General features: G+C 45.2%; 247 protein-coding genes, 2 tRNA genes and 1 pseudogene (2 of these 250 only partly in view). 83 read left to right on the top strand and 167 right to left on the bottom strand.

Features of this window, described 5'->3' with window-relative positions:
* Positions 1-593: the 3' portion of a sulfate adenylyltransferase subunit 1 gene (locus IEN92_RS05890; RefSeq protein ID WP_216161523.1), read on the top strand. 751 nt of this gene lie to the left of the window's left edge; only the last 593 of its 1,344 coding nucleotides appear in the window; its start codon lies off the left edge, out of view; its stop codon occupies positions 591-593.
* A gap of 145 nt (positions 594-738) precedes the next feature.
* On the opposite strand, the gene fdx is transcribed toward IEN92_RS05890, so the two are convergent.
* The 8 genes from fdx to uvrB form a co-directional block, all read right to left on the bottom strand.
* Positions 739-1,077 carry an ISC system 2Fe-2S type ferredoxin gene (gene fdx, locus IEN92_RS05885; RefSeq protein WP_215375696.1) on the bottom strand — a complete coding sequence of 113 codons (339 nt, stop codon included), beginning with the start codon at positions 1,075-1,077 and terminating at the stop codon, positions 739-741.
* A gap of 25 nt (positions 1,078-1,102) precedes the next feature.
* On the bottom strand, positions 1,103-2,968 hold the full coding sequence (gene hscA / locus IEN92_RS05880; protein WP_216161520.1) for a Fe-S protein assembly chaperone HscA: 1,866 nt from the start codon (positions 2,966-2,968) through the stop codon (positions 1,103-1,105).
* A 17-nt stretch (positions 2,969-2,985) separates the two neighbouring features.
* Positions 2,986-3,513, bottom strand: a complete 528-nt coding sequence (gene hscB / locus IEN92_RS05875) for a Fe-S protein assembly co-chaperone HscB (protein ID WP_216161518.1) — start codon at positions 3,511-3,513, stop codon at positions 2,986-2,988.
* Positions 3,491-3,814, bottom strand: coding sequence for an iron-sulfur cluster assembly protein IscA (iscA, locus tag IEN92_RS05870; protein WP_215375688.1), 324 nt, complete (start codon positions 3,812-3,814; stop codon positions 3,491-3,493). The genes hscB and iscA overlap by 23 nt, the downstream gene beginning before the upstream one ends.
* A 2-nt stretch (positions 3,815-3,816) precedes the next feature.
* A complete protein-coding gene (gene iscU / locus IEN92_RS05865) occupies positions 3,817-4,203 on the bottom strand; it encodes a Fe-S cluster assembly scaffold IscU (protein WP_215375685.1) in 387 nt (128 codons plus the stop codon).
* Between the two features lie 30 nt (positions 4,204-4,233).
* The gene (locus IEN92_RS05860; RefSeq protein WP_370623874.1) at positions 4,234-5,493 is read right to left on the bottom strand and encodes an IscS subfamily cysteine desulfurase; all 1,260 of its coding nucleotides are present in this window, start codon (positions 5,491-5,493) and stop codon (positions 4,234-4,236) included.
* A gap of 27 nt (positions 5,494-5,520) precedes the next feature.
* Positions 5,521-6,090, bottom strand: coding sequence for a Fe-S cluster assembly transcription factor (locus IEN92_RS05855; protein ID WP_216161515.1), 570 nt, complete (start codon positions 6,088-6,090; stop codon positions 5,521-5,523).
* Positions 6,091-6,227: 137 nt separating this feature from the next.
* On the bottom strand, positions 6,228-8,309 hold the full coding sequence (gene uvrB, locus IEN92_RS05850) for an excinuclease ABC subunit UvrB (RefSeq protein WP_215376786.1): 2,082 nt from the start codon (positions 8,307-8,309) through the stop codon (positions 6,228-6,230).
* Between the two features lie 232 nt (positions 8,310-8,541).
* On the opposite strand from uvrB, the gene IEN92_RS05845 reads away from it, so the two are divergent.
* The 5 genes from IEN92_RS05845 to IEN92_RS05825 are packed head-to-tail and all read left to right on the top strand — an operon-like array spanning position 8,542 to position 12,894.
* Positions 8,542-9,741 (top strand): amino acid aminotransferase, encoded by a 1,200-nt coding sequence (locus IEN92_RS05845; RefSeq protein WP_216161513.1) that lies wholly within the window; start codon positions 8,542-8,544, stop codon positions 9,739-9,741.
* Positions 9,742-9,781: 40 nt separating this feature from the next.
* Complete coding sequence (locus IEN92_RS05840) at positions 9,782-11,074, top strand: polyhydroxyalkanoate depolymerase (protein WP_216161510.1); 1,293 nt, start codon at positions 9,782-9,784, stop codon at positions 11,072-11,074.
* 53 nt (positions 11,075-11,127) lie between these two features.
* Positions 11,128-11,820: an electron transport complex subunit RsxB gene (gene rsxB / locus IEN92_RS05835; RefSeq protein WP_216161507.1), complete on the top strand. Its 693-nt coding sequence runs from the start codon at positions 11,128-11,130 to the stop codon at positions 11,818-11,820.
* The gene (gene nth / locus IEN92_RS05830; RefSeq protein ID WP_216162240.1) at positions 11,820-12,476 is read left to right on the top strand and encodes an endonuclease III; all 657 of its coding nucleotides are present in this window, start codon (positions 11,820-11,822) and stop codon (positions 12,474-12,476) included. Before rsxB ends, nth begins: the two co-directional genes overlap by 1 nt.
* Positions 12,463-12,894 (top strand): DUF1841 family protein, encoded by a 432-nt coding sequence (locus IEN92_RS05825; protein ID WP_251366774.1) that lies wholly within the window; start codon positions 12,463-12,465, stop codon positions 12,892-12,894. The genes nth and IEN92_RS05825 overlap by 14 nt, the downstream gene beginning before the upstream one ends.
* Here IEN92_RS05825 and IEN92_RS05820 read toward each other — a convergent pair.
* The 4 genes from IEN92_RS05820 to clpB all read right to left on the bottom strand — a co-directional run bounded on the left by IEN92_RS05820 (position 12,891) and on the right by clpB (position 18,933).
* Entirely contained in the window at positions 12,891-13,331 is a 441-nt protein-coding gene (locus IEN92_RS05820; protein ID WP_215375671.1) for an HIT family protein, read from the bottom strand. The genes IEN92_RS05825 and IEN92_RS05820 overlap by 4 nt on opposite strands.
* Positions 13,332-13,444: 113 nt before the next feature.
* On the bottom strand, positions 13,445-14,743 hold the full coding sequence (aceA, locus tag IEN92_RS05815) for an isocitrate lyase (protein ID WP_215375669.1): 1,299 nt from the start codon (positions 14,741-14,743) through the stop codon (positions 13,445-13,447).
* A gap of 294 nt (positions 14,744-15,037) precedes the next feature.
* Positions 15,038-16,276, bottom strand: coding sequence for an MFS transporter (locus IEN92_RS05810; RefSeq protein WP_216161503.1), 1,239 nt, complete (start codon positions 16,274-16,276; stop codon positions 15,038-15,040).
* Between the two features lie 53 nt (positions 16,277-16,329).
* The gene (gene clpB / locus IEN92_RS05805) at positions 16,330-18,933 is read right to left on the bottom strand and encodes an ATP-dependent chaperone ClpB (RefSeq protein WP_216161501.1); all 2,604 of its coding nucleotides are present in this window, start codon (positions 18,931-18,933) and stop codon (positions 16,330-16,332) included.
* 94 nt (positions 18,934-19,027) lie between these two features.
* Here clpB and IEN92_RS05800 point away from each other — a divergent pair, with 94 nt between their 5' ends.
* Both IEN92_RS05800 and ggt read left to right on the top strand, forming a co-directional pair.
* Positions 19,028-19,270, top strand: coding sequence for a GIY-YIG nuclease family protein (locus IEN92_RS05800; protein ID WP_215375661.1), 243 nt, complete (start codon positions 19,028-19,030; stop codon positions 19,268-19,270).
* A gap of 116 nt (positions 19,271-19,386) precedes the next feature.
* The gene (ggt, locus tag IEN92_RS05795) at positions 19,387-20,985 is read left to right on the top strand and encodes a gamma-glutamyltransferase (RefSeq protein ID WP_216161499.1); all 1,599 of its coding nucleotides are present in this window, start codon (positions 19,387-19,389) and stop codon (positions 20,983-20,985) included.
* 74 nt (positions 20,986-21,059) lie between these two features.
* On the opposite strand, the gene oxlT is transcribed toward ggt, so the two are convergent.
* The 7 genes from oxlT to IEN92_RS05760 all read right to left on the bottom strand — a co-directional run bounded on the left by oxlT (position 21,060) and on the right by IEN92_RS05760 (position 28,536).
* Positions 21,060-22,328, bottom strand: a complete 1,269-nt coding sequence (oxlT, locus tag IEN92_RS05790; protein ID WP_216161496.1) for an oxalate/formate MFS antiporter — start codon at positions 22,326-22,328, stop codon at positions 21,060-21,062.
* Positions 22,329-22,510: 182 nt separating this feature from the next.
* Positions 22,511-22,972 carry a molybdopterin synthase catalytic subunit MoaE gene (moaE, locus tag IEN92_RS05785; protein WP_215375652.1) on the bottom strand — a complete coding sequence of 154 codons (462 nt, stop codon included), beginning with the start codon at positions 22,970-22,972 and terminating at the stop codon, positions 22,511-22,513.
* A gap of 1 nt (position 22,973) precedes the next feature.
* Positions 22,974-23,231, bottom strand: coding sequence for a molybdopterin converting factor subunit 1 (moaD, locus tag IEN92_RS05780; protein WP_216161493.1), 258 nt, complete (start codon positions 23,229-23,231; stop codon positions 22,974-22,976).
* A gap of 18 nt (positions 23,232-23,249) precedes the next feature.
* Positions 23,250-24,491: a gephyrin-like molybdotransferase Glp gene (glp, locus tag IEN92_RS05775; protein ID WP_255539773.1), complete on the bottom strand. Its 1,242-nt coding sequence runs from the start codon at positions 24,489-24,491 to the stop codon at positions 23,250-23,252.
* A 19-nt stretch (positions 24,492-24,510) separates the two neighbouring features.
* A complete protein-coding gene (gene thrC, locus IEN92_RS05770) occupies positions 24,511-25,953 on the bottom strand; it encodes a threonine synthase (RefSeq protein WP_216161490.1) in 1,443 nt (480 codons plus the stop codon).
* Positions 25,954-25,972: 19 nt separating this feature from the next.
* On the bottom strand, positions 25,973-27,283 hold the full coding sequence (locus IEN92_RS05765) for a homoserine dehydrogenase (protein WP_216161487.1): 1,311 nt from the start codon (positions 27,281-27,283) through the stop codon (positions 25,973-25,975).
* On the bottom strand, positions 27,280-28,536 hold the full coding sequence (locus IEN92_RS05760) for an aminotransferase class I/II-fold pyridoxal phosphate-dependent enzyme (RefSeq protein WP_216161484.1): 1,257 nt from the start codon (positions 28,534-28,536) through the stop codon (positions 27,280-27,282). Before IEN92_RS05760 ends, IEN92_RS05765 begins: the two co-directional genes overlap by 4 nt.
* 79 nt (positions 28,537-28,615) lie before the next feature.
* On the opposite strand from IEN92_RS05760, the gene IEN92_RS05755 reads away from it, so the two are divergent.
* The 11 genes and pseudogenes from IEN92_RS05755 (at position 28,616) to IEN92_RS05705 (ending at position 39,031) form a co-directional block, all read left to right on the top strand.
* Entirely contained in the window at positions 28,616-28,993 is a 378-nt protein-coding gene (locus IEN92_RS05755; protein WP_216161481.1) for an Mth938-like domain-containing protein, read from the top strand.
* Complete coding sequence (locus IEN92_RS05750; RefSeq protein WP_216161479.1) at positions 28,993-30,702, top strand: glycosyltransferase family 39 protein; 1,710 nt, start codon at positions 28,993-28,995, stop codon at positions 30,700-30,702. Before IEN92_RS05755 ends, IEN92_RS05750 begins: the two co-directional genes overlap by 1 nt.
* Before the next feature lie 15 nt (positions 30,703-30,717).
* Positions 30,718-31,881, top strand: coding sequence for a DegT/DnrJ/EryC1/StrS aminotransferase family protein (locus IEN92_RS05745; protein ID WP_216161476.1), 1,164 nt, complete (start codon positions 30,718-30,720; stop codon positions 31,879-31,881).
* A gap of 50 nt (positions 31,882-31,931) precedes the next feature.
* A complete protein-coding gene (locus tag IEN92_RS05740) occupies positions 31,932-32,894 on the top strand; it encodes a glycosyltransferase (protein ID WP_215375628.1) in 963 nt (320 codons plus the stop codon).
* Complete coding sequence (locus IEN92_RS05735; protein ID WP_216161473.1) at positions 32,895-33,764, top strand: formyltransferase; 870 nt, start codon at positions 32,895-32,897, stop codon at positions 33,762-33,764. It begins immediately after the preceding gene.
* Between the two features lie 38 nt (positions 33,765-33,802).
* The gene (locus IEN92_RS05730) at positions 33,803-34,849 is read left to right on the top strand and encodes a bifunctional UDP-4-keto-pentose/UDP-xylose synthase (protein ID WP_215375622.1); all 1,047 of its coding nucleotides are present in this window, start codon (positions 33,803-33,805) and stop codon (positions 34,847-34,849) included.
* 12 nt (positions 34,850-34,861) lie between these two features.
* Positions 34,862-35,779 (top strand): polysaccharide deacetylase family protein, encoded by a 918-nt coding sequence (locus tag IEN92_RS05725; RefSeq protein ID WP_216161470.1) that lies wholly within the window; start codon positions 34,862-34,864, stop codon positions 35,777-35,779.
* Between the two features lie 37 nt (positions 35,780-35,816).
* On the top strand, positions 35,817-36,284 hold the full coding sequence (locus IEN92_RS05720; protein ID WP_216161468.1) for a peroxiredoxin: 468 nt from the start codon (positions 35,817-35,819) through the stop codon (positions 36,282-36,284).
* Positions 36,285-36,516: 232 nt separating this feature from the next.
* On the top strand, positions 36,517-38,163 hold the full coding sequence (locus tag IEN92_RS05715; RefSeq protein WP_215375613.1) for a PhoH family protein: 1,647 nt from the start codon (positions 36,517-36,519) through the stop codon (positions 38,161-38,163).
* Between the two features lie 124 nt (positions 38,164-38,287).
* Positions 38,288-38,671, top strand: a pseudogene (locus IEN92_RS05710) (C40 family peptidase); the annotation flags it as partial.
* A gap of 93 nt (positions 38,672-38,764) precedes the next feature.
* Positions 38,765-39,031 (top strand): hypothetical protein, encoded by a 267-nt coding sequence (locus IEN92_RS05705; protein WP_216161465.1) that lies wholly within the window; start codon positions 38,765-38,767, stop codon positions 39,029-39,031.
* Positions 39,032-39,121: 90 nt separating this feature from the next.
* On the opposite strand, the gene dnaB is transcribed toward IEN92_RS05705, so the two are convergent.
* The 6 genes from dnaB to IEN92_RS05675 form a co-directional block, all read right to left on the bottom strand.
* Positions 39,122-41,572 (bottom strand): replicative DNA helicase, encoded by a 2,451-nt coding sequence (gene dnaB, locus IEN92_RS05700; RefSeq protein WP_370623904.1) that lies wholly within the window; start codon positions 41,570-41,572, stop codon positions 39,122-39,124.
* A gap of 69 nt (positions 41,573-41,641) precedes the next feature.
* A complete protein-coding gene (rplI, locus tag IEN92_RS05695) occupies positions 41,642-42,094 on the bottom strand; it encodes a 50S ribosomal protein L9 (protein WP_216161462.1) in 453 nt (150 codons plus the stop codon).
* 13 nt (positions 42,095-42,107) lie between these two features.
* Entirely contained in the window at positions 42,108-42,380 is a 273-nt protein-coding gene (rpsR, locus tag IEN92_RS05690; protein WP_028819198.1) for a 30S ribosomal protein S18, read from the bottom strand.
* Between the two features lie 13 nt (positions 42,381-42,393).
* Positions 42,394-42,687 (bottom strand): primosomal replication protein N, encoded by a 294-nt coding sequence (priB, locus tag IEN92_RS05685; RefSeq protein ID WP_215375601.1) that lies wholly within the window; start codon positions 42,685-42,687, stop codon positions 42,394-42,396.
* Positions 42,688-42,746: 59 nt separating this feature from the next.
* Positions 42,747-43,121 carry a 30S ribosomal protein S6 gene (gene rpsF / locus IEN92_RS05680; protein ID WP_216161459.1) on the bottom strand — a complete coding sequence of 125 codons (375 nt, stop codon included), beginning with the start codon at positions 43,119-43,121 and terminating at the stop codon, positions 42,747-42,749.
* Between the two features lie 134 nt (positions 43,122-43,255).
* Positions 43,256-44,299, bottom strand: coding sequence for an asparaginase (locus tag IEN92_RS05675; protein WP_216161457.1), 1,044 nt, complete (start codon positions 44,297-44,299; stop codon positions 43,256-43,258).
* A gap of 64 nt (positions 44,300-44,363) precedes the next feature.
* Between IEN92_RS05675 and lexA the strand changes: the two genes are divergently transcribed.
* On the top strand, positions 44,364-45,083 hold the full coding sequence (gene lexA / locus IEN92_RS05670; protein ID WP_215375593.1) for a transcriptional repressor LexA: 720 nt from the start codon (positions 44,364-44,366) through the stop codon (positions 45,081-45,083).
* Between the two features lie 61 nt (positions 45,084-45,144).
* Here lexA and IEN92_RS05665 read toward each other — a convergent pair whose 3' ends face one another.
* From IEN92_RS05665 to uvrC, 5 genes are all read right to left on the bottom strand, one after another.
* On the bottom strand, positions 45,145-45,606 hold the full coding sequence (locus IEN92_RS05665) for a hypothetical protein (protein WP_216161454.1): 462 nt from the start codon (positions 45,604-45,606) through the stop codon (positions 45,145-45,147).
* A gap of 84 nt (positions 45,607-45,690) precedes the next feature.
* Positions 45,691-45,764 (bottom strand) — tRNA-Cys (locus IEN92_RS05660).
* Between the two features lie 48 nt (positions 45,765-45,812).
* Positions 45,813-45,888 (bottom strand) — tRNA-Gly (locus IEN92_RS05655).
* 116 nt (positions 45,889-46,004) lie between these two features.
* Positions 46,005-46,580 carry a CDP-diacylglycerol--glycerol-3-phosphate 3-phosphatidyltransferase gene (gene pgsA, locus IEN92_RS05650; RefSeq protein WP_215375587.1) on the bottom strand — a complete coding sequence of 192 codons (576 nt, stop codon included), beginning with the start codon at positions 46,578-46,580 and terminating at the stop codon, positions 46,005-46,007.
* A 33-nt stretch (positions 46,581-46,613) separates the two neighbouring features.
* A complete protein-coding gene (gene uvrC, locus IEN92_RS05645; protein WP_216161451.1) occupies positions 46,614-48,548 on the bottom strand; it encodes an excinuclease ABC subunit UvrC in 1,935 nt (644 codons plus the stop codon).
* On the opposite strand from uvrC, the gene earP reads away from it, so the two are divergent.
* Positions 48,547-49,617: an elongation factor P maturation arginine rhamnosyltransferase EarP gene (earP, locus tag IEN92_RS05640; RefSeq protein ID WP_216161448.1), complete on the top strand. Its 1,071-nt coding sequence runs from the start codon at positions 48,547-48,549 to the stop codon at positions 49,615-49,617. The genes uvrC and earP overlap by 2 nt on opposite strands.
* An 86-nt stretch (positions 49,618-49,703) precedes the next feature.
* The gene (gene efp / locus IEN92_RS05635) at positions 49,704-50,264 is read left to right on the top strand and encodes an elongation factor P (protein WP_114637212.1); all 561 of its coding nucleotides are present in this window, start codon (positions 49,704-49,706) and stop codon (positions 50,262-50,264) included.
* Positions 50,265-50,336: 72 nt separating this feature from the next.
* On the opposite strand, the gene IEN92_RS05630 is transcribed toward efp, so the two are convergent.
* The 18 genes from IEN92_RS05630 to IEN92_RS05545 form a co-directional block, all read right to left on the bottom strand.
* Positions 50,337-51,074 (bottom strand): carbonic anhydrase, encoded by a 738-nt coding sequence (locus IEN92_RS05630; protein WP_216161445.1) that lies wholly within the window; start codon positions 51,072-51,074, stop codon positions 50,337-50,339.
* 28 nt (positions 51,075-51,102) lie between these two features.
* Positions 51,103-52,176: a beta-N-acetylhexosaminidase gene (nagZ, locus tag IEN92_RS05625; protein ID WP_216161442.1), complete on the bottom strand. Its 1,074-nt coding sequence runs from the start codon at positions 52,174-52,176 to the stop codon at positions 51,103-51,105.
* 31 nt (positions 52,177-52,207) lie between these two features.
* A complete protein-coding gene (acpS, locus tag IEN92_RS05620) occupies positions 52,208-52,600 on the bottom strand; it encodes a holo-ACP synthase (protein ID WP_215375572.1) in 393 nt (130 codons plus the stop codon).
* Positions 52,597-53,343: a pyridoxine 5'-phosphate synthase gene (locus IEN92_RS05615; protein ID WP_216161439.1), complete on the bottom strand. Its 747-nt coding sequence runs from the start codon at positions 53,341-53,343 to the stop codon at positions 52,597-52,599. Before IEN92_RS05615 ends, acpS begins: the two co-directional genes overlap by 4 nt.
* Positions 53,344-53,355: 12 nt before the next feature.
* A complete protein-coding gene (gene recO / locus IEN92_RS05610; protein ID WP_216161436.1) occupies positions 53,356-54,090 on the bottom strand; it encodes a DNA repair protein RecO in 735 nt (244 codons plus the stop codon).
* Positions 54,091-54,096: 6 nt separating this feature from the next.
* The gene (gene era, locus IEN92_RS05605) at positions 54,097-54,990 is read right to left on the bottom strand and encodes a GTPase Era (protein WP_216863945.1); all 894 of its coding nucleotides are present in this window, start codon (positions 54,988-54,990) and stop codon (positions 54,097-54,099) included.
* A 44-nt stretch (positions 54,991-55,034) separates the two neighbouring features.
* Complete coding sequence (gene rnc, locus IEN92_RS05600) at positions 55,035-55,826, bottom strand: ribonuclease III (protein WP_215375560.1); 792 nt, start codon at positions 55,824-55,826, stop codon at positions 55,035-55,037.
* A 6-nt stretch (positions 55,827-55,832) separates the two neighbouring features.
* Entirely contained in the window at positions 55,833-56,639 is an 807-nt protein-coding gene (gene lepB, locus IEN92_RS05595; RefSeq protein WP_216161434.1) for a signal peptidase I, read from the bottom strand.
* Positions 56,639-58,444: a translation elongation factor 4 gene (gene lepA / locus IEN92_RS05590; RefSeq protein WP_215375554.1), complete on the bottom strand. Its 1,806-nt coding sequence runs from the start codon at positions 58,442-58,444 to the stop codon at positions 56,639-56,641. Before lepA ends, lepB begins: the two co-directional genes overlap by 1 nt.
* A gap of 136 nt (positions 58,445-58,580) precedes the next feature.
* On the bottom strand, positions 58,581-60,029 hold the full coding sequence (locus IEN92_RS05585; RefSeq protein ID WP_216161431.1) for a DegQ family serine endoprotease: 1,449 nt from the start codon (positions 60,027-60,029) through the stop codon (positions 58,581-58,583).
* A gap of 50 nt (positions 60,030-60,079) precedes the next feature.
* Complete coding sequence (gene fabF, locus IEN92_RS05580) at positions 60,080-61,327, bottom strand: beta-ketoacyl-ACP synthase II (RefSeq protein WP_215375548.1); 1,248 nt, start codon at positions 61,325-61,327, stop codon at positions 60,080-60,082.
* A 21-nt stretch (positions 61,328-61,348) separates the two neighbouring features.
* Entirely contained in the window at positions 61,349-61,588 is a 240-nt protein-coding gene (gene acpP / locus IEN92_RS05575) for an acyl carrier protein (RefSeq protein ID WP_028819177.1), read from the bottom strand.
* 102 nt (positions 61,589-61,690) lie between these two features.
* Complete coding sequence (gene fabG / locus IEN92_RS05570; protein ID WP_216161428.1) at positions 61,691-62,434, bottom strand: 3-oxoacyl-ACP reductase FabG; 744 nt, start codon at positions 62,432-62,434, stop codon at positions 61,691-61,693.
* 40 nt (positions 62,435-62,474) lie between these two features.
* Positions 62,475-63,410 carry an ACP S-malonyltransferase gene (gene fabD, locus IEN92_RS05565; RefSeq protein WP_216161425.1) on the bottom strand — a complete coding sequence of 312 codons (936 nt, stop codon included), beginning with the start codon at positions 63,408-63,410 and terminating at the stop codon, positions 62,475-62,477.
* A 24-nt stretch (positions 63,411-63,434) separates the two neighbouring features.
* A complete protein-coding gene (locus tag IEN92_RS05560) occupies positions 63,435-64,421 on the bottom strand; it encodes a beta-ketoacyl-ACP synthase III (protein ID WP_216161423.1) in 987 nt (328 codons plus the stop codon).
* The gene (plsX, locus tag IEN92_RS05555) at positions 64,418-65,431 is read right to left on the bottom strand and encodes a phosphate acyltransferase PlsX (RefSeq protein WP_215375536.1); all 1,014 of its coding nucleotides are present in this window, start codon (positions 65,429-65,431) and stop codon (positions 64,418-64,420) included. The genes IEN92_RS05560 and plsX overlap by 4 nt, the downstream gene beginning before the upstream one ends.
* A gap of 83 nt (positions 65,432-65,514) precedes the next feature.
* A complete protein-coding gene (gene rpmF, locus IEN92_RS05550; protein WP_011902241.1) occupies positions 65,515-65,694 on the bottom strand; it encodes a 50S ribosomal protein L32 in 180 nt (59 codons plus the stop codon).
* A gap of 102 nt (positions 65,695-65,796) precedes the next feature.
* Positions 65,797-66,375, bottom strand: coding sequence for a DUF177 domain-containing protein (locus IEN92_RS05545; RefSeq protein WP_216161420.1), 579 nt, complete (start codon positions 66,373-66,375; stop codon positions 65,797-65,799).
* Between the two features lie 43 nt (positions 66,376-66,418).
* Here IEN92_RS05545 and IEN92_RS05540 point away from each other — a divergent pair, with 43 nt between their 5' ends.
* Positions 66,419-67,027 (top strand): Maf family nucleotide pyrophosphatase, encoded by a 609-nt coding sequence (locus IEN92_RS05540; protein WP_216161417.1) that lies wholly within the window; start codon positions 66,419-66,421, stop codon positions 67,025-67,027.
* A gap of 27 nt (positions 67,028-67,054) precedes the next feature.
* Positions 67,055-67,825, top strand: coding sequence for an SAM-dependent methyltransferase (locus IEN92_RS05535; RefSeq protein WP_216161414.1), 771 nt, complete (start codon positions 67,055-67,057; stop codon positions 67,823-67,825).
* Positions 67,826-67,845: 20 nt separating this feature from the next.
* On the opposite strand, the gene sppA is transcribed toward IEN92_RS05535, so the two are convergent.
* Genes sppA through IEN92_RS05520 form a run of 3 tightly spaced genes read right to left on the bottom strand, consistent with a single transcriptional unit; the run spans position 67,846 to position 70,550 of the window.
* Entirely contained in the window at positions 67,846-68,793 is a 948-nt protein-coding gene (gene sppA, locus IEN92_RS05530; RefSeq protein WP_216161411.1) for a signal peptide peptidase SppA, read from the bottom strand.
* Between the two features lie 39 nt (positions 68,794-68,832).
* Complete coding sequence (locus IEN92_RS05525; protein ID WP_215375521.1) at positions 68,833-69,504, bottom strand: HAD-IA family hydrolase; 672 nt, start codon at positions 69,502-69,504, stop codon at positions 68,833-68,835.
* Positions 69,505-69,539: 35 nt separating this feature from the next.
* Complete coding sequence (locus IEN92_RS05520) at positions 69,540-70,550, bottom strand: RluA family pseudouridine synthase (protein WP_216161408.1); 1,011 nt, start codon at positions 70,548-70,550, stop codon at positions 69,540-69,542.
* A gap of 464 nt (positions 70,551-71,014) precedes the next feature.
* Here IEN92_RS05520 and IEN92_RS05515 point away from each other — a divergent pair, with 464 nt between their 5' ends.
* From IEN92_RS05515 to IEN92_RS05495, 5 genes are all read left to right on the top strand, one after another.
* On the top strand, positions 71,015-73,639 hold the full coding sequence (locus IEN92_RS05515; RefSeq protein WP_216161405.1) for an Rne/Rng family ribonuclease: 2,625 nt from the start codon (positions 71,015-71,017) through the stop codon (positions 73,637-73,639).
* A 92-nt stretch (positions 73,640-73,731) separates the two neighbouring features.
* The gene (moaA, locus tag IEN92_RS05510) at positions 73,732-74,859 is read left to right on the top strand and encodes a GTP 3',8-cyclase MoaA (RefSeq protein ID WP_216161402.1); all 1,128 of its coding nucleotides are present in this window, start codon (positions 73,732-73,734) and stop codon (positions 74,857-74,859) included.
* Positions 74,859-75,464 carry a molybdenum cofactor guanylyltransferase MobA gene (gene mobA / locus IEN92_RS05505; RefSeq protein ID WP_216161399.1) on the top strand — a complete coding sequence of 202 codons (606 nt, stop codon included), beginning with the start codon at positions 74,859-74,861 and terminating at the stop codon, positions 75,462-75,464. The genes moaA and mobA overlap by 1 nt, the downstream gene beginning before the upstream one ends.
* Positions 75,461-76,777: a gephyrin-like molybdotransferase Glp gene (glp, locus tag IEN92_RS05500; protein ID WP_216161397.1), complete on the top strand. Its 1,317-nt coding sequence runs from the start codon at positions 75,461-75,463 to the stop codon at positions 76,775-76,777. The genes mobA and glp (IEN92_RS05500) overlap by 4 nt, the downstream gene beginning before the upstream one ends.
* 12 nt (positions 76,778-76,789) lie before the next feature.
* On the top strand, positions 76,790-77,083 hold the full coding sequence (locus IEN92_RS05495; protein ID WP_068322073.1) for a hypothetical protein: 294 nt from the start codon (positions 76,790-76,792) through the stop codon (positions 77,081-77,083).
* Between the two features lie 16 nt (positions 77,084-77,099).
* Here IEN92_RS05495 and IEN92_RS05490 read toward each other — a convergent pair whose 3' ends face one another.
* A complete protein-coding gene (locus IEN92_RS05490) occupies positions 77,100-78,104 on the bottom strand; it encodes a D-glycerate dehydrogenase (protein ID WP_216161394.1) in 1,005 nt (334 codons plus the stop codon).
* 118 nt (positions 78,105-78,222) lie between these two features.
* Between IEN92_RS05490 and fdxA the strand changes: the two genes are divergently transcribed.
* The 4 genes from fdxA to IEN92_RS05470 are packed head-to-tail and all read left to right on the top strand — an operon-like array spanning position 78,223 to position 80,946.
* Positions 78,223-78,546, top strand: coding sequence for a ferredoxin FdxA (gene fdxA, locus IEN92_RS05485; protein ID WP_071464719.1), 324 nt, complete (start codon positions 78,223-78,225; stop codon positions 78,544-78,546).
* A 13-nt stretch (positions 78,547-78,559) separates the two neighbouring features.
* Positions 78,560-79,606: an FAD-dependent oxidoreductase gene (locus tag IEN92_RS05480; protein ID WP_216161391.1), complete on the top strand. Its 1,047-nt coding sequence runs from the start codon at positions 78,560-78,562 to the stop codon at positions 79,604-79,606.
* A 37-nt stretch (positions 79,607-79,643) separates the two neighbouring features.
* Positions 79,644-80,438 (top strand): thymidylate synthase, encoded by a 795-nt coding sequence (locus tag IEN92_RS05475; protein WP_215375498.1) that lies wholly within the window; start codon positions 79,644-79,646, stop codon positions 80,436-80,438.
* Positions 80,439-80,457: 19 nt separating this feature from the next.
* Positions 80,458-80,946, top strand: coding sequence for a dihydrofolate reductase (locus IEN92_RS05470; protein ID WP_216161388.1), 489 nt, complete (start codon positions 80,458-80,460; stop codon positions 80,944-80,946).
* A gap of 43 nt (positions 80,947-80,989) precedes the next feature.
* Here IEN92_RS05470 and IEN92_RS05465 read toward each other — a convergent pair whose 3' ends face one another.
* From IEN92_RS05465 to msrQ, 3 genes are read right to left on the bottom strand one after another with little or no spacing between them, the layout of a single operon-like run.
* Complete coding sequence (locus tag IEN92_RS05465) at positions 80,990-81,832, bottom strand: peptidyl-prolyl cis-trans isomerase (protein WP_216161385.1); 843 nt, start codon at positions 81,830-81,832, stop codon at positions 80,990-80,992.
* A gap of 58 nt (positions 81,833-81,890) precedes the next feature.
* The gene (locus tag IEN92_RS05460) at positions 81,891-82,211 is read right to left on the bottom strand and encodes a hypothetical protein (RefSeq protein WP_251366772.1); all 321 of its coding nucleotides are present in this window, start codon (positions 82,209-82,211) and stop codon (positions 81,891-81,893) included.
* Positions 82,212-82,236: 25 nt separating this feature from the next.
* The gene (msrQ, locus tag IEN92_RS05455) at positions 82,237-82,839 is read right to left on the bottom strand and encodes a protein-methionine-sulfoxide reductase heme-binding subunit MsrQ (RefSeq protein ID WP_216161382.1); all 603 of its coding nucleotides are present in this window, start codon (positions 82,837-82,839) and stop codon (positions 82,237-82,239) included.
* A 90-nt stretch (positions 82,840-82,929) separates the two neighbouring features.
* Between msrQ and IEN92_RS05450 the strand changes: the two genes are divergently transcribed.
* Positions 82,930-83,145 carry a hypothetical protein gene (locus tag IEN92_RS05450; protein WP_215375489.1) on the top strand — a complete coding sequence of 72 codons (216 nt, stop codon included), beginning with the start codon at positions 82,930-82,932 and terminating at the stop codon, positions 83,143-83,145.
* On the opposite strand, the gene IEN92_RS05445 is transcribed toward IEN92_RS05450, so the two are convergent.
* Both IEN92_RS05445 and IEN92_RS05440 read right to left on the bottom strand, forming a co-directional pair.
* Positions 83,142-83,456 carry a 4a-hydroxytetrahydrobiopterin dehydratase gene (locus IEN92_RS05445; RefSeq protein WP_216161379.1) on the bottom strand — a complete coding sequence of 105 codons (315 nt, stop codon included), beginning with the start codon at positions 83,454-83,456 and terminating at the stop codon, positions 83,142-83,144. The two genes, IEN92_RS05450 and IEN92_RS05445, sit on opposite strands and share 4 nt — an antisense overlap.
* Positions 83,457-84,182 (bottom strand): pseudouridine synthase, encoded by a 726-nt coding sequence (locus IEN92_RS05440; RefSeq protein ID WP_216161374.1) that lies wholly within the window; start codon positions 84,180-84,182, stop codon positions 83,457-83,459. It lies immediately after the preceding gene.
* A gap of 98 nt (positions 84,183-84,280) precedes the next feature.
* Here IEN92_RS05440 and IEN92_RS05435 point away from each other — a divergent pair, with 98 nt between their 5' ends.
* Positions 84,281-84,829, top strand: a complete 549-nt coding sequence (locus tag IEN92_RS05435; RefSeq protein WP_370623872.1) for a DUF2889 domain-containing protein — start codon at positions 84,281-84,283, stop codon at positions 84,827-84,829.
* A gap of 8 nt (positions 84,830-84,837) precedes the next feature.
* Here IEN92_RS05435 and IEN92_RS05430 read toward each other — a convergent pair whose 3' ends face one another.
* Positions 84,838-85,608: an SDR family oxidoreductase gene (locus IEN92_RS05430; protein WP_215375480.1), complete on the bottom strand. Its 771-nt coding sequence runs from the start codon at positions 85,606-85,608 to the stop codon at positions 84,838-84,840.
* Between IEN92_RS05430 and IEN92_RS05425 the strand changes: the two genes are divergently transcribed.
* The gene (locus IEN92_RS05425; RefSeq protein WP_255539772.1) at positions 85,600-86,454 is read left to right on the top strand and encodes a hypothetical protein; all 855 of its coding nucleotides are present in this window, start codon (positions 85,600-85,602) and stop codon (positions 86,452-86,454) included. The genes IEN92_RS05430 and IEN92_RS05425 overlap by 9 nt on opposite strands.
* Positions 86,455-86,466: 12 nt before the next feature.
* On the opposite strand, the gene IEN92_RS05420 is transcribed toward IEN92_RS05425, so the two are convergent.
* The 5 genes from IEN92_RS05420 to IEN92_RS05400 all read right to left on the bottom strand — a co-directional run bounded on the left by IEN92_RS05420 (position 86,467) and on the right by IEN92_RS05400 (position 91,730).
* Positions 86,467-87,390, bottom strand: a complete 924-nt coding sequence (locus IEN92_RS05420) for an MBL fold metallo-hydrolase (protein WP_370623871.1) — start codon at positions 87,388-87,390, stop codon at positions 86,467-86,469.
* 1 nt (position 87,391) lies between these two features.
* Positions 87,392-87,964: a lipocalin family protein gene (locus IEN92_RS05415; RefSeq protein WP_216161372.1), complete on the bottom strand. Its 573-nt coding sequence runs from the start codon at positions 87,962-87,964 to the stop codon at positions 87,392-87,394.
* A gap of 2 nt (positions 87,965-87,966) precedes the next feature.
* Entirely contained in the window at positions 87,967-88,929 is a 963-nt protein-coding gene (gene msrP / locus IEN92_RS05410) for a protein-methionine-sulfoxide reductase catalytic subunit MsrP (protein WP_216161369.1), read from the bottom strand.
* A gap of 78 nt (positions 88,930-89,007) precedes the next feature.
* Positions 89,008-89,421 carry a BLUF domain-containing protein gene (locus IEN92_RS05405; protein WP_215375472.1) on the bottom strand — a complete coding sequence of 138 codons (414 nt, stop codon included), beginning with the start codon at positions 89,419-89,421 and terminating at the stop codon, positions 89,008-89,010.
* A gap of 74 nt (positions 89,422-89,495) precedes the next feature.
* The gene (locus IEN92_RS05400) at positions 89,496-91,730 is read right to left on the bottom strand and encodes an NADP-dependent isocitrate dehydrogenase (protein WP_216161367.1); all 2,235 of its coding nucleotides are present in this window, start codon (positions 91,728-91,730) and stop codon (positions 89,496-89,498) included.
* A 250-nt stretch (positions 91,731-91,980) separates the two neighbouring features.
* Here IEN92_RS05400 and IEN92_RS05395 point away from each other — a divergent pair, with 250 nt between their 5' ends.
* Complete coding sequence (locus tag IEN92_RS05395) at positions 91,981-92,328, top strand: FKBP-type peptidyl-prolyl cis-trans isomerase (RefSeq protein ID WP_215375467.1); 348 nt, start codon at positions 91,981-91,983, stop codon at positions 92,326-92,328.
* Positions 92,329-92,398: 70 nt separating this feature from the next.
* On the opposite strand, the gene IEN92_RS05390 is transcribed toward IEN92_RS05395, so the two are convergent.
* Entirely contained in the window at positions 92,399-93,391 is a 993-nt protein-coding gene (locus IEN92_RS05390; protein ID WP_215375464.1) for a transglycosylase SLT domain-containing protein, read from the bottom strand.
* A 435-nt stretch (positions 93,392-93,826) separates the two neighbouring features.
* On the opposite strand from IEN92_RS05390, the gene IEN92_RS05385 reads away from it, so the two are divergent.
* On the top strand, positions 93,827-94,843 hold the full coding sequence (locus tag IEN92_RS05385; protein WP_216161363.1) for a DNA/RNA non-specific endonuclease: 1,017 nt from the start codon (positions 93,827-93,829) through the stop codon (positions 94,841-94,843).
* Here the strand turns inward: IEN92_RS05385 and IEN92_RS05380 are convergent, their stop codons facing one another.
* Positions 94,844-95,077, bottom strand: a complete 234-nt coding sequence (locus IEN92_RS05380; protein WP_216161361.1) for a DUF3820 family protein — start codon at positions 95,075-95,077, stop codon at positions 94,844-94,846. It abuts the gene before it with no gap.
* A gap of 153 nt (positions 95,078-95,230) precedes the next feature.
* Between IEN92_RS05380 and IEN92_RS05375 the strand changes: the two genes are divergently transcribed.
* The 4 genes from IEN92_RS05375 to IEN92_RS05360 are packed head-to-tail and all read left to right on the top strand — an operon-like array spanning position 95,231 to position 97,930.
* The gene (locus IEN92_RS05375) at positions 95,231-96,145 is read left to right on the top strand and encodes a DUF6662 family protein (protein WP_216161358.1); all 915 of its coding nucleotides are present in this window, start codon (positions 95,231-95,233) and stop codon (positions 96,143-96,145) included.
* 14 nt (positions 96,146-96,159) lie between these two features.
* Positions 96,160-96,693: an FMN-binding protein gene (locus IEN92_RS05370; protein ID WP_216161355.1), complete on the top strand. Its 534-nt coding sequence runs from the start codon at positions 96,160-96,162 to the stop codon at positions 96,691-96,693.
* Positions 96,690-97,514 carry an FAD:protein FMN transferase gene (locus IEN92_RS05365; RefSeq protein ID WP_216161351.1) on the top strand — a complete coding sequence of 275 codons (825 nt, stop codon included), beginning with the start codon at positions 96,690-96,692 and terminating at the stop codon, positions 97,512-97,514. The genes IEN92_RS05370 and IEN92_RS05365 overlap by 4 nt, the downstream gene beginning before the upstream one ends.
* Positions 97,511-97,930, top strand: a complete 420-nt coding sequence (locus IEN92_RS05360; protein ID WP_215375446.1) for a hypothetical protein — start codon at positions 97,511-97,513, stop codon at positions 97,928-97,930. The genes IEN92_RS05365 and IEN92_RS05360 overlap by 4 nt, the downstream gene beginning before the upstream one ends.
* Positions 97,931-97,985: 55 nt before the next feature.
* Here IEN92_RS05360 and IEN92_RS05355 read toward each other — a convergent pair whose 3' ends face one another.
* The 6 genes from IEN92_RS05355 to IEN92_RS05330 form a co-directional block, all read right to left on the bottom strand.
* Positions 97,986-98,714, bottom strand: a complete 729-nt coding sequence (locus tag IEN92_RS05355) for an ABC transporter ATP-binding protein (protein WP_215375444.1) — start codon at positions 98,712-98,714, stop codon at positions 97,986-97,988.
* A 31-nt stretch (positions 98,715-98,745) separates the two neighbouring features.
* Positions 98,746-100,674 carry an ATP-binding cassette domain-containing protein gene (locus tag IEN92_RS05350; RefSeq protein ID WP_216162223.1) on the bottom strand — a complete coding sequence of 643 codons (1,929 nt, stop codon included), beginning with the start codon at positions 100,672-100,674 and terminating at the stop codon, positions 98,746-98,748.
* A 2-nt stretch (positions 100,675-100,676) separates the two neighbouring features.
* Entirely contained in the window at positions 100,677-101,555 is an 879-nt protein-coding gene (locus IEN92_RS05345) for a branched-chain amino acid ABC transporter permease (protein WP_215375441.1), read from the bottom strand.
* 140 nt (positions 101,556-101,695) lie between these two features.
* Positions 101,696-102,880 (bottom strand): ABC transporter substrate-binding protein, encoded by a 1,185-nt coding sequence (locus IEN92_RS05340; RefSeq protein ID WP_216161348.1) that lies wholly within the window; start codon positions 102,878-102,880, stop codon positions 101,696-101,698.
* Positions 102,881-103,014: 134 nt separating this feature from the next.
* Positions 103,015-103,923, bottom strand: a complete 909-nt coding sequence (locus IEN92_RS05335; RefSeq protein WP_216161345.1) for an EamA family transporter — start codon at positions 103,921-103,923, stop codon at positions 103,015-103,017.
* On the bottom strand, positions 103,916-105,541 hold the full coding sequence (locus IEN92_RS05330) for a GMC family oxidoreductase (protein ID WP_216161342.1): 1,626 nt from the start codon (positions 105,539-105,541) through the stop codon (positions 103,916-103,918). The genes IEN92_RS05335 and IEN92_RS05330 overlap by 8 nt, the downstream gene beginning before the upstream one ends.
* A 151-nt stretch (positions 105,542-105,692) precedes the next feature.
* Between IEN92_RS05330 and yjgA the strand changes: the two genes are divergently transcribed.
* Positions 105,693-106,220, top strand: coding sequence for a ribosome biogenesis factor YjgA (yjgA, locus tag IEN92_RS05325; RefSeq protein WP_216161339.1), 528 nt, complete (start codon positions 105,693-105,695; stop codon positions 106,218-106,220).
* Positions 106,221-106,228: 8 nt separating this feature from the next.
* Here yjgA and IEN92_RS05320 read toward each other — a convergent pair whose 3' ends face one another.
* From IEN92_RS05320 to IEN92_RS05305, 4 genes are all read right to left on the bottom strand, one after another.
* Positions 106,229-106,939 carry an NYN domain-containing protein gene (locus tag IEN92_RS05320; RefSeq protein WP_216161336.1) on the bottom strand — a complete coding sequence of 237 codons (711 nt, stop codon included), beginning with the start codon at positions 106,937-106,939 and terminating at the stop codon, positions 106,229-106,231.
* Positions 106,940-107,054: 115 nt separating this feature from the next.
* Positions 107,055-108,134, bottom strand: coding sequence for an acyltransferase family protein (locus IEN92_RS05315; protein ID WP_216161330.1), 1,080 nt, complete (start codon positions 108,132-108,134; stop codon positions 107,055-107,057).
* Positions 108,134-108,310, bottom strand: coding sequence for a hypothetical protein (locus IEN92_RS05310; RefSeq protein WP_216161328.1), 177 nt, complete (start codon positions 108,308-108,310; stop codon positions 108,134-108,136). The genes IEN92_RS05315 and IEN92_RS05310 overlap by 1 nt, the downstream gene beginning before the upstream one ends.
* A gap of 33 nt (positions 108,311-108,343) precedes the next feature.
* The gene (locus IEN92_RS05305; protein WP_216161325.1) at positions 108,344-108,922 is read right to left on the bottom strand and encodes an HdeD family acid-resistance protein; all 579 of its coding nucleotides are present in this window, start codon (positions 108,920-108,922) and stop codon (positions 108,344-108,346) included.
* Positions 108,923-109,100: 178 nt separating this feature from the next.
* Here IEN92_RS05305 and IEN92_RS05300 point away from each other — a divergent pair, with 178 nt between their 5' ends.
* From IEN92_RS05300 to cobA, 5 genes are all read left to right on the top strand, one after another.
* Positions 109,101-109,325, top strand: coding sequence for a hypothetical protein (locus tag IEN92_RS05300; RefSeq protein WP_216161322.1), 225 nt, complete (start codon positions 109,101-109,103; stop codon positions 109,323-109,325).
* Between the two features lie 29 nt (positions 109,326-109,354).
* The gene (locus IEN92_RS05295; protein WP_216161319.1) at positions 109,355-109,726 is read left to right on the top strand and encodes a hypothetical protein; all 372 of its coding nucleotides are present in this window, start codon (positions 109,355-109,357) and stop codon (positions 109,724-109,726) included.
* 91 nt (positions 109,727-109,817) lie between these two features.
* On the top strand, positions 109,818-111,533 hold the full coding sequence (locus IEN92_RS05290; protein ID WP_216161316.1) for a nitrite/sulfite reductase: 1,716 nt from the start codon (positions 109,818-109,820) through the stop codon (positions 111,531-111,533).
* Complete coding sequence (locus IEN92_RS05285; RefSeq protein ID WP_216161313.1) at positions 111,530-112,114, top strand: DUF934 domain-containing protein; 585 nt, start codon at positions 111,530-111,532, stop codon at positions 112,112-112,114. Before IEN92_RS05290 ends, IEN92_RS05285 begins: the two co-directional genes overlap by 4 nt.
* A gap of 20 nt (positions 112,115-112,134) precedes the next feature.
* The gene (cobA, locus tag IEN92_RS05280; protein WP_216161310.1) at positions 112,135-112,983 is read left to right on the top strand and encodes a uroporphyrinogen-III C-methyltransferase; all 849 of its coding nucleotides are present in this window, start codon (positions 112,135-112,137) and stop codon (positions 112,981-112,983) included.
* Here the strand turns inward: cobA and IEN92_RS05275 are convergent.
* Complete coding sequence (locus tag IEN92_RS05275; protein WP_216161308.1) at positions 112,906-113,268, bottom strand: sirohydrochlorin chelatase; 363 nt, start codon at positions 113,266-113,268, stop codon at positions 112,906-112,908. The two genes, cobA and IEN92_RS05275, sit on opposite strands and share 78 nt — an antisense overlap.
* 88 nt (positions 113,269-113,356) lie before the next feature.
* Here IEN92_RS05275 and IEN92_RS05270 point away from each other — a divergent pair, with 88 nt between their 5' ends.
* Positions 113,357-114,376 (top strand): calcium:proton antiporter, encoded by a 1,020-nt coding sequence (locus IEN92_RS05270; RefSeq protein WP_216863904.1) that lies wholly within the window; start codon positions 113,357-113,359, stop codon positions 114,374-114,376.
* Here the strand turns inward: IEN92_RS05270 and IEN92_RS05265 are convergent.
* Positions 114,373-115,044, bottom strand: a complete 672-nt coding sequence (locus tag IEN92_RS05265; protein ID WP_216161305.1) for a hypothetical protein — start codon at positions 115,042-115,044, stop codon at positions 114,373-114,375. The two genes, IEN92_RS05270 and IEN92_RS05265, sit on opposite strands and share 4 nt — an antisense overlap.
* 164 nt (positions 115,045-115,208) lie before the next feature.
* Between IEN92_RS05265 and IEN92_RS05260 the strand changes: the two genes are divergently transcribed.
* Positions 115,209-115,772, top strand: a complete 564-nt coding sequence (locus tag IEN92_RS05260) for a hypothetical protein (protein WP_255539771.1) — start codon at positions 115,209-115,211, stop codon at positions 115,770-115,772.
* A 198-nt stretch (positions 115,773-115,970) separates the two neighbouring features.
* On the opposite strand, the gene IEN92_RS05255 is transcribed toward IEN92_RS05260, so the two are convergent.
* From IEN92_RS05255 to IEN92_RS05085, 35 genes are all read right to left on the bottom strand, one after another.
* Positions 115,971-117,869 carry a nucleoside-diphosphate sugar epimerase/dehydratase gene (locus IEN92_RS05255; RefSeq protein WP_216161302.1) on the bottom strand — a complete coding sequence of 633 codons (1,899 nt, stop codon included), beginning with the start codon at positions 117,867-117,869 and terminating at the stop codon, positions 115,971-115,973.
* Between the two features lie 237 nt (positions 117,870-118,106).
* A complete protein-coding gene (locus IEN92_RS05250) occupies positions 118,107-118,823 on the bottom strand; it encodes a transaldolase (RefSeq protein ID WP_216161299.1) in 717 nt (238 codons plus the stop codon).
* Positions 118,824-119,351 (bottom strand): HAD-IIIA family hydrolase, encoded by a 528-nt coding sequence (locus IEN92_RS05245; protein WP_216161296.1) that lies wholly within the window; start codon positions 119,349-119,351, stop codon positions 118,824-118,826. It abuts the gene before it with no gap.
* A gap of 17 nt (positions 119,352-119,368) precedes the next feature.
* Positions 119,369-119,968 (bottom strand): SIS domain-containing protein, encoded by a 600-nt coding sequence (locus IEN92_RS05240; RefSeq protein WP_216161293.1) that lies wholly within the window; start codon positions 119,966-119,968, stop codon positions 119,369-119,371.
* A complete protein-coding gene (locus tag IEN92_RS05235) occupies positions 119,965-120,678 on the bottom strand; it encodes a nucleotidyltransferase family protein (RefSeq protein ID WP_255539800.1) in 714 nt (237 codons plus the stop codon). Before IEN92_RS05235 ends, IEN92_RS05240 begins: the two co-directional genes overlap by 4 nt.
* Positions 120,678-121,661, bottom strand: coding sequence for a GHMP kinase (locus IEN92_RS05230; RefSeq protein WP_216161286.1), 984 nt, complete (start codon positions 121,659-121,661; stop codon positions 120,678-120,680). Before IEN92_RS05230 ends, IEN92_RS05235 begins: the two co-directional genes overlap by 1 nt.
* Entirely contained in the window at positions 121,645-122,679 is a 1,035-nt protein-coding gene (locus IEN92_RS05225) for a Gfo/Idh/MocA family protein (protein WP_216161283.1), read from the bottom strand. Before IEN92_RS05225 ends, IEN92_RS05230 begins: the two co-directional genes overlap by 17 nt.
* Positions 122,676-123,551, bottom strand: a complete 876-nt coding sequence (locus IEN92_RS05220) for an SDR family NAD(P)-dependent oxidoreductase (protein WP_216161281.1) — start codon at positions 123,549-123,551, stop codon at positions 122,676-122,678. The genes IEN92_RS05225 and IEN92_RS05220 overlap by 4 nt, the downstream gene beginning before the upstream one ends.
* Before the next feature lie 2 nt (positions 123,552-123,553).
* Positions 123,554-124,867 (bottom strand): UDP-glucose/GDP-mannose dehydrogenase family protein, encoded by a 1,314-nt coding sequence (locus IEN92_RS05215; protein ID WP_216161278.1) that lies wholly within the window; start codon positions 124,865-124,867, stop codon positions 123,554-123,556.
* Complete coding sequence (locus tag IEN92_RS05210) at positions 124,867-125,826, bottom strand: NAD-dependent epimerase/dehydratase family protein (protein ID WP_216161275.1); 960 nt, start codon at positions 125,824-125,826, stop codon at positions 124,867-124,869. Before IEN92_RS05210 ends, IEN92_RS05215 begins: the two co-directional genes overlap by 1 nt.
* Positions 125,827-126,031: 205 nt before the next feature.
* Positions 126,032-126,454: an SxtJ family membrane protein gene (locus tag IEN92_RS05205; protein WP_216161272.1), complete on the bottom strand. Its 423-nt coding sequence runs from the start codon at positions 126,452-126,454 to the stop codon at positions 126,032-126,034.
* A 54-nt stretch (positions 126,455-126,508) separates the two neighbouring features.
* Positions 126,509-127,069, bottom strand: coding sequence for a sugar transferase (locus IEN92_RS05200; RefSeq protein ID WP_216161269.1), 561 nt, complete (start codon positions 127,067-127,069; stop codon positions 126,509-126,511).
* On the bottom strand, positions 127,066-128,010 hold the full coding sequence (locus IEN92_RS05195; protein WP_216162213.1) for an SDR family oxidoreductase: 945 nt from the start codon (positions 128,008-128,010) through the stop codon (positions 127,066-127,068). Before IEN92_RS05195 ends, IEN92_RS05200 begins: the two co-directional genes overlap by 4 nt.
* Positions 128,011-128,023: 13 nt before the next feature.
* Positions 128,024-129,145, bottom strand: coding sequence for a non-hydrolyzing UDP-N-acetylglucosamine 2-epimerase (gene wecB, locus IEN92_RS05190; protein ID WP_216161267.1), 1,122 nt, complete (start codon positions 129,143-129,145; stop codon positions 128,024-128,026).
* Between the two features lie 4 nt (positions 129,146-129,149).
* The gene (locus tag IEN92_RS05185; RefSeq protein WP_216161264.1) at positions 129,150-130,160 is read right to left on the bottom strand and encodes a polysaccharide biosynthesis protein; all 1,011 of its coding nucleotides are present in this window, start codon (positions 130,158-130,160) and stop codon (positions 129,150-129,152) included.
* 4 nt (positions 130,161-130,164) lie between these two features.
* Positions 130,165-130,947 (bottom strand): 2OG-Fe(II) oxygenase, encoded by a 783-nt coding sequence (locus IEN92_RS05180; RefSeq protein WP_216161261.1) that lies wholly within the window; start codon positions 130,945-130,947, stop codon positions 130,165-130,167.
* 12 nt (positions 130,948-130,959) lie between these two features.
* Positions 130,960-131,817, bottom strand: coding sequence for an SDR family oxidoreductase (locus tag IEN92_RS05175; RefSeq protein WP_255539769.1), 858 nt, complete (start codon positions 131,815-131,817; stop codon positions 130,960-130,962).
* Positions 131,814-133,064 carry a glycosyltransferase family 4 protein gene (locus tag IEN92_RS05170; RefSeq protein WP_255539768.1) on the bottom strand — a complete coding sequence of 417 codons (1,251 nt, stop codon included), beginning with the start codon at positions 133,062-133,064 and terminating at the stop codon, positions 131,814-131,816. The genes IEN92_RS05175 and IEN92_RS05170 overlap by 4 nt, the downstream gene beginning before the upstream one ends.
* Before the next feature lie 90 nt (positions 133,065-133,154).
* Positions 133,155-134,132 (bottom strand): NAD(P)-dependent oxidoreductase, encoded by a 978-nt coding sequence (locus IEN92_RS05165; RefSeq protein WP_216161258.1) that lies wholly within the window; start codon positions 134,130-134,132, stop codon positions 133,155-133,157.
* Entirely contained in the window at positions 134,129-135,292 is a 1,164-nt protein-coding gene (locus IEN92_RS05160) for a glycosyltransferase (RefSeq protein WP_216161256.1), read from the bottom strand. Before IEN92_RS05160 ends, IEN92_RS05165 begins: the two co-directional genes overlap by 4 nt.
* Complete coding sequence (locus IEN92_RS05155) at positions 135,289-136,059, bottom strand: glycosyltransferase family 2 protein (protein ID WP_216161254.1); 771 nt, start codon at positions 136,057-136,059, stop codon at positions 135,289-135,291. Before IEN92_RS05155 ends, IEN92_RS05160 begins: the two co-directional genes overlap by 4 nt.
* A complete protein-coding gene (locus tag IEN92_RS05150; RefSeq protein WP_216161250.1) occupies positions 136,056-137,069 on the bottom strand; it encodes a glycosyltransferase family A protein in 1,014 nt (337 codons plus the stop codon). The genes IEN92_RS05155 and IEN92_RS05150 overlap by 4 nt, the downstream gene beginning before the upstream one ends.
* Positions 137,066-138,649, bottom strand: coding sequence for a hypothetical protein (locus IEN92_RS05145; protein WP_216161249.1), 1,584 nt, complete (start codon positions 138,647-138,649; stop codon positions 137,066-137,068). Before IEN92_RS05145 ends, IEN92_RS05150 begins: the two co-directional genes overlap by 4 nt.
* Complete coding sequence (locus tag IEN92_RS05140) at positions 138,642-139,538, bottom strand: hypothetical protein (protein WP_216161246.1); 897 nt, start codon at positions 139,536-139,538, stop codon at positions 138,642-138,644. Before IEN92_RS05140 ends, IEN92_RS05145 begins: the two co-directional genes overlap by 8 nt.
* The gene (locus IEN92_RS05135) at positions 139,538-140,788 is read right to left on the bottom strand and encodes a lipopolysaccharide biosynthesis protein (RefSeq protein ID WP_216161243.1); all 1,251 of its coding nucleotides are present in this window, start codon (positions 140,786-140,788) and stop codon (positions 139,538-139,540) included. The genes IEN92_RS05140 and IEN92_RS05135 overlap by 1 nt, the downstream gene beginning before the upstream one ends.
* 9 nt (positions 140,789-140,797) lie before the next feature.
* Positions 140,798-141,928: a class I SAM-dependent methyltransferase gene (locus tag IEN92_RS05130; protein WP_216161241.1), complete on the bottom strand. Its 1,131-nt coding sequence runs from the start codon at positions 141,926-141,928 to the stop codon at positions 140,798-140,800.
* Complete coding sequence (locus tag IEN92_RS05125) at positions 141,925-143,496, bottom strand: phosphotransferase (protein WP_216161238.1); 1,572 nt, start codon at positions 143,494-143,496, stop codon at positions 141,925-141,927. The genes IEN92_RS05130 and IEN92_RS05125 overlap by 4 nt, the downstream gene beginning before the upstream one ends.
* The gene (locus IEN92_RS05120; RefSeq protein ID WP_216161235.1) at positions 143,496-143,840 is read right to left on the bottom strand and encodes a hypothetical protein; all 345 of its coding nucleotides are present in this window, start codon (positions 143,838-143,840) and stop codon (positions 143,496-143,498) included. Before IEN92_RS05120 ends, IEN92_RS05125 begins: the two co-directional genes overlap by 1 nt.
* 25 nt (positions 143,841-143,865) lie before the next feature.
* On the bottom strand, positions 143,866-144,690 hold the full coding sequence (locus IEN92_RS05115; RefSeq protein ID WP_216161232.1) for a hypothetical protein: 825 nt from the start codon (positions 144,688-144,690) through the stop codon (positions 143,866-143,868).
* Between the two features lies 1 nt (position 144,691).
* Positions 144,692-145,792, bottom strand: a complete 1,101-nt coding sequence (locus tag IEN92_RS05110; RefSeq protein ID WP_216161229.1) for a class II D-tagatose-bisphosphate aldolase non-catalytic subunit — start codon at positions 145,790-145,792, stop codon at positions 144,692-144,694.
* A 62-nt stretch (positions 145,793-145,854) separates the two neighbouring features.
* Positions 145,855-146,385, bottom strand: coding sequence for a hypothetical protein (locus IEN92_RS05105; protein WP_216161226.1), 531 nt, complete (start codon positions 146,383-146,385; stop codon positions 145,855-145,857).
* Between the two features lie 142 nt (positions 146,386-146,527).
* Positions 146,528-147,958: an O-antigen ligase family protein gene (locus tag IEN92_RS05100; RefSeq protein ID WP_216161223.1), complete on the bottom strand. Its 1,431-nt coding sequence runs from the start codon at positions 147,956-147,958 to the stop codon at positions 146,528-146,530.
* A gap of 52 nt (positions 147,959-148,010) precedes the next feature.
* Positions 148,011-148,979 carry a GDP-L-fucose synthase gene (locus tag IEN92_RS05095; protein WP_216162204.1) on the bottom strand — a complete coding sequence of 323 codons (969 nt, stop codon included), beginning with the start codon at positions 148,977-148,979 and terminating at the stop codon, positions 148,011-148,013.
* Between the two features lie 45 nt (positions 148,980-149,024).
* Positions 149,025-150,164 carry a GDP-mannose 4,6-dehydratase gene (gene gmd, locus IEN92_RS05090; protein WP_216161220.1) on the bottom strand — a complete coding sequence of 380 codons (1,140 nt, stop codon included), beginning with the start codon at positions 150,162-150,164 and terminating at the stop codon, positions 149,025-149,027.
* Positions 150,165-150,198: 34 nt separating this feature from the next.
* Positions 150,199-151,734 (bottom strand): mannose-1-phosphate guanylyltransferase/mannose-6-phosphate isomerase, encoded by a 1,536-nt coding sequence (locus tag IEN92_RS05085; RefSeq protein ID WP_370623868.1) that lies wholly within the window; start codon positions 151,732-151,734, stop codon positions 150,199-150,201.
* Positions 151,735-151,853: 119 nt separating this feature from the next.
* Between IEN92_RS05085 and IEN92_RS05080 the strand changes: the two genes are divergently transcribed.
* Both IEN92_RS05080 and IEN92_RS05075 read left to right on the top strand, forming a co-directional pair.
* Positions 151,854-152,618, top strand: a complete 765-nt coding sequence (locus tag IEN92_RS05080) for a DUF5672 family protein (RefSeq protein ID WP_216161218.1) — start codon at positions 151,854-151,856, stop codon at positions 152,616-152,618.
* Positions 152,619-152,630: 12 nt separating this feature from the next.
* The gene (locus IEN92_RS05075) at positions 152,631-152,777 is read left to right on the top strand and encodes a hypothetical protein (protein ID WP_216161215.1); all 147 of its coding nucleotides are present in this window, start codon (positions 152,631-152,633) and stop codon (positions 152,775-152,777) included.
* A gap of 42 nt (positions 152,778-152,819) precedes the next feature.
* Here the strand turns inward: IEN92_RS05075 and IEN92_RS05070 are convergent, their stop codons facing one another.
* The 10 genes from IEN92_RS05070 to IEN92_RS05025 all read right to left on the bottom strand — a co-directional run bounded on the left by IEN92_RS05070 (position 152,820) and on the right by IEN92_RS05025 (position 158,198).
* Positions 152,820-153,359, bottom strand: a complete 540-nt coding sequence (locus tag IEN92_RS05070; protein ID WP_216161214.1) for an HPP family protein — start codon at positions 153,357-153,359, stop codon at positions 152,820-152,822.
* Positions 153,360-153,514: 155 nt separating this feature from the next.
* On the bottom strand, positions 153,515-153,823 hold the full coding sequence (locus tag IEN92_RS05065; protein WP_215375254.1) for a high-potential iron-sulfur protein: 309 nt from the start codon (positions 153,821-153,823) through the stop codon (positions 153,515-153,517).
* A 192-nt stretch (positions 153,824-154,015) separates the two neighbouring features.
* Entirely contained in the window at positions 154,016-154,237 is a 222-nt protein-coding gene (locus tag IEN92_RS05060) for a hypothetical protein (RefSeq protein ID WP_216161211.1), read from the bottom strand.
* Positions 154,238-154,247: 10 nt separating this feature from the next.
* On the bottom strand, positions 154,248-155,042 hold the full coding sequence (gene folE, locus IEN92_RS05055; RefSeq protein ID WP_216161208.1) for a GTP cyclohydrolase I: 795 nt from the start codon (positions 155,040-155,042) through the stop codon (positions 154,248-154,250).
* Positions 155,043-155,075: 33 nt separating this feature from the next.
* Complete coding sequence (locus IEN92_RS05050) at positions 155,076-155,447, bottom strand: MAPEG family protein (protein WP_216161206.1); 372 nt, start codon at positions 155,445-155,447, stop codon at positions 155,076-155,078.
* A gap of 1 nt (position 155,448) precedes the next feature.
* Positions 155,449-156,084, bottom strand: a complete 636-nt coding sequence (gene plsY / locus IEN92_RS05045) for a glycerol-3-phosphate 1-O-acyltransferase PlsY (protein ID WP_216161203.1) — start codon at positions 156,082-156,084, stop codon at positions 155,449-155,451.
* A gap of 40 nt (positions 156,085-156,124) precedes the next feature.
* On the bottom strand, positions 156,125-157,057 hold the full coding sequence (gene xerD / locus IEN92_RS05040) for a site-specific tyrosine recombinase XerD (RefSeq protein WP_216161200.1): 933 nt from the start codon (positions 157,055-157,057) through the stop codon (positions 156,125-156,127).
* Between the two features lie 29 nt (positions 157,058-157,086).
* The gene (locus IEN92_RS05035; protein ID WP_216161197.1) at positions 157,087-157,359 is read right to left on the bottom strand and encodes a BrnA antitoxin family protein; all 273 of its coding nucleotides are present in this window, start codon (positions 157,357-157,359) and stop codon (positions 157,087-157,089) included.
* Complete coding sequence (locus IEN92_RS05030) at positions 157,343-157,645, bottom strand: BrnT family toxin (protein WP_216161194.1); 303 nt, start codon at positions 157,643-157,645, stop codon at positions 157,343-157,345. The genes IEN92_RS05035 and IEN92_RS05030 overlap by 17 nt, the downstream gene beginning before the upstream one ends.
* Positions 157,646-157,712: 67 nt before the next feature.
* Positions 157,713-158,198 (bottom strand): YajQ family cyclic di-GMP-binding protein, encoded by a 486-nt coding sequence (locus tag IEN92_RS05025; RefSeq protein ID WP_216161191.1) that lies wholly within the window; start codon positions 158,196-158,198, stop codon positions 157,713-157,715.
* 101 nt (positions 158,199-158,299) lie between these two features.
* On the opposite strand from IEN92_RS05025, the gene murB reads away from it, so the two are divergent.
* A complete protein-coding gene (gene murB, locus IEN92_RS05020; protein ID WP_216161188.1) occupies positions 158,300-159,337 on the top strand; it encodes a UDP-N-acetylmuramate dehydrogenase in 1,038 nt (345 codons plus the stop codon).
* Positions 159,338-159,350: 13 nt separating this feature from the next.
* On the opposite strand, the gene xseA is transcribed toward murB, so the two are convergent.
* Complete coding sequence (gene xseA / locus IEN92_RS05015) at positions 159,351-160,571, bottom strand: exodeoxyribonuclease VII large subunit (protein ID WP_216161185.1); 1,221 nt, start codon at positions 160,569-160,571, stop codon at positions 159,351-159,353.
* A 313-nt stretch (positions 160,572-160,884) separates the two neighbouring features.
* Between xseA and IEN92_RS05010 the strand changes: the two genes are divergently transcribed.
* The 7 genes from IEN92_RS05010 (at position 160,885) to IEN92_RS04980 (ending at position 165,806) form a co-directional block, all read left to right on the top strand.
* Complete coding sequence (locus IEN92_RS05010) at positions 160,885-161,517, top strand: MotA/TolQ/ExbB proton channel family protein (protein WP_216161182.1); 633 nt, start codon at positions 160,885-160,887, stop codon at positions 161,515-161,517.
* A gap of 14 nt (positions 161,518-161,531) precedes the next feature.
* Entirely contained in the window at positions 161,532-161,984 is a 453-nt protein-coding gene (locus IEN92_RS05005; RefSeq protein ID WP_216863903.1) for a biopolymer transporter ExbD, read from the top strand.
* Between the two features lie 20 nt (positions 161,985-162,004).
* Positions 162,005-163,087 (top strand): tetraacyldisaccharide 4'-kinase, encoded by a 1,083-nt coding sequence (lpxK, locus tag IEN92_RS05000; protein ID WP_216161176.1) that lies wholly within the window; start codon positions 162,005-162,007, stop codon positions 163,085-163,087.
* A gap of 20 nt (positions 163,088-163,107) precedes the next feature.
* Positions 163,108-163,287, top strand: coding sequence for a Trm112 family protein (locus IEN92_RS04995; RefSeq protein ID WP_216161173.1), 180 nt, complete (start codon positions 163,108-163,110; stop codon positions 163,285-163,287).
* Between the two features lie 23 nt (positions 163,288-163,310).
* The gene (gene kdsB / locus IEN92_RS04990) at positions 163,311-164,069 is read left to right on the top strand and encodes a 3-deoxy-manno-octulosonate cytidylyltransferase (RefSeq protein ID WP_216161171.1); all 759 of its coding nucleotides are present in this window, start codon (positions 163,311-163,313) and stop codon (positions 164,067-164,069) included.
* A gap of 104 nt (positions 164,070-164,173) precedes the next feature.
* Positions 164,174-164,839: an adenylate kinase gene (gene adk, locus IEN92_RS04985; RefSeq protein ID WP_216161168.1), complete on the top strand. Its 666-nt coding sequence runs from the start codon at positions 164,174-164,176 to the stop codon at positions 164,837-164,839.
* Position 164,840: 1 nt separating this feature from the next.
* Positions 164,841-165,806, top strand: a complete 966-nt coding sequence (locus tag IEN92_RS04980; RefSeq protein WP_216161165.1) for a GDP-mannose 4,6-dehydratase — start codon at positions 164,841-164,843, stop codon at positions 165,804-165,806.
* A gap of 9 nt (positions 165,807-165,815) precedes the next feature.
* On the opposite strand, the gene nrdR is transcribed toward IEN92_RS04980, so the two are convergent.
* Both nrdR and glyA read right to left on the bottom strand, forming a co-directional pair.
* Entirely contained in the window at positions 165,816-166,262 is a 447-nt protein-coding gene (gene nrdR / locus IEN92_RS04975; RefSeq protein ID WP_068947890.1) for a transcriptional regulator NrdR, read from the bottom strand.
* A gap of 31 nt (positions 166,263-166,293) precedes the next feature.
* Entirely contained in the window at positions 166,294-167,538 is a 1,245-nt protein-coding gene (gene glyA, locus IEN92_RS04970; protein WP_216161161.1) for a serine hydroxymethyltransferase, read from the bottom strand.
* Between the two features lie 76 nt (positions 167,539-167,614).
* Between glyA and tolQ the strand changes: the two genes are divergently transcribed.
* The 7 genes from tolQ (at position 167,615) to queC (ending at position 173,006) form a co-directional block, all read left to right on the top strand.
* A complete protein-coding gene (gene tolQ / locus IEN92_RS04965) occupies positions 167,615-168,271 on the top strand; it encodes a protein TolQ (RefSeq protein WP_215375198.1) in 657 nt (218 codons plus the stop codon).
* Between the two features lie 6 nt (positions 168,272-168,277).
* Positions 168,278-168,697, top strand: a complete 420-nt coding sequence (tolR, locus tag IEN92_RS04960) for a protein TolR (RefSeq protein ID WP_215375194.1) — start codon at positions 168,278-168,280, stop codon at positions 168,695-168,697.
* Between the two features lie 15 nt (positions 168,698-168,712).
* Entirely contained in the window at positions 168,713-169,531 is an 819-nt protein-coding gene (locus tag IEN92_RS04955) for a cell envelope integrity protein TolA (protein WP_216161158.1), read from the top strand.
* A 3-nt stretch (positions 169,532-169,534) separates the two neighbouring features.
* On the top strand, positions 169,535-170,845 hold the full coding sequence (gene tolB, locus IEN92_RS04950; RefSeq protein ID WP_216161156.1) for a Tol-Pal system beta propeller repeat protein TolB: 1,311 nt from the start codon (positions 169,535-169,537) through the stop codon (positions 170,843-170,845).
* 166 nt (positions 170,846-171,011) lie between these two features.
* Positions 171,012-171,518 (top strand): peptidoglycan-associated lipoprotein Pal, encoded by a 507-nt coding sequence (pal, locus tag IEN92_RS04945; RefSeq protein ID WP_216161153.1) that lies wholly within the window; start codon positions 171,012-171,014, stop codon positions 171,516-171,518.
* On the top strand, positions 171,519-172,250 hold the full coding sequence (gene ybgF / locus IEN92_RS04940) for a tol-pal system protein YbgF (protein ID WP_255539766.1): 732 nt from the start codon (positions 171,519-171,521) through the stop codon (positions 172,248-172,250).
* Between the two features lie 12 nt (positions 172,251-172,262).
* The gene (queC, locus tag IEN92_RS04935; RefSeq protein WP_216161150.1) at positions 172,263-173,006 is read left to right on the top strand and encodes a 7-cyano-7-deazaguanine synthase QueC; all 744 of its coding nucleotides are present in this window, start codon (positions 172,263-172,265) and stop codon (positions 173,004-173,006) included.
* A gap of 8 nt (positions 173,007-173,014) precedes the next feature.
* Here queC and IEN92_RS04930 read toward each other — a convergent pair whose 3' ends face one another.
* Genes IEN92_RS04930 through IEN92_RS04905 form a run of 6 tightly spaced genes read right to left on the bottom strand, consistent with a single transcriptional unit; the run spans position 173,015 to position 176,535 of the window.
* Positions 173,015-173,644 (bottom strand): riboflavin synthase, encoded by a 630-nt coding sequence (locus tag IEN92_RS04930; protein WP_216161147.1) that lies wholly within the window; start codon positions 173,642-173,644, stop codon positions 173,015-173,017.
* A 9-nt stretch (positions 173,645-173,653) separates the two neighbouring features.
* The gene (ribD, locus tag IEN92_RS04925; protein ID WP_216161144.1) at positions 173,654-174,769 is read right to left on the bottom strand and encodes a bifunctional diaminohydroxyphosphoribosylaminopyrimidine deaminase/5-amino-6-(5-phosphoribosylamino)uracil reductase RibD; all 1,116 of its coding nucleotides are present in this window, start codon (positions 174,767-174,769) and stop codon (positions 173,654-173,656) included.
* Positions 174,770-174,785: 16 nt separating this feature from the next.
* Positions 174,786-175,337, bottom strand: a complete 552-nt coding sequence (locus IEN92_RS04920; protein WP_255539765.1) for a GspH/FimT family pseudopilin — start codon at positions 175,335-175,337, stop codon at positions 174,786-174,788.
* Positions 175,330-175,659, bottom strand: a complete 330-nt coding sequence (locus IEN92_RS04915; RefSeq protein ID WP_216161141.1) for a hypothetical protein — start codon at positions 175,657-175,659, stop codon at positions 175,330-175,332. The genes IEN92_RS04920 and IEN92_RS04915 overlap by 8 nt, the downstream gene beginning before the upstream one ends.
* Positions 175,656-176,282 carry a hypothetical protein gene (locus IEN92_RS04910; RefSeq protein ID WP_216161138.1) on the bottom strand — a complete coding sequence of 209 codons (627 nt, stop codon included), beginning with the start codon at positions 176,280-176,282 and terminating at the stop codon, positions 175,656-175,658. Before IEN92_RS04910 ends, IEN92_RS04915 begins: the two co-directional genes overlap by 4 nt.
* Positions 176,206-176,535: a hypothetical protein gene (locus IEN92_RS04905; RefSeq protein WP_216161135.1), complete on the bottom strand. Its 330-nt coding sequence runs from the start codon at positions 176,533-176,535 to the stop codon at positions 176,206-176,208. The genes IEN92_RS04910 and IEN92_RS04905 overlap by 77 nt, the downstream gene beginning before the upstream one ends.
* Positions 176,536-176,657: 122 nt before the next feature.
* Between IEN92_RS04905 and ribBA the strand changes: the two genes are divergently transcribed.
* The 3 genes from ribBA to nusB are packed head-to-tail and all read left to right on the top strand — an operon-like array spanning position 176,658 to position 178,864.
* Complete coding sequence (gene ribBA / locus IEN92_RS04900) at positions 176,658-177,797, top strand: bifunctional 3,4-dihydroxy-2-butanone-4-phosphate synthase/GTP cyclohydrolase II (RefSeq protein ID WP_216161132.1); 1,140 nt, start codon at positions 176,658-176,660, stop codon at positions 177,795-177,797.
* Positions 177,798-177,830: 33 nt separating this feature from the next.
* The gene (ribH, locus tag IEN92_RS04895) at positions 177,831-178,343 is read left to right on the top strand and encodes a 6,7-dimethyl-8-ribityllumazine synthase (RefSeq protein WP_216161129.1); all 513 of its coding nucleotides are present in this window, start codon (positions 177,831-177,833) and stop codon (positions 178,341-178,343) included.
* Positions 178,344-178,351: 8 nt separating this feature from the next.
* On the top strand, positions 178,352-178,864 hold the full coding sequence (gene nusB, locus IEN92_RS04890; protein ID WP_216161126.1) for a transcription antitermination factor NusB: 513 nt from the start codon (positions 178,352-178,354) through the stop codon (positions 178,862-178,864).
* A gap of 24 nt (positions 178,865-178,888) precedes the next feature.
* Here the strand turns inward: nusB and trmB are convergent, their stop codons facing one another.
* The 4 genes from trmB to IEN92_RS04870 are packed head-to-tail and all read right to left on the bottom strand — an operon-like array spanning position 178,889 to position 182,001.
* Positions 178,889-179,671 carry a tRNA (guanosine(46)-N7)-methyltransferase TrmB gene (trmB, locus tag IEN92_RS04885; RefSeq protein ID WP_255539764.1) on the bottom strand — a complete coding sequence of 261 codons (783 nt, stop codon included), beginning with the start codon at positions 179,669-179,671 and terminating at the stop codon, positions 178,889-178,891.
* Between the two features lie 25 nt (positions 179,672-179,696).
* Positions 179,697-180,632, bottom strand: a complete 936-nt coding sequence (locus IEN92_RS04880; protein WP_216161120.1) for a UDP-glucuronic acid decarboxylase family protein — start codon at positions 180,630-180,632, stop codon at positions 179,697-179,699.
* Between the two features lie 34 nt (positions 180,633-180,666).
* On the bottom strand, positions 180,667-181,122 hold the full coding sequence (locus tag IEN92_RS04875; RefSeq protein WP_216161117.1) for a DUF2721 domain-containing protein: 456 nt from the start codon (positions 181,120-181,122) through the stop codon (positions 180,667-180,669).
* A 33-nt stretch (positions 181,123-181,155) separates the two neighbouring features.
* Positions 181,156-182,001: an undecaprenyl-diphosphate phosphatase gene (locus tag IEN92_RS04870; RefSeq protein ID WP_216161114.1), complete on the bottom strand. Its 846-nt coding sequence runs from the start codon at positions 181,999-182,001 to the stop codon at positions 181,156-181,158.
* Positions 182,002-182,120: 119 nt separating this feature from the next.
* Between IEN92_RS04870 and IEN92_RS04865 the strand changes: the two genes are divergently transcribed.
* Complete coding sequence (locus IEN92_RS04865) at positions 182,121-183,740, top strand: TolC family protein (protein ID WP_216161111.1); 1,620 nt, start codon at positions 182,121-182,123, stop codon at positions 183,738-183,740.
* Position 183,741: 1 nt separating this feature from the next.
* Here IEN92_RS04865 and waaC read toward each other — a convergent pair whose 3' ends face one another.
* Genes waaC through rfbB form a run of 5 tightly spaced genes read right to left on the bottom strand, consistent with a single transcriptional unit; the run spans position 183,742 to position 188,339 of the window.
* Positions 183,742-184,740 carry a lipopolysaccharide heptosyltransferase I gene (gene waaC / locus IEN92_RS04860; protein ID WP_370623867.1) on the bottom strand — a complete coding sequence of 333 codons (999 nt, stop codon included), beginning with the start codon at positions 184,738-184,740 and terminating at the stop codon, positions 183,742-183,744.
* Between the two features lie 57 nt (positions 184,741-184,797).
* Positions 184,798-185,364 (bottom strand): dTDP-4-dehydrorhamnose 3,5-epimerase, encoded by a 567-nt coding sequence (rfbC, locus tag IEN92_RS04855; protein WP_216161106.1) that lies wholly within the window; start codon positions 185,362-185,364, stop codon positions 184,798-184,800.
* Positions 185,361-186,290, bottom strand: coding sequence for a glucose-1-phosphate thymidylyltransferase RfbA (gene rfbA, locus IEN92_RS04850; protein WP_216161103.1), 930 nt, complete (start codon positions 186,288-186,290; stop codon positions 185,361-185,363). The genes rfbC and rfbA overlap by 4 nt, the downstream gene beginning before the upstream one ends.
* A gap of 11 nt (positions 186,291-186,301) precedes the next feature.
* Entirely contained in the window at positions 186,302-187,252 is a 951-nt protein-coding gene (gene rfbD, locus IEN92_RS04845) for a dTDP-4-dehydrorhamnose reductase (RefSeq protein ID WP_216161100.1), read from the bottom strand.
* Between the two features lie 22 nt (positions 187,253-187,274).
* On the bottom strand, positions 187,275-188,339 hold the full coding sequence (rfbB, locus tag IEN92_RS04840) for a dTDP-glucose 4,6-dehydratase (protein ID WP_216161097.1): 1,065 nt from the start codon (positions 188,337-188,339) through the stop codon (positions 187,275-187,277).
* 194 nt (positions 188,340-188,533) lie between these two features.
* Between rfbB and IEN92_RS04835 the strand changes: the two genes are divergently transcribed.
* The 3 genes from IEN92_RS04835 (at position 188,534) to IEN92_RS04825 (ending at position 191,359) form a co-directional block, all read left to right on the top strand.
* Entirely contained in the window at positions 188,534-189,238 is a 705-nt protein-coding gene (locus IEN92_RS04835; protein ID WP_216161094.1) for a DUF5672 family protein, read from the top strand.
* A 77-nt stretch (positions 189,239-189,315) separates the two neighbouring features.
* Entirely contained in the window at positions 189,316-190,341 is a 1,026-nt protein-coding gene (locus IEN92_RS04830; protein ID WP_216161091.1) for a glycosyltransferase family 10 domain-containing protein, read from the top strand.
* Positions 190,334-191,359, top strand: coding sequence for a hypothetical protein (locus IEN92_RS04825; protein ID WP_216161088.1), 1,026 nt, complete (start codon positions 190,334-190,336; stop codon positions 191,357-191,359). The genes IEN92_RS04830 and IEN92_RS04825 overlap by 8 nt, the downstream gene beginning before the upstream one ends.
* Position 191,360: 1 nt before the next feature.
* On the opposite strand, the gene IEN92_RS04820 is transcribed toward IEN92_RS04825, so the two are convergent.
* From IEN92_RS04820 to IEN92_RS04810, 3 genes are read right to left on the bottom strand one after another with little or no spacing between them, the layout of a single operon-like run.
* Complete coding sequence (locus IEN92_RS04820) at positions 191,361-192,281, bottom strand: glycosyltransferase family 2 protein (protein WP_216161085.1); 921 nt, start codon at positions 192,279-192,281, stop codon at positions 191,361-191,363.
* Positions 192,281-193,180 carry a DUF6492 family protein gene (locus IEN92_RS04815; protein WP_216863902.1) on the bottom strand — a complete coding sequence of 300 codons (900 nt, stop codon included), beginning with the start codon at positions 193,178-193,180 and terminating at the stop codon, positions 192,281-192,283. Before IEN92_RS04815 ends, IEN92_RS04820 begins: the two co-directional genes overlap by 1 nt.
* Positions 193,177-194,523: a hypothetical protein gene (locus tag IEN92_RS04810; RefSeq protein ID WP_216863901.1), complete on the bottom strand. Its 1,347-nt coding sequence runs from the start codon at positions 194,521-194,523 to the stop codon at positions 193,177-193,179. The genes IEN92_RS04815 and IEN92_RS04810 overlap by 4 nt, the downstream gene beginning before the upstream one ends.
* A 134-nt stretch (positions 194,524-194,657) precedes the next feature.
* Here IEN92_RS04810 and IEN92_RS04805 point away from each other — a divergent pair, with 134 nt between their 5' ends.
* Complete coding sequence (locus IEN92_RS04805) at positions 194,658-195,581, top strand: glycosyltransferase 61 family protein (protein ID WP_216161082.1); 924 nt, start codon at positions 194,658-194,660, stop codon at positions 195,579-195,581.
* On the opposite strand, the gene IEN92_RS04800 is transcribed toward IEN92_RS04805, so the two are convergent.
* The 4 genes from IEN92_RS04800 to IEN92_RS04785 are packed head-to-tail and all read right to left on the bottom strand — an operon-like array spanning position 195,561 to position 197,965.
* On the bottom strand, positions 195,561-196,517 hold the full coding sequence (locus tag IEN92_RS04800; RefSeq protein ID WP_216161079.1) for an aspartate carbamoyltransferase catalytic subunit: 957 nt from the start codon (positions 196,515-196,517) through the stop codon (positions 195,561-195,563). The genes IEN92_RS04805 and IEN92_RS04800 overlap by 21 nt on opposite strands.
* Complete coding sequence (pyrR, locus tag IEN92_RS04795) at positions 196,517-197,017, bottom strand: bifunctional pyr operon transcriptional regulator/uracil phosphoribosyltransferase PyrR (protein ID WP_216161077.1); 501 nt, start codon at positions 197,015-197,017, stop codon at positions 196,517-196,519. Before pyrR ends, IEN92_RS04800 begins: the two co-directional genes overlap by 1 nt.
* Positions 197,018-197,019: 2 nt before the next feature.
* A complete protein-coding gene (gene ruvX / locus IEN92_RS04790; protein ID WP_216161074.1) occupies positions 197,020-197,433 on the bottom strand; it encodes a Holliday junction resolvase RuvX in 414 nt (137 codons plus the stop codon).
* The gene (locus tag IEN92_RS04785; protein ID WP_370623903.1) at positions 197,426-197,965 is read right to left on the bottom strand and encodes a YqgE/AlgH family protein; all 540 of its coding nucleotides are present in this window, start codon (positions 197,963-197,965) and stop codon (positions 197,426-197,428) included. The genes ruvX and IEN92_RS04785 overlap by 8 nt, the downstream gene beginning before the upstream one ends.
* A 174-nt stretch (positions 197,966-198,139) precedes the next feature.
* Here IEN92_RS04785 and IEN92_RS04780 point away from each other — a divergent pair, with 174 nt between their 5' ends.
* Positions 198,140-199,612, top strand: a complete 1,473-nt coding sequence (locus tag IEN92_RS04780; RefSeq protein WP_216161071.1) for a deoxyribodipyrimidine photo-lyase — start codon at positions 198,140-198,142, stop codon at positions 199,610-199,612.
* A gap of 40 nt (positions 199,613-199,652) precedes the next feature.
* Positions 199,653-200,492 (top strand): symmetrical bis(5'-nucleosyl)-tetraphosphatase, encoded by an 840-nt coding sequence (locus IEN92_RS04775; RefSeq protein WP_216161068.1) that lies wholly within the window; start codon positions 199,653-199,655, stop codon positions 200,490-200,492.
* A gap of 31 nt (positions 200,493-200,523) precedes the next feature.
* Here IEN92_RS04775 and hemL read toward each other — a convergent pair whose 3' ends face one another.
* The 10 genes from hemL to IEN92_RS04725 are packed head-to-tail and all read right to left on the bottom strand — an operon-like array spanning position 200,524 to position 211,238.
* Entirely contained in the window at positions 200,524-201,816 is a 1,293-nt protein-coding gene (gene hemL, locus IEN92_RS04770) for a glutamate-1-semialdehyde 2,1-aminomutase (protein ID WP_216162187.1), read from the bottom strand.
* 36 nt (positions 201,817-201,852) lie between these two features.
* Complete coding sequence (locus IEN92_RS04765) at positions 201,853-202,023, bottom strand: rubredoxin (RefSeq protein ID WP_071464595.1); 171 nt, start codon at positions 202,021-202,023, stop codon at positions 201,853-201,855.
* Positions 202,024-202,076: 53 nt separating this feature from the next.
* The gene (locus tag IEN92_RS04760; RefSeq protein WP_216161065.1) at positions 202,077-203,531 is read right to left on the bottom strand and encodes a class I SAM-dependent RNA methyltransferase; all 1,455 of its coding nucleotides are present in this window, start codon (positions 203,529-203,531) and stop codon (positions 202,077-202,079) included.
* Between the two features lie 45 nt (positions 203,532-203,576).
* Positions 203,577-204,002, bottom strand: coding sequence for a CopD family protein (locus IEN92_RS04755; protein ID WP_216161063.1), 426 nt, complete (start codon positions 204,000-204,002; stop codon positions 203,577-203,579).
* A gap of 5 nt (positions 204,003-204,007) precedes the next feature.
* On the bottom strand, positions 204,008-205,297 hold the full coding sequence (locus tag IEN92_RS04750; protein ID WP_216161060.1) for a glutamate-5-semialdehyde dehydrogenase: 1,290 nt from the start codon (positions 205,295-205,297) through the stop codon (positions 204,008-204,010).
* Positions 205,298-205,317: 20 nt separating this feature from the next.
* Positions 205,318-206,379 carry a DNA polymerase III subunit delta gene (gene holA / locus IEN92_RS04745; protein ID WP_216161057.1) on the bottom strand — a complete coding sequence of 354 codons (1,062 nt, stop codon included), beginning with the start codon at positions 206,377-206,379 and terminating at the stop codon, positions 205,318-205,320.
* Positions 206,380-206,398: 19 nt separating this feature from the next.
* Positions 206,399-206,926 (bottom strand): LPS assembly lipoprotein LptE, encoded by a 528-nt coding sequence (gene lptE / locus IEN92_RS04740; RefSeq protein WP_216161054.1) that lies wholly within the window; start codon positions 206,924-206,926, stop codon positions 206,399-206,401.
* A gap of 28 nt (positions 206,927-206,954) precedes the next feature.
* The gene (gene leuS, locus IEN92_RS04735) at positions 206,955-209,627 is read right to left on the bottom strand and encodes a leucine--tRNA ligase (RefSeq protein ID WP_216161051.1); all 2,673 of its coding nucleotides are present in this window, start codon (positions 209,625-209,627) and stop codon (positions 206,955-206,957) included.
* Positions 209,628-209,672: 45 nt separating this feature from the next.
* Positions 209,673-210,482, bottom strand: a complete 810-nt coding sequence (gene dapB, locus IEN92_RS04730; protein ID WP_216162184.1) for a 4-hydroxy-tetrahydrodipicolinate reductase — start codon at positions 210,480-210,482, stop codon at positions 209,673-209,675.
* Between the two features lie 18 nt (positions 210,483-210,500).
* Positions 210,501-211,238 (bottom strand): outer membrane protein assembly factor BamE, encoded by a 738-nt coding sequence (locus tag IEN92_RS04725; protein WP_216161048.1) that lies wholly within the window; start codon positions 211,236-211,238, stop codon positions 210,501-210,503.
* Positions 211,239-211,281: 43 nt separating this feature from the next.
* On the opposite strand from IEN92_RS04725, the gene fur reads away from it, so the two are divergent.
* The gene (gene fur / locus IEN92_RS04720) at positions 211,282-211,737 is read left to right on the top strand and encodes a ferric iron uptake transcriptional regulator (RefSeq protein WP_216161045.1); all 456 of its coding nucleotides are present in this window, start codon (positions 211,282-211,284) and stop codon (positions 211,735-211,737) included.
* A gap of 123 nt (positions 211,738-211,860) precedes the next feature.
* Here the strand turns inward: fur and gap are convergent, their stop codons facing one another.
* Positions 211,861-212,889 carry a type I glyceraldehyde-3-phosphate dehydrogenase gene (gene gap / locus IEN92_RS04715; RefSeq protein ID WP_216161043.1) on the bottom strand — a complete coding sequence of 343 codons (1,029 nt, stop codon included), beginning with the start codon at positions 212,887-212,889 and terminating at the stop codon, positions 211,861-211,863.
* 44 nt (positions 212,890-212,933) lie between these two features.
* Positions 212,934-214,928, bottom strand: a complete 1,995-nt coding sequence (tkt, locus tag IEN92_RS04710) for a transketolase (protein WP_223146550.1) — start codon at positions 214,926-214,928, stop codon at positions 212,934-212,936.
* Between the two features lie 44 nt (positions 214,929-214,972).
* Here tkt and IEN92_RS04705 point away from each other — a divergent pair, with 44 nt between their 5' ends.
* On the top strand, positions 214,973-215,734 hold the full coding sequence (locus tag IEN92_RS04705; protein ID WP_216161040.1) for a 16S rRNA (uracil(1498)-N(3))-methyltransferase: 762 nt from the start codon (positions 214,973-214,975) through the stop codon (positions 215,732-215,734).
* Between the two features lie 36 nt (positions 215,735-215,770).
* Here IEN92_RS04705 and IEN92_RS04700 read toward each other — a convergent pair whose 3' ends face one another.
* On the bottom strand, positions 215,771-216,391 hold the full coding sequence (locus tag IEN92_RS04700; RefSeq protein ID WP_216161037.1) for a barstar family protein: 621 nt from the start codon (positions 216,389-216,391) through the stop codon (positions 215,771-215,773).
* Between the two features lie 128 nt (positions 216,392-216,519).
* Positions 216,520-218,841: an NADP-dependent malic enzyme gene (locus IEN92_RS04695; RefSeq protein WP_216161034.1), complete on the bottom strand. Its 2,322-nt coding sequence runs from the start codon at positions 218,839-218,841 to the stop codon at positions 216,520-216,522.
* Between the two features lie 84 nt (positions 218,842-218,925).
* Here IEN92_RS04695 and thiL point away from each other — a divergent pair, with 84 nt between their 5' ends.
* The 3 genes from thiL to IEN92_RS04680 are packed head-to-tail and all read left to right on the top strand — an operon-like array spanning position 218,926 to position 221,008.
* Entirely contained in the window at positions 218,926-219,957 is a 1,032-nt protein-coding gene (thiL, locus tag IEN92_RS04690) for a thiamine-phosphate kinase (protein ID WP_216161031.1), read from the top strand.
* Complete coding sequence (locus IEN92_RS04685; RefSeq protein ID WP_216161028.1) at positions 219,954-220,514, top strand: phosphatidylglycerophosphatase A; 561 nt, start codon at positions 219,954-219,956, stop codon at positions 220,512-220,514. The genes thiL and IEN92_RS04685 overlap by 4 nt, the downstream gene beginning before the upstream one ends.
* Positions 220,514-221,008 carry a CinA family protein gene (locus IEN92_RS04680; protein ID WP_216161025.1) on the top strand — a complete coding sequence of 165 codons (495 nt, stop codon included), beginning with the start codon at positions 220,514-220,516 and terminating at the stop codon, positions 221,006-221,008. Before IEN92_RS04685 ends, IEN92_RS04680 begins: the two co-directional genes overlap by 1 nt.
* 11 nt (positions 221,009-221,019) lie before the next feature.
* On the opposite strand, the gene corA is transcribed toward IEN92_RS04680, so the two are convergent.
* Positions 221,020-221,985, bottom strand: coding sequence for a magnesium/cobalt transporter CorA (gene corA, locus IEN92_RS04675; protein ID WP_215375055.1), 966 nt, complete (start codon positions 221,983-221,985; stop codon positions 221,020-221,022).
* A gap of 73 nt (positions 221,986-222,058) precedes the next feature.
* Between corA and pyrF the strand changes: the two genes are divergently transcribed.
* Entirely contained in the window at positions 222,059-222,904 is an 846-nt protein-coding gene (gene pyrF, locus IEN92_RS04670; RefSeq protein ID WP_216161022.1) for an orotidine-5'-phosphate decarboxylase, read from the top strand.
* Positions 222,905-222,909: 5 nt separating this feature from the next.
* Here the strand turns inward: pyrF and mtgA are convergent, their stop codons facing one another.
* The 5 genes in view from mtgA to fabG (IEN92_RS04645) are tightly spaced (at most 43 nt apart) and all read right to left on the bottom strand, a layout consistent with a single transcriptional unit that may run on beyond the window.
* Complete coding sequence (mtgA, locus tag IEN92_RS04665) at positions 222,910-223,656, bottom strand: monofunctional biosynthetic peptidoglycan transglycosylase (protein ID WP_216161019.1); 747 nt, start codon at positions 223,654-223,656, stop codon at positions 222,910-222,912.
* A 6-nt stretch (positions 223,657-223,662) separates the two neighbouring features.
* A complete protein-coding gene (gene aroE / locus IEN92_RS04660) occupies positions 223,663-224,568 on the bottom strand; it encodes a shikimate dehydrogenase (RefSeq protein ID WP_216161016.1) in 906 nt (301 codons plus the stop codon).
* Between the two features lie 43 nt (positions 224,569-224,611).
* Positions 224,612-225,466, bottom strand: coding sequence for an energy transducer TonB (locus IEN92_RS04655; protein ID WP_255539762.1), 855 nt, complete (start codon positions 225,464-225,466; stop codon positions 224,612-224,614).
* A 16-nt stretch (positions 225,467-225,482) separates the two neighbouring features.
* Positions 225,483-227,486: a ribonuclease catalytic domain-containing protein gene (locus IEN92_RS04650; RefSeq protein ID WP_216161011.1), complete on the bottom strand. Its 2,004-nt coding sequence runs from the start codon at positions 227,484-227,486 to the stop codon at positions 225,483-225,485.
* 2 nt (positions 227,487-227,488) lie between these two features.
* Positions 227,489-228,091, bottom strand: the 3' portion of a protein-coding gene (fabG, locus tag IEN92_RS04645; RefSeq protein WP_215375041.1) for a 3-oxoacyl-ACP reductase FabG. It continues 132 nt past the right edge of the window; the window shows 603 of its 735 coding nt (coding positions 133-735); its start codon lies beyond the right edge, outside the window — the gene reads right to left on this strand; the stop codon is at positions 227,489-227,491.

Below are 228,091 nucleotides of genomic sequence, written 5' to 3'. Positions count from 1 at the left end.
CAGATGATTTCCGAGGCTACCTTGGTGAAATTGAATCTGGCTCGATTCGTAAGGGTCAAAAGATTAAGGTATTACCTGCTGACTCAGAGGCTACTGTTGCTGAGATTTACTTAGGCAATCGTGCCAGTCATGAGCAAACCAATGGTAATAATGCTGTTGATTCTGCACAAACTGGGCAAGCGGTTGCAATTCAACTGTCTGAGGATATCGACGTCTCCCGTGGATCACTATTTATTAGCGCGGAAGATAGCAAACCACCAGTACTGAGCAAACAACTATCAGCAGATTTGTGCTGGCTTGATAGTGAGCCGCTCTCATTAAGCCGTAAATATGCTTTGCGTCATACTACTAATACAGTTGGGGCAAAAGTCAAAAATATCCAGAAAGTATTGGATGTCCAAACTCTCTCACATGCAAGCGATGTTCAGGCTCTCTCTACCAATGAAATTGGAAGAGTCGATTTTATTTTGCAAAAGCCCATCGTTGCAGACCTATTCGATCAATCACCACGCACTGGTGCATTTATCTTGATCGATGAAGCAACCAACCATACAGTTGCAGCAGGCATGATTCGGGAAGCAATAGCGCAATAAAGAAAAGCCATCCCGAAGGATGGCTTGAAAGAGATTTTTGGAGGTACTACTTAAAGAACAAACTACAAGTTCATCTTAGTCCTCTATGACAAAGCTATGACAGGACTTTGCATCAAATTGAGCGGTAATGCTTTAATTTGGTGCATTAATGATTCTCTTTGGCATGGTTTATGGAATATTTCGGTATCTCAATCACCAGATTCTCCCTAGCAACAATCGCTTGGCACGATAAACGTGATTGGGGATTAAGACCCCAAGCTCGATCAAGTAAGTCCTCTTCATTCTCATCGGGGGGATTTAGACTCTGATAGCCCTCTTTCACGATTACGTGGCAAGTAGTGCAGGCGCAGACCATATCGCAGGCATGCTCAATCGGAATGTCATTCTCTAGCAAGGCCTCACAAATCGATGTGCCAGGTGCAGCCTCTACTACCGCCCCTTCTGGGCAATATTCACTATGGGGTAATACAACGATTTGGGTCATGATTCTTTTTGATTTTCTTTAGGATTTAAATCTCAGCAACATTTTTACCAGACAATGCTTTCTGTATGGTGGCATTCATACGCATTTGCGCAAAGTCATCGGTTGCTTTAGCAGCATGATCAACCGCCTTGCGAACTACCGCACTATCAGTCTCTTCATTCAGAATCTTTTGCAAAGCGGCCATCTCATGATCAATCACCTCTTGCTCTGCTGCACTGAGAAGATTTCGGTCACTAGCCATTGCAGTTTGCACTGCATCCAGCAACCGTTGAGCATTGACTTGTTCTTCTCTCAATGATCTTGCGAGTAAATCTTCTTTTGCCGCTGCAAAACCATCTTGCAACATGCGAGTAATCTCGCTATCCGTTAATCCATAGGAGGGCTTAATATCAATCGATGCTTGGACGCCAGAGCCTTGCTCTATCGCACTTACAGACAATAGACCATCTGCATCCACCTGAAACGTTACCCGAATTCTTGCAGCGCCAGCGGCCATCGCCGGAATACCGCGCAACTCAAATCTCCCCAAAGAGCGGCAGTCTTGCGCCAGTTCACGTTCACCCTGCACTACTTGAACCGCCAATGCGGTTTGACCGTCTTTGAAAGTCGTAAAGTCTTGCGCTCTAGCAACCGGAATGGGCGTATTGCGTGGAATAATTTTTTCCACCAAGCCGCCCATGGTTTCCAGACCAAGAGACAGTGGGATGACATCTAACAAGAGCCACTGATCATCCTTGCTTTGATTACCCGCAAGGAGGTCAGCCTGCATTGCCGCGCCCAGCGCAACTACTTGATCAGGATTGAGATTGTTGAGCGGCTTAGTTCCAAACAACTCTCCAACAGCCCTCTGCACATTCGGCATGCGAGTAGAACCACCTACCATCACGACACCTTTAATATCTTCAGACTTCAAGCCGGCATCACGCAAAGCTTTTTTACAAGCTGTGAGGGTCTTCGCAACTAAGTTTTGAGTGATCTCAAAGAATTGAGCCTGGCTCACACCGACATTCACTACAGTACCGTCAGCAAGCGTTTCATGAACACGCGCTAAGGGGTTGTGACTGAGTGACTCTTTAGCCTGTTTGCAGGCTTGCAGCAGTTTGCTGTGATCATGAATGGATAAGGGGGGCAATTTAGCTTGCTCAATGACCCAGCAGTAAAGACGATGATCAAAATCATCGCCGCCTAAGGCTGAGTCTCCACCAGTCGAGAGCACTTCAAACACACCTCTACTCATTCTCAGAATGGAGATATCAAAGGTGCCACCGCCTAGATCATATACAGCGTAAACACCCTCAGAGGCATTATCTAAACCATAGGCAATAGCAGCTGCTGTTGGCTCATTGAGCAGGCGAAGCACTTCAATACCAGCTAGCTTGGCAGCATCTTTAGTTGCTTGACGTTGTGCATCATCAAAATATGCAGGCACAGTAATCACTGCGCCCACAATATCATCTGAGACAGAGTCTTCAGCTAGCTGACGTAAGCGTGCCAAGATCTCCGCTGAAACCTCAATCGGACTCTTTTCACCAGCCACTGTTTTTAGCTTTAGCATGCCAGGCTGATCAACAAAATCGTAGGGCGTGCTTTCAATATGTTCTACGTCTTGCACACCACGGCCCATGAATCGCTTCACTGAAACAATCGTATTTTTAGGATCTATCACCACGCTCTCAAGTGCTTCAAAACCAGCCTGAGTTCTGCCGTTTGGCAGATAACGCACTACGGATGGGAGCAGCTCTCTTCCTTGGGAATCCGGCAGCACTTTAGGCAAGGCATCGCGCACGATGGCCACCAAAGAATTGGTAGTCCCTAAATCGATCCCCACGGCAATGCGACGCTGATGGGGCGCAAGAGACTTACCGGGTTCAGAAATTTGTAATAAGGCCATAAGAACTCGAGTGTAATTCAGGCTAGTGCTGCAATAGCATCATCAAGCTCAATAGCGAACTTATCAATAAAGAGTAAGCCTCTCAATAGTTCGGCAGCACGCTGATAATTTTTAGCGCCATCGATGGCCTGGGTAATTTCTGCCAAAGTATCTTCCTTGGCAACTTCTACCTCTGCCATCAGATTTTCCAAGGCCGGTAGATCCTCTGCTTGCTCATCAAGGTTTTCACGCCATTCCATTTGCTTCATGAGGAAGGCTGCTGGCATCGCGGTATTGGTTTCGAGCTTGGCATCAACCCCGTGTAGTTGGCAGATGTAGAGGCCGCGCTGAATAGGATTTTTGAGAGTCTGAAAGGCAGTATTCGCTAAAGTTGCCATCTGCATCGACAAGCGCTGCTCAGCATCACTACCCTGAGCATGACGATCGGGATGAACTTCTTTCTGGATTGCCAGATAAGCCTGATCTAAGGCAGCTAAGTCGATTTTGAATTGCTGATTTAGGCCAAAGAAGCGAAAGTAATCGTCAGACGCGGAAGGATTCGCCACAACCACACTCGTCTTTTACATTTGGGTTTTGAAACTTAAAGCCCTCATTCAAACCCTCACGTACAAAATCCAACTCGGTGCCGTCCAAATAGGCCAAACTTTTTGGATCAACAAACACTTTGACGCCATTAGATTCAAATGCTTGATCTTCTGCTGCGGGCTCATCAACATACTCCAATTGATAAGCTAAACCAGAGCAACCCGTAGTGCGAACACCCAAACGTAAGCCACACCCCTTGCCGCGCTTCTCAAGGTTGCGCTTCACGTGTGCAGCTGCTTTGTCAGTTAAGGTAATTGACATGATTATTGTGCAGGATGCTTTTCTTTGTAATCAGCGACTGCTGCTTTGATAGCATCTTCTGCCAAGATTGAGCAGTGAATTTTTACAGGGGGCAATGCCAACTCTTCAGCAATTAAAGAATTCTTAATCTCCAAAGCCTGATCTAAAGTTTTTCCTTTAACCCACTCGGTAACCAGTGAAGAAGATGCAATTGCAGAACCACAACCGTAAGTCTTGAACTTAGCATCTTCAATCACACCTTGGTCATTTACGCGGATTTGTAGTTTCATGACGTCGCCGCAAGCTGGCGCGCCAACCATCCCAGTGCCAACACTATCGTCACCCTTTTCGAAGGAGCCAACGTTACGGGGGTTTTCATAATGATCGATGACTTTGTCGCTATATGCCATGGTATTTCCTCTTTAATTTCTCTATATCTTTTAGTGTGCAGCCCATTGAATCGTGCTTAAGTCGATTCCGTCTTTAAACATTTCCCACAGTGGTGAAAGCTCACGCAACTTAGCAATCTTCTCTTTTACCAACTTGATCGTGAAATCTACTTCCTCTTCAGTGGTAAAGCGGCCAAGAGTAAAACGGATTGAACTGTGAGCCAATTCATCATTACGACCTAAAGCACGCAATACATAAGAAGGCTCTAGAGACGCAGATGTACAAGCTGAACCGGAAGAAATTGCCAAGTCCTTGAGTGCCATCAACATAGATTCCCCTTCAACATAGTTAAAGCTAATGTTGAGGTTATGGGGAACACGATGGTCCATATCGCCGTTGACATAGACTTCTTCAATATCTTTTAAGCCATTCAACAAACGATCGCGCAGTGCACGAATGCGCTTATTTTCTTCAGCCATCTCAATGCGAGCAATGCGAAATGCTTCACCCATACCGACGATCTGGTGAACCGCCAAAGTGCCAGAGCGCATACCGCGCTCATGACCACCACCATGAATTTGAGCTTCGATACGAATACGGGGCTTGCGACGCACAAACAAGGCGCCAATACCTTTTGGACCATAAGTCTTGTGGGCAGAAAAACTCATTAAATCAACTTTGATTTTTTCGAGATCGATTTCTACCTTGCCAGTGGCTTGTGCTGCATCGACATGAAAAATCACGTTACGTGAGCGACATAAGTCGCCGATGCGAGGTATGTCTTGCACTACACCGATTTCATTATTGACATACATTACTGAGGCCAAAATCGTGCCAGGCTTCATCGCCGCTTCTAGCTGCGCAAAATCAATCAAGCCGTTTGGTAATACATCCAAATAGGTCACTTCATAGCCTTCACGCTCAAGCTCACGGCAAGTATCTAAAGTAGCCTTGTGCTCAGTTTTAACGGTAATGATGTGATTGCCACGATCTTTGTAAAAATGCGCAGCACCCTTGAGGGCCAAATTAATACTCTCGGTAGCGCCACTAGTAAAAACGATCTCTCTTGGATCGGCATGTACAAGTTGGGCAACCTCTGAACGCGCCCACTCGACAGCCTCTTCAGCAGCCCAGCCGTAGGCATGACTACGAGAAGCAGCATTACCAAATTGCTCACGCAAGTACGGCAACATTTTGTCGACGACCCGAGGATCAATTGGGGTAGTAGCTGAATAGTCCATATACACGGGAAAGTGCTTAGGACTAAACATCGGAACCGGTTGCTGTGGCAGGTCTTGTGGTGCGTTCATGATTTACTTATTGTTGAATAACTTCTATTAACTTTGGCGCGCCAGATTAAATACAGAATTCACTAGCGGCGCCTTAGCGGGAACTTCTTTTTTCGCTGCAAGTGCTGGGGCTGTCTTTGTAGCCTTACTACTTTCAACTTTGATTTTCTTTTGACGCATATCCTGAATGACTACTGCGCGCCCTTCTTGCTGTTGCACTAAGTCACGCAAACTCACCGAGCTTAAGTACTCAACCATTTTGAGATTGAGATTACTCCAGAGATCATGAGTCATACAGTGACCGTGTTGATCTTCATCGCTATGACAATTGCCTTTTCCGCCGCATTGAGTGGCGTCTAATGGCTCATCAACCGCCACAATAATGTCAGCCACACTGATTTCGTCAGATTTACGCGCTAGGGTGTATCCACCCCCAGGTCCGCGAGTGCTCTCAACAATATTGAAGCGGCGTAATTTGCCGAACAATTGCTCTAGATAGGAAAGGGAGATCTTTTGTCTCTGGCTAATTCCAGCCAAAGTTACAGGACCATGCGCTTCGCGCAGGGCTAAATCGATCATTGCGGTTACTGCAAAACGGCCTTTAGTGGTAAGTCTCATATGTCACCTTGGTAATGGATTGTTATGGACAGCTAACAGTCAGGTGGGTAATACCCGACCATTCCACTCAACTTTACCATATGACCCAGCAAACTGCTCGGGAATTATCCCAAATAACCCTGATGGAATCCAGAAAATCAGCCTATAGAGTCCCGGGAACGAGCCCCAAAGGCCATTTCCTTGACCTTAGTGAGGCGATCACGGGTGCTGGCGGCCTTCTCAAACTCCAAATTCTTGGCTTCGGCATTCATTTGCTTCTCTAGACGCTTGATTTCACCCGCTAGGTCCTTCTCACTCATATCCTCATAGCGCGCCCGCTCCTGCTCGACCTGCATCTCCTGGCGCTTCTCCTTGACGTCATAGACGCCATCAATAATGTCCTTAATGCGCTTTTGCACCCCTTTGGGCTCTATGCCGTGGAGCTTATTGAAGGCAATTTGCTTGGTACGGCGTCTTTCAGTCTCGCCCATGGCGCGTTTCATGGAATCGGTAATCCGATCAGCGTACAAAATGGCTTTACCGCGTACATTGCGGGCTGCGCGACCAATTGTTTGGATCAAGCTACGCTCAGAACGCAAGAAGCCTTCTTTATCAGCATCCAAGATGGCTACCAAAGATACCTCCGGAATGTCCAAACCTTCACGTAGCAAGTTAATGCCTACCAATACATCGAATACGCCCAAGCGCAGGTCACGCAAAATTTCTACGCGTTCAACGGTGTCAATATCAGAGTGGACATAACGTACCTTTACGCCGTTATCAGAAAGGTAATCGGTTAGCTGCTCAGCCATGCGTTTCGTCAGTACAGTCACTAAAACACGCTCACCCACTTTGACACGTTCATGAATCTGACCGAGTAAATCATCTACTTGCGTGCTTGCAGGTAGCACTTCAATTTCTGGATCAACCAAGCCAGTTGGTCGCGCTACTTGTTCAACGACTTGACCTTGATGGGTATTTTCGTAATCAGCAGGAGTTGCAGAAACAAAAATAGTTTGACGCATCTTTGTTTCGAACTCTGTAAATTTGAGTGGGCGATTATCCATCGCTGAAGGCAAGCGGAAGCCAAATTCCACCAAAGTATGTTTACGCGATTTATCACCGTTATACATCGCATTGAGCTGTCCAATCAGGACATGACTCTCATCTAAGAACATCAAGGCGTCGTTTGGTAAATAGTCCACCAGGGTAGGTGGGGCCTCACCGGGGGCAGCCCCTGATAGGTGGCGGGAATAGTTCTCAATCCCCTTGCAAAAACCTAATTCATTGAGCATTTCCAGATCAAAGCGGGTACGCTGCTCTAAGCGTTGCGCTTCTACTAACTTACCATCCTTCACAAACTCATCTAAGCGTGTGCGCAATTCAGTCTTAATCGTTTCGATTGCCTTCAGAACCGTTTCGCGTGGCGTGACATAGTGCGAACTTGGATATACCGTAAAGCGCGGAATCTTTTGACGGATCTTGCCAGTAAGCGGGTCAAAGAATTGCAAACTCTCGACAACGTCATCAAATAATTCAACGCGGACAGCCAATTCATTATGCTCAGCTGGAAAAATATCAATCGTGTCACCGCGTACCCGAAATACACCGCGCTTGAAATCGGTTTCGTTACGGTCGTATTGCATCGCAATCAAGCGCATCAAAATATCGCGTTGGCTCATTTTGTCGCCTGGACGAAGTGTCATCACCATACTGTGGTAATCACCGGGATTTCCAATGCCGTAGATTGCAGAAACAGTTGCTACGATGATGACGTCACGACGCTCTAATAAACTCTTGGTTGCCGATAAGCGCATCTGCTCGATGTGCTCATTAATCGATGAATCTTTTTCGATGAAGAGGTCGCGCTGGGGAACATAGGCCTCAGGCTGGTAATAGTCGTAGTAACTGACGAAGTACTCCACCGCGTTTCTAGGGAAAAACTCCCTAAATTCACTATAGAGTTGAGCAGCCAAGGTCTTATTTGGGGCAAAAATAATGGCTGGGCGTCCAGTCCTGGCGATCACATTGGCCATAGTGAAGGTCTTTCCAGACCCAGTCACACCTAGGAGGGTTTGGAAGGTTAAGCCGTCTTCAATCCCTTCGACCAAGGCCTGAATCGCCCCTGGCTGATCCCCTGCTGGTGGGAATGGCTGATAAAGCTGATAAGGCGAGTCTGGAAAACTGACAAATTTAGCCGGATCAAGGTCGTGACCCGCCTCACCCAAGGGATCGGCCATGGGTTTCTTGAGCTCTTCTTTTATCGCAGAATTTGGTTCAATTTTGGGGGACTTAGGGGGCATCTCGGCTATCATTTCATCTGTGAGTTGTCTTCACAGCGAATTTTGTACAAACAATGATTTTGCCGTTTTTATTTGGAAATAGTTGATCCTGACTTCAAAAACAGACAATTAAACTCAATTTAACGTCAATTACGAGTAAAACCCTCCCTAAACCACCTTTTTGACCCCAATGACCCTGTTTACCTCTGTCCAGTTAGCCCCTAAAGACCCTATTTTTGGCCTCACAGAAGCCTACGTTGCAGATCAACGTTCTGACAAAGTAAATCTTGGTGTTGGTGTGTATTACACAGACGAAGGCAAGATCCCTTTACTAAAAGCAGTGGTTAAAGCAGAAGAGGAGCTTGTTGCCAAGCATTCACCTCGCGGCTACATTCCAATCGAAGGTCCAAATCCCTACAACAGCGCCGTTCAAAATCTTTTGTTTGGTACGAACTCTGCACTACTCAAAGATGGTCGCGTTGTCACAGCTGAATGTATCGGCGGTACAGGCGCCTTACGTGTTGGTGCAGACTTTATTAAGCGCCTCAACCTCAATGCACCTTGCGCCATTAGCAACCCAACATGGGAAAACCATCGCGGTATTTTTGAGGCTGCTGGATTTGAGGTTGTTGAGTACACCTACTTTGATAGCAAGACACACGGCGTAGATTTCACTGGCATGGTGAAGTCTTTAGAGTCCTTCCCAAAGAACACCACCGTTCTTTTGCATGCCTGCTGTCATAACCCAACTGGTGCAGACATTACTGAAGCGCAATGGCGTCAAGTGATTGATATCTGCAAAGCGAAGGGTCTGATTCCCTTCTTGGATATGGCTTACCAAGGCTTTGCGGCAGGCATTGAACAAGATGGTCTGGCAGTGCGCCTCTTTGCTGAATCCGGCATGTCCTTCTTTGTTTCCAGTTCTTTCTCAAAATCGTTCTCACTTTATGGTGAGCGTGTTGGTGCCCTATCGATTGTGACTGAAAGCAAAGAGGAATCAGCTCGTGTGATGTCACAATTAAAGCGCGTCATCCGCACAAACTATTCCAATCCGCCAACTCATGGTGCTGCAATTGCAGCAGCGGTATTAACTTCACCAGAACTTCGTAAGCTTTGGGAAGATGAGTTGGCTGAGATGCGTACTCGTATCAAAACAATGCGTCATGAGCTAGTTCAAAAACTCTCTGCCGCTGGTGTGAAAGAAGATCTTTCATTCATCGAAGAGCAACGCGGAATGTTTTCTTACTCAGGCTTAACGGCTGAGCAAGTTGAGCGCCTTCAGAAAGAAGACGGTATTTATGCCCTCTCCACTGGACGTATTTGTGTTGCAGCGCTCAACACAAAAAATATTGATAAAGTTGTAAAAGCAATAGCCCGCGTATTGGCCTAACAAGGTGTCATAAGCGGTTAACAGAATTACCGGAGGTTCCATGCTATATCAGTTACACGAGTTCCAAAAAGCATTGCTTCAACCCATGAGTTCATGGGCACGCGCCGCCTCTGAAGCGCTCATCAATGCCTCTAACCCAGCATCTAAGGTTCCGGGATCCGAACGTTTAGCTGCCAGCTATGAATTGCTCTACCGCTTAGGTAAGAGCTACAAAAAACCCGAATTTGGTATTCGCTCTGTAATGGCTCATGGTCATGAGGTTGCTATTCATGAGGTCACTAAGCTCTCAAAACCATTCTGCAATTTAGTGCGCTTTAAACGCTTTTCTGATGATGTTGAAACCATCAAGGCACTGAAAGATGATCCTTCTGTATTGGTAGTTGCTCCAATGTCCGGGCACCACGCCACTTTGCTACGCGATACCGTACGCACGCTTTTACAAGATCACAAGGTCTATATCACCGACTGGATAGATGCGCGCAATGTTCCACTGGAAGATGGCGACTTTGGTCTCGATGACTATGTGCATTACATCCAAGAATTTATCCGCCACATTGGCGCAGAAGATTTGCATGTGATCTCCGTTTGTCAGCCAACAGTTCCGACATTGGGCGCTATCTCACTCATGGCTTCTGCTGGCGAAGCAACTCCAGCTTCGATGATCATGATGGGCGGCCCAATTGACGCCCGTAAATCACCAACAGCGGTAAACAACTTGGCCGAGCAAAAGTCTTACGACTGGTTTGAAAGCCATGTGATCTATAAAGTGCCGCCATCTTATCCTGGCGCCGGTCGCAAAGTCTATCCAGGCTTCTTACAACACACTGGCTTTATTGCCATGAACCCACAAAACCATTTGCAATCCCATTGGGACTATTTCCAAAACCTCGTGCGTGGTGATGAGCAAGACACTGATGCACATATTCGTTTCTATGATGAATACAACGCCGTATTAGACTTAGATGCGAAGTTTTATCTAGATACGATCAAGACGGTGTTCCAAGACTATGCTTTGCCAAATGGCACTTGGACAGTTGCAGGCGATCTCGTGAAGCCACAAGATATTCAAAAGACTGCGTTGCTTACTGTTGAAGGTGAGCTAGATGACATTTCCGGAAGTGGTCAAACCCGCTCAGCGCACGGCCTGTGCTCTGGCATCCCTAAAGAACACAAAGACCACTATGAAGTAGCTGGTGCAGGACATTATGGTATTTTTTCTGGACGTCGCTGGCGCGAAAAGGTGTATCCAAAAATTAAATCCTTTATTCGTGACCACCATGTCGTGAATAAAAGAAATCACACTAGACCGCCTAGCTTAGAAGGCTCTAACTAAATACCAATGAGTGGGGGCTAAGGCCCTCACTTTTTTGATGTATTCGCCCAGCAATGAAAACCACACAAGCGAACGAACTTACTGATCGCTTGGAGGATATCCTTCCTCAAACCCAATGCACGAAATGCGGCTATCCAGATTGCAGAGGCTATGCTGAAGCTCTCGCTAGCGGTGAAGCACTACCAAATCGGTGCCCTCCTGGAGGCGTTGAAGGTATTCAAAGGCTCAGCAGGATTCTGGCTCCAATCTATCCCCAAGACGCCTTTGATCTGCACCCCACAATTGATCCTGAGTGCGGCATAGAACGTCCTAGGCCCATAGCCTTCATCGACCCACAAAAATGTATTGGTTGCACCTTATGTATTCAGGCATGCCCAGTTGATGCCATTGTGGGAGCTTCCAAACAAATGCACGTCGTTCTCACGGAATGGTGTACTGGTTGTGATTTGTGTATTCCGCCCTGCCCAGTCGATTGCATTAGCATGATTGATGTCACCGGTGATCAAACTGGTTGGAACGCATGGTCAAGCGATCTGGCAGATATTTCGCGTAAACGCTATCACGATCGAGAGCAACGTCTTGATAGAGAGAAAAAAGATAACGATGAGCGTTTAGCTAAAAAGGCAGCTGCAAAATTAGCAGCAGTAAATGCTGACCAGCCAAGATCGGATGCAGAAAAGCAAGAGCAGGAACGCAAACGCGCCATCATTGCTGCAGCTATTGCTCGGGCACAACAACAAAAATGATGAACCCAGAAAAACGGCGAGCTTTTTTTGAGCAACTCAAAGCCAATAATCCAAAACCCACCACAGAACTCGAGTACAACTCCCCATTTGAGTTACTTATTGCCGTTTTACTCTCCGCACAAGCAACAGATGTCTCAGTCAACAAAGGTACGCGCAAACTTTTCAAGATTGCCAACACTCCACAAGCCTTATTAGATTTGGGAGAGGAAGGGGTAAGGCCCTTTATTCAGCACATTGGTTTATTTAATTCTAAGGGCAAGCATATTCAAGAGACCTGTCGTTTGTTAATAGATAAGCATGCTGGAGAAGTGCCGCAAACTCGGGAAGAATTAGAAGCCCTACCAGGAGTGGGCCGAAAAACAGCAAACGTGATTCTGAATACCGCATTTGGGCAGCCCACTATTGCAGTCGATACTCATATCTTCAGGGTGTCGAATCGAACCGGCTTAGCGCCGGGCAAAGATGTGGTGAAGGTTGAAGAACAATTACTAAAACGGGTGCCAAAAGAATATCTTTTGGATGCCCATCATTGGCTTATTTTGCATGGCAGATACACTTGCAAAGCACGCAATCCAGATTGCGCCCAATGTATAGTTGAGCCACTGTGTAGCTTTAAACAAAAAACTGGCAAGGGAAAAGTTCGTGGCAATATTTAATCCAACCCGTGAAGAGGTGCGACGCTTTTTCTGCGACACTTGGAAGAAGAAAACGGATGGTCACATTCTTGATTCCATGGAAACTATGGCTAGTGATTGGATGGCAGAACATCCTGAATACCATGCCATCCTCTCCGATCCTGAGGGTGCTTTAGAGCAAGATTACACACCAGAACGGGGAGAAACCAACCCCTTCTTACATCTTTCGATGCACCTTTCGATTAGCGAACAGATATCGATCAATCAGCCGCCAGGTATTCGTGAGATTGCTGAAAAACTGACTCAAAAAACAGGTTCAAAACACGAGGCACAACACCTCATGATGGAATGCTTAGGGCAGGTAATGTGGGAAGCCCAGCGCGACGGTGGGCAGCTTAGTCCAGACAAATATCTCGAGGCGCTTAAAAAACTAGCCTAAATTAAAGAAGCAATCTCCGCTTTAATTGCATCAGGTAATTGGGCAGCTTTTCTTTTTCGCTCCTCTAAAACAGCTGCGGGAGTTTCTTGAACTCTTTGAGACCAAGCAGTGCTGGGATAAAAAGCATCGTCTTTATATCTCGGAATGACATGCCAATGAATATGGGGAACCATATTTCCTAGTGAAGCAACATTCACCTTATCGGGATGCATGATGTGTCGTATTGCCTCTTCTACGGCAAACACTAAAGTCATGAGGTGCTCACGCTCACCATAGCTCAGATCTGTCATCTCAGGGACATGTCGATTCCAGATCACCCTGCAAAAACCTGGCAGATCAGGATCATTTACGAGGATGACACGACAGTCATCACCACGCCAAATCAACTGGCCCTCTTCGGGCTTGAGATCATCTTTACAAAGTGTGCAATTTGCCATGGGAAGAATGTATACGAAAACGGCATCTAAGTCATCCTTGTGGGGTAATTTAGATGCCGCGGCAGTAAAGGCACAGTAGTACTGCGCTGCTACTACGTACTACTTAGGGATTCTTAATGGAACTGCTCTTCTTCAGTAGAACCAGTCAATGCAGTTACAGAAGACTTGCCACCTTGAATCACGGTAGTAACGTCGTCGAAATAACCAGTACCAACTTCTTGCTGATGTGAAACGAAGGTATAACCACGATCACGTGCAGCGAATTCTGGCTCTTGAACTTTCTCAACGTATGCAGTCATGCCACGCTTAGAGTAGTCTTGCGCCAAGTCGTACATGTTGTACCACATAGAGTGGATACCAGCGAGAGTAATGAATTGATATTTGTAACCCATTGCACCCAACTCACGTTGAAACTTCGCAATCGTTGCATCGTCCAAGTTTTTCTTCCAGTTAAATGATGGTGAGCAGTTGTAAGCCAACATCTTGCCTGGGAACTTCGCACGAATAGCTTCAGCAAATTGACGAGCAAATTCAAGATCAGGTGTACCTGTTTCACACCAAACCATATCAGCGTAAGCAGCGTAAGCTAAACCACGTGAAACCGCTTGGTCCAAGCCCTTACGAGTCTTGTAGAAACCTTCTGGTGTGCGCTCGCCTGTCAAGAATGGCTTGTCGTTTTCATCATAGTCAGAAGTCAACAAATCAGCGGCTTCAGCATCGGTACGGGCCAAGATGATGGTTGGCACGCCCATTACGTCTGCCGCCAAACGTGCAGAGATCAATTTCTGTACAGATTCTGCTGTAGGCAACAATACCTTACCGCCCAAGTGACCACATTTTTTCACTGAAGACAATTGGTCTTCGAAGTGAACGCCGGCAGCACCTTGCTTGATCAACGCTTTACTCAATTCAAATGCATTCAATACACCACCGAAGCCCGCTTCAGCATCGGCAACGATTGGTGCGTAGTAATTAATATAGCCAGCATCGCCTGGGTTAATGCCTTTAGCAGTTTGAATCTCATCAGCACGTTGAAATGAGTTATTAATACGCTCAACCATCTTAGGTACTGAATCCACTGGATACAAAGATTGGTCTGGATACATCGCTGCATAAGAGTTACCGTCAGCAGCAACTTGCCAACCAGACAAATAAATTGCTTGAATACCTGCTTTAACTTGCTGCATTGCTTGACCACCAGTCAAAGCACCTAAGCAGTTAACGTAAGCTTCATTGTTTACCAAGTCCCAAAGCTTCTCAGCTCCATGCTTAGCCAATGTGTGCTCAATCTTTAATGAACCACGCAGACGAACAACGTCTTCTGCTGTGTAGCCACGGGTAATACCTTTCCAACGTGGGTTGGTATCCCAATCTTTTTGAATTGCTGCAATTTCTGCTTTGCGATCTGCCATGTTTTTCTCCCTAAGTTAAACAGGTACTTCAATAATGTTGGACCATTTGGACTGATGAAGAAGCCAATCAAGTCTTATGTCTTATATAAGAGTTTAGACACTTCAAGAAAGCTAGCAAGAAAAATTTACAGTATTTGCAAAAATAATAAAGCTATTAAAAACAGTAACTTATCTTTTTATTTTTATAATGCGAAAGATTAGATCACTGTTTGAAATGAACTCCAGCAGAATATATTGCACTGCATTTTACGCAGCGTAATGACATTTCATATTGTGGAAGCTAATGCCTACTGTTCAAGCAGATTTAGCATGCCCAAGAGTAGATACCTTAAATCCGGTCAAAATGATCATGAGCTGGAGAACGGCAACGCCAATAAATAATAGTTTTGGCAGGTCGCTATCTAGGAATATGCCAAACATCAGAGGGCTTAAGGCGGCTCCCAAATCTATCCCCGAATACACAATCCCGTACACCCTACCAGACGAGCCTGACGGTGTTGCATTACGAATCATCAGGTCACGAGATGGGGCAGCAATACCTAAGCCAAGACCGATCACTATAAAAGCCAACACAATGATCTCTAAGGGCACGAAGCCGCTTGCCAGCAGTAATCCCATCGCAATGTTGACAGTGAAGCACAGAGTGATAATTCTTTCTGGTACTTTCAGACGAGTAGCAAGAAAAGCGCCTAACAACATTCCGCCCGCACCACCAATTGACATGAGAGTCAAATAATAATTACCGGAACTGACTGCAAGATCATAAATTTTGAAAAGTGCAGTCGGTGCAAATGATTGCAGCCCAGTGGTTGCCGCCATGCTGAAGAAAAAGAAAATCCAACAAAGCCAAACTGCAGGTAGCCTCATAAAGCCAAAGGTAGTCAGTGGAGCAGCACCTGGATTATTTTCAGCATGCTTACTTTCAGACTCTGCTCTGCGTGCATGAACGTCATCTACTAAACGTGCACGATTGAGCCAAAGCGTTACAAGGATCAAAGCTTCAAGCGCTGCTGCAGCCAAGAAGGCAATACGCCAATCAAATAGCGTAGTCACAGCCACCATAAAGGCTGGGGCAGCGGCCCACCCTAGATAGCCTGCGAGTCCATGAATAGAATAGGCATAGGGCAAGTTAGCTGGAGAAATTTTATGATTAATGAGTGTGTAATCGACTGGATGAAAAATACCATTACCGCAACCAGCAACTACTGCACCCAAAACCAAAGTCCAGTAACCCACACTCTGAGAGTAAATGAGAGCGGCCAATACCAAGAGTCCAATCCCAGCAAATAAAACAGGGCGCGCTCCAATGCGATCAACTAAAAAACCAGAAGCGGCTTGAACCATACAAGAGACCACAAAAAAAATGGTCATGAGCAATCCAAGCTCAGCATAGTTAAAGCCAAAATCTGCCTTTAGCCATGGGAACATGGGCGGCAGAATCAGATGAAAGAAGTGAGAGCTGCCGTGCGCTAGGCTAATGAGAGCAATAACCCGGACATCACTGGCACGCCTACTAGTAAGGGCAACAGTCATGTACCGAGTTTACTGGCGCAGAAAGATTTCTGCTGAACTCCATTGCTTACTGCTTAGTGCACTTGCCTGGTAAAACTAAATTCACCTTTTTTATCCACATCAACAGGCACCACATCCTTAGGACCAAACTTGCCTTCCAAAATCATCTTGGAGACTGGGTTCTCAATGTGTTGCTGAATGGCGCGCTTCAGCGGTCTCGCTCCAAATACTGGATCAAAGCCTACTTCAGCGATCTTATTCAAGGCAGCATCAGAAACTTCAAGCTGCATATCCACTTTTGCCAAACGATCAGACAAGTTTTTGAGCAAGATCTTAGCGATATTCGCAATATTGCCTTTATCAAGACCATGGAAGACCACGATCTCATCGATTCGATTCAAGAACTCTGGACGGAAGTGATTCTTCAGCTCTTCAAATACCGCTTCTTTAATTTCAGATTGCTTCTTGTCTGCCATAGATTGGATCAAATGCGAACCAATATTGCTGGTCATCACAATCACGGTGTTCTTAAAGTCAACAGTACGACCTTGACCATCTGTCAAACGGCCATCATCTAGCACTTGCAAGAGAATGTTAAAGACATCAGGATGTGCTTTTTCGATTTCATCAAACAGAATGACGCTGTATGGATGGCGACGCACTTGCTCGGTCAGGTAGCCACCTTCTTCGTAACCAACATAACCGGGAGGCGCACCAATTAAACGAGCAACGCTATGCTTTTCCATGAACTCACTCATATCAATCCGAATGAGGTGATCTTCACTATCAAACAAGAAGCCAGCCAAAGCCTTGCATAGCTCAGTCTTACCTACACCGGTAGGCCCTAAGAACAAGAATGATCCATATGGACGATTCTCCTCAGATAAACCAGCACGGGAACGACGGATGGCATCAGAAACCGCCCGAATCGCTTCTTCTTGACCAACCACACGCTTGTGTAGCAACTCTTCCATTTTGAGCAGTTTGTCGCGCTCGCCTTGCATCATTTTTGATACAGGGATACCCGTAGCACGAGAAACCACTTCGGCAATTTCTTCGGCACCGACTTGCGTACGCAAGAGTTTATTTTTCACTACGCCGTCTTTATCGCCCTTTGCTTCCGCAGCGGCAGCAGATTTCAGCTTTGCCTCTAACTCAGGTAATTTGCTGTATTGCAACTCGGCAACTTTCTCAAGCTTGCCTTCACGTTGCAACTTCACAATATCGGCACGTACTTTTTCGATTTCTTCTTTGAGATGCGCAGCACCCAACACAGCGCCCTTCTCTGCTTTCCAGATTTCCTCCAGGTCAGCATATTCAGCGCCTAAGCGCTTGATCTCATCCTCAATCAAACCAAGGCGTTTTTGAGAAGCTTCATCTTTTTCTTTCTTAACCGCTTCACGCTCAATTTTTAGTTGTATTAAGCGACGATCAAGCTTATCCATTACCTCAGGCTTGGAATCAATCTCCATTCGAATACGTGAACCGGCTTCATCAATGAGGTCGATTGCTTTATCTGGCAAGAAACGATCAGTGATATAGCGATGGGATAACTCTGCAGCAGCCACAATCGCTGGGTCGGTAATCTCAATACCGTGGTGTAGCTCATAACGCTCTTGCAAGCCACGCAAGATAGCAATGGTTGCCTCAACGCTCGGCTCTTCCACCATCACTTTTTGGAAACGGCGCTCTAGCGCAGGATCTTTTTCGATGTACTTACGGTACTCATCTAAAGTGGTTGCACCGATGCAATGCAATTCACCACGCGCTAAGGCAGGCTTCAGCATATTGCCAGCATCCATGGCACCATCACCTTTGCCAGCACCAACCATCGTATGAATTTCATCGATAAAGATGATGGTTTGACCTTCGTCTTTAGCAACATCACTGAGAACAGCTTTGAGGCGCTCTTCAAATTCTCCACGATACTTTGCACCCGCTAGGAGCAAGGCCATATCTAAGACCAAGACGCGCTTATCTTTTAGAGTCTCAGGAACTTCGCCGTTCACAATACGTTGTGCCAAGCCTTCCACAATTGCAGTTTTACCAACACCAGGCTCACCAATGAGCACAGGGTTATTCTTACCGCGACGCTGTAAGATCTGAATGGTGCGACGAATCTCATCATCACGACCAATTACTGGATCAAGTTTGCCCATACGAGCACGCTCTGTTAAATCGACCGTGTATTTTTTGAGGGCTTCACGTTGACCTTCGGCATCTGCACTATTCACTGATTCTCCTCCGCGCACTAAATCAATAGCCGCTTCTAACGATTTACGATTTAATCCATTCTCGCGAGCCACTTTACCGAGCTCACCTTTGTCATCCGCAACTACCAGCAAAAATAGTTCACCAGCAATAAACTGGTCATTGCGTTTATTGGCTTCTTTTTCACATAGGTTCAACCAATTGCTCAGCTCACGTCCTACTTGAACTTCACCGCTAGTGCCTTGGACTTCTGGCAAGTTGCTGATCACCTTTTCTATGCCTTTTTCCAGGCCTGGAACGTTGACGCCAGCACGGGTTAATAAACTTTTAGCCGCGCCATCAGAATCACGCAACATTGCCAGCAGAACGTGGGCAGGCTCAATATATTGATTGTCTTTGGCTAGAGCGATACTTTGAGCCTCGCTGAGTGCCTCTTGAAATTTGGTTGTTAATTTATCTATTCTCATTTTTAAACTCCAGATATCTATCTATAGAATATAAGGACAATATGACAAAATTCAAGGCTTTTTCACCCTCTTTTTCAGCGAATTTACCCCTACTTTGACCTGGCTTGTTTACCTTTTAGAATGTGCTGACGGCAGCTACTATGCGGGCATCACTAACCGTTTAGAACATCGCCTGGAAGCCCACAATTCAGGACAAGGTGCGCGCTATACCAGGTCTCGTAGACCAGTCATCCTCTTGGCTACCCAAGAGCACCCGGATCGATCTGAAGCCTCTAAAGCCGAGCTCCGCTTAAAGCGTTTACAAAGGTCTGAAAAGCTGAATTTCTTTAAAAGCTAAATCCCAATACAGCTTAATTAGGCTAACCAAATTTGTGCATAACAAGTCAGGCGACTATATGCATGAGCCATACAATACGGACATAACAAAATTCATTATTGAACTGGAGATGAAATATGCAACCAAAATGGGGAATTAGAGGAATGGCGGTTGCGCCACACTCCTTAGCTTCAGAATCAGCATTATCAGTTTTGCGAGAAGGTGGCAATGCCCTAGAAGCCATGGTGGCTGCTGCTGCAACTATCGCTGTGGTCTATCCCCATATGAACTCTATTGGCGGAGACTCCTTCTGGGTCATTCATTCTCCGGGCAAAGCAATGGGTGGAATTGATGCCTGTGGAGCAGCTGCTGGATTGGCCACTAAACAATGGTATGCAGAACGTGGCATCACTAAGGCCATCCCATTTCGTGGTGCAGTAGCCGCCAATACAGTTGCTGGAACTATTTCCGGCTGGGGAGCAGCGCATCAGCTATCTAAACAAGGGCTGGGTGGCAAACTCCCTCTCGCCCGCCTTCTTGCTGATGCGATTCACTATGCCGAAGCCGGAACACCTGTCACCTTTAGCCAGTCGAGCCTAACTGCAAAGAAGGCTCAAGAGCTTAGCCCTATCCCAGGATTTGCAGAGACTTTTTTAGTAAACGGCAAAGCCCCAACTGTCGGAAGCATCTTTAAGCAAGAGCGTCTTGCAAAAACCTTACGGCAGATTGCCAAAAAAGGGAGTGATGACTATTACCGTGGTGAATTGGCTGAATCGCTGGCCAAAGAACTCACTGATTTAGGAAGTCCACTGAGATTAGACGACTTACAACGTCACAAGGCAAAACTCATAGACCCTCTTGAGCTAAAACACAGTATGGGCAAGGTCTATAACATGACGCCGCCTACGCAAGGTGTGGTCTCATTAATGATTATCGGCATCTTGGACCAGTTGAACTTAAAACGATTTAAGGTTGATAGTGCCGAATATGTTCATCATTGTGTTGAAGCTACCAAACAAGCATTTAAGGTACGAGATCAATTCGTAACCGATCCCGCATACATGACAAAACATGCTCAATCGTTCTTAGACCCTGCTTTTTTGAAAAAACTTGCTAAGAATATTGATCCAGAGAGAGCGCTTCCATGGGGTCAGGGCAAAGGTCCAGCTGACACCATTTGGATGGGCGTGATTGATGGAGATGGCAATTGTGTTTCCTTTATTCAAAGTATTTATCACGAGTTTGGTTCTGGCATTGTGCTTCCTAGCTCAGGCGTCAACTGGCAAAACCGCGGTTGCAGTTTTTCTCTCGATCCCAAAACCCTCAATCATCTCGAGCCTTACCGCAAACCATTCCATACCCTGAATCCGGCATTGGCCTTATTCAAGGATGGTCGCTCCATGGTTTACGGCACGATGGGTGGAGATGGCCAACCCCAAACTCAATGCGCAGTATTTACACGCACAGCTACTTATGGACTCAATCCACAGGATGCTATCAGTCGCCCCCGCTGGCTTCTCGGGCGCACTTGGGGCCAAACGAGTGATAGCCTGAAATTGGAATCGCGTTTTAACCCTTGGGTAGCAAAAGAGCTTCATGCCTTAGGTCATGAAATAGAAATGTTAGATTCCTTTGATGAAACTGTTGGTCATGCAGGCTGTATTATTCGCGATCCATCAGGCACACTACAAGGAGGATGGGATCCTAGAAGCGATGGCGCGGTGAGCTCGTTCTAGTATCGAATAATTATCTAGTGCCATTAAAAAAGGCTACCAAACTTGGTAGCCTTTTTCTATTTCCTAATGACAGCTTATGCGGTACGTGTCTTCAAATACTTTGCACGCATTGGGCGGAGCACAAAGAATGCAAGAATAGCTGCTGTAGCATCTAATACGATCATGATGCCAAACACGGGAAGCCAGCTATCAGTTACACCATGAATATAGGCTGCAACTGGAGCGCCAATAATGGAACCAACACCTTGAGCCATGTACAGGAAACCATAGTTTGTAGTGGCATGCTTTTGACCAAAGGTATCAGTCAAAGTAGATGGGAATAAAGAGAAAATCTCACCCCAGCCAAAGAACACAATACCCGACAGCAATACGAACAACACAGGGTCAGAGCGTGTCATTACCCAAGCAAACATGGCAACAGCTTCTAGGCCAAAAGCAATCGTCATCGTGTATTCACGTCCAATACGGTCGGATACCCAGCCAAATATAGGTCGAGTTAAGCCATTAGTAACGCGATCAATTGTTAAAGCTAAAGGTAAGGCGGCCATACCAAAAACCATGGCCGATGTAATACCAAAGTCTTTTGCAAACGCACCCATTTGAGAGATCACCATCAAACCCGATGTAGACATCATGGACATCATCAAAAACATTAGCCAAAAAACTGGTGTCTTCAACATTGTCTTTGGTGGAACTCCCGTTGCAGCAGCCTCTATCTGATCGGCCGTTTGCAGACGATCAGCATGAGGAACGCGAATACCTTGCGCAGCCAACAAACCAACAGCGCCAATGATGTAACCAAAGAATGTCAACGTGCCCTGAATGCCGGTCTCAGTCAAACTCGCAGAAATTGGGAAAGTAGTCAGCAATGCGCCGATACCATAACCAGCAGCAACCATACCCACCGCAAATCCACGATTATTTGGGAACCAACGAACCATTAAACCAACAACACCGATGTAAACAATACCAGTCCCCAATCCACCCAAAACGCCATAGGTAATGTAAAGGTGTGATACGGTAGTCAGGTTGGCTGAAAGAACCCAGCTTGCGCCCGTCAGAATTGTTCCAATGGATAACAAAAGACGAGGACCAAATTTATCTACTAAGTAACCCTGGAAAGGCGAGAAGAAAGTTTGCAACACAATCAAGATAGAAAATGTTATTTGCAGTTCTGTCAAAGTAACGCCAAGCTGCCCCATGATTGGCTTGGTAAATAATGCCCACACATATTGAGGGCTAGATATGGACATCATACAAATTACGCCTAAAGCCAATTGCACCCATTTCGACTTCAAGGGGTTGCTACTAGTACTTTCCGTGCTCAATGCTGCTGCTGTCATGAGAATCTCCTAGGTTTTGTTTAATCAAAATTTCTAAAAACTTTTGTTAATGCATTTTGATCTAAATTTACGGGTAATTACTAAGGCATTCTCTTAGATGGTGCAGAAGTGCTTATTTTGGTGCAGCTTGATGCACCAATAAAAACCTCACTAGAAAATCTAATACGGCAAAGAAAATGGAATTAGTTCTTCTTCCAACGAGCCATTGCAGCTTCATCGGTAATCCGGGCGTCGACCCAACGCGAACCTTGCGGGGTATCTTCTTTTTTCCAAAAGGGGGCTGCGGTTTTTAAGTAGTCCATGATGAACTCACAGGCAGCAAATGCTTCGCCTCTGTGAGCGCTGGTCACTATCACTAAAACAATTTGATCTTCAGGCAGTAATGGTCCAACTCTATGAATCACTAGAGTCTGGTAAGTATCCCAACGGGACTTTGCTTGATCCAGAATTTCTTGGAGGGCTTTTTCAGTCATCCCAGGGTAGTGCTCTAAGGTCATCCCCTTTACTTGGCTGCCGTCATTCATATCACGCACTGTGCCCAAGAAACTCACTACAGCACCCACCCTTGGGTCGCCTTTGCGCAGCGCCGCTATTTCAGCGCTAATATCAAAATCATTTTCTTGGATGCGGATTGAGCTTGACATATCAGCCCCCCGTAACCGGCGGAAAGAATGCCACTTCCGCGCCCTCAATCAATGCCGTACTTTCATCAACCATATGTTGATTGAGCGCACAGCGCAACACCTTACCTTCAGCCAAGACTTCAGACCATGGATTACCACGATCAATGAGGTGCATTCTGAGGTCAGCAATCGTTTTTACTGTAGTCGGTAAGGCGATGTTCTCTTGCGAGACGCCAAGAGTTTCACGCAGTGATGCGAAGAAGCGTAATTCGATTTTCATGAACTCATCGTAAACCGATTATTTGAGGAGTGCATCAAAGGGGATGTATTTCACTAGGTCACCGGCCTTAATTGGCTGGTTGGGAGGGCAATCAACCAAGCCATCACCCCAAGATGCGCTGGTAAGGACGCCAGAGCTTTGATTCGGAAATATATCCAAGCCACCATTGCCATTAAGCTTCACGCGCAGGAATTCGTTACGACGATCTGCTTTTAACCAATCAAAATCTGCCCGCATCAAATAAGACTGCGGCTGTTTTACTTCACGACCTTGTAGTTTCAAAATAAAGGGTCGCACAAATAGTAAGAAAGTGACAAAGCTTGAGACTGGGTTACCAGGCAGCCCTATAAACCACGCTTCGCCATCTTTTACCTCATCGGATTTACGAACTGCACCAAATGCTAATGGCTTGCCAGGCTTGATAGCAATCTGCCATAAGTCCAATCTCCCTTCGGCCGTCACTGCAGGCTTAATGTGATCTTCTTCTCCAACCGATACACCACCAGACGTAATAATCAAATCATGATCTTTACTTGCTTTACGTAATGCTGCCCTAGTTGCATCTAGCCGATCCGGAACAATTCCCAAATCTGTGGCATCACACCCCAAAGCCTTTAGACATGCCAATAAAGTATCGCGATTGGAGTTATAGATGCCACCTGGCTTCAGTGGTTCACCAGGGAGAGCTAACTCATCACCAGTAAAGAAAGCGGCCACTCTGACACGACGCTTTACATTTAGATGCGTCAGACCAGCAGAGGCAGCAACGCCAAGCTCTTGTGGGCGCAAAAAAGTGCCTGCAGTTAAGGCTGTTTTACCTGCAGTGAGATCTTCGCCCTTTCGACGAATCCACTGTCCAGATGATGGAGCAATATTGACCTGCACCTGATCGGTGGAGCTTTCAGGGATACTGCAATCCTCTTGCATCACTACTGCATCAGCACCCAGGGGAACAGGTGCACCCGTAAAAATTCTGGCAGCCGTACCGGACTCAAGCATTGTCCCAACAGAGCCTGCTGGAATGCGTTGGGCAATTTTGAGAACACTGCCGGGATTTTGAGTATCTGCTGTACGAACCGCATAGCCATCCATTGAGGTGTTATCTAGGGGCGGAACATCTACTAAGCTGTTGACGTTTTCAGAAAGCACTCGACCTAACGCAGCTTGCATTACCACTTGTTCAGTCTCGCTTACCGGCTTGGCATGAGATAACAAATGATCCAAGGCCTGCTGTGCAGTCAACATGGGAGGCTTAGTCATAGCAAGTAATGGTTTTTATCTAGCTCAGATGCGTCGTGATGAATGCTTTAACCTGATTTACATCTGCATCCATATTCTCTACCCGCTGCGGCTTCGATTTAATATCTTTAAATGCAGGCGGGCACTCAGCGGGACGTCCCAGAGCTTCTAGAATTGTTTCTTCAAACTTAATCGGTAGCGCAGTCTCTAGCACGAGCATAGGAACACCTGCTTGTAGATGCTCACGAGCTACCTTCACGCCATCAGCAGTATGGGTGTCAATCATGACGCCATAACGGCTATCGATATCACGGATTGTTTCTAGGCGATTGACATGAGTACTGCGACCCGATTGAAAGCCATACTTACCCAACTCTTTAAAGACTGCATCTTGAGAGATATCAAAGCCACCGCTTGTATCGACTTGCTTGAACATCGCCGCAGTAGCCTTGCCGTCTTGACCCATGAAGTCAAAGACAAAGCGCTCAAAGTTACTCGCTTTAGAAATATCCATCGATGGACTAGATGTATGCAAAGTCTCAGCGGACTTACGTGCACGATACACACCACTCCGAAAGAACTCATCCAAAACATCATTCTCATTGGTTGCTACAACCAAGTGCGCAATTGGTAAACCCATCATGCGAGCAATATGGCCAGCACATACGTTACCGAAGTTACCAGACGGTACGGTGAAAGACACTTTCTCAGAGCTGGATGTAGTTGCCAGCAAATAACCCTGGAAGTAGTACACCACTTGAGCCACTACACGACCCCAGTTAATGGAGTTCACGGTTCCGATTTGATTATTGGCTTTAAAGGCATGGTCGTTACTTACCGCCTTCACAATATCTTGGCAGTCGTCAAAGACGCCCGCTACCGCTAAATTGAAAATATTGGGATCTTGCAAGGAATACATCTGCGCAGACTGAAATGAACTCATCTTCCCGCGGGGTGAGAGCATAAATACTTTCACACCCTCTTTGCCACGCATCGCATATTCAGCAGCACTACCAGTATCACCAGAGGTTGCACCTAAGATATTGAGTTGTTGCCCTTTTTTCTTCAGGGCATACTCAAACAGATTACCCAGCAATTGCATGGCCATATCTTTAAAGGCTAGTGTTGGGCCATTTGAAAGGCTGAGCAAACCAATGCGTGTGCCATGTTCTTCACCCAACCAATGCAAAGGTGTGATGTCTTTAGCGTTATCTTGCGGACGGCCATTGCAGTAAACCTGCTCGGCATAGGTTTTACGTAACAATGCCCGCAAATCTACCTCAGGAATATCGTCGCAATAAAGACTTAACACTTCATAAGCCAAATCAGCATAAGACAAACCACGCCATGAATCTAGTTGCGCTGGAGTAACTTGCGGATAGTGGGTTGGTAAATACAATCCGCCATCCGGCGCCAATCCTCCCAAGAGAATTTCTAGAAAAGATTGTTGTGGACTATTGCCACGAGTAGATTGATAACGCATGGATTTTGCTGAATTTTGCTTAAGACAGATTTTCTAAGCGAATCTTTACAACTTCGCCTGCAACCGTTTTGAGATTCTGGATCTCTTTAATTGCGGCAAGCATGTTCTTCTCTTTGGTCTCATGTGTCAACGCAACCAAATCTGTTTGACTTTCACCTTCGTCGGCTTCTTTTTGCAAGAGCGCATCAATTGATACACCATGTGAAGCTAAGATCTTGGTGATATCAGCCAACACGCCAGCCTGATCCGCTACCCGCATACGCAAGTAATAGCTTGTAGAGATCTCACCAATCGGCAATACGGGGGTGTCCTGCACTGCATCTGGCTGGAATGCCAAGTATGGAACACGATGCTCAGGGTCCGCACTCAGCAAGCGAGTAATGTCTACTAAATCAGCGATCACTGCAGAAGCAGTAGGCTCAGCACCAGCGCCTTTGCCGTAATACAAAGTAGTGCCGACGGCGTCGCCAAACACTTGAACCGCGTTCATAGCACCCTCAACGTTTGCAATCAAGCGCTTTGCGGGAATTAAGGTCGGGTGCACACGCAACTCAACACCGGTTGGTGTTTTCTTAGCAATACCAAGTAACTTAATGCGATAACCTAACTGCTCTGCATAGCGAATATCACTTGCGGCTAATTTAGTAATACCTTCAATATGGGCTTTATCAAATTGCATCGGTATACCAAATGCAATTGCGCTCATGATGGTTGCTTTGTGAGCAGCGTCAACACCTTCAATATCAAAAGTAGGATCCGCTTCGGCATAGCCAAGACGTTGCGCTTCTTTCAGCACAGTCTCAAAATCTAAACCTTTATCGCGCATCTCAGAAAGAATGAAGTTCGTTGTGCCATTGATAATGCCGGCAATCCATTCAATACGATTAGCAGTTAAGCCTTCACGTAAGGCTTTAATAATCGGTATGCCTCCAGCAACTGCTGCCTCAAAGGCAACCATCACACCCTTGGCATGAGCAGCTTTGAAAATCTCATTACCGTGAACAGCAATTAAGGCTTTATTTGCCGTCACAACATGCTTACCGGCAGCAATCGCCTCTAAAACCAAATCTTTAGCAATACCGTAGCCCCCAATGAGCTCCACAACGATATCGATTTCAGGATTATTGATGACGGCACGCGCATCAGTGACGATTTGTGCACGATCTTTCACGATCTCTTTGGCACGCTCAACATTGAGATCAGCTACAGTATTAATGCGAATGCCACGGCCCGCACGACGGGTTATCTCATCTTGGTTGCGCTCGAGCACGGTGAATACGCCACCACCAACAGTGCCAATACCTAATAGACCTACTTGAATCGGTTTCATGATGCCTTTGATGCGGTTGAAGAAGCCTTGCGGCCATGTTTATTACGATAGCGCTCCAGAAAACGCGCGAGACGGCTGATCGCTTCTTTAAGCACATCTTCATGCGGTAAGAACACCACCCTGAAATGATCAGGCTTGCCCCAGTTAAAACCAGAGCCCTGCACTAACAATACTTTCTCTTCTTTCAGAAGATCCGCAACAAATTGTTGGTCATCTTCAATCGGGTACATCTCGGGATCTAATTTTGGAAATAAATACAAAGCAGATTTAGGTTTAACGCAAGTCACACCGGGAATTTCTGTAATCAACTTCCAAGCAAGATCACGTTGTCTTGCAAGGCGCCCGCCTTCAGCTACCAAATCATTAATACTTTGGTAACCACCAAGGGCAGTTTGGATTGCATACTGACCTGGCACATTTGCACATAAGCGCATCGAGGCCAACATATTGAGGCCTTCAATATAGTCGCGCACCATCTCTTTATCCCCGGAAACCACCATCCAGCCTGCACGGTAGCCACATGAGCGATAGTTCTTAGAGAGGCCATTGAAAGTTATTACAACCACATCGGTAGACAAAGAAGCCAAGGAGATATGCTTCTCCTCGTCATACAACATCTTGTCGTAAATTTCGTCAGCAAACAAAATTAAGCCGTGCTCACGAGCAATTTTTGTAATCTCTAGCAATACTTCTTTGGAATAAATTGCGCCTGTTGGATTATTGGGATTAATCACGACAATCGCTTTGGTACGTGGTGTAATTTTTTTACGCAGATCATTTAAGTCTGGTGCCCAGTCATTCGCTTCATCGCAAAGATAGTGCACTGGTGTGCCACTAGATAAACTCACTGCAGCAGTCCACAGAGGATAGTCTGGCGCAGGCACTAAGACTTCATCGCCATCATTGAGCAATGCATTCATCGATAGAACGATGAGTTCAGAAACGCCATTGCCGGTATAGACATCATCGAGCGTTACGCCTTGAATGCCTTTTTCTTGGCAATACTGCATGATGGCTTTACGAGCAGCAAAAATCCCTTTGGAGTCAGAATATGCTGAGGCATTACTCAAATTTCGAATCATGTCCAACTGAATCTCTTCAGGAGGATCAAAACCAAAAACCCCTACGTTTCCGATGTTTAATTTGATGAGTTTGTGACCCTCTTCTTCCATGCGCTGAGCGATCTCAAGCACCGGCCCACGAATGTCATAACAGACGTGATTGAGTTTTTGGGACTTTAGGATGGGTTTCACAATAAATTTAAGGGTAAGTTCTTGAAATCTTGGAAAAAACAGCTAGCTATAATCCACATAATTATGACAGAGAGTCCACTTGAAGCTTCAATCTGACCCCTATTCCGGAGCAAATACGATCACCGGCTACGGGGATGGTTACGTCGAAATCAACCGGACGCCCTATGCCCATGCTGTCTTATTGAGCTCTGACGGGGCAATCAATGAGTGGCCTGTGCAGTCATTTGACACTCTAGAAGCAGACCATTTTGCACAAATGGTTGTCCTCAAGCCCGAATTGATCCTGCTTGGAACTGGGCGGAAACAGCGCTTTCCCAAACCAGAACTCTTAAAAGCCCTGATTTCAGCAAAAATTGGCTTTGAAATCATGGATTCTCAAGCCGCTTGCCGCACCTACAACATTTTGGTTGGCGAAGGACGCCAAGTACTGCTGGCTTTAATTGTGGAGCCCATTTAATGCAATTTGGGCAAATTCGACAATCATCCGCTTTGCACCCAGGCAAAATTTTATTGCTCGTCATTATTTATGGCTTGCTCTGGTTTGGCACACTGAACTACCGCCACCTCATTCCATCCGATGAGGGACGCTATGCTGAAATTGCGCGCGAGATGTTGGTTACGGGTGATTGGATTACACCCCGTTACAACGGCTATAAATATTTTGAGAAACCGCCCCTGCAAATGTGGGCGACCGCAGCAGCATTTCAAGTGTTTGGCATTGGTGATTGGCAAGCGCGCTTATGGACCGGACTCACCGGCTTCCTGACGATTTTGTTGATTGGCTTTACAGGCGCACGCATCTATAGTGCGAGAGCTGGATGGTTAGCAGCTGTAGTGCTTGCATCCAGCCCTATGTGGGTGATTAGCGGTCACTTCAATTCTTTGGACATGGGTCTATCGTCCCTTTTGGTCGCCGCACTGTGCAGCGTTCTATTGGCACAAACCTCGCCCAACACACTACATCGTCGCAATTGGATGTGGGTCTGTTGGATCCTGATGGGGCTTGCCACGCTTTCCAAGGGATTGATTGGTGCAGCCATTCCAGCAATGGTGTTTATTGCTTATTCTGTGAGCGCATGGGATTGGAAAATTTGGACGCGTATTCGTTTATTCAGTGGCATCGTTTTGTTTTTAGCGGTCACTGCGCCCTGGTTTATCTTGGTAGCACAGCGCAATCCTGAATTTTTAGAGTTCTTCTTCATCCATGAGCATTTACAACGCTTCACTCAGGATGCACACAGCAGAACAGGCCCAATTTATTATTTTGTCCCACTACTAATCATTGGTTTATTGCCTTGGGTATTGCAAATTCCTGGAGCAATTGCGCAAGCGTGGTCTGAGCGCAAACATGACATCACCAAATTCTCCAGCGGTCGACTCTTAACTTGTTGGTTTGTGGTGATTTTTGTTTTCTTTAGCGTCTCACACTCAAAGCTGCCGGGCTACATCATTCCTATTTTTCCTGCCCTTGCATTATTGATCGGCAATCGACTAGATCGTTTATTGGGCTTTACCAATTCCATGGGATTACCTTGGAAATTACAAACCCTGGGTTTTGCAACCCTCGGTTGCATTGGCTTTCTCTTTTTATCTGACATCGGCAAACAAGCAAGGCCTGATGAAATTGAAGCTTATGCGCAATATACCTATTGGGTCATTGCAGCACTCATTGCACTCATCAGTTTTAGTCTGTTTGCGGCACTTCAATCCAAGCGCAATGGTCTACAAAGTATTGTGAGCTTTGCTGGTGGATTCTTTCTCTGCGCCATCATTGCAGGAACTGGTCATGAAAGCTTAGGTCGTGCGGTTTCTGGCATTGATCTTGCTAACCGAGTAAAAGCATCCATTCCAGAAAAAGTGAACTTCTATTCTGTACGCCTGTTAGATCACACGGTTCCGTTTTATCTTGGTAGAACCATGATCATGGTTGAATCTCCAGATGAACTGGAGTTTGGCGTCAATCAAGAGTCAGAGCTCTGGATGCCAAGCCTAGATGCCTTCATCATTCGCTGGAAAGAAGACCCTACAGCGTATGCCTTAATGGTTCCTGAAGAGTATGTCGCGCTTCAGGAGCTAAATCTGCCCATGCAAGAAGTAGATCGAGACTCTCGTAGGGTGATCGTGAGACACCCCGACACATCCAACCTGGCAAACGGTCCGCAGTAAAGTAATATAAGACCCATGTCCACCAGTCCTGCATTCATACCCTTTACGCGCCCCAGCTTCAATCAAGAAACGATTGATGCAGTTGCAGAAGTATTGCGTTCTGGCTGGGTAACCTCTGGACCAAAACTGGCCGAGTTTGAAGCAACACTGAGTGAATATTTTGGTGGTCGTCCAGTACGCTGCTTTGCGAATGGCACAGCGACTATGAAGATTGCATTACAAGTTGCTGGTATTGGTGTAGGTGATGAAGTGATTACCACCCCAATTTCTTGGGTAGCAACTTCCAATGTTGTCTTGAGCGTTGGTGCAAAACCGGTCTTTATTGATATTGATCCGCATACACGCAATATTGATCTCAATAAAGTAGCGGCAGCGATCACACCAAAAACACGAGCGATCATGCCAGTCTATCTTGCAGGTCTACCAGTCAATATGGATCAGCTCTATTCAATTGCTAAACAACATAATCTGCGCGTGATTGAAGATGCCGCTCAAGCCTTTGGTTCACAATGGCAAGGCAAGAAGATTGGCAGCTTCGGAGATCTCGTGAGCTTTAGCTTTCAGGCCAATAAGAACCTCACCACTGTCGAGGGCGGTTGCCTGGTTTTCAATAATGATGATGAAGCCAAGCTAGCTGAAAAATTCCGCCTCCAAGGCCTAACCCGTCAGGGTATGGATGGTATGGACGTTGATGTATTAGGTGGTAAAGATAATCTCACCGATGTGAATGCGGTGATTGGCTTGCAACAGCTGAAACAATTACCTGCGTATCAAGCACGTCGCGCTGCATTAGCGCGCCAATACTTCGATGCGATCCGTGCTGAACTGAAGTCTGCTGGATTAGAAACTCTCAAAATAGAACTCCCAGTGGAAAACTTTACTGAGAGCAATTGGCATATGTTTCAAGTGGTCCTGCCACTTGATGAGCTCAATGTTGATCGTGCTCAAGTCATGACTGAATTGAAAGAATTGGGCATTGGTACTGGGGTGCACTACCCAGCAATCACCAGCTTTACTTTATATAAAGAGTTGGGCTACAAGACAAGTGATACCCCTAATGCTCAGCGCATCGGGCGCTCTATTTTGACTCTCCCACTCTTCCCAGGCATGGCAGATGCAGACATCACTCGCATTGCCAGCGAACTAGTGGGAATCCTCAAGAAACACCGTAAAAACTAGTCATATTCAGTTTTAAGGGTTTGAAACCCAGAATCAGGCAAAATTGCGCCATGACTGCTAATTTAGTTGCTAATCCAAAGCTCAGCGTTGTTATCCCCGTATACAACGAGGAAGATGGTCTTCAAGCCCTCTTTGATCGCCTCTACCCAGCCTTAGATGCCCTGGCTGGCAAACACCAACTTTCTTACGAAATCGTTTTTGTAAACGACGGCAGTAAAGATCGCTCAGCAGGGATTTTGGCTAAGCAAGTTGAATTGCGCCCTGATGTCACTCGCGCCGTCTTATTTCATAGCAACTTTGGTCAACATATGGCCATCATGGCGGGCTTTGAATACGCCAAGGGTGAATACATCATTACCCTAGATGCTGACTTACAAAATCCCCCTGAAGAAATTGATGCTCTCGCAAATCAATTAATCAAGGGTCATGATTATGTTGGCACGATTCGTGCAGATCGTCGCGATAGCTTTTTCAGAAAATTTGCTTCACGTTTGATGAATCGTCTACGTGAAAGAATTACGCGTATCACCATGACTGACCAAGGATGCATGTTGCGTGGTTACAGCCGTCGGATTGTTGACCTCGTTCGACAATGTGATGAGAACAACACCTTTATTCCGGCGTTGGCTTACACCTTTGCTGCGAACCCTACCGAAATCACCGTCAAGCATGAAGAGCGCTTTGCTGGTGAGTCGAAGTACAGCCTATACCAACTCATTCGTTTGAACTTTGATTTGGTCACTGGCTTTTCGATCATGCCTTTGCAGATTTTCTCCATCCTCGGCATGTTGCTCTCACTCGCTGCTGGTAGCTTGTTTGTATACCTCTTGGTGCGTCGTTTCCTTCTTGGCGCTGAGGTTGAGGGTGTCTTTACCCTCTTTGCCCTAACCTTCTTTCTCATTGGCGTGATGCTCTTTGGGCTTGGCTTGCTGGGTGAATATATTGGTCGCATCTACCAGCAAATCCGTAATCGTCCACGTTATGTGGTGCAAACTGTTTTAGAGAAAAAATAATTGCACGCAGTCGTTTTCGCTTATCACGATGTTGGTGTCAATTGCCTCAAGGCACTTCTCAATGCAGGTATTCAGGTTGATCTAGTAGTCACTCACCAGGATGATCCTAATGAGAATGTGTGGTTCGGTAGCGTAGCGAAACTCTGCGAAGAAAAAAATATTTCTTACATCACTCCAAGTGCGAATGAATTGAATGATTTAATTCCTAAGCTGCAAGCACTATCACCGGATTACCTTTTTTCTTTCTACTATCGACACATGATTCCTGCGCAGATTTTGGCGTGCGCCAAGATTGCCGCATTGAATATGCACGGCTCGCTACTACCAAAGTACCGTGGCCGCGCACCAGTGAATTGGGCGATTCTGAATGGCGAATCCGAAACTGGTGCCACCTTGCACATCATGGAAGCAAAACCAGATGCCGGCGATATTGTTGGTCAAGTTGCAGTGACTATTGGTGCCGATGAAACCGCCACCGAGGTTTTCGGCAAAGTCAGCCAAGCGGCGGTAAAAGTGATTGAAGCCGTTCTTCCCAGCCTGATTGCTGGGAAAGTACCCCGTAAGCCCAATGAGCTCAAAAAAGGCAGTTATTTTGGCGGCAGAAAGCCTGCCGATGGGCAAATTCATTGGAATCAAACTGCTGCGCAGGTTCACAACCTGGTGAGGGCGGTTGCACCCCCTTATCCAGGTGCGTTTACAGAATATGCAGGCAAAACCATGATTGTGGCCAAAACGAGCCTCAATCAGCCTATTCCTGAGCATCTCAATCTTGGGGTTTGTGGCATCCAAGTGGTTGATAATCAGGTATTAGGCATCTGCGGAGACCGCCAGGTAGTGGAAATTTTGGAATGGTTTCCGGCAAGCAAATAAGCATGAAATATAAATTAGATTAAAACGAGGCAGTAACAATGAAAAAAGTACTCATTCTTGGTGTGAACGGTTTTATTGGTCACCATCTCTCAAAACGCATTCTGGAGACAACCGATTGGGATGTCTACGGCATGGATATGCAAAATGACCGTCTCGGTGATTTGATTAACCATCCGCGCATGCATTTTTTTGAAGGCGACATCACCATTAATAAAGAATGGGTGGAGTATCACATCCGTAAATGCGATGTCATCTTGCCCTTAGTGGCAATTGCCACTCCCGCAACCTATGTACAACAACCATTGAAAGTATTCGAGCTAGACTTCGAGGCGAACTTGCCAATCGTGCGCTCTGCTGTGAAATATAAAAAGCATTTGGTATTTCCATCAACCTCCGAGGTTTATGGCATGTGCGAGGACAGTGAATTTGATCCTGCCAAATCCAATATGGTCTATGGCCCCATCAATAAACCACGTTGGATCTACGCTTGCTCCAAGCAGCTCATGGATCGTGTGATTTGGGGTTATGGCATGGAAGGCCTGCGCTTTACTCTGTTCCGTCCATTTAACTGGATTGGCCCTGGTCTAGATAGTATCTACACACCAAAAGAAGGTTCATCCCGCGTAGTGACTCAGTTCTTAGGTCATATTGTGCGTGGCGAGCCTATCAACCTTGTTGATGGTGGCGCGCAGAAGCGCGCCTTCACTTATGTGGATGATGGTATCGATGCATTGATGCGCATCATTGATAACAAAGATGGTGTGGCTAACGGCAAGATTTACAACATCGGCAATCCAAAAAATAATCACTCAGTACGTGAACTTGCTAATCAAATGTTAGAGATTGCTCGCAGTATTCCTGAATACGCCAAGACCGCAAATGAAGTTAAGATTGTTGAAACAACATCAGGCGCGTATTACGGTGAAGGTTATCAAGATGTGCAAAACCGTGTTCCAGCGATTGATAACACAATGAGTGAATTGGCTTGGAAGCCAACTACTTCGATGACAGATGCCCTCAAGAATATTTTTGAAGCTTATCGTCAAGACGTAGAAAAAGCCCGCTCTTTAGTCGATACAGAATAAGTACAGGGGTTCATGGCAAAGATTGCTCTCAAGGTTGATGTTGATACCTTACGTGGCACCAAAGAAGGCGTCCCAAATCTAGCCCGCACACTCAAGCGCTTTGGCCTGAAGGCCACCTTCTTGTTTAGCCTGGGTCCCGACCATACTGGTTGGGCCTTAAAGCGAGTCTTCCGTCCCGGCTTTCTGAAAAAAGTGAGCCGTACTTCTGTCGTTGAGCACTACGGCATTAAAACCCTCCTCTATGGTGTCCTCCTACCAGGTCCAGATATTGGCAAACAAGCTGCTGCAGAAATGCGCGCAATTGACCAAGCCGGTCATGAAACTGGTATTCATACTTGGGACCATGTAGCTTGGCAAGACGCAGTGCGCGATCAAGACTCCGCATGGACCAAAGCAATGATGCAAAAAAGTTGGGGTCGCTTCGTTGAAATTTTTGGTCATGTGCCAGTAACTTATGGTGCTGCTGGCTGGCAAATGAACGAAGTAGCATTTGAACAACTGGATCAATGGGGTATCGCCTACTCATCCGATGGCAGGGCTGAACCCAATCTCATGCCGTATCGATTGGCGCTACCTGCAGGCAAAGCAAGGCATGTGCAATATCCCACGACCTTACCCACTTTTGATGAACTCATTGGGATCAATGGCGCAGATGAATTTGGCGCAGTCAAAAAACTCTTAGAGATCACGCAAAGCAACCCCAATGATCAGGTTTTCACCTTACATGCTGAACTAGAGGGGCAAAAGCTATTGCCAGCCTTTGAACGGCTCTTAGCTGGATGGCTAGCTCAAGGCCATGATCTAGTGACTATGGGTGAACTGCATAAATCCTGGGAAGCGACCAAGCAACTCGATAAAATAGCCGTGTTACCCGTCACCTGGGGTGAAATACCAAACCGCAGTGGCGAGCTGATTATTCAGAATCACTAATTTAGACTTACTTAGTAGCAAATAACAAAGGATCATCATGACAGTAGCTATCGGTCAATCCATACCAGAGTGCGCCATTCCTGCAACATCAGGACTGACTTTTTCTCCCGCATCCGCTAAAGGCAAAAAATTGGTGCTGTACTTTTACCCTAAAGATATGACTCCAGGTTGCACTGCTGAGTCAGGTGAGTTTCGTGACAATATTGAGGCATTTACTAAAGCCAATACTTTGATCGTTGGCGTATCACGCGATAGCCTCAAGTCTCATGATAATTTTCGCAGCAAATTAGAGCTGCCATTTGAACTGGTTGCCGATACTGAAGAAAAGCTTTGCCAACTCTTTGGTGTCATGAAAATGAAAAATATGTACGGCAAACAGGTCCGTGGAGTCGAGCGTAGCACCTTCCTTTTTGACTCCTCTGGCAAGCTCGTAAAAGAGTGGCGTGGACTTAAAGTTCCTGGTCATGTGACAGAGGTATTACAAGCGGCCCAGGCTACCAAGTAATTTTTACAACAATTTGTTCTGAGGTGCTTGCAAACCATAAAATTTGGGGTAAAGTAATTCATATGCACCGTAAAAGACGGGAAAGTCTGACAAGCCGTTTGAATCAGAAACCTGAATATTTCAGAACAGGTTCGGGGAATAACCCCCTCCGTTTTTTAGAACTCATTGCAACCAGTTTCGTAATAAACCGCCAATGCACTCCGCATGGCGGTTTTTTCTTTTAGGAGAGTCCATGCCATTGCCACCCATCCCAACTCAAATTGCTGATCAAGTAAAACTCAGTCGCAAAGACACTCCGGATTTGAAGAAACGTCCCGCCCCAGCAAAACCAGTAGTGATGGAAACTTCCGATTGGACTAATGATGTGGCAGAAGATTTATCTGCAGCTGAAGTAGCCTTGGAAAAAATTAAAGCGGATCGTAGTCCCGCTCGCCATGAGCATAAGGCTGCCGCACCAGCTAAACCTAAACGCGTTGTGCGCACTGGACCCCCAAGCTTGTTCGTCCTCGATACCAACGTATTAATGCATGATCCTAGCTCATTGTTCCGCTTTTCAGAACATGATCTGTATTTACCGATGACCACTCTTGAGGAATTAGACAACCACAAGAAAGGGATGACTGAGGTTGCACGTAATGCTCGTACAGTCAGCAGATCTTTAGATCAGTTGATTGCCGGTACTAGTGGCACATTAGATGATGGCATTCCCCTAAACAAGCTTGGTAACCAAGATGTTTCTGGTCGCCTCTTCTTCCAAACCAAACTCGCCACTCAAGCCCTGCCCGAGGGACTCCCAGAGGGCAAAGGTGACAACATGATTTTGGCCGTAGTGAGCGAGTTACAAAAAACTCGCAATGGTCAAGAAGTGGTATTGGTATCGAAAGATATCAATATGCGTATTAAAGCGCGTGCACTTGGTCTACCTGCTGAAGATTACTTCAATGACCAAGTATTAGAAGATCGTGACTTGATGTACTCCGGAGTGATGGCTTTATCTGCTGACTTCTGGCCTAAGCATGGCAAAGATATGGAAAGTTGGGCTGACTCTAAGTCTGGCACGATGTATTACCGAGTTACTGGTCCCGCAGTACCGAGCATGCTAGTCAATCAATTTGTGTATCAAGAAAATCCGGATGGCTCCACTCCCTTCTATGCCCATGTTAGGGAGATCAACGGCAAAACGGCTCTCCTGCAAACGCTCAGAGACTTTTCTCACCAGAAAAACAATGTCTGGAGCGTAACTGCACGTAATCGTGAACAGAACTTCGCCATGAACTTGCTCATGAACCCAGATGTGGATTTTGTGACCCTTTTAGGTCAAGCGGGTACTGGTAAAACCTTGTTAGCGCTGGCTGCAGGTCTAGAGCAAGTGCTGGATAGTAAACGCTATAACGAGATCATCATTACTCGAGCAACCGTTCCAGTAGGCGAGGACATTGGTTTCTTACCTGGTACTGAAGAAGAAAAAATGCAGCCATGGATGGGCGCATTCGATGACAACTTAGAAGTGCTCCAGCGCAATGACGATGCTGGCGAATGGGGTCGCGCTGCAACTCAAGAACTCATTCGTTCGCGCATCAAGGTAAAGAGCATGAACTTTATGCGCGGCAGAACCTTTGTGAGTAAGTTCGTCATTATTGATGAAGCGCAAAACTTAACGCCAAAGCAAATGAAAACGCTCGTTACCCGTGCGGGTCCTGGAACGAAGATTGTTTGCCTAGGAAACATTGCGCAGATCGATACTCCTTACTTAACTGAAGGCTCATCTGGTCTTACCTATGTCGTGGACCGCTTCAAAGGTTGGCGCCATGGTGGGCATGTGACTCTGGCACGCGGTGAACGTTCACGTCTTGCGGATCATGCTGCTGACGCACTCTAAGCAAACCCTCTCATGCCGCACTCTCATAGGGTGCGGCATTTTTATTTGTACTCTGCTGGTACTCAGTGGCTGTAGTGTTTTTCGGGGCAACTCAGGTCCGTCAAAAGTTGCTCAATTTAAACAAGACACCAGCGTTGGTACTGAAGATATTTCGATTGCGGCTGTGGGCTTGGTGGATGTGCCCTACCGTTATGGCGGCAATACCCCAAAAGGTGGCTTTGATTGCAGTGGGCTCATCGTCTACGTTTACAACAAAGCAGCGGGCATTAAGCTGCCTCGCACCATCCAATTAATGAGTAGTCAAGGCAGAAGTATTGAAGGTCAAGCTCCAGCACCAGGAGACCTCGTATTTTTCAACACCACTGGTGAAAAATATTCCCATGCAGGGATCTATGTGGGTCAAGGAAGATTTGTACATGCCCCGAGCGCAGGTGGCACGGTACGCCTTGATTACATCACCTCGCCTTACTGGGCCGCTAAATTTACTGAGGCTAGACGTATAGCCCCCTAATATCGATTACCCTATATTCACAATCAATTGAATATTGATTAGAGTGTTTAAGTAGCCATTCAACGCAGTCTTTTACTAAAAGGGAGCAATATGAAGAACATCATCATCGCATTGAGTGTTGTATTGAGTTTCGCATTTCCGAGTTTTGCATTTGCTGATAAGGCTGCGTGTGAAACCAAGGCAGTTAGTCACGACGGCAAGCCACTCTATGGCGCAGCAAAGGATGCCTCCATCAAAAAATGTATGGGCGATGCCAAGCCCGATGATTGCGAAGCAAAAGCTGTGAGCAAGGATGGCAAGCCTTTATATGGCGCTGCCAAAGCTGCCTCGATCAAGAAGTGTGAAGGCGGCAAGTAAAGCGATTTAAAAGTTTTGTCCTTCGATGAAAAAAGCCTCGCATTGCGAGGCTTTTTATTTCTTACTGTAGTTTTATTTAGTCGCTGCTATTTAAAACGGCTCGTAACTACCTGAAGAATAGCCAATAGACCCCATCGCCAGGTTATCAAACTTGGTATATGGGCCTTGCCAGCTAAGACGTACTGTACCGATTGGGCCGTTACGTTGCTTACCGATGATGATCTCTGCCATCCCTTTATCGGTAGTCGTGTCTGGGTGATACACCTCATCACGATAGATGAACATAATCAAGTCTGCGTCTTGTTCGATCGCGCCCGACTCACGTAAGTCAGACATGATGGGGCGTTTATTGGGGCGCTGCTCAAGGCCACGATTTAACTGTGAGAGTGCCACTACTGGGCATTGCAATTCTTTTGCGAGGGATTTGAGTGAGCGGGAGATTTCAGAAATCTCGGTGGCACGATTTTCAGAACCAGAGCCACTCATGAGTTGCAAGTAATCAATCACTACTAGACCAAGTGTGCCGCCAAAGTTTCTGGCAATTCTACGGGCACGGGCACGTAACTCTAAACTGGATAAAGAGCCCGTCTCATCAATCAATATTTGGGTATTACTTAAACGGGCAATTGCATCAGTAACACGTGGCCACTCATCATCTTGCAACTTACCAGTACGCATACGACTTTGATCAACGCGCCCTACTGATCCCAATAAACGGGAAGCCAATTGCTCGCCTGACATCTCCATCGAGAAGACGACAACTGGCAATCCTTCAGCAAGTGCAACATTCTCTGCAATATTCAAGGCAAACGCAGTGTTGTGAGTAACGACATAATCATTCGTTACATAAGTTCTTTGAGGGTGACTCACTGAAATGCATTGCGCCTCAGACATTCTCGAGGGAACAATACTTGTAAATGAAAGTCTGCGCTGACGATCCCAGCTTGCTCTTAATCTTTCCTTCTTTTCAGGTAAAGTGAAAGCCTCAAAACCAGGGCCAAAGCTCATATTTAAAACATAACTTGGACGACCTAGCTTCTTTTCACCCCTGTAGGTATAACTAGTTTGCTTATGCGCTATTGAGCAAAAGCCCCCCAGAGATCTGGCTAAAGTTGCAACATCTTCAGATAATTGCTTGCTTGCTGTACAGAAGCGAATAGAGCCCCACTTCTCAATCCATCCATCGGTATCCATCAAGCCCTGGAACAATGCAAGCCGAGAATTCTTATTTGCCTCTAGATAAGTAGCGGGAATATATTTATCAAAACTTCTGCAACCGAGCACACCTAATTCACCTAAAGCAGCTCTAAAATAATTTGTCTTTACAGCTGCTCTTTGACCATTAGCGGCAATTCTTTCTTTCGAAACCAATCTCCAGTCGTATGCATTAGCATGCACTAACTCCATCTCATAATTCGCAAGCAAATTCATGCGCTCTACAAGCTCTGGTGACTTGGTTGAAAACATCACTGATCCATGAGATAGGGCTAGAGTGCCATCACCTAGCAATGCACCTAAAACCCACGGATGAATTGGCAATGCATTCGAATGGCCAAAATCGCCTGAGACCGGATCAACCCATAATCTATTTTTATATCGAACACATTGCAGCATTTCCATTAACCGTGCTGTGTTGATGACGCGTGGCTCAGACCAATCGCGATACATCACCCTCCACAGATGTTCATCACAACATTCTGCTTCACGACCATCGGAGAAGGTGACTTTGTATATCTGCTTCAGACCTTGTGGATAAATACCAGTCACCATCGAGTGCTGGCCATCCACCGAAGCGAGGCGATCACCAAACTTTAGATCTCCCATCAACTTCCAACCATCAATCGTCTTTACTTTTGCATCTAGTGGCTGCGCCTTACCCATCGAGGGTCTTCCAGCAACAATTACGAGGTCGCCTTTTTGCAGGCCGCTAGTTTGCTTATCTAAATCAATAAAGCCAGTAGCTATACCCGTAATGTCGCTACCACCTTGGCGGTTATACAACTCATCGATACGAGCAACTACTGTTCTTAGAAGTGGTTCGATTTCAAGGTAATCCGCTTTGCGACTACCCTCTTCACCGATTTGCAAAATACGAGATTCAGCCTCATCCAACAGCGTTCTTACTGAACGACCCTCTGGTACAAAAGCAGAATTAACAATGTTGTCTGAAACTTCAATTAAACGACGCAGAATACTGCGGTCACGAACGATGTCGCCGTAGCCTTTGATATTTGCAGCGCTAGGTGTGTTTTGCGCCAGAGAATTAAGGTAGTCAACACTGACTAAGTCGCCACCCTGTTCAGATTTAATTGCATCATGAACCGTAATGACGTCAGCGGGATGATTGTCACCAACCAAACGGGCAATGACCTTATAGATCAAAGCATGCTCAGGACGATAGAAATCTTTATCCGTTAACACGCCACCGAGACGATCCCAGGCGGTGTTATCGATCAGTAGACCGCCGAGCAGTGATTGCTCGGCTTCTACAGAGTGTGGTGGGACTTTTAAAGCCTGCACGACTGCATCACCAGGCCCCATCATGCCAGGATTTGGCGTAAGGGAACGTGAACGGGATTCAGCCATGAGGCTAATTTACAGACCTAAAACTTACGCTTGCTCGCCAACTACACGAATGGTGATATCTGTCACTACATCGGTATGAACAGCAACCGCTACAGGATGATCACCAACCATTTTCAATGGGCCAGTAGGCATGCGAATGGAAGCCTTCTCAATCGTGAAGCCTTTAGCTTTCAACGCATCAGCGATGTCATGGTTGGTTACAGAACCAAATAAACGACCGTCAACACCTGCTTTTTGACCGATTTCAAGAACCAAGTCTTTCAACTTTGTGCCAACCGCTTCAGCTGCAGCCAATTTCTCAGCAGCCAATTTTTCCAACTCAGCACGACGCAGAGCAAAGTCAGCAATTGCTGCTTCAGTCGCACGACGGGCTTTACGTTGTGGGATTAAGAAATTACGAGCGAAACCGTCTTTAACGCGTACAACGTCGCCGAGGTTGCCCAAGTTTGTTACTTTTTCTAGAAGAATGATTTGCATTGAGGGCTCCCAATTATTTCTTGTGTTGATCGGAGAATGGCAATAAAGCCAAGAAACGAGCACGCTTAATAGCAGTGTCTAACTGACGCTGATATTTTGCTTTTGTGCCTGTTAAGCGCGCAGGAGTGATCTTGGCGTTCTCGCCAATGAAGTCCTTCAATGTGTCTACATCCTTGTAATCGATTTGCTCAACGCCACCAACTGTGAAACGGCAATAACGTTTACGCTTGAACAATGGGTTCTGAGCTGGTTTCTTTTTGAAATCGGGTTTCTTTCCAAACGCCATGATGATTTCCTCTTTAATTTTTCAATTGAATGTGGTTAATATGGAATACGAGTCTTTGATTACGTAGAGTCTTCGGGGCTAAGAATCCTTCAAACACTGCCTCAGTTCCTAAATCCATTTGCTCTAGATCCTTTTGTATGGGACCGATTGCAATGGCTTCAACGCTCATCAAGATTTTCCTTGCCACTCCTACCTCGTTTGCTTGACCGCTATGTTCTAGCTGGCAATGCATCACCGGTATTCCTGCTGGTGTAAATCGAATCGCGTCTTTAGATACCAAGATTGCAGTGAGGGTGAAATGATTCAACGCCGCTCCGCTTCTCTGATACGTTTTCTAGTCCGTGTATTCCTCTTCAAATTTCTAACTTATTCCGCTGCTACAGGAGCATCGGATTGAGCTGATTTGCGCGCTTCTTCACGTTGCACTTCTTTCATCATGATGGAAGGCTCTACTTCAGCTTTCTTAGTCTTGATGATGAGGTGACGCAAAACAGCATCGTTAAATTTGAACGCATGCTCGAGCTCTTCCAGAGTTTTCTGGTCGCACTCAATGTTCATGCAAACGTAGTGGGCTTTAGCAAGCTTATCGATCATGTAAGCCATCTGACGACGACCCCAGTCTTCCATACGATGGATTTTGCCGCCCGCAGCTGCTAATGTAGCTTTGTAGCGATCGATCATCGCAGGCACTTGCTCGCTTTGGTCCGGATGGACGATAAAGACGATTTCATAATGACGCATCTAACACTCCTTAAGGATAAAGTCACCTGGGCGTCTTGCTAACTTCCGATGGTTTTAAAGTTAGCGCCAGTGTGACAAGGTAGTAACAAATTGTAGGTATTACGTACAACACTTTAAAAACTGCTTTTCAGCACTTACCTAAAATCAGGCAAGACAGCCATTCTAGCAAAAAAATCCTGCCAAGTCAGGGATTTATCGACATTTGCAGCATTTAATGCGAGTTGAAGCGCAATACGCGCCCGAGGGGCAGAAAGGCTGTCTGCTGCCAAACCAAACTCAGCATCACCCATGACCATACCCGCGCCTGTGCGTGAAGTTCTCACTAAAGCCAAACCTTTGGCTGCGGCTCGCTTTAAGGGTTCGCTCCAGGCCTGATGCAGGCCGCCAAGCCCTGTCCCTGCCAACACTAGACCCTGAACCTCAGAATGGATTAAAAATTCCATCATTTCAGGTTTAGCGCCTGCATGACTGGTCAAAATTTCCACCCAAGGCCACTGTTGTGGAATTGGTAAATCCTCGCTGCAGGCAGCCTCAACAGCCTTTAGCCTGGATAACCAAGAAGGGTTGATCAGGCTAATAGGGCTTGATGGGGAATCCATTAAAGGGGCGTTGAGTGCCGAAGTGTGGCGTTTTGCCAAATCTCGAGCCAGACAAACCTTACCGGCAAAGACCGCAAATATCCCGCCAGGACAATTTTCTGGAGCAGTTGAGGCCCATTTCAAGGCATCCAATAGGTTTATGGGTCCGTCAGCCTGGGGTGCATTTGCCGGGAGCATGGCGCCCGTAAAAACCACTCTTTTGCCAAATTTTTCAGCAAGTTTGCCGCAAGTTGCTGATAAGAAAAAACCTGCTTCCTCAACGGTATCGCTTCCATGGGTGATCACAATGCCCTGCACTGCTGGATCCCTCAGTGCCTCCCTAACAGTTAGGCCCAATAGGGTTAGCAGCTCTTCACTTAAGTCGCGGCTATCGATATTCGCTATCTGGCGAGAAACCAGTTTCACCCTCTCTGGAATAGCCTGTTTAACCTTTTCTAAGAGGGCCTCCACCCCCAACTCTCCCGCCTGGTAAATACTTGGATTCAACTCCGGGTTTAGCGCCAAACCTGCAATCGTGCCACCCATCCCCAAGACCAAAATGTGCGGAGATTTTTCGACTGGAGCTGAGCTTGGATTCATCCTTCCATTATCCCCCCCAGCAAAAGTGCTTGAAATATCAAATAGTGCTGTATACAATCCCAGTATGGACATAAATACAGTCGATTTTCCAGAGGAGCTGACTGCCCTCCCCAAACTCACTTCCCGTCAAAGTGAGATTTTGGAATTAATTACGAAGGCCATCGATGAGAGCGGCTCTCCACCCACGCGCGCAGAAATTGCTGCCCAACTGGGATTTGCATCTGCTAACGCTGCTGAAGAGCACCTCCGCGCCTTAGCGAAAAAAGGTTATATCGAATTAACGCCTGGCACTTCTCGTGGCATTCGCATTCCACAACGTTTCAACCAAACACACCACACCAATCAATATCGCCAGATGTCATTGCCATCTGGCGCCCTACAACAACTTACGCTGCCATTAATTGGTCGAGTTGCAGCTGGCTCACCCATCATGGCAGTTGAGCATGTTGAAAAACATGTACCAATTGATCCAAGTTTATTTAGTAAAGGTGCTGATTACTTATTAAAAGTAAAAGGCATGAGCATGCGCGATGCCGGTATTTTGGATGGTGATTATTTAGCCGTTAGAAAAACGACTGAAGTGCGCAATGGTGATATCGTGGTTGCACGTTTAGATGATGAAGTCACTGTGAAGCGTTGGCAGCAAAAGAAAACTGCCAATGGCATGGTGATTGAACTGCAAGCAGAAAATCCCGACTTCAAAAACATTTTGGTTGATTCCAGTCAGCCCAACTTTGCGATTGAAGGTCAAGCAGTAGGCCTCATAAGGGCTGAAGGCTTATAAGCAATACCGCTTAAAGCAAAAGGTCTCCACTGGAGGCCTTTTTCATTAGTGCGCCACTACATTACTTCCGGGTAGGTGCCACCACATTGGCATTCTTAGGTGACGAAGTAATAGTGATGATCGTTTTAGGTCCAGTGAATGGTCCTTCATTGAGCTCGACGGTCGCCGTGCGATCACCTTTTGTGAAAACTAAAATACTTGTTTTCGATTTCACGGCACTCACAGTAGTCCAACCAGCTCTTGGATATTCTGATTGGAAGAATGCATAAATATCGGTTGGTGTTTGTACGCCCGACAACACTACGCGACCCACCCAGTTATCGCCACGACCAATAATTAAAGAATCTGAGCCCATAATTTTTGAGGCGGCTGGCAAAGGCATGTCGCCCAACAACTGAGCTTGCGTTTCTTGAACTTCGGCAGGGGTTCCGGTAGCAGAGTCGCCCGAGCTTGCGCAAGCCCCCAATAAAGCAGATAAGAAGAGTGCTAATGCGCTGACTTTTAATGTATGGGTATTGATCATATTTCGCTTTAAATAGTGAACGCCACTAACTGAGATGACTAAAAGTATTTTAGGGGATGCCCCCATTTCGTCAAGCGAAATTACTGGAGGCGCGTGAGGGAATCGAACCCCCGTACGAAGCTTTGCAGGCTCCTGCCTAACCACTCGGCCAACGCGCCAGTATCCGAATCAAAAATGGGAAGCTTTTGAGGGCTTCCCATCGAACTTGGAGCGGGAAAGGAGGTTCGAACTCCCGACCTATACCTTGGCAAGGTATCGCTCTACCAGCTGAGCTATTCCCGCATAACAGGGCAGTAGTTTAGCAAACAATCGCGAAGAAAGCATTATTCCCGCTGGAAGCCAAAAATCCGCCCATTGAAATCTACCGCTCATCCCCATCCTGCAGGGGTTTAGAAGTATTAGTCGATTTTGCCAGCCAACTGAGGCAAGGCTTTTTTCATGTAATAGAACATCGACCAAAGCGTTAAAAAGCAAGCCACCCAAATCAACCATGTACCAATTCTGGCGCAATCCAACCATCCGAACAAAGTATCGTTCAGCAGCAGAAATGGAATCGCAATGAGTTGAGCAGTGGTTTTCAATTTACCCACCATATGTACCGCTACGCTTTTACCTGCACCCAATAAAGCCATCCACTCTCGTAATGCCGAAATCGTAATTTCGCGGCCAATAATAATCAGCGCCACCCAAACTTGTACACGGTCCATATTGAGTAGCACCAAGAGCGCTGCCGCCACAATCAATTTGTCTGCAACAGGATCCAAGAACTGACCAAACGCTGATTCCTGCTGCATGCGGCGCGCCAGAAATCCATCTAACCAATCTGTCACTGCGGCAAAAATAAAAATAATCGTTGCTAAAAGATTTTTCTCAAAAGGAGTGAACCAAGTATTGGGAAAGTAGAAAACGGCGACCAGCAAGGGTATTGCTGCAACACGCAACCAAGTTAAGGCAATGGGGATATTGAATGGCATGGAATAAGCATAAACCAAGTGGAGGTGAATAATTTAGTGGAGTTGACGATAAATTTGTTCAGCCAAAGTCAGTGAGACCCCCTCAACACTGGCAATCTCCTCAATACTGGCATTGGCAACCCCTTTTAGGCCTCCAAAACGGGCTAGAAGTTTTTGACGTCGTTTGGCACCAATTCCTTCAATCTCCTCTAAACGAGAGACTGTTCTAGCTTTGGCACGCTTAGCACGCATACCAGTAATGGCAAATCTGTGAGCCTCATCCCGAATTTGTGCCACTAACAACAATGCAGCGCTATCAATGCCCAACTCTAATGCGGGGCGCCCATCAGCAAAGATCAAAGTTTCTAAGCCCACTTTACGACCCTCGCCTTTAGCAACACCAACAATCAGGCCGACATCCATACCAAATTCTGAAAGAACTTGCCTGGCCATCTCGACTTGACCTTTGCCGCCATCAATCAAAATTACTTGTGGAATTTTATCAAGTGGCAGTTCTTGGAAGTTTGCATAGCGCCTTTGTAAGACTTGGCGCATCGCCGCATAATCATCACCAGGTGTAATGTCGTTAATATTAAAGCGACGATACTGACTGGATTGCATAGCGTTCTTTGCATAAACTACACAAGAAGCTTGCGTTGCTTCACCAGAGGTATGACTAATGTCGAAACATTCAATACGCAAGTGTTCGAGACTTTCTAAATCAAGCGCCAGAATGTCTGCCAAAGCGCGTGCTCTTGCTAATTGGCCGCCTGTCTCTACTAAGCGCTTGGTTAATGCAAGTTTGGCATTGCCTTCAGCCATTGCCAGCCAATGGCGCCTTTGCCCTTGAGGCTGATGTAGGAAGGTAATTTTTCTGCCAGCCTGCGCGTTGAGCAACTCATGCAGATCTTCAGGGGGTGCATCGCTCAGCTTTGAGACATCATCACTAATAGACTGTAGTGGATGATTTAACACCAATACTGGCGGAATTAAATTCGTTGTTGCGCGAGATGAGGCATCGGTGGCAATTTCTTCTGCAGTCTCCTCTAAATAATGTTGCGCAATAAAGGCTTCTAAAATTTCTGGCGGAGATGGTAATTCACCAGAGGTGGTTCGGAGCCCCTTTGGGAAATAAGCCCGATCCCCTAAGTGACGACCGCCACGAATCATGGCGAGATTGACACAAACCATACCTTCCATTTGTGCAACCGCAATCACATCAACATCGCCCTCACCTTCAGCAACCGTATCCATAGACTGCTGCTGCAACACACTCGAAAGGTCTGCAATGCGATCACGGAGCACTGCAGCCATTTCAAATTCCATCGCTTCACTGTGAATGTGCATTTCTTTTTCAAGCTCAGATAAAACCCGACTATGGTCACCCTCCAGAAAACGGGTCGCTTGGGCTACATCCTGACCATACTGCTGGGCACTAAGACGCCCAACACACGGGGCGCTACAGCGATGAATTTGATGCAATAGACAAGGGCGGCTACGATTCTTAAAGACAGAGTCCTCGCAAGTTCGCAAACGAAATACTTTTTGCAGAATTTGCACACTATTGCGTACTGCCCAAGAATTCGGAAAGGGGCCAAAGTAATGATTACGCTTATCGACTTTGCCACGATATGACGCTAGCCTTGGAAATGAATGACCAGTCAACATCACATAGGGATAGGACTTATCATCCCTAAAGAGAATGTTGAATGGCGGAGCCAACTCTTTAATGAGATTGTTCTCTAGAATGAGGGCTTCGGTTTCAGTCCGTGTTACTGTGGTTTCATAACGGGCGATTTTGCCCACCATGAGCGCTATTCGTGGTGAAAGCTGTTTGCTTTGAAAATAACTGGAGACCCGTTTTTTGAGATGACGTGCTTTGCCAACATACAGAATCTGCCCTGCTTCATCAAAGAAGCGATATACCCCCGGCAATCCGGGTAGCCGTTTAACGTCCTGCTGAAGGTTTTCAAAAGAAGAATTGCTCATGCGTTGGGATATTTTCTGCCAAATCGTAGACAACTATGGTGATGCTGGTATTTGTTGGCGTCTGGCCCGAAGCTTATCCAGCATTCATGGCCAAGAAGTCCGTATTTTCTGCGATGACTTGCCAACCCTTAATTTACTCGCTTCTGGCAGCGATGAAGCTCTGGGGCACAAAATCGATATTCAGCCATGGGAGGCAAGCTATAGCAACGCACGCCACCCAGTTCAAACTCCAGATGTGGTTATTGAAGCATTTGGCTGTGATTTACCAGAACGCTATCTTGCAGGGCTCTTTATTGCCTCCGTCAAACCCATCATCATCAATCTTGAGTATTTGAGTGCAGAGCCTTGGGTCGCTGAATTTCATGGCAAGGCATCCCCACAATCGCACGGCATTCCAAAGTATTTTTTCTTTCCAGGATTTCAAGATGAAGTTGGTGGCCTACTGCTAGACCCGATTCCAAGTCAAGGCGCAGTCGTTGCTCACCAAATCCCCAAGAGCCTAAAAGAGATCTGGCTCAAACTGCGCCCCAAAGCAAAACGCATCAGTATTTTTTGCTATCCAGGCGCACCCTTGCGCAAATGGCTTGAGGACCTAGCTAGCCTTGGGGAAAACATCGATGTCTTACTGACCCATGGCCATGCTGAACTCTTAAATCTCTATGGCGAGAAAGCTATTGATTTACCTTCAAACATACAACTCTTATCCATGCCCTTTGTGTCTCAAGATGAATATGACTGGGTGTTATCGCAGTGTGACTTCAATATCGTCAGAGGCGAAGATTCATTCATCCGCGCTCAGCTTGCTGGTAAACCATTCATTTGGCATATCTACCCCCAAGAAGATCGTGCACATGAAGTGAAATTAGCGGCCTTTTTAGACCTATACCTAGAAAACGCTAGCCAAGAAATGAGATTGGCCACCATTACTGCAATGACCTGGGCAATGCCTAGCGAATGGTTTAAGTCTCTCAATGACTGGAATGGCCACGCCAAAGCTTGGCGCACCCATCTACTGACAAAACAGGGGGATGGCGGCTTGCCTGCACGCCTACTGCGCTTTATAGCCTAAGCCCTACAATAAAGGCGTGCGGGCGGTTACAATCTTGTTTTTGATAAAAACCGCAGAAAAATCACTCTGCACCCAGGAATAGCAAGATGAAAACAGCACAAGAACTCCGCGTTGGTAACGTAGTCATGATCGGCACTGATGCCATGGTCGTATTGAAAGCCGAATATAGCCGCTCAGGCCGCAACTCCTCAGTTGTGAAAATGAAATTTAAGAATTTGTTAACTGGCGCACCAAACGAAGGTGTTTACAAAGCCGATGACAAATTTGATGTAGTGATCCTCGATAAGAAAGAGTGCACCTACTCTTACTTCGCTGACCCAATGTATGTATTTATGGATACGGAATACAACCAGTACGAAGTTGAAGCAGAGTTCATGGGTGATGCATTGAACTACCTCGAAGAAAGCATGCCTTGCGAAGTGGTGTTCTACGAAGGTAAGGCACTTTCTGTTGCGATGCCTAACTCACTTGTTCGCGAAATCATCTATACCGAGCCAGCAGTTAAAGGCGATACCAGCTCAGGAAAGGTATTGAAGAACGCAAAATTGGCTACTGGCTATGAATTGCAAGTACCATTGTTCTGCAACACTGGTGACAAGATTGAGATCGATACTCGTACAGGTGAATATCGTAGTCGCGCTAACTAATTAGCAAACTACAGATGTTCAAAAGCCCGGCATGCCGGGCTTTTTTATTACTGAATTAAGCACCTCAACTAATTAGTTAGTTTCAGTAATCTTACGACCATTCAATGGAAATGTTGGACGGGCATTCATTGGATAGAGCTTCTTAAATTGCTCCAACTGTGCCTTAGACAATTCCATCGGCGTCTTTAAAATATAAAACGTCACGCCTTCACTGCATGGAGGAGTGGTCAAAGAACCGGCGTAGCTGTAATAAGCAAGTGACTTTGGTAAGAGGCCTGCGGGATCAATTTTGCCTTTAAGGGTCACCTTACCCTCTTTATCCGGCATTTGAGCAAACACCTCCTTGAATACAGGATTTTCAGCACCCTCTTTAAAGAAAACACCAATCACTGCCAGCTTACCATCAGCACTCTGATGAACTAAGTGAGCATTAAATGGATAAGATTTTCCATCGACCTTTTCTTCGCCTGGTGCATGAAAATGGGTTTGCAAAAACTTGTAATCCACACCGGAAAGATTTGCGCCACCTGCATCAGATAATGCCACTTGAATAGTGTGACCATTATTAATGATCTCACCAGCGGAAGCTTTGTAATTTGTTTTGATTGGTGCCGTTGCTTTAGTAGCAGACATCGTTGGGATATCAATCGGTGCTTGCTGTTGACCAAGCTTACAAGTAGCAAATTCTTGACTAAGATTGCCCCAATTATCGGGACCTACTTTTCCTTCGTAACCCCATGATGTTCCACCGGCAGCAAAAACTACTGTTGATGATGCAAATAAGGCTAAGGCAATAAAACGTTTTTTCATATTGCTGTCTCCATAAATACAAGCACTGTTAGATTAGATGAAATTGCTTGAGTAAACCTTTGGCATGTTGATACTCAGGTTCATTATGAAGTGTATCCCATGACATTTCAATGACTGTTGGCATGAGTCGATTTAAGCGCTTTTTAGACTCTTCAAGCTTAGTTTTGGAGACTTTAAGGCCATTCAGTAACTGATCGGCTAAATCCGGACGATTGCAAATCAGCACTGCATCACAACCTGCATCTAAGGCCATTTCAGCACCCTTCACTACAGAGCCCGCAACACTCGCCCCTTCCATTGAAAGATCATCACTAAAGATCACACCTTCAAAGCCCAGCTCTTGTCGCAAGATGGAATGCAGCCAAATCTTTGAGAAGCCTGCGGGATTTTGATCGACCATGGGGTAAATCACATGCGCAGGCATGACAGCCGCCAAACTTAAATCCAACCATTCATAAGGCTTGGCATCATCATTCAGAATTTCATTTAAGGGACGCTCATCGACTGGAATGGCCACGTGAGAATCTGCCTCTGCCCAACCATGCCCTGGAAAGTGCTTGCCGCAGTTCGCCATACCACCCAAGCGCAAACCTTCATTCAAACTCTTAGCAAGGGCAAAGACAATTTGGGGATCACGACTAAATGAACGATCGCCAATCACCCCACTACGACCAAAATCGAGATCGAGTACTGGAGTAAAACTAAAGTCGACACCGCAAGCACGTAGCTCAGTAGCTAAAACATAGCCACAGGCCGTTGCCGCTGCCATTGCTAGCGCTGCCGATTCCGCAGCGTGACTCGATTTAGTCTTTCTACCCCATAACTCGCCTAACTTACGCATGGCTGGCAGATGGGTAAAGCCATCCGTCTTAGCACGCTGCACTCGCCCACCTTCGTGATCAATAGAGATGAGAACGTCAGGACGCAATTTTTTAATATCAGCAGTAAGTTTAGTGAGCTGTTTGCGATTGGCAAAGTTTCTGCCAAATAAAATCACACCACCAGTCAAAGGATGCAAGATGCGACGGCGATCTTCAGCGTTTAAAACCTGACCGACCACATCTAAGGTTACTGGGCCTGGATTCATGGTGGATTTACTCATCTCTTCCTCTATATATTTTTATTTCCTGCATTTACTTTTGCGTCACAATCACATGCGCGATTGCCATGTCTTGTTCATCACTTACGGTAACTTGGGCTTCCCAGTTTTTGTCTTCCATAAATTTGGCTAGCGCCCCTGAATAAGAGGTCACCGGCTTACCGCTAGGCTCATTTAAGGTTTGCAGGGACCGCCAAGTCATTGGCATATGCATTCCTAAACCAATCGCCTTAGAAAACGCCTCCTTGGCTGCAAAACGTGTCGCTAGAAAAGCAATGCCACGCTTGTGATTACGGGCAAGGCGATGCTGAAATACCAACATCTCATCAGGACCCAAAACTCTTTCTGCTAGACGACCATTGGTGCGATCATAAGCCGCTTGTAAGCGCTCAATCTGCAGAATGTCTGTACCAATGCCGATGATCATTTTTGAAGATTTCTACCTTGAACCATGAGAGCCTTCATATCAGTGATGGCTTTTTGCCAACCCTTGAATACTGCCTCGGCCACAATGGCATGACCAATATTGAGCTCTGATAATTCAGTGATCCCTGCAATTGGCATGACATTGCCTTCATGTAAGCCATGACCTGCATTAACCCTCAAGCCGATGTGTTTAGCAAACTGAGCCGCCTTACGAATGCGCTCTAACTCGTTCGTTTGTTCCTGGCCTGATAAATCTGCGTAGCGGCCAGTATGTAATTCCACTACAGTAGCACCGACATCTTTAGCCGCCTGAATTTGTTTTTCATCAGGGTCGATAAATAAAGACACTCGAATACCCGCATCTTGCAATTGCTTTGTGGCGGCCTTCACTGCCTCGAAGTAAGCCAAAACATCGAGGCCACCCTCAGTAGTCACCTCTTCGCGCTTCTCAGGCACCAAACATACATCGTGTGGCTTGACCTTGCAAGCAATGTTAATCATTTCAGGAGTAACAGCGCACTCCAGGTTCATACGTGTTTTGATTAGAGGACGTATTGCGAATAAATCCGCATCTTGAATATGGCGACGATCTTCGCGTAAGTGCAGAGTAATTAAATCAGCTCCGGCCTTTTCTGCTAATTGGGCGGCTTTGATGGGGTCGGGATAGACCGTACCCCGTGCATTTCGCAGAGTGGCGACATGGTCAATATTGATACCAAGTTCTAGAGCGTGCTGGGCTGTCATGACTGTAGATTACTAGATTTTCTTCAAATCAATCAAAATTTGGCGGGTAGTTAATACTTGATCTTGTAGATGCAAACTCAGTAGAAAGCGCATGAGTTGCTTGCTCTCGGAAAGCGTCTGTGAATCTGAAAAGTTCCCCACTGCAATATCTAAAAGAGATTTGCCCACCAACACCGGCCAGTGCCCTGGATCATCGCCCTGCATTGGTCGTACTCCACGCTCTGGCTGATACACATAATGGGTATCAGCCTCAGGTGCAGCATTGGTTTCTACACAGCGGTCCAAAGCGGCGGCATATCCAGTCTCTTGTAACAGCGAGAGCTCGAATGGGCGCAAAATTTCTTCTAAGCCCTTGGATTCAAATTCAAGATTTGACAATGCATTAATAGTTTCCGCATACCGGTCATAGAGTTTTTCATAATCATCCTCCCGCGCTAAAAACTTCACGAGCAGTTCATTGAGATAGAAGCCACACAACAATGCATCACCAACTAAAGCAGGCATACCTCCTACCCACTCGGATTTGGTTAGAGTACGCAGTTCTGATTTACCACTCCAAGAAACGAGTAGCGGTTGAAAGCGCTGCAATACCGGGCGAAGAACTGAATGTGGGCGCTTGGCGCCTTTAGCAATGAGGGCCATCCGGCCATGAGACCGCGTAAAAACATCCAGGATTAAGCTGGTCTCTTTATAAGGGATGCTATGCAATACAAAAGCAGGTTCGTCAGCAACACGAATTGAGGCCATCAGAATTTATTCCAGACCCTGCGCCCGTAATTCAGCGCGATCATCAGCCCAGCCACGCTTCACCTTGACCCAGGTCTCTAAAAAGACTTTGCCATCAAAGAGCTTTTCCATATCGATGCGGGCATCGGTGGAGATCTTCTTCAAACGCTCGCCCTTTGCGCCAATAATCATAGCCTTATGGCTATCACGATCTACCAAAATGGTTGCCGCAATGCGGCGCATCTTGCCATCCATCTTAAATTGATCAATCACGACTGTGCTGGTATAGGGAAGCTCTTCACCAGTAAAACGAAATACTTTCTCGCGCAAGATTTCAGCGGCTAAGAAACGTTCACTGCGATCAGTAATCGTATCGCCATCATAGACCGCAGGTGCCTCAGGTAAATAGCCTTCCAATACATCCAGGAGTCTTTCGATATCACCAGGACTCTTGGCGCTCATCGGTACGATTTCTGCGAACTCACACTTCTGATCTTCATGCCCACCCAACTCACACCAAGGTTTAGACATTTCTTTCATAAAGTTCAGCAGCGCTTGATCACGCTCGGATGGCGTCTGAAAACGGCTATTAAACAGATCAAGCTTATTCAGAACCAGAACAACTGGCAAATCATCTGGCAAAAGTTTCAATACCTTCTTGTCATCCTCACCAAAATATCCTGCTTCAACTACGAAGCAAGCCACATTGACATCTTGCAAAGCGGTAGTCACCGTTCGGTTCAACGCCTTGTTGAGGGTATTCATCAGGCGCGTTTGAAAACCTGGGGTATCAATGAAGATAAATTGAGCTTCCTCACGATTCTGAATGCCCAAAATTCGATGGCGTGTGGTTTGGGCCTTACGAGAAGTAATGCTGATCTTTTGACCAACCAAAGCATTGAGCAAGGTGGATTTACCCATATTGGGACGCCCAACAATGGCGATGGTGCCGCATCTAAACACGATTAGCCCTTCAGCTTGAGGTTTAACTGCTCTTCAGTAGCTTCTTTTTTTGCTGCTTTTTTCTTCGCTGACCGAGTTTTCTTTGGTTTACGAGATTCCTGCGGCAGCGCTTTCAGTACCGCTACCAGCGCTGTCTTTGCGGCGGATTGTTCAGCTGCGCGACGAGACGCGCCCTCACCTTTTACAGAAACCCGCAAACTAGGAATCAGGCACTCCACCTCAAACTGCTGATTATGGGCAGCGCCAGTAGTACCAGTTACGTTATAAGTTGGCAAAGGCAGCTGATAGCTTTGTAGACACTCTTGCAAAAGTGTTTTGTCATCCTTACCCAAGGTTTTGGGATCCACATGCACCAAGATTACGGAATATAGCTTGCGTAAGCATGCCTTAGCAGCATCAAAGCCACCGTCTAAAAAGATTGCGCCGGTTACTGCCTCGAGCGTATCGGCCAAGATGGAGGGGCGACGAAAACCGCCACTCTTCAATTCACCCTCACCCAAGCGCAGATAATCAGATAGCGATAAAGTTTGTGCAATCTCATATAAAGCTTGTTGCTTCACTAGATTAGCGCGTACGCGCGATAGATCACCCTCATCCAAATCGGAGTAACGCTCGTACAGTAAATCCGCAACGACGCAGTTAAGAATAGAATCGCCTAAGAACTCCAAGCGCTCATTGTTTCTCTTGCTATGACTACGGTGAGTCAAGGCTTGGTTTAAGAGCTCCGGCTTCTTGAAGCTGTAGCCCAAGCGTTCTTGCAAGGGCATGGTGTCAATGACAGCGCGTGCGTTCATAGTGGATTACTCAAAGCCACCGATACGGCCTAAGTTGCCCAGGTTTAACCAGACAAAGAAAGCTTTGCCAACAATATTCTTATCTGGCACAAAGCCCCAGTAACGAGAATCAGCACTGTTGTCGCGGTTATCGCCCATTGCAAAGTAATGCCCTGGTGGAACTGTGCAAGTCAAACCTGCTTGTTGGTACTGACAGAACTCCACACCAGGAAAACGTTCAGTCGGAAATACGGCAGATGGGCGATCAGGATCATTCAAGATCTCATGGCGATTGCCACCCAAGTCTACTGGAAAGGTTTCTGTATAGCGCTTGGCGTAACGCATATTCTCTGGATCAAGATAGGTCTCACCGCCGCTGTATTGCAATGCTTGGCCATTTACCGTTAGACGCTTATCTTGATAAGAAATAACATCACCTGGTAGAGCCACAACCCGTTTGATGTAATCAACTGACTCATCACGTGGATAACGGAATACCACCACATCACCCCGCTTAGGTGAACCCAAATCCACTATCTTTTGATTGATGACCGGCAGACGAATGCCATAGGTAAATTTATTTACCAAGATGAAGTCGCCAATCTGCAAGGTTGGGATCATCGACCCAGATGGAATCTTAAATGGCTCCACGATGAAAGAGCGCAGTACAAATACCGCACAGATGACCGGAAAGAAACCTGCCGTGTACTCCAGCCACAATGGCATACGATCAATGCCGGCAAGTTTTCTTTGGGGGGCAAAGTACATCTTGTCAGCCACCCAAGCAATGCCTGAAACAATTACCAAGATGAAGAGAATGAGAGCGAAGTTCATTAATCTTCCACCTGCAAAATCGCCAGGAAGGCTTCTTGTGGAATTTCAACGTTACCAACTTGCTTCATGCGCTTCTTACCTTCTTTTTGTTTTTCTAATAACTTGCGCTTACGAGAAATATCACCGCCATAACATTTGGCCAAAACGTTTTTACGCAAGGCTTTGACGTTTTCACGAGCGACGATATTACTGCCGATTGCTGCTTGTATCGCTACATCAAACATTTGACGCGGAATAATGCCGCGCATCTTAGAAACTACTTCGCGACCACGATGCTGGCTATTGCTTCTGTGCACAATCACTGAGAGCGCATCAACACGTTCACCGTTAATGAGGATATCGACCTTCACTACATCTGCCGGACGATATTCTTTGAATTCATAATCCATCGAAGCATAACCGCGAGAAATAGACTTCAAGCGATCAAAGAAATCCAACACAATTTCTGCCATCGGTAACTCATAAGTCAGTTGCACTTGGCGTCCGAGGTAATTCATACCCGTTTGAATCCCACGCTTGCCAACGCACAAGGTAATGACCGAACCGACATACTCTTGTGGCATGTAGAGGTTGACCGTTACGATCGGCTCCATAATGGTGTCAACCTTACTGGTCTCAGGCATCTTGGATGGGTTATCGACCATCAAGATCGTGCCATCCGACTGCTGTACTTGATACACCACGGTTGGCGCAGTCGTAATAAGATTCATGCCGTACTGACGCTCTAAACGCTCTTGCACAATCTCCATGTGGAGCAAACCTAGGAAGCCGCAACGGAAACCAAAACCCAAGGCTTGTGAGACCTCTGGTTCATACAAGAGTGATGCATCGTTCAGCTTGAGTTTTTCAAGAGACTCGCGCAGCTGATCGTATTCACTGGCCTCCACTGGATATAAGCCGGCAAAGACTTGGGGTTTTACCTCTTTGAAGCCGGGCAGCGGCTCAGCCGCAGGAACTCGACCTTGCTGCCCTGGAGAATGCGTAACGGTATCTCCAACCTTGGCAGCCTTTAATTCTTTGATGCCAGCAATCACAAAGCCCACTTGACCAGCAGATAGCTCTGGACGATCGACTGACTTTGGACTAAACACACCGACGTGCTCTACTAAATGGCTTGAGCCATTAGCCATTAAAGTGATTTTTTCTTTGGGTTTGAGTGTGCCGTTCACGACGCGCACCAACATCACCACACCCACGTAGTTATCAAACCAAGAGTCAATGATCAACGCTTGCAATGGATCGGCTGCATTACCTTTAGGTGGAGGCACTCTGGCAATCATTTCCTCGATGACATCTGCAACACCTAAACCGGTTTTTGCTGAGCAAGTGACGGCTTCAGATGCATCAATACCAATGACGTCTTCAATTTCTTTTTTGGCGCGCTCAGGATCAGCTTGGGGTAAATCAATCTTATTCAGCACCGGCACAACTTCAACGCCCAACTCAAGCGCCATGTAACAGTTAGCAACTGTTTGCGCCTCAACGCCCTGACTAGCATCAACCACTAATAAGGCACCCTCACAAGCCGATAAAGATCGGCTGACCTCATATGAAAAGTCAACGTGCCCTGGGGTATCAATCAGGTTGATGTTATAAATCTTGCCGTCTTTGGCTTTGTAATTTAAAGCTGCCGTTTGCGCTTTGATAGTGATGCCGCGTTCGCGCTCAATATCCATTGAATCGAGGACCTGGGCTTCCATTTCTCGATCAGAAAGGCCGCCACACAGTTGAATAATGCGATCCGCAAGCGTCGATTTGCCGTGATCAATGTGGGCGATGATAGAAAAATTGCGGATTAAATCCATAGCGTCTTAATAGCTCATTCAAAAAACGCCTTGTCAGAACGCACCACGATGATGCGCTGCAAAAAGCCGTCTTACAGGAATTGTAATGGGTGGCGCCTAAAAGGCGCCGAACCCTATTTTTCTACCTAAAAAGGGCTTATTTTGGTCTTACTGGGATGACCAGAGTGCTGTCAGAACGGCGGATAAAGACTGGAACGGCCTTATTGGCATCAAGGCCTTTAACCAGGGCTTCAAACTGCTTTACCCCGGTGATATCGGTGTCGGCAATGCGAATAATCACATCCCCAGGACGAACACCAGCCCGCACCAGAGAGCCCTCCCCCAAACCGGTCACTTCCACACCACCTTTGATATTGAGATCCTTCTTTTTGCTATCTGATACGTCGCTTACCGCAACACCGAAAGCATTCGCACTATTACTATTGGCATTAGGGACATCTGGCTTTTTGGTAGCTACCTGTGCAGAGTCAGTATCTGCCACAGTGACTGTCAAATCGCGTGTTGCACCCTTACGCCACACTTGAACAGTAGCAGTGCTTCCTGGCTTGGTTTCACCAACCACTCGCGGCAAATCCGTTGACTTTGCAATATCACGTCCATTAAAAGCAAGAATGACATCTCCCGCTTCAATGCCGCCATTTGCTGCCGGGCCATTCGGTTCAACATTGCGCACATAAGCACCATGCGGTTTTCCTAAACCTAAACTCTCTGCAACCTCTTTAGTCATCTCACCCAAGGCCACACCAATACGACCTCGAGTCATTTTGCCGTTCGTGCGCAGTTGATCGGCAACGCGCATCGCCTCATCAATTGGAATCGCAAATGAAATTCCCATATAGCCACCAGAGCGGCTAAAGATTTGAGAGTTAATACCAATTACTTGACCTGCAGTATTGAGCAAGGGGCCGCCAGAGTTGCCGGGATTGACCGCAACGTCAGTCTGAATAAAGGGCAGGTAATCACCAGTATCTCGACTCTTGGCTGACACAATACCCGCAGTCACTGTATTTTCAAGGCCAAATGGGGAGCCAATGGCCAAGACCCACTCGCCCACTCGCACCTTAGATGAATCACCTAATGGCAATCTTGGTAAATCACGTGCCTCAATTTTTACCACTGCTACATCGGTACGCTTATCCATACCCAACAACTTTGCTTTGAACTCACGCTTGTCAGTTAGAGTGACATAAATGGTCGTTGCACCCTCAACAACGTGAGCATTAGTCAGAATCAAACCATTCGATTCGATAATGAAACCAGAGCCAACGCCACGATCGGCCTCTTGTGGTTTGCTAGGGTTTGGCTGTGTTGGTTTTGGCCCATTCGGAATTCCAGGAATAGGCACACCAAAGAAGCGACGGAAAAATTCTGCTTGATCCTCAGGCATTCCAGGAATGCCGCCTTGAGATTGCTGAACCATCACTTTTTCAGTGGTCCGAATATTAACTACAGCAGGACTCGCGCGCTCAACCAAGTCGGCAAAATCCGGAATCGTGACTCGAGGATTTTGAGCAATCGCTGGTGCAATAAATGATATTTGGCCAAGACTCAAAATAGCCAAGAGCGCAATAAAGTACTTTTTCATGATGCTATGACCTACTTGGTGAAAACCAAAAAATGGAGATAAAGAGGATATTAGGTCAGCTTACCAAAAATCAAGGTGCCGTTAGTACCACCAAAGCCAAAGTTGTTTTTGACGGCGTGATCGATCTTCACGTCCCTAGCAGTATTGGCGCAGTAGTCCAAGTCGCACTCAGGATCTTGATTGAAGATATTGATGGTGGGTGGGGATTTCTGGTGATGGAGCGCCAGAATCGTGAAAACAGACTCCAAACCGCCAGCACCACCTAAAAGGTGACCCGTCATCGACTTGGTAGAGTTAATCAGTGCTTTTTTAGCATGATCGCCAAGGGCGGCTTTGATTGCCTCGGTTTCATTCTTGTCACCCAAGGGCGTAGAGGTACCGTGCGCATTGAGATACTGAATTTGATCCGGATTTAAGCCCGCATCGCGCATCGCATTGACCATACAACGGCGTGGGCCATCCATATTTGGCGCAGTCATGTGATACGCATCGCCACTCATACCAAAGCCAAGCAATTCGCAATAGATTTTTGCGCCACGTGCTTTGGCATGCTCATACTCTTCCAGCACAACAACACCAGCGCCTTCACCAAGAACAAAACCATCACGGTCTTTATCCCAAGGACGTGAAGCAGTCGCAGGATCGTCATTGCGAGTAGAGAGTGCTCTTGCCGAAGCAAAGCCGCCGATCCCTAATGCAGAGATGGTTGACTCAGCACCACCAGCAACCATCACATCCGCATCGCCATACTGAATTAAACGTGCCGCTAATCCGATACTGTGTAAACCAGTAGTACATGCAGTCACTGCAGCCACGTTTGGACCTTTAAGACCAAACAAAATACTGAGGTGACCAGAAATCATATTAATGATGGAGCCTGGTACAAAGAATGGAGAAATACGACGGGGACCGCGAGCCAATAACTCCGCCCCAGTTTCCTCAATCATCGGCAAGCCACCAATACCGGAGCCCACCATGACACCAACGCGTTCAGCGTTTTGCTCGGTGACCTCTAGACCGCTGTCCCGAATGGCCTGCGTGCCAGCCGCGATGCCGTAATGGATAAAGGTATCCATATGGCGTGCCTCTTTAGCAGAGACATATTCTTCTACATTGAAATCCTTCACCTCTCCAGCGAAATGTACGCTCAGTGGAGTGTGGTCGAATTTAGTAATCGTAGCGATACCAGATTTGCCCGCAAGCAAATTAGACCAAGCTACATCAACTGAATTGCCAACAGGTGAGATGAGGCCAAGGCCGGTGACTACTACCCGGCGTCGGCCATTTGATGCTGACACAGTAATACCTAGGCTAGGGAATTAACCCTGAGCTTTAGATTTAGCGAAGTCGATCGCGAGCTGAACTGTGGTGATTTTTTCGGCTTCCTCATCAGGAATCTCGATACCGAATTCATCTTCCAAAGCCATAACCAGCTCAACAGTGTCAAGAGAGTCAGCGCCTAGGTCGTTCACGAAAGAAGATTCATTCTTGATATCTCCTTCTGCGACGCCCAATTGCTCGGCGACGATTTTCTTAACGCGTTGTTCGATGTTGTCCATTAATTTCCCCAGGGGTTGTAAAAAACGATGAAAAGGATTTTATCAGCTTGGTGGACCGAATTCGCAAATTCGCCCAAAAATGACAAAATCCTTACTTTGCTATTAGGCTAGATACAGGCCGCCATTGACGTGTAGGGTATTACCCGTAATGTAAGCGGCGGCTGGAGAGGCCAAAAAAGCCACAGCCTGGGCCACATCCTCCGGACTACCCAAACGGGCCAGCGGAATGTTCACTTTTAGTGCATTTTGCTGCTCTTCGCTCAAAGCGCGGGTCATATCTGTATCAATAAACCCTGGAGCTACGCAATTGACCGTAATATTCCGGCTACCAATTTCACGGGCTAAGGCACGAGTCATTCCAGAAACGCCTGCTTTTGCAGCCGCATAATTTGCCTGGCCAGCATTACCCATATGTCCAACGATGGAGGTGATGTTGATGATGCGACCACCACGTGCCTTCATCATGGGACGCAACACGGCTTGAGATAAACGGAAAACAGAACTCAAATTGGTATCGATCACATCGGTCCACTCATCTGCCTTCATACGCATCGCTAAGTTATCTCGAGTGATGCCAGCGTTATTCACCAAAATATGAATGCCGCCATACTCTTTAACAATCTGCTCAATGATGTTTTCGCACGCATTTGGTTCAGTGACATTCAATACCAAGCCAGCGCCGCCTGAAGACTTTAAGCGCTCATCGATTGCTTTTGCACCGCTCTCTGAAGTTGCAGTACCAATCACTTTTGCGCCGCACTTAACTAATTCGTCTGCAATGGCTTGGCCGATGCCGCGTGATGCGCCAGTGACTAAGGCAATTTGTCCGCTTAGGTCGAGATTCATATTTGTCTTCCGCTATATCGAAGTAATCTAGGATAGATATTTATTTTAGAGTAGCCAAAGCTTCGTTCAAGCTTGCATCATCAAATACAGGCACCCCTGTCATTTGATCGTTAATTCGCTTGGTTAAACCAGCCAAGACTTTACCTGGACCACATTCCACCGCTTGAATGATTCCTTGGTCTGCCATCGCTTGTATGGTTTCATGCCAGCGTACAGGCTTTGCTGCTTGACGCACTAAGGCATCTTTAATTGCAACAGGGTCATTCAAAATAGCCACATCCACGTTGTTAATCAGAGAAATAGTTGGCGCCTTAAATTCAATATCTGCCAAATACGTTTTGAGCTTTTCTGATGCAGGCTGCAATAAAGAAGAGTGAAAAGGTGCAGAAACCGGTAGCGGCAATGCTCGCTTAGCGCCTGCAGCTTTGAGTAACTCACAGGCTTTATTCACTGCATCGCTTGCACCCGCGATTACTACTTGACCTGGGGCATTGAAATTTACTGCCTCAACCACGTCGCCAGAGGCAGCACTTGCCTCTGCACAAACTTGAATGACTGTTGCATCATCCAAACCCAAGATCGCTGCCATGCCGCCAGTACCAACTGGTACAGCATTTTGCATCGCATCAGCACGAAAACGCACCAATGGAACGGCATCTTTAAAAGAAATTACGCCTGCTGCAACTAAAGCGGAGTATTCACCCAAACTATGACCTGCCATGACTTTAGGAGTAGCGCCACCGGCAGCCAACCAGGCGCGATAGAAAGCGACACCAGCAGTCAACATCACTGGTTGAGTGTTGGTCGTTAAAGACAATGCTTCAGCAGGGCCTTCAGCAATTAACTTTGCAATATCTTCACCCAAAGCCTCAGAGGCCTCCTGCAAAGTTGCACGCACCTCAGCACGATCCGCAATGGAATTGAGCATGCCAACAGATTGTGAACCTTGGCCAGGAAATACGAATGCAAATGTCATAGTGTTAATTCAGTAAAAAATAAACTAGTACTTGAGTACAGCTGCGCCCCATGCAAAACCACCACCAACACCTTCCAATAACAGATGTTGACCACGTTGAATTTGACCAGAGCGTACACCCACATCTAATGCTAAAGGGATCGAGGCAGCAGAAGTGTTGCCGTGCTCATGCACCGTCACAATCACTTTGTCCATCGACATGCCCATCTTCTTAGCGGTACCTTCCATAATCCGAATATTCGCTTGATGTGGCACCAGCCAATCAATTTGCTCCGCCTTCAAATGGGCTTTCTCTAGGGCTTCGTGAGCAACTTGCTCCAATACTTTGACGGCTAATTTAAATACCGCCTGACCATCCATAGTCATAAATGGTGAGCCTTGTACTTGACCATTACTAGAGCGACCAGGAACACACAAAATGTCACGCTGACTGCCATCTGCATGCAATGCCGTAGATAAAATTCCAGGCTCATGGGAAGCTTCGAGCACCACAGCACCAGCACCGTCACCAAACAAGACACAAGTACCACGATCCTGAAAATCCAAAATACGAGAGAAGGTTTCAGCGCCAATCACTAATACTTTTTTGTAAGAGCCCGCCCGAATAAAGGCATCTGCAATTGCAAGTGCATAGGTAAAACCAGCACAAACTGCTTGAACATCAAAAGCAGCGCATGCGGTATGAGCGCCTAACTTATCTTGCACAACACAGGCCGTACTCGGAAAACCGCCCAAATGGTCTGGTGTAGAAGTGGCCAAAATAATCAGATCTAAATCTTCAGAAGTGATGGCGGCACTCTCTAATGCAGCTTGCGCAGCTTTCACCGCAAGATCGCTGGTTAATTCATGATCGGCAGCAAAGTGACGCGCAGCAATGCCGCTACGAGTTTTAATCCACTCATCACTGGTCTCTAATCCTGTTTTGGCAAGGCGCTCCACCAAGTCTTGGTTAGTCAGGCGCTGCTCGGGTAAATAGCTTCCTGTTCCTGCCACTCTCGCAAACATAGTCATTCTTTTGTCTCCACCACAAAGGCTTGAGCAATACGCTCAACCATGCGATTCTTAGCTGCCTCATAGGCGCGATCCAAAGCAAAACCAAAGGCAAAACGATCTGCAGAGCCATGACTCTTGATCACACAACCGCGCAACCCTAAAAGTACCGCACCGTTATAGCGACGATGATCAACGCGCTTACGAACCCTGAGCAATGGCACCATGGCACAAATCGCCATAAGCTTTGTCATCAGCGAGCGATTAAATTCTTCACGAATCATGCCGCTCATCATTTTGGCCAAGCCTTCGCTGGCTTTTAGCACTACATTGCCCACAAAACCATCGCACACAACGATGTCTGTTGTGCCCTTAAAAATATCATTACCTTCTACGTTGCCATAAAAGTTCAATTGGGTTTGGCGTAGCAACTCACTCGTTTGCTTGACTACCTCATTCCCCTTAATCACTTCTTCACCGATATTGAGTAAGCCGATAGAGGGATTTGCCTTGCCATCAACCACTTGCACCATCACATTGGCCATTTGGGCAAACTGAACCAAGTGCATTGGCTCGCAATCGGCATTAGCCCCAAGATCTAGCATGGTCGTGCCGCGCCCGAGCTCATTGGGAATCGCGGTTGCAATGGCAGGACGATCAACACCATCAAGTGTTTTCAGAATGTAACGAGAGATCGCCATCAGCGCGCCAGTATTGCCAGAAGAGATCACAGCATCTGCCTGGCCTTCTTTCACCTGCTCAATCGCAACGCGCATGGAAGAATCTTTTTTGCGACGCAAAGCGACCTCGATGGGATCATCCATCAAGACTACTTCGCTCGCGGGAATAATGTGAATGCGCTCCATCGGAACGCCGGGTAATTTATTTAAGGCTTGCTTGATTAAATCTGCATCGCCAACTAAAGCGACTTTTGCATCTAGGTGATTTTCTAGAAAATCGCAGGCGGCAGGAACCGTAACTACGACTCCATGATCTCCGCCCATGGCATCAATAGCTAGAGTAACGCTCATAAACTCATTGATTGCTGCAAGTGATTTATTAAGAAAAAAGCGGCTTTTTCTGGAGCCGCTTCTATCTATTTAGACTAAAAGAATTAGTCGTTTTTGGTTTTAACCACTTTACGACCACGATAGTAGCCGTTTGGTGAGATGTGGTGGCGCAGATGAGCCTCACCAGTTGTGGCTTCAACAGCCGTAGCAGGTGCGGTCAAAAAGTCGTGCGCACGGTGCATGCCACGTTTGGATGGTGATTTTTTATTTTGTTGAACGGCCATAATGAACTCCTAAGCAAGGCGACATTCTAACATGTAAATGCGTCTAAATGCTTGATTTTTCTGCATATGGCACTCAAAACAACAGGCAAACGCAGCCTCAGCTTATGAGTTTTTCTTCATATTTTTCAAGATGTTAAAGGGGTTTTCTCGCTCATCAGCCCCCTCATCTGCCTCATCAATCCCAAAAACTGAGGCATGTGGCTCACAAAACCCGTCTGGATGCTTTGGAATCAAGGGTAAAGACAGCAAAATCTCGTCCTCAATCGTTTCTAGGAGGTTGAAATGCTGGCTTGCCACCAGGGGCTCCTGCTCCTCATCCTCCATAGGGTAGTCATCCGCCTCCGCCTCAGTAGCCACAAAGATAAAGCGGCGCTTTTCAGCTAAATCGATGGCGCAGTCTTGCAGGCAACGCTGACAAATCAGGTGAATTCGGCCGTTTAAGTCCAAATCCAGAATTTGGTGGGGATCGCTAGCCGGAGAACCCTCAAAATAGGTCTGCATTTGCCAATCAAAGCCATCGCCGGCAATGACAGTGGAGGCCTCCTGCGCAAGTCTGGGCATTTCTGAAATCGCCAAAAATCCAGCCCCCTGATAAGACTGGGGGGCACAAAAATCAACCCTTTTCAAAGCACTAGGTTCCGAAGATAGCTGAACTTGAGGTAAAACTTGATTACGATTCATGGCATCAGTCTAAATCAAGGTCACTCTGAAAGTACATTCAGCAATGAGCATCTCCACCACCGCATCCCAAAACTCGCCACTCATCCTGGCCTCGACCTCGGTATACCGACGCGAATTATTGACACGTCTTCGCATTCCGTTTGACGTCGTTTCACCAAAGGTAGATGAAACCCCCTTTACTGGCGAGAGCTCTCTCGAATTAGCCCTGCGCCTTGCAAACGCAAAAGCTACGGCAGTTGCTAAAGAGCATCCTCAAGCTTGGGTGATCGGCTCTGACCAAGTTGCCGATTTATGTGGTGCGGCAATTGGTAAGCCCGGTAATTTCGAAAGAGCGATGGCGCAACTCCAACTGATGCGTGGTCAAACAGTGGCTTTTCATACAGCGCTGTGCTTGATGAAGGGCGATACACAAACTACTTTGAGCATTCCTACTGAAGTGACCTTTCGCAAACTGTCTGATGAGCTTTTGGAAAGCTATTTACTAGCAGAGGAGCCTTATGACTGCGCCGGTAGCGCAAAGTCAGAAGGCTTAGGCATTAGCCTACTTGAATCCATCAAGAGTGATGATCCCACTGCCCTTATAGGACTGCCGCTGATTGCGCTCACAGGTTTATTACGTGAAGCTGGTTTTGCAATCCCCGCAAGAAGCTAACAGATTAAGAGAACGGCAGAAATTTTCATGGCAAAACTCGGCACACTGTTTTTAGTTCCCAACACCCTAGGGGATGATGCGCGTAACGAACAACTGCCTTGGGTGTTACCAGCTGAAACGATTACACAAACCGCAAAACTCAAATACTGGATTGTGGAAGATGCAAAAACAGCACGTGCTTTATTAAAAGCTATTGATAGCGTTTCACCACTCAATTGCACTATTCAAGAAATGCAAATGGTTGAGTGGCGTGGCGCTGCGCGTAATGCAAAGTATGGTGATGCAGTAAAACCTGCAGATTTGCTCAAGCCATTGTTAGCTGGAAATGACATGGGCTTAATGTCTGAAGCAGGCGTGCCTGGTGTGGCGGATCCTGGAGCAGAATTGGTACTCGCAGCACACAAGCTGGGCGCTCAAGTAAAGCCTTTGGTGGGACCGAGCTCGATCTTGTTGGGCCTGATGGCAAGCGGCCTCAATGGTCAGCGCTTTGCTTTTCAGGGATATTTGCCGCATGACACCCATGATCGCAGCGCTAGACTCAAGCAGCTTGAAGTGGAATCCCGCAAACTCGAGCAAACCCAAGTATGGATTGAGACACCTTATCGCAATACCGCGATGCTGATGGCGTGTCTCCAGGCATTAGCACCACAAACATTGCTATGCATTGGCGTAGACCTTACCCTCAAATCTGAAATGATTTCCACTCTATCCATTGCAGAGTGGCGTAAGCGCTTTCCGAATGAGGCTGCTTGTGGCCCATTACAAAATAGGCCAACAGTATTTCTACTGCTGGCCTAAAAGATGTGCTGTTGAAGTATTTACTTCAGATCTGGTGTCTTTACTAAAGCTTTACCAGCAGCAGCTCCAGCCTCAGCACCAAAACGCTTCGCGACGCGTTCAGCAAAGTTTTCTTTCATGGTGTAGTCAAGGACATCAGGGGCTTTAAAGATGTCCCGCGCCACTGAATCAACTGTACCGTAACCATCTACTAGACCAAGCTTAACGGCTTGCTCGCCATTCCAAATCCGACCTGAAAATAAATCTGGTGTTTCTTTCAAGCGCGTACCACGACCTTCTTTCACCACCTGAATAAATTGCTGATGAATTTCATCAATCATGGTCTTGACCATTTCCACTTGCTTGGGATCTTCTTTGCTAAATGGATCCATCATGCCCTTGTTAGAGCCTGCAGTAATCATGCGCCGCGTCACGCCCAATTTATCCATCAAGCCAGTGAAGCCAAAGCCTTCCATGATTACACCGATTGAACCGACTAAGGAGGCTTTATCTACCAAGATCTGATCGCCCGCAACTGCAACGTAGTAACCACCCGATGCACAAATATCTTCAACCACCACATACAAGGGCTTATTTGGATAGAGCTTGCGCAAGCGATGAATCTCATCATTAATCATCCCCGCTTGAACTGGTGAGCCGCCTGGACTATTGATGCGTAGTATCACTCCAGCACTATGCTCATTCTCAAATGCAGCTACCAGCGCAGAATTAATATCCATTGCATTGGCCATCGAGCTTGAAGAGATTTCACCCTCCATAGTCACCATCGCCGTGTGCTTCTCGACAGCCATACCGCGACCCGGAAGATGGAAATCAAACACAGCCAAAATCACACCCACAAAGACCAACAGGGTCAATACTCGGAGAACCGCTCTCCAGCGGCGTGCCTTGCGTGTCTCTTTGAGATTCTCCAATAAGAGATGTTCAAGCGCTTGTCGCTCCCAATTAGGGTTTGGATTATTTTCCATTTTTGCTTCCTCAGTCTGACTAATTAAGATATCAATTCGTTATAAATTTTCTTTAAGCCATTGTGATAGCTGTGCGACATCATCAACATGTGCCAATGACTTTGAAGTCTTCAGGGTATCGAGTGGATGTGCGCCGTAAGTCACTGCAATCGCATCCACCCCCGCATTCGAAGCCATATCCAAATCATGCGTGGTATCACCAATCATTAACATGCGACGTGTAGGCACTTGAGTGGCATCAGACAACTCAAGCAACATCCCGGGATGCGGTTTTGAAAAGGATTCATCAGCAGTGCGGGTTTCATGAAAAAGATGCCCAATTTGGTGATGCTTAAGCGAGCGATCTAAGCCTACTCTGGATTTACCAGTGGCAACGCCTAAAAGGTATTTATCGGCACGCAAGTTTTCCAATAGCTCACGAATGCCCACAAATAAATCCAGCTCATGATCTTTAGCCAAGTAGTGATAACGAAAGCGGTCAGTCAACTTTGGAAAATGTACTGGCTCGATCCAGGGCACTGCTCTGCGCAGGGAATCCTGAATCCCCAAACCAATCACTGAACTTGCGAGAGCGTCATCCGGCTCTTTAAAACCCAAGTCACGACAAGCTTGCTGAATGCATTGCACGATCGTGGGGGTTGAGTCCATGATGGTTCCATCCCAATCCCACACAATCAGGTCATAACGTCGATTTGAGGTATCTACTTGCATTATTTTGGGTTCGAATGATTCACTGTATTAATCAATTATGACAACTCAAATTTCTTCATCATGACTGCAAACTCCGCGGGGAGCGGTGATTCAATGCGCATTTTTTCACCGGTACGCGGATGGGTAAAGCCTGCCAAGTGCGCATGTAGATAAAGTCGTTTGGATTTAATCAATTTATCTTGCTCTTCAAAGCCATATTTATCATCGCCCAAAATGGCATGGCCTAGCTTTTGCAAGTGCACCCGAATTTGATGGGTACGCCCCGTTTTAAGCTGCGCTTCAGCCAACGTCATTGCCATCTCATCATGCTTGAAGACTTTTGTAACTCGCAAAGCAGTATGACTGGGAAGCCCCTCAGGATCGACTCGCACGCGGCGTTCGCCATTAGCTAATAAATATTTATGCAATGGGTATTTGAGTTGCATGCTCTGAGTACCCTGCACAATTTCTCCATGGGCCAGCAAGTAATAGCGTTTATCAGTTTGTCCCTCACGGATTTGGCGATGCAGCTCTACTAAAGCGCTACGCTTCTTTGCCAGCAGCAACACTCCGGAAGTATCTCTATCTAGACGGTGGACCAATTCCAAAAACTTCAGCTCTGGGCGGGTGATGCGTAAGGTCTCAATCACGCCCAAAGCAATTCCAGATCCTCCATGCACCGCCAATCCAGGAGGTTTATCTACAATCAAAAGGGCCTCATCCTCAAACAGGATCGGCATTTTGTCTGAGTAACCATGAGCTCGGGATTTGGTTTGAGCAGAGTTCACTGCGGCCATTTGGGCCGGCTCGGCGATTCTGACGGGGGGCACTCGCACTACGTCCCCCTCCACCAGGCGAGTCGTTGGCTCGGCACGTTTTTTGTTTACCCGTACCTCACCGGAGCGAATAATCCGATAAACGTGGCTTTTGGGGACCCCTTTGGCCCAGCGCAGCAAATAATTATCTAAACGCTGACCAGCCTCCTCCGGTCCAATAGTCTGCAGATGAACTGCTGCTGGGGCAGAATTTGGGGTGGGTTTTGGCTTACTTAATGGCTCTGGTTTCATGATTTATCTCTCTTGCCCCCTCAACAGAGGACGACAAGGGACTCAACAATACCCCATTGTCATTCAACTTGTGCCGTATAATCAACGCTCTAGCCAATTTATTGGCTTGATCCCAGCCTGAAGTCAGGCTTGAATCGTGGAGCTTGGAGTCGCCCTTTAAAAGACTCCCGGGGTTGCCCCTCCCCCGTTGTAATGAGGCGCAGGGTTGGTGTGCCGTATGCCGCGACCCGCGATTAGAAGACAGTTTTCAGGCGCGCGCCTGCATTGATGACCTAAAGGAGGTCTCTGCGGCGATCGTCAAGTGTGGCACCGAATTAACCAACCGTTAACTTGGTGAGCTGGGTAAAAGATGCCCAGATTGGCTTGATCCACACTCCTATACCGCCTTAGGCTCAGTCCTCAGCGGCATTGAACTTGTCCCCTAACGCAGCGCGCATCGACAGCCTCCCCCATAGGAGAGTGTTATGAAACGCATGTTGTTTAATGCAACTCAACAAGAAGAGTTGCGAGTTGCCATCGTTGATGGTCAAAAACTCATTGATATCGATATCGAAGCTGCCGGTCGTGAACAACGCAAAGGCAATATTTACAAAGGTGTTATTACCCGCATTGAACCGTCCCTGGAGGCGTGCTTTGTCAACTACGGTGAAGAGCGTCATGGCTTCTTACCATTTAAAGAAGTTGCTAGAGCCTATTTCAAAGAGGGTATCGACGTCCGCAATGCTTCCATTAAGGATGCCCTGCGCGAAGGTCAAGAAATCATTGTTCAGGTAGAAAAAGAAGAGCGTGGCCAAAAAGGTGCTGCCCTCACCTCTTTTATCTCTCTGGCTGGTCGTTATTTGGTATTAATGCCAAACAATCCACGTGGAGGCGGTGTATCCCGTCGCATTGAAGGCGAAGACCGTCAAGAACTGCGTGAAGCGATGTCTCAATTAGAAGTACCAGATGGCATGAGCATCATTGCTCGTACCGCTGGTATTGGTCGCGATGCTACGGAATTGCAGTGGGACTTAAGTTATCTCATGCAGCTGTGGAAGGCGATTGATGAAGCCGCTAAAGGCAACTCTGCGCCATTATTGATTTACCTCGAATCTAGCTTAGTGATTCGTGCAATCCGCGATTACTTCCAGCCTGATATCGGCGAGATTCTCATCGATACCGATGACATCTATGAACAAGCTGCGGCATTTATGTCGGTGGTGATGCCAGACAATTTGCCACGTGTAAAGCGCTATCACGACGATGTGCCTTTGTTCTCGCGCTTCCAAATTGAACACCAAATTGAAACCGCGTATTCACGCACAGTGCCATTGCCATCTGGCGGCGCTATCGTGATCGACCACACTGAAGCCTTGGTTTCTGTGGACGTGAACTCTGCCCGTGCGACCCGTGGTTCTGACATTGAAGAAACTGCGACGCGTACCAACTTAGAAGCTGCCGATGAAATCGCTCGTCAAGCACGTTTACGTGACTTGGGTGGTTTGATCGTGATTGACTTCATTGATATGGAATCGAGCAAGGCTCAGAAAGATGTTGAGAACCGCTTACGCGATGCTCTGCGCCATGATCGTGCCCGCGTTCAAATGGGTAAGATCTCCAAGTTTGGCTTGATGGAAATGTCACGCCAACGTTTGCGCCCTGCCCTTTCTGAAGGTAGTCACGTCACTTGCCCGCGTTGTAACGGCACAGGTCATATCCGTGATACCGAATCATCTGCATTGCAAGTTCTGCGCATTATTCAAGAAGAAGCGATGAAGGAAAACACAGCAGCGATTCATACACAGGTACCGGTCGAAGTGGCTGCGTTCCTCTTGAATGAAAAACGTGCTGAAGTCATCAAGATTGAGACGCGCTTCAAAGTGAACGTCTTGATGGTTCCAAACAAGCATTTAGAAACGCCACATTACAAGTTAGAGCGTTTGCGTCATGACGATCCACGTCTAGATGACCAAAAAGCTAGCTACGTGATGGCTGAAGAAGCTGCTCGCGAATTGGAAACCGACACCACAGTAAGCCGCAAAGATGCTGATGTGAAGGCACGCCCTGAGGCTGCAGTTAAGGGCATCACTCCTACTCAACCTGCACCAATGAGTCAACCGCGTCCAGCCCGCACCGAAAAAGTTCAAGCTGAAAGCTCTGGTGGTTTATTTGGATTTATCAAAAAACTATTCTCATCGACACCAGTAGTCGAAGAGAAGCCAGCGCCAAGCAATACACGTGGACGCAATCAAAGTCGCAACGGCAATGGTGGTGATCGCAATCGTGGTCGCAATCGTCGTGGTGAGCGTAATGATCGCAACGGCGAGCGTACAGAGCGTCCGGCGGCAAATGCTGCTGAAGGTGCTAGCGAAGGCAGCACCAATCGCAACGGCAATCGTAATAACCGCAATCGCAATAACCAAAACGGTCCAAAACCAGAACGTCAAGAAAATGCAGCGGCAGTAACATCTGCAAGCGAAGCAGCTCCTGGCAATGAGGCAACACCGACTGTTGAGGGCGAAGAGCGTCGTGGTCGTGGTCGCAACCGTCGTGGTCGTGGTCGCAACCGAAATGATCGCGGTGAGCGCACTGAGAATGGTGATGCATCTTCATCTGTAGCAGCATCTGCTAGCCCGTTTGCTGGCCCTCCTGTTGGTATGGCTGGTGCATCTGCATCAATGCCAATTCAGAATATTGTGAGCAGTTTTTCAAATACAAAACCAGCAGCTGAAAAAACTGAAAGACAAGGTCGAGGACCACGTGCTCCACGTCAATCAAATCGTCCAGCTCAAAGCTCTGCTGCAGCACCAACGCAAACTGCAGCACCCGTTGCTGTAGTAGCTGCTGCCGCCAAGGTTGAAGTGATTGCTAAACCAGCTCCAGAACTTCCGAAGGTTGCCTTCCAAGCGCTAGAAGAAACGCCTTTACATAATGTTGTGCAATCTGCCGGCATGATTTGGGTTGCCACCGATGCCTCCAAGCATGCGGAAGCACAAAATCAGATTCAGCCTGAGTCAATCAACTTAGGTAGAACACCAAAGCCTGCAGCTGCCCGTCCTGAAGGTCCAATGGTTTTAGTTGAAACCGGCGGTCAAGAAAAAACGGTTTAAGGCCTTACAGCTTTTTCTCCAGACCGCCTTTTATCCCAAAAGGATATTGGGCGGTTTGGCAGAAACCCCGTTTCACAGCCATAATTGAGATCATGGTTGAAAAAGTTAACCCCAAAGTAATTCCCATTCGTATTGATGAAGGCAAAGGCCTTACGCCGTCTGTTGGCGCACAACTGCTTGCGCCTCACGGCCAGACTTTGGATAAGCGCGGTCGCACTTTACATGACCTACGCATTTCTGTAACCGATCGTTGTAACTTCCGCTGCACTTATTGCATGCCTAAAGAAGTGTTTGATCACAATTACCCCTATCTCGCCCATCAAGAATTACTTAGCTTTGAAGAAATCACCCGCCTAGCTACTATCTTTTCCACGCTAGGTGTTGAGAAGATTCGCTTAACTGGTGGCGAACCATTGCTGCGTAAGAATTTAGAGGTGCTGATTGAGATGCTAGCGAAATTGAGTACGCCTCAAGGCGTGCCACTCGATCTCACTCTCACCACCAATGGCAGCATTCTGCGCAAAAAAGCGGCTGCTTTAAAAGCGGCAGGCTTGCAAAGACTCACAGTCAGCTTAGACGGCCTAGATGATGCTGTCTTTAGAAAAATGAATGATGTTGACTTTCCAGTAGCTGATGTACTGGATGGCATTGCTGCAGCACAAGAGGTCGGCTTTGAAAATATCAAGGTCAACATGGTCGTGAAAAAAGGAACGAACGATCATGAGATTGTTGCGATGGCTAAGCACTTCAAGGGTAGCGGCGTGATTCTGCGCTTTATTGAATTTATGGACGTGGGCAGCTCTAATGGCTGGAATATGGCAGAGGTATTACCTTCAAAAGAAGTTATTGCCAAAATCCATGCAGTATTCCCGCTGGAACCTATTGATGCGAATTACTCTGGTGAAGTTGCCCAGCGCTGGCGCTATGTGGATGGCTCTGGTGAAATTGGCGTGATCTCGAGCGTGACCCAAACCTTCTGCCATGAGTGCTCCCGTGCGCGTATCTCAACGGATGGGCAAATGTATCTCTGTCTATTTGCTAATGAAGGCTTTGATTTCAAAACCATGTTGCGGTCTGGTAAAAGTGATTTAGAGATTGCCAACGCGATCATGAATACCTGGTCAGTACGCGATGATCATTACTCTGAGATTCGGGGCTCCCATACTGCTAACTTATCGACAGGTAGTCGCAAGGTCGAAATGTCTTATATCGGTGGTTGATGATTTCAGCTGAACACATTACTGGACTCATCTTGGCTGGCGGACGTGCGCAGCGTATGGGCGGTATTGATAAAGGGCTTATCCCCTTTCATAACAAGCCACTGATTGATTCGACGATTACGCGCCTCAAGAAACAAGTTGGCGCCATACTAATTAATGCCAACCGCAACGTGACAAAATATGCTGCTTATGGCTACCCCGTCATCATGGATGAGACCCCCGACTTTTCTGGCCCACTGGCCGGATTTTCGGCCGGTCTAAGCGCCTGCAAGACCCAATATTTATTGAGTGCCCCGTGCGATTCACCCATGCTACCCCTTGATTTGGCTTCTCGGATGGCTAACGAACTGGAACAAGGTAACTATCAGCTCGTTTACGCCTCAAGCAAAGAAGCTGATGGGAAGGTGTGGGCACAACCTGTGTTTTGTTTGATGCGCGCCAACTTGCATGAATCTTTAGAAATCTTTTTACAAAAAGGTGATCTCAAGATTGATCGTTGGTTCAAAGAGCTGCGCAGTGGCACTGTTGTATTTGAGGAAGCTCATGCATTTGCAAATGTCAACACCCCCGAGGAACTCAAAGCTTTAGAGGAAGTCTCCTTATGAAGCACTCGCCTAACAACCCTATTCTTCTGACTTCATCACTACATGTCGATGAGGCACGCGCAGCCATTGCTCAGTTAGTCAAAGAACTCTTAAATGAATCTCAAGCGATTTCAGATCCTGCAGATATTGAAATCATTGCATTAGATCAAGCGATCAATCGCATTTTGGCAGAAGATCTACTATCTCCAATCGATGTTCCTGCAGCAGATAACTCTGCTATGGATGGCTTTGCATTTGATGGCAAATGTCTTGATACCAAAACTCCTGAGATCGCACTGCAGATTGTTGGCACCGCCTTTGCTGGCAAGCCTTATGAGGGCAGCCTCAAGACCGGTGAGTGCCTGAAGATCATGACTGGTGCAGTCATGCCAGCAAATTGTGACACGGTTATTCCACAAGAATTGACTACTGAGATGACTGAGACTCGGATTACCTTTCAACAAGCTCAGTTAAAACGTGGAGATAATCGTCGCCTCCGTGGTGAAGATTTGCAAACTGGCAAACCTGCTATCTCTGCTGGTCGCTTATTGCGTCCTTCGGATTTGGGTTTAGCGGCCTCACTCGGTATTGCCACCTTAAAAGTAAGGCGTAAACTCAAGGTAGCCATTCTGTCTTCTGGAAATGAATTGCGCACCCTTGGTGAATCATTGGATATAGGCAGCATCTATGACAGTAACCGTTATAGCCTGACAGGTTTACTCAATCGCCTCAATCTTGAAATCATTGACTGCGGCATTGTTCGTGACGATCCCAGCGCCCTTAAGAATGCTTTCTGTGAGGCGGCGGCAAAAGCAGATGTCTTGATTTCTTCGGGTGGCGTTTCAGTTGGTGAGGCGGATTTCACCAAACAAATCATGCAAGAGTTAGGGGATGTTGGCTTCTGGAAAATTGCCATGCGACCTGGCCGTCCGATGGCGTTTGGCATTCTGAAGGCCCTTGCTGGCAAATCCCCTGCGCGCAAAACCCTATTCTTCGGCTTACCTGGTAATCCTGTTGCAGTAATGGTGACCTTTTACCAATTTGTCAGGTCAGCCCTTCTCCAACTCAATGGGGCAAGCCATACAGATGTGCCGATGACTCAAGCAATCTGCACAGAAGCAATTCGCAAAAAACCGGGTCGTACCGAGTTTCAGCGGGCCATTCTCAGTCGTGGCGAGGATGGTAAGCCAACAGTTCGACTCACTGGCAGCCAAGGCGCAGGGATTTTACGCTCCATGAGTGAGGCGAATTGCTTTGTCATCCTCGCTCACGACCAAGGAAATGTTGGTGCTGGTGAGTGGGTAGATGTGGCGCTTTTTGAAGGACTGCTTTAAGATTGCGTCATCATGAAACTTACCAAAAAAGAACTCGTCTTTCTAGATCCAATGCACACAGCTAAAACACTCGTTTTGGTTTACCTGTGCTTCTCAGTACCCATCGTCTTACTAGCGCTCTTTGTTGCCTTCATTCGTGATGGAGCGATTCCAGGATTTACAGTACTCTCAGCTCTCATCCTCAATGCTTTATTAGGGTTTGGTTTGCTGTGGATTGCTTGCAAAGTCTACAACTGGGTCGCAGGAAAATTCGGCGGTATTGAATTGGCCATGCGCGAACTTCCTGAAGAAATCGAAGCTGAATAATTTCAGCTAGATTTAACTACGCTTTAAATACTTCAGTATTAATTAAGCTTGGTGGCTTTTTGCCATCAATCGCTTGTCGCAAATTCTCAATAGCTAAATCGACCATCGCCCTGCGGGTCTTCTCTGTTGAGCTTGCAATATGAGGGGCTAAGACCACATTACTTAATTTCAGCAACTCCGGATGAACGGTAGGCTCACCTTCAAATACATCTAGTCCAGCTGCAAAAATCACTTTATCTTTGAGAGCTTGAGCTAAAGCCAAGTCATCCACGATACCTCCCCGCGCAATGTTTATCAGGGTTGCAGTTGGTTTCATCAATGCAATCTCTTTAGCAGCAATGGTGTGATGATTCTCTGGGGTATAGGGTAAAACCAAGACCACATGATCTGCGGTGCGGAGTAATTCTTCTTTAGATACATACTTTGCAGCACAGGCTTTTTCATCGGCTTCGGAGAGACGACTCCGATTGTGATAAATCACATTCATCCCAAAACCTAAGGCACGTTTTGCAATGCCCTGCCCAATACGACCCATTCCAATAATGCCGATGGTGCTGTGATGAATATCCATTCCAAGTGGGTTGCTGACGATGGACCACTTTTTCCATTCGCCTGCTCTAACCCAATGCTCAGACTCAGTAATCCGTCTGGCAGTGGCCATCAATAAAGCAAAACCAAAATCTGCTGTTGTATCAGTAAGTACATCAGGAGTGTTAGTTGCCATGACACCAGCAGCAGTCATCGCAGGTACATCAAAATTGTTATAACCCACTGAGATATTGGCTACCACCTTCAGATCTTTTGCTTGCGATAAGGCATTTGCATCGATGCGCTCGCTACCAGCCACCAATGCCCCTACAACCTTAGCAAGCTCTGCTTGGAGCTCGGTAGGGGTAAAAACCTGATCCGCTTGGTTGGATCGAACCTCAAAGGACTCTTCGAGCTTGGCCAAAGCCTCGGGGAATATTGCCCTAGCAACGAGGATTTTAGGTTTTGTTTGGGATTTTGACGGTGTATTCATAGGAGGAACTTTACCTGAAGTAAATTGACCCTTTTGCCTGAAAAATAGGCTATTTCGGCTAAAATTGATCTTTTAAAACTGGCTAACCCCTTTTTTGGGCTCTTGAAATAAAACTACCATGACTTACGTTGTTACCGAATCTTGCATCCGCTGCAAATATACCGACTGTGTTGATGTTTGCCCAGTTGACTGCTTTCGTGAAGGCCCCAATTTTCTCGTAATCGATCCGGATGAGTGCATTGACTGCGCCGTTTGCGTTCCCGAGTGCCCTGTTAATGCCATTTATGCAGAAGATGATGTTCCCGGTGATCAACAAGCTTTTATCAAACTGAATGCTGAACTCTCTCCATCTTGGACTTCAATTACGAAGTCTAAAGCCGCACTGCCTGATGCGGATGAGTGGAAAGATGTTAAAAATAAACTCGATCAACTCGTAAAGTAATTTTCGAGACTTTGTGTTGAGCTCACCCACTCACACCGATGCCGTCATTATTGGCGCAGGGCCAGTGGGTCTTTTTCAAGTTTTCGAACTAGGCCTTCTAGAAATCAAAGCCCATGTCATTGATTCATTACCTGAAGCAGGTGGTCAATGCATTGAGTTATATCCCGATAAACCCATTTACGATATTCCAGCAATTCCGGTCTGCACAGGTCGCGAACTGACCCAAAACCTTCTCAAACAAATCGAACCCTTTGGCGCCCAGTTTCATTTGGGGCAAGAGGTTACGCGGCTCGAGCAACAAGCGGATGGCCGCTTTCTGATCAGCACCTCAAAAGAAGAGCACTTCCTCAGTAAAACAGTATTTATCGCTGCAGGGGTTGGTGCTTTTCAGCCCCGCACGTTGAACCTAGAAGGTATTGAAGCATTTGCTGGCAAGCAGCTCTTCTATCACGTCAAACACCCTGAACAATTTCATGGCAAGCGGATAGTCATTTGTGGTGGTGGCGATGCAGCGCTAGATTGGGCACTCTATTTTGTTGATAAAGCGGCGAGTGTGACTTTGATTCACCGACGCGATGACTTCAAAGCAGCTCCTGCATCGATTGCGAAGATGCGTGAGCTCTGCGCTAATCAACGGATGCAATTACTGATTGGGCAAATTACAGAATATGCAGTTGCAGGTGATCGTATTGAGAGTGTTGTTGTCAGAAATATTGACGGTGCCGATCAAAGCATCCCGGTAGATGATCTTCTCATCTTTTTTGGCCTCTCCCCAAAACTCGGGCCTATCGCAGACTGGGGTCTGGATATTGATCGCAAACAAGTGCTTGTTGATACGGGGAAGTTTCAAACCAGTATTCCTGGAATTTATGCCGTGGGTGATATCAATGTTTACCCGGGCAAGAAAAAACTCATCTTGTCAGGCTTTCATGAGGCAGCATTGGCAGCCTTTGCTGCGGCCGCCTACCTCGACCCGGAGAACCCCATCCAGCTCCAGTACACCACCACATCGCCTAAGCTTCATCGGATGCTTGGGGTAAGCCCCGCCACATTCGAGTAAGCTATCTCTTCATTACCCATTTTTCGCCAATATACCTATGCGCCAATATCACGATCTCATGAAGGAAGTCCTTGCCAAGGGCGTTCAAAAGTCCGATAGGACAGGTACAGGAACGATCTCTGTGTTTGGGCACCAGATGCGCTTTAATCTGGCTGATGGCTTTCCCATGGTTACCACGAAGAAGCTACATCTCAAGTCCATCATTTATGAATTACTCTGGTTTCTCAAAGGCAGCACTAACAATAACTGGCTTAAAGAGCGTGGCGTCTCTATTTGGAATGAATGGGCAGCGCCAGATGGTGAACTAGGTCCAATTTATGGATATCAGTGGCGCTCTTGGCCAGCACCCAATGGCAAGCACATTGATCAAATTGCTGAAGTAGTTGAAACCATCAAGAAAAACCCAGACTCACGACGCATTATCGTTTCTGCTTGGAACGTAGCCGATATTCCGCAGATGGCCCTGGCTCCTTGTCATGCTTTCTTCCAGTTCTACGTAGCTGATGGCAAGCTCTCTTGTCAGCTCTATCAACGCAGCGCAGATATTTTCTTAGGCGTGCCATTTAATATTGCTAGCTACGCGCTACTAACGCACATGATGGCTCAGCAATGCAATCTAGAAGTAGGCGACTTTATTTGGACTGGTGGCGATTGCCATTTATATAGCAATCATTTAGAGCAAGTTGATCTGCAGCTCTCACGGGATTTCTTGCCATTGCCTAAACTCAATATCTTGCGCAAGCCAGACTCTATCTTCGACTATGAGTTTGAAGATTTTGAAATTACCGGCTATGAGTCACATCCCCATATTAAAGCTCCCGTAGCTATTTAAGACTTTCAGAAAGTAATTGATGACCCAGCCTGCTATTTCCATGATCGTGGCCCGCTCTCGCAATCACGTCATTGGTCGTGACAATCAAATGCCTTGGAAGATCTCTGCAGATTTGCAGTTTTTCAAACGCGTGACCATGGGCTATCCAGTCATCATGGGTCGCAAGACCTGGGAGTCCATTGGTCGCCCATTGCCTGGTCGCCGCAATATCGTAGTTAGCAGAAATCCCAACTTTCAACTGAATGGTGCTGAGTTAGCGGGCTCTCTAGATGAAGCTCTCCAGCTCCTGAGCGATTCACCGCGGGTATTTGTGATTGGCGGGGAGCAACTGTTTACACAAGCTTTTCCTATAGCCGACACACTCTACCTGACAGAAATTAATATGGATGTAGATGGCGGCGATACTTTCTTTGAAGTCCCTGACCCCGCTTCATGGCAAGAGATGGAGCGCACTCCGGGATCAGAAGGCGACATTACCTTCAGCTTTATCACTCTGAAGCGCAAATAAAAAAGGGCTCCAAGGAGCCCTTTTTTCATGCCTGAGATTGCCTTTACTGAACTACGATCTTAGAGTCTTTGGCGAGCTGAGATAAGAAATCCATTTGCTTTCTTTGTGCCATACCATTCCGAATGGCCGCTTTAGCTTGCTCAAAAGAAGGTGGCTTACTAGATTTTTTATCTTCAAGCTTAATCAAATACCAACCTTGTTGCATTTGAATGGGGGACTGAGAAACTTGGCCCTTACCCAGGTTTACTAAGACTGCAGCAATTTGCGGAGAAACTTGTCCAGCCTGAACCCAGCCGATCGCTCCGCCCTGCACCTTATTGGGTGCCAGAGACACACTTCTAGCAACTTTATCAAAAGGCTCGCCCTTTTTAATTCGGTTTAAGGCGGCTTGTGCATCAGCTTCTGTGGCTACAGCAATATCACTTACCTTATATTCCACCAACATACCTTGTGGACCTAGCGATGCGATCTCCTTGTTGTACTCAGCCTGAACGTCGGCATCAGTAATGGGATTTTTTGCCATAAAAGTGGATAGCTCAAGATCAGCCAAATAGTTTTGACGAATTAACATCAACTGTGTATTTGCTCTTTCAGAATCTGCAAGACCATCTTTCTCAGCGCGCTGAGAAAGTAGTAAGACTTCAATATATTTCTGGACTACAGCTTGACGCAACTCGGGCGAATCTTTCTGACCCTGAGAGAGCGCCATCTTGATTCCCTGCTCAACCATATCATTGGTGATGATCATGCCATTCACAGAAGCGGCCGCATTAATTGGAAGACCGCTTTGTTGAGCGTATGCGCCACCCATCACCGCACTAGATAAAAGACTGGCAATCAATAGTGAGCGAAGCTGAGATTTAAACAAGGAGTTAACGGTATTCATTGAGCTTAATCTTTCTATCTTTCTAAAAAAGTGTCTCAATGTTAACAGTAGCGTATAGCTAAAACCGATAAATAGGCTCGCTGGGCGTATAGGGATCAGCTGATTGGGTTTCAGTGGCTTCAGCCTCTTCCTCGCCCTCAGGTTGACTATAGTATTTTGAATCTCCAGGAGCTTGTTTGGCTTGAACCCTGTCTTGCGGCGGAGTATTTACCGGACCAAAAGGGCCCTCAGTCAAAGAGATAGGTTGATTATTAAATTCCCTTAATTGCTCAGGCGTATATGGCGAATAAGTAATAGACCCCGGTGGTGGTCCACTTTGGGCGGCCAAGGCTAAGCTCAGCAAGCCTAAGTAAGCTGCAAGTATTAATTTAATGTTCATTGACCGATTGTAGGTGAGATAGCGTCTATTTGAATGAATTACGAATAACCCCTAGATGCTCTCGCACCCAAGGCAACCGACACAATAACAATACAAAAATGACTGCGGCATAAATAGAGACGGTCTGCAAATCATTCTTGCCCGCCTTATGCCACCAATAGTGAATGATCGCTGTACAGGCAATCACATATACCAGTCGATGCAAGACGCTCCAGCGCCTTCCCAAAGCACGGACAGAAAAATGGTTCGAAGTGATTGCTAAAGGAGTGAGCAAAACAAAGCTAGCAAAGCCCATAGTGATAAAAGGACGTTTGAGAACATCAGCCCACATCGTTTGCAGATCCAGATTTTGGTCAAGCCAAAACCAAATCAGAAAATGCAAGCTTGCGTAGAAGAAACAAAAGAGGCCCAGCATACGGCGCATCTTGATGAAGTTAGCCTGGCCTGTCAGTAAACGTAAGGGTGTCATTGCCAAGGTAATACAGAGAAAGACTAGAGTCCAAGTACCGGTAGAGCGGGTGGCAAATTCAATAGGATTTGCCCCTAAGTCATCCTGAAGACCTAGCCATACTAAGCGCCCCAATGGCAGTAAAGAAAGGATAAATAAGAGAGGCTTGAAATACTTCATAGATGAATATTAAACGAGCCCTAGATCCCAAGGTAATGCTGTCAAATCTTGAATTAATTTGCTATGCTGAGGTCTCAATTAAGGATAAACATGACCGACATCGACCAAAACCAAACTGATGAAGATTTTGACTATGGCTGCGAATGCGCAATGGCTTTGTTGAATGAACCCACCGAAGATCGTCTCAATGACTTAATTGATGATCTGGATGAAGATGGCATGATCTCCACTGAAGTAGTCTACGGCTTGCTTGCCACGATACTGATGAGCCTAAATGAAGAAGATCATGAGGGTGAAGAGCATTAACCTTTAGACTCTTGCGCAAGTACTTGCGCAGCAAATGTATTCATGGCCTGTGCCATCTGAATATCTAGCGTTGTCAATCCCTGGTGTGAGTGCGTAGTGAGTTCTACGCTCACCTTATTCCAAGAATTCGACCAATCGGGATGGTGATTAATCTTCTCGGCATACTGAGCGCTCAAGCTCATAAATTCAAATGCTTGCTTGAAATTAGAGAAGGTCAATTCTCTACAAAGCTTTTTTCCAGAGTTATCCAGTACCCATGACGGAGTACTTCTTTGGAAGTCGAAACCTTGTGGCAATGGGGATGGCTTCATTTAGGAACTCACACTTTGTGATAGTTGTTTCAAATCATCAGGATACAGCCAGCGCCATTCACCTTCAAGCAGCTCCGTAGGCATGACATAGGCGCCAATTTGAACCCGGTGTAGTTTGGCCACATGATTACCAACTGCAGCCATCATGCGCTTCACTTGGTGATAACGCCCTTCCACAATCGTCATTGCCAGAACATTTTCAGAAATCTGCCGACAAGCGGTAGCAAAGCAGGGTTTTGGATCATCATCCAAAACTACTCCGCTCAATAGATGCTCAATTTGACTCGGCGTGATGGGATCAGGTGTCGTGATCTCATAGACCTTCCCAATATTTTTCTTTGGGGTCGTCATCTGATGAATGAACTGGCCATCATCGGAGATTAATAACAAGCCTGTGGTGTCAAAATCTAAACGGCCCACACATTGCAAACCCCGCTCTACAAATGGCGCTGGCAGGAGGCTATAAACGCTAGGGTGATGGGTGGTTTTATGTGAGCACTCATAATTGGGCGGCTTATTAAAGGCAATATAGGCCTTCTCGTGGTACTCCCAATCTTGACCTGCCACATTTAAAACCAACCCTTCGGTCGCAATACGTTCCTCGGGATCTTCTGCTAACACCCCATTTACTTTCACCAAGTCTGCAAACACCAGATCACTACAGTAGCGACGCGTTCCAAAGCCTTGGCTAAAAAGAATCTTTTCGAGGGAAATGGGTTTTGCCATATGCTAAACAGAATACTATAGAGACTGCATTTTAGACTTCTGGGCAGCTGAAAGCCCAATTGATTATGATTGCATTATTGCCCTTAAAGAGCCCTTGATTGTCTTTATTCACTATGCTTTCTGATCCAAAACCCCGCAACCCACTCCATACTCGCACAGTCACGTTTCAAGGCTACGCCAGAGAAGATGGTCTATGGGATATTGAGGGTCATCTCGTGGATATCAAATCTCATCCCTTTGTTACTGGCTCCAAAACTTGGGAACCCGGTCAAGCGATTCACGATATGTGGATACGCATCACGGTGGATGATCACCTTACTATTCAAGATATTGAAGTAGCGATGGATAGCCATCCCCATCCAGAATGTCCTGAAGTCATTCCACCAATGGATGGATTGATTGGCGCGCGCATTGGCAAAGGTTGGCGCAAAACCATTGAAACGCACTTAGGTGGAACCAAAGGTTGCACCCATTTGCGCGAACTTCTCAACAATATGGCTACAGCTGCCTATCAGTCGATTCCTGGTGCGCTGTTTGATGACGATGAGAGTAAGCCGCCCCTCTATTTAGGAACCTGTAAGTCTTGGGATTTTGATGGCCCAGTAGTGATGCGCGTCTATCCCCAGTTTTATCAGTGGAAGAAGTAAATCACTACCTAGAAGTCACCGCGATGCACATTAAAGGCATTAAAAGCCTGTTGAACTGGCATCACCTCTAGAACATTAATGTTCATATGACTAGGCAAGGTCGCAGACCAGTAAATGGTTTCAGCAACATCGTCAGCACTTAAGGCTTTCACTCCGGTATAGACCTTCTCCGCCTTGTCATCATCACCTTTAAAGCGCACATTCGAAAATTCTGTACCAGCACACATCCCTGGCTCTATACAGGTGACACGCACTGGAGTACCGATCAGATCAGCCCGCAGGTTAAGGCTAAATTGTTTGACAAATGCTTTAGTGCCGCCATACACATTCCCACCCGGATAAGGATAGTTTGCAGCTACCGATCCTAAGTTAATCACATGGCCACATTTACGCTCGACCATGCCTGGCAAAAATGCACGACTCATATGCACTAGCCCTTTGATATTGGTATCAATCATGCGATCCCAATCTTCTAAAAATGCTTTATGTGCTGGCTCAAGCCCAAGCGCTAAGCCCGCGTTATTCACTAAGACAGTCACTTTAGAGAACTCCGCTGGCAATGCACTTGCTAGGGCATCCACTTTAGTGCTGTCACAAACATCTACAGTCATTGTGTGCAGTTTTTGTTGTTGGTCAGCAGGTAAGGATGCTTTGAGAGCCTCTAAACGCTCCATTCTTCTGCCTACCGCAATCACTTTATGACCACCCGCCAAAAAGCGCCTTGCAGTCGCCTCACCAAACCCAGCAGTAGCCCCAGTCACTAAAACAGTATGTTCCATACTTCCTCTTTTTTGGATGTTAAATATTTGTCATTTAATATTAATGCTTATATGACATTCTTGCGCACCCTTATTGTTTCTGTCCTATTGATAGAGGGATCTTGGGTCTATGCGGATGGATCTGTGAGCACTCTTCCATTTGGCCTGATCAACGCCTCACAAGAGCATTCTCAAGAGCATATCTTAGAGTTTTGGGGTTACCACGATTACCTGGGCTCAGAGAACTATAGTGACACCTTGAAGTTGCGCTACTACAACCCACTAAATATTGGTGACTGGCATGGTACCGCTAGGTTAGACACTGCCTATACCTCGAACTACGGACCCCAACAAGCTAACCAATCAACTGGTACCTATACACCTAGCTACGCCATGTTCACAGTTTGGGGCGGCCTACCAAGTTGGCTAGGGAATGCCGGTGCCCGAGTAATCGCACCACTCCAAACTCCAGGGCAATGGGCTGTAGGGCCACAACTAAGCACTTCATTTAGGCCGAAAAATTCTGATTCCAGTTTGCTCTCGGATTTCTCACCCTTGACACGCTATATGTACGGCTTTGATTCCAAGGCTGCGCCGGGTTCAACCCCTCCCGCTTTAGTAAGGCGCTTAGAGCTATATCCGACCATAGGAATTAACCTAAGTCCAAGCACACAGATTCGTTTTTGGGATGAAAACGGCATTAATTACAACTCCGCTGGTGGCGGGTGGTTTGTGCCAATTGATGCAATGGTGACGCATCGAGTTAATCAAAATTTCTTATTTGCAGTGGGATTTGCAAAGCAAGTTGTGCAAACCTATCAACAATATGATTGGTCCCTCTACAGCAAGTTGTCATTCAATTTTTAGGGTCGCCACATATTAGGCAAGATCTACTAGAGTCTGGCCTTCTACTTGGGCTGCACCTGATTTGACCAAGGACTGCACTAACCACTGCTCAAACTCTGGCGTATCCATATTGAGTTGCTTGGCCGCGCTCTGTAACGCTGGTGTATTTGCAATCCACTCATTGACCAAATCAAGATCTTTGGAGCGCCATTCAATGAGTTTATATTTCAGCAAGACTTTGGCGCCATGGCGAGCATTGCGATCAAGGTCAGAAGCCAAGTAATCCAATCTTGATCGGGCAGTTGCCAGCGATTTCTCCAGATCAGTAAATGGCTTGCCATGTCCTGGAATTACCAAGTCGACCTGAAGACTGTCGATTAAATCTAAAGTCTGAGCTACTTCTTCAAATCCTGGCTCACCCCACATCTCCGGAAAAATGACCCCAAAACCTTCCTCCCAGAGTGCATCAGCAGAAATCAGAATGCGGTGCTCTGCTTGATACAGCATCACTGAGTGGGGATCATGTCCTGGGGCAGCCAATATTTTCCAGGGATAGCGCCCTAACAATATTTCTTGGCCGGGGATGAGAAGTCCTTGATGTGTAAATCGTGGACATTCTTGTCCCAAGTTTTGATAACTGAGTAAATCTTCATTCCAATCCTGAACTGCCGACGCTTCAGCCGCTGGAATAGCAATTTGACAATGAAATGCAGTGGCTAAAGCAGCATTACCGCCACAATGATCGGAATGCAAATGCGTATTCACTACTTTATTTAAATGGGATAAGCCATGCTTGTTGAGCGCATTACGAACTAAATCTATGGTGAGATTTTGATGGGCACAGTAGCCACTATCCACCAGAGAAACATCTTTCTCTCCAAAGTGAAAGATGTTATTTGCTGAGAGCCAACCTCGCTCAAAGACTTCAATCCCTGGGGGCAATAAACGACTGGGCACTTTAGTTCTTAATGGTTGACTGAGTGGTGAGCTCTAACTTGCGCACGTCAAACTGCTGAGTCTGCAGTCGCTGTAACAGATCTTCGTAGACTTTTTTGTCAAGCTGAGGCGTTCTGGAGAGCACCCAAAGATATTCACGGCGCGGATCACTCACTGCAGCAACTTGGTATTGAGAGTCTAGATCGATCACCCAGTAATCGCCCCAAACCATCGTCAAGAATGAAAGCCAAGCTGGGGCAAACCGAACTTCCAACCTCGGAGAATCTGGGGCGCCTATCTGTCGCGCAGTACCTTCTGCCTCAGAGATGGCACCATCAGCAGTTTTGCAACTATTAAGCACTTTTAAATTACCATCCGGTCTTGCTGAATACACTGCCTTAGTGTTGCTTACACATTTCTTCTGAAACCAGTTCGGAAATTTAGCAATCTCATACCAAGTACCTAGATATTTAGGTACATCGAGAGTTGCAATCGTTTTAACGGGTACATCAGTAGTTTGTCCACTGCTTTGGCTAAAGGCAGATAAAGGTACAAGAAGAAAAAGGCTTAATACAGCGGCTTGGATATTGATCATGGTTAATAGTACTTCTTCAAATCCATGCCGGTATACATGCTTGCTACCTGCTCAGCATAACCATTAAACATTTGGGTTTTAATCTTAGGGGCAAAGACTCCTTTAGGATCACCAATGCGACGTTCCGTTGCCTGACTCCAGCGCGGGTGATCTACCTGCGGATTGACATTGGAATAAAAGCCGTATTCGCGTGCGTCAATTTGATTCCAACTGGTCTTAGGCATCTCTTCAGTAAACCGGATTTTGACAATCGACTTGGCACTTTTGAAACCGTATTTCCAGGGCACCACAATGCGAACTGGTGCTCCGTTTTGCTTTGGGAGAACCTCCCCATACAAACCAAATGTCAGTAAGGTGAGTGGGTTCATCGCCTCATCCATGCGTAAGCCTTCGCGATAAGGCCAGTCAATGATGCTGCTTTTGACTCCAGGCATTTGTTTACGATCGGCCAAGGAAACAAATTCCACATATTTAGCCGAAGCAAGCGGCTCTACTTTGGTAATTAACTTTGAAAGTGAATAGCCATCCCAAGGAATCACCATAGACCAACCCTCAACGCAGCGCATGCGATAGATGCGCTCTTCCATGGGTGCTATTTTTAGTAGTGCATCGATATCTAAGGTCAGCGGTTTTTTGACTAAGCCTTCAATCGAGATGGTCCAGGGACGAGTTTGTAAGGTATTTGCATACTCTGCAGGATCAGCCTTGTCAGTACCAAACTCGTAAAAGTTGTTATAGCTGGTGACGTACTTTAGCGGAGTCATCTCTTCTTTGGATGAGTAAGTTGGATTGAGTGTCGCTGCCAATTTATCGGGGTTTGCTGCAAAAGCCTGCCTGGAAAACCAAGGGGCCAGGGCGGCACCAAAACTTCCAGCTGCAGCGGCTTTAATGAGGGAGCGGCGCTGCTCAAAAACGGCTTGAGGAGTGATATCGCCAGGAAGAATAGTCTTATCGATAAATCGCATGATTGGCCCTATCTGTTGAATCACTCCATTTTGCTACTGATGGTCACTTATTGCTTGCTACTCATTAAATGCTGCAATTTACTGACCCAGATGGGCAGCTCGCATCTTATTCATGAGGGCACGACTATGTTGATCCATGCCACCAACCATGGTTGCCAGCGCAGGATAGTCTTTGATGAGAGTCTCGCCTCCATAAAAGCGCAATAACCAATCTGGAAAGCTTCGCTCAGAAATCTCTCGAATCTCGAGTAACTCAATGCGATGATGGCGTTTGTCTTCCTGAATGCGCTTCCAAATTTTCATAATGTTGGCGCGCTCACCTTCAATGATCTGGCCAAACTGTTGATTGTCGTAAAACAAAATTCCTGTAACGCCGCACTTCAAATTAAATGCCCTAGCCGATTCCAGTAGGCGCATTAAACCCAAGAAAGACATATCTGAGACGGACTCGCTCAAATAACTCAGCTCAACAAGGTCTTGTGATTTTGGCATAGGAGGATATTGGCGCTTTGAAGAAAAAGGCAAACCCGAGAGTTTGCCCTTTCACATTCAGAGTAGCTTAATCATTAAGCTTTGACAGCTTTCAAATCTGCATTAAAAGTGGCGCTTGGACGCATTACAGCCTCCAATTTGACTGGATCAGCCATAAAGTAACCGCCAATATCTGCTGGCTTACCTTGAACGGCTTTGAACTCGCTAATAATCTTCTGCTCATCAGCCTGCAAGGACTTCGCCAAAGGTGCAAAGTAGGCTTGCAATTCTTTATCCTCGGTTTGCGCAGCTAAAGCTTCTGCCCAGTACATCGCCAAATAGAATTGGCTGCCACGGTTATCCAACTCGCCAGTACGTGGTGAAGGTGACTTATTGTTATCCAATAACTTACCAGTCGCTTCATCTAAGGTACGAGCCAAGATCTTCACTTTGGGATTACCAGTTTTATCGCCAATATCTTCGAGAGATACTGCTAAAGCCAAGAACTCACCAAGTGAATCCCAACGCAAATGATTTTCTTCAACTAACTGCTGGACGTGTTTTGGAGCTGAACCACCAGCACCGGTTTCAAAGAGGCCGCCACCCGCCATCAAAGGTACGATGGAGAGCATCTTGGCGCTGGTACCCAATTCCATAATCGGGAACAAGTCAGTGAGGTAATCACGCAAAATATTTCCGGTAACAGAGATCGTGTCTTTGCCACGAATGACGCGCTCTAGGGTGTAACGCATTGCACGGGTCTGGGACATGATCTGAATATCAACACCTTCAAGGTCATAGTCTTTGAGATAGGTCTTGACCTTCTTGATCAACTCCGCTTCATGAGGACGGTACTCATCCAGCCAAAATACTGCGGGGGTATTAGAAAGGCGGGCACGATTGACAGCCAGCTTGACCCAATCCCGAATTGGGGCATCTTTCACTTGGCACATACGCCAGATATCACCCTCTTCCACATTTTGCTCGAGCAACACGGTGCCATCATCAGCCACGATCCGCGCTACACCTGCTTCTGGAATCTCAAAGGTTTTGTCATGCGAACCATATTCTTCTGCTTGTTGAGCCATCAAGCCTACATTCGGCACAGTACCCATGGTCTTTGGATCAAAGTTGCCGTGGGTCTTACAGAAATTGATCATTTCTTGATAGATGCGTGCAAAAGTACTTTCTGGAATGACGGCCTTGGTGTCATGCAAACGACCATCAGCACCCCACATCTTGCCGCCCACACGAATCATGGCAGGCATTGAAGCGTCTACGATCACATCGCTTGGGGAATGCAGATTGGTGATGCCTTTAGCAGAATCTACCATCGCCAATGCTGGGCGATGCTCGTGACATGCATGCAAATCTTGAATGATTTCTTCACGCTTAGACTCCGGCAGCGTCTTGATCTTTTCATACAAGCTGCTCATACCATTGTTCGGGTTCACGCCCAACTCTTCAAACAATTTGGCATGTTTTTCAAACGCTTCTTTGTAGAAGATTTTGACGGCATGACCGAATACGATTGGGTGCGACACCTTCATCATGGTTGCCTTGACGTGCAAGGACAACATCATGCCGGTCTTATATGCATCTTCGATTTCTTTTTCATAAAACTCGCAGAGTGCTTTTTTGCTCATGTACATGCTGTCAATAATTTCGCCAGCCAACAAAGAGACTTTAGGTTTAAGAACAATGGTCTTGCCGCTCTTGGTAACCAGATCCATCTTCACATCACATGCCTTGGTCATCGTCATGGACTTCTCACTAGAGTAGAAGTCGCCGCCATGCATATGTGAAACGTGCGTACGGGAAGCTTGACTCCACTCACCCATGGAGTGAGGGTTTTTACGTGCATAACGCTTTACAGCGGGAGGAGCACGACGGTCAGAGTTTCCTTCGCGCAAGACTGGGTTCACGGAACTACCCAAGCACTTAGAGTAACGGGTACGAATCGCCTTCTCTTCATCCGTTTTAGGATCTTCAGGGAAATCTGGGAGCTTGTAACCTTTGGATTGCAACTCTTTAATAGCTGCCAACAGCTGAGGAATAGACGCACTAATGTTTGGCAACTTAATAATGTTGGTGTCTGGCATCAAAGTCATCTTGCCGAGTTCGGCCAAATTATCAGGAACTTTTTGCTCAGAGCTAAGGCAGTCAGAAAATTCAGCCAAGATACGGGCCGCAACAGAAATATCGCTCTTTACAACTTCTACACCAGCAGGTGCGGTGAAAGTTTGGATGATGGGCAAAAATGCACAGGTCGCCAAAAATGGCGCTTCATCTGTGAGCGTGTAAATAATCTTTGATTTCTCTGAAGCCATGAACGTTTCCTCAATATTGAACAATTTACCGGGCTAGGATTTGACCTGGCCGCCCTCACATCTGCCTTAAGTAAGCCGCTTTTAGCTTGCCCACCACCAAGGAGTTGAGACTTCTATTTTAAATCATGGGGTATGACAAAAATGCCAGATTTGCACCTCAAAGTTGCCCATAATCGCCCATGTAAGGGAATTCACCGACTGAGCCAGTAATATACTGACAAGTCAATATCAGCCAAATAGGAAAATCATCATGAGCGAACTCCAGAAAATCGATACCGTTGTAGGTAATGGCAAAGAAGCAGCTGCCGGCAATCACGTTGACGTGCACTACACCGGCTGGCTATATGACGAAAATGCCCCGGATCATAAGGGCCAAAAATTTGATAGCTCATTAGATCGCGGTCAACTCTTTAGTTTTCCACTTGGCGCTGGCCATGTCATTAAAGGCTGGGACGAAGGTGTTGCCGGTATGAAGATTGGTGGCAAACGAACCCTCATCATCCCCTCTGAAATGGGTTATGGTCCGCGCGGAGCTGGTGGAGTCATTCCTCCCAATGCCACGCTGGTATTTGATGTGGAATTGCACGGCGTCAATTAATGCCCTTGCACCCAATCAGAATGCAAAAGGCCACCCGAGGGTGGCCTTTTTATTGAAACCTGTGATCCTGTTAAGAGCGCAAATCTTTGCCGTTTAAGGTCAAGCGATTAGCAGAGCGAGTCTGACATAAGGAGATCAGGCGATTTCTTTCCGCCAACACCTTGTCTGCATAGCCACCATCATCCTCAGCATTAGCAGCGCCCACGTAGTACTTCAAACCATTACGCAAGGAACCCGCAGTTGCAATCAGGTACTTCAAAATATAAGCACCTACACGGATATTGACTTCAGGCTTAACCGCCTCGGTTGCACCGCCATACAGCGCGTACTTATCTTTATGTACCGCAGTCATCACTTGCATCAAACCTTCGGCGCCAGCTTGACTCTTAGTATTCGGGTTGAAGTTTGATTCAACAGAAATCACGGCGAGCAATAAGACGGGGTCAATATTGACTTCTTTCGCAATCAAAATCGTATTAGAGACGTACTCCTCAATCTTGGCGCGATCGAGTTTGTATTTCTTCTCATAGAAATCCGCAATTGCGCGCTGATTCTGAATGGAGCCCATTAAGTTGCTATCTAAAGCCTGGGGATCCATTTTTGAACTTGGAATTCGGTCTGCCAAATGGGAAATCGACTTCACCTGCAACTGGGCTACTGAGGGCATTAGGAGCGCTACAGTCTGCTGTTTAGCACTGGATAGGCCCGTTGAGGCTGGACTTGCCTTGCTATAGACCACAGCAGCAATACCAGTATCGACTGTTTGGGCAGCTTCATCGGAAGTTTTGTATTGCTCCAACATGCCAAAGCCATTGCTCCAGACAATGTGGCGAGCCTCATCAGGCACTAAGACACGAGCCAAATCAAAGGCGCCGGCATTGGTACCGTTTCCTGAAAGCCAGAGTCCCACAATCATGAATACAGCCAAAATGAGGATGCCGTTGATGACCTGATAGATCGGGGCCATAGCATGTGCAAGCAATTCTTTAGCTGCCGGTATCGACGTGATGGCCGGTGGCGCTTCTTGCATCTCACTCAAATTGTTGGATAAACATTTACTCATTTATAAATTTGCGACACTACACAATCTGAACTACTGGACTATGCTGCAGCGCAATATGTAAAAAACATGGGTCATCCTAAGAAGGTTCTTATATCAAGTCAAGAATAAAGAAAGTGCTTTCCATAACTTTTAGGTCTTGAAATACGGGAGATCCCGTATATATATGCTGAAATCTTATATAAATCTATTTAAATCAATTACTTAGGGATGTTAGGGGATACTTATTTCATACTGTAAAAAAACCGTCAAATTCTGACTTTTTTACGATTTGAAGGAAAAAATCGCCCATAAAAATGGCACATCTAGTGTTGAAAGCCAAATGCATTTCTACGGGTAGTAGCCCTATAAAATTGCTGCAAAGCATTATTTCTAAAGTGATTTCCATTTTTCTAGAAAAGAATTTACTTTACTGAGAACCCCCTACACTGACGATTCATGAAAGCTCTCCGTAAATTTCTCATCTTCGTAATCCTCAGCGCGCCCTTCAGCGCTTACGCCTTATTTGATGAATGCAAAGATCTCTTCCCTGCGCAACAGATCCCTAGCAGCTCACAGGCTGGACGTGATCTTTGCTTTGACAGCTTTGCCATCTATTACTCTCCGGCGGATAAGAAGCCTATCTATACGGTGGAAAAGCTGAGTCGCGAGCAATGGCTGGCTCCTCACCCTCGCAGAACGAATCAGTTCTATGAAGAAGCCAGGCTGCCTTTTGCAGAAAGAGCTTTGCTGTCTGACTACCGTGGCAGCGGCTATGACCGAGGCCACAATGTGCCAGCAGGCGATATGAATAATGAACGATCCATGGCGCAATCCTTTTCATTGGCCAACATGATGCCCCAAGCGCGACAAAACAATCAGGGCATTTGGGCCAAGAACGTAGAAGAGCCAACAAGGCAGTATGTCAAAAGAGCCGCTGGTGAAATTTATGTCTTTACGGGCTCTATCGGAAATAGTGGAAGCATTGGTAGCGGCCATGTAACTGTTCCGAGCCATCTATATAAATTGGTTTATGACCCTAGTAAAAATGTAGCATGGGCCTATTGGATTGAAAACACCAACGATGCAAATATGACTCCGCCGATTTCTTATCAGGAGCTTATGGAAAAAACAGGGATTGATTTTCATTTACCAATGACAAATGTCAATAATGCTGCCAAACCCAAGGATATGACCACTAAGCCAGGCAAGGCAAAGATTGGCGGCTGGTATCCCGTCTTTTTTGACGACTACTCTGCTGCCAAGGTAGAGCAAGTTGTTAGCAACATTCAGGTGGGTCGGGTTGCGAGCATTCAGATTCAATACGACCGCAATAGTGAGCTTGCCAACAAGATTCAAACGCAGATTGAATCTCAAACTGCCCTCAAAGTTACCTTAATTCAAAGCAGCACGCCAGACTCTGCAACCGTGACCTACGAACGTAATCGCGTCACTGCAATTATTCGCTCTCAGTAATTACGCTTTAGGCTTGATGCCATGCGCTGTCTTAATGGGTGCCAATAGACCACGCAGGCCGTTATGATCAAGCGTGTGCATCAACTCCAGCAGTTGACCTAACTCCCCTTTAGGGAAACCCTCGCGCGCAAACCACGCTAAGTAATTTCCAGGCAAGTCAGCCAATGCACGCCCTGCATATTTTCCAAATGGCATTTTCATTAATACAAGTTTTTCTAAAGCTTCTGCATTCATTGTTCAGAAATCTTACTAGCAAATGTAATAAGCCCTACAAAGCTTGCCATTTATAGGCTCGTGGTCATTTCTTCAATTGAGAATTATTCTTATTTGGTGATATATTGAGAACCATTCTCAATTAGATTTTTCAACCACCAAGCTCATATCATCATGAAATTAACCATCAAAAGACTCATTGCCTTTAGCTTCATTCTTGCAACTGCTTTACACCTTTCATTTGCCCATGCAGGTGAAGGTGTATTTGGTTGGATCTATACCTTAGACCTTCAACCCAAAGGAAAACTGGAGTTTGAACAACGCCTACAGTTAAATCAACAACAGGCTGCCGGAACTTATGAAGCTTGGACTGCCAGAACTGAATTGGAGTACGGTCTCACCAATGATTTACAAGTCGCTGGCTATATCAACTCTTATTACACCAACGCCAATCAGAACTACACCAATCCAGAGGCATGTGAAGATGCATCTACCTGTACAGGTGGTTATGCCGTTCCCTCCTCGCATGACCCCGCAACTCCTTATAGAAAAAGTGGCATCGAGGGCGGCTCATTAGAAGCAATTTATCGCATCACCAATCCAGTAACCTCCCCCGTTGGTGTTGGTCTTTATCTCGAGCCTACATGGGGCAGAAATAAAGATGAGCTTGAAGCTAGACTCTTATTGCAATCCAACTTCATTGATGACCGTCTCATCCTCGCTGGTAACGTTGTAGTAGCCAATGAGCGGCTGAAATTTATTGAAAATGGCAATGTTCCCGAGTCGATGCTCGATTTCTTAGTGGGTGCCAGCTATCGCTTTGCTCCAAAGTGGTCTGCCGGGGTAGAGGCACGCTTTCATAACGACTATTCAGAGCTTAATCTCCGTAACCAGGTACAGCGCGCCACCTTTGTAGGGCCCAATGTCCACTATGCCGCTAAAGACTGGTGGGTGACTGGTGCTTGGCGCTATCAATTAGCAGGCGGAAACTGCATGGGTGGCGGTGAAGCAGAATGTTCAGATGCTCGGGTTTGGGATAGCCATACCGTGAATGAATTTATCGTCAAAGTCGGTTTTCCAATCAACTAATCAGAACAGATTTGATGAACTGGAAACCTAATCCTGTTGCGATGGTGGGCTTGGCAATGGTCAGTGTACCGATCATTGCCCAGGCAAAAATTTATGTCTCCATAGAGCAGGCACAGAAAATTTTATTTCCCAATAAGCCGCTGACTAAAGCACCTATCCTGATTACGGGTGATTTACAAGACAAGCTAAGAGCTACTTCTAGCATTCGCCATCCTTTTCAAGGTGAGCGCATCTGGAAAACTGCGAATGGTGGCTGGTTGATCGTCGATGAAGTGGTTGGCAAGCATGAAATGATTACCTACGCTGTTGGGATAGCACCCAACGGCAGCATCTTGGGTGTCGAGATTTTGGAATATGTCGAATCCTATGGATACGAAGTCGCTGAAGCCCAATGGCGGGCACAATTTACCGGTAAGACTGCTAAAGATCCTATTAAGTTAAATCAGGATATCCAAAATATTGGTGGTGCCACCCTCTCATGCAAACACATCACTGATGGCGTGAAACGTGTCAGCGTTTTATATGAGCAAGCGCTCAAAGAAAAATGAAGGCGCGCGCTCGGCCCTTACTGGGGACCTTTGTTGAGATCTCGATTGAGTTAGAGAATTGCCAAAGTGCAATGGATGAAGCCTTTGAGGCAATCCAACAAGTTCAAGACTTGATGAGTTTCCATGATCCACTCAGCGAGCTGAATCAAATCAATCGCTACGCCCATATCAAACCTATCGATATTCATCCTTGGACCGCTCAAGTATTAAGAATTGCTCAAGACATTTATACGCAGTCAGGTGGCTTATTTAATTGCGGTATTGGGCATCGATTGGTAGAAGCGGGTCTATTACCCCGAAATATTGATGTATTTAATCACTCACTTGGTGGCATTGAAGATGTTCAATTGATAAAGCCTGAGAAAATTCAAGTGAGCAAACCTGTTTGTTTAGATCTAGGTGGCATTGCTAAAGGCTTTGCAGTTGATAAAGCTGTTGAGGTATTGATACAAAACGGCGTCTCCTCTGGGTGCGTTAATGCAGGCGGCGATCTACGCGTATTTGGTAACAGACCAAGGCCAATCCAAATCCGCAATCCAAGTTCACCACAGCATTTGATTGATATTGGCACATTACACAATGGCGCCATTGCAACCAGCGCTCTCTACTTTGCCCATAGAGATAGAAAACCAAGTCACATCATCAATCCCATGGCAAAAGAGGCAAATGACATCTACTTTCATTTTTCTGAATCCTTTTCCATCATCGCAAGTGAATGTGTGTACGCAGATGCCCTTACTAAAGTACTTGCTCTCTCAAAACGACCCAATCATCCTTGTTTCGATTACTTTAACGCTCAAGCTATCAAGATCACCGCATGAGTCGCTTAGGGAAGATGCCAAACTGGCAAAGATCATTTGTGCTCACTAGTATGCTGGCTTGTTCACTATCGGGCTGCCTCTATTTACTGGGCCACGAGTTTCGCATTCAGAAAAGCTGGCTGGGCAATCACACCGTCTTGGCTACCCATGGGATTGCTGCCATGCTGGCGATATTGGCTTTGGGCTCAGTCCTACCATTTCATCTGAAAGCAGGCTTCAAATCTCAAAAGAAAAGGTTGAGTGGCTTTAGTCAGTTGGGTTTTTTGGGTGCATTGGTAATCACAGGTGCTTTACTGTATTACGGTCCTGCAGATATTCGAGATGAAGTGATTCAGACTCACTGGATGATTGGCCTGCTATTTACTGCCATCTTTTTGATCCATGGCTTCAGAAAATATTCAGGCCCCCAGAAGTAAAAAAGCCCTCAGTGCTAATACGCTGAGGGCTTCTTGTTCGCATCAGTGCTATTGCTTAGTGGCCACCTGCACCACCTAAGTAAGCTGCTTTAACAGCTGGGTCATCTTTGAGTTTTGCAGCTGGGCCATGGGTTGCAATCTTGCCGTTCTCCAATACATAACCATAGTCCGCCACGTTTAGAGCGGCGGCAGCAAACTGCTCGACCAACAACATGGTGACACCTTGAGACTTGAGGCTGGAGATGATCTTAAACACTTCCTCAACCAAGATTGGCGCTAAGCCCATTGACGGTTCATCCAAGAGAATAATCTCGGGATTTAACATCACGGCACGCGCCATTGCCAACATCTGCTGTTCACCACCAGATAAAGTGCCTGCCAATTGATTGCGACGCTCTTTTAAGCGCGGGAACATCTCCAAAGACTTCTCCAAGTCATTCTTGATATCGCCTTTTGGACGGCTACCAGTAAAACGTGGGAATGCACCTAGCAATAGATTGTCAGTCACTGACATGGTTGTAAAGACACGGCGACCTTCAGGGCTGTGCGCTAAACCTAAACGGGCGATTTTATGAGAGTCGTAACCGTCAATTTTTTCACCGCCCAAAGTTACTTCGCCAGCAGTGGGTTTAATCATGCCGGTGATTGCCCGCATGGTGGTCGTTTTACCGGCACCGTTTGAGCCGATCAAAGTAATCACCTGACCTTTAGGGACATCAATATTGATGCCGTGGAGGACTTTGACTTTGCCGTAGCCGGCTTCAAGATTTTTAATAGATAACATGGTATTTACCGATTCAATATTGTTCTAGTGATTAAGTGCCCAAGTAGGCATGAATCACCTTCTCGTCTGCCTGAACTTCAGCGGGTTTACCTTCTGCAATCTTCTGACCGAAGTCCAATACAGAAACGGTATCGCATACTGACATCACCACGTCCATGTGATGCTCAATCAGGATAAAGGTAATGCCGTTATCGCGAATCTTACGAATAATGCGCAAGAGTTCTTGAATATCGGGTGCAGTGAGACCAGCAGCTGGCTCATCCAAGAGGAGCAATTCTGGGTCGAGGGCCAATGCACGAGCAATTTCGAGCAAGCGCTGCTTACCGTATGGCAAGTTACGCGCTTCTTCGTTTGCTAGGTCATCTAAGCCAACAAACTTGAGCAAAGCCATTGCGCGAGCATGTGCTTCAGCCTCTTCACGCTTGTAACGTGGCAGGTGCAAAGCAATTTCCGCCATATTGGACTTGAAGGTGTGATGCAGACCAACCAAAATATTTTGGATGGCGGTCATTTCACCAAAGAGCTGAACGTTTTGGAAAGTACGAGCAATACCGGACAAAGCAATGTCAGAAGAAGTTCTGCCAACAACACTCTCACCCGCGTAAAGAACGTTACCTGCGGTAGGTACATAAATACCAGTCAAGACGTTCATCATCGTGCTCTTACCGGAACCGTTCGGACCGATCAAACCGTGAATGGTGCCGCGCTTAATGCTGAGGTCAACATTGTTTAAGGCTTTCAGGCCACCGAACTGCATCAATACAGAATCCACCTTGAGAAGTTCTGCGCCAGCATTTTGATTGCCTACAGCACTAATAAAGCTGATGGAATCATCTACTGCCTCTGCATCGCCACCACGAGTAGTCTTCGCCTTGCCTGCAATAGACTGGTAGAAGCTCTTCGCAAAACCAACAATACCGTTTTGCAAGTAGTACACCACCAACAAAATCATGAAGCCGAAAATACTCAGGCGCCAGTCAGAAATACTATTGAGCCAGAAAGAGAACGCCGCTAAACCGACTACGCCAGCAATAGGCACAGCCACGCGTTTTGGAGTAGTCACTTTTTTGGACAAGGCCATTGCAGCACCTAGCACCACCACAATAGCAATGATAGAAGCCACAATACGGAACAAGAAGATGTCATCTAGCAACTTCGGCAACAACACAATAATGGCAGCGCCAATTACCGCGCCCAGACGAGACTTGCGTCCACCCATGATGATGCCCAGCAAGAACAGCACTGCTAATTCATTGTTATAGGTGTTCGGAGAAATGTACTGCTCGGAGTAAGCGTACAAGCAACCTGCTAAACCAGCAAAGGCTGCACTGATCACGAATGCAATCACCTTAAAGCGATATACAGAAACACCCATACAGTCGCAAGCAATCGGACTATCACGCAATGCTTCAAACGCACGTCCCATTTGGGATTTCACAAAACGATCGATCACGATGAGCGCCAGAATCGTAATGACCGATACCAACCAGAAATACTCTGCTTTAGTCATTGGTACACCCATGAGCTCAGGGCGAGTCAACTTAATACCCAATGGGCCTTCAGTCAACCAAGTCATCTCGTTAATCAAAATCTGTGCAATGGTGCCAAACGCCAAAGTCACCATCGCTAGATAAGGACCAATCACCTTAAGGGCCGGCAATGCCAAGATGCCACCAAAGATTGCAGTCACGATGATCGATGCTGGGATAGTGACCCAAATTGGTAAGCCAAAATGGAAGAACAAAATACCGGCCGTGTAAGAGCCAATACCGAACAAAGCAGCATGACCCAAAGATACTTGACCAACATATCCCACAACAATGTCCAAACCAAACAACAGAATGGTGTAGATCAGAATGGTTTCTGCTAAGTGGATGTAATACGGGTTATGAATAAAGAGCGGCAAACAAAATAGGCCGACTATTGCAATTAATATGGGTAATAGAGACTTCAATTTCATCATTAAACTTTCTTAATCGCAGATTTGCCGAAGAGACCAGATGGTTTGTATGCCAATACCAGCAATAACAAGATCAAACCTGGAACATCTTTGTAACCAGTAGAGATGTAAAAACCAGTAGCGGTTTCCACGATACCGAGAATCAATCCACCCACAATGATTCCGAGACCGCTAGATAAGCCGCCGATAATCGCCACCGCGAAGGCCTTCAAACCAAGAGCGCCACCCATGGTCGCGCCAGTCAAAGTCAATGGTGCAATCAATACACCTGCGAAGGCTGCAGTCAATGAGGACAATGCATAAGAGAAGGTAATGACCATGCTGGTGTTAATACCCATTAGGCCTGCAGCATCACGGTCGTTTGCAGTTGCCACAACTGCTTTTCCGTAAATCGTTTTACGGTTAAAGAACTCTACCAATAACATCATGACCAGTGCACCAACAACCACCAAAATTTCCATTGGGAGAATATTGGCTCCCAAGAAATTCATTGGCTCCATTGGAAGCGGGGATGGGAATGGCAATGCATCACGACCCCAAATATTTTCAGCAACGTTCTTAAAAATAATACCGAGTGCAATGGTAGACATAATCCAACCAAATTCGGATTTGATTTTGATGGCAGGACGCACACCAATAAGCTCAACAAAGCTACCTTGAATCATTCCGAAAATACACACAATCGGAATCATTGCCCAATAGTTGATGCCAAAGGTATCAACGCAGGTCAAACCAACCAGGGCACCCAACATCAAGGCTTCACCCTGACCGAAGTTCAATGTGCCTGAAGTGGCAAAGGTAAGCTGGAAACCGAAAGCGATAACCGCATAGATCATCCCCACTGCGATACCGCTCGAGAGGATTTGTGCAAGCATGTCCATTTTTTGGCCTAAATATACTTAATACTGTTTTATTAACGAATCCGACATTGTAAGCAAAACGCCGCTTTGTGGGCGGCGCTTTGTCTTAACAAATGTTGCAGTGCAAAATACTAATGCAATTTGCCCGCTAGTTTATTGATTTACTTCTTCTTCGGAGCTGCGTCCTCAGCGTTCAAGAACTCAACACGGCCGTTCTCAACTACACCCATGACGACGTCTTTTGCCTTGATGGCTTCATGGTCAGTTGCTGTGTAAGGCTTGTTGTAAGTCATCACCACACCATCAACTGGGGTTTTGAGATCTTGCAAGGCTGCCAAAATCTTTGGTCCCTCAGTGCTGTTTGCTTGTTTAATCGCTGCAGCCAAGAGGTATACAGAGTCGTAACCTTGAGCAGCAGAAACTGGAGAAGCGATATTGTTATTTTTAGGCTTGAACTCTTTTAAGTAAGCCTCTTGGAATGCCTTACGCTTAGCAGTGGTGGATGGTGACTGAATATAGGTCTCAGGCATAGTTGCACCGTTACCATTCTTACCGGCTGTATCAATAAAGCTAGCCATAGACAATGTCCAGCTACCAATCATTGGCTTTTTCCAGCCCAACTTACCCATTCCGTTCGCAATTTGTGCCAACTCAGGTCCAATTGCGTAAGTCAAAATTACTTCAGCACCAGCATTTTTTGCTTTGAGCAATTGCGAAGTCATATCCACGTCACCAATATTGAATTTCTCAACAGCAACTGGAGTCACGCCATAACCTTTTAATGCCTTCTCCAAATCTTCACGACCCAATTGGCCGTAGTTAGTAGAGTCAGCCAAAATTGCGACTTTCTTCAAGCCACGCTTCTCAACTGCTTCTTTAGCAATCATTGGCGCTTGAATATTGTCAGCTGCAGCATTACGGAAAATATAGTTTTCTGGGGCATTCGGGAACTGATGTGTAATTAAAGAACCAGTAGCAACGTTATTCATCACCGGAATCTTCGCATCTTGATAGAAACGCTGGGAAGCCAATGCAACACCAGTATTGATGTAACCCAAAGTGGCAACCACTTTTTCGTTATTAATCAGCTCTTGCGCAATTTGCACGCCGCGCTCATTTTTTGCTTCATCGTCACGCTCGACTAAAACAATCTTGTTGCCGTTGATACCACCAGCAGCGTTGATTTCTTTTGTTGCAAGACGTACGCCGTCACGCATACTGACACCCATTGAGGATGAACCACCTGTAAACGGACCCGCTACACCTAATTTGATATCGGCAGCGTAAGCGCCGGTTGTGAGCATTGCAGCAGCAGCTACCGCAAAGATGTGATGACGAATATTCATAAAGTCTCCATGACTAAAAATTACTAATTAAATAAATACTTTTTTATAGGCACTACAAATAACGAAGAACTATCTTACTGTGATTGCTAGGGCAAAAAAAGGGGTATCTATTAGGGTTTTACATTACCCAGGGCTTATGCTTTGGCAAGGCCCTTTTTCAGGCTGGGCCAAAACAAGTTAATGATCAAGCCAGTGATCACTAACCCTGCAGCCATCACCTTCCATAGGGGCAGTGACTCACTCAAGAAAAAGGCGGAAGCCCCCATTCCAAAGATGGGCACCAATAGGGGTGCTGGTGCGACTACCGCAGCCGGGTGTTTTGAAAGCAACCAACCCCAAGCGGCATATCCAAAGAGCGTATTGGCCCAAGACTGCCACAGGACTCCTGCCCAACCCCAGGCGGTGGCAGAAGTCATTGCGCTAGCCATGCCCTCTGTGCCACCCTCGAAGAACCAGGAAATCAAGAGAAGTGGCGGTATCGAAAAGGCGCTGGCCCAAACCACATAAGAGAACATATTGATCGCACCTGCGCGGCGGCTCACGGTATTGGCTACGCCCCAGGAAAATCCTGAAAATAGCACCAAGGCTAAACCGACAAAAGTCGTATTAGCGTCCGTGTGCAGCGCAATAATCCCCAAACCCGTCATGGCGATGGCTACGGCTACTGCTTGATAGAGCCTCAAACCCTCTTTGGCAAAAAACATCGCAAAGCCAATTGTAAAAAATACTTGAGTCTGAATGACTAAAGAGGCTAAGCCCGGTGAAATCTTGCCGTCAATCGCGAAATACATCACACCGAACTGCCCCACCCCAATGGCGCAACCATACAGACAGAGATTTTTCCAAGAGGCTTTGGGTCGCGGTACAAAAAATACGAGCGGTAGTAAAGCAAAGATATAACGCAGCGCTGCAAACAGAAATGGTGGAAATTCTCTTAAGGAGACTTTAATGACCACAAAGTTTGTACCCCACACCGCCACAATAGCTAGTGCTAATAAAAGATGGCTGAGAGGTAGCTGATGACTTTTGTGTGAGCTATTCACCAGTGAGCAACTCCGCCACGCGCTGCGCAATCATCATGGTTGGGGCGGCGGTATTGCCCGAGGTAATGGTCGGCATTGCAGAAGCATCCACCACACGCAAATGGCTAATGCCTCTCACTCGCAATTGAGAATCCAATACAGCCATAGGGTCATCATCACGCCCCATTTTGCAAGTACCAACCGGATGAAAAATCGTAGTACCAATATCACCCGCTGCTTTTACCAAGTCTGCATCAGTTTGATATTGCACACCCGGTTTGTATTCCTCAGGAGAATAGGGTGCTAATGCAGGACTTTCCACAATCTTGCGAGTTAAGCGCAAAGACTCTGCCGCAACTTTGCGATCTTCTTCTGTGGATAAATAATTGGGGTGAATTAGTGGTGGCGCTTCAGGATCTACAGAATTGATATGCACACTACCTCTTGAGGTGGGTCGTAAATTACATACGCTGGCAGTAAAGGCGTTAAACGCATGCAAGTCTTCGCCAAATTTTTCAAGCGAGAGAGGTTGTACGTGGTATTCCACATTGGCACTCGGTTGTTCGGGCGAACTATAAGCAAATGCGCCCAATTGGGAGGGCGCCATTGACATCGGCCCTGAGCGCTTCAATAAGTACTCCAAGCCAATCATCATCTTGCCAAACCAAGAGTTAGCTTTGGTATTGAGTGTCTTGATACCGTTGACTTTATAAACCATGCGCAATTGCAAATGGTCTTGTAGGTTCTCACCAACGCCCGGTAAATCGGCAACCACCGGAATGCCCAATGCAGATAGACGACTAGCTGCGCCAATACCTGAGCGCTCTAGGATTTGCACGCTGCCAATTGCACCAGCACACAACAAGACTTCACTGGCATCATCATTGGCGCAAAGGGCCTGCGCAGCAGTACCGTCTTTGAGGTACTCCACACCCAAACAATTTTTAGTTTGAGGATCCATCTTGAGCTTAGTAACCACTGCCTCAGTAATCACTGTGAGATTGCTACGCTTCACCGCATCTTTTAAAAATGCTTTGGAGGTATTGAGTCTCCAGCCAGCGCGCTGACTCACATCAAAGTAACCAACACCAAAGTTGTCGCCACGATTAAAGTCATCGGATGAAGGAATGCCAGCTTGCACCGCTGCTTCTCTAAACCTATCCATGATAGGCCAGCGCAGGCGTTGCTTCGAGACCGTCCACTCACCGCCTTTGCCATGCCACTCGTTAGCACCGCTGTGATAATCCTCAAACTTTTTATAGCGTGTCAGTGCATTTTGCCAAGACCAAGACTCATCTCCAGTGGCTTGCACCCAAGAGTCATAATCACCCACTTGGCCGCGCATATAAATCATGCCGTTGATTGAAGAACAGCCACCCAATACTCTGCCACGGGGATAAAGCAAAGAGCGGCCATTCAGCCCTTCTTCCGAAACCGTTTTAAAACGCCAATCTGCTCTGGGGTTATCAATGCAATACAAATACCCTACTGGAATATGAATCCAGATGTAGTGATCGTTTTTACCTGCCTCAATAAGCAGCACCTTTTTGTTGGGATTCTCAGTCAGTCGCTTGGCCAGCATGCAGCCGGCACTGCCTGCCCCAATGATGATGTAGTCGTAGGTATTTGCTTGTGTCATATGGTTTACATCAGATAAAACGATATTCGCTGAATGCCCTATTGAATACCTATTTTGTATTTATTTAGGGCTTCTCTAATGCGTATTATTTACCAAACCCAAAAATCGAGCCTCTAGCCAGCATAGCCCAATACCCGTCTAAAATGAGCAGATGCATATTAATGAGAAGAATCGCACGCCCAAGCTAGATGAGGTCGATGAGGGCCCTAGCAAGTCTGAGCTCAAACGCCAAATGACTGAGCGCCAGAAATTGGCGGAAGTCCTAGCGGCTTTAAGTAGCGATGCCCTAAAAACCATCCCTCTTGATGAGGCGATCAAAGTGGCGATTGCTGAAACGAATAAGATCAAAAGTTTTGAAGCGATTCGTCGTCATAAGCAGTATCTCGGCAAACTCATGCGCTTCTTAGATGAAGAAGAACTCGATGCCATTCAAAAAAGGTTAGATGCGATTCAAGGGGTCAGCAAAGCAGAAACTGCCAAGCTCCATTTTTTAGAAAGCTATCGTGATCGCTTAATTGCTAACGATGAAGCTTTTACTAAGATGATTGAGCAATATCCTGATATGGATATTCAGAATATGCGGACCCTGATTCGGAATGCACGTAGAGAAAAAGAGCAAAACAAACCGCCTAAAGCGTATCGCGAAATCTTTCGGGTGTTAAAAGATATGGGGCTTTAAGGTTAACTCTACCAAGACTCTGGTTTTGTAAGCTTTGAATTTGGAATGCTTAATGGTAGTTGTGAGGCGGCAATATGATGCACGCTGAGAATTTTTTTCCAATCAGCATTTCTTGCTAAATCGCCAGAGATATGACGATGATCCCCGCTCCGAATTGGTGCCACAATTCCTATGCGCAATTTGGGGTGATGCCGCTTAACTGCCACCAATGCTCCCTCTAAATCAGAATCATTGGAACAAATTACTGCTTGATCATAGGCGCTTGTCCATGCCCCTGTTATGAGATCGGAGGCCAAGTTAACATCCGTCTTTTTTTCATTGAAGTCATAAACCTGAACAATTTGTAATTCAGGCGCCTGAGGAATCGGCTTTACCAATCTTTGATGTGGTTTGCTAGCCAATATTTTCCCTTCAATGACAATCAAGGTCTTAGGATGCATTATTTTTAAGGCCTGCAGGTATTGACGCTGTCGCTGAGTAGACCTAGGGTCATCTGACATCCTGCCCAAAACAGGCGCAGTGTAATACCGTACCTCAACCAGAAGAGCGGTTTTATCTAAAGCATAGCTTGCAAATAAATTTACGATATCGAGCCATTTTAGATTTGAGCCTCGTAACAACCCATAGTAAAGGTTATAACCATCAATATAAACAATAGTTTTAATATTTTTGCCATCCTTAAAAAGACAAAGCCACCCGAAGGTGGCTTGCCGCCCCAAAAGCATTTGAATAAATCAAACGGTTATAGGGTGAGTCGTATCCGTAATTTTACACTCATAATTTAATAGATCAATTAACTTATTCTAAGAGTGGTATTAAATCTGCGTAATTTAATCAGTCAATTTTTAATTTACGTGAAGGCACTTCTACCCAGCGGTAGAGATAATTGGCAGCCATCCAACTGCCTACCAATGCCATCATCATTAGTGCGAGCGCTAAAGCACCATCATGCAAGCGGCTCATTCCCCAGCCTATGTAGAGGCTGTTGGCTAATAAGATAAATGAGAAATGTAATAAGAATGCGCAATACGATCTGCGGCTGCTCCACAAAATCGCATTAAAGAGTTTATGTGGCTCAATTGGCTTGTGGTCTCGTGCTTGATCCTTATAGGCCCAGTCTCCAAAAAAGATGAGGGCGATTGCCACAAGATACGCTAGGATATTTCTTAGCCAAAATTGCTGAAAGCTCGCAATCACAATCGCTACCCCAATGAGAGCAAACATGATTCTCGCAAAACGGTTCACCAATGGATCTGGGTAATTTTTACAAAGCTGGGCGAGCGCCCCTAAACCATATGCCCCGATAAAGTAAATGAAATAGTTTTCGTACTCACCTAAGCGATTAAAGTAGAGCAAGGAAGTGACGCACAAGACCATCAAGATCCAAATCACAGATCGAAAGCCTGGGAACATGCCCAGCATTAAAGCCAAGATGGCATAGAGCTGCCAATCAATCGCTACATACCAAACGCCAGCAGAGATGGCATCTAAGCCTAAGATGCCTTGCAAGAAAAACAAATGGGCTAGCAATTGACCCAGCGTTTCGGATTGGCCAACGAATTCATCTTGCACCCAAAAACGCGCTACCCATGCGCAGGCGATGGTCAATAGCAGCGCCACGATATATGGGGCGAACAGGCGCAAGTAGCGATTAATAATTGTCTTCAGAACATCCTGGGGCGTTTTGAGATTACTGGTCTTGCTTAAAGACTGCGCCGCAAGGTAACCACCCATCACCAAAAAGATTTGTACGGCATAGCGACCATATTCAAATAAGAAAGTCATCACTCCTGGCTGGAGGAGCCGTGCATCTTCGGCGATCTGGCCATAGCTCGAAAGGTGATGCAAGATGATGGTGAAAGCGGCAAAGGTCTTTAAGAAATCGACCAGCAGAAAATGGTTTTTTGACTGCACTACTTCGCTTTAGTTTTGCCCATTAAAGAGGCTAGCAAGGGATTAGCACTTGCTAGCTCTTTTTTGGTTTTGGCTTTATCTGCTGCAGTGAGCTTTGGTGTCTTGGCAGCGTTTTTCATGCGCTGCGCAGTCACCAGAGCCAAGTTTTTATACAGATCGGTCTTTTTCATGGTCATTGGAAAGCCCTTCTGCCCAGATTACCGTACAAATTACTTAACAATCGAGCGCGCTGCAATGCCCAAGAATAACAATGACCAGCCTTGCAAGAGCAACTCAATCGCGATCAACAAACCAGGCAACCATAAACTTGCTGCTGGGAAGTTATTCATGATCAATACACTCATCAAAATGGAGATTGCTGCTGAAAGCGCCAACCAAATCCACTCATTAAACTGACGATGCTGAAAAGCTGAAATCAAACGTAGCACGCCAGTCACAAAAAAGATCGCTGCGAGCCAAAGGGTAATAGCTTCAAGTGCTGGAATTGGGAACGCCCAAACATAAAGTGCGCCAGCAATGTACAAAATACTAAAGATGATTTGGATACCAACACTCTTCCAACCGCTGGATTGAAATGCATGAATGCCCTGGAGTACACCACCGGCAAACAAAAAGATGCCTAAGACGTTGACCGAGATAAACGAGAACAATACCTGACCCGCAACACCAATCATGCCGAGCACGATCAATAAAATACCGATGCCAATTAGTGCGCCTGGCACTTTTGCTGCCGCACCTAAAACCTTAGTGCGAATTTCGTTAATCTGTGCCGTGTTCAGTTCAGCCATTTACCTGCTCCCTATGTAATTGATGCGCTAAGAAGCCTCTACTGTATCAATAAACTCTGACAAAATCGCCTAAATCGTTGCTGAACCACTAGAAGTAAGGGGCCTACTGAACCCGAAAGCTTGAGCACTTATAAATACGGGTATTCTGTATCCTTTTACAAAATAACCAATACCCCCAATGGATAACACTCTTACCGTCATTCTTGGCATTGTTGCCATGCTCCTGCCACTCGTAGTGGGTCGCCTGGTGTGGAAACGCTTTGATCAGCACTTTGGTCGCAACGACGAAGCCTATATGGACAGCTTGGAATATTTCTTGAAAAAAATAGGCTTAACAATCTTGGTGGCTTTTGTGCTGCTGTGGATCGGCATCAGCCTGGTATTTAGCGGCAGCGCTGGCTAAGCAGATAAATAGACCAGTAAAGAAATAAGATGAATGAGCAACTTAAAACCATTCTAAGCAAAGCGAAGCTAAACTTTGTAATTCTGGGAGTCATCCTCATCATTGCTGTCTTGGGTAAATTTACCAACCCAGAATTTACCAATACGGTGTTTGTGACAGCCGATCAACTAGTCTCCGACCTCTATCTCGTCTTTATTGCCATTACCTTGGGTGCTTTTATTCCCAACTTCAAACTGGTTGTAATTGGCGCGATTGCCGCTTTTATTGGAGCAGTAGTTCTTATTCAAGCTGGCATCTTCACGTATTTAACGACTGATTACGTTTTTGCTATCCTCATGGTTACCTTGGGATTTGCCTCCATTGCTAATCTATATCGGCACTATCAGGAGTTTCGGTTTTAAGCTTCGCTAGAATCTATATATAGATTTGGTTATATAAGATGGAATTTTGAGTATTTGTAGCAATATACAAAATCCATGACAATCGTGGGCTATGTACAAATATGACCATATTGACCAAACCCTTGTAAATCAAAGGGTTGCCCAGTTTCGCGATCAGGTAGCTCGGCGCCTCGATGGGACCCTTGCCGAAGAAGAGTTCCGCCCACTACGGCTACAGAATGGCCTGTATCACCAACGCCATGCTTATATGCTGCGGGTAGCTATTCCTTATGGCTTATTTAATTCCAAGCAGCTGCGCACTATGGCGCTGATTTCTGAAAAGTATGACCGTGGCTATGGCCACTTCACCACCCGTCAAAACATTCAATACAACTGGGTGACTTTAGAAGACACACCCGATATTTTGGCTGAGCTAGCCAAAGTAGAAATGCATGCCATCCAAACTTCAGGCAACTGCATTCGCAATATTACGAGTGATGCCTTTGCTGGTGTCGCTGGTGATGAATATGTTGATCCGCGTCCCATCTGTGAATTACTTCGTCAATGGTCAACACTCCATCCTGAGTTTGCACACCTACCTCGCAAGTTTAAATTTGCCGTCAATGGCGCCAAAGAAGATCGCACGATTTTGCTTTGCCATGACGTTGGCATTGAGCTAAAGAAAGATGCACAAGGCCAATTGATCGCAGACATCTATGCTGGTGGCGGTATGGGTCGTACTCCTATCTTGGGCTCACTCATTAAGACAGGCTTGCCATGGCAACTATTGCCTAGCTACCTGACTGCCCTGCTCCGTGTATATAACCGCTTTGGTCGTAGAGATAATCTGTATAAGGCTCGTATCAAGATTCTAGTAAAGGCTTTAAGCCCTGAAGAATTTGCCCGCCAAGTTGAAGGTGAGTGGCTATTCAATAAAGATAGTGATGACAATTTCACTCAAGCAGAATGGGATCGCATTGCCAAGCACTTTACTAAGCCAGCTTATAAGAACTTAAATGCACTTACCAATGAGCAAGTCATCAATACTGCTAGCGAGGCAGATAAAACCGCATTTAGCAAATGGTTAGAGCGCAATGTCAAACCCCATCAAGTGCCTGGTTATGCAAGCGTGATTCTATCGCTCAAACCGCATGGCACAGTTGCACCTGGTGATGCTACTACTGCACAGATGCTAGCAATTGCTGATTTGGCAGACCAATATAGTTTTGGTGAGTTGCGCGCTACTCACGAACAAAACTTAGTGCTTGCTGATGTAGAGCAAGAAAAACTCTATGCACTTTGGCAAGAGGCGAAGAAACAAAAAGTAGCGCTACCGAATGTGGGCTTACTTACGGACATCATTGCTTGCCCTGGCGGCGATTTCTGCTCTTTGGCAAATGCCAAATCACTACCGATTGCCAAGGCTATTCAGGAACGTTTTGACGATTTAGACTATTTGTTTGATTTGGGCGATATCAGCCTCAATATTTCAGGGTGTATTAACTCTTGCGGCCACCATCACGTTGGCAATATCGGGGTGCTTGGTGTCGATAAAGACGGTGAAGAGTGGTATCAAATCACTCTCGGTGGCGAGCAAGGTAATGATGCGGCGATTGGCAAAGTCATTGGGCCTTCTTTCTACGCAGATGAAATCCCGGATGTCATCACCAATGTCATTAATACCTACGTTGTCCAACGCACTGAAGATGAATCTTTTATTGAGGCTTATCGCCGCTTAGGTGTTACTCCATTCAAAGAAGCCGCCTATAAAGATAAAAACGAAAACGCCAAGAAAAAAGAGAAGGCTGTTGACGGAGGTGCAGCATGAGCCAGCTCAATATCACCTCTCATGCAGAAATTTTGCATTTTCCAAAGGATGGCAAACCTGCTCTAGCTCCAAATGAATGGCAAGTCTGGGGTGGCAGCCAAGACGAAGGAGGCCTCCCGGATCTTGAGCATGGTGCCCACAAAGTATTAGTGCCGTTTACCTGGTGGCTAGAACACCATCATGAAGCGGATATAGCCTCCAAAGCGACCAATGGTCAGATTGGTGTGTGGTTTGCTACCGATGATGACATCCTCAAGCATGCCGATGTGATTGAAGCAGGCAAAAAGGTTTGGCCTTTGGTCGCCGCTCACTTTCCTATTTTTAGAGATGGTCGCAGCTTTAGTACTGCAGCATTATTGCGTGATCGCTTTCAATGGCAAGGCGAGATCCGCGCGATTGGCGATGTATTGATTGATCAACTTCTACAAGGCGCTCGTGTTGGCTTTGATAGCTTTGCTTTACGCCCTGATCAAAAACTCGATGTCGCCTTAAAGCAATTTAATTTATATAGCGTGACTACTCAAAATAGCTGGCGCGGACTCAGAACTACGCGCACTGCCCAAGCAGCCCTAGACGCCTAATCGAGAGAGCACAAAGTATTATGACTACAACACCTACTAACGCAAACAATACACTCGGAAAAGTGCATTTGGTTGGCGCTGGCCCTGGCGCTGTGGATCTCATTACCGTTCGTGGCGCCAAGCTATTGGGGCAAGCTGACATCGTATTCTTTGATGCGTTAGTTGACCCAGAGATGCTGGCACTCTGCCCACAGGCTATTCAGGTAGAAGTGGGTAAGCGATGTGGCAAGCTGTCTTCAGCGCAGCAGTTCATTAATAAGCGCTTAGTTGATGCGGCCAAGAAACATTCAGTAATTGTTCGCCTTAAAGGCGGTGATCCCATGCTCTTTGGTCGTGCTGATGAAGAAATTCAGGCTCTTAAAGATGCTGGTATTGAAGTTGAGGTAGTTCCCGGAATTACAGCAGCTCTCGCTGGCGCAGCAAGCATTCAGCAGTCACTGACATTACGTGGGGTTTCCCGTAGTGTGGCGTTTGTTACCTTAGCTCAGGGTGCCGAGAACCTTACCCCGGGACATCCAATCTCCAATCCTTCTGCCGATACTCTGGTGTATTACATGGGTCGTAAAGATGCAGCTCTTATTGCACAGCAATTAATTGCACAAAGTCCCAATCAACATGGCAATACGCCTGTACAAATATTAGAAGCTGTGAGTACTTCACGTGAGCGCTTATGGACAAGCAATCTAAAAGAGTTGGCAGCCGGCAAAGCGGATCAATGGTTTGATAGTAGCTCGCCTGCACTCATCATGATTGGCGAAGCCTTGAGAAGCAAAGCCCAAGTAAGCGAACACTTAAAGAGCCTTGGCTCCGAAGTCGACAATGGCTTGCAAGACAGCCAAGTCCTCACCAACGGCAGGCGTAGCGCTTAATGTCATGTTGGGGAACTTACCCCGACACTCCTCGAGCAACACTGGAAAATCATTGCGCAGGTGACCACCTTGCCCAAAGAAAACCGGCACTACAGTAATTTCATTCGCTCCCTGCGCGCTTAAGCTGATCACTGCCTCTTCTAACGAAGGTTGCATCATTTCTAAAAAAGCCAGCTCCACTGGGGTCTTGGAATGCTGCTCTCGCCACAATACGGCTAAGCGATCAAATGGCTCCCGCCAACGGCTATCTCTTGCTCCGTGCCCAAATAAGATAATGGCTTTCATGGATGGCTATAAACTCTCAGTAATTAATAATTAATCGTTTTAGGGTGATTTCACCTGCTAGCTTAACCTTATTTTCTAGATTGCATCTATGACTGCCCTATTAAGCCAAACCTGGTTTATTGCCCTAATGAGTGTCACCCTGATTGGTGCCGTTCTATCAGCTGTTCATCACGCTGAAGTGATTGCCCACAAAACGGGTGAGCCTTATGGCACTTTGGTGCTGTCTATTAGCGTCACGATTATTGAAGTGTCACTCATCATATCGATGATGCTGACAGGGCACGAAGGATCGGAGTTCATTGCCCGTGATGCGGTCTTCGCAACCGTCATGATTGTGATAAACGGCGTCATTGGTCTTTGCATCTTTGTAGGCGGTCTCACCCATCATGAAATGACGTTCAGAAATGAGGGTACCAACTCCGCACTGGCAGTGCTTACCGCCTTGGCAACCTTTATTTTGGTGATGCCGATTGTGACTATCAGCACACCAAGCCCTGACTTCACTAAGAGCCAACTGGCTTTTGCGGGTATTGCTTCATTTGCACTCTATATCGCATTTCTCTTCTTCCAAACAGTAAGTCATCGTGACTATTACTTACCTAAAACAGAGGATAAGAAAACCGATATCAATTTTCATGCGCACAAGCCCAGTAATGCCAAGACAGCTTTTAGCGCTGTATTACTTTTGCTATCTCTCATCACCGTAGTAGGTCTTGCAGAGTTATTAAGTCCTGCAATTGAGAGAGGTGTTGCCGCTGCTGGCGCTCCTAAAACGATTGTGGGTATTGCCATTGCTTTATTGGTACTAATGCCTGAGGGGTTTGCAGCTGTAAGAGCTGCCAAGGCTAATCGCCTGCAAAGTAGCTTGAACTTAGCCCTAGGCTCTGCCTTAGCCAGTATTGGACTGACCATTCCTACAGTTGCAGCAATTGCAATCTTCTTTAATCTTCCGCTCAGCCTAGGTATTAGCGATCTCAATATGACGCTAATGTATTTGTCATTCTTTATTGGGGCACTGACTCTCGCCATTGGTAGAACTACCCTATTGCAAGGAATAGTTCACATCATCATCTTTTTGGAATATTTGTTCCTAAGTCTCGTTCCTTAGAACGAGTAAGCGACTTTGATGCCCGCTTCAATAGTGTTGTTGGCTGGCTCATAGGCAGTTAAGCGATAGTTAACCCCATTGACACTAATTGGATTGGTCACTGTATTGGAATTTTGAATATTCCAATACGTCACATAAGGCCCAACCGACCATTCTGAAAATTGATACATAGAAGAGAAACGTAAGCCATAACCACGGAACTGCTGGTTAGTAATATCGGGCAAATAGGATGCTGCTTGAGATAAATGGGAGACCTGGGTGCCCTGAATCAAGTAGTCATACTCAAAAACAGTTTCTAGCTTGTGGGCCTCATTCACCTTCATGCGGTGCGTTATACCAATCGGCAAGTAAACATAAGTGCTTGAGCGTTGGTAAGCATTGGCGCCTGAGCTTGTTGGACCAGTTTGATTATCAAATAGATAGCGATAACCAATACCGGTAAAGGGCGCAAGAACAAAGCCGCCTAACTCAGAAAAATGAAAGTCGTAACCAAATAAACCTCGTAAGTCATAGTAGGAATACGGGATATTGCTTTGCGTACCACTGCCAGTGTATTTGGCTGAACCATAGGCATAACGAACATCAGCCTTTGCAAACCAATCATTACCAAATGCATAAGTGCCTGTGTAATCAACACCCACTAATGGAGCGCTAATCTCGACATCCAAGCTCGGCTCTTTATATTGATAAGCAGAGAGGGTTAGCCCAAGAGTGTTACCCGTTTGGGTGGCGATGCTGACGGAAGTATCTTGAGCATGAACACCAAGCGCAATAAAAATAAAGATAAAGATAAAAGTAGCAGTAAATCTGATAACTCCAAGAAATAATCTTCATGGCGTTCAAAAAAAGCTGCTTGCCGCTTAAGAGATGTGCGCTTGAATTACTCACAGTAGTCACATTCATTGCCATGGGATGCAATGTAAGCGTAGCAAGCGAACCAAACGATAGAAATGACACAAGCAATACAAGCGACTTGATTCAAATTATTAAACCTCAGACAAAAAGCCAGCTGTGGGTTAATGCGGGCATGGTGTCTCAACACTTTGATCAAGATAAGAATTTCAATAACGGCAACTGGGGTGCCGGACTTGAATATCGCTTTAATACTGTTGCCTCACTAACAGCAGGACGCTTTTATAACAGCGATCGCACTTACTCTAATTACGCAGGCATGTATTACCAACCGATCGCTATTGGCCCTATCAAAATTGGCGCCGTGATTGGTGGTTTTAATGGTTATCCCAACACCAATAATGGCGGCTGGTTTGCAGCAGCCCTACCAGCACTGACCTGGGAATGTGATTGGGTCGGAGCGAACGTCTTTGTAATCCCAACCATTGGTGATCGCGTGCATGGTGCAATATCACTTCAGGTCAAGCTTAAGATTTGGGAGTAACTTAAAGCACTTGGAGACTTTGGTAATTTAAGATACAAAAAAGAGCCCAGAAGGCTCTTTTATTATTTCATTACTCAGTAATTAATCCGTTGCATAAGAAGCAATAGCTTCATCGCTAATATAGATATGTCACAAGATCATGAAAAATAAACCAACCTTAGATATGATTTTCATTTCTTAATAAATCCTTCCAACAGTTTAATCTCCTGCATTGTCATTAGGCTGGTAGCCAGGCACTAACTTTTTGAGCGCACTTCTAATCAACTTGTAATCACATGCATCCAATGCAACATTGAGCTTTTTAAGCTCTTGCTCCAAATCTCCCCAAGACAAAAACTCCTCATGCGCCTTCATGATTTTTGAGTGGACTGTTGGTTGCGGATTATCTCCTATCAAGAGTTCTTCATAAAGCTTTTCCCCTGGACGCAAACCGGTAACTTTAATCTCAATATCGCCATGGGGATGAGCATCATCCTTAACCAATAGTCCGGATAAATAGATCATTTTGACAGCTAAATCATAAATACGAACGGGCTCGCCCATATCCAATACAAAAACATCGCCTCCAACAGCCATTGAACTAGCCTGAATAACTAACTGCGCAGCTTCGGGAATGGTCATAAAATAACGAGTCACTTCCGAGTGCGTCAGGGTAATAGGTCCACCTGCGGCAATTTGAGCGCTAAAAAGTGGTGCTACAGACCCAGATGAGCCAAGCACATTACCAAAGCGGACCATTGAAAAGTTAGTAAAGCGACCGCTCTTAGAGGGTATGTCAGCCATTGCCTGCAAAACCAGTTCAGCAATCCGCTTGCTTGCCCCCATTACATTCGTTGGCCTAACAGCCTTATCGGTACTTACTAGAATAAAATTTCTTACGCCACACTTTAAGCTTATCTGGGCGCAGGTAAGGGTTCCAAAAACATTATTACGGATACCTTCAACAGGATTTTGCTCCACCAATGGAACATGTTTATATGCCGCCGCATGAAAGACCGTAGCAGGCTGATGAGCTCTGAAAAGCTTCAGCAACAATTCTTCATCGCGTACCGAAGCCAAGCAAGGAACTAGCTTAATTGATGAATCTAAATGAAGTAATGAATCTTGATCATCACCAACTCTTGCTAAAGAGCTGCCCTCAAGACCAATAAGAGCCCTCTTTAATTCCTCATAAATTAAATAGAGACTATGTTCACTGCTATCAACCAATATTAATGATTTAGGAGAAAAATTAATAATCTGACGACATAGCTCACTACCAATTGAGCCACCAGCCCCTGTTACCAAAATCACTTGATTACGAATATTCTTTTCCAATAACTCAACTTTCGGCGGCACGACCGACCTTCCGAGCAAATCATTCATATCCAAATCATGTAAGTCAAGCACCTTAGCCAAACCCGAGGCCAGCTCGATCAGACCCGGCAGGGTTCGAACACGTACCCCAGATCCATTTAAGGAGGCGATAATTTCGCTTCTACGCTCTGCACTAGCTGAAGGAATAGCTAAAAGTACATCCGAAATACCCAGTCGACGAATGAGAGCTTGCACATCGGTGTTTGGGTACACAGAAATTCCATTAATAGTACTTTTTTGGATGCGTGGATCATCATCAATAAAACCTTTGACCAGTATTTCTCTATTGCTTGATAGACCTAATGCCAATTGACGTCCAGCTGAGCCGGCTCCATAAATCAATGCAATAGGTTGAGATCGGCGAAATACTTTTTGAGTAATATTGATACCGCCTAACCAATGCCGTACAAAATAGCGGCTAGCACCAATCCCAATAAATAAGGCCATTGGCTGGATAATACCAATCGACCGCGGCACATTATCTACACTAATGATCGTAAAAATAATACAAAAGATACTGGTATAGATAATGAAAACATGTGTTATCGATAAAAAAGCTGCTGAGCCAACATATCTGAAAATAGCTCGATATAGACCAAAAGATATGAAAAGGGGAAATGAAAATCCAATCGAGGCAATAAATACTATCCACTGCTCACTTTCAAAATATCCCCACTGATCCACTCTGAGTCCAAACGCCAACCAAACACTGAATCCACAAAAAAAGGCATCGAAAAGCATCACTAAACTCCGCTTAGCTGAGCGAGGGAGATTTAGTAGTGACTGTTTGGTTGCTGTAATCTGCATTAATGAATATAAATTAGGGAATCAGTCAAGATAAAACTATGCTTCCAGGCGATTTATTGAAAGCCAAGGTCCATTAAATTACACTTCTGTTGAAATCAATCATTTGTCATCACTTGAGACCCCATCGGACTGATACCCCTTCTTTTTGGGTACCATAAAAGCAAGGCCGAATTAAAGCTTAAAACCTGCGTCAACCGCATCTTTATAAAACATCTTTACAGTATCTAAAGAATATTCATCCAAGCTATAGCCCACTAGGGATAGTTTTTTTAGAATATCGTTAGTGACAGTAATTACATGACATCCAATTTCATCAGCCTGGAAAATATTAAGCAATTCCCTTGGGCTGGCCCAAATAAGCTCTGCCGCGGGAGCTACCTTTAATATTTCAACCGCCTTAGCCATCAAAGGAACTGGATCTACACCGGTATCAGCTACACGGCCTGCGAATACCGATACGTAACTAGGGATGCTTGGATTCAGTGAGGCAACCACATCGCGCACTTGATCAAGCGTCATCAACGCAGTAACATTGAGCTTAACCTTTTGATCTGCCAGCTTTTTAACCAAGGAATAGCAAGTTTCTTGCTTAGTATTGGTTACCGGAATCTTGACATAAACATTCTCGCCCCAACTAGAGATCTCTAAAGCCTGACGCTCCATCTCAGCAAAATCATCGGAGAAAACTTCAAAAGACAGGGGTTTATCTTTAATTAAGACAAGGATATCTTTACAAAAAGTTCGGTAATCAGTTAGCCCAGCCTTTTTCATTAAGGTTGGGTTGGTGGTTAAACCTTTGATGAATGGTTTAGCATACATGTCTAACATGCCAGCTTTATCAGCACCATCAGCAAAAATCTTAACATTTAATTCTTCTACTTTTTTCATTTAAAACTCTCCAGTAATAATTTTTTGCGCCTCTAATAAAGATGACACAATAAAGTCAGGCGCCTCAGGCTGTCTCTCGGTATAGCGATGATTGATAAAAAAAGTTTTACAACCTGCAGATTGACCAGCCTCTATATCTCGCCAACGATCGCCCACCATAAAACTTTTTGATAAATCAATTTGGTACTCTTCAGACGCATCAATCAATGCGCCCGGCAAAGGCTTTCGACACAAACATCCATCGCCATTATCGTGATAACAAGTCTTAATAGCATCTAATGGCAGCTGGGATAACAGTTGGCCATTGATCTTTTCAACATCTGATTTTTGGGTTGTTCCGCGGGCTACGTCAGGTTGATTGGTCACCACTATTAAGAGATAGCTGTCTTCGTGCAGTTTTTTAAGGGCTTCAGGTACTCCCGGCAAAACTTCCAAAGCCTCCAAATCTCTCGGAGGATAAGGCATGCCATCGCGCACAATAGCTCGATTGATTACGCCATCTCGATCTAAGAAAACCGCTCGTCTCATTTAAATATTTAGTCAAGTTATTTGACTGTAGATTCCCACTTGGTTTGATTCGTCTTTAATTTAGGATGTGAAACTAGTAGGTGCCAAACCACACCCTGAAATGCCTCTGAATGAGGGGTGATATTGTCTGAATTAACTGTTGGGATAATCACACAGGCATCAGCAACTTGGGCCGTATATCCGCCATCACGACCAACCACACCAACCACTTTAGAGCCTATAGTTTTTGCAAACTTTAATGCCTCTACTAAATTAGGGCTAATATTTTTTTCTAAATTTCCGCCACCAACAGAAAAAATAAACAACATATCCTTAGGTGTGAGCTTACTCACTTTAAGCCACTCCACAAAGATTGAAGCCCAACCTTCATCATTGGTGCGCGCCGTTAATTCTGAGACATTATCAGTCGGTGCATATGATTCGATTCCTACAATCTTACGGAAATCATTAACTGCATGAGAACAATTTCCAGCGCTACCACCAACCCCTAAAAAGAAAATTCTTCCGCCGTCAACCTTAACTTGCGCCAATAAATCAGCCATTTTCTCAATTGCTTCAACGTCTATTTTTTGGATGACCTCGATTGATTCATCTAAGTGTTGTTGGGCGTAACTCATAAACTATCCTTCTTTGTTTTCTGCAATAAATATGTTTGGGTATCCGCAATACCCTGATGTGATCCTATCTCGTAAAAACGCTCGAGGACTTCATGGCCAGTAAGCTGTTTCTTCAAGGACAACTCATTATAAACTCTAGAAAGGTCTAAGCGGATTCCTGAAGGATAGCTACTAAGTGCGTTTGCCTCCAAAACCCCCAGCCCATAATCAATGTAGTGCATCTGAGGAGTGATTGCCTCCTTATTGTATTCAATAAGCTGACCATCCTCAAACTGTACATTGCTACGATCCCAAAGGTTCTGGTTTCTTAAAACCGTCATTAATCCGAGTCGGTCGCTGTTGATAAAAGCAGTTTGCACTTCTGCAAAATCAATAGGCAAATAAGAGTCTCCATATAAAACAAAAAACTGCTCCCCTAGCATAGGCAAAGCTTGCTTTAGCGCACCACCAGTACCAAGCAACACAGAACCATCTGGAGAGTATCTAACTTGGATATTCCAACGAGCGCCGTCACCCACAAGCTCTTGAATCATCTCTCCTAAATGCCCAATACATAAAACTACGGAGGTAACACCTTGCTTCCGAAGATATTCAAGCTGGTGCTCAATAAAAGGCTTTCCAGCCACCTCTACTAAGGCTTTAGGAATAGTCTGCGTTATTGGATGCAGGCGTGTAGCTAAGCCCCCAGATAAGATCGCAACTGGTAGCATCAAGAGGACATCATTACTTTAGCGCCTTCGAAATCAAACTTAAAGCGCACTTCTTCGAGACCTGCACCAGCCATAGCCCGACGTAATTGACTGCGATCTTTTGCCATAAACATTAAAAAACCACCGCCTCCAGCACCCACCAACTTACCACCAATGGCGCCGTTATTCATGGCCAATTGATACCAGTCGTCAATTTGGGGGTTACTCATGCCGCCTGAACGTCGCTTCTTATGCTCCCAATGCTCATGCATTAATTCACCAAATAAAACTGTATCCCCATTCTCTAACGCCGCTTTACTGCGAAGTCCCAGGTCTTTGACGTAATGCAAATTGGCAATCATGTCAGGATCATTTTTCTGTGACTTTACTTTTTGGTCCCTCAAAATACCGCTAGCGCTTCTGGAGAATCCCGTAAAAAAGAGTAGTAGGTTGTCTTCCAAATTAAACATCGTGTTCATGCTTATCTTCAATGGGACTGCAGTGACTTTGCCATCCCTGTGAAATGTAAGACAAGTTAGCCCTCCCACAGCTGCAATATATTGATCTTGCTTACCAATTGGCTCTCCCAATCGATCAATTTCAATATGGCACGCAAGTGCAGCTAATTCCTCTTGATGAATATGGCGTTTTCGATGGGTATATAGAGCCTTAAGCAAGGCGGTAGTAAAACTACCTGAGGAGCCCAACCCAGTTCCCGCAGGGATATCAGCTAGGGTTGTAATTTCTACTTGGGGCGTACGAAAACCCATTAAATCCAACGCCTCTCGAATGATGGGGTGATGTACCTCAGCGACCCTCTCTACCTGCTCCAACTGTGAGTACTTCAGATAAATCCCTTCAGTAAAAGGACGCATCACAGTAACATAGACATATTTATCAATGGCTGCTGCAATCAAAAAACCTTCGTGGTCTTCATAGTAGGAGGCTAGATCTGTTCCGCCGCCGCCTAAAGTAATTCGGAGTGGGCTACGCGCTATGATCATAACCAGAGTCCTTATAAATTTGATCAATAATTTTTAACGATTCATATGCATCATTTAATCCAGCAGCAGGCTCTCGATCCCGATGAATATCATCATAAAATTCGGCCATCTCTATAGCCCATGAATCATCTGCCATTGGATACTCCCAGGAAGTTGTTTCGGGCGGCCCCATCTGAGGGAGCATCTTGTAATAAGTTAACTTTTCTAAACCGTAACTACCGCCCAAACCCGATAAATCCAACTTGCCTTCTTTGCCGTAAATCTCCATAGAAAAGAGATTCTTCCATTCAGTACATGAGGCATGCAAAAACGCTACTTGCTGCTTTGGCGTCTTCAGCAACATAAATCCATTGTCATCTACAGGCATGTTCCAATAGTAGGTATGTGCAAAACCTTGCACTTCAGAAAAGTCGCCCAAAAACCAACGTGAAAGATCTATCAGATGAGGGCCCTGATCAATAAGCTCACCTCCTCCGGATAATTTTGGATCAGAGCGCCACTCTTTGTCATACCCTAACCGAGCACCATGTCCATATCGCGCACGAACAAACATCAACTCGCCCAAAATACCAGAGTCCACAATTTTTTTAGCCTTCTGAAAACTTCGGTGATAGCGATGATTAAATCCAACGTGCACCTTGATATTCTGATTTTTAGCTGCAGCAATTACAGGTACTAACTCCTCTGTTGAACGCGCCGCAGGCTTTTCAACCAACACATGTTTACCAGCGGCAATCGCGGCCAGTGTAATTTCTGCTAGGGAATCATGCAATGTTGAAACAATGACTAGATCTATTTGTGGGATTACCAAAAGCTCCTGCCAACTTGACAATGCTTGAGCTCCAAAACGATGGGCAAGTTGCTTCGATCTGGAGAAGTCAACATCAGCGCACGCAACAAGATATCCGCCAGCCCCTAAGGCAGCGGCTCTTTTTTGCCCAATTAGACCGCACCCAATAATGCCAACGCCCAATACTTTGGATGCCTTAGTTTTTATTTCATCTTGAACTATATTCATACATCGCCCCACTCCATACCACGATCACGGCCAGATATACGCCGCAAAGTATATGCATCACTTTTAGATAATTGATCAAGGTGATTAGGCCACTCACGCCAGCTGTCCCATACAGCACTAATCAACTTCGCTGTAATGCCATCACTTTCAGGGGATGCTAGAAAAAGTGCTAGATCGGCCCCCTTAACTAGACCCGCGCCCCCTGTTTCCTTTTGCCGCATGGAGCGCTCATAAAAATCTTTACCAACTTTGTCAGGACCAGCCTCTAAAATTTCCTCCAACATGCGTGTATTTAATGCGCCTGGAGCAATTGAATTTACATCAATACCGCTCCCACGAACCTCTTCTGCTAAGGTCTCGGCGTAACGAACAATAGCTACTTTAGAGACGGCATATGCACTCAAGCGAGGCATTGGACTAGTGGCCCCACCGCCAGAAAGCTGAATTATTTTGCCGTAGTGCTGCATTTTGAAGTGTGGCAATACAGCACGACTCATCAATATGGAGCCAAAAATATTAATTTCGATTGCTCTTACCCAATCGACCCATTCAATGGACTCAATCTCACCCTTTGGGCCATATACACCAGCATTGTTTACAAGGACATGGCACCCTCCAAGCTGGGCAATGGTCGCGGCCACCAGTTCATTTACATCTGACTCGTTAGAAACGTCAGCAACCTGACAAACTATTTTTTGCTCAGACCCGGCTAACTTAGCAACTTCATGCGTTGCCGCCTCTAAAAGATTTACATTCCGAGCGCACAACATAAGATGAGCTCCAGAAGATGCGTACTTTTTGGCAATCTCTAATCCTAAGCCCTGGTTAGCCCCTGTAATTATGGCTACTTTGCCCGCTAAAACCTTATTCATACCTAAACCCCATCCGCAACAGATGTACCAACTGCAATATATTTATAGCCAGCATTTATAAATTTTGACTTGGAGGTAGCTAGGTGACGATTGGCATCAATAATGACTAAGTCAGTTGCTCCCATATTATTTAAGCCCTCTGCTGCTCCCTTAAACTCTGGCCACTCAGTACCAACCACTAAAGCATCAGCACCATCAACAGCTTGCATTGGATTGGCGCAAGGAACAATCTTGCCACCCCAGCGCTCAGGCATATTCTTCACTGCAGGATCGTACACCCTAACAATTGCTCCCTGCTCAATTAACCAATCGCAGAGCTCCACAGCAAGCGATCGACGAAGGGTATCGGTTCCGGGCTTATAAGTTAATCCCCAAATGGCAACCACCGCCCCACTAAGGCTCCCTAGATACTTTCGCAAGCTTCTACGTGCCCAGTTTTTATGCTCATCATTACTAGGCCGAACAGCAGACAATAAAGGGGTCAAAAGTTGATGCGCCTTACTTTCACTCCCCAGAAAAGCAATATCGCGAGCTAGGGTACCTCCAGCAAATGGGCCACCAGGAGATACGTAAGCCTTTGATCCAATACGAGCCTCTGTTTTAAGTCCGCGCTCCACCTCTTTAGCATCAGCACCAACCAATTCACATATTGAAGCTATCTCATTGGCAAAAGTAACTGATATTGCTAAAAATGAATTGATTGCATGTTTTGTCATTTCCGCCGACTCTACTGACATCCACTCAATCCTGTCGGCGATTGGCAATAACAACTGCTGAAGAATCCGCTTATCAGATTCAGTCCGTATCCCAACCACTATCCGATCTGGCTTTAAAAAAACATCCAAAGCTTTGCCTAAGCGTAAGTTCTCGGGAGAGCATGCAAAACTAAGGCTTTTCTCTGGAAAGCATTTTTTAGCATACGCTTCCAATCTTTTAATGGAGCCAACAGGCATTTGTGATGAAACTAAAACTATTGCATCTTTTTTAAGAAAATGTAAAACTTTCCGTATCTGAGTTTGCACAAAATCAATATCAGCCTCATCATCTTCATTCACTGGAGTGTCGTATGTCACCCAAAGAACTTCAGCATCGGCTGCTGCTTGCAATGGATCAGCATAAAAACTCAACTTAGAATTTGCCAAACCTGCAGCGAGTAAATCATCTAAACCCGGTTCAAATAATGGAGCCTTACCCAGAGATAAATTAGCAATAGCGCCATGGTCTGAATCAAGCCCAGAGACCTCGTGACCGACAGAAGCCAAGCATGCAGCGGTCACTGAGCCTAAGTGCCAAAGTCCTTGAACGCAGACCTTCATTAGATTTCCCTAGCCTCAAATACCCACTCATTATCGCAAAGGTATTGAACCGTTTTGATTACGCCCTCTTGAATGGAAAGCTTTGGAGTCCAACCCAAAGATTGAATACGCTTGGTTTCCAAAAAGATAAATGGGTTATCCCCAATCCACCCTCGATCACCACCAGAATATTTAATCGATGGAGTTAGGCCAAGCTCTTCGCAGATCCATCCTATTGAGTCATTTACCTCACAATACCCATCCACCCCAAGGTTAAAAATATTTACCTTATCCGGAGCCTTTGACATCGCAAGCAAGATTGCATCTATGCAGTCCTGAACATAAAGGTAGGACTTGCGCTGTCTACCATTACCCAATACGGGCAAGGATGTGGGATCAGCTTTTAATTTTTGATAAAAGTCGAATACATGTCCATGCGTATAGCGCTCACCAAGAATCGATACAAATCTAAAGATGCAGGCTTGAAAACCAAATCCCTCGCAGTAAGCCGAGATTAAACCCTCTCCAGCCGCTTTTGATGCTCCATACAATGAAGTCTGCACCGGGAAAGGGCCATCTTCAGGAGTTGGCACAATTGGAGCCTCGCCATAGACGGACCCAGTAGATGAAAAGGCAATCTTCTTAATACCATTTGCACGCATTGCCTCAAGGACATTGTAAGTGGCAATAGTATTTTGCTCAAGATCACGACGGGGGTGATCGGTGCCAAAACGAACATCAGCATTAGCGGCCAAATGAAAAACAGCATCGCCCCCTGAAAAAGCAACCTTGAGTGCATCAAGCTCCAAAATGTCCATCTCAACAAGACTGAAATTAGCGCTAACTAATGCACCATCTAAAAACCGATGCTGACCAGTAGAGAAATTGTCTACCCCAATGACATGATGCCCATCCTTTAGAAGGCGGTCTACTAAAGTGCTGCCTATAAAACCTGCGCATCCAGTAACAATGTATTTCATTAATAGGGGCCCTTAATAACTACAGAATTTTTGTCTATGGGGATAAAAAAATGAAAAGATGTTTAAGGAGAATTTAGAATCGGCATTAATTAAAAAATTTAAGCTGATTATTGTTAGTCTTCTTTAAAATAAGGCTATAAAAGTCTATCTTTTTTTCTGCGCTTTAAGAAAATCAAAAGCTCTTTAATAAAACTCATATAATTTTTTAAAATTGATTTTTAAAAGAATCTTTATTGTACAGCTTCGAATCCCTATTTATCCAATATGACCCCAGCTTTTGATTTTTGATTCGCAACTCATCTCGCCCGAAAATCTTCGTCACAACAGCAATTGGCGTAATTAGGAAATAAAAAAATATGGCCCAAATAATCGGGCTTGTCAGCCTTCCTAATGTTTGCCCAAGAATGAACCAGGCAACATTAAACGGCCTTAGTAAATTTGGTTTAACAAAAGTTGCCAGTAAAAGGAAAATGGTAACCGTTAAATAAAATAAACACTCTTTAAATCCAGCATCGGTGCTTAATCTGTAAGTAAGCAACAAGCCGAAAATGAAGCTAAATAAAATTCCAAAACTGCGATTAGATGGGATATTTTCAATAGCCAATCCTACGCTGATTTTTTTAATCATGAATATTCACTCGGATAAAACCTTGCACAATTAAATAAGTGTTACCTAAAATGATTAATGGGAAACCCCATCTTGCCGCAAAACCTTTAAGAAGGTTAACCATAATATTTTTATATTAAATGAAAATGATCTGCGTTTGAGATACTCTGCATCATATCTCACTTTCCCTTCAATTGGTAAGTCATCCCGACCATTCACTTGAGCCCACCCAGTTAATCCAGGCATTAGAGAATTGATGCCGGCGTTAGTGCGGAGTGTTATTAAATCAGTTTGATTAAATAACGCAGGTCTTGGTCCAACAAGACTCATTTTGCCACTTAAAATGCACCATAACTGCGGCAGCTCATCCAAGCTAGATCTTCGTAAAAACGACCCTACAGGTGTCAAATAATTACCAGGGTTCACCAATAGATGTGTAGCTATAGCAGGTGTATTGACCGTCATAGTCCTAAATTTAGGCATCATAAAAAGTGTATTGTTTTTCCCAACTCGAGAAGACCAGTAAAGTATTGGCCCATGTGAAGTAAGTCGAACCGTAATAGCTACAAGCAAGATTAGCCAAGAAAGAATCAAGATAGCTAGAAACGTTAAGAGCAGATCAAGCGTGCGAATCATAACCCGTTATTTTGAATTGTTTTTTGAAGCCCTTCATCAACACTTAAGGGGGGCTCCCACCCCAATAAGGATCTACTCTTGGAAATATCGACCTGTAAATTCCCAAATAAACGATCTGCTATGCCACCTTTCCCAACCGCAGATAAGAATTTACTAAAGAGCGTTATGGGAAATGGGATTAGACAGATTTTCCGATTGTTAGCCCTAGCAATCTTTTTTAGCAACGTTGCCGTAGATACATCCTCATTATCTGAGATTAAAAAAGTTTGGTTTGCGGCCTTAGGATGTCGGATGCATTTCTCAATAAAGCTCAATAAGTTTCCTAAAGCCACAAAACTTCTTAAATTATTATTTGCTAGCCCAAATGGCAGTGGGATCCTCAACTGTACCAATCGTATAAGCGAAGCAAAATTAGCCTTCACCCCTGAACCATATATCAATGGGGGGCGAATAATTACAACCTCCATATTAGTTTTATTTCCTAAATCCATCAATGCACACTCAGCCTCCCACTTTGAAACTCCATACGCATCCTTTGGAGACGGCTTATCTTGCGGAGTAAATGGTATTCCAATCTTGGTTGATTCGCCATTTACTTTTATTGAGCTTAAATAAATAAATCGCCTTACTCCAGCATCTGCAGCCTGCTGCGCCAGTTGTAATGCTCCGCGAACATTAACCCTTCTAAATTCCTCGAAAGGGTCTAAGGCGACCTCATTCATGATGTGCACCCGAGCAGCGCAGTGAACTACAACATCAATACCTTGTAGTGCTCGACTCCAATCTGTTTGCTCAGATAAATCAAAGCCTGACATTTTTTCAAAGTCATCATCATCGACTGCCGAAAAAGTCCTTGCTACAGCTCGAACCGAGTATTTACCACTCAAATAACGAACCAGCTCACCGCCCACAAATCCACTAGCTCCCGTTACTAGCACCATAGAAGTCACAGGGTTAACTTTTTGACCAAACAGTACGGTTTACGTAGTCCGTATAACTCATAACGATTCTGAGAATTTTTTTTGAGACTGCTTCAGCCTCGTAATCAGCCACAGGTGGCAAAACACGCTGTGTACCTCCAGCCTTACGCTGTTCAGTAATAACTTTTACCGCATCTAAAACTCGATCCTTCTTTAGGCCAGACATTATTAGCGTGCCAGCATCCATTCCTTCTGGGCGCTCATGCGCATTACGAATAGTAATTGCCGGTAGATTAAGTAAAGAACTCTCTTCAGCAATTGTGCCACTATCAGAGACTACACAAAATGCATCCATTTGCAATTTATTGTAATCAAAAAATCCAAAGGGTTTGGCGTATTGAATCAAGGGATGGAGTATTTTTCCTTGGAGCTCATCTAGGCGTTTTTTTGTTCGAGGATGAGTCGAAACAATGATGGGGAAAGAGTAAGTCTCAGCCAAGCAATTTAATGATTCAACCAAATCAAGTAAATTACTTGGAGTATCAACATTTTCTTCTCGATGAATACTAACCAAAAAAAATTTATTCGACTCTAAATTGAGTTTTTTGAGAATATTGGAAGACTTGATTTTGGGCATGTAAAAATCTAGTACCTCACGCATATGGGAGCCAGTTTTTATGATTGTTTCTGGTGAGATACCTTCCGCAATTAAATACCGACGCGCATGCTCTGTCAGCACTAAATTAATGTCGCTCAAGTGATCCAAAACCTTACGATTAAGCTCTTCTGGAACACGCTGATCGAAACATCGATTACCAGCTTCCATATGAAAGACGGGTATTTTTTTTCGCTTCGCAGAAATCACTGATAAACAAGAATTAGTATCACCGTAAAGCAAAACTGCATCAGGATTTTCCCGCTCCAGTACCTCATCTGAGCGAATAATGACCTGTCCAATTGTCTGTGCAGCATTATCGCCAGCAGCTTCCAGGAAATAATCAGGCTTTCGAATTCCAAGCTCATCGAAAAATATTTGATTGAGTTCATGATCATAATTCTGGCCCGTGTGAACCAATACATGATTAGTGTAAATATCAAGCTCGCTAATTACCCGGGACATTTTGATCAGCTCGGGTCTTGTGCCTACGATGGTCATTACCTTAAGCACCCAACTGCTCCTGAATGTAATCAAGACTTAATAATAGCTCCTTAACTTGCTCCACATTTAAAAGTTCCGCATTGTGAGAGGTGTAATCTTCAGCGTGACTTATCTTTTCCTCCCCATCACTAAAGAACTTAGCATAATTTAAATCACGATTATCGGCCGGCAATCGATAATAGCGACTCTCATTCTTTGCATGAGCCATCTCTTCTCGAGAAATCAATGATTCATAAAGTTTTTCTCCATGGCGAGTGCCTATGACTCTGATTTCGCTATTGGGGCCAAACAATTCCTTCAGGGCCTGAGCTAATGTCTGCACAGTAGAAGCTGGAGATTTTTGCACAAAGATATCACCTTGCTCAGCAGAGGAAAAGGCGTGCAAGACTAGATCAACAGAGTCCTCCAGGGACATTAAAAAACGCGTCATGTGGGGATCTGTAATGGTTATTGGGGTGCCATTTTTTAATTGGGAAATAAACAATGGGATGACTGAGCCTCTGGATGCCATCACATTCCCGTAGCGTGTAGCACAAAAAATAGTCTCATCCTTAAGTTGAGTACGGGATTTTGCAATCATCAACTTTTCCGCCATTGCCTTGGATATCCCCATTGCATTAATTGGATATACTGCCTTATCTGTACTCAGAACTACAACTCTAGAGACACCATTGGCATTAGCCGCATTCAATACATTCTCAGTTCCCAATACATTGGTGCGAACTGCTTCCATGGGGTAAAACTCACAAGATGGGACTTGCTTTAAGGCGGCAGCATGAAATACAAAATCTACACCCTTCATTGCACTTTCAACGCTTAAGTAATTTCTTACATCACCAATATAGAATTTGAGCCGATCATTTGAAAAAGCAATTCGCATATCCTCTTGTTTCTTCTCATCTCGACTAAAGATGCGAATCTCGCGTAAGTCAGAATCTAGGAATCGACGCAAAACCGCATTTCCAAAAGACCCCGTACCGCCTGTAATTAAAAGTACTTTATCTTTAAACATTTTTTCAGGTGAAATTGCGCACTTTGTTACCGCGCTTATCAAGCATATTTCGTTTTTTCCATAGAGCACTATGGGGCTCGTTTACTGCAATTTGATGACCTGGACGTGGCTCTTTGGTGTAGTAGTACAAAATTATAGACTTACGGCTCATTCCCTTGGGACATGAAAGTGGAGATGGCAGTCCATGAAAACTAAAATCATTCGAATCAAAAACAACAAGTCTATTAAAAATAGGCAAGACCTTCTTTAGACAGATATCTCCATTTTGATCGTATAAACCAAATTCCCCCCCATACTCCGGCAACCAATCCTGATTAAGATACAGAATTGCATTAACCCTTCTATTTAGACTAGTTGCATCATGATAATTTCCATCGACATGAACGTCCAACAATCCACCTTTAGTGGTCACATTTAACCCGCCACCAGTGAAATAAGGGTCTGGGATGAGCTTGGGAATGCCGATTCTATCGCCCATTGCCTTAATGAGTGGGCCACAGTTTAAAATTCTCACAGCGTCAATGATACCTTCCGGTATATCAAACTCAGATGACCAAGTGGTGCGGTATTTAATTTCAATATCACTATCGTTCGAGGCCTCCCAACCAGGCTCATCCAATGAAGGGAAGGATTGCAAACAAACTCTAGCCAACTCTTGTTCAAGAAAATTATCTATTACTAAGTGACGGAATGGCTCGTCAAAATACTCAATACCCTCTCTTGCATTCATAATCTTTTGAACACATTCTTCAGATATTTCTTTTAATTGCTTTTGAGTAAATGTCATTAGGATAATCTCTTAGTGATAATTATGCATAAGCCGAATCAAGGCGCCCCAGTCGCCAACCTCATAACCTGTTGCCTTAGAAAACTTTTCGGATATTAAACTTCTGTCGATTATAAATTGATCATTGGGCTTTATAGTGATTTTCTTGTCATATACGGAGGCTACTAGATTTAATAAATCATATTTGCTAATTGGCTCTGAGGCCAGGTGATATAACCCACTAAGATCTTTATTGGGAATAACATAGTCTCTTATAACCCGCGCAACTTCTATAGTGGGCAACCCCGAGAATATGGCATTACGATAACCCTCAATCTCACCTTCTTGACCTATAAACCAATCAATTAAGCCATGCGCGCCCTGAAGTTCATGTCCTATGATTGAGGTTCGGAGTGTTATTGCCCAAGGATAGTCAACTTCCCCCAAAAACTTACTACGACCATACAAGTCAGTTGCGTCTGAAACATCTTCTTCCGTATAAGACCCTTTTATTCCGGAAAACACACAGTCAGTACTAATGTGAATTAATCTTGCATCGACCTTTTTGCATGCACTAGCCAATTGATGAGGAAACATAGAATTAATCGGTATTGCGAATAAAGGATCCTCAGATTCCGCCAACTGCTTAACTAATCCAATACAGTTAACAACATAGTTAGGCTTAATTTCATTAATTAGCGAATTAACAGCAGCTACATCCGTAACATCCAAACCCGAAATTAATTGGTTATGGTATCTTGAATCAATCTGATTGAAAGATTTTTCAGACCGAACAGTTCCAATTACGTTAAATTTTCCATCATCCGCAAATAGCCTCAAAACGGTATGCCCGAGCATTCCATTGGCGCCAAAAATCAAAATCTTCCTCAAGAATTATGCTCCAACATAGCGGCACTCAAATGGTGAATCAATTTATCAGTCAATCTATCCATATTAAATTCTTTATCAAAATATGCTTTACCATTTTCACCCATAATTAAAAGCTCCTCAGGAGTTGAATTATAGAGTCGCAATATAGCCTGGGATAGAGAAATGCTATCACCAGCAGGAGCAGTCAAACCAGCATTTGCTAATTCCACTATCCTTGCTCCCTCACCATCTAAACTAGCAACAATAGGTCTACCTACAGCTAAATAGGCCTGTATTTTATTTGGGATGGTATATTTGAATATCTCCTCTGCCCCCAAAGTTACTAATAATGCATTCGCGCCGCCCAGAATATCTGGCATAGCCTCAACAGGAAAATGACCTAGGCAATTTATATTACATAAACCTCGCTGAACAACCTCCCCTTTGAGCCACTCCAAACGGCTACCAGACCCATAAATATCAAAGCGGATATTTTTAATTTCCCTCAGTAAATCAGCTGCTTCAACTATGACCTCTACAGCCTGCGCATGACCTACATTACCCGCAAAAATAATGACAAAAGGTGCCGCGGCAAAAGAAAGAGGTTTAATGGAATTATGTGTTCTTGTTAAAAAAATTTCATCAACCGAATTTGGGTGATACAAAACTTTTCTATTCTTTGCAAGTAATTTTACAGGCTCAATAAATGCAGTTGACTGAACTAATATCAAAGTACAGTTTTTATACAAAGTGGCAACAGCTGTGCCAACTAATTTCAATATAGATTTATTTTTTATAGTGCCAGTTGCCTGTAGGCTTTCAGGCCATAGATCTTGGACCCAAAGCACAACAGGGATTTTCCAGAGTTTGCCAAAAATAATTGCAGGAATCGCTTGAAAAATTGGGGATGGCGCATAAACAAAAATCGCATCAAATTTTTTATTCCGCAATAAAAAGTAGCCAAAAAAGCTTCCTGAAATAACGAAAGAGAGATAATTTAAGAATAGAAAGGTGTTTTTATTACGCCTAGGAGTTATTGGAACCCGAAAAACCTCCATGCCATCGTAACGCTCCCTGGCACACCCCCAAAACCCATAGCCATCAAAGAATCTTCCCTTTGGATAATTTGGCTTGCCAGTCATGATGGTAACCGTAACGCCGTTCTTATGAAGACTTTTGGCAACAGCATTTATTTGAAATGACTCGGGCCAGAAATATTGCGTTAGCAGCAAAACTTTAAGATCGGTTTTATTTTCTAACATATCCATTCTCAGCATTTATTAGTGCCACCAATACAATAACTAGAAAATATACTGAATGAATAATGGAATATGTAAAACTAAAGCTCCTTTTAGGCATCAACGCATCACCATTCTCTCTAAAGCATCAGGAAACGGAAGAGTAAATTCAAATCCAAGGTCATTTTGTATTTTTACAGAGGGATAATGCGTACGAATAACTAGGGCATTTAGTTTTGGAATATAAAGCCATCTTTTGAAAAACCACCCGATAAGTCCTAGAGGCATCCTAATTAAAGCTGCTGGCAGACGTATTCTTGGATTTGGTAACCTCAAGATCTGAGCAATTTTAGCCACTAGAACTTCTAAATTACAGTCACTGGAAATATTGTAAATTTGACTTTTTACTCTATCGTCTATTGCTAGTAGCAATAGAGCCCTAACAACATCAGCTACATGAACGTAAGTTGTAACGGCACCAGGCTTCCCCAAAAAGAAAAAGCGTCCCGTTCGAATAGTGTTGATTAAACGCATGATAGGACATCCTTGAATTCCCTCACCAATTACATTTGAGGGTCTTAAAATAGTCCAAGACATTGCTTCATTTTGGCATGCATTAATTAACAGGAGGTCGGATGCAGCCTTGGTTTTCTCATAGATGCTCGCTGGCCTTAGCGGAGAATTTTCGTCAACAAAACGATCGGTGGTTATCGATCCGCCTACAGGTGGGCCGTATGCCCCACAAGAGCTAAGTTGCACCCAATGAATTACCCTACCAGTCCTTTGAGCCTCAACCAAGACGCCATTAACTAGGCGGGCCGTCCCATCGACGTGAGTAGCATGCATGAGCTCTTCTTTATTTTTTTCCCCGGCACAGTGAATTAAAACATGGCAATTAGACAAAAAATCGGCAGGTGAAAAGTCTTCATCCAACAAATCTCCCACTACTACTTTTATATAGTCAGGAAAATCTACTTTATGCTTTCTAGTTAGAACCTTGATGGAACGTGCTCTGCGCCCAATCTCTTTTACTAAGGCTTTACCAATAAATCCATTTGCACCAGTAATACAAATATTCAGATTACCTAAATCATTCATAAATATACATCTTTTGAAATATGCTTATTCAGGACCACTTGCTCAAAGTACTCTAAATACACGTGGATTATTTTTCCCCACCTATATTGCTTTTGAACAACATCCTTCCAGCTTAAACCAATACTTCTCAAGAGCGCCTCATCAGCCAATAAGACTTTTAGACTATCCGCTATAGCTTTAGAGGCAGCGGGAATCTCTAATACCTCAGAGATTTCTCGAATTTCCTGCAACCCACACTGATCGGTTAGCAATACTGGAGTTCCACAAATTCCTGCCTCAACTGCAACTATTGACATGGCCTCTTGTCGAGACGGAACAACCAGCAGGCTGGCATTTCTGTACGCCAAAACCTTGGCTATTCCGTCAACATTGCCAATAAAATGAACCCTACCATGCAATTTGTGTTTTACTACCTGGCTACATAAAAAGGTTTTCATTCCATTGTCAGGCCCGGCAAAAACCAAATGAAATTGAGGATACAGTTCACAAACATTAATAAAGGCATCTAATAAAAGGTCTGGGCCTTTTATTAGATTAAGACGGCCCATAAAAAGAATATATGGCATGAAGGGGGCGGGACCCTTCAAAACTTCATCAGAAAAGTTCTCTGGTAAAGAAAAATCCTTTTCATTGATGCAGTTAGGAATAATAATGATTTTTTTTCGATCAACCCCATAAGACTCAAAATGGCCACACTCCAATTTCGTGATTGCAATCCACCCTGAGGCTCTTTGAACAATAGCCTTCCCACATAAAAAATTGTAAAATATTTTTAACAATTTAGAGCGTCCAAATATTGGCAATGCTCCAGCCGGACATACAACGTATGGCTTTTTATACATTACGGCATAAAAGCAAACTAAAGCATTAAGTACGCTCCAATGCCCCATTAAGTGGATAACATCAGATTTACGCACCAATTTCCCAACCAGGCCAAATCCACCATATGGCAAATGAAATCGCCTCCACAGACATGGGAGGACGATCAAAGAGGCGCCAGATAGCTTACCAACCCTATCTAAACTAAGTTCATCATCCAGAGTTAAAACAGTACACTCACAATTTTCTTTAGCAAGCCATCGTGATAATTGATAGGTTCGCTCAGCCGTCCCCCCTCCAGCCTGAGTATCGATAGACAAATTTACAGTAAGAATTTTCATTTTGAGAAATTTCTAGTAAAGAGTAAAGTTAATTTATGTCGTGCCCACTGCTTAACGAAGGATATGCATAAATCAACATATGCAATTAAACTTGGAACAGCATGATTTTTTATTTTGGCATCTAGCTCTTCTCTAGAGCCACCATTGCTAGTCTGGCTAATTCCACCATCCAACATTCGAACTATAGTTCTATCAAGAAACTTTGCTTGTAAAAATTTTCCGCTACGAAGTAAAAATTCATAATCGCCAGCAATCCTATAGTCGGCATTATATAATCCGTACTTATTGAAGAGTCTACGAGAATGGAGCGAGCCAGGGTGAGCTACCACACTATGTCGTCGAAATGTTCTCCACTCCCATGCTCTGCCAACAAGCCTGATGGGCAAATTGCAATCATCAACAATCATGGCTCTTCCAGAGACAAAATCAAGCGTTGGATTCTTTGCAACACAATCTAGAATATCACTTAAGGCCCCATCCTCGAAAAAATCTCCCGCACCTAAAAAACAAATATAAGAACCGGTAGCCAAGGCGATGCCTTTATTCCATGCGTCGTAAATTCCTCTGTCAGGCTCGAAAACATAGCGATCAACTACCTCAGAAAAATTTCTAATAGCATCAAAAGATGAATCAGTAGACCCCCCATCAATAACGATATATTCTACGGTTGATGGTTTATGTTTCTGAAGTGCAGAAAGAGTTTTATGAAGCTGCTTACCTGAATTGAGGTTGCTGGTAATAATTGTAAGCAATGGGCGATGAATCAAAATAATTCCCTAGAAGTAATCTCACTCCGACTTTTTAAGGCCCGTAAGGAGTTAAAAATTTTCCCAAATCTTGGAGCGCTTACTAAATAACCACCCAAGATTCCCTTAAAAACAGTCCAGTGAAATTGACATTCAAAAATATTTCCAGCAAAAGCGTATTTGCAGATCCTTAAGATGGACCCAATTAGATTTTTAAAGACTCCAAAGGACCACTTTAAGAAAGGTAAGCGATCATCTCTCTTGTAAGTTAATAATCTATACATAGAATGAATTGGAGCTGATCTACAAACGCCCAAATTATTTTTTAGGAAATAAGCCTCACTTAGTCGAGACTGTTGAAATGAATGAATAAAGCGAAGTTCATTCAACCAAACCACTCGGTACCCTATCATTCGAATGGCTAAACTTAGCTCAACATCTTCGCCACCAATATCAATGGGGGTACTAGAGTTAACCCTTTCGGGATTGAGAAGAAAATGAAAATCTGAGGACTGCAAACGATTCCAAGCATCCATATTGATAATTGAGCAAGCGCCCCACACCCAATCTAATTTTTCATGATTCTCTGGCAGGCCGATAGCATAAGCGCCCATGTGGCTCCTAAACCAATCTGGTGAATATAATTTAGCATCCAATTCACCGCGGGATCCAATGCAACCTATTAAAGGCTTTGCAATTAAATAAGATGCTGCTTTTTCAATAAAATCTGGAAAAAGAATATTGTCATCATCGACAACAATACAATATTTTGCACGAACATTATTGAGCCCCATAACCAATGCAGCCCCCTTGCCTGGTAAAGGACATGACAGTATCAACAAATCATTAAATTTGGCTTGTACACAATAATCTCGAGCTAATTCTTTGGTTGAATCATTAGACTCATAATCAACTATTATTATTTGCTGGACCAAATGGAAGGATGATTGCTCAAAAATAGAATCAAAAACTTTAGCTAATAATCGCTGACTATTTTTTGTGCAAATTAAAATACTAAAACTAATACTCATCTAGGATACTTTGTATTGTAGAGCGATAGAATGCCAGCCGCTACTGCTGCAAATAATATGTAAAACGGAGGTAAAGAAGTTGTATTGCCATGAATCAATAACATGAAAACACCTAATAAAAGCAGCAAGAAGTAATATTGACTATCTTTTAAGCAAATCAATATTGCCTTGTAAACTAGCATTCCCAGGAATAGAAAGAATGGAGCAGACCCAAGGATTCCGCTCTCAATAAATATACGGAAAATACCTACATCACTTATGAAGTTTGTAGGTAAATTATAGAAGTGTTTATTAAAGATTCCGGGGCCAACTCCAACAAGAAATTTTTGCATATCAATGGCGTTAAAGTAGTCAGCCATCAGATTTACCGAGCTACTCATTATGTAATCTAAGGGAGATTTATCTACAAACAAATTTACTTCAGACATAAAAAATAAGAATATTAAAAAAAGTGCTACATAAATAATAAAATGTCTAGCCCTTAAAAATTTCAAAGAGAGTAGAAATAAAAATAACCCAATAGGGACAAAAATTGACACAGAAATAGTCAACACACTTGAAACAAGCAATGCAACAGAGGGGAATATGTAAACGCGTGTAAAAAAGCTTCTATTTAATAATGGGATAAGGCCTATAGCAAAAAGCATCGCTCCAGCCGATCCAATTACTCCGCCCGCATAAACATTTAACCGGAAAACCCATCCAATAAATGGAATATACCTAGTTGATTGCATGAGTCCTGCGTCTAAAAGCTCCTTGAATGTACGATTGCTACCGCCCAAGGTCTCCATCTGACTAGTTTCATGGCTTAAAGCCTTGATCTGACCGGCATTACTCTCTACTAACGCCTTCAATTCGTGAGTATCAGTTTCATGGCTTAAAGCCTTGATCTGACCGGCATTACTCTCTACTAACGCCTTCAATTCGTGAGTATCGTAACCTAAGGCCTTAACCTCAACGGCTGTGAAATCTGCGGAATAATTAAGATATGGGAAAAGTTCAGGTATTAGTCTTGGGATACGCAATATCTCCAACATTACAAATAGAGAGATTAACGAAATCATCCCAAATGAAATAATACTTGAGGAGATTCCATCGATATATGAGTTCTGTTTACCGGGGAGGTTATTATATGCTACATATAGAAATAAAAATATGACTGGGAGCAAATACTGCCTGAATATAATTGGAATATATAAAATATTATTTACATGATATATATTAATAAAAAATATTAAAATTCCATAAATTATTAAAAGACGAATTTCGGGACTTAATTTAAAGCCAGCCCTTGTATTCCAAAACTGTTGGGCTAAATAAACGCATGATGCAATAACAGTTATTTCCGGCAAAAGAACTAAAGCTAAATTTTCTGGATTTTGAGCCCTCAATAAGTACATAAAGGGATAAATTATGAAAGGCAAAATACTGAGAATATTGGAGTAAAAAATTACAGCCAAGCAGATTATCAAATATAGTATTGCTATATTTATATCAATAAAAAGTCTATTGAAAACTACATTCAATATTGCAACATAAATCAAAATAATAAAATTCTGCTTACTAGTAAAATTATTCAAAAAAATAACCTATTCTTTTTAAAAATGAATGCGCACGTAAAGCCCCTGGAATTCTCTTTAGATAAATCCGCAAGAAGCTTTTATCCGAACAGTCTATTGATTTTTCACGAATTTTAAGCAACTCATCCCTTCCAATTCTCATGGGATATAAACCCCTGGAAATCAAGCATGAGCCCGGATGCCAATTATCATCATCTACAGAAACAAATAACTCCCGCTTTAAAACACCATAGTTAATTGGTAGGATATAAGTGTCATCCCATCGTTTTTCAAAATTAAATGGGGTAAATTTAGACCACCTAGGTAAAAAGGGCTTATCTACTTTTAGTAATTTTATGAAAAATTCTTTTCGGAAAATACCACAACAAGAAATAATATATGAATAAGACCCGATAGTATTCAATGAATTTTTCTGTCTTATATTATTTGTTGCGGTGGAGTAGAAAATAGAATACAAATTATCAAATTCCTCTTTAGGTATATCTGAAAACTCCTCTAAAAATTTTCCCTGTCCAAACCAAGAGTAACCAATGTAGTCAACTTTAGAAGCATAAATGTCGCTTATAAGACTCTTAAATTCATGTGTGCTTTTAATAAACAGATGATCTTCTATCCAAAAAAATAAATACTGATTTTGCACTTGGTCAACAATTTTCAGCGAATCTCGCATCCACCCATCATTCGTATTCAATTCGCTAGCACAAAGCAATTGACCTAGTTCACTTCTTAAAAAACTCACAACATCCTGGGAATACCTGCCGCGAATATTAATTACCCATTGACTTATAGACCGATGATTCAATGAAAAAAAAGAGTCTTTTAGCCTAAGGAATCGCTCCTCGGTATCTATGTAAAAATTAGCAAAAACTGTAATTTTCTGGTCGGTCATTACACGCTTTTGTACAAATGTCTTACACGAAAAAAACTCAACCCCAGTGAAGATATACTTACTGCAAGACCAGTGATGGCAACCCCATAAAACCCAAACTCAGGTATTAGGAATGACCCCAAAGCAATGCTAATACTCGCCGCCCATATCATGATGTAGGTGATAGATATTGAGTTCTCTACTCTGATAAATAAATTAAATGGTAATTGCAGTAAAGCTATTCCAATTGTTGGGATAGACAATATTATAATTAATAAAGGCAGGTCATTGTATACACTGGGTATAACAGAAAAATAAAATCCCAGCACCGCAATTAAAAACAGGCCCGGAACTACTAAAAGATAAATTTTTAGTAATTTTTTAATGAAAATCCATGTTTCATGACGCGCCCTATGGTTTGACTCTAAACCATAGACATGGGAGGCCCAAGATACTTGGGCTGCCACCATTAACGTTTGAGCTGGCAATAAAAATTGCACAGCGAGGTTATACTCCGCAACATATTCCAAACTAAATGCATGCGTCAAAAAATATCTGTCACTTAAAGATAAAAAGATTGTAGCAATGCTTCCAGGCACCACCGGGGCGCCTACTAATAGCGCTCTTTTAATATATGCCCAATCAATCCTAAAGGAATAGAGCTTTCTACAAAAAATTGCCGAAGTTAGCATCAATATAACGATCTCCCCAAAAAGCAGGCATAACAAGCGCGTATAGGAGGTGTCAATATATAAAATGCCAATATAAATTACTAAAAGAAGAATAGAATTTTGCACTAAAAATTTAATGCAATTGTATTTTGCAATATTTGTATTGCTATCAGAACTTACCAAGCTCGAATAAATAATCAAGTTAAGCGTCATCACCAAGATAAGGACATCAAAAACTAGACTCTTCTCTTTTATGCCATGCGTTACACCGAATACTTGATCCATGGCAAAGAAGTCAAGATTAAATAAACTTATTAATAGAAGGAATAATGAAACATAGATAAGAATAAAAAGAAAGGTTGAAGAAAAGATGTCTCCCCTCACATTTTTTCTTGTAGTGCTAGCTTCTTCCTTAATTTGATTAATGTAAAGACCAATGCTGATTATTGGTGACATCAGGGCAAGTCCAGTAGATATGTATCCATACTCACCAAAATCAGCTTTTGACATCCACCCCAAATAAATTGGAAGGACTAAAAAACTTAGCCCCTTGAGTATAAAATCCGTAGATGTAATTATTGCTATTTTTTTAAAAAGCATCTTACCTTTCTAAATGAAGACAACTGTTGGATTTATGTTCATCAAGATATCTTTTTTAATTTCATCGTTATAAACGCCAGCCCTTAGAATAACCACCGGGCTGTCCAAATTTTTCAAAACTATTGGAGATTTAACAAGAAGTTTTGTACCATAAAGTCTTCGGCCATGTTTTTTGGAATCATTATCAAGTAAGCATTCTATAGACTCGACATTAAGGCCTCTCTCCATCAAAAATTGAGAAAAAATATGTGCGCCAAATAAAAAATGTTTTTTCTTGGATTTTTTAATTTTTTCATTTAATTCACACACTAAATTTTTTTGATTATTAATATAATTTAAAAATAATTTTTTATTTTTATCGTAGAGGTTATTTGCTAGTTGTATTGGCTTAACTCTTAAATCCCTTACCGTTGAATAAAAAATACTATGATCAGCTTTAAAATATTCCTTTTTAATTATCTTAAAACCATGCTTAGCTAATAAAAAATTAATATACTCCTCGTTCAGCAAAACGGTGTGTTCAAAATTAATACAATTTGTATAGTTTCTTTCCAGCATTGAAACCATATTTGGTAAAGAAAAAATTAATTTTTTTCCATCACTCATAAATCCAGATAACAGCCCCATGAAAATATCAGGATCGTAAATATGCTCAAAAACATGTGAGTGAACAATTGCGTCAAACTCTTTCGTGAACTTGAATTTTTCATCAAAAAAACCTTTAATGAAGTTGGCTTTACAGCCAAAAACTGGCGCTGGGTTTGGCTCTAAAATTGACCACGGGATCTCTCGATAACTAGCATATTCAAGCGAAAGTATGCCATGGGCTCCGCCCAACTCCAATACAGATAATGGTGAAAATTGCGCTAAAAATTTTGCAAATTCGCGATGATGCTCCATCCATAGTGAGCCAACAGCACCCGCATGCTGGGACTGATACAGAACATCAAGTGGAATTAATTTTTTTAACTGCAATACTCCGGTTTCCTTATTTATCTGCCATGTTTGCTCTGCACGAATATCCTGAGCTTCAGAATGATCAACGCACCCCATAAATACCGGGAAATTGAAATCCGTATGAAGGTCTTCCATATTTTTATTTCCAGTAATCACATCATATGTACGTTCAATTAATTTCATTTTGACTCCAGCCCCTTTTTGAGTAAAGATTTACCTAGCGCAAATAGCAATAGACAGTATGGATTATGGTGAAGCGGAGAAATATTTAGAAAGATCAGGGCAGTTAATATCCAAATTTTTCTAGCGTCATAACCTTTATTTTTTAGCCATTTAACATAATATTTTTCACACTCAACTAGCACATGTTTTCTTAAAAAATCATAGTTAATCTCAGAGTTTGTCCAGTGAATGCTATAGAAATTTTTAGCAATCAACTCATGGCTAATAATCAAGCCGTGTAGAAGTTTGGCAAAATCATAATAAATATCGCCTACCGAGATATCCCCACCAAAATCTTGCCGCCAATCTAAAAAGGTAAAGCTCTGACAGGAAGGCGACCATAGAATATTTTCGAAATGAAAATCTCCATGAAATCTCCCAGGCAACCCGTCTGAAATCCAATTCCAATCAACTTCATCGAGCAAGTCCTTTAGCATTGGCATCTCTATGCCATTAATACTTTCCATGCCATCTTTTTTTAAGAAATTCCTGTAGAATAATTCAACACGCTCGTATGTTTTATCTCGGTAAAAGTCCCTGCATAAATTTTTAAAAGATATGTGCTCTTGTTCATTTAGGCTTTTAATTTCCCAAAACTGCTTTGAATAATCTAATAATTTTTCAAACATGGGCAAATTAACTGCATCGGAAAAAACTCTACCTTCCACCTTGTCATAGCGATACATATTTTCGCCACTTCCAGTAATGTTTGGGACAAATCCAGCCAACTCCTTTGCTCGCCTTACTCTATTTGTTATAAATTTTTTATCATCTGAAAATTTGACAGCATGCTCGCCTATAAACCAAATTGCCTCATTCTCTTTTTCTAAAATATTGGGCTCGTCTTGCTCGCGATAATATTCTTTAGCTTTATTTAAGGCATCAGTATTTCCAGTGTCATGCCACGTAAACGATTTAGCTTCAATACCATTAGGTAATAACGCTCGCAAGCCATAAGCTTCACCAGTTTGAATTGCTTTTTTCCCACCTGACTCCATTTCCGACCAAAATGCTTTGTAATCAGCGACTCCTGCCAACCCAATATAGGGTTTGCAACTAGGAAACCTTCCCACCCCTTTTTCACAGATTTCAATAACCTGATCATTTGCAATTTCTAAAGTTCTATAGGGATCAAGATAGTGAACATTGGAATACCCCATCCAATTCTTGTTTGGCGGAGGAATAAATTCATCAACCAAAGTATCGCAAGAAATAAAAACAAAGGGTTCTTGAAGGTGCTTTTTACAGGCAAGCAAACTTAATCCTAAGCCCGAACCCTCCCCCTCGTATAGATCTACTTGCGAGTAATCAAAATGTCGATCGGGATAAGCAAGCCCCAGAAATTCGCGGACAAGATGGCCTTTGTAGCCAAGCGCAATTACAAACTTTGCCTCTGGGGGAAACTGCTCTATTAAATGACAAATTGTGGGGCGATTAGCTATGCCAACTAATGATTTATTCAGATAACGGGTCAGACCGCCCAGTCTGGAACCAGTTCCCGCAGTAGGGATACAGACTTTGTAACTCATTACTGAGCCCGCTGATAATCATCCATCAGTCTGACAACATCGCCCATCTCAGGTGTCGATGCCTCCAAATACACACTGTCCTCAACACCTTCCATCCGGTGAATCAATCCAGGAGCGATGGTAATGGTATCGCCAGCATAGTATAGCTTCTCTATCAACTGATCTTGACTTAGGCCTTGAATAATCTTTAAAACGCCTGAAAGTACATAAATCGTTTCTTTTTTAATATTATGGTATTGCAAACTACAGCGATGGCCAGCCCACATAGTTAATTTCTTGACCATGTATTTATCGTTAATTTCAATAACCTCTTCGCGCCCCCAGGGCTTTTCAATAACCTGCATTTTCAATCCTTAAATTATTTAAATATTAAATTTTATAATCACTGTATTCGGGATGAAACTCAAAAAACTTGTCATAAAAAGATTTAACGTATTGCTGCATAGACCAACGACTATTGAATCCATATTTGTTACGCAGCCATTCTTTTCCTTCAGAAACATATAACCGAAGATTTTCTTGATAGTCTTCCGTATTAATGAGATCAGCCTGATTAATTAAATATGACTCGTTTTCACCAGCCCACACTGTAGAGGTAATGGCAGCGGCCCAATCATTTGCATAGGCCTTGGCAATTAATTCGGATTCACTCAAATACCCTCTGAAATTTTCACCATCAAATAAAAAATTCATAAAATCTGGTTTATTGATATTACAAATAGATTCTATGAATTCTCTGCGCAATAAAAAGGAGTTGTTATGAATAAACCAAAAATATTTAGTTTGCTCTTTCTCCAAGAGCAACTTCTCACCCCAATGCTCACAACAAGGCGACAAAATTCCTATCTTAGGATGCTCATCCATGATTTTCATCAAGGGAGCTACAGTCGGCAATTGCAGAAGCTCAGTATCATTAGTAAGCAAGAAGAATGCGTCATAGTTTTTAAACTTATCTTCTTTCCAGAGCTGGCTTAAGCCGAAATTCATACCTCGCCCATAACGTAGCCCATGTTGAATAGCCCCATCCCAGTTGGCGTGCCATGAACTGTTTTTGCTTAATTTGGATAAATCAGAGCCCGCCTCAACGATATAAATATCATTAGAATCACCATCGAAATTTTTAAGGTGATCGTATAAACGCTCCGTTACCTCTGGAAGGTTTCTATTAAGGATAATTGTCGCAACGCGTGCCAATTTAAACTCCTGCCATTCTAAAATTTTTCATATATCGGAAAATACTTTTCTTAACTTCATTTTTTAAAAACAAATCAAGATCAATCTGTTTTTTAGCCAGATCTTTTCTTGCCTTTGCCTTAAGTTCATCACATGCCGGCTTAGAAAATACATAGTGTCCAGAAATAATCGAACGATCTCGATCGCTCGCCGTAGATTGATCTAGCATCCACTTTTCCCACTTCTTAGAATCGTAAGAAATCTTTAAAAAATCATCCGCCAAATCTTGCAGGTTATTATTTTCCAAAATATCAAGCAAGGCCAATGTCTCAGCCACTCCAAATTCAGGGGCGACATTGGCCGCATGAATTCCCAGTCTAGGGTGCCATTGCAACGCTTCATCTGATAAGTAATCGGTGTTGTGCTCCTTCATCATAATTCCATAGCGATTGCAAATTTCAATCATTTTTGGAACCTGAATCTCAGCAGGTAACTCATTTGTCACCCTCAGGGGCGTATCAAATGAGCCCACATTTCGCGTCTCCATCACTCTAGTTCCCGTCTGTATCACGACAAATGAAGGCTGGGGAATGTTATTTTTTCTGCAAAACTTGAGTAACTCATTAAGAGTGTAATCAAGCTCTTCTTGAGTGTTAGTGCTACCACTTTGCTCTTCGGTGCCCACCTCAAAAATCACTTCGCGGCCTAAGCGCTGAGCATGGGTCCAGCAATAGTCATATAAATCAAATACTCGATCTAAAATTTCATCAACATTTGGAGAGCTATGAATATCAACGCTAGGGTCAATATGAAGCACCTGAAAGCCCGCCTCTAAATCTCGTAAATAAGATAATTTAGCCGAGTCCATCGCCCTACGTAGACTTAAACTATCACCAACCTCTTTAGTGCTCTGCCATGGACCACCATGGTCTCTAGCCAATAAGATCTTTCCCTTTTGGTCGTTATCAATAACGTACTTCGCAAACTCTTGAGTAGTCCAGTTATTGACATAACCGCCCCCAAACTCTTCAGAGTCAATTTGACGACGACTAGCAATCAGCAATAGCGGCGCTTCATGTTCATTAGCAAGCTCTATTGCTGCGTCTACACAATTTCGACTCATTGGGCCCACGCCCAATAAAGTACATCGCTTTTTGTTTAAAAAAGTATTAAGTCTTTTATGCATCACACTGTCCACTCCCCAGAAAGCTTAATTTGAGAATCCGGTAAGGCTTTGGGATTAAACGGAGTGAAAAATTTCTCCATAATGTGTAAGCAGGCTTCTGCAACCGCTCTATCACCGCCGGATCTTTCAGTTACAAAATCAGCATGCTTCTTGGCAAGCTTATCTCCATTAAATGGAGAAATGGCATAACCGACTTCACGCATAACATAGTGATCAAATATTCCATCACCCATATAAATCACATCTTCAAGAGCATAGCGCTCTTTAATCCAATCAACCCTACGAATAGTGCTAACGAGCTCCAAAGGAAACTTCATATCATCAACAATTCTCTTGTGAGAAATTGAAAAACCTTTTTTATCTCCCGTAACAAATCGAATTTCAAGATTATTTTTTAACAAAGAGAGGCCATCATTGTCATCCGGGCCAAATATTTTCATAACCTTGCCCTTAGAGGTATAAAAAAAATGGCCGGTAGTCATTACCCCATCGACGTCGAGGATAAAATACTTGGGTTTTTTATTGATCATTTGCTTCGCTGTTCTTATCTTTAGGGAGCCATTATCCTTTATAGGAATGATAATTATTATAAGACTCTAGCTACCCTAAAGACTTCCTTAATTCAAATCTAATATCTAGTAAAGCCCTTTGAAGCCAGTATTTACTCTTTGTCTATTTTTCATTATTAAGGCCTTGATTAGCCTTTACTTGATCCCCACCCATCAAGGTTAAACCACATGAGAGGGAAATCCAAAAAATAAGGCAAGAAAAAGAGGTTGTAGCAGCTACCTCAGTAGTTATCCATAGCATAAGATTGGCAATTAAAGCCCAGAATACCGTTGACCTCCAGGGCTCCACAATTCCGTCAGCTTGCCTGATGCTTAAAAGTAAGGCGCCGAATATACAAAAAAAACCTGGCACCCCTACGCCTAGAATTAAATCAAGCCAGCCACTATGACTATGTGAAAGTTTAGGGCTAGCTTCTGGCCATCTAGATTTAACCATTCTTTTGAAAGAATCCTCCACTAAACCATAGCCCATAGGATTATTAGCCGCTAATTGCAGACCAACCTTAAACCATGCAGCTCTATCATAGTTAGTAATAGAAACTACTTCTCCATATTCATTATTGGGATATCCATGTTCACCTGCATATTTCCAGTGCGGATATTGCTCCAACTGAAAGGCTACTTTAGTATCCGCGATCAAGGTTCGCCAGGAATCATTTTTCTGAATATGCAGATATAAGAAGTTTAGCGATATAAATACAGCCAATATAAATAAGAAAGTTTTATGCCAAAATTTAAGCAAGGATGCGTTTCGCAGCAATAAAGCGAAAAAAAGTGCAATAAGTAGGGTGGCATAAATAATTCCATTTTTTGTATTTTGAACATAAAAAAGGAAAAGGGTAGAAAAAACCAAAATTAAATATAGAAGAATTTCTGAGCTCTGCTTAAAGTGTATGCGTAACTTTTTCGTTAATGACCTATGAATTTGCCCCAGGGAGATTGCAAGGACAGGCAAACAAAAAGCAATATAATCTGTCTTAGGAATATAGTAAGCAGATTGGTCATTAAAATTAATTTGCATATAGGCTAGCGGATGCAGGTCCCAATATGACGCGTATGTTGTAAAACAATATTTGAGCAAATAAATAAGTACCGGTAAACTCATACCCATATAAATGACGGGCCAAAAAAAAGTTCTTTGTTGACTACCGAGGCCTGCCAATGATAATCCCAAACCAAACGCTAGAATAGCCCCCAAACCAGCGTACTTCCATATACGCCTTAATTCCATTAGCTGTGCAGGGTAATCATGAGTCAAGAACAAAAGGTGAAAAAGGGCCCAAAAAAAGAACCCAAGCATAAGCCAAAGTGGGATTGCCCTTTTTTGAAAAAAATATGCACGGCATTGGTAAATAGGGTAGAGAGCAAGCAAAGCTCCAGTGATCAACAAAATTCTGCGCAGGTATAGCAATTCATAAAGCATCCATACCGCATAAAGCATCGCAAAAATAACGCACTGCATCCACACCAGTGCGTTAGGAATTTTTGGGTTTTTCGCTAAAGTATTAGCACTACTATTTAGGCGCGGGATCATAATTGATTTCTTATAAATAATGCCCATCGTAATATTGAGGAAACAATATGATCTAGGGAGAAATAAATTCTGTATAGGACATCTTCAAACCTTTCTCCAAATTAACTCTTGGAGACCAACCTAGTTTATTCAAACGCTCAGAGCTCATCCACTTTCTAGGGGCGCCATCTGGTTTCGTAGAGTCAAAAACAATATTGCCTGCATAGCCTGTCGCTTTGGCAACTGCATGCGCTAATTCATTAATGGTGATATCACTACCATAGCCCACATTAATGTGGCCTTGCATAGCTTGAGTTTGAGTATCGTAAGTCGCTTTATCGAGCTGCATCACAAACACTGAAGCGGCAGCCATGTCATCCACAAACAAGAACTCACGTCTTGGAGTCCCAGTACCCCAAATCACCACCTCAGGCGCATTAGCAACTTTAGCCTCATGAAATCTTCGAATGAGTGCCGGAATGACATGACTATTTTCAGGATGGTAGTTGTCACCTGGGCCATACAAATTCGTAGGCATCACTGAGCGATAGTCGACACCATGTGATTGACCATACTGACGGTTATAACTTTCACACATCTTGATGCCGGCAATCTTGGCAACAGCATATGGCTCATTGGTTGGCTCGAGCTTCCCTGTGAGGAGTGCGTCTTCGCTCATTGGTTGGGGGGCTAGCTTTGGATAAATACAGCTTGATCCCAAGAACAACAGTTTTTTGACGCCGTTCAGAAAAGCTTGGTGAATGACGTTATTTTGAACCATCAAGTTATCGTAAATAAACTCAGCTGGGTAAGTGTTATTCGCATGAATACCCCCCACCCTTGCAGCAGCCAAATAGACTTGGTCAGGTTTTTCTTGCTCAAAAAAAGTTTTAACTGCCGCCTGATCTGTCAAATCCATCTCAGCGTGAGTGCGGGCAACAATATTGGTGTAGCCCTGTGCCTTCAGATTACGCACGATAGCTGAACCCACCATACCGCGATGTCCTGCAACATAAATCTTTTGGCTGAAATCTTGCTTCAGATCTTTACTCACGTTTTTGATTTTTCTTTATCTTCTTTTTTCTTTTTAATTCTCTTTACCAACTGCCACTGAGAATCCATGCTTACTCAAGAGTGCATGCTGCTTAGCTTGGTCTAAGTCATTCGCCACCATCTCGACGATCATTTGATCGAGTGTAATTTCTGGAACCCAGCCTAATTTCTCTTTGGCTTTTGTAGGATCACCCAAGAGGGTTTCTACTTCAGTAGGTCGGTAGTAGCGCGGGTCAATCTGTACAACCACATCACCCACTTTCAGCGCCGGAGCTTTGTCACCTTCGATGCTAGCAACAATCGCTTTTTCATTTTCGGCGCTGCCTTCAAATTTCAGAGTGATGCCTAGTTGCTTGGCGCTACGGATAATAAATTCACGAACAGTGAATTGCACACCAGTCGCAATCACAAAGTCTTCCGGCTTATCTTGTTGAAGCATAAGCCATTGCATGCGGACATAGTCCTTGGCATGACCCCAGTCACGCAAGGCATCAATATTGCCCATGTATAAGCATTTCTCAAGGCCCTGAGCAATATTGGCAAGGCCACGTGTCACTTTGCGAGTTACGAAAGTCTCACCACGACGCTTAGATTCATGGTTAAACAAAATACCGTTGCACGCATAGATGCCATAAGCCTCACGGTAGTTCACGGTAATCCAGTATGCGTACATCTTTGCTACTGCATAAGGACTTCTTGGGTAGAAGGGAGTAGTTTCTTTTTGCGGGATCTCTTGCACTAAACCATAAAGCTCAGATGTGGAAGCTTGATAAAAACGGGTTTTCTTTTCCAAACCCAAAATACGAATAGCTTCCAACATACGCAATGGGCCAATCGCATCAACATCAGCCGTGTACTCAGGAGACTCAAAAGAAACCGCCACGTGTGACTGCGCACCCAAGTTATAAATCTCATCAGGCTGACACTCTTGAATAATGCGCACTAAATTGCTTGTATCAGTTAAGTCACCATAGTGCAAAACCAAATCCGGATGATTGATATGCGGATCTTGGTAGATGTGATCAATGCGCTCAGTGTTAAAGGATGAGGCGCGACGCTTAATGCCGTGAACAACGTATCCCTTTTCTAAAAGAAATTCGGCCAGGTAAGAGCCATCCTGGCCGGTGATACCAGTGATAAGCGCAACTTTTTGCTTGGTCATTTTTTGGGTCATTTCATATACTCTTTGTGATATTTAAACTGATTTTTTAATTTCTGCCGTAGGTATCTTCAAAACGCACAATATCGTCTTCACCAAGATAGCTTCCTGATTGCACTTCGATAATTTCTAAAGGCGTTTTCCCTGGATTGGCTAGGCGATGGGTCTGACCTTGTGGAATGTAGGTGCTTTGGTTTTCCGTCAGGATGAGTACTTTGTCGCCATTGGTAATCTCAGCAGTACCCTTAACAACAATCCAATGTTCTGCGCGGTGATGATGCATTTGCAAGGAGAGGCTAGCGCCTGGATTTACCTGAATACGTTTTACTTTAAAACGCTCACCCTCATCGACGCTGTCATACCAACCCCATGGACGAGATACTTTGCGATGTAAATTCTTTTCCTCACGCTTTTGCGCTTCGAGTTGACCGACAATGTTTTTGACGTCTTGGCTATTTTTTCTATCGGCCACTAACACTGCATCAGCAGTTTCTACGATGATAAGATTCTCCACTCCCACGGCACTCACTAGTCTACTACTTGCATGAATCAATGAGTTCTTAGAGTTAGTCAATAAGGTATCGCCACTCGTGACATTGCCCTGCTGGTCTTGCTTGCCTACTTGCCATACTGCATCCCAAGCACCCAAGTCATTCCAGCCGGCATCAAGCTCAACCATCTTGATAGGGAACTTAGCGTTGCGTGGGCATTTCTCAATGACGGCATAGTCAATCGACTCACTCGGAATGGTCTTGAATATTTCTTTATCAGGGCGGATAAAAGTCGCATCGCCAGAATAATCTTCAGCCTTGCCTACCCACGCAGTTTCTGTAGCCCCAAAAATATCAGGACGAAATTCTTTTAAAGCGGCTAACCAAACGCTGGCCTTAAGCACAAACATACCACCATTCCAGTAGTAACCACCATCTTGTAAGTACTGTTTAGCAGTTGCTTCATTCGGCTTTTCTACGAAGCGCTCTACAACAAAAGCATCATCTTGCTGATGCTTAGTTTCTTGATTTGCTTCATGCTTTGTCTTGATGTAGCCGTACCCAGTTTCTGGTGCAGTTGGGGTAATACCTAAAATGGCAATTGCGCCCGTTTGAGCAATCTCGATACTTTTAGCCAATGCTTTTGTAAATGCAGCAGAATTGGTAACCGTTTGATCTGCCGGCGTTACAACCAAAATAGGATCTTTTGCAGAGTGATCGCCAGATCGTTGCGCCTGATCTTGAGCATACAAAGCAGCCAAGGTTAATGCTGGGGCAGTATTTCTGCCAGAAGGCTCTAGCAATAGTGTTGCCTGCAAATCTTTGAGTTCACGCAGTTGATCGAGGGCCAGAAAGCGATGCTCCTCATTGGTGACAATTAAGGTTTTTCCAAGAGTAATGTTTTGGGTTGCCACTGAGCGGACCCGCTCAATGGCCTGCTGAAAAAGACTCTGCTTCGATTCGTCGGCAGAAAGTACTAGGAACTGCTTTGGAAAGCCCGCCCGAGATAAAGGCCAAAGCCGAGTGCCAGAACCGCCACACAAAATCACGGGGATTACCTGGGTGTTTTGGGTGGTTAGCGTAATATCACTCACAGATTAAGTATTTTGACAAAATAAGCCCTATTGTAAGGCCCAAGCGGACTAATTTCCCCCTCATCTACCCTGTTAAGCTAGCCCATCAGTCGAATATTGATAGAGAAGCCCACCCAGACATGTCTCCAACCCCTCTCCAGCGCTATGTGACCGTTGTGCCCGTTTATAAGAGCAGGCCCAGCCAAGCAGAGCTGCTTTCCTTACTCCAATTGCGGGTCTTAGAGGTTCAGAACGTCACCCTAGTTTGTCCAGAGGGCTTAGATATTGGGTATTACCTTGAATTGTGGGCAGAGCTGCAAGTACAGCGCTTCTCGCCAGAGCATTTTGCCAGCGTACAAAGCTATAACAATTTAGTCCTTCAAACTGCTTTTTATCAACCCTTTGCGAATCACTATGAGTATTTGCTCATATACCAACTGGATGCTTTCTTACTCAGCAATCAAATACTCCAGTTTTGCGATCAAGGTTTCGACTACTACGGTGCGCCGTGGAAGAGTGGTTTTCCAGAATACCGCTTTGCTTTTAATCATTGGCCCATCAAAATCAATGCAAAACGTTTCCATGTTGGCAATGGCGGCCTCTCACTGCGTAAGATTGCAAGCAGCCTTGATTTGCTCCAACGCAAAGCAAATCACATTAGCAAAACCTTTTTCATGGAAGATGCCTTTTTTGGCTATTGGGGTGCAATCGATCCCCACTTTCATGCATGTTCAACCCTGACTGCAGCTAAATTTTCACTAGAGATGGATCCCCAGTATTGGATAGAGAAAACAGGGCGGCTACCCATGGGCTTTCATGGTTTTGAAGTTTGGCATCAAGATTTTTATAATCCACTACTTCAAGAAAGCTATACCAAGCTTTTTGAAACGTACCCACAACACTGATAGGAGCCAAAAATGACAAGTAACAATGTGCCAAAAATTAACGTACGCAACTCTGTAAATGAATGTGCCCAGTCTCTCAAAAAAGAAAATGCCGGCAAGTATCATAACTACGGCATTAAAGACTGTATTGCCTCGATTGCAGCTTCAAAAATAAAATAAAAGTACAGCTTCTGGATGGCAAGGCGCAATAGATCTTAATAATTACTGAGGTCTATTGGGGTACGCTTTGCCAGTCAAATTACTGTAGATAGCACCTGCAATAATTAACATAGCTGAATCGACCATCACTGGAAAAAAAGCATAGCGGTAGTGAGTCACATGCCCCAAGACCGCAATTAATGCAACTGCAGCAGCTGGCGGGTGCAGGCAACGCAAGATAAACATTCCCAAAATCGCCAAGCTAGCAGCAATAGGCATTGCCAATAGCGGTTCGGGAACCACGATCACGATTGAAATTCCAATCAATGCTGACACCGTATTTCCAGCAATGACTGCCCAAGGCTGAGCCATCGGACTTCCTGGCAGCGCAAATACTAGCAATGCACTTGCCCCAAGAGAAGCCATCAGCCATTCATCAATGCCCGCAAACTCACCCAATAGCTTGGCAACCGTCATCACCAACATGAGACCCACTAAAGCGCCAGCAGAAGAACGCAACCGCTCTGCCCAACTTACAAAAGGCTGATCTCCGCCAAAATAAAAGGCATAACGCTGGATCAGGTATTGAATCGTATTCCTCATTTGATCGATTTCTAGACTTGTATTAAATGGCTGTTCTGATGAATCATAATAGTCCACAGCGAATCACTATCACTGTTATGAAGCGCTTAATAAAAAAGACTGCCGCAGCAGTCTTTTTTATTGCCTGAAGTGTTGAAGCCTCAGTGTTTTTTAACTTAAGCCTTCTTAGCGTAAGCTGAGCACCAGCCCTTAGCGGCAACTTGCTTGCCAGCAAACAATGCGCAACCGCCAGCAGCAGCGTCAGCTTTGCCTTGGAACAATGCACAGTTTGAACACTGTTGACCAGCCGCATATTTAGGAAACTTTGCTTTATCTACTTTTGAAGCATCTGCTTTGTAACCCAATGCAGCAGCTTGTGGATCAGTTTCAGCAACCATTGCTTGAGCTTGAACTTTACCGTTCAAAGCCAAGGTGCAAGCACCAGCAGCGGACAAAATCATAAATTGGCGACGACTATTTTTCATGGATTCTCCAAAAAATAAAACAGTGAATGACGTGCAACTGGTATGCACCTATAAAGCTAAAGCGATCATAGTGGAGAAGAATTTGACTTGCTAGTGATAGCGTAAGTATCTGATTTATATAGCTTTATAGTTGAGAATTGTTCTCAAGCAAATAATCTCAATCTCTTTACGCAAAATCTCCGGCCAGATAGCTTATTGCCAACCCTTGAGCTTCATACAGTCAATGCGATTTTTGAGATAAACACCATCGGGAGTCTCTGGATAGGATTGCGCACAATCTTTAAGGTCTGCCTTGTTATTGGCTGGAGTATTTTTAGTGGCATCTGGATGTGTCGTCGGAAAGCCGCCACAAGCGATAAGACCTAAAGCAAGCGCCAAAGAAAATACTGAAGCAAGATATTTACCAATGCTCATTGGTATTTGATTAACGCTTTTCCAATAAAGATAAAAACTCACGGCGCAAATTGGAGTCTTTTAAGAATGCACCTCTCATCACACTGTTCACCATTTTTGAGTCGCGGTCTTTGACACCGCGCCACTGCATGCAGAAGTGATCTGCATCCATCACAATGGCTACACCAATCGGCTTGATTTTTTTCTCCAGCATGTCCGCTAATTCAACCACGGCTTCTTCCTGAATCTGTGGTCTGCACATTACCCACTCGGTCAACCTAGAGTACTTTGATAAACCAATCAGGGCTGAGGCCTTGCTTGGTAGCACGCCAATCCAGATCCGGCCCATGATGGGGCATAGATGATGAGAACAAGCGCTACGAACGGTAATTGGGCCAATGATCATCAGCTCATTTAAACGGCTTACATTGGGAAACTTGGTTAGGGTAGGCTGCTCCACATAGCGGCCATTAAATACTTCTTGCACATACATCTTGGCAACACGACGGCTAGTATTTCTGGTGTTGTGATCACTTTGCGTATCAATCACCAAGCTTTCTAAGACAGCCTCCATCTTCTGGGCCACCTCCTCCATCAAGCCCTCTAACTCACCGGGTTGAATAAATTGCGAGATATTGTCATTCGCATGAAAGCGGGCTTTTTGCGCCTGGATGCGCCGACGAATCACTACAGACAGAGGTAAGCCACCATCCTCTTTTTTTATTGGAGCTTTCTTAACAGGAGCGTTTTTTACGGCGACTTGCTTAGCTGCTGCCTTTTTCGCAGGAGTCTTCTTGCTGGCTACTTTTTTTGTCGGCGTCGTCATGAGTTTATCTTTGTATGGAATTGATTTTGAAATTTACATCTGGCAGAAGATCGCTACTACGCAAGCAAGCCCAGCCAACCAAACAATCGATCGGGTAGTTGGCCAATTGGCAATATAACAAACTAAATACGCAATGCGGGCTGCCACAAAGCTCAGGGCCAATACATCTATTCTGGCTTGTGGTGCATGGTTGATGCCAGCAATGATTACGGCAGCAAAAAAGAGTGGGAGTGATTCAAAGAGATTGGCTTGGGCAGCATTGGCTCTCGCTCTAAAGCCCGTTTGTTTAGCGAGCCACTGCCTTGGCATGCTGTTGTCATAGTTATCAAAACCTTTTTTGGCAATTCCCGCAGCCACATAAGGAAATAATCCCATGAAGAGGACACAAGCGTAGGCGATAGTCATATTAGGCTTTCAGATCTTTTTTAGTACCGATGCGACTCTCGGTGCCATTCATTAAATTACGAATATTGCTGCGATGTCGCCAAATGAGTAATAGACAAACTACCAATAGGGCAATGCCCATGGGCTGAAAGCCAAACAAAAATACAAAGTAGATGGGGCCAAAGATGGCAGCAGCCAATGCAGCTAAAGAGGAGTAACGCATAAAGACGGCAACAATGATCCAAGTGCCAAGGGTGGCGAGTCCCAAAATAACATTGACGCCAAACAGAATGCCGCAAGCAGTTGCCACACCCTTGCCGCCCTTAAAGCCATGAAAGATCGGAAAGAGGTGACCTAAGAATACTGCAAGCACGACACCACATAAAATCCAAGAGCTCAGTGTGGAAGTTAAAGACTGATCACCTAAAAGTACTCTCGCTAGCATCACTGCAAAATAGCCTTTGAGAGCATCGCCTATCAAAGTGAGCACTGCAGCCAATTTATTACCAGTGCGCAATACATTGGTTGCGCCTGGATTACCAGAGCCATATGTGTGAGGATCAGGTAAACGCATGCATTTACTCACCACCACCGCAAATGAGATTGAGCCGATCAAATAGGCAATCGGGATGAGCAAGATATCGAGATCAAAAGTCATGGTGCTATCTTAATCACTTATTGAGTAAGGGATTTACGTTTTAAGTGCCACGGGGATGGTGTTGCTGATGAATTGATTTGAGGCGCTCTCTAGCCACATGGGTATAGATCTGGGTAGTTGAGATGTCGGCATGCCCCAACAATAGCTGTACTACCCTTAAATCTGCACCATGGTTCAGCAAATGGGTTGCAAAGGCATGGCGCAGAGTATGGGGTGATAAGGCAACCGGGATGTTGGCTAGGGTGGCGTAACGCTTTATTAAGGCCCAGAATGCTTGCCTCGTTAAACCCGTGCCGGTATGGCGCCCCACAAATACCGCATCAGTCGTTTTTCCCTCTAGCAGTGGTGTTCTGGCCTCTGCTAAATACCTGCGCAGCCACTGCCCTGCTTCGCCGCCAAATGGGACGAGTCGCTCTTTGCCACCTTTGCCGTTCACGACCCGCACTACGCCCTCATTTAATCCAAGCGCTACCGTTTTAAGAGAAACGATTTCTGAAACACGTAGACCGCTGGCATACATGAGCTCTAACATCGTGCGATCACGTAATCCCAACGGGGTTTCAATATCAGGGGCATTGAGTAAAGCGGTCACCTGGTCTTCACTTAAGGTTTTCGGAAAGCGCAGTGCTTGCTTAGCGGCACGTAAACCAATACATGGATCACTCTTGACTAAATTGATCCGCAAAGCGTGACGATAAAAACGCTTAAACACGGTGAGACGTCGATTAGCAGTGGTAGCTTTATCAGCCCTACGATGTGCAATGTAGGCAGTGAGGTCTTTTTCGGTAACAGCGTATAAATCAGCTTGATGATTTTTGAAGAGCCACTGCGCTAATAGCAGTAAGTCTCTTCGGTATGCCGCCAAACTATTCTGCGCTAGACCATCCTCTAGCCAGCAGGCATCACAAAAGCGTTCAATCGCCTCTTGGCTTGCTGGGGCTATTTGCGCTTCGGCATCCATAGAAGCTGCCATAGCTCGCTAGAGATCAAGCATTCTAGAATTCACTTGGTGACCTCTTCCAGTTTTTCAGCAAGCCAAATCTTCATTAATGATTGGTAGGGCACGTCCAACTTATTTGCCTGTAATTTAATATTCTCTAAAAAACTTTGCGAAAGACGCAGAGAAATTGAAGCGGTAGTTGGCTTAAGATTGGGCATGGTGATGTGAACAGCTTTTGATAAATCAAAATAGTCCGCAGCGTCATTCTTTTCCCAAAAGGAGCGCTCCTCCTTCTCATTCTTAAACTTTGGAATTGTCTTAGCAGGCTTTTTCATAAAATGCCCTTTCTTTTTTACTCATTGGTCCTGCAGAAACTACCCGAATAAGAGTCTCCTGCTTACGCAAGGTAAACACCACCGAGAGAAGCCTTCCAAGCGTTGTTATGCCAAGCGCGAGGTAGCGCCTCTCGTCTGAACTATGTTTTTCATCTCCTGCAATCAATAGAGGCTGATTAAAAAAAATTTCCTCAGCCTCGCCCTGAGCTACAGAATGCTTTTCAGTACTTTTATAAGCATTACCCGTATCCCACTGAAATCCAGTAACGCGATTAAAGTCTATCATTTATGTATATTATCATAATATACATTCTCTTAAAGCGCAAATGGTTATTGCGATGCCAACAAAGCCATTAGTCACGGAAATTATTAAAGCCCAAGGGTGCTTCGGTCACTTCTTTTTTCAGAAGTGCCATGGTTTCTTGCAAGTCGTCACGTTTGCCACCTGTCACACGCACTGCATCACCCTGAATGCTGGCCTGCACTTTGATCTTGCTATCTTTGATGATGCGCACAACTTTTTTAGACAACTCTGAAGTAATCCCTTTTTGAATCTTCATGGTTTGCTTGCGCTTATCACCACCAATGGTTTCCGTTTTGTCATCTTTAAGATAACGCACGTCCACATTACGTTTAGCCATTTTGTTAATCAGCACATCGCGTACTTGGCCCAGTTTGAAATCATCATCGCCGTACAGAATGAGCGCTTCATCTTTTTGTTCTACACGGCTATCTGAACCTTTGAAGTCAAAACGATTACTAATTTCTTTATTAGACTGCTCAATCGCATTTTTGAGCTCAACCATATCGGGTTCACAAACTACGTCAAATGAGGGCATTTCTTACTCCTTATATATTGCTGATCGGTTTCTACAAGTCATCTCTTGCTTATTCTGGCAATTATCTGCGGATTTAGCAGACATTCGAATAAGATTGTGGCATGAACTCCGCCCCCAATACGCCTGCACCAGCAAAATTGACGCCCCATTTGGGCTTAAAGGGTCGCAACACCTTTGGTCTGGATGCGACTGCTGAGCTTGCCTATGATATTAGCGCGCCTGAGCAAATTCCGGCGGTGATGGGGGAGATCCTGACGCAAAATTCAGTATGGCGAGTACTAGGCGGCGGCAGTAATGTAATTTTGCCCACAGTATTGCCTGGTGTAACCCTGCTCATGAACATCATCGGGCAAGAGATTGTGAGTTCCGATAAAAATGCCACAGTTATTTCAGTAGGTGGTGGAGTGAACTGGCATGAGTTTGTTGCCTGGACACTAGAAAACAATCTACCCGGCCTTGAGAATCTCGCACTCATCCCGGGCACCGTTGGCGCCGCACCCATCCAGAATATCGGTGCCTATGGTGTTGAGATAGCCGACTATATACACAGCATTGAAGCATTTGATAGCAAGACAAATGCCTTTATCTCTTTAAGCAAAGAAGATTGTCAATTTGCTTATCGGGATAGCTACTTTAAGAAAAATCCTCAACGCTTTATTGTTACTAAAGTCGTATTTCAGATTCCTAAAGCCTGGCAAGCCAAAATTCATTACGCTGATTTAGCAAAATACTTTGAAGGCAAACCCACTCCGACTGCCGAAGAAGTTTTCCTAGCGGTGTGCAAAATTCGTACGCATAAATTACCTGATCCCAAACTGATTGGTAATGCCGGTAGCTTCTTTCAGAACCCGGTCGTCCCCAATGAGCAATACGAGACCTTGCTTAAGAAATATACGGGGCTGGTGTCCTATCCCGATGCACCTGGTAAGCGCAAGCTGGCTGCTGGCTGGCTGATTGATCAATGTGGCTTTAAAGGCCAGCGCATGGGTGAAGTCGGTGTTTATGAAAAACAGGCCCTAGTATTGGTCAACCATGGCAATGGCACTGCGCAAGATATCTTAGGTCTTGCTAAATGTATTCAAGACAAAGTACACAATGAGTTTGGCGTAAGTCTCGAAATAGAGCCTAATATTCTTTAGCTTGTTGTAATGGCTAGTGCTTAATTTCTGAGAAGCGCACCTGCGCCTCTCCTTCGGCCAAGCGCACTTCAAATCCTTGATCTATATTGAGTTCACCCGGCTTGCGCACTGCGTGTAATTGCTCTTTGCCTTCTTGTTGATGTTTACTCAAAATAACTGCGTAGCCACGCTCAAGTGTTCGTTGTGGATTGAGAATCTCTAATTGGGATTGGTAATGGGTTTGATTACGCTTCCAATTTTCCATGCGAACAGACCATGCTTGATTCAGTCGTTGCTGCCAACTCGTAATTTGTTCACGCATCCGATCAGGATTGGGTAAGGCATGACTTAATCTGAGTGCAAGCTGATCTAAGGTTTGCGCTTCACGCTCTACCCGTTGATTCACTCGTTGTAGTAATGCTTGCTTGATCGCATCTAATTCTTGGAGAAGCTGATCTTTTCTGGGTGCTGCTAGCTCTGCCGCACCCGTTGGGGTTGGGGCTCGCAGGTCGGCAACAAAATCGGCGATTGTGAAATCAGTTTCATGCCCCACGCCACTCACTACTGGAATAGGGGAGTTTGCAATCGCATAAGCCAGTTGTTCATCATTAAATGCCCAAAGATCTTCAATGCTGCCACCACCTCGTACTAACAAAATCACATCGACTGCATTTTCCTTTTCAGCTGCTTTGAGTGCAGCAACAATTCCCGCAGGTGCATCGGGACCCTGCACTAAGGTTGGATAGATCACAATCGGAATATGTGGCGCGCGTCTTGCGAGAGTAGATAAGACATCCTTTAATGCAGCCGCTTGTGGCGAAGTAATAATGCCAATCGAGCGGGGATGCGTTGGAATCTCTCGTTTACGGTCTTCATCAAATAAACCCTCTTTGGCTAACTTGGCTTTGAGTTTTAAGAAAGCTTCATACAAGCCACCCATGCCAGCGCGTCGTAAAGTTTGAATGGTGAGTTGGATGTCACCCCGAGGAACGTACATTCCGAGGCTGGCACTAACTTCTACCAAATCGCCTGATTGGGGCATAAAGCCCACCTGGCCATTGCGACCCCGAAACATCACACAGCGAATTTGACCTTCCTCGTCCTTCAATGAGAAATACCAGTGCCCACTGTCGTAGGCTTTGAAGTTCGAAATCTCCCCGCTAACCCAAACAGTATCGAAACGATCTTCCAAAGAAGCAGCAATGGCACGGTTGAGATCGCCAACATTGAGTATTTCCCTTGATATTTCGGTCATTTTTTCTCTTTATCCACAAGGGCATCTAGCTCAGACGCCAATAAATATCCACAGCAAGCCATTCTTTTAGGACTCAGTCTCCACAAGTAAGTAATTACTGACCCAAAACGTCTCATAAATCCAACAAATAAATTACAAGCCATTGATTTATATCGGTAAATTTGGTGGCCAGATTAGAGGCCTGTATACCCCTTCTGATCTCTTTTACCAGCAATCAAGGACTTAGCACCCCATCTTGAAAAAGTTTTGCACAGAGTTATCCACAGCTTATCTTCTGAAACCCGCTTTTTAATTCAGCTAAAGTACTGAGCTTATGTACTCCATCTTACTATCCGCTGGTTGGCCGATTTGGCCTCTTTTAATCATTTCGATTGTTGGCCTAGCCATTGTTTTGGAACGTAGCTGGTATTTGCGACAAATCCATATTTTCCCAAAAAATTGTCTAGAAACTGCTTTTAGCCTTTGCAATCAATTGCTTAAAGAAAATAAACCAACAGATGCACAAATTAGCGCGCTTGCTCAACTCTCTCCCGCTAGCCCTCTGCTTTCATGTGTTCTCAAAGAGAAACTTGCTGGTAACAACGCTGAAGCGGCGCTAGAAGAACTCCAAGCGGTCGCGCAAACGACTTGGTTCAAGTTAGACCGATACCTAGGTACGCTAGCAACGATTGCAACAATCGCTCCCTTGTTGGGTTTATTTGGCACTGTTGTTGGCATGATCGAAATCTTTGGTAGTCAAGGGGCGATCAATGGCGCTGGTAGCCCCCAACAATTAGCTCATGGTATTTCAGTAGCGCTATACAACACTGCCTTTGGATTACTCATTGCGATTCCTGCACTCGCTGCATGGCGTGGCTTAAGAGCCATTGCCAATCAACGTCAACGCGAGTGTGAAGAATTCACCCGTCAGTTGTTTAAAAAACTGTACTCAAGGGATGCAAAGTAGTGAGCAGGTTCAGTTTGCACTCTTCATCCAGAGGTGGTTTTTCACTTCGCACCCCAGAAGCTGCACCTGAGCCAGAAATTAATCTCATTCCATTTATTGATGTGTTGTTAGTCGTACTGATCTTCCTCATGATCTCTACTACTTTTACACGCTATCAAGAACTAGCTATCACCTTACCCACTGCAAACGGCAGTCAAAGTCAGGCGGATAACAAACAAGTGCATATTGCAGTAAGTCGTGATGGTCGCTTTGCGATCAACGGCAAGGTCACAGACCGTAGCCAATTGAGTAGTGCATTAACCCAGTTAGCCAATCAAAGTGGGGCCTCAAAAGAAGGTGCTAATACCTTGCAAGTGAACATCGATGCTGATGCGAGAGCACCCCACCAGGCTGTCATGAGCGCTCTAGAAGCTGCGCGTGACGCCAATCTCTCCAATATTGTGTTTAGCAGCCAAACTCAAAAATAAGCATAGAGAAATTTCTCATCATGGTATGCACCTTTTTCCGTAAAGCTCCAAAGTTTTGGGAAAGACGTGGGCCCACCGCCCTGCTGCTTTGGCCACTATCTTGGCTTTATGGTTCAGTTCTGCGAATACGCAAGCTGATTAATGACTTAGGCCTCACTCATAATCAAGCCGCACCTGTGCCTGTCATCATCGTGGGTAATATTCGCGTTGGTGGCACCGGCAAAACTCCGATTGTGATTGCATTAGCACAGCGCTTAGCGCAACTTGGTTGGAAGCCTGGAATCATTAGCAGGGGTTATGGCTCTGCACTCATTCATCCGACGCAAGTGCATAGCAATTCTGATCCGCAGCAAGTTGGCGATGAGCCTGTTTTAATTGCCAAACGAACCGATGATCAATTTCCGATTTGGGTTTTTCCAAAACGTCAGCAAAGCATTAAGTCTTTATTGAGATACTCACCTGAAGTGAATGTCATCATTAGCGATGATGGTTTGCAACATAGTGGCTTAGTGCGTTGGCCAGCACGCGAAGGTGGCCGCGATATTGAGTTTGTCGTGCGTGATGGTCGCTGTGAAGGTAATGGCTTCCTCTTGCCTGCAGGGCCATTGCGTGAGCCTGCTCAGCGTGGCCGCGATGCGACTCTAATGACCGAGTCCACTGGTGGCAATAAAAGCGGCTTACTGGATGAATACTTTGAAGGACGGCGTGCTTTTACCCTACTAGGCAACTTGGGCACTCCTTATCAACTGATCAACCCAAGCAATACACAAACGTTTGAGCAGATTGCAGCGGAATTTCTGCCGGCCAAAATCATTTCCGTTGCCGCGCTTGGCAATCCGCAGCGCTTTTTTAATGCCCTTCAAAAACAGGGCATTACAGGAAAACGCATTCCACTCGCAGACCATGCCACGTATACACCAGAGTTTTTTGCCGAAATGAATGCCCAATGCATCCTCATTACCGAAAAAGATGCTGTGAAATGTGCTGCCATTACAGATGAGCGCATTTGGGTGGTACCGATGACTCTCAATCTTCCGGATAACTTGATAGACTGGATGCAATCGATTTTGCAAAGACCCGATCCGCGTAGCTATAACTTATAAAGCACTAAACTTAGATAATCATGGATAAACGCCTACTCGAAATTTTAGTGTGCCCTTTGTGCAAAAGCTCTTTGCACTTAGACGCAAGCAAGCATGAACTGATCTGCAAGGCTGATCGCCTGGCTTATCCGATTCGGGATGATGTGCCTGTGATGCTGGTAGATGAAGCACGAACCCTTAGTGCTGACGAAGTGCTTTAAGTCATTCCTCCCTAAATAACGGAATGAGCACTAACGCAACCCCAACATTTTTGGTAGTCATACCAGCACGCCTGGGTTCCACTCGCTTGCCCCGCAAACCGCTGGCAGATATTGTCGGCAAACCGATGGTGGTGCGAGTTGCCGAGCGTGCAAAGCAATCGCAAGCCCAGCGCGTAGTAGTTGCAACCGATTCTGCTGAGATTGAGGCTGCCTGCAAGGCGAATCAAATTGATTGCTTGCTGACCAGCTCCGATCATCCTACTGGCACTGATCGCATCGCTGAAATTGCACAACAACTCAAGCTACCCGGTGATGCGATCGTTGTTAACGTGCAAGGTGATGAGCCCTTGATTCCGCCTGAGCTCATTAATCAGGTTGCGCAAACTTTAGCCAATAATCCTCAATGTGCCATCTCGACTGTCGCCGTCTCCATTATCGATCGATCTGAGATAAACAATCCTAATGTCGTCAAAGTTGTATTGAATCGCGCAGGCGAAGCTTTGTATTTTTCTCGAGCACCCATTCCGTTTATTCGAGATGCAGGGCGCCAGTCAGCGACTGAGCATTTGCGTCATTTAGGCATTTATGCCTATCGTGCCGGTTTTTTACAGGCCTTCACTCAATTAGAGCCGGCACCCCCTGAACAAGCAGAGGCTTTAGAACAGCTTCGTGCACTGTGGAATGGCTACCGCATTGCCGTTCACAAGGCCACAGAGGCCCCTCCAGCAGGGGTAGATACCCCAGAAGATCTCGAGCGGATCAGGCAAATTCTGGGCAAATAGACTTTTCACCAATCCCTCAAGTTTCTCGGGGATAATCCTAGGCATTAGCAATACAAGATCCCAACAAAATACGGGACAATGACAGCTCTTCTAAGGGGAAAACAATGCGGTTAATTCTGCTCGGTGCACCAGGTGCTGGAAAAGGCACACAAGCTCAGTTCATTTGCGAAAAGTTTGCAATTCCACAGATCTCTACGGGAGATATGTTACGTGCCGCTGTTAAAGCGGGCACTGAACTGGGGGTAGCTGCAAAAAAGATTATGGATGCCGGTGGTTTAGTTTCTGACGACATCATTATTGGCCTTGTTAAAGATCGTCTCACTCAGCCGGATTGCAGCAAGGGTTATCTGTTTGATGGTTTTCCAAGAACGATCCCACAAGCACAAGCCATGAAAGATGCTGGCGTGCCCATCGATTATGTCCTCGAAATCGATGTACCTTTTGATGCCATCATCAGTCGCATGAGTGGTCGCCGCGTACATCCTGCCTCGGGCCGCACTTATCACATTACATTCAACCCACCTAAAGTTGCTGGCAAGGATGATGTCACCGGCGAAGACTTAATTCAACGGGATGATGACAAAGAAGAAACTGTTCGCAAACGTCTTCAAGTTTATGATTCACAAACTCGTCCACTCGTTGACTATTACTCATCCTGGGCTGTTCAAGCAAGTCCTAGCGATAAAGTAAAGGCTCCCGCCTATCGCAAAGTCAGCGGCACCGGTAGCGTTGAAGACATCACCGCCTCAATCTTTGCAGTTCTTAAGTAAATTGGCAGCCAAAAAAGCCTTAATCATCGGCATTACTGGGCAAGATGGTGCTTACTTAGCGAAGCACCTTTTAAGCAAAGGATATGAAGTAACTGGTTCATCGCGCGATGTGATGGCCTCGTCCTTTAATAACCTCAATACTCTTGGCATCCGCGCGAAAGTTAAACTAATTTCTGTTTCGATTAATGACTTTAGAAGCGTATTTAATGCGATTCAAGACTCCGATCCCGACGAGATTTATAACCTTGCTGGCCAAACTTCCGTTGGACTGTCGTTTGATCAGCCCGTTGAGGCCATTGAGAGCATTGCTATTGGCACCCTTAATATATTAGAAGTGATTCGTCTTCTGAATAAGCCGGTACGCTTTTATAACGCTGGCTCAAGCGAGTGCTTTGGGGATACAGGCGACACTCCAGCAAACGAACAAACACCGTTTGCACCCCGCAGCCCCTACGCTGTAGCAAAATCTACTGCGAAATGGCTAATTAATAGCTATCGGGAATCCTATGGACTGCATGCTTGCACTGGCATCTTGTTCAATCATGAGTCTCCTTTACGTCCAGAACGCTTTGTCACGCAGAAGATAGTTACAGGGGCAGCAAAAATTAAAGCCGGAAAACTCGATAAATTACAACTTGGTAATTTGGATATTTCTCGTGACTGGGGTTGGGCGCCAGAATATGTGGAGGCAATGTGGTTGATGATGCAGCTTGATCAACCAGACGATTTTGTCATTGCCACTGGTAGAAAAGAATCTCTCAAATACTTTGTAGCTAAGTCGTTTGAATACTTCGACCTAGATTGGCAAAAGTATGTAGAAATTGAGCAGAGCTTCTTCCGCCCCAATGAGATTGTGTCTAGCGTCGGCAATCCTGAAAAAGCAATCAAAACGCTTGGTTGGAATAAGCCTACAGATATCGATGGCGTTATCAAGATGATGTGCGCTGAAAAAGCTAAGTCGCTTTAAGCAGCGTAATTACTTCAGCTCTTTGAGAGCACTTTCGAACGATTCAATATCAGCAAAGCTACGATAGACCGAAGCAAAACGAATATAAGCCACCTTATCAAGGCGCTTGAGTTCACGCATTACCAATTCACCTACCCGCTCACTCGGAATTTCTTTTTCGCCAAGGCTGAGTAATTTTTCTTCAATTCGGGCAATTGATTCATCAACGGAATCTGAAGAAACTGGGCGTTTTCTCAAGGCTAATTTAATTGAGCTAGCCAGCTTGTCATGACTGTACTCCACCCGACTGCCATTCTTTTTGACAATGGCCGGGAGCGCCAACTCTACTCGCTCATAGGTTGTAAAACGCTTGTCGCATTTGGCACAACGGCGGCGTCTGCGAATGGTATCGCCCTCGTCCGATACCCGGGTATCAAGCACCTGGGTATCGTCGTTATGGCAAAAAGGGCAGCGCAAGAGATTCTCTTTTTTCTAGGAGTGAGTTTTCTTAACCGTATACAGGGAAGCGCTTGGTTAACTCGGAAACCTGAGCGCGCACTTTAGCAATATTGTCTGGATCGTTTGGATTATCCAAAACATCTGCAATGAAGTTGCCCACTTGTATTGCTTCTGCTTCTTTGAAGCCACGGGTAGTCATTGCTGGTGAGCCCAAACGAATACCACTTGTCACCATCGGTTTTTCTGGATCATTGGGGATACCGTTCTTGTTGCAAGTGATGTGTGCCTCGCCCAATACACGCTCAGCTTCTTTGCCAGTCATTTTCTTGGCACGCAAATCTACCAACATCACATGAGAATCAGTGCCGCCAGAAACAATACGCAATCCACGAGAAATGAGTGTCTCTGCAAGTGCTTTGGCATTGGCTACTACTTGCTTTTGGTAATCTTTAAAGCCTGGCTCTTGCGCTTCTTTGAAGGCGACTGCTTTAGCAGCAATCACATGCATTAAGGGGCCGCCTTGCAATCCCGGGAAGACCGCAGAGTTAATAGCCTTTTCGTGTTCAGCCTTCATCAAGATGATGCCGCCACGGGGACCACGCAAACTCTTATGGGTAGTAGAGGTAACAATGTCTGCATGCGGTACTGGGTTTGGATAAACCCCCGCGGCAACCAGGCCTGCGTAGTGAGCCATGTCCACCATAAAGATCGCGCCCACTTCTTTTGCCAATTTACCAATGCGCTCGAAATCAATTTTCTTTGAGTAGGCAGAAGCACCAGCAATAATCAATTTGGGTTTGTGCTCACGCGCCAAACGCTCCATTTGCTCGTAATCAATTTCTTCATTTTTGTCTAAGCCGTAAGCAATTGGATTGAACCACTTACCGCTCATATTGAGTGCCATGCCATGTGTTAAGTGCCCACCTTCTGCCAAGCTCATTCCCATAAAGGTATCGCCAGGTTTTAAGAAAGCCAAGAACACTGCTTGGTTAGCAGATGCGCCGCAATGGGGCTGCACATTTGCTGCTTCAGCCCCAAACAAAGCCTTGACACGATCAATCGCCAATTGCTCAGCAACATCCACAAATTCACAACCGCCGTAATAACGCTTGCCTGGATAGCCTTCTGCATACTTATTTGTCAATTGAGAGCCTTGAGCGGCCATCACTGCTGGCGAGGTGTAGTTCTCAGAAGCAATGAGCTCAATATGGTCTTCTTGACGCTGATTTTCGTTCTGAATGGCTTCCCACAGTTGGGGATCGGTTTTGGCTAAGGTGTTCTGACGGTCAAACATAGTGATAATCCTGATGAAGTTCGATTGCTGAGTGAATTAACTTAGTAAAATCAACCTACATCATACAAAATCCACCATGACCACTACTCAAGACCTCTCCTTCCTCTCCCTAGTCCTCAATGCCAGCCTATTAGTCCAGTTGGTCATGTTGTTATTGCTGGGCATGTCGATTGCCTCCTGGACCATCATTTTTAAGAAAACGGCGGTTTTACGGGGGGTTAGACGAGATACCGAGCGCTTTGAGCGTGACTTTTGGTCTGGCGGGGATCTGGCTACCCTTTTAGAGTCTGCACAGCGTAATACCCGCAGCGATGCTGTCCTGGAGCATATCTTTGAGGCTGGCATGCAAGAGTTCATGAAAGTACGTGAAATTGATGCTGCCCGTCGCGCGATGAAAGCAACTTACCAGCGTGAAATGGATAGCCTTGAAGCAAACCTCCCTTTCTTAGCTTCCGTTGGTTCTGTCTCACCTTACATTGGCCTCTTTGGCACTGTTTGGGGAATCATGCACTCCTTCCGCGGCTTAGCCAATGTTCAGAATGCAACTCTTTCTGCTGTAGCTCCTGGAATTGCGGAAGCACTCATTGCAACCGCCATTGGTTTGTTCGCAGCCATTCCTGCGGTAGTAGCTTATAACCGCGCCGCAACAGATGTTGATCGGCTGGCAATTCGTTTTGAAACTTTTATTGAAGAGTTCACCAACATCTTGCAACGTCAAACTGCAGGTCGCTAATTCAATATGGCCGCATCTTCTTTACGCAAATCAAAACGTCGGGCAATGTCCGACATCAACGTCGTTCCTTATATCGATGTGATGTTGGTATTACTAGTGATCTTTATGGTTACTGCGCCAATGGTCAATCCTGGCGTCGTGAACTTACCCACTGTTGGCGGTGCCAAGGTTCAACCCTACCCTCCAATTTTTTTGACAATTAATGCTGATGAAAAAATCACAATTCAAAAAGAGGGTGAACCAGCTCAAAACTTAAATAAATTTGAGGTTGGTGCTTTTGCACGCTCACAAGCAGAAAAATCTGCTGATCAGCCCATCATGATTGCGGGCGATAGAGATATTAAGTACGGGGTTGTAATGGATGTGATGTCCACGCTCAAAGAGAATGGTGTTAAACGAATTTCTTTAGCAGTAAAGACCCAATAACTGACATTAGCCTTAATGAACAGTACACCCGCACTTCAGCCGCCTAACAACCTTTTTAAGCGCGGACGATTTACCAAACAAGAAAGCACGAAACGCGCTTTTAGTTTTTCTCTTTTTGTTCACCTTGGTTTGCTTGCTTTTCTCATGTTCAACATTAACTGGAAATCACAAACGCCATCCGGAATTGAAGTAGAGCTTGTCGATACTCCAATTCAAGTAAGCTCAATTCAGGAGCCTGAAGTCAAAACTGTTGCAAAAGAAGAAGCGGCCGATATTGCAGTTAAGAAAAAGATTGTGGAAAAAGAGCCTCCTAAAAAAGAAGTAGTAAAGGAGACTCCGAAAGCCGTCAAACCTCCTCCACCCAAGGAGAAGGAAAAACCGAAGAAGGAAGAACCTAAGAAAGCTGAAGCTCCTAAAGCACCCTCTCCAGCAGAAACCAAAGCGAATGCTGCTACTGAGAAAGTTCGCGCTGATCAGTTAGCCCGTTTACGCGCCGCTGCGGGTGCCGAGGGTGGTAGTGGTGGCACGGTGGGTAGCGGTGTTGGTGGCGGTGGCAATGCCCCTCCTGGCTGGACTGACAAAGTCATCAAGAAGGTAAAACCTCTCATTGTGTTTAATGCGGAATCTGTCAGTGGCAACCCCGCAGCAGTCATCCAGGTGAACCTAGCTCCAGATGGCGCCATCTTGAGTACGAGTGTTTTAAGCTCAAGTGGCAATCCCAGCTGGGATCGCGCAGTCTTACTAGCACTTTCTCGTGCAGAAAGTTTGCCGAAAGATGACAATGGCAAAATTCCCCAACGCGAAGTAAAACTGACCTTTAAACCCAAGGACTAATGCATGCTGCAGTCGATGAAAAAAATGCTTTCGAAATGGCAATCACACACTGCACTAGTTGCTGCGCTCCTGATTGGCATTGCAACCCCTGCATTAGCCCAGATGAATATTGAAATCACAGGCGTTGGTCAATCACTGTACCCAATCGCAGTGATGCGCCTCAAAGATGAAAATAAATTACCTACCAGTGTCACTGAAATCATTCGTCAAGATTTAGCACGCAGTGGTTACTTTAAAAATACTGAAAATGGCAATGCCGTTCAAAGCGATGAGGGCACACCCAACTACAAGTCTTGGTCTGCTCGTGGCGCCGATGCCCTAGTAGTTGGCTCCGTAGTGCAAACAGGGCCTGCCCAGTTTGAAATCCACTACAAACTGTTTGATATTCGTAAATCACAAAATTTGGGTGGCTTAAAGCTGGACTCCAGCGCCGATAATCTGCGTGCAGCGGCCCACAAAATTGCCGATGACATCATCTTCAAATTACTCGGTGAGCGCGGTGTCTTCTCCACTCGCCTCTCCTACGTCATCAAGGATGGCAAGCGCTATCGCTTAGTGATCTCAGATGCGGATGGTCAAAATATTCGCAATGCCATGAATAGTAGCGAGCCCATTATTTCTCCATCATGGTCACCGGATGGCAAGAAGGTGGCCTACGTCTCTTTTGAAGATCGCAAGCCAGTCATTTATGTGCATGAACTTGCAACCGGCCGTCGTATTTCCCTTTCTAATCAGAAAGGCAATAACAGCGCACCGGCATGGTCACCTGATGGCAAGAAGTTAGCAATCTCGCTTTCGAAAGATGGCAACACCCAAATCTACGGAATCAATGCTGACGGTACAGGCTTGCATCGCCTCACTCGTGGTTACACGATTGATACTGAACCACAGTACTCTGCCGATGGTCGTTATATTTATTTCACCAGCGATCGCGGTGGTAATCCGCAGATTTATCGTATGAGCGCTGAGGGCGAACAGGTTGAAGGTGCAAAACGCATTACTTACAAACAAGGCTTTGTCACATCACCCCGCGTTTCTCCAGATGGTAAGTACTTAGCCTATATTGCCAATATTGGCGGTGCTTATCGTTTATATATTCTGAATTTAGCAACCGGTGACTCACAAGCCTTAACCGATGGCACTAGCGATGAATCACCTTCATTCGCAGCCAATGGACGCTATGTGTTGTATTCGACAAAAGTCAATGGCAAGCGCGTCTTGGCTGCTGTCTCAGTAGATGGCAACTCAAAACAAGTTCTCAGCATTCCAGGGTCTGATGTGCGTCAGCCATCCTGGGGTCCATTTATGGATTAAGTCTTGGCGCTAGGCAAAGACTTAATCTAAACCCTTTCGGACATCCCGCTTTTAGGGCGAAATCCTCACTTTTTGTACTGTTAGGGGCATAATATTGATTATGAGCCCAGATATTGACTGGGCTAAGTAGTCACTCTGTAGTCAGTCTGTAAGAAAAGGAAAGATCATGAAGATTTCTATCGCACGTCGTGCCGCCACACTCACCCTGATTGGTATGAGCGCACTCTTGTTAGCAGCATGCTCTAGCGTGAAGCTTGACGATGTTGATGGTGCTGGTGGTAGCGGCAGTGGCAGTGGCAAATTTGGCTCACAGCCATGGAATGATCCGAGCAGCCCATTGTTTGAGAAGAGTGTTTACTTCGGTTTTGATGAGTACACGGTTCAGACTAAATATCAAAAAATGTTGTCTGCTCATGCAAGCTACTTAAAAGCCAATTCAAAGCAGAAGATCATCATTCAAGGCAATACCGATGAGCGCGGTACCGCTGAGTACAACTTGGCCCTTGGCCAACGCCGTTCAGATGCAGTACGCAAATCCTTGAACTTGATGGGTGTCTCTGATGATCAAATGGAAGCCGTGAGCTTTGGTAAAGAGAAGCCAAAAGCCGAGGGTGACACTGAAGCAGCTTGGGCAGAAAACCGCCGCGCTGATATTGTTTACATCACCAACTAAATGAAGATGCTTTTCAATTCTCCAAAACAAACGCTCTCACGAGCGTTTTGTTTAAGTGCCGCCCTTGTTTGTCTATGTGCTTCCAATAGTGCTTGGGCGCTGTTTTCAGATGATGAAGCACGCAAAGCGATTTTGGATCTCCGTAAATCACTCGCAACCACTCAGCTGGAGTTGCAAGGCCAAATTGATAAGCTCAAAGCAGATAACGCTGAGCTGCGCGGCAAGATTGAAGAACTTGAAAAGCAAGGTGAAGACATTAGCAATAGTCAAAAAACCTACTATCAAGATCTGGATAACCGCCTAGGCAATTTTGAGCCCCGCACTATTACCATTGAAGGTGTTAGCGGCACAGTACAGCCGGGTGAGAAAAAAGCGTATGACGATGCTTTGAAAGCATTTCAGGCAGGCAATCTGAAAAAAGCCGAAGATGGTTTTGCAGCGTTTACTGCTAAATACCCCAAGAGCCCCTACCTACCACTCGCGCTGTACTGGAGCGGTAACAGTAAGTATGCCAATAAAGACTACGCCGGCGCTATCAGCCAATTGCAAAGCTTGATTAAGCGATATCCTAATCATCCACGCATTCCTGCGGCCATGGTTACTTTGGGTAACTCTCAACTCGAGAGCGGCAATAAAGCGGCTGCTAAAAAAACGTTTAGCGACATTATTGCTAAATATCCTGACACAGAAGCCGCTAAAGATGCGCAGCAATTGCTAGCAGCAACGAAGTAAGATCAGCAATCCATGTCTAAGTTGTCCGCAGCCTTCCAGAATTTGGCACCGCGTTCACCCGGAGCACCTGCGGTCATCCTATTTTCCGGAGGCCTAGACTCCACAACGGTTCTCGCCTTAGCCAAAGATTTAGGTTATTCACCTTATGCCCTCTCAGTAGGGTATGGACAACGCCACTCTTCCGAGCTAGCAGCTGCAAAACATATTGCTAAGCAAATTGGGGTGGTCCGCCATGAGGTAGTGAATTTAGATCTGACTCGTTTTGGCGGCTCAGCCTTAACAGACTCATCCATTGCGGTGCCAACCACACCAGGTAAAGATCAAGAAATTCCGATTACCTATGTGCCCGCACGCAATACCATTCTGTTATCACTAGCTTTGGGATGGGCAGAGTCATTAGGTGGCTTAGATGTTTTCTATGGGGCCAATGCGGTGGATTACTCAGGCTACCCAGATTGCCGCCCTGAGTATATTGCGTCTTTTGAGCACATGGCCAACCTAGCCACCAAAGCTGGTGTAGAGGCCATCAATGATGAGAATCGCTTTCGGGTTCATGCACCCATAATCAATTTAACCAAAGCTGAAATCATCCAGTTGGGCAACACCATGGGGGTTGATTACTCCCAAACGGTTTCTTGCTACCAAGCCAATGATTTAGGTGAAGCCTGTGGTGAGTGTGAGTCTTGTCGTTTACGCCAAACAGGTTTTCAACAAGCCAATGTGAGTGATCCTACTCGCTACCGTAAAAATAAATAAATTCAGAATTATTTAGCTTGGGTATTTACTTGTGTCTCGAGCATACGTGCCACATAACGTGCAATCAAATCAATCTCTAAATTGACTGCATCACCCTGCTGCAAGTTACCTAAGGTAGTGTTTTCTAATGTATGTGGAATGACGTTGATATCCACAATACAAGCACTCGGTGTATCTTCGGTCTTATTGACAGTCAGTGAAACACCGTTCACCACAATCGATCCCTTATAGGCCAGAAAAGGTGCCAGCTCTTTTGGAGCCTCAATACGAAGCAGCCAGGAACCATAGGCATCGTTAGCGACTTGTGAAAAATGCGCGACCTTACCCACACCATCCACGTGCCCACTAACCAAGTGACCACCTAAACGATCATTGAGACGCATTGCTTTTTCGAGATTGACAGGGCCAACTCGATCTAGGCCAATAGTTTTGTTCAGCGACTCACGAGAAATATCTAAAGCAAAAGTATTGCCTTGAAATTGAGTTGCGGTCATGCACGCACCCTGAATAGCAATGCTGTCGCCTAAGGCAACATCCCCTAAATATCCTGGTGGCACTTCCACTACCAATTGCAACCCATCGCCCTTAGCTTGAACGCTTGTAATTTGACCAACTGCCGTGATGATTCCTGTAAACATAGAAAGATTTTAGTGCTTAATGAGTCTGAGTCTCAAATCGGGACCAAACAATCGTTGATCTAACACTTTCCAATCTTTAGACAGATCCAAAGTAGAAGGTGGTACTACATTTGCCATTCCAATACCCTCACCCATAAAAAATGGGGCGTAGTAAAGCAATAACTCATCTACACAGTTTTCTCGGAGCATGGATCCATTGAGCTTAAACCCAGACTCAATATGGATCTCGTTCATCTCGCGCTCTTTGGCTAAGTAGGAAAACAGCTTCGGCAAGTCTACTTTGCCAAATGCATTGGCCATCCCAATCACTTCAATGCCACGATCGGTAAAAGCCTTTGCTTTGTCGCGTCTCTCGGTTGACTCCAGATCAGCGCACACAATGAGAGCCTTCGATTGATCAAGGCTATTGAGTATTTTGGAGTTTGGTGGTGTCTCTAATTTGGAGTCAATGATGATTCTGACGGGCTGACGTGCTGTCACCACTTCCCTGATATTCAAAGAAGGATCATCTTCTTTGACGGTACCGACACCCGTGACAATCGCACAAGCTTGCGCACGCCAGTGATGGCCGTCAGCTCTAGCAAGCGGTCCGGTAATCCATTGGCTCTTACCGTCGGGTAATGCAGTCTTACCATCTAAGCTAGCAGCAATTTTCATACGCACCCAAGGAAGCCCTCTAGTCATTCTCGATATAAAGCCACGATTGAGCGCTTGGGCTTCTGACTCCAATAAACCACAATGCACTTCAATACCGGATACCCTTAAGCTTTCCAGTCCTTTCCCTGCTACCAAAGGATTGGGATCGCTCATCGCCACAATTACTTTAGCTGGCTTAGCAGCAATCAAAGCATCAACGCAAGGCGGCGTTCTACCAGTGTGATTACATGGCTCTAGAGTGACGTAAACGGTTGAGCCAGATGGATCTACCCCTTGAGATTGAGCATCTGCCAAGGCTTGCACTTCTGCATGTGCTTCACCTACCTTTTGGGTAAAGCCACGGCCAATGACTTGGCCATCTTTAACAATCAGACAACCCACCCGTGGATTAGGATTGGATAAATAAAGTGCCTTTTGAGCCTCAGCCAAAGCCTCGCTCATGAATTGGTGGTCAACTGCGCTGTACATGCATCTATTAAACCATTCAATGGCAACGCTTGGCATCCCTGGCTGGATCACAAATTCTCCAGCGGCCGCCACTACCTAAAATCAACTGGCGCTCGAGGCTGGGAGCCCGGTGATGACCTAAGATGAGTCGATTGGCCACAAAACCCCCTTGTCCCGTTTTAGCAGCGCCTGCGGCATTAAACAAAATACCGCTTTTGGCAGAGTGAGGGTCAACAAACTGCCTACCTCCACCCTTGAAGTAGATAGGATCTATGGCTCCTTGAGAAAACCAAAATTTAGGTATGCAGGTCGATGTCACCACCTTAGCAGTGCAACCACTCTGTGCTACCCAGCCGCCATCCCAGCCCAATTTAGAGGATGGAATGAGCAACACGGATTCACCAAGCGCCATTGCTTGTTGCCGAGCAAAATGGGCATGCGCAATAAATCGTCTCGCTACAGAGTTGATTTCTCGTTCAGCAATTTGTTTTTGTAAGAGTGGCATTGTGCTCATCGCAACGATGGCAATAATGAGTATCACTGCCATTAATTCGAGCAAGCTACTGCCCTCTGAACGATGCTTATTCAAAAACTTGCCGCCAATTGAGACGAGTAGTCATACCAGCATTTACATCCAAAGCAATATGAATTTCAATTCCAGGTTTTTGCTGACTCGTAATTCGCCAAATATTTTTACCAATTGACTGAATGAAGCAGGCATTCTCATTTAATGCATTAAGTGAGGTGAGATTACTCTCACAATCAGCAACTGCTTTTTCTACAGCAATAAAATTTTGCTGAGATTGTTCGATGGTTTGGACTGTAATGATCTGTAGTGCGCTTAAGCGTTCGAGGTGCAAGACCAGGGATTCACAAAGTAGCAGCAAGGAGATTACCCAGGCGAGAATCATGGCAGATTTCTTGCACTAAAAGTCCGCTCTAAGTCTATATTTAATAGGGCTCCGTCGGTCATTTGCAGGCTCACTTTAAATCGCTTTTGGGTCAATGCTGTATTTGCATTAGCAAGCTCCTGAATCAATAGATAGTTCACACCATTCATCAAGGTGGTGTTCTGTATACGACCTTGGCGATCCAATGATTGGCAAATCAAGGAGCCGCCATTAACCTTCATACCCTTGGCAATGCCAGCTTGTCTAGCTACCAAAAATCCTTGACGAGCTAAACCATTCTTAGTGCGCTCGAGATTGAGCGTATTACCAATGCAATCAAAATCTACTCCTGCTGAAAGCTCATGCTGAACGATTAATGTATCAGAACCTCGATAACCTGATTTTTTCTGAATCTCAATAAAGTGCTCTGCGCTTTTACCCTGCTGCTGAGAATGAATATTGCGATAGCCTGCCATACGTATTGCACGTCCCATCAACTCAAATGCTCGTTCCGCTTCAGAGATCAACAATTGTCTTTTTTCATACTCAACTTGTTTAGCCACTAAATCAGCGCTGATTTTTAATAGCGGATTGAGAAGTAGCATGCTGAGCGCGATTGCGACTAGGCACTCGAGAAGATTCATTTAGACCTTTCACCTTGAGGTTCTTTGTATGGATTACTCCCCGAGCCTGGAATCCCATTTCGAAGGTATCGAGCTCTCTTCTCAGCTGAGCTCTCTTATTTTCTGTTTGAGTCTTATGCAGAACCAAGCGTTGATAGGCCCCTAATGAACTCATCCATACCCCCACAATTAGGCTCATTGCCACCAAGACTTCTAGCAAAACGAAACCTGTAGCTTTACTAATACGGGAAGCCAAGGGGTTCTTTGAGCACATGGCAGCATTTTCAGGGGGTATGCACGCCCTTAAAAGACCTCTCGGTAGCTCTTACTGTCTGAAAGCTGACATATTCCAGTAGGACCTCACTTCAGTGCCTGCTCAGCTTAAAATAGAGGGCTATGCCAAATACCCTTGCATCCACTGAAGAAATCATTGCCGACCTACGCGCCGGGAAGATGGTCGTTCTCGTAGACGAAGAAGATCGTGAAAACGAGGGTGATCTTGTCCTAGCGGCTGATCACGTCACTGCAGAAGCGGTGAACTTTATGGCTAAGCACGGTCGTGGCCTCATTTGCCTCACCCTCACTCGTGAACGCTGCCAGCAATTAAACCTACCATTGATGGTGCGGGATAACGGTACCTCGATGGGAACCAATTTCACGGTCTCCATTGAAGCCGCTACTGGAGTGACTACAGGCATCTCTGCTGCAGATCGTGCCTTAACGATTAAAACTGCTGTTGCGCCGAATGCTAAGCCGAGTGATTTAGTGCAACCTGGTCATATCTTTCCGCTCATGGCTCAACCTGGTGGTGTGTTAATTCGTTCTGGTCATACTGAAGCAGGATGTGACCTTGCAGCCATGGCGGGTTGCTCTCCGACCTCGGTGATCTGCGAAATCATGAAAGACGATGGCAGCATGGCACGTTTGCCTGACCTGCTGGAGTTTGCCAAAGAGCATCAACTGAAGATCGGCAGCATTGCCGATTTAATTCAGTATCGTAGCCAACATGAAAGCATTGTGGTGCGTGAAGGTACCCGTGAATTTATTACCCCTTGGGGCAAGTTCCAAGGCATTATTTATCGCGATACCCCAAGCTCCTGCATTCACATTGCATTAGTACACGGCAAGCCAGTGGAATCTCAAGAAACTTTAGTACGTGTGCACGAACCAGTCACTGCCTTAGACTTCCTAGACTCACAGGCCAGCACTCACTCTTGGCCGCTTGCGCAGGCATTACAGCAGATCGCAGCAACACCAGCTGGTGTTGCAGTATTGCTAAATGCCTCTGGTATCGCTGCACCCGGGGATCAAGATTGGCTGGCACAGTTTCAGAAACTAAATCAGTCAAAAGATGAAGTTAAAAAACCTCTGTCACGTAAGACTGACTTTAGAAGCTATGGGATTGGCGCTCAGATCCTGAAAGATATTGGGGTTGGCAAAATGCGCTTGCTTGCCAATCCAAATCCTGTTCCAAGTTTATCTGGCTATAAACTTGAAGTGACTGGTTATCAAGCTTACACACCAGTTCATTCCTAAACTCTGCAGAAATTTATCTAGAAAATACTTATCATGACTAGCCCCAATAATGATTTTGTAGGCGTTCTTGAAGCAGACCTCAACGGTCAAGATCTGCGCATTGGTATTGTGCAAGCCCGCTTCAATGAACCGCATTGTCTTGCTCTGACCAATGCTTGCATCACCGAACTAATCGCTTTGGGAGTCTCTCAATCAGATATCAAGTTGGTAACCGTTCCAGGGGCACTGGAAATTCCGTTTGCACTTCAAAAACTTGCGGAAACGGGTGAGTTTGAAGGCTTAGTAGCCTTGGGCGCAGTCATTCGGGGTGAAACTTATCACTTTGAACTCGTTTCTAATGAATCAGCCTCTGGTATTACGCGCGTCTCCATTGATTCTGGTTTGCCCATTGCCAATGGGGTCTTGACTTGCGATACCGATGAACAAGCACAAGTTCGGGTTGATATCAAAGGTGCGGATTGCGCTAAGGCTGTAGTAGAAATGGCCAACCTCGCTTTGGCACTCACCCCCGATATCGATTTTGAAATCAATCCTAGCGAAGAATAATTTTTCTCATGCCTAAATCCACGCTCACTCCTTCTGATGCCCCAGGAAAGAAGGAAACAAAATCAGTAGCCCCCAAGCGCTCGCTGACGCCACGTCGTCGTGCTCGTGAATATGCCTTGCAAGGCGTGTATCAAAGTCTGGTAGTGCGCCGCGCAGGCAGCCTACCGAATAGCGCAGCAATTGCAAAACAATTGGCAGAGGATCCTGCGTTTAAACGTTGTCAGCTAGATTTATTTGAAGGCATTTTTCAAGGAGTTGTAGAGCGATCTGATGAATTAGAAGCCATCATTACGCCGGCACTTGATCGCCCCATCAATGAACTATCGCCTGTAGAGCATGCCGCCCTACTCATTGGTGCTTACGAATTGGCTGCAGATCTTTCTGTACCCTACAAAGTGGCTATTAACGAAGCGGTAGAGCTTGCTAAAACCTTTGGTGGTACCGATGGCCATAAGTATGTCAATGGCGTACTCGATTTACTCGCACAATCACTGCGCAGCGCCGAGGTAACGGCAGGCTAAACACTGCCGATGAGAATTGCTGGCCTACTTTTTTTGGTAGACCAGATCCCAAACACCGTGACCCAATTTGATACCGCGGGTTTCAAACTTAGTGATGGGTCGATAAGACGGTCTATCCACATATCCCAAATGTTCTGAGTTCAATTGAACCAAACTGGGCTTGAATTCATTTACAACCTCACCAGTCTTGGCAATATCTTCTTGAGTAAAAGTCTCTACTTTCACTAAATCGGTAGAAGTGTTTTGCAAAGTAAGCTCGGCATTTAAGACTAGGAGCATTTGTTCCGCGTAATTATGCCAATCTGTGGCTAGGTGAAGATATGCTCCAGACTTTAATTTAGAAACTAGTAAAGCCACAAAACCCGCCTTAATCAGGCGGCGCTTATGGTGACGTTTCTTATGCCAAGGATCAGCAAAATAAATATGAATGCCATCTAAAGAATTCGGGGCAATCATTTTTTCTAAGACTTCGACGGCATCATGACGAATCAAGCGCAAATTAGTGAGATGATTTTCACCAATCAATTTCAGCAGCGCACCCACGCCAGGGGTGTGAACTTCAATTGCTAAAAAATCATCTTGATTTCGAGTGGCCGCAATCTTGGCAGTAGTCTCGCCCATACCAAATCCAATTTCCAAAATCTTCGGATTCGTTGAGCCACCAAATGCAGAAACTAAATCTAAGACTTGTTCCTGAAAAGGCAAAAGATACTTTGGCCCCAGCTCATCGATCGCACGCTGCTGACCAGCAGTAGTCCTACCAGCCCGCAACACAAAGGATCGAATCCGCTCAAAGCGCTTTTCCAAATCTCCCTGCGCTTGCTGGACCAACTTAGGCTACAACCTTTTTAAAATAAGCAATCGTCTCTTTAAGACCATCTTCAAGATTCACCTTCGGCTGCCAGCCGAGCTTAGCTTTTGCCAACTCAATATTAGGCTGACGTTGCTTCGGATCATCTGATGGCAATGGCTGATGAATGATTTTTGATTTGCTACCCGAGAGTTTGAGGACTGCTTCAGCCAATTGCAACATGGTGAACTCGCCTGGATTACCGATATTGACTGGGCCTGTAAAGCCTTGTTCGGAGTTCATCATTTTGACCATGGCATCAATCAGATCGTCGACATAGCAAAAGCTTCGGGTTTGCTGACCATCACCATAAATCGTAATGTCTTTACCTTGCAAGGCTTGAACAATAAAGTTACTTACAACACGACCATCATTAGGGTGCATACGAGGGCCATAGGTATTAAAGATGCGAACCACCTTAATATCTAAACCATGTTGGCGGTTGTAGTCAAAGAACAGGGTTTCTGCACAACGTTTGCCTTCATCATAGCAAGAACGAATGCCAATGGGATTGACCTTACCCCAGTATTCCTCTGGTTGTGGGTGCACTTCTGGATCACCATAGACTTCACTGGTTGAGGCTTGCAAAATACGCGCTCTGGTTCTTTTAGCTAAGCCAAGCATATTGATTGCACCGTGCACGCTCGTCTTAGTGGTTTGCACAGGATCATATTGATAGTGCACCGGTGATGCTGGGCAAGCTAAGTTATAGATCTGATTTGTTTCTACATAGAGTGGAAAGGTCACATCATGGCGCATCAACTCTAATTTAGGGTTAGGCAATAAGTGCGCTAAATTTTCTTTGCTGCCAGTAAAGTAGTTATCGACCACCAAAACATCATTGCCCTCTTTTAAAAGCTTTTCGGTTAAATGAGAGCCCAAAAAGCCAGCGCCGCCAGTGATGAGAATTTTATTCATAGTTATTTTTGATTATGTAAGAAGTGAGTCTATTTTAACGACCATACAAGTTCCAACCGGCAGACCAATACGCATAGACTACCTCACCCAAAACGATGGATAAAGAGGTCATAAATGACATCAGGCCAAGGACAAAAGTCCAAATCACATAATCTGTCTTCATTGAGTGGACAGCGCCAGCTTGAAAAAAGAATAGCTCCAATACCGTGAGAGAAATAAAGATTCCACTTAAAACAACAAAAAAGATGGCCAGCGTACACAAACGCCCTCTTACCTGCGCCTCCTTGGCTTCAATCCGCATATGATTCAGAATATTCTGATCAGCCACTAGACCATCCTGAATCTTTTGTTGAATTGACCGCATACGGTCAACTGTTCTAGCAAGACGAGTCGAAATTGCATTGATGAGCGTAGCTACTGCAGTCAATAAAAATACTGGGGCAAGTGCCAGCTGAATATTGTTAGTAATTGCGTCTATGGATACATCCATCTTGGGTTCCGTGTAATTTATATTCTTAAGTTGTTAATGTGACCAAGCTATCAAGCCCGTATAGGCCGTAATCAAGACCAAGAGGCCGAAAGCAATGCGGTACCACGCGAACGGAATGAAATTGTGGTGCGCCACATAATGTATGAGCCAACGGACACAAATAAATGCAGATATAAAAGCAGCAACAAAGCCAATAGCCGTGGCCAGGGCAAATTCTCCAGTAAATGCAACTGGTGACTTCCATAGCTTTAATAACTCATAGGCAGTTGCACCGCCAATCACGGGAATGGCTAAGAAGAATGAAAACTCGGTAGCGACTGCGCGTGGTATTCCAAACAACATGCCGCCGATGATGGTTGCTCCAGAGCGTGATGTACCGGGAATCAGTGCGGCACATTGAGCTAGTCCAACTTTAAGAGCATCCAGTGGGGAGAGATCATCCACTGAATGAATATGATTTTTAGTGGTGGTGATTTTTTCTTGACGACGCTCGGCCCAGAAGATAATCAGAGCACCCACAATAAAAGCGCTTGCTACAGGAATAGGAGAAAACAAAACTGCTTTGATATGTTTGCCGAAGAAAAATCCTAAGCCCATCGCTGGAACAGATGCAATCACTAAATTGAGAACAAAGCGGCGGGAAGCGGCACTAGAAGCAAAAGATGAGACAACCTTTAGGAGCTTGCTACGAAATTCCCAGCAGACCGCCAAAATTGCCCCGAACTGGATAATCACCTCAAAGGCTTTACCCCGGTCATCATTAAAATCAAGCAAATCTCCAACCAAGATAAGGTGTCCAGTACTAGAGATCGGCAAAAATTCCGTGAATCCCTCGACCACCCCTAGAATGACTGCTTTTAGTAACAAAATTAGATCCATCAGCAAATTTTATAGGCTTATGGGGAATACAAGCCTATTTGGCAAAATACCCTCCCAAATAGGCGCTTTGTACGAATTAGCCTTAAACTTCAAGGCACATTGAAAAGTTTCCGAATTAGATGACCCAAGCCCGTTTTCGTCACCCCAAAATTAGCACTATTGCTTTAATCCTAAGTCAGGCACTTGGTCTCAACTTGGTCGCTTTCAATACGTTTGCTCAAAGTCCAAACGATGCCGCAAGACCGGCTCTACCTACTCCAATGAGCGCCTCGACCCTCATTGGTCTAGAGCAACCCCCTCAATTTGTACCCCCTAAAGCTGCGCTACCCAGTACCTCGGCACCTTCAAACCTTACCGGAAGCAAAGCGGGCAATAACCAGGGGCAGCTAGTAGATTTAATACAGCTATATCAAGAGGCTGCTTTCAGTGACCCGGTATTGAATGCGGCTCGGTTTAATTATCAGGCGAGCAAGGAACTCTATTGGCAAGGACTATCTCTATTGTTGCCACAGGCTAATGCCACACCATCGGGTACGCGCTACTACCAACATGGTGCCAACACCACCTTAGTATCCAACTCCCCAGGAAATTCAAGGGTATTTGACCAAAAGAGTTACACCGTCACCTTAACGCAACCCGTATTTAACGTTGGTGCGCTTGAAGCATTTAAACAAGGTGATCTCAATACTAAGATTGCAGATATGCGTTTTTATTTAGCGCAACAGGATCTGATTATTCGTGTATCACAGGCATATTTTGATGCCCTCACCAGCCAAGACAATGTTGCGCTCTATCGCAATAAAAAGGATTTAATCAAACAGCAGTTAGATATCGCTCAAGCCAAATTTGATGCAGGTCTTGCGACGATAGTGGATGTCAACACAGCGCAAGCAGCTCTGGATTTGGCAACCTCACAAGAGATTACTGCTCAAGCGGATTTGATTGTGAAGCGTGGCGTACTTGAGCAACTCGTGGGACACCCTGTTGGCCCTCTTAAGCCATTGGTGAAGGAAGCCAAAATTGATGGGGTCCTAAAGGATCCACGCTCGAAGAGCAAAGATAGCAAAGGCAATCCAATTGCTGAATCCGTTAACCCTCAACTTCCTCCAGGGCAAACAATGGAGGATTGGATCAACCAAGCAGAAGCTGCTAACTTTAATGTCTTAGCCACTCAACTCTCGGTAAGTCTTGCGGAAAGTACTTATAGAGCTGCTCAAGCCCTTAACTACCCCTCTTTAAATCTGGTGGGAACCACTGGATATAACACTTCAAATGGCACACCAAATAGCTACACACCGGCAAATACAAACGTTTACAACAATACCGTTGCCCTGCAAATGACCATTCCCCTCGTATCTGGTGGCTACAACACCTCAGTAATTCGTCAGAATGCCGCTCTAGTTGATCAGGCAAAAGCCAACTATGACAACGCCCGTCGTACTGCCGCACAAAACACTAGAACCGCATTTACAGGCTTTTATGGTGGCTTAGCCAGCGTGAAGGCATTTGAAGCAGCAGAGCGATCATCAAATTCCGCCCTGGAATCAAGCAAACTCGGATTTCAGGTCGGCACCTTGATCAATATTGATGTCTTAATCGCTCTTGATACCCTGATCACAACCAGATCGCAACTGCAGCAAGCGCGTTACAACACCATTCTCAATGCTATTAAATTAAAGGCTCATGCAGCCTCATTGACGGACGAAGATTTACTCTCCATTAATACTTTACTGCGCTAAATTAGGGCAGTAAAGTAAGCGAAGCTTTCACGACTTCGGTAGCGCTTGGTGGGCTTTCAATATCGCCAACATTGCAAATATTTTTTGCCCAATAGCCCTCAGTCTTCCAGCGCGGCGAATCGCAATAAATTTCTACCGTTGGTTTTCCCAAGACAGCCGCTAAGTGCGTCAGGCCAGTATCGACTCCGACAGCCAATGCTGCGCCCGTAATTATCGAAAAAGCATCTTCTATTGAAAATGCTGAAGGAACAAAGGAGCCGGGAATTTGACTGGCAAGTTGAGTGCTCATTTCTTTTTCAGCAGAATTGCCCCAGGGTAAAACGATTTGGTAGCCACGACTAGAGAGTGCTTTACCCAATTCAATCCAGTTTTCATTTGACCACCGCTTTGCCTCTCTAGCGGTGGAATGAAAACATAATACATAGGGCTTTTTTATGCCTTCCATTTGGAGTTTTGGAAGTTTTTGAGCAAAGGATTCTGGATAAAACAAAGGCGTGTTTGTACGATCAATCAAGGGCCAATCCAGAGATGAGCACATGACCCACCGTGAACGATCTACTGCATGACAATCATCCGGCACCTGAACGGCTTGATTATAAAAAGATCGGGCAATCGGTTCATACCCAGAATACCGAGTGGCATTGGCAAGTCCTGCTACCACTGCATTAGGAGATTTATTGGCCAGCGCACAAACTAAAGCTGACTTTAGAAGACCTTGGGTCTCAATAATGTAGTCATATCGAACCACTTGTAATTGTTTCTTAAACACTAACAATTCTCTCCAAGTGTTTAAACAAGCTAGCTTCTTCTTCCAGCGACGGAGCCCAAAAGGAATAATGCGATCGATGCCTTGAAATCCATCCCTAGTTAAAAGTGGCTCAAGAAGATGCACATAGCCCTCCTCAACAACCCAATCAATTTGTGCATTGGGTAGGCGCGAGCGCAAATCCCAAACAATCGGTAGGTTGTGCAATATATCTCCAAGCGAGGAGAGTTTCACCAATAAAATTTTAGGTGAGCTGGTAGGATTGTTTAGGGATTGATTGCTCATGGGAGCTTAAAACTTTGGTGCCGCGCCCCAAAGTAAGCCGGCAGCATCTTTAGCATTTAAATTGGGTGCCACTCCAGGCGGGAGGGGCCACTCAATGGCAATCGTTGGGTCATTCCATGCTAAGCAGGCTTCGCTTTCAGGATGGTAGTAATCCGTCGTTTTATACAAAAATTCAGCCGTCTCTGTTAGTACTAAAAATCCATGGGCTAAGCCAGGAGGAATCCAAAGCTGTTTGTGATTTTGAGCGCTCAGCCCAACCCCCACCCATTTGCCATAGCCGGGCGAGTCTTTACGAAGATCCACTACAACATCAAACACGCTACCCGCTACAACACGAACTAATTTGCCTTGCGTGTGTTCAAGCTGATAGTGCAGGCCACGTAAAGTCCATTGGCGAGAGAAGGAATGATTGTCTTGTACAAACTCCACATCTAAGCCAGTCGCATTTGCAAAGTCAATGGCGTTAAAAGATTCAGTGAACCAACCGCGTTCATCACCAAATACCTTTGGCTCAATAATCAACACATCATGAATCGCAGTAGCCGTTACTTGGAGCTTAGAGGGCGAACTCATTTACCCGCCTTTTTTGCAGATAAAGAAATCGGTTGGACGGAACTATTAAGCTCTTTCAGAATCTTCTGGAGATATTGTCCGTAACTATTTTTACTCAGTTGAGCAGCCACTTTTTCTACTAGATCTGCACTAATCCAGCCCTGACGGTATGCAATCTCCTCTGGGCAAGCCACCATGAGGCCTTGACGCTTTTGCAATGTCGCAATAAAACCAGCTGCATCTAGTAGTGAATCATGTGTACCGGTATCTAGCCATGCAAAACCACGGCCCATGATCTCCACACTCAACTCATTCTTATCGAGATAAGCACGATTTACATCGGTAATTTCCAGCTCTCCGCGAGCACTAGGCTTAATAGAGGCGGCGATATCGCATACCTGATTGTCGTAAAAATACAGTCCAGTTACGGCATAATTACTTCTGGGGTTGAGAGGCTTTTCTTCGATTGAGAGAGCTTTGTAGTCTTTATCGAATTCAACAACGCCATAGCGTTCTGGATCGTTTACGTGATAGGCAAATACAGTGGCGCCGGACACTCTATTGTTAGCGCTATCTAATTGATCTACTAATTCATGCCCATAAAAAATGTTATCGCCCAAGACCAAGGCGCTTGGACTATTTCCTAAAAAGTTTTTGCCCAATGTGAATGCCTGGGCAAGACCATCTGGTGAGGGTTGCACGCAATACTCAATATTTAACCCCCATTGCGAACCATCGCCTAAAAGCTCAGAAAAACGCGGGGTATCGTGGGGGGTAGAGATCAATAAAATATCTCGAATACCAGCTAGCATCAGAGTACTCAACGGGTAATACACCATGGGCTTATCGTAGACTGGCATTAGCTGCTTTGAGACTGCCTGGGTCACCGGATATAAGCGAGTACCCGAGCCACCAGCCAAGATAATGCCTTTACGATTTAACGCCATACCTATAGCCTTTAAATGAGTTTGTCCTGGATAAGCTGGGTAACATAGGTCTTTACCTCATCAGTCCAATGACGTTTATAGTGCTGCAATTTTGACATATCGCCAATCTGCTCTATAGCTTTAGCTAATTTAGCCGTATCCATTCTAGAATTCTTAGGTCGAGGGGCTGGTAAAGGGTATTCCGCCGCCAGAATAGGCTTGATTGCTTCAGCCCTTGTCTTCAGAATGAAGTTTGCATCTGTCGCAATTTGAACAGCCATCTTTGCCAAGCCATACCAACTTGTTTCGCCAGCGGGGACAGCATGATAGATACCCGAAGAAAATTCTCTGATTTGAAAATGGTGATCAAGGGCTAAATCCAGACTGAGCTGAGCCAACCAATCGGCGCTTGTCGGCGCACCATATTGATCTTCGATGACTTTAAGTTCTTCACGCTCTTTTGCAAGACGCAGAATTGTTTTGATGAAATTACTACCATCTCCATAAACCCAACTGGTTCGAAAAATTGCATATTGACCTTGAGTAGCTCCAGCAAAAACGGTTTCAATTGCGTCTTCACCCGCAGCCTTGCTCTTGCCATAAATGCCTAAAGGATTACGAAGATCATCCTCAACATAAAAGTCTTCTTTATTACCATCAAAAACATAGTCCGTTGAGTAATGCAAAAAGGTAGCGCCATGCTCTACCGCATAAAGAGCCATGATTTCAGGTGCTTTAGCGTTAATAGCAAAGGCCATCTGCTGCTCTTCTTCCGCCTTATCGACTGCTGTGTAGGCAGCTGCATTGATAATGAGATTAGGTCTGGAGTGATGTAACAACTCATAAATAGCAATAGGGTTAATGAGATTACATTGATCTCTGCCTACATATTCGATATTTATTCCTGAGTGCGGATTAGTACTCAATAGTTTTTGAAAAGCCTTGCCTAATTGACCATCTTTACCAAAGATGAGAATGTTCATTTGCTCGTTCTTTATGAATGAATTAGCTGTACTGCTTATTTAGCCAGTCGCGATAAGAGCCGCTCACAACACCCTCAACCCAAGTGGGATTATCTAAATACCATTGCACTGTTTTGCGAATACCGGTATCAAAGGTTTCAGCTGGACGCCAACCAAGCTCATGCTCTACCTTACTAGCATCAATCGCATAACGACGGTCATGACCCGGACGATCCTTAACAAAGGTAATTTGCTCAGCATAGGATATCCCATCAGCGCGGGGTTTGAGTTCATCAAGGATGCAGCAGATCGATTTCACAACATCAATATTGGCTTTTTCATTCCAGCCACCAATGTTATACGTCTCACCCAATTTACCGTTTGCCAATACCTCTCGAATAGCTGAGCAATGATCACCAACATATAGCCAGTCGCGCACTTGCTGTCCATCGCCATAGATAGGTAGGGGCTTACTATTGAGTGCGTTCAGAATTACGAGTGGAATTAACTTTTCCGGGAAATGGTAAGGGCCGTAGTTGTTAGAGCAATTTGTAGTAACCACTGGAAATCCATAGGTATGAAACCAAGCGCGCACTAAGTGATCAGAGGCTGCCTTTGAAGCGGAGTATGGGCTATTAGGCTCATAGGGATTTAATTCCGTAAAAGCAGGGTCCGTTGCAGAAAGCGAGCCATACACCTCATCTGTCGAGACATGATGAAAACGAAAGTCATCTTTTGCTGCCGCTTCAAGCGTATTCCAGTGCTCCCTTGCGCACTCCAATAAATTGAATGTGCCGACAATATTAGTTTGTACAAACTCAGCTGGCCCATGAATAGATCGATCCACATGGCTTTCAGCTGCAAAGTTCACAATCGCACGTGGTTGGTATTCTTTTAATAAATTAGTGACCAGTACTTTATCGCCAATATCGCCATGAATAAATACATGGCGGGGGTCATCTTTTAAGGAGTCAAGAGTGGCAAGGTTGCCTGCATAAGTGAGCTTATCAAGATTAATGATGCCCTCAGCGCTTTGGTTGGCAAGCCAATTTAATACAAAATTACCGCCGATAAATCCAGCGCCGCCAGTTACCAAAATCATACACATTCCCCTCAATTATCCCTAAAATGATTGTACTAGAATCCACCCCTCTCTAAATGCATAAAACTAGTCACCCAATCAATCCAGCGATCCTTATTCCAATGCATCGGGGGGCACCTTCGCCAGAGGAAAAAGTGGCTTTAATTCAATGTCAAAACATTTTGGGTGAGCATCCAATTTATCTATTGCATCCAGAAGGAATGAGCACCCAAAACTATCAGAGTATCTTCCCATCATTAAAGACATTGACCGCACCAGCAGAAACCATGGCAAGTATTTCTGCATACAACAAGCTCATGATTTCTCCATTTATCTTTAATGCTCTTGCCTCACATTCACACATATTGATTCACGAGCCAGATGCAATCGTTCTACAAAATGATTTGCATTATTGGTGCGAACAGGATTTTGATTACATTGGCGCGCCATGGTTCACAAGCGATGAAGTAGGTAATCTTCAATTAAAAGCTACTGGCAATTTTGGACTTTCACTGATTAATGTTAGATCTGCAAATTCTCTTTTTGCAAATAACCCGCGCTGGTATAGTCCGAACATGATCATTCGCGACCTTCTCAGAGGCTTGAGAGGACAAAGAGGTATGTTTATAAGAGCAGTAAGATCCATGGGATCTTCAGGTAAGATTTTCAGTGCCCACTATCTCTATAAAGACCATTGCGATATTTTTTGGAGTTACTTGGTCCCCAAAGTAGCGCCCCAGTTTAGAATTGCACCGCCAGAGAATGCGATTCATTTTTCCTGGGAAGAGAGCCCACAGAAATGTTTTGAAATCTGTAACGGAAAATTACCCTTTGGAATTCATGCTTGGAATAAATATGATCCGATTTTCATAAAATCCTTATTGATTCATTCCGGAGTAGGACTAGACAATCAAAGCTCTGGCTAGGCAGTTCATCCAAGGCTCGAGTTGTCTTAGTCAATGATGTAATCCGCCTATCAAGGTTAATCCTGCGACAATAAACCATGTTATTTGCCAATTACTACCAACCAGATAGAGTAAAAAATGCCTCTTTTGAAGAAATTGATAGGCACCACACCTACAACCCTACCTTTACCAATAGATTATTAAGATCAGAATTCTTAAGACGCGGGGTTGAATTAAATAACCCCGATGTCAATATTGGTCGCGACATCCTATTTAATCTATTTCATGATGGCCAAGACATATCATTGAATCAATCAATTTCTGGGCCCAAATATTTAATTGCAACAGAAAATCCCATTATTTGTCCACTTAATCAAAATCAGGAATATCTCAAAACATTCAATGGCGTATTTACCTGGAATACTAACTTCACTCAACTAAACAATGTGAGTCATCTCTTCATTCCCAATCAAATTCGAAATCCAGAAACACCGTCATTTGATGAGAGACCAATCTTTTCCTGCATCATTAATGCCAATAAGGCATTCCCCCGGCAAATAGAGAATGATCTTTACAAGGAACGACTTGAAGTGATCCGTTGGTATGAAAAAAATGATCCTCAGTCTTTTGCCCTCTATGGGCTTGGCTGGGGTAAGCCAGAACCCGCCTTTAGCTTTTCCCAAAAGTTAGGTAGACGATTTAAACGCTTAGCAACACAGGTCTACGGATATAAGCCCTTTCCAAGCTATGCTGGAGAAATCGAAGACAAGAGTAGTGTTTACCGAAAAACAAAATTTGCATACTGCTACGAAAACGTAGCCAATCTACCTGACTATATTAGCGAGAAAATATTTGATTGTTTTTTTGGGGGGTGCGTACCGATATATTGGGGCTCAAATACGATTGATAGCCATATACCGAGCGATTGCTACATCGATAGAAGAAACTTTAAGAATACTGAAGAGGTACACCGCTACCTACTGAGCATTCATAAGGAGGAGTACTCAAGCTACCAGGAAAGCATCCGCCAATTCCTGTTAGGTAAAAAAGTAATGGAATTTGATACCTCCAACTATGTTTCCATTATTGTCAATAAAATCTTATCCGATCTGCGCCATGAATAATCGATTTTTAATCGACTATGACAATCCTGATGCTGGTATTGGCCACTCAATGGGAATCATCAATAGAGCTGTCAAAATTGCTTCACGTAATGATTTGCAACTCGCCTATTCAGAATCACAACTTGAAAAATCTCATAGCCAATCTTGGAAATGGAATATCAAGCAACTCCTCAGAAAACTAAGAGGAAGAAATGCTTATGAAACTCACAATATTGGTAATGATTTAAATCTGATGTTAAATCTAAAGGATCTTTTAATTAGTCGAGATGATATAGAAAGAAGGATACATCAAGAAAAAATCCAACTTTTAGAATTACCAAGACTTCAAATTGATATCCCATCTAATGAGCAAATGGATGATGAAGCCTATCGTGAAATTGATCAGTTCATCCAAAGTCACCCCGGCCCCAATATTGTCTTTAAAATTAGTCGAAACCTCTCAGGAGACTATGAATATGAATCAACGAGAGAGTGGTTTCATAAAGCCTATTTAAAAGCTCGAGAAACTTACCCTATTCCCCTGAGTTTTAATGCTAAAAAGTTAAACATTGCTATTCATATTAGACGCGGAGATCTGCTGCCTGGCAGGCAATTCTCCGACCTTTCCTCCAGAATGCTGCCGGATGCATGGTACTTAGAAATCCTTAATACCATCTTGAACAAAGCAATCAAGCCAGTCGCAATTCACATCTTTAGTGAAGGTAAGGATGGTCAGTATCGCTCAGAAAGCGGGGAACCCTTCTCCTGGAAACATTACTTCAATCAAACTGATTATGAAATCCATGAGCATATTGATAGTGATTTCTTGAGTACATTTCATCACTTGATGCATGCCGATATTTTGATTGGATCTAAAAGTGGCATGAGCCATCTTGCAGCCACCCTAAACACTCAAGTTAAGCTAATGCCAAAAATGTGGCACTCATATAGAGGCAGCAAGCAATTGCTTGAACTCCCAAACTCAACGCACGAATTAGATAGAGCCAGTATTTTGGCTGCAGTTCAGCCAGCACTGTAACTCAGTGAAGTAAGTAGGTTGCCCATACCCCAACCACCAGGCGCTCTAGACGCGTAAATGGGGTGAAAAGTCTGTTTCTTCGGTATTGAAAACGCGCATATATTTCCGCATTTGCTTTTAATGAAATTGATTTGAACTTGCTATTTAATTCTCTCAAGAGCCCAATTCCATATTTCATTCGCTGTATAAATGGCATATGTCTTGGATAAAAATCTGCTGATATTCCGAGTAACTCAAGATACTTTTTCTGCACCTCAATAGTAGTCACTCTAAATTTATCTAAATGCACTGAACTGGTTTGTGCAGGATAGCGCCTATAGGTAATTAAGCGCTCTTTTAAATTCAAGAAACGATAGCCTGCTGCAGCCATCTGCACCCATAAATAATAATCTTCAGAGGTCAATATGGCTGTATCGTATTTAAAGCGCTTAAAAATTTCTGTCTTTCCAGTCATTGCAGAGTTGCAAAGCCCGCAATACACTGCCAATAAAGCCCTTAAATCAGAATCCGTAAATTTATCTTTTGATTTTTTGATTTTTTGCTTAGCCTCATCTAGCACCCACTGCGCACTGCCACAGATATCGCAATCACCCCGCTCCAAGCTATCTATTTGCTTTTCAATACGTGTCAGGTCAGCGATATCATCGGCGTCCATGAGAGCAATGTACTGCCCCGCAGCCCTATCAATCATTTCATTGCGGGCTCTAACTACCCCAAGGTTAGTATCAGAAAACATTCTCACAATCCGAGGATCCTGATACGACTCAATAAGCTCTCTAGTTTTATCGGTAGAGCCATCATCGAAAATAATGAGCTCAATATTTCTATAGGTTTGATTCAATATGCTATTAATAGCTTCGGCAATATACAACTCCGAATTGAATGCCGGCATGAGAACGCTCACTAGCGGTGTCATAGTCATCAAATAAAACTTTGCAGATAACGGCCAACCCGTTTTAATTTTTTGAGTGTTCTAGATAGCAAAGATTTTTCACTACCTCCATAGTCCAAGCTTAAATCCCAACTAGATTGATAAATTACACCAAGGTAATTTTCTTTTAACTTGGATGGCAACTCGCCAACTCGACGCAGTAAAAAGTAGTGCCAGTCGTAGTAGTAAATCCGGAACAACTGCTCAATAGGATGCAGCGGAATTGCCTTGTAATTCAATAGCGCCTCTAAATACAAGAGTGTTTCAGGATGATCGGGTGTGCAAATATCCCAAAAAGTCAAACCCCGTGGCTTAAGAAAAGATTCATCCAGTGATTTCCAAACCTTGGTTGACCATATAAATGGTGGGCAAGGACAATAGTAGTTAGGGCCTTGGCGTGTGAACAATGCCTTCACTCGGTCGCCCTCAGCCTTTAGCTCTTGCGGGGCTTTTGCGAAGCCACGATCCACAGCCAACTGAAAATATTCTTTATTTTGATAAATGACTGTGTATGGATTTCCATCGGCAGCCAAGAAATCCGATTTACGAAAGTCTTTGATAAAAATGCAATCTGAATCAAGGCAAACGTAATTTTCAGAAATATTTAAACGCCAAAATTCTGATTTGATGACCTGCTGTGTAAGGCCGCCCGCCTTATTTTTTTCAACTCCTACAGGAGCTTCTGTATTTGCTTTAATAATTGACTCATCCGAGACCCATTCGTATCCCTTTTCGCCAACCAGTTCTTTCAATAAATCACGATCCTCAAGAGGAGTAGAGATGTAAAAGGGAATTTCATCAATGTTGAATTGTTCAATTGAATCTAATAAATGCTTTAGGCGCAAAAAGTCTTTTCGATACGATTTGCAGTAAAGAACGATTTCTTTCAAGATGCGACTTTCTGATATGCGATATGTGAAAGAATACTGCGAACAGCCTGATCCACCCCAATTGGCTTCCAGATAGGCTCAATCAGCTGTTTTTGCTGCCAATCCAACCAAATTCTTTCAAGCGCCATATTGATTCCAGCATTATCTCCATCGGAACTCAAATATGAGCCCCGATCAAGAAGCATTTGATCTAACTGAGGGTTGCGATGGGTAATACCCCAAATAGGACGGCCTGCCCACAAATAATCATAGAATTTTGAAGGTATGTACTCAGCACACCACTCATCATTTCCATGCAGCAATATTAAGACATCGGCTGCTTGCATTCTTTCAGCAACCTGTTCACGACCAGACTTACCAGTAGTTGGGTCGCGCTCTAATCTTCCATGCGCCCGCAAAATATCTGAAAATTCATATTGGTCGATGGCTTCTAAAGATAGTCTATCCAAAGGTGCGCCATAAGCATGAATTCGTAAATGTTCTCTCGCCTCAGGATATTTAGCAAATAATGAGTCAGCTGCTCGTAAAATAATGGAGAGTGAGCGATCGTTTGCCAGTGACCCGAAATGACATAAATTTAAATATTGGCCATATTGATGGCTTGAATGCCCTTCAATGCTTCCAGGTGGGTTAGCGCCAGGTATCACTGAAAATCCCTTTGCATTGCCAGGAGTATTTAAATTTGGATTACGAACTTTGGCGTACTGCAAAGCGCCATCAGTAAACCACCAAACGTAATCAGAATATTTACATAGCTGACTTTCTAAATAATGGCGAAAGCGTGCATCCCGATTTTTTGGCAATTCAAAGCCTTGATCATTGGGGTCCTTCCGAATTACCAACGGATCATGAACCTCAGATACCAAGGGAAGGCCAGTTGCCCTCTTTAGCCATACGCCCGCTAAGTGAGCAGACCAAGCACTGCCGATGGAATAAATAACATCGACCTTTCCTCGCCGAATCAAAATATATCCGCGCACAAACGCGGGAAGCGCCCAAGACCACTGGCTAGAATAGCCTAGAAGCAACTTTTCAATCGCTATCAAGGGCGCCAATAAAATTGAAACTGTCCGCGTTAGAAGCTTATAAATAAAACCGCGACCAAATTTGTTTGCAATCCAATGACGAAAATCAAAACGAAATGCTGAAGGCCCCCATGCCAAAAACTGTTGATGCGGAAAGCGTTGATCTTTGATTCCTGTAATTGCACTAAAAACCACGGGCTTAATACCGGCATCCAATAAATAGGGAATTTTATCGGTGATCGTCAAACTCGCTGCACGACCGTCCATATTGAATGCATGGGATAGCAATAACCAGTTGTTCTTATTCTCAATAGACATGCGTTTTAATCAATCTTCCTGTTTAAGACAATGCTTAATGCGATGACAGGGATAGGCATTAAAATAATCGCCAACCTAGCCTTAATAAAAGAATTATAGTGGGCGCACCTAGATTGATTATATAAAGATTGGGTATGAGAAAAATTAGAGAATTCTTAAAAAATTTGATGTTTTCATTATCGGGCAATGAAAACTACATTCTTTATCAGAATAAGCTATTCACGAATCAGAAGATTGCAGTGAAACATGATCGAATTCGATTTATCAGGCGCTGGATTACGCTTCCATTAAACCTCAATACCCAAGAGCTTAAGGGGGAAGAGTTTTATTTATTGCTTATTCATACCGATAATATTGCCCATTTTTTTCACGATGTTTTCTTTCCTTTTTATGTTCAGTGGCGCAAGAACAAGAAACGCGTTTGCGTTTCCATCAAAGGAGATCGCTTTCAGAGAGAATTTCTTGAGTCAGTCATTGATCCAGAACAGTTGATTTTTCTAGATTACGAAACACCATACTCATTTTCGAATCTCATTCTTACTCCAGAAGGCAGAGATCTGAAAATCTATCCTGAATATCTCAATATTTGTCGCGAAATAAGAAATGTTTGCTTTGCGAAGCACGGAATTATTGAGGCTCGAGATAAAAATTTGATTTATGGACGAAATGAATTGAGTCGTAAAAATTTGCTTGATATTGATCAGCAATTTTTGAAAGAAAATAATATCGAGCAAGTCTTTCTTTCAAAGCTAAGCTTTAGAGATTATCTAAGCACCCTAGCTCAAGCAAAAACCTTTACCTATATGGTTGGTGCAGGGGTTTTTAATTTGCTGTTCCTAGAGCCTAAAGTTAAAGTTTTAGAAATCAACCCCCACCGAAATAATTCGTGGGCCCAAATGTTTGGGATGAGTAATTTATGTGAATTTAATGTGTTGGTTAGCCAAAACTTAGTCAACTCTAGTGCCGCTACCCAAGATGAGACTATCTTAGATAGCCATGTTTATTTCGATGCCAAGATTGAATCCGCAATAAAGACATTAATTGCTAGCAACAATTGACATCGCTGCCATTCTGACAGCAATTCCAAAAGTCACCTGATTCAAAATAACAGATTGCGGACCATCGGCTACAACTGAGTCAATTTCAACACCACGATTCATCGGCCCCGGATGCATCACGATTGCGTCAGTTTTTGCTAATGCCAGGCGTGCAGAGTTGAGACCATATTGCTTAAAAAATGCATCTCCTTCGGGCACTTGCCCGGCCTCCATGCGCTCTTTTTGAATGCGCAAGGTCATTACTACATCGACATCTTTGAGTCCTTCTTCCATGCTATGAAAAACTTTCACTCCCAACATATTTAAATCACTCGGCAACAAACTTTCAGGGCCAATTACGCGAATGTCTTCACAACCTAGCGTGGTCAATGCATGAATATTCGATTTAGCTACGCGACTATGCACAATGTCACCAACAATTGCGACCTTTAAGCCTTTGAAATTTTGCTTAAAGTGGCGCATCGTATACATATCCAACAAACCTTGGGTGGGATGCTGATTACTACCATCGCCCGCATTAATTACGTGGATATGCGAAGGTACGTGGTTAGCAATCTCAATTGGCGCCTTAGAAACACTGTGGCGAACTACAAAAATATCTGCCTGCATTGCCACCAAATTATCGATCGTATCTAAAAGACTTTCACCTTTAGCGGTAGATGAGGTGGAGATATCGAGATTAATGACATCCGCAGATAAGCGCTTGGCAGCAATCTCGAATGTAGTGCGAGTGCGAGTAGAGTTCTCAAAAAAGAGGTTAAAGACATTCTTGCCACGTAATAAGGGAACTTTTTTGACCTCACGAGCTGGATCCGTTACGCTGACAAACTGTTTTGCAGTATCTAGAATATGCAGAATTTGCTCTTTTGGGAGGCCCTCTAATGTCAGGAGATGAGTTAATTCACCAGCAGAATTAAATTGATTTACTGAATTCATTATTCACGCTCCTCGAGCTGAAAGTTGAACTTACCAGCTGTATCTTTTTCTAAGACCAAAATCTGTTGATCTGGAACCTGAATTTCTGCTCCCACAAAATTAGCCATGATTGGTAGCTCACGTCTACCGCGATCTGCCAAGACCATTAATTCCACTTGAGCTGGCCGACCAAAATCAAACAATTCATTCAGAGCTGCTCGGACCGTTCTGCCCGTCAATAAGACATCGTCAATCAAAATCACTTTTGCCCCGTTTACATCAAAAGGCAGCTGGGTAGGGAGTGTGCTCGCCGTTCTTAAAGCAGTCATTCCCTTTTCTGCATAATCGTCCCGATGAAAGGCGACGTTAATCACACCAAAGTGCGGCAAATTTAAATCTTGCGCTAAACGCTCAGCAATCCAAGCGCCGCCCATTGCCAGTCCGGCAAGCTCAAAAGTATCGGATTGCAACCTAATTCGTAAGTTTTCTAATAGCTTCTGGTAAAGGGATTCAGCATTCATTCTTATTTCCGATGTTCTGCAAAATATTGGTCCAAGATGAGCGCAGCAGAATGCGCATCTAGATTGTCGTACATCTGGGAATCTCCCTCTAAAACTACTGAGGTATAGCGCTCGTCCACCCAGGCTACGGGCAAATTGAAACGGCCATGGATCTGATTGCCAAAACGCTTTGCTTTCGCAGTCATCTCATGCTCAGCCCCATCAGGATGGGTAGGTAGGCCCACCACGATTTGTCCTGGCTGCCACTCCTTCAAAATGCTCTCAATTTCTTGAAAAAGGATATCGGCATTAGCCGCAGCAATTGTTTTTAAGGCCTGACTTGCCTTTAGCTCGGTATTTCCCACTGCCACCCCCACACGACGAGTGCCGTAATCAAAAGCCATGACCGTTATTGGTCCAGCACTTGAACTAGGCATGCCCCGCCTCGCCCGAGAGATGGGAGATATCAAAGCCTAAATGACTCATCGCTTTCTCATAGCGCTGACTGTAGGGGGTGTCAAAAATAATGTCTGCCATCTGGTGTTGAGAGAGAGGTACATTGATCCAGCCATTCAGAGTAATTTCCTCTTCAAGCTGCCCAGCACTCCAGCCAGCGTAACCTAAAGTCATTAAGAACTTACGGGGTCCGTTTCCTGAGGCTACAGCCTCAAGTACATCCTTAGACGTAGTCATGGTTAAACCGCCAGGAATAATGAGCGAAGAACTATAGGACGGATTGGGATTGGATTCATGCAAGACAAAGCCACGCTCAACCTGAACTGGACCACCAAAATAGACTGGCTGATCAAATAATGGGGCAATTTCTAATTTGAGCTCTATCTTGTCAAACAAGGTTCCAAGATCCAGTTCAGTGGGTCTATTCACCACTAAACCCATTGCACCTCGTTCAGTATGCTCAAAGAGATAGATGACTGTACCTGCAAAATTGGGGTCAACCATTCCGGGCATCGCAATCAAGAATTGATTCGCTAGATGGTCAGCAGAAAAAGAAATTGAAGACTCTGGCGAAGATCCTAGATCTGAAGCAAGGGGTGCTTTTTTGGCCGAAGTCATATGGGTCTATTTTACAGAAATTAGGGCTTCTACAAGCGCTTTTTAGCAATAGATCATATGATATGGGCTATGCAAAAAGCTCTTGTTTGGCTCCGTCGTGATCTGCGTCTTTATGACAATGCGGCGCTATCTAGCGCCCTCAAAGAGGCCAAGCAAGTCTGGCTCACCTTTATCTTTGATACCGACATCCTCAAACCCCTTTTACAGGGGGAGTTCGATGCCGATGGCCTGAAGCACGATCGTCGCGTAGACTTTATTTGGCAAGGTTTACAACAAATCGATCAAGAACTAAGAGCGCAAGGTAGCGGCCTGATCGTGCGTTTTGGCAAGCCAGACGAGTGCATTCCTCAAATCGCTCAAGAACTTGGAGTCAACACAGTATTTGCCAATCGAGACTATGAGCCATCAGCTATTGCTAGAGATGACTCTATAAATTCAACTCTGAACGATCTTAATATCGATTTTCAGCAATTTAAAGACCAAGTGATTTTTGAGAAAAAAGAAATTCTCACGAACTCGAGCACCGTCTTCTCAGTCTTTACGCCATATAAAAATAATTGGCTCAAAACATTACAAGAAAAAGATTTAGCAGCACATGAATGCATTCCTAAGCCAGAACAACTTGCAGCAATCCCTAAAAAATTGGATTTAGGGCTTCCTTCCCTTGAGTCCATGGGATTTTGTGCCACAGGGATTGAAGCCTATCTACCACCAGGCTCAGAGGGTGGGCAGGCCTTTCTGGAAGACTTTCTTTCTCGAATTGATCAATACCAAATCGGCAGAGACTTTCCCGCCATCAAAGGTGTGAGTTATCTGTCCACCCATTTGCGTTTTGGCATGCTCTCGATTAGGGGCTTAGTTCGCGAAGCACATCGTCGCATGCTTGCTGGCAGTATGGGTGCAACGATTTGGTTGAGTGAACTGATTTGGCGAGATTTTTATTTCATGATTTTGGCCAATCACCCTCGCCTTGCTCAGGGTGAATCTTTTAAGCCAGACTATGAAAAGATCGTCTGGGAGAGTGCTGCTACTGCTAAGAAATTATTTAGCGCTTGGTGCGAAGGAAAAACGGGGTATCCCCTGGTGGATGCTGCCATGCGTCAACTCAATCAAACGGGTTATATGCACAATCGCCTGCGGATGGTAGTTGCCAGTTTTCTAACGAAAGACCTCGGAATTGACTGGCGCTGGGGTGAAGCATATTTTGCCGAGCATCTCAATGACTTTGAGTTCTCATCCAATAATGGCGGCTGGCAATGGGCATCTTCATCTGGCTGCGATGCTCAACCCTACTTTCGCATCTTCAACCCCATTACCCAATCAGAAAAATTTGATCCCGAAGGCAAGTTCATTCGCCGCTACCTTCCACAACTAGAAAAGCTCTCTTCTAAAACCATTCATGCTCCTTGGAAAGCTGGGCACCTAGAATTAGAAGCTGCTGGGCTTGTCATCGGCAAGGACTATCCAATGCCAATTGTTGATCATGACGAAGCTCGCCAAAAAACTTTGCTACGCTACAGCGTAGTTAAAAAAATTAGCTAGCAATTCTTCAAAGAAATTCAATTCCGCTTTAAGATACAGCATGACTAAGATTTACGCAGTTGGTGACATCCAAGGATGCACACCTTCACTCAAAAACCTCCTGAAGAAGCTTCCCAAGAAATCGAAGTTGATCTTTTTGGGGGACTTGGTGAACCGCGGTCCAGACTCTCTTGGAACGCTTAGACTGCTCAAATCTTTACAAGAATCTGGTCGTGCTGAATGCATTTTAGGCAATCATGACCTTCATCTTCTAGCGATCGATGCAGGCATACGCAAGACCAAGGGCTTAGATACCGTTGATCGAATCTTAAAAGCACCTGATCGCAAAGAGTTGATCAACTGGGTCCGCAATAGACCTATGGCCCTGACGAACGGCAAAGTGCTAGCCGTACATGCAGGCGTATTGCCTCAGTGGGATCTCCAACAAACGATTAAATGCGCTCATGAAGTTGAAGAGGCTCTGCGCGATAAATCCTATCAGAAGTTTTTGGCCAATATGTATGACAACACGCCAAGCAAATGGAGTAATTCCTTAAAAGGTTACGAACGCTTACGTGTCATAACCAATGCGCTTACTCGTATGCGCTTTTGTACGCCCGGCGGTAAGATGGAATTTATCAGCAAAGAAGGTTTAGAAAGTGGCCCCCGTGGCTACCTTCCTTGGTTCAAAGCACCTAAGCGAAAAACTGCCAATACCCTAATCTACTTCGGACACTGGTCGACACTAGGTCTACTGCGACGCCACAACGTGATTGGTCTTGATACTGGGTGCGTCTGGGGCGGCAAGCTCACCGCTATGGAAATGTCAGGTACCAATAAAGACTCTAAGGCATTGCAGATCATTCAGGTGGCTGGCTATGACCATCCACTCAGAATGTAGTAACTGCGTTGTATTGCTAAATCTATTTTTCTCAGAGTTTTTTAAATGCTTCATGGGCAGCTGCAACGATAGCGGACACTACCTCATTGTCATGCGCAATTGATGTAAAACCAGCCTCATAGGCTGAGGGCGCCAGGTAGACACCTTGAGCCAACATCAAGTGGAAGAATTTCTTAAAGGCTTCAATATCAGTTTTAGTTACCGCCTCAAAAGAGGTAGGCACTTCTTTAGAAAAATAGAAGCCGAACATACCGCCAACACTATCTACCGCAAATGGAATGTTTGCTGCATCTGCTGCCTGCTTTAATCCAGCCATTAACTTTTGCGTTTGACCTGTTAAACACTCAAAGAATCCTTCTCGAGAAATAATTTCCAGCGTTTTCAATCCAGCTGCAACTGCCACAGGATTTCCAGACAGAGTTCCAGCCTGATAAACATTGCCCAAGGGGGCTAACTTAGACATGATCTCTTTTTTGCCGCCAAATGCTGCCATCGGCATACCGCCACCCATCACCTTGCCCAGACAAGTGAGATCTGGGGTGATTCCTTGCAAAGACTGAGCGCCGCCTAAAGCCACCCTGAACCCTGTCATCACTTCATCGTAAATCAAGATGCTGCCATGCTTACTGGTGAGACTACGAATTGCGGATAAAAATTCCGCTGAGGGCTGAATCAAATTCATATTGCCAGCAATTGGCTCAATGATCACTGCTGCAATTAGATCGCCCTGCTTTTTAAATACCTCTTCAATCGCTGCTATATCGTTGTATGGCAACACTAGAGTGTGTTTCACCAAATCTTGCGGGACACCACCAGAAGATGGTGCGTTCTGAGTAGAATCTGCAAAGGTTAACAAGCCAGAGCCTGCTTTCACCAAAAGACTATCTGCATGGCCGTGATAACAACCTTCAAACTTGATAATCAGATCACGACCCGTATAACCTCGTGCCAAGCGTAAGGCACTCATAGTCGCCTCCGTGCCGCTCGAAACCATTCGCACTTGCTCAACACTGGGCATCAATGCGCAGATACGTTCTGCCAACTCAATCTCGCCCTCAGTTGGAGCGCCATAGCTAAAGCTGGTTTCAGCTGCTTTTTGTACTGCCTCAACTACCTCTGGATTTGCATGGCCCGCAATCATCGGGCCCCAAGACATAATCAAATCAATGTATCGCTTGTTTTCTGCATCCCAAAAGTATGGGCCTTTGGCTTTAGTCACAAAACGCGGCGTACCACCCACTTGACGAAAGGCACGTACTGGTGAGTTCACCCCACCAGGAATCGTCTTTTGTGCGCGCGCAAATAAGGCTTCGTTTTGATCTATTGTTGCCACTGTGAATTCCTCGCCATGCATTCCGAACTAAATCGCCATCATTTCAAAATCTTCTTTACGAGCTCCACACTCTGGACAAGTCCAGTTCATCGGAACATCTTTCCAGAGGGTGCCTGGTGCGATTCCTTCGTCTGGCAAACCTGCTGCCTCATCGTAGACCCAGCCACAGATTAGGCACATATACGTTTTAAATTCCATCTTTACTCTCCGCTTGATTCTTTTGAAAGATTACTTCATCTCATTTTAGGGGTTTAATCCTCATTAGAAGAAGGACGCTTGGCATGCATTTCAAATTTAAATAGCCGACACTCTAAGGGGCCGTTAAACAAAGGGGTGCGCTTAGACTCTTTGATCCGTAACTGGCCAGGTAAAGCCATATCTGCAGTCAATACAAATACATTCCAGCCCCCAAAGCTATCTTTGAGATGCTGGCCAAATTGGCGTAAGAATTCAACAAACTTCGGATCTTGCTCTTCCTGAGCTTGAAGTTTCTTTAAGGACTCTCGACTAGAACGCTTGGCACTCTGACGACCTGTTTCTAAATTCATTTCAAAGCGATTCTCAGGTTCAACATCAGCCTCGATATCTCTAGAGTCACGATCATCACCCTTTACGCCTCTACCACCTTTAATGACAAGACGCTCACCATAGGGTGGATTTAATAACATCACACCATCATGAGCATTGGCCGGGGGTTTACTGGCTAAGGCATCAACCTGACGAACAATCGGTTGATCTGGTAATTGCGCTCTTTGCCAATTGCCCCTGAACATGGAAACCAATTTTTCATTAATGTCACCACCACTAATTTTCAATGCATCAACATTGGGATATTGCTTACGCTTTTCTAATATCTGCTCAAGTGCAGCATCCTTCAGATTAGTCCAACGCTTTTGCTCAGCAACTTCTTGAAAGGGCTTGAGCCTTTGAAATCCAAAACCATGAGTCGATGTGACCAGTGGGCGGTAAGCCAGTTTGCTAGGCTTAGCATCATTACCATACATCCCTGCTCGAATGGCTCCCGAAGGTATAGCCAGAGCCATCTGAGCGGCTTCAATCAAAAAGGTTCCACTGCCACACATAGGATCAAATAACGATTGTCCAGGGTTCCAGCCAGTAATCGACAAAATGCCAGCAGCCAAATTTTCTTTGAGGGGGGCATCGCCTTTTTCATCCCGCCAGCCACGTTTAAATAACGCTTCACCAGAGGTATCTAAATAAATCGTAATTTGGGTTGCGGTGAGATGGGCTTGCACACGTACATCCGGAAAGGCAGTATCAATACTGGGGCGATCTCCCGTCACATCACGTAAGCGATCAACGATGGCATCTTTAATTTTGAGTGTTGCAAAGTTCAGACTCTTAAGTGGTGAGCGATGGGCTGTGACATCCACACGTAAGGTTTGCCGCGAAGTAAACCAATCCTCCCACGCCAAGCCGCTGGCCAGTTTATACAGGTCTTCTTCTTGCCGATAAGGTGCTTGCGCCATTTGCAATAAAACGCGACTGGCGATTCTGGAATGGAGATTTAAGGCCATCGCAGCAGAAATCGGCGCTGCAAGACCAATCCCGCCGGTCGGGCTTGTTGGGGTTGGGTCTATTACCCAAGCGCCTAAGGCCTTGGAATCAGGACGTTGTGCAATTTCTGCAAGCTCCTGAGCAAGCGGTACTTCTAAACCACCTGGACAAACAACAAAAAATCTCATGGGACTAACAGTCTAGAAAAAGATGGGGAAATTCAAGCCGTCGATCTAGGGCTTAAATAGAACGAGAGCAACGATGACAACCAGCAGAATGACTGGCACTTCATTAAACCAGCGATACCAAACACCTGACTTTGTATTCACGCCGGCACGAAACTTTTTCAGCAAGCTAAAACAAGCATGGTGATAGCCAATCACCAACAGCACAAAAAATAGCTTGGCATGCATCCAAGCATCCCCTGCGCCAATACCAAAGTACAGCCAGAGTGTCAGTCCCAGCAAAACGGCTGGCACAGCCAAGATCGTCATAAAGCGAAAGAGGCGATCTGCCATACCTAGAAGACGCGCATAGGCTTCAGTATTTTTCTCATCCGCCAAGTTCACAAAGATGCGGGGCAAATAAAACAAACCTGCAAACCAAGATGTGATGAATACAATATGAAAGGTTTTCACCCAAAGATAAGAATTACTCATACTGATTAAGTCCGAATCTCGCCATGACCCATGACGATATATTTGAGGGAGGTCAGACCATCTAAACCTACTGGGCCGCGGGCATGTAATTTATCGTTTGAGATACCAATTTCTGCACCTAAACCATATTCAAAGCCATCAGCAAAGCGCGTGCTAGCATTTACTATCACGCTGGCGCTATCAACTTCACGCAAAAAACGTTCTGCCTGCACTTTATTGTTCGTAATAATGGCATCCGTATGCTTGCTGCCGTAGCGCTCAATATGATCCATAGCTTCATTGATATCAGCCACAGTCTTAATTGACAAAATCGGTGCTAAGTATTCGGTCTGCCAATCCTCTTCGCTGGCATCTACTAAATCGTTAAAACCATTTTCTTCCAAGGTTTTGCGAGTCAAAGGATCTACTCTAAGCTCCACTCCCTTGTCTTGATAAATCTTGCATAGTGTCGGCAATACTTTTTGAGCGACGGCTTGATTCACCAATAAAGTCTCCATCGCATTACATGGTGCATAACGTTGCGTTTTAGCGTTGTCACAAACCTTCACAGCCATGGCGACATCCGCATCTGCGTCAATATAGGTATGACAGATACCATCCAAATGCTTGATCATGGGTACGCGTGCTTCAGCCATTAAGCGAGCAATTAAGCTCTTGCCGCCTCGTGGGACGATGACATCAATATATTGCGTCATCGTAATCATCTCACCGACGGCACTGCGATCGGTAGTGCTTATTACCTGCACAGCATCTTTTGGAAGATGGGCTGCAGCCAAACCTTCTTGAATAATTTGCGCTAACAAGGTATTAGAGTCAATGGCCTCAGAGCCCCCGCGCAATATGACTGCATTGCCGGACTTTAAACAAAGTGCAGCCGCATCAATGGTGACGTTAGGGCGTGACTCATAGATGATGCCAATGACACCCAGGGGAACGCGCATTTGCGCGATTTCAATCCCAGATGCTTGCTTGTGAAATGCAGATATCTTCCCAATAGGGTCATCCAAGGAAACAATTTGCTCAAGACCCAAAGCCATTGTTTCGATAGTCTTAGGAGTCATGGTGAGGCGATCCACAAAGGCTGCATCCTGGCCATTTGCCTTTGCGCGCTCGACATCAATTTGATTGACTTTTTGAATGTCGCTCGCTTTTTGGCGAACCAGCCTGGCAATATGCAATAGCGCTTGATTCTTTTGCTCAGCAGATGCACGTGCCATCGCACGCGATGCGACGCGCGCTCTTTGACCGATGTCTTGCATCATTTCCTGAATATTGATATTCACTGCTTCACTCATATTCTTAACCTTCTAAAACCCTAACGCAATAAATTGCCAAGCACACGCAAACCATCCCAAGGATCAGCCGGAAGATCTGCAGCATGCAAACCTTTTGACTGGCGATCCAATCCCGCAGCTACCTGCATTGCTTTACGCAGTTTCAGGGGTTGCACACGTCTAATAGCTGTTGGATACAAGCGCTCTTTATTGCCCCAAATCCGATTGGCTCGCATCAGCTGTTGTACAGACTCACCAGCATCACTCGCAGCCTTTAATTTAGATAGTAGCCGAAGCTCTTCCGTTACGCTCCATAAAATTAATACTAGTGGTTCGCCTTCGCCTTTTAAACCATCCAACATCCGGTTTAGCCTAGGCAAATCACCCGCCAACATGGCTTCCGTTAATTCAAATACGTTATAGCGCGCCACTTTCAGAATCGAAGAACGAATTTGCTCCTCACTTAGCTTACCAGCTGGATATAGCAATCCCAACTTCAAGATTTCTTGATGAGCAGCAATTAAATTGCCCTCAACTTGATCAGCAATAAACTCTAATGCCCGCTGCCCCTCCGGTCCGACTTCCACTTCCTGGTCCTGCTTTTGCAATCGACCCGCAATCCACCGCGGTAAATGACTACGGTCTAGCGTATCTATCTGTATTGCCATGCCCGCCTCATCTAAGGCGCTAAACCAAGCAGAGGTCTTGGTTTTTCCATCGAGTCTGGGTAACACGATACAAATGACTGTATCAGGACCATCAGAACCTACTGGCATCTCAGAAATTTGTGCGGCAAATTGTTTTAATGCGTCCGCACCATCACGTCCAGGCTTTCCAGTAGGAATCCGCAGTTCAACCCAACGCTTATCACCAAATAGGGACATAGTTTGACCCGCATTGATCAGCGAACTCCAATCGAAGCCTCGCTCTTGCACCATCACTTCGCGATCAGTAAAGCCCAGCTTCTTCGCAGCTATACGCAACTGATCCATTGCCTCCATCATTAGAAGTGGTTCATCACCACTAAAAATATAGAGTGGAGACATGGCTGCGCCAGAACTCAAGGTTTTAAGATGTACCTGCAAGGCGTCGACTTTGACCATGCGAGTTCTCGATCAATCTCTAGAAACTTCTTGCTTGCGGATTTTTAGCTGCAGCAGAAAGGCGGCGCAGAATCTGCAATGCCAAATCCTTACGCATCTGCGTTAAGAACTGTGCCTGCTGAACATCAGTCGCCAAAACAGTGGAGTTGGAGAAATCCATGTCTCGAGTAATGTAGATATCGCTCTCAGGAATAATTTCTGCGCCAGCCAAATCGTAAGCCCGAAATGCTACACGAATAGTTAGTCGATAAGCAGATACCTGACCAGTAGAGCTATAGGCCAAAATTTCTCGGCCATTGAGCTCATTATTCACATCCAATATTAAATCGGCATCTTTGGGGTTAATGGCAACCTTCACATCCGTGCCAGTCAAAATAGCGGTTGTTAAATCTGCGCGCAGTGGAGGCGATGGATTTCCGGTAATAGCAATCGCTTTAAAGGGCAAGTCAACCATGCCACGCAGACGATATCCGCAAGAGATTAGGCCGCTTAAGGGCGCAAGCGCAACAAGCCCTAAAAGTCTCCGTCGAATGTGATTGGCGCTCATATTTTTAGATTCTAGTTAGAGTAATTGATTAAGCAACAATATTGACAAGGCGGCCAGGAACGACAATTACTTTCTTAGGTAATCCGCCATTTAAAGCCCTAGCTGCAGGCTCACTTTGTAATGCCAATGCCTCAACCTGCTCTTTGCTTGCATCGGCGGGAACCCGTATCTCACCTCGTAACTTCCCATTCACTTGCAGCATCAAGGTGATCTCAGTTTGGACTAAAGCAGCCTCATCTACCAATGGCCAAGGGGCGTCCAGAAGCTGGCCATAGGTCTTGGCGTAAGCCATTTCTTTCCAAAGCACGTGGGTTAAATGAGGAACTACTGGATAGAGCACTCGTAACAAGATGCTCAAACATTCACGCAAGACCGATGGGCTAATTTGAGTGCCTTGATCTAGCTTAATTGGTTCAAGGACATTGAGCATTTTCATTGCTGCAGAAACTACGGTGTTGTATTGGCGACGTTGATAGTCAAAGTTTGCTTGCTTCAAAATAGTGTGCACTTCACGACGCAACTCTTTTTCAGCATCGTTCAAGTGATTTGGTAAAGAATCTTGCGCAGCGCAAAGTACATTCGCCTGACTACTGGAATACAACCACACCCGGCGTAAGAAGCGAGATGCACCCTCCACACCCGCTCCAGACCACTCAAGCTGCTGCTCTGGTGGTGCGGCAAACATCACAAATAAGCGGGCAGTATCGGCACCATACTCATCAATGAGCGCTTGTGGGTCAACCCCGTTGTTCTTACTCTTAGACATCTTCTCAACGCCACCTACCACAATCGGGGCGTTAGATGCATCACCCTTGAGCTTGGCGCCGACTGGCCGACCTTTATCGTCGAGACTGAGTTCTACGTCTAATGGATTAAGCCAAGTTTTTTTACCAGAGGCATCCTCTGAGTAATATGTTTCATTAAGCACCATTCCTTGCGTTAACAAGTTTTGAAATGGTTCATCAAAGGTAATTAAATTAAGATCGCGCATTACCTTAGTCCAGAAACGCGCATAGAGTAAGTGCAAAATCGCATGCTCAATGCCGCCAATGTACTGATCCATTGGCATCCAATACTCATTACGCTCATCCACCATGGTCTTAGCATTAGGCCCGGTATAGCGCATGAAATACCAGGAAGAATCTACAAAGGTATCCATCGTGTCAGTCTCACGGCGGGCGGGCTTGCCACACTTCGGACAGTTCACATTTAAAAAGTCTGTGCGCTTATTCAATGGATTACCACTACCGTCGGGTACGCAATCTTCTGGCAATACGACTGGCAAGTCTGATTCGGGTACTGGAACAGCGCCACAGCCTGGATGAGCTTCATCGCCACAGTGAATAATTGGGATGGGGGTACCCCAATAACGCTGACGTGATATTCCCCAGTCGCGCAATCGATAGGTGGTCTTCATTTCACCAATACCCATCTTTTCTAAATCTCTAGCCACAGCACTGACCGCCTCGTCATGAGAGAGACCGTCGTACTGTTTGCTATTAAAGCAAATGACGCCCTCTTTTTGCGCATACCAATCTTCCCAATGAGTCGCATTGAAGATAGGTGACTCGCCGTTTAGAGCAATCACTTGTTTAATTGGTAAATCGTATTTCAGTGCAAAAGCAAAATCACGCTCATCATGGGCGGGTACACCCATCACGGCGCCATCACCATATGACATTAGAACGTAATTACCAACCCAAACTGGTACAGGCTCATTTGTGAGTGGGTGCCTTACATAGAGGCCAGTAAACATACCCTCTTTTTCTTGGGTAGCTAAGTCAGCCTCAATCACACTGCCCGTTTTACATTTCTCAATAAAGCTCGCTAAAGCAGGATTGTTGGCGGCTGCCTTCGTTGCCAAGGGATGCTCCGCAGCTACGGCACAAAAGGTAACGCCCATGATGGTGTCCGCACGAGTTGTGAAGACATACAAAAGTCCATCTTGAATAAAGTTGCCATGGTCATCGGCAATCTCATGCTTAAAAGCAAAGCGTACGCCACGGCTTTTGCCAATCCAATTTTGCTGCATGGTCTTTACGCGCTCAGGCCAGCCCAAGCCATCCAAACCAGAAAGTAATTGTTCGGCGTATGCAGTGATGTTGAAGTAATAACCTGGGATCTCCCGCTTCTCGACCAAGGCTCCAGAACGCCAGCCGCGCCCATCAATCACTTGTTCATTTGCAAGAACGGTTTGATCAATCGGATCCCAATTCACCACTTGAGTCTTACGATAAGCAATGCCTTTTTCCAACATCTTCAAAAAAAGCCATTGGTTCCAACGGTAATAATCTGGATTACACGTTGCAACTTCTCGAGACCAATCAATCGCTAGACCCATCGCGGCCATTTGCTTTTTCATGTAAGCAATGTTGTCGTAAGTCCACTTTGCGGGAGGAACTTTATTTTGGATTGCTGCATTTTCAGCAGGCATACCAAAGGCATCCCAGCCCATCGGCATTAATACGTTATAGCCCTGCATACGCAGTTGGCGAGCCATCACATCATTGATCGTGTAATTGCGTACATGCCCCATATGCAACTTACCGGAAGGGTAAGGAAGCATAGAGCAGGCGTAAAACTTTGCTTTTAGATTGCCAGATGCATCGACGGCATTTTCTGACACTCGATAGACTTGCGCGCTTTCCCAATCAGCTTGCGCTGCCGCTTCAATACTGCGGTAGTCGTAATCCTTACTCATTCAAGACAACTCTTTTCTTCTTATTTTAATAATGGTAGCGGGGTCTTATTTACGCAAACCCAATACATCTTGCATGTCATACAAACCAGAAGATTGGGATTGCAAAAAGCGCGCGGCGCGCAAAGATCCTTGAGCATAAGACTGGCGACTAGATGACTTGTGACTAATCTCAATCCGCTCGCCATCACCAGCAAACAGCACGGTATGATCGCCAACAATATCGCCACCACGAATGGTTGCAAACCCAATTGAGCCTTCCTTACGCTCTCCTGTGTGCCCCTCACGTGCATATACAGCGACATCATCTAACTTTTCACCCAATGCATCTGCAATGACTTCGCCCATCTTGAGCGCAGTACCTGAAGGTGCATCTACCTTATGGCGATGATGCGCTTCGATAATTTCAATGTCGTAACCCTCATTAAGCATCTTGGCAGCAATCTCAAGCAGCTTAAATGTCGCATTCACGCCTACGCTCATATTCGGAGCAAAAACGATTGCTATCTGAGCAGAGGCTTTTTTTAAATTCGCAATCTGATCAGCGCTCAAGCCAGTTGTCCCAATAATCATCCTGGTGCCTGTGGTTTGAGCAACGGCGAGGTGCGCCATCGTGCCCTCGGGTCTTGTGAAGTCAATTAAAAACTCAGCACTAGCTAAAACCTGAGCAACATCTGCAGAGATCTTCACGTCTGTTTTTTTTCCCAAAAATGCGCCCGCGTCCCCCCCCAACTGTGGGCAAGCAGCATGCTCAAGTGCACCAACCAGTTGAGCATCAGAGCTATTGAGGACAGTCTCAATCAACATCTTGCCCATTCGACCAGTGGCTCCTGCAATGGCAATCTTCATCATATGTATTCGCTTCTAATAAACGTGTTATTGCTTTACTTCAGTTGGCTGCGGAATATTCATGGCGCCAGGACCCAATGTCTCGGATGCTGGCACTGCTTGTCCATCTGCCGGCTTGTTAGATGAGCCGAAGAAATCCCAGAAGGAACTTTTAGCTTCTGCGGGAATGGGTGGTACCGCCGCCCCCTTAGGTAAGTTATCGGTAGGACTTGGCACCAACAATTCAGGCGATTGCAGGGGTGGTGTTACGGGTGCTTTATTTGACCCTGTAATGACATCCCAAAATGAACGTTTGATCTTTGCATAGTTATCAATCTCAGCCACCATCTCAATATCGGTAGGCAAAGCATCCCCCTGAAACTTCACTACCTTATCGCCGTCGAAGAAGACTGTTACACGGCGCTCTTTGCCGATGATCTGACCCTCTCGTTTAAATTCAAAGATGTAATCCCAGCGATTTGCATGAAAATAACTTGCCAATAAAGGGGTTCCTAAAATTTGCCGAACTTGTTCGCGACTCATGCCTAGCTGCAACTTTGCATACTGCTCACTCGAAATAAAGTTTCCCTGCACAATATCTGGAACATAGGGTCTAAAAATTTTATTAGCCCAGTTACGTTGGGTTTCATCAACGGCTGAGGTGCAACCACCGATTCCCAATAACCCAAATAGGGCGAGCGCTACAAACCCGAGGCGGGCAGATCCATAAAACCCCTTAAATGCGGGGTTCAAAAAACGACTAAAAAGTTCAAAGCAATTTTGCATAGCTGGCCGTATCATTAAGATATTGATTTTAGCTCCCAAAGCCATGAATACGACCCAAAACCCTACACCAGCAAATTTGCGTGATATTGGCCTCAAAGCCACTGGGCCACGCATGAAAATTCTGGATTTTTTTCATCAAAATGGAGGCACCCACTTTAGTGCTGAAGATGTCTTTATGGCCCTCGCTAAAGAAGATCAAGAAATCGGCCTGGCGACGGTCTATCGTGTTCTCACCCAGTTTGAACAAGCCGGACTCCTGCTACGCAGCCATTTTGAGTCCAGCAAAGGGGATAGCCGCGCAATCTACGAGCTAAACGAAGGCAACCACCACGATCATCTCGTTTGCCTAGATTGCGGCCATGTTGAGGAATTCGTAGACGAGGCAATCGAAAAAAGGCAGCGGGATATCGCCAAAAACCTGGGGTTTAAGCTTCAAGAGCACTCATTAGCCATGTACGGCCATTGCCAGAAGAAAAACTGCCGAAATAAGCAAAAATAAGCACTTTTCTGGCCAATTTCGCTGCTGCAGAATTTAAAAAGACCTCAATTCGAGGTCTTTTTAAATCATTTTCGCTAAAAAGGTGATTTTTACCGAATTTTAGCTACAGATAAGCACTTTTAATTACTTAACAGCCATCAATGCCTCTGCTGCATTGAGCATTTGCACTGAATATCCCCACTCATTGTCGTACCAGGCCAATACTTTGACCAACTTACCATCAGCAGACACGCGAGTCTGGGAGGCATCATAAATACTTGGACGGGGATCATGGTTAAAGTCAATCGATACCAAAGGCAATGTATTGAAGCCCAGGATACCCTTGAGTTCGCCCTCACTAGCCGTCTTCAAGATTGCATTAACCTCATCAACGCTAGTGGCACGACTGGCCGCAAAGGTTAAATCCACAACAGAAACATTAATTACCGGCACGCGCATCGCAAAACCATCAAAGCGTCCTGCTAAAGCTGGCAATACTAGGCCTACTGCTTTTGCAGCACCAGTCTTAGTGGGAATCATGCTGCTGACAGCAGAGCGGGCACGACGCATATCCTTGTGATACACATCTGTCAATACTTGGTCGTTCGTGAATGCATGAATAGTGGTCATCAAGCCTGACTCAATCCCAATGTTTTCCAACAACGGTTTTACCAATGGCGCCAAACAATTCGTGGTGCAACTCGCGTTAGAGACAACGACGTCACTTGGCTTTAATACATTTTGATTAACGCCGTACACAATAGTTGCATCCACATCTTTTTCACCAGGAGCAGAAATCAATACTTTTTTGGCGCCCTGCTGAATATGAATCATCGCCTTTTCTTTTGAAGTGAACTTGCCCGTACACTCCAAAACTAAATCTACACCCAACTCACCCCACGGAGTTTCAGCGGGATTACGAGTACAGAACATCTTGATGCGATCGCCATTGACCACCATGTAATCGCCGTCGACACTGACTTCTGCAGGAAAACGACCGTGCGCTGAGTCATACTGTGTAAGGTGCGCATTGATAGCGATATCACCCATGGCGTTGATCGCAACGATTTTGATATCACGACGTGGCTTACCATTGACCTGGTCTTCATATAAGGCACGTAATACCATGCGACCGATGCGCCCATAACCATTAATTGCGACACGTATTGTCATTTATTTCCCCTTACTAATATTGAATGGATTTCGCATGACTCGCATTACTTCTGAGCGATGCATTGTTTAACAGTCTTTGCAATTTGAACCGCTGTTAAACCAAAATATTCATACAACTGCCCTGCAGGTGCAGACTCGCCAAAGGTATCAACACCATGCACAGCAGCACAGCCATATTTCCACCAGAAATCACTTACTCCCGCTTCTACAGCAATGCGAGGAATATTGCCTGGTAACACAGTGGCTTTGTATGCAGCGTCTTGCTGATCAAAAACCGTTGTTGATGGGATTGAAACGATACGAATACCCAAACCTTCGCCTTCTAACTGCTGCGCAGTTTGTATGGCGAGCGCAATTTCGGATCCCGTGGCGATGATGACTGCATCAATCTTTCCGGACTGGGGATCACGCAAGACATAGCCGCCCCGAGCAATATCTTTAATCTGCTGACTATCACGAGAAACAAATGGGCAGTTTTGGCGACTAAAGATTAAAGCGCTAGGACCATTCTTACGCTCAATGGCTGAGCCCCAGGCTACAGCACTCTCGGTGGTGTCACAAGGACGCCAAACCATCAGATTCGGAATGAGGCGCAAGCTGGCAACATGCTCTACTGATTGATGGGTAGGGCCATCCTCTCCTAGACCAATAGAGTCATGGGTAAAGACAAAGATACTACGCAACTTCATCAAAGCAGCCATACGCAGCGCGTTACGACTGTAATCAGAGAAGGTTAAGAAGGTGCCCCCAAACGGAATATAGCCACCATGCAAGGCAATGCCATTCATGATGGCGCTCATACCAAATTCACGTACGCCGTAATTAATATGATTACCCCATTGATCACCACGTACAGGTTTACATGCTGACCAATTGGTTAAGTTAGAACCTGTTAAGTCAGCAGAGCCACCCATAAATTCTGGCAAGGCTGGAGCCAATGCCTCGATGGCATTCTGACTCGCCTTACGAGTAGCAATCGTTTCTGCTTTTGATTGGCAAGTTTTTAAATACGCACGCAAAGTTGCAGAAAAGTCTTTTGATAGATCACCTTGCATGCGACGCTGCAATTCCGAGGCAAGCTCTGGGAACTTATTTTTATATTTCTGAAATTCTTTATTCCACTCATGCTCAGCAGCTTGACCACGCTTTTTAAAATCCCATGCCGCATAAATATCTTTAGGAACTTCAAAAGGAGCATAAGGCCAATTGAGGGCTACCCGAGTGGCAGCAATTTCAGCGGCACCGAGAGGTGATCCATGTACTTTATCGCTACCAGCCATGTTTGGCGAACCTTGACCAATAGCGGTTTTGCAGCAGATGAGAGTCGGTTTATCGCTTTTCTTGGCCTTAGCGATAGCGGCAGATACTGCCTCTGCATCATGGCCATCTACAGCACGAATGACGTTCCAGCCATAAGCCTCAAAACGTTTTGGCGTATCTTCGTTAAACCAAGAAACGACCTTGCCATCAATCGAGATACCGTTGTCATCCCAAAGCGCAATTAACTTATTTAACTTTAAGGTGCCAGCCAATGAACACACTTCATGGCTGATACCTTCCATCAAACAACCATCACCCAAAAATACATAGGTGTAGTGATCAATGATGTTATGACCTGGGCGATTAAATTCTTCTGCGAGTAATTTCTCAGCAAGAGCCATACCTACTGCATTCGAAATACCTTGGCCGAGTGGACCGGTAGTAGTTTCAACACCCGGAGTAATTCCGTACTCAGGATGTCCCGGTGTCTTGCTATGCAATTGGCGGAAATTTTTTAATTCTTCAATCGGCAAATCGTAGCCAGATAAATGCAAGAGCGAATACAACAACATGGATCCATGCCCGTTCGACAATACAAAACGATCGCGATCAATCCAATGGGGATCAGTGGGGTTATGTTTTAAATGCTCGTTCCAAAGCCCAACAGCGATATCCGCCATACCCATCGGCATACCAGGGTGACCTGAATTTGCCTGCTGAACTGCATCCATGGATAAAGCACGAATCGCATTGGCCATGCGTATTTGAAGGTTTGACATCGTAAAAGTGGTCTCGAGGAAAATAAATTGGCTATATTTCAGTAATGCCTCAATTTTATCTTCCCGGACCATGGGAATCCCAAAAGCCTACCCCCCTCACCCCTGAGGTGGCCCACCATTTGCGAGTACGTCGTATCCAGACTGGGGAATCCTTTCCGGTATTTGATGGCAAAGGCCAGGTAGCTCAGGCCGAACTGCTTTCTTTGAGCGGGAAAACCGGGCAAGCCCAGCTAAGCGATATCCGATTAGATACCCATCGTGAGACTCCTTATGCCATTACTTTGGCTCAAGGGCTTGCTGGTGGAGACAAGATGGATTGGATCGTGGAAAAGGCCGTTGAAACTGGCGCCCAAGTGATTGCACCCGTGCAGTGTGAGCGCTCGATCTTGAAACTGACCCGCATTAGTGATCTGGAGCGTGCGCAAAAACGCCAAACTCATTGGATGGGGATTATTCAAGCAGCGTGTGAGCAATGCGATCGAACTGTCTTAACAAGCTTAGAGCCCATCCAAACTTTTGATGCCTACTTACAGTCAGCATCTCAGGCCAAACTCAAACTCTTGCTCAGTCCAGATGCTACCAAGACGATGTACTCCGTTTTAATAGATACAGATCCTCAAGATATTGTGCTGATGATTGGCCCTGAGGGCGGTCACTCGCCAGAGGAAGAGGCTCAGGCCCAAGCTGTTGGATATCAAATCGTTTCTCTAGGAGAGCGTGTGCTGAGAACTGAAACTGCAGGCGTAGTTGCGATCACAACCGTACACAGCATCTGGAATCCAGAAATGCAAAATCGCCTCAAATAGAGGCGATTTTAGGGCTGAGAGTCAATGAACTAAAGCTTAGGCGAAAGAGTAGAAGACGCGATAAGGTGTGCGGCGTTCAGCCCAATAGTCAACAGCATCACGGAACACATCTAATAATGTTTCACGCGCCTCTTTATCGAATTTCTGAGTGCAAGGTAAGCCTTCCAACACCACTACAAATCCTGGCTGTTGACCAGCTTTGTCGGTAATTGTTGTCAAAGCATCCAGCAAGGGATCGAAATTTTTAGCTTGCTGCTTGGTAAAGGAGTAAGCAATCGCAATCGCTTCTAATACTTCGCCCTTAGTCATTGCATTTGCGCAATTGGCATAAATAAAATGTTGACCAAGTTCTGTAGCAGCCTCTTGCAAATCCGGTGTACGAAAAGCGCGGATCGACTGCACAATGTTAGTGCGGACACTACGCAACATTGCGGGAGGTCCTGCATCGCGAACGGCCAAAGCAGCACGCCAAGAAGCGGTCACTTTTTTTCCCGAGACTTGATTTGCTGCGTAGTTTTGTAAGCGAGATAAACCACCTTGGGCATATACGTTGGCAGCAGATGATTCGGTTTCGAGTCGATCATTACTATCCCAACTTTCAGCACGGCTCTGTTCGTCGAAGCTGGCTGTATTGCTGATTTCTGAGCGATTATTCATGATGGGTGTTAGGTTACCCGTAACAGCCCATCAAATCAAGCCCAAATACAGCACTTTTTATATAAGTTATTGATTTATATAAATTAAATATATGTAAGTTATCACTAACTTACATATATTTTGTGGTCTTAATTGATGCCTCTAGCGTTGCTAGCAGCCTCTACTACTGCCAAAGTTGTCACATTCACGATCCTGCGAACGGTAGCTGCTGGAGTCAGAATATGAATAGGCTTAGCAACACCCAATAACAATGGTCCGATAGCGATTCCATTGCCTGCTGCAGTTTTTAACAAGTTGTAAGAAATGTTAGCAGCATCAATATTTGGCATAACCAAGAGGTTGGCATCTCCCTTCAATGGAGATGAAGTGACGGCACCTTCGCGGATGCTTGCGTCTAAAGCGCTATCCCCGTGCATTTCGCCGTCCACTTCTAAGGTTGGATCCGCCACCTTAATTAATGCCAATACTTCACGCATTTTGACTGCTGAAGGAGCATTGCTTGAACCAAAATTGGAATGAGAGAGTAGCGCAACTTTTGGTACCAATCCCAATTTGCGCATTTCACTCGCAGCCATCAGCGTGAGTTCAGCCAACTGCTCAGCGCTTGGATCAATGTTGATATGCGTATCCACTAAAAATACTTGGCGCCCCGGAAGAATTAATCCAGACATAGCGCCATACACTTTTGCACCAGGCTCGTGACCCACTACTTCGTCAATGTATTTCAGATGGGTTGCCGAATTGCCAACCGTTCCACAAATCATGCCATCAGCCATACCCTTGCTAATCATGATTGAGCCAATCAAGCTATTGCGGCGACGCATTTCTAGCTTAGCAAAAGACTCTGTAACACCCTTACGCTCAGTTAGGCCTAAATAGGTTTGCCAGAAATCGCGGAAGCGCGAGTCATTTTCTGGGTTAACAATTTCAAAATCCTCACCCATCTTCATGCGTAAACCAAACTTGACAATACGATGCTCAATCACCGCTGGACGACCAATCAAGATTGGAGTAGCCAGGTTTTCATCAATAATGATTTGCACAGCACGCAATACACGCTCATCCTCACCCTCAGCAAACACAATGCGTTTTTGATTCGCTGGTACGCGCTTCGCAATACTGAAGAGCGGCTTCATCAAAGTTCCAGAGTGATATACAAACTGTTGTAACTGGTTGCGATAGGCATCAAAATCTTTGATTGGGCGAGAAGCAACGCCATCATCCATCGCTGCCTTTGCAACCGCAGGAGCAATCACAGTAATTAAACGCGGATCAAATGGTTTTGGAATGAGGTATTCAGGTCCAAAGGATAAGTTCTCAATGCCGTAAACGGAAGCTACGACTTCACTTTGTTCTGCTTGGGCCAGTTCAGCTACAGCCTTTACTGCAGCAACTTCCATGCCACGAGTAATGGTGGTAGCACCTACATCGAGTGCGCCACGGAAAATAAATGGGAAACACAAAACGTTATTGACTTGATTAGGATAGTCAGTACGGCCAGTAGCCATTACTGCATCAGGGCGAACTTCTTTCACTTCCTCAGGCAAGATTTCTGGGGTGGGGTTTGCCAATGCGTAAATCAATGGCTTATCAGCCATCTTCTTAACCATGTCTTGTTTGAGCACGCCACCCGCAGAAAGACCTAAGAAAATATCTGCGCCTGCAATGACTTCATCCAAAGTCCGCAAATCAGTTTCTTGACAGAATGGCTCTTTTTCTGGGTCCATTAATTCTTTACGACCCTTGTATGCAACGCCCGCCAAATCGGTTACCCAAATATTTTTGCGAGGAATTCCCAAGTCAACCAATAGATCTAAACAGGCTAGCGCCGCAGCACCTGCACCGGAGGTCACTAGCTTTACATTGCCAACATCCTTGCCAACAACCTTGAGGCCGTTCAGGATCGCAGCTGCCACCACAATGGCAGTGCCATGCTGATCATCATGAAAGACGGGAATCTTCATGCGCGCTTGCAACTTGCGTTCAACCACAAAACAGTCTGGCGCTTTGATGTCTTCTAAATTAATGCCGCCAAATGTGGGCTCAAGTGCAGCAATAATTTCAACTAACTTGTCAGGGTCGTTTTCATTCACTTCGATATCGAAAACATCAATGCCTGCAAACTTTTTAAAGAGTACAGCTTTGCCTTCCATGACCGGCTTACTTGCCAATGGTCCAATATTTCCTAAGCCTAGAACTGCAGTACCGTTAGTAATCACACCAACCAAATTACCGCGAGACGTGTACTTAAAAGCATTCGCTGGATCTTTTACGATCTCTTCACAAGGGGCCGCAACGCCAGGCGTATAAGCAAGCGCTAAATCACGTTGATTGGTTAATTGTTTGGTTGGGGCTATCTCAATCTTGCCCGGAGTCGGAAACTCGTGATATTGAAGTGCGGCCTCTCTCAGGGCTGCAATTTGTTGCTCTTTATTGTTTTCTTTGCTCATCAGTCAACTCTTTGGTAAGACGTATTGAAGTGTCTAATTCTATTCCTCTCGAGCGTCAGGATCCCAAGAGCCATAAAATGGGACATGCATTCTGAATCTGGCCCTCTTGGTGAATTTGATCTGATTGCCCGCTTTTTTAAATCGGGTGCGGACGCTATGCACTCGAACGGCGGTCCGAGCAACGCCATTGCCTTAGGTATTGGCGATGATTGCGCCCTGCTCAAGCCACCCTCAGGGGAGGACCTCGCAATTACCAGCGATATGCTGGTCGAAGGCAGGCATTTTTTTGCAGATGCCAATCCTCAATCTCTGGGCTACAAAGCCCTGGCAGTTAACCTCTCAGACCTAGCGGCAATGGGTGCAAAACCACTTGGATTCACACTAGCGATTGCCTTACCGAAGCCTGATCTGGTCTGGCTAGAAGGGTTTTCTAAGGGGCTTTTTAGTATCGCCAGCCAGTACGCCTGCCCACTCATTGGTGGGGACACTACTGCCGGGCCCCTCACCATCTCCATCACAGCGATTGGCAGCACTCCTGCCGGGAAAGCCATACGCAGATCAGGGGCAAAAGTGGGCGATCAAATTTGGGTTTCCGGAACAGTGGGAGATGCAAGACTTGCTCTTGCTGCACTGCGTCATGAAATCAAGCTCTCTGAGGAAGACTTCATGCATATTGCCCACCGCATGCATGAACCCACCCCTAGATTGGAACTTGGGATCAAACTGCGTGACATTGCAAGTTCAGCGCTAGATGTATCTGATGGACTGCTCGGTGATCTGCAACATCTTCTCAAACAATCCGATGTCAATGCAGAAATTTTCTTAAATCAAATTCCCAAATCGATCACTCTCCAAAAACAGTCTATTGACATTCAAAATCAATTTGCAACTTGTGGTGGTGATGATTATGAATTGTGTTTCACCGCGTCAAGTGCTCAAAGTAATGCAATTGCTGAAATCAGCAAGGCATTTGATTTACCCCTGACTTGCATTGGCAAAATTGTGGCAAAAGAAAATTCAAGCAAACGGATAGCCTTACGCAATACTCAAGGAAATTTGCTGAGTGAATCTGAAACACAGTCATTCCTCAAATCATTTGACCACTTTGCATCATGACTTTTTCTGAACACTCAACAGAGATCAAACCCAATCTTCGATGGGTGCTGCAAACCGCAAGTCGTACTATCGCCTTTGGCTTTGGTAGCGGCTTAAGTCCTATTGCACCAGGCACTGTCGGCACTCTCTGGGCTTGGGCAGCCTTCTTGATTGGTGAGTATTTTCTATCTACCGAAGATTTTGTATGGATCATTGCTGGCGGTGTGTTACTAGGATGCTGGGTCTGCGGCCAGGTGAGTGAAGAATTAGGTAAGAAAGATTTTGGTGGCATTGTTTGGGATGAAATCATTGCCTTTTGGATTGTGCTGCTATTCATCACACCTACTCATTTTTGGATGCAAGCAGCTGCATTTGCACTCTTTCGCTTCTTCGATGCCGTCAAGCCAGGTCCAATTGGAATGATCGATCGGCACTTTAAAAACTTTGATGCCAGCAACTTAGCACCATCTACTCCACTGCAAATCCTTTGGCGTGGCTTTGGGATCATGGTCGATGACCTTGCTGCAGCTTTCTGCACGCTATTACTCATTGCCTTATTTCAAACTCTAGTTCAATAATGCATCTGATGAATCTAGTTCAATCTATCGCCCAGCTCTTGCTTGCCAAAAATTGGAAGCTTGCACTGGCTGAATCTTGTACAGGTGGCCTGGTTTGTGCCAAATTGACCGAGTTATCAGGATCTAGTGCTTGGTTTGAGCGGGGCTATATCACTTACAGCAATGAAGCCAAAACAGAATGTCTCGGCGTACCCGCTGAACTCATTCAATCTCATGGCGCAGTGAGTGAGCCGGTGGCCAAAGCCATGGCTCAAGGTGCTCAGCGTATGGCTGGAGCCCATGTTGGGGTCTCCATTACAGGAATAGCTGGACCAACTGGGGGCACACCAGAAAAACCCGTTGGAACGGTTTGCTTTGGATGGTCAATGTACGATCAAGACGGCGAAAATCTGATCGCATGCCAAACCAAATTATTTCTTGGGGATAGATCAGCCATTCGGGAGCAAGCCGCTGAATATGCTTTGACTGAGCTACACAGATTGCTCAGCGCTTAGTAGACGAGCTATTACTTCATCCAACCTTTGCTATGGAAGTAGGCCAAAGGAATAATTGCTGAAATCACCATGGCGCCAATTGCCATTGGATATCCCCAAGGCAAGTCCAACTCTGGCATGTACTTATAGTTCATGCCCCAAACGCTGGCCAATAAAGTTGGTGGCATGAGGGCAACTGATACCACCGAGAAGATCTTAATAATCTTCGATTGGTTCAAGTTAATAAAACCCACAGTCGCATCCATTAAGAAGTTAATCTTATCGAATAAGAATGCAGTGTGGTTTTCTAAGGAATCAATATCGCGCAAAATTTGGCGCGCTTCCTCTTGCTGCTCATCGGATAGTAACTTGCTACGCATTAGGAAAGATAAGGCTCTACGGGTATCCATGACATTGCGACGGATACGGCCGTTGGTATCTTCCTCGGTGGCTATTGTTTCCAAAACTTCAGCAGCATCAGCATCATTAATGTTGTCAGATAAGACACGTTTACCCGCTTGCTCGAGGTTTTCATAAACCTCTTCTAGAGCATCTGCAGAGTATTCAGCATCGGTGGAATACAAATCGAGCAACACATCTTTTGCATTGCTTACCGATCCGGGGCGCAAACGTGCACGCAAACGGACTAAACGGAATACCGGTAGATCTTCATCATGAATGGAGAACAAAACCTGCTTAGTGAGAACAAACGCCACGCGGACGTTACGCGAAGTTTCTTCCTCGTCCAGTAAGAAATCCGTACGAATATGGAGATGGCCGTCATCGGCTTCGAAGTATCGGGCTGAAGCCTCTAGATCGCCCAAGTCATCCAACTCAGGTAAAAGTACCCCAAATGCCTCTTTAATCCAAATCAACTCTTCTTCTTCTGGATCAACTACGTCAATCCAGATAGGATTGGTGTATTGCAACAATTCATTGCGATCTTCCACTTGCTCTTGAGAGAGGCGGCCATTTTGCAGGACGAACAAGTTGATCATGGTGAACTCCTAAGGAATGTGCGCTAGTTTATCCTATAGACCATGACAGTTTCTCTAAAATAAGCCAAATCCAATGAACGCTCACTCAAATACCTTTAACCAGCAACTCCAGTCTGCATGGGCTTCCCAAGGTAGCATGCTGTGCATTGGTTTTGACCCAGATCCTAAAAGGCTACCAAGCTCCCTCCAAGGGAAGTCTGAGGGCATCTTTGAGTTTTGCCGTGAAATCGCTGATGCCACTGCAGATATGGTCTGTGCATTCAAACCACAATTTGCTTACTTCGCCTCCCAAAGAGCAGAGGCCCAGCTAGAAAAGTTGATTGGCCACCTAAAAGATAAATACCCCCACATTCCCGTGATTTTGGATTCCAAACGTGGTGATATCGGCAGTACCGCCGACCACTATGCTCTGGAGGCTTTTGAGCGCTATGGCGCAGATGCTGTGACCGTCAACCCTTACATGGGGTTTGACACGATTGAACCGTATCTCAAATTCGCTGGCAAAGGTGTCATCGTGCTTTGTCGCACCTCCAATCCTGGCGGCTCGGATTTGCAATTTCTCAATGTTGCTTCTAACAACGAGCCGCTGTATTTACATGTAGCCAAGCTCGCTGCACAAGAGTGGAACCGCTCTGGCCAAATCAGCCTAGTGGTTGGCGCCACCTTCCCGGAAGAAATTGCGAAGGTGCGTGCGATCGTTGGCGAAATGCCACTGCTCATCCCTGGAATTGGCGCTCAAGGTGGTGATATTGATGCCACCGTGAAAGCCGGTCGCATTTTAGGTGCACCCGGTACCGGGATGATCATTAATTCATCCAGAGCAATTTTGTATGCAAGCTCAGGTGGTGACTTTGCTGAAGCAGCAAGAGTAGCAGCACAAAACACGCGCGATGCCCTAAGGGCAGCTGCCGCAAAATAAATTGACTACTTAGTATTTTTAGGTACCGGTGATATGGGTGCTAATGCGACACGACCCATATTTTCTAGAATGAATTCTTGACGAGTTGGAAAGTGAATATTGGCCTTGCGACAATATTGCGCTTTATCAAAACACTTTGGGGCTGGCAAGGCAGAAGCAAGTGCTGCTGCTTGATCCAAATCTAAGGCAGCCGGTGGTATCCCGTAATAGTGCTGTGAAGCAGCCCCGATCCCAAAAACTCCCTCACCCCACTCCACCGAATTGAGATAAATCTCAAATAGACGTTGTTTTGACAAAATTAGCTCAAGGAGCCCAGTAATGATCAGTTCCTGCCCTTTGCGTAAATAATTTTGCTCTGAAGACAAAAATAAATTCTTAGCTAATTGCTGAGTAATGGTTGAACCTCCCCGCAAAGCTGTCTTCGGGGCATTCTTAAATTGGGATTTTTGCTGATTCTTTTCCCATGCTTTTTGCATATCTTCGACACGCACTCCCTTATGTTGAAAAAAGATATCGTCTTCACTCACCAAAACAGCACGCTTGAGATTGTTGGAAATTTTGTTGTAAGGGACCCATTTGGAATGGACTTCGCAAGACCAATGCCAGGAACATAAGCGCCAGCGTTCAGCCCTCTGAAATGCTGTACTGTCAGGATCTAAGCCACTCCATAAAGCAATCTGCAACGCAAAATAAATCTGCATTGCCAAAATACCGCAGATCAGGCATTTGACTGGATAAGCTATCCAACGCATAAAAGATTAGCTACGAAGTTTGGCCAATGCTGCGCGTGGGTCAATCACGGTAGCCAAGTGAGCACCACGCCATAATAAGAAAGCATCGGCAGCTTGCTCTACTAACATCCCTAGACCATCACTTACGCGCGCACCCCTTTGCAGAGCTTGGCGCATAAAGGCCGTAGTTTTGCCATACACCATATCGTAGGCAAAAGAACTTGGCACAAACACATTTGCTACGGCTCCAGTACTCAAAGGAGATTCGTCTGTCAGGCCTGCAGCAGTGGCATTAATGACTAAATCAAAGGCATAAGGCGTTTTTGTAACATCTTCGAGCTCTAACAAAGTTCGCGACTCTAGTGCAACCTCGTTTATGGCTGCTAGGTTAGCAAATTGCCTCACCAACTCGTCTGCTTTTTCGCTAGAGCGGTTAGCAATCACTAAACACTTTGGTGATTGCTCAAGCAAAGGACCAATTACACCTCGTGCTGCACCACCCGCGCCCAAGAGCAAGATTCGGGATTGATGCAGCGCGATTCCTTGAGCTAACAGATCTCGCACTAATCCAGCCCCATCGGTGTTGTCGCCCCAGACCTGGCCATCTTTAATCCATAAAGTATTGACTGCGCCTGCCAGCTGAGCGCGAGGAGTTAAGGCATCAGCAAATACCTGCGCATCCAGCTTAAAAGGTACGGTGACGTTGATGCCCTTCCCACCTGCAGCAAAAAAAGTCTTTGCTGCTAGAGCAAATGCGTTGATGTCAGGCTGCAAACGACCATAGTGCATTTTTTGCTGAGCCTGCTCTGCAAAGCGCTGATGAATCTCCGGCGATTTGCTATGAGCAATCGGATTACCAGCAACGGCGTATACATCCACACCGGAAAATAGGGTGGGATCTGTATGGAGATCGGCTGGATTGAGTGAACTCATGATGTGTACAGAATAAGCGAATTTCTCAGGAGTTTAAAAAATCTTAGCGCTTAAGCTCAAGGCGATCAGCACCGTCTCGAGTGAACTCAAAAGTCGAGACCCAATCGAGTACATCAATTTGATTGCGCATTTCCGAGGGAAAAGGTCCAAAAGGAGCTGATGCTCGCACGATTGCAATTGCTTGGCGGTCTAACTCAGGATTGCCAGAGCTGCGGCCGATTGAGAGACCATCCTTGCCCTGAGCGTTACTAGTGATCCGACCCTGAGAATCAACACTCACAACAATTACCAAACTGCCATACAAAGGACGGCCATTGGCACGAGGGAAAAATGCGCTGCCATAAGCCTCAATCTTTTGCCGCATCGCATCGTAATAATGGGCAAATGAGACAGCTTTTACATTCGCACCGGTTAACACTTTGCGTCGCGGATGTCGGCCATCTACTTGCAAACGCTTACCCAGCTCAGCCTCCAGCGAATTGAGTTGCGGAGCAATTTTTTGTTCCTCGCCACTCTTGCGCCCACCTGCACGCGCTCTTTGATCTTCTAGCTTTGCCAACATTTGCTTTTGTTGTTTTTCCAAAACCTCAAGGCGAGCCTCCGCTCCCAATCTGGCTCGGTGCAATGCCACAGCATCCTGGGAGTCGCTCCTGCCACCACCCTGTAGATCAGCCTGCGCTAATTTGTTGGCTTCCTTCGGAGCTGCTTTATTGCTGGCATTCACTAACACCACACTGAGGGGTGTATTCAATCGGCGACTCTCCATCTCCCCAAAACCCCAACGTACGGATAAAAAGATGAGATGAATTAAAAGAGATGCACAAAGTGCCAAACGGAATGGATGACGACGCCAGGTGCTCTGAAAATACAAAATCGCCCTGCGAAATGTTTCAGGCATCTCAAATCCTGACAATTTAATCTGGGCTACCATCTTCTTCAGCGCTCACTTCAGGCACTTCCACCTTGGCCTCAATCTCCAAAACCCGAGCCGCAGCGCTTAGCTGCAATAAGTCCACATCTGCGAGCGCAACTTGAGCACGGGTCATACGCGGATGACTTGCCAGTTCGGGAATGGGTAGATGCAGTGGGACCAATTCCAGTCTAGACATGCCCTCTTTTAGGTGCCGCACAAATACGTTTTTCGATTCACCGTCTTGAATGAGCCAACGTAAGCACCAATACTTTTCCATTCTGTCTTGATACTCACCATAAGTTTGATAGCAGGACTCAAAGTCGGCCGCAATACCCATCAAAGCAGCATCACGCGGCGGAAAAGGAGCAACCATCTTTGCAGTCACACCATGCTTAGCTAGAGCAATGAGTTGCCATTGGTTTACCAAGTCAGAATATCGACGCAGGGGAGATGTGCACCATGCGTAGTAATCCAAGCCCAAGCCTTCATGTGGGCCTGGGGTCGTTTGCATACGAGTGCGCAATGGGCCCCAACCCTTTTGGGTTCTAAATAAGCCTGGCAAGCCATGATCGGCTAATAATTGGCCAGAAGCGCTATTACAAAAAATCATCCATTCGGCAACAATCGTATCCAGAATCGAGCCGCGCTGACGTGGGGTAATTTCTACATGCTCCACCCCATTGATATTTTTGATTTGAAAATGAAAGTCTCTTGCTAAGGCATTAGGGTCAATGAGACCCAACTGCTCAGCGCGAAGGCCGTTAGCAATTCGCTTTTCTTGACGACTGGCATGTAGATGCTTCGCAGCCTTCCACAAAATCGCTAACTCAGTACGATATGGATACGAAGCGCTTTCATCTTGCAAACTCTCTTCACTCACAAGATGCTCGATATCTTCTAAACGCAAATTGGCTGCCATTGGCACCATCTCAGCACGCATTTGTAGAGAGTCTCTGTTCGCGATACCTTCACTATCAATATCCACATAGATCGATAAAGCCGGCCTTGGGGCTCCCGCATCTAAAGAAAATTGCTCAATTACAGAATTGGGCAACATCGTGATTTTGTCACCGGGGAAATAGACCGTAGACATGCGGCTACGCGCAACTTGATCTAAGGGATCATCCTTAGCGATAGCCAGGCCAGGAGCAGCAATATGGATACCCACTCGATGCCCACCATCTGCTAACTCTGTTACTGAGAGCGCATCATCAATCTCAGTTGTTCCGGCATCATCTATCGAAAATGCGTTGACCTGCGCAAGTGGTAGCTCTGCAACTGCAGCGGCATATGTGGCTGCATCTACTCCAATACTTGAGCTATGTTCAGCTCCCTGTGGAAAGTGAGCCTTCAGAAACATGCCTTGGTGATAAGCCAAGGGTGAATCAATCGCACCGCAGCGAATCATCAACTGAGCAGGAGACTCCCCAGTCTCATTGCATGCAGCTAGTAAGGCTTTGTATGCTGAAGTATTTTTATCCGGAGAAAACAATAATTGCTGAGCAGAAGACTTGAGGGTCTCGGGGAAGATACCCATTACTAACTGTTGTTGCCAAGCAGATTGTTGCTGTAGTTCTTTTTGCTTACGATCCAATGCAGCTAAGCCAGCCTGCAACTGTTCTTGTGGCGCCCTCTGAAATCTCCCCCGGCCTTTGCGACGAAAAAATACGGGAGCCCCTTGGAGAGCAATCGCCAATGCAGTCTGCTGGGAAATTGTTGCTTGAGCGCCAAAATACTCGCCAGCAACATCTACCAAGCCAAACTCTTCATCTGGCGCGCAATCCCAGAGCAATTGCAAATCAATATCTTTCGATAAAGTAGTTGCCTCATCCATCACAGCCTGAGCTTCAGGCTTTTCAAAGCGTAACCAAACTTCCTTTGCTTTGAGTTTGATCTTTTTTCCCGAAAGGCTAGTCGCCTGCCACGATTCAGCATCACCCGCTCCGGAGGCAGACTGCACAGTGGCGATCTTCATATCGCCGCCTTCTTCGTACAAAAGATTCATACTTAGAGGGAAATTCCGCCGCTGGCCTCTAAGGCAACTCCGTTGACGTAACTCGCTTCATCGCTGGCTAAAAATAAATAGACGCTTGCCATTTCTTCGGGAGTACCCAGACGTCCCAGCCAACTGCGTCTCTCGATGTCTTTCAAAATATTTTCAGGCATAGCCTTCACCATCTCTGTCGCAATAAACCCAGGGCAAACTGCATTGACCCGAATGCCTTTAGGGCCGAGCTCACGTGCCCAGGTTTTTGTAAAACCAATAACGCCGAATTTGGTGGCGGAATAATTGGTTTGACCGAAGTTACCGTATAGACCGACAACGCTAGAGGCATTCACAATAGCGCCCGAACCCACTTCGAGCATATGGGGAACAATTAACTGCGTGCAATTGAAAACACCCTTCAAGTTGACGTCAATCACCGTGTCAAATTGGGCTTCAGTCATCTTCACCAAGCGCGCATCTTGCGTAATGCCAGCGTTATTAATCAAAATATCAATACGGCCATGTTTTTGCATTACCTCATCAACCACCGCTTGAATACTAGCGCGATCCGTCACGTTCATGACATAGGCTTGCGCATTTGTAATTTGCGCAGCTGCACTCTT

The organism is Polynucleobacter sp. MWH-Creno-3A4, from assembly GCF_018881885.1.
Lineage (GTDB): Bacteria > Pseudomonadota > Gammaproteobacteria > Burkholderiales > Burkholderiaceae > Polynucleobacter.
Note: the sequence above shows the minus strand (reverse complement) of the source record. Positions and strands in the feature narration are given on the sequence as shown.

What these genes read in the sequence shown, in the direction of transcription:
- fdx (WP_215375696.1), bottom strand. Translation starts at nt 1,077, where the DNA reads ATGACCCAAATCGTTGTATTACCCCATAGTGAATATTGCCCAGAAGGG.
- hscA (WP_216161520.1), bottom strand. Translation starts at nt 2,968, where the DNA reads ATGGCCTTATTACAAATTTCTGAACCCGGTAAGTCTCTTGCGCCCCAT.
- iscA (WP_215375688.1), bottom strand. Translation starts at nt 3,814, where the DNA reads ATGTCAATTACCTTAACTGACAAAGCAGCTGCACACGTGAAGCGCAAC.
- iscU (WP_215375685.1), bottom strand. Translation starts at nt 4,203, where the DNA reads ATGGCATATAGCGACAAAGTCATCGATCATTATGAAAACCCCCGTAAC.
- IEN92_RS05860 (WP_370623874.1), bottom strand. Translation starts at nt 5,493, where the DNA reads ATGAACGCACCACAAGACCTGCCACAGCAACCGGTTCCGATGTTTAGT.
- IEN92_RS05855 (WP_216161515.1), bottom strand. Translation starts at nt 6,090, where the DNA reads ATGAGACTTACCACTAAAGGCCGTTTTGCAGTAACCGCAATGATCGAT.
- uvrB (WP_215376786.1), bottom strand. Translation starts at nt 8,309, where the DNA reads ATGGCCGATCCCTTGGGTGAGGCGGGTCACGACCTTGATCCGGCTAAA.
- IEN92_RS05845 (WP_216161513.1), top strand. Translation starts at nt 8,542, where the DNA reads ATGACCCTGTTTACCTCTGTCCAGTTAGCCCCTAAAGACCCTATTTTT.
- IEN92_RS05840 (WP_216161510.1), top strand. Translation starts at nt 9,782, where the DNA reads ATGCTATATCAGTTACACGAGTTCCAAAAAGCATTGCTTCAACCCATG.
- rsxB (WP_216161507.1), top strand. Translation starts at nt 11,128, where the DNA reads ATGAAAACCACACAAGCGAACGAACTTACTGATCGCTTGGAGGATATC.
- nth (WP_216162240.1), top strand. Translation starts at nt 11,820, where the DNA reads ATGAACCCAGAAAAACGGCGAGCTTTTTTTGAGCAACTCAAAGCCAAT.
- IEN92_RS05820 (WP_215375671.1), bottom strand. Translation starts at nt 13,331, where the DNA reads ATGGCAAATTGCACACTTTGTAAAGATGATCTCAAGCCCGAAGAGGGC.
- aceA (WP_215375669.1), bottom strand. Translation starts at nt 14,743, where the DNA reads ATGGCAGATCGCAAAGCAGAAATTGCAGCAATTCAAAAAGATTGGGAT.
- IEN92_RS05810 (WP_216161503.1), bottom strand. Translation starts at nt 16,276, where the DNA reads ATGACTGTTGCCCTTACTAGTAGGCGTGCCAGTGATGTCCGGGTTATT.
- clpB (WP_216161501.1), bottom strand. Translation starts at nt 18,933, where the DNA reads ATGAGAATAGATAAATTAACAACCAAATTTCAAGAGGCACTCAGCGAG.
- ggt (WP_216161499.1), top strand. Translation starts at nt 19,387, where the DNA reads ATGCAACCAAAATGGGGAATTAGAGGAATGGCGGTTGCGCCACACTCC.
- oxlT (WP_216161496.1), bottom strand. Translation starts at nt 22,328, where the DNA reads ATGACAGCAGCAGCATTGAGCACGGAAAGTACTAGTAGCAACCCCTTG.
- moaE (WP_215375652.1), bottom strand. Translation starts at nt 22,972, where the DNA reads ATGTCAAGCTCAATCCGCATCCAAGAAAATGATTTTGATATTAGCGCT.
- moaD (WP_216161493.1), bottom strand. Translation starts at nt 23,231, where the DNA reads ATGAAAATCGAATTACGCTTCTTCGCATCACTGCGTGAAACTCTTGGC.
- glp (WP_255539773.1), bottom strand. Translation starts at nt 24,491, where the DNA reads ATGACTAAGCCTCCCATGTTGACTGCACAGCAGGCCTTGGATCATTTG.
- thrC (WP_216161490.1), bottom strand. Translation starts at nt 25,953, where the DNA reads ATGCGTTATCAATCTACTCGTGGCAATAGTCCACAACAATCTTTTCTA.
- IEN92_RS05765 (WP_216161487.1), bottom strand. Translation starts at nt 27,283, where the DNA reads ATGAAACCGATTCAAGTAGGTCTATTAGGTATTGGCACTGTTGGTGGT.
- IEN92_RS05750 (WP_216161479.1), top strand. Translation starts at nt 28,993, where the DNA reads ATGCAATTTGGGCAAATTCGACAATCATCCGCTTTGCACCCAGGCAAA.
- IEN92_RS05745 (WP_216161476.1), top strand. Translation starts at nt 30,718, where the DNA reads ATGTCCACCAGTCCTGCATTCATACCCTTTACGCGCCCCAGCTTCAAT.
- IEN92_RS05740 (WP_215375628.1), top strand. Translation starts at nt 31,932, where the DNA reads ATGACTGCTAATTTAGTTGCTAATCCAAAGCTCAGCGTTGTTATCCCC.
- IEN92_RS05730 (WP_215375622.1), top strand. Translation starts at nt 33,803, where the DNA reads ATGAAAAAAGTACTCATTCTTGGTGTGAACGGTTTTATTGGTCACCAT.
- IEN92_RS05725 (WP_216161470.1), top strand. Translation starts at nt 34,862, where the DNA reads ATGGCAAAGATTGCTCTCAAGGTTGATGTTGATACCTTACGTGGCACC.
- IEN92_RS05720 (WP_216161468.1), top strand. Translation starts at nt 35,817, where the DNA reads ATGACAGTAGCTATCGGTCAATCCATACCAGAGTGCGCCATTCCTGCA.
- IEN92_RS05715 (WP_215375613.1), top strand. Translation starts at nt 36,517, where the DNA reads ATGCCATTGCCACCCATCCCAACTCAAATTGCTGATCAAGTAAAACTC.
- IEN92_RS05705 (WP_216161465.1), top strand. Translation starts at nt 38,765, where the DNA reads ATGAAGAACATCATCATCGCATTGAGTGTTGTATTGAGTTTCGCATTT.
- dnaB (WP_370623904.1), bottom strand. Translation starts at nt 41,572, where the DNA reads ATGGGGCCTGGTGATGCAGTCGTGCAGGCTTTAAAAGTCCCACCACAC.
- rplI (WP_216161462.1), bottom strand. Translation starts at nt 42,094, where the DNA reads ATGCAAATCATTCTTCTAGAAAAAGTAACAAACTTGGGCAACCTCGGC.
- rpsR (WP_028819198.1), bottom strand. Translation starts at nt 42,380, where the DNA reads ATGGCGTTTGGAAAGAAACCCGATTTCAAAAAGAAACCAGCTCAGAAC.
- rpsF (WP_216161459.1), bottom strand. Translation starts at nt 43,121, where the DNA reads ATGCGTCATTATGAAATCGTCTTTATCGTCCATCCGGACCAAAGCGAG.
- IEN92_RS05675 (WP_216161457.1), bottom strand. Translation starts at nt 44,299, where the DNA reads ATGAATCCAAGCTCAGCTCCAGTCGAAAAATCTCCGCACATTTTGGTC.
- lexA (WP_215375593.1), top strand. Translation starts at nt 44,364, where the DNA reads ATGGACATAAATACAGTCGATTTTCCAGAGGAGCTGACTGCCCTCCCC.
- IEN92_RS05665 (WP_216161454.1), bottom strand. Translation starts at nt 45,606, where the DNA reads ATGATCAATACCCATACATTAAAAGTCAGCGCATTAGCACTCTTCTTA.
- pgsA (WP_215375587.1), bottom strand. Translation starts at nt 46,580, where the DNA reads ATGCCATTCAATATCCCCATTGCCTTAACTTGGTTGCGTGTTGCAGCA.
- earP (WP_216161448.1), top strand. Translation starts at nt 48,547, where the DNA reads ATGCGTTGGGATATTTTCTGCCAAATCGTAGACAACTATGGTGATGCT.
- uvrC (WP_216161451.1), bottom strand. Translation starts at nt 48,548, where the DNA reads ATGAGCAATTCTTCTTTTGAAAACCTTCAGCAGGACGTTAAACGGCTA.
- efp (WP_114637212.1), top strand. Translation starts at nt 49,704, where the DNA reads ATGAAAACAGCACAAGAACTCCGCGTTGGTAACGTAGTCATGATCGGC.
- IEN92_RS05630 (WP_216161445.1), bottom strand. Translation starts at nt 51,074, where the DNA reads ATGAAAAAACGTTTTATTGCCTTAGCCTTATTTGCATCATCAACAGTA.
- nagZ (WP_216161442.1), bottom strand. Translation starts at nt 52,176, where the DNA reads ATGAGTAAATCCACCATGAATCCAGGCCCAGTAACCTTAGATGTGGTC.
- acpS (WP_215375572.1), bottom strand. Translation starts at nt 52,600, where the DNA reads ATGATCATCGGCATTGGTACAGACATTCTGCAGATTGAGCGCTTACAA.
- IEN92_RS05615 (WP_216161439.1), bottom strand. Translation starts at nt 53,343, where the DNA reads ATGACAGCCCAGCACGCTCTAGAACTTGGTATCAATATTGACCATGTC.
- recO (WP_216161436.1), bottom strand. Translation starts at nt 54,090, where the DNA reads ATGGCCTCAATTCGTGTTGCTGACGAACCTGCTTTTGTATTGCATAGC.
- era (WP_216863945.1), bottom strand. Translation starts at nt 54,990, where the DNA reads ATGGGTAAATCCACCTTGCTCAATGCTTTGGTTGGTCAAAAGATCAGC.
- rnc (WP_215375560.1), bottom strand. Translation starts at nt 55,826, where the DNA reads ATGAACGCACGCGCTGTCATTGACACCATGCCCTTGCAAGAACGCTTG.
- lepB (WP_216161434.1), bottom strand. Translation starts at nt 56,639, where the DNA reads ATGAACTTCGCTCTCATTCTCTTCATCTTGGTAATTGTTTCAGGCATT.
- lepA (WP_215375554.1), bottom strand. Translation starts at nt 58,444, where the DNA reads ATGGATTTAATCCGCAATTTTTCTATCATCGCCCACATTGATCACGGC.
- IEN92_RS05585 (WP_216161431.1), bottom strand. Translation starts at nt 60,029, where the DNA reads ATGAAAAAGTACTTTATTGCGCTCTTGGCTATTTTGAGTCTTGGCCAA.
- acpP (WP_028819177.1), bottom strand. Translation starts at nt 61,588, where the DNA reads ATGGACAACATCGAACAACGCGTTAAGAAAATCGTCGCCGAGCAATTG.
- fabG (WP_216161428.1), bottom strand. Translation starts at nt 62,434, where the DNA reads ATGAATCTCGACCTAAGCGGACAAATTGCCTTAGTCACTGGCGCATCA.
- fabD (WP_216161425.1), bottom strand. Translation starts at nt 63,410, where the DNA reads ATGACATTTGCATTCGTATTTCCTGGCCAAGGTTCACAATCTGTTGGC.
- IEN92_RS05560 (WP_216161423.1), bottom strand. Translation starts at nt 64,421, where the DNA reads ATGACTATGTTTGCGAGAGTGGCAGGAACAGGAAGCTATTTACCCGAG.
- plsX (WP_215375536.1), bottom strand. Translation starts at nt 65,431, where the DNA reads ATGAGCGTTACTCTAGCTATTGATGCCATGGGCGGAGATCATGGAGTC.
- rpmF (WP_011902241.1), bottom strand. Translation starts at nt 65,694, where the DNA reads ATGGCCGTTCAACAAAATAAAAAATCACCATCCAAACGTGGCATGCAC.
- IEN92_RS05545 (WP_216161420.1), bottom strand. Translation starts at nt 66,375, where the DNA reads ATGAATCGTAATCAAGTTTTACCTCAAGTTCAGCTATCTTCGGAACCT.
- IEN92_RS05540 (WP_216161417.1), top strand. Translation starts at nt 66,419, where the DNA reads ATGAGCATCTCCACCACCGCATCCCAAAACTCGCCACTCATCCTGGCC.
- IEN92_RS05535 (WP_216161414.1), top strand. Translation starts at nt 67,055, where the DNA reads ATGGCAAAACTCGGCACACTGTTTTTAGTTCCCAACACCCTAGGGGAT.
- sppA (WP_216161411.1), bottom strand. Translation starts at nt 68,793, where the DNA reads ATGGAAAATAATCCAAACCCTAATTGGGAGCGACAAGCGCTTGAACAT.
- IEN92_RS05525 (WP_215375521.1), bottom strand. Translation starts at nt 69,504, where the DNA reads ATGCAAGTAGATACCTCAAATCGACGTTATGACCTGATTGTGTGGGAT.
- IEN92_RS05520 (WP_216161408.1), bottom strand. Translation starts at nt 70,550, where the DNA reads ATGAAACCAGAGCCATTAAGTAAGCCAAAACCCACCCCAAATTCTGCC.
- IEN92_RS05515 (WP_216161405.1), top strand. Translation starts at nt 71,015, where the DNA reads ATGAAACGCATGTTGTTTAATGCAACTCAACAAGAAGAGTTGCGAGTT.
- moaA (WP_216161402.1), top strand. Translation starts at nt 73,732, where the DNA reads ATGGTTGAAAAAGTTAACCCCAAAGTAATTCCCATTCGTATTGATGAA.
- mobA (WP_216161399.1), top strand. Translation starts at nt 74,859, where the DNA reads ATGATTTCAGCTGAACACATTACTGGACTCATCTTGGCTGGCGGACGT.
- glp (WP_216161397.1), top strand. Translation starts at nt 75,461, where the DNA reads ATGAAGCACTCGCCTAACAACCCTATTCTTCTGACTTCATCACTACAT.
- IEN92_RS05495 (WP_068322073.1), top strand. Translation starts at nt 76,790, where the DNA reads ATGAAACTTACCAAAAAAGAACTCGTCTTTCTAGATCCAATGCACACA.
- IEN92_RS05490 (WP_216161394.1), bottom strand. Translation starts at nt 78,104, where the DNA reads ATGAATACACCGTCAAAATCCCAAACAAAACCTAAAATCCTCGTTGCT.
- fdxA (WP_071464719.1), top strand. Translation starts at nt 78,223, where the DNA reads ATGACTTACGTTGTTACCGAATCTTGCATCCGCTGCAAATATACCGAC.
- IEN92_RS05475 (WP_215375498.1), top strand. Translation starts at nt 79,644, where the DNA reads ATGCGCCAATATCACGATCTCATGAAGGAAGTCCTTGCCAAGGGCGTT.
- IEN92_RS05470 (WP_216161388.1), top strand. Translation starts at nt 80,458, where the DNA reads ATGACCCAGCCTGCTATTTCCATGATCGTGGCCCGCTCTCGCAATCAC.
- IEN92_RS05465 (WP_216161385.1), bottom strand. Translation starts at nt 81,832, where the DNA reads ATGAATACCGTTAACTCCTTGTTTAAATCTCAGCTTCGCTCACTATTG.
- IEN92_RS05460 (WP_251366772.1), bottom strand. Translation starts at nt 82,211, where the DNA reads ATGAACATTAAATTAATACTTGCAGCTTACTTAGGCTTGCTGAGCTTA.
- msrQ (WP_216161382.1), bottom strand. Translation starts at nt 82,839, where the DNA reads ATGAAGTATTTCAAGCCTCTCTTATTTATCCTTTCTTTACTGCCATTG.
- IEN92_RS05450 (WP_215375489.1), top strand. Translation starts at nt 82,930, where the DNA reads ATGACCGACATCGACCAAAACCAAACTGATGAAGATTTTGACTATGGC.
- IEN92_RS05445 (WP_216161379.1), bottom strand. Translation starts at nt 83,456, where the DNA reads ATGAAGCCATCCCCATTGCCACAAGGTTTCGACTTCCAAAGAAGTACT.
- IEN92_RS05440 (WP_216161374.1), bottom strand. Translation starts at nt 84,182, where the DNA reads ATGGCAAAACCCATTTCCCTCGAAAAGATTCTTTTTAGCCAAGGCTTT.
- IEN92_RS05425 (WP_255539772.1), top strand. Translation starts at nt 85,600, where the DNA reads ATGTTCCATACTTCCTCTTTTTTGGATGTTAAATATTTGTCATTTAAT.
- IEN92_RS05430 (WP_215375480.1), bottom strand. Translation starts at nt 85,608, where the DNA reads ATGGAACATACTGTTTTAGTGACTGGGGCTACTGCTGGGTTTGGTGAG.
- IEN92_RS05415 (WP_216161372.1), bottom strand. Translation starts at nt 87,964, where the DNA reads ATGATCAATATCCAAGCCGCTGTATTAAGCCTTTTTCTTCTTGTACCT.
- msrP (WP_216161369.1), bottom strand. Translation starts at nt 88,929, where the DNA reads ATGCGATTTATCGATAAGACTATTCTTCCTGGCGATATCACTCCTCAA.
- IEN92_RS05405 (WP_215375472.1), bottom strand. Translation starts at nt 89,421, where the DNA reads ATGCCAAAATCACAAGACCTTGTTGAGCTGAGTTATTTGAGCGAGTCC.
- IEN92_RS05400 (WP_216161367.1), bottom strand. Translation starts at nt 91,730, where the DNA reads ATGGCTTCAGAGAAATCAAAGATTATTTACACGCTCACAGATGAAGCG.
- IEN92_RS05395 (WP_215375467.1), top strand. Translation starts at nt 91,981, where the DNA reads ATGAGCGAACTCCAGAAAATCGATACCGTTGTAGGTAATGGCAAAGAA.
- IEN92_RS05390 (WP_215375464.1), bottom strand. Translation starts at nt 93,391, where the DNA reads ATGAGTAAATGTTTATCCAACAATTTGAGTGAGATGCAAGAAGCGCCA.
- IEN92_RS05385 (WP_216161363.1), top strand. Translation starts at nt 93,827, where the DNA reads ATGAAAGCTCTCCGTAAATTTCTCATCTTCGTAATCCTCAGCGCGCCC.
- IEN92_RS05380 (WP_216161361.1), bottom strand. Translation starts at nt 95,077, where the DNA reads ATGAATGCAGAAGCTTTAGAAAAACTTGTATTAATGAAAATGCCATTT.
- IEN92_RS05375 (WP_216161358.1), top strand. Translation starts at nt 95,231, where the DNA reads ATGAAATTAACCATCAAAAGACTCATTGCCTTTAGCTTCATTCTTGCA.
- IEN92_RS05370 (WP_216161355.1), top strand. Translation starts at nt 96,160, where the DNA reads ATGAACTGGAAACCTAATCCTGTTGCGATGGTGGGCTTGGCAATGGTC.
- IEN92_RS05365 (WP_216161351.1), top strand. Translation starts at nt 96,690, where the DNA reads ATGAAGGCGCGCGCTCGGCCCTTACTGGGGACCTTTGTTGAGATCTCG.
- IEN92_RS05360 (WP_215375446.1), top strand. Translation starts at nt 97,511, where the DNA reads ATGAGTCGCTTAGGGAAGATGCCAAACTGGCAAAGATCATTTGTGCTC.
- IEN92_RS05355 (WP_215375444.1), bottom strand. Translation starts at nt 98,714, where the DNA reads ATGTTATCTATTAAAAATCTTGAAGCCGGCTACGGCAAAGTCAAAGTC.
- IEN92_RS05350 (WP_216162223.1), bottom strand. Translation starts at nt 100,674, where the DNA reads ATGAAATTGAAGTCTCTATTACCCATATTAATTGCAATAGTCGGCCTA.
- IEN92_RS05345 (WP_215375441.1), bottom strand. Translation starts at nt 101,555, where the DNA reads ATGGACATGCTTGCACAAATCCTCTCGAGCGGTATCGCAGTGGGGATG.
- IEN92_RS05340 (WP_216161348.1), bottom strand. Translation starts at nt 102,880, where the DNA reads ATGAATATTCGTCATCACATCTTTGCGGTAGCTGCTGCTGCAATGCTC.
- IEN92_RS05330 (WP_216161342.1), bottom strand. Translation starts at nt 105,541, where the DNA reads ATGACACAAGCAAATACCTACGACTACATCATCATTGGGGCAGGCAGT.
- yjgA (WP_216161339.1), top strand. Translation starts at nt 105,693, where the DNA reads ATGCATATTAATGAGAAGAATCGCACGCCCAAGCTAGATGAGGTCGAT.
- IEN92_RS05310 (WP_216161328.1), bottom strand. Translation starts at nt 108,310, where the DNA reads ATGACCATGAAAAAGACCGATCTGTATAAAAACTTGGCTCTGGTGACT.
- IEN92_RS05305 (WP_216161325.1), bottom strand. Translation starts at nt 108,922, where the DNA reads ATGGCTGAACTGAACACGGCACAGATTAACGAAATTCGCACTAAGGTT.
- IEN92_RS05300 (WP_216161322.1), top strand. Translation starts at nt 109,101, where the DNA reads ATGGATAACACTCTTACCGTCATTCTTGGCATTGTTGCCATGCTCCTG.
- IEN92_RS05295 (WP_216161319.1), top strand. Translation starts at nt 109,355, where the DNA reads ATGAATGAGCAACTTAAAACCATTCTAAGCAAAGCGAAGCTAAACTTT.
- IEN92_RS05290 (WP_216161316.1), top strand. Translation starts at nt 109,818, where the DNA reads ATGTACAAATATGACCATATTGACCAAACCCTTGTAAATCAAAGGGTT.
- IEN92_RS05285 (WP_216161313.1), top strand. Translation starts at nt 111,530, where the DNA reads ATGAGCCAGCTCAATATCACCTCTCATGCAGAAATTTTGCATTTTCCA.
- cobA (WP_216161310.1), top strand. Translation starts at nt 112,135, where the DNA reads ATGACTACAACACCTACTAACGCAAACAATACACTCGGAAAAGTGCAT.
- IEN92_RS05275 (WP_216161308.1), bottom strand. Translation starts at nt 113,268, where the DNA reads ATGAAAGCCATTATCTTATTTGGGCACGGAGCAAGAGATAGCCGTTGG.
- IEN92_RS05270 (WP_216863904.1), top strand. Translation starts at nt 113,357, where the DNA reads ATGACTGCCCTATTAAGCCAAACCTGGTTTATTGCCCTAATGAGTGTC.
- IEN92_RS05260 (WP_255539771.1), top strand. Translation starts at nt 115,209, where the DNA reads ATGGCGTTCAAAAAAAGCTGCTTGCCGCTTAAGAGATGTGCGCTTGAA.
- IEN92_RS05255 (WP_216161302.1), bottom strand. Translation starts at nt 117,869, where the DNA reads ATGCTTTTCGATGCCTTTTTTTGTGGATTCAGTGTTTGGTTGGCGTTT.
- IEN92_RS05250 (WP_216161299.1), bottom strand. Translation starts at nt 118,823, where the DNA reads ATGAAAAAAGTAGAAGAATTAAATGTTAAGATTTTTGCTGATGGTGCT.
- IEN92_RS05245 (WP_216161296.1), bottom strand. Translation starts at nt 119,351, where the DNA reads ATGAGACGAGCGGTTTTCTTAGATCGAGATGGCGTAATCAATCGAGCT.
- IEN92_RS05240 (WP_216161293.1), bottom strand. Translation starts at nt 119,968, where the DNA reads ATGAGTTACGCCCAACAACACTTAGATGAATCAATCGAGGTCATCCAA.
- IEN92_RS05235 (WP_255539800.1), bottom strand. Translation starts at nt 120,678, where the DNA reads ATGCTACCAGTTGCGATCTTATCTGGGGGCTTAGCTACACGCCTGCAT.
- IEN92_RS05230 (WP_216161286.1), bottom strand. Translation starts at nt 121,661, where the DNA reads ATGATCATAGCGCGTAGCCCACTCCGAATTACTTTAGGCGGCGGCGGA.
- IEN92_RS05225 (WP_216161283.1), bottom strand. Translation starts at nt 122,679, where the DNA reads ATGAATATAGTTCAAGATGAAATAAAAACTAAGGCATCCAAAGTATTG.
- IEN92_RS05220 (WP_216161281.1), bottom strand. Translation starts at nt 123,551, where the DNA reads ATGAATAAGGTTTTAGCGGGCAAAGTAGCCATAATTACAGGGGCTAAC.
- IEN92_RS05215 (WP_216161278.1), bottom strand. Translation starts at nt 124,867, where the DNA reads ATGAAGGTCTGCGTTCAAGGACTTTGGCACTTAGGCTCAGTGACCGCT.
- IEN92_RS05210 (WP_216161275.1), bottom strand. Translation starts at nt 125,826, where the DNA reads ATGAAATACATTGTTACTGGATGCGCAGGTTTTATAGGCAGCACTTTA.
- IEN92_RS05205 (WP_216161272.1), bottom strand. Translation starts at nt 126,454, where the DNA reads ATGATTAAAAAAATCAGCGTAGGATTGGCTATTGAAAATATCCCATCT.
- IEN92_RS05200 (WP_216161269.1), bottom strand. Translation starts at nt 127,069, where the DNA reads ATGATTCGCACGCTTGATCTGCTCTTAACGTTTCTAGCTATCTTGATT.
- IEN92_RS05195 (WP_216162213.1), bottom strand. Translation starts at nt 128,010, where the DNA reads ATGGTGCTAGTAACGGGAGCTAGTGGATTTGTGGGCGGTGAGCTGGTT.
- wecB (WP_216161267.1), bottom strand. Translation starts at nt 129,145, where the DNA reads ATGACCATCGTAGGCACAAGACCCGAGCTGATCAAAATGTCCCGGGTA.
- IEN92_RS05185 (WP_216161264.1), bottom strand. Translation starts at nt 130,160, where the DNA reads ATGTTTAAAGATAAAGTACTTTTAATTACAGGCGGTACGGGGTCTTTT.
- IEN92_RS05180 (WP_216161261.1), bottom strand. Translation starts at nt 130,947, where the DNA reads ATGACATTTACTCAAAAGCAATTAAAAGAAATATCTGAAGAATGTGTT.
- IEN92_RS05170 (WP_255539768.1), bottom strand. Translation starts at nt 133,064, where the DNA reads ATGGATATGTTAGAAAATAAAACCGATCTTAAAGTTTTGCTGCTAACG.
- IEN92_RS05165 (WP_216161258.1), bottom strand. Translation starts at nt 134,132, where the DNA reads ATGAATGATTTAGGTAATCTGAATATTTGTATTACTGGTGCAAATGGA.
- IEN92_RS05160 (WP_216161256.1), bottom strand. Translation starts at nt 135,292, where the DNA reads ATGAAAATTCTTACTGTAAATTTGTCTATCGATACTCAGGCTGGAGGG.
- IEN92_RS05150 (WP_216161250.1), bottom strand. Translation starts at nt 137,069, where the DNA reads ATGAGTATTAGTTTTAGTATTTTAATTTGCACAAAAAATAGTCAGCGA.
- IEN92_RS05140 (WP_216161246.1), bottom strand. Translation starts at nt 139,538, where the DNA reads ATGACCGACCAGAAAATTACAGTTTTTGCTAATTTTTACATAGATACC.
- IEN92_RS05135 (WP_216161243.1), bottom strand. Translation starts at nt 140,788, where the DNA reads ATGCTTTTTAAAAAAATAGCAATAATTACATCTACGGATTTTATACTC.
- IEN92_RS05130 (WP_216161241.1), bottom strand. Translation starts at nt 141,928, where the DNA reads ATGAAATTAATTGAACGTACATATGATGTGATTACTGGAAATAAAAAT.
- IEN92_RS05125 (WP_216161238.1), bottom strand. Translation starts at nt 143,496, where the DNA reads ATGAGTTACAAAGTCTGTATCCCTACTGCGGGAACTGGTTCCAGACTG.
- IEN92_RS05120 (WP_216161235.1), bottom strand. Translation starts at nt 143,840, where the DNA reads ATGCAGGTTATTGAAAAGCCCTGGGGGCGCGAAGAGGTTATTGAAATT.
- IEN92_RS05110 (WP_216161229.1), bottom strand. Translation starts at nt 145,792, where the DNA reads ATGAGTCGAAATTGTGTAGACGCAGCAATAGAGCTTGCTAATGAACAT.
- IEN92_RS05105 (WP_216161226.1), bottom strand. Translation starts at nt 146,385, where the DNA reads ATGATCAATAAAAAACCCAAGTATTTTATCCTCGACGTCGATGGGGTA.
- IEN92_RS05100 (WP_216161223.1), bottom strand. Translation starts at nt 147,958, where the DNA reads ATGATCCCGCGCCTAAATAGTAGTGCTAATACTTTAGCGAAAAACCCA.
- gmd (WP_216161220.1), bottom strand. Translation starts at nt 150,164, where the DNA reads ATGACCCAAAAAATGACCAAGCAAAAAGTTGCGCTTATCACTGGTATC.
- IEN92_RS05080 (WP_216161218.1), top strand. Translation starts at nt 151,854, where the DNA reads ATGTCTCCAACCCCTCTCCAGCGCTATGTGACCGTTGTGCCCGTTTAT.
- IEN92_RS05075 (WP_216161215.1), top strand. Translation starts at nt 152,631, where the DNA reads ATGACAAGTAACAATGTGCCAAAAATTAACGTACGCAACTCTGTAAAT.
- IEN92_RS05070 (WP_216161214.1), bottom strand. Translation starts at nt 153,359, where the DNA reads ATGAGGAATACGATTCAATACCTGATCCAGCGTTATGCCTTTTATTTT.
- IEN92_RS05065 (WP_215375254.1), bottom strand. Translation starts at nt 153,823, where the DNA reads ATGAAAAATAGTCGTCGCCAATTTATGATTTTGTCCGCTGCTGGTGCT.
- IEN92_RS05060 (WP_216161211.1), bottom strand. Translation starts at nt 154,237, where the DNA reads ATGAGCATTGGTAAATATCTTGCTTCAGTATTTTCTTTGGCGCTTGCT.
- folE (WP_216161208.1), bottom strand. Translation starts at nt 155,042, where the DNA reads ATGACGACGCCGACAAAAAAAGTAGCCAGCAAGAAGACTCCTGCGAAA.
- IEN92_RS05050 (WP_216161206.1), bottom strand. Translation starts at nt 155,447, where the DNA reads ATGACTATCGCCTACGCTTGTGTCCTCTTCATGGGATTATTTCCTTAT.
- plsY (WP_216161203.1), bottom strand. Translation starts at nt 156,084, where the DNA reads ATGACTTTTGATCTCGATATCTTGCTCATCCCGATTGCCTATTTGATC.
- xerD (WP_216161200.1), bottom strand. Translation starts at nt 157,057, where the DNA reads ATGGCAGCTTCTATGGATGCCGAAGCGCAAATAGCCCCAGCAAGCCAA.
- IEN92_RS05035 (WP_216161197.1), bottom strand. Translation starts at nt 157,359, where the DNA reads ATGAAAAAGCCTGCTAAGACAATTCCAAAGTTTAAGAATGAGAAGGAG.
- IEN92_RS05030 (WP_216161194.1), bottom strand. Translation starts at nt 157,645, where the DNA reads ATGATAGACTTTAATCGCGTTACTGGATTTCAGTGGGATACGGGTAAT.
- IEN92_RS05025 (WP_216161191.1), bottom strand. Translation starts at nt 158,198, where the DNA reads ATGCCCTCATTTGACGTAGTTTGTGAACCCGATATGGTTGAGCTCAAA.
- murB (WP_216161188.1), top strand. Translation starts at nt 158,300, where the DNA reads ATGAACTCCGCCCCCAATACGCCTGCACCAGCAAAATTGACGCCCCAT.
- xseA (WP_216161185.1), bottom strand. Translation starts at nt 160,571, where the DNA reads ATGACCGAAATATCAAGGGAAATACTCAATGTTGGCGATCTCAACCGT.
- IEN92_RS05010 (WP_216161182.1), top strand. Translation starts at nt 160,885, where the DNA reads ATGTACTCCATCTTACTATCCGCTGGTTGGCCGATTTGGCCTCTTTTA.
- lpxK (WP_216161176.1), top strand. Translation starts at nt 162,005, where the DNA reads ATGGTATGCACCTTTTTCCGTAAAGCTCCAAAGTTTTGGGAAAGACGT.
- IEN92_RS04995 (WP_216161173.1), top strand. Translation starts at nt 163,108, where the DNA reads ATGGATAAACGCCTACTCGAAATTTTAGTGTGCCCTTTGTGCAAAAGC.
- kdsB (WP_216161171.1), top strand. Translation starts at nt 163,311, where the DNA reads ATGAGCACTAACGCAACCCCAACATTTTTGGTAGTCATACCAGCACGC.
- adk (WP_216161168.1), top strand. Translation starts at nt 164,174, where the DNA reads ATGCGGTTAATTCTGCTCGGTGCACCAGGTGCTGGAAAAGGCACACAA.
- glyA (WP_216161161.1), bottom strand. Translation starts at nt 167,538, where the DNA reads ATGTTTGACCGTCAGAACACCTTAGCCAAAACCGATCCCCAACTGTGG.
- tolQ (WP_215375198.1), top strand. Translation starts at nt 167,615, where the DNA reads ATGACCACTACTCAAGACCTCTCCTTCCTCTCCCTAGTCCTCAATGCC.
- tolR (WP_215375194.1), top strand. Translation starts at nt 168,278, where the DNA reads ATGGCCGCATCTTCTTTACGCAAATCAAAACGTCGGGCAATGTCCGAC.
- IEN92_RS04955 (WP_216161158.1), top strand. Translation starts at nt 168,713, where the DNA reads ATGAACAGTACACCCGCACTTCAGCCGCCTAACAACCTTTTTAAGCGC.
- tolB (WP_216161156.1), top strand. Translation starts at nt 169,535, where the DNA reads ATGCTGCAGTCGATGAAAAAAATGCTTTCGAAATGGCAATCACACACT.
- pal (WP_216161153.1), top strand. Translation starts at nt 171,012, where the DNA reads ATGAAGATTTCTATCGCACGTCGTGCCGCCACACTCACCCTGATTGGT.
- ybgF (WP_255539766.1), top strand. Translation starts at nt 171,519, where the DNA reads ATGAAGATGCTTTTCAATTCTCCAAAACAAACGCTCTCACGAGCGTTT.
- queC (WP_216161150.1), top strand. Translation starts at nt 172,263, where the DNA reads ATGTCTAAGTTGTCCGCAGCCTTCCAGAATTTGGCACCGCGTTCACCC.
- IEN92_RS04930 (WP_216161147.1), bottom strand. Translation starts at nt 173,644, where the DNA reads ATGTTTACAGGAATCATCACGGCAGTTGGTCAAATTACAAGCGTTCAA.
- ribD (WP_216161144.1), bottom strand. Translation starts at nt 174,769, where the DNA reads ATGTACAGCGCAGTTGACCACCAATTCATGAGCGAGGCTTTGGCTGAG.
- IEN92_RS04915 (WP_216161141.1), bottom strand. Translation starts at nt 175,659, where the DNA reads ATGATTCTCGCCTGGGTAATCTCCTTGCTGCTACTTTGTGAATCCCTG.
- IEN92_RS04910 (WP_216161138.1), bottom strand. Translation starts at nt 176,282, where the DNA reads ATGAATCTTCTCGAGTGCCTAGTCGCAATCGCGCTCAGCATGCTACTT.
- IEN92_RS04905 (WP_216161135.1), bottom strand. Translation starts at nt 176,535, where the DNA reads ATGTGCTCAAAGAACCCCTTGGCTTCCCGTATTAGTAAAGCTACAGGT.
- ribBA (WP_216161132.1), top strand. Translation starts at nt 176,658, where the DNA reads ATGCCAAATACCCTTGCATCCACTGAAGAAATCATTGCCGACCTACGC.
- ribH (WP_216161129.1), top strand. Translation starts at nt 177,831, where the DNA reads ATGACTAGCCCCAATAATGATTTTGTAGGCGTTCTTGAAGCAGACCTC.
- nusB (WP_216161126.1), top strand. Translation starts at nt 178,352, where the DNA reads ATGCCTAAATCCACGCTCACTCCTTCTGATGCCCCAGGAAAGAAGGAA.
- IEN92_RS04880 (WP_216161120.1), bottom strand. Translation starts at nt 180,632, where the DNA reads ATGAATAAAATTCTCATCACTGGCGGCGCTGGCTTTTTGGGCTCTCAT.
- IEN92_RS04875 (WP_216161117.1), bottom strand. Translation starts at nt 181,122, where the DNA reads ATGGATGTATCCATAGACGCAATTACTAACAATATTCAGCTGGCACTT.
- IEN92_RS04870 (WP_216161114.1), bottom strand. Translation starts at nt 182,001, where the DNA reads ATGGATCTAATTTTGTTACTAAAAGCAGTCATTCTAGGGGTGGTCGAG.
- IEN92_RS04865 (WP_216161111.1), top strand. Translation starts at nt 182,121, where the DNA reads ATGACCCAAGCCCGTTTTCGTCACCCCAAAATTAGCACTATTGCTTTA.
- rfbC (WP_216161106.1), bottom strand. Translation starts at nt 185,364, where the DNA reads ATGAGTTCGCCCTCTAAGCTCCAAGTAACGGCTACTGCGATTCATGAT.
- rfbA (WP_216161103.1), bottom strand. Translation starts at nt 186,290, where the DNA reads ATGGCGTTAAATCGTAAAGGCATTATCTTGGCTGGTGGCTCGGGTACT.
- rfbD (WP_216161100.1), bottom strand. Translation starts at nt 187,252, where the DNA reads ATGAACATTCTCATCTTTGGTAAAGATGGTCAATTAGGCAAGGCTTTT.
- rfbB (WP_216161097.1), bottom strand. Translation starts at nt 188,339, where the DNA reads ATGTGTATGATTTTGGTAACTGGCGGCGCTGGATTTATCGGCGGTAAT.
- IEN92_RS04835 (WP_216161094.1), top strand. Translation starts at nt 188,534, where the DNA reads ATGAGCACCCAAAACTATCAGAGTATCTTCCCATCATTAAAGACATTG.
- IEN92_RS04830 (WP_216161091.1), top strand. Translation starts at nt 189,316, where the DNA reads ATGTTATTTGCCAATTACTACCAACCAGATAGAGTAAAAAATGCCTCT.
- IEN92_RS04825 (WP_216161088.1), top strand. Translation starts at nt 190,334, where the DNA reads ATGAATAATCGATTTTTAATCGACTATGACAATCCTGATGCTGGTATT.
- IEN92_RS04820 (WP_216161085.1), bottom strand. Translation starts at nt 192,281, where the DNA reads ATGACTATGACACCGCTAGTGAGCGTTCTCATGCCGGCATTCAATTCG.
- IEN92_RS04810 (WP_216863901.1), bottom strand. Translation starts at nt 194,523, where the DNA reads ATGTCTATTGAGAATAAGAACAACTGGTTATTGCTATCCCATGCATTC.
- IEN92_RS04805 (WP_216161082.1), top strand. Translation starts at nt 194,658, where the DNA reads ATGAGAAAAATTAGAGAATTCTTAAAAAATTTGATGTTTTCATTATCG.
- IEN92_RS04800 (WP_216161079.1), bottom strand. Translation starts at nt 196,517, where the DNA reads ATGAATTCAGTAAATCAATTTAATTCTGCTGGTGAATTAACTCATCTC.
- pyrR (WP_216161077.1), bottom strand. Translation starts at nt 197,017, where the DNA reads ATGAATGCTGAATCCCTTTACCAGAAGCTATTAGAAAACTTACGAATT.
- ruvX (WP_216161074.1), bottom strand. Translation starts at nt 197,433, where the DNA reads ATGCCTAGTTCAAGTGCTGGACCAATAACGGTCATGGCTTTTGATTAC.
- IEN92_RS04785 (WP_370623903.1), bottom strand. Translation starts at nt 197,965, where the DNA reads ATGCCCGGAATGGTTGACCCCAATTTTGCAGGTACAGTCATCTATCTC.
- IEN92_RS04780 (WP_216161071.1), top strand. Translation starts at nt 198,140, where the DNA reads ATGCAAAAAGCTCTTGTTTGGCTCCGTCGTGATCTGCGTCTTTATGAC.
- IEN92_RS04775 (WP_216161068.1), top strand. Translation starts at nt 199,653, where the DNA reads ATGACTAAGATTTACGCAGTTGGTGACATCCAAGGATGCACACCTTCA.
- IEN92_RS04765 (WP_071464595.1), bottom strand. Translation starts at nt 202,023, where the DNA reads ATGGAATTTAAAACGTATATGTGCCTAATCTGTGGCTGGGTCTACGAT.
- IEN92_RS04760 (WP_216161065.1), bottom strand. Translation starts at nt 203,531, where the DNA reads ATGAGATTTTTTGTTGTTTGTCCAGGTGGTTTAGAAGTACCGCTTGCT.
- IEN92_RS04755 (WP_216161063.1), bottom strand. Translation starts at nt 204,002, where the DNA reads ATGAGTAATTCTTATCTTTGGGTGAAAACCTTTCATATTGTATTCATC.
- IEN92_RS04750 (WP_216161060.1), bottom strand. Translation starts at nt 205,297, where the DNA reads ATGAGTGAAGCAGTGAATATCAATATTCAGGAAATGATGCAAGACATC.
- holA (WP_216161057.1), bottom strand. Translation starts at nt 206,379, where the DNA reads ATGGTCAAAGTCGACGCCTTGCAGGTACATCTTAAAACCTTGAGTTCT.
- lptE (WP_216161054.1), bottom strand. Translation starts at nt 206,926, where the DNA reads ATGAGCGCCAATCACATTCGACGGAGACTTTTAGGGCTTGTTGCGCTT.
- leuS (WP_216161051.1), bottom strand. Translation starts at nt 209,627, where the DNA reads ATGAGTAAGGATTACGACTACCGCAGTATTGAAGCGGCAGCGCAAGCT.
- IEN92_RS04725 (WP_216161048.1), bottom strand. Translation starts at nt 211,238, where the DNA reads ATGCAAAATTGCTTTGAACTTTTTAGTCGTTTTTTGAACCCCGCATTT.
- fur (WP_216161045.1), top strand. Translation starts at nt 211,282, where the DNA reads ATGAATACGACCCAAAACCCTACACCAGCAAATTTGCGTGATATTGGC.
- gap (WP_216161043.1), bottom strand. Translation starts at nt 212,889, where the DNA reads ATGACAATACGTGTCGCAATTAATGGTTATGGGCGCATCGGTCGCATG.
- tkt (WP_223146550.1), bottom strand. Translation starts at nt 214,928, where the DNA reads ATGTCAAACCTTCAAATACGCATGGCCAATGCGATTCGTGCTTTATCC.
- IEN92_RS04705 (WP_216161040.1), top strand. Translation starts at nt 214,973, where the DNA reads ATGCCTCAATTTTATCTTCCCGGACCATGGGAATCCCAAAAGCCTACC.
- IEN92_RS04700 (WP_216161037.1), bottom strand. Translation starts at nt 216,391, where the DNA reads ATGAATAATCGCTCAGAAATCAGCAATACAGCCAGCTTCGACGAACAG.
- IEN92_RS04695 (WP_216161034.1), bottom strand. Translation starts at nt 218,841, where the DNA reads ATGAGCAAAGAAAACAATAAAGAGCAACAAATTGCAGCCCTGAGAGAG.
- thiL (WP_216161031.1), top strand. Translation starts at nt 218,926, where the DNA reads ATGCATTCTGAATCTGGCCCTCTTGGTGAATTTGATCTGATTGCCCGC.
- IEN92_RS04685 (WP_216161028.1), top strand. Translation starts at nt 219,954, where the DNA reads ATGACTTTTTCTGAACACTCAACAGAGATCAAACCCAATCTTCGATGG.
- IEN92_RS04680 (WP_216161025.1), top strand. Translation starts at nt 220,514, where the DNA reads ATGCATCTGATGAATCTAGTTCAATCTATCGCCCAGCTCTTGCTTGCC.
- corA (WP_215375055.1), bottom strand. Translation starts at nt 221,985, where the DNA reads ATGATCAACTTGTTCGTCCTGCAAAATGGCCGCCTCTCTCAAGAGCAA.
- pyrF (WP_216161022.1), top strand. Translation starts at nt 222,059, where the DNA reads ATGAACGCTCACTCAAATACCTTTAACCAGCAACTCCAGTCTGCATGG.
- mtgA (WP_216161019.1), bottom strand. Translation starts at nt 223,656, where the DNA reads ATGCGTTGGATAGCTTATCCAGTCAAATGCCTGATCTGCGGTATTTTG.
- aroE (WP_216161016.1), bottom strand. Translation starts at nt 224,568, where the DNA reads ATGAGTTCACTCAATCCAGCCGATCTCCATACAGATCCCACCCTATTT.
- IEN92_RS04655 (WP_255539762.1), bottom strand. Translation starts at nt 225,466, where the DNA reads ATGCCTGAAACATTTCGCAGGGCGATTTTGTATTTTCAGAGCACCTGG.
- IEN92_RS04650 (WP_216161011.1), bottom strand. Translation starts at nt 227,486, where the DNA reads ATGAATCTTTTGTACGAAGAAGGCGGCGATATGAAGATCGCCACTGTG.